Source organism: Rhizobium sp. CC1099 (assembly GCF_029714385.1).
Taxonomy (GTDB): Bacteria; Pseudomonadota; Alphaproteobacteria; order Rhizobiales; family Rhizobiaceae; genus Rhizobium.
On the sequence record NZ_CP121641.1, the window covers coordinates 2135782 to 2365036 of the forward strand.

A 229255-nucleotide genomic window follows, 5' to 3' on the forward strand; every position below is an offset into this window, starting at 1 on the left:
ATCGTGCGGTCCGTTCATGCGGCTGCTCCCGGAGCAGACGCAATTGCCGTCCCGATCATCGCATCGCGGCTGACGAGACCGGCAAGTTGCTGCTCGCTCAGGCCTTCCGTTCCCTCGGGGCGCTCGGGGATGACGAGATAGCGCAGCTCGGCCGTCGAATCCCAGACCCGGATTTTCTTTTCCGCGGGCAGCGTCAGGCCGAATTCGGCAAGCACGCCGCGCGGATCGATCACCGTCCGCGAGCGATAGGCCGGCGCCTTGTACCAGACCGGCGGCAGGCCGAGCACCGACCAGGGATAGCAGGAGCAAAGCGTGCAGACGACGAGGTTGTGGGTCTTGGGCGTATTGAAGACGGCGCGCATGTGCTCGCCCTGCCGCCCGGTATAGCCGAGGCTCGCAATTGCCGCCGTCGCATCGCTCTTCAGCCATTCGGCGAATGCCGGATCGCTCCAGGCCTTTGCCACGACATGGGCGCCGTTGCGCGGGCCGATCTTCGTCTCATAGGTCTCGACGATCGCATCGATCGCCGCCGGATCGATCAGCCCCTTCTCCGTCAACACCGTCTCCAGCGCCTTCACCCGCGCCTGCATGTCCGAATAGCGGTTGTCGTGATGATGATGATGGTGATCATGATCAGGATGATCGTGCAAGACGAGGCCCTCCGCGCATAGGATGATTATCTTTAGGCGCTTGAATGCAGCCCGCCAAGCTAATCTATGCGCCTTGCGGTTTTTCGATATTCTCGGCGCATGAACATTCTGATTCTCGGCGCAACAGGTTTCATCGGCTCCGCGGTCGCCGCCCGTCTGGTGGCCGATGGCCATGCCGTGAGCGGCCTAGGCCGCACTCCTGTCCGGGCTCGAATCAAATGGCCCGATGTCCGCTGGCTGCGTGCCGATCTCGCCCACATGACCACAGCTGCCGATTGGCAAGAGACACTGAAAGACCAGCATATGGTCGTCAATTGCGCAGGCGCCTTACAGGACGGCTTCTCGGACGACCTTGCCGCATCGCAGGCAGATGCGATGCTGGCGCTCTATACCGCGGCCAAGACGTCGGACGTCCGCCTCATCGTCCAGATATCAGCAAACACGGATGCTCCAGTTGCCGATCTGCCGTTCCTCGCCACAAAACGCCGCGCCGACGATGCCCTAGCGTCAAGTGGTTTACCTCACGTCATTTTGCGTCCGGCACTCGTTGTCGGGCGCAATTCCCATGGCGGCTCAGCGCTCTTGCGGGCGCTCGCATCAATGCCTTTTGTGTTGCCGCTTATCCATTCGCAAAGCCCGGTTGAGACGATCGATATCAAAGTTGTCGCTGCAGCCGTCAGCGCAGCAGTCTGCGGCGAAATTGCCAGCGGAAAAGATATTGCACTCGCATCCAGCGAGACGCTCATGCTCTCCGAGCTCGTGAAACTGCATCGCCAATGGCTGGGCCTTCCGCCCGCGCCCATCATCCCCATCCCAGCAGCGCTGGCAAAACCCGTGACTTGGCTCGCCGATATTGCGGGGCGCCTCGGCTGGCGTTCGCCCTTGCGTTCGACCGCCATGGCCATCATATCCAAGGGCGTCACCATCAATGGAACGGTTCCAGCCATCCGCAGCGGCTCAGTCGCGGCCACGCTGGCAGCCAACCCGTCGGGCATTCAGGATCTGTGGTTCGCGCGCCTCTATCTGCTGAAGCCGCTGATGGCCGCCGGCCTCGCTCTGTTTTGGCTGCTGTCCGGCATCATTCCGCTTCTGTCGCCACATACGGCAAGTCAGCATCTTCTACCCTTCATGCCGCCCGCCGCTGCAATGGCGCTCACGCTTTTCACGTGCGCCGTCGACATCGCGCTCGGTTCAGCACTCCTTTTCCGGCCCATCGCCCGCAAGGCCCTTCTCGCCATGCTCGCCGTCTCCCTCGCATATCTCGCGGGCGCAACCCTGCTCGAACCCTCACTCTGGCGCGATCCGCTGGGACCTCTCGTCAAGGTCCTCCCGTCGCTTCTGCTGACGCTTGTCACCCTTGCCATTCTGGATGAACGCTGATGCTTGCAGAACTTCTACTGCTTGCCCACGTGATCGGCGCGACCGTGCTCTTGGGCACCGGTGCAGGGATCGCTTTTTTCATGGCAAAGGCGCACAGGACGCAAGCGCCGGAACTGATTGCGCATGTCGCGGGAACCGTTGTGATCGCCGACACGATTTTCACCGCAACGGCTGTTATTCTCCAGCCGGTGACAGGTTATCTGCTTGCCACCATCATCGGCTGGCCGCTCGGCGAAGGCTGGATCGCCCTCTCGCTCATCCTCTACGTCGTTACCGGCCTTTTCTGGCTGCCGGTCGTCTGGATACAGGTCAGGCTCCGCGATCTTGCACGCGCAGCCGCCACTGCTGGCGAACAGCTGCCGCCGGAGTATTTCCGGCTCTACCACATCTGGTTCGCCTGCGGGTTTCCGGCCTTCTTGGCAGTGATCGGCATCCTCTGGCTGATGGTCAACAAGCCTTCGATCACCCTGTTTTAGCATCAGTCAAGTTAGGCAGCGTCCCCAAGGGCTAATCCCATTGCACCCGAGGTCCAATCCGGTTTGCGTGATATTCTCCGCCATCTCGCAAGTAGGGGAAAGGTATTGCGATGAACAGGATCACTCTTCCCGCAGCAGCGCTCGGCGCTGTATTCGCTTCCTGGGCAAGCGCGGACGACTATCGCGATCTGAAAAAGGGCGAGTATCAGATCCCCGGACATCCCTATAAATCCGCGGAGAACTGCCAGCGCACCGCTCCGGTCGGCAAATTTGACCGCCGTTGCGACATTCCGCTCCTGGGCTTCCGCAACTTTACTGACCCGACGATCATCGTTCAGTCTGGCGGCATCGGCGGGTTCGGCATCTAAGCGCTTCTGCGGGCGGTCGCCTGGACCGTCCGCTTTTTTCTATTTCAACATCGGCCAGAGGCTCAGCACCAAGAGCACCGCCATGGTGACGTTGAACCATTTGAGCCGCACCGGGTCGGACAGCCATTCGCTCAATGCGGAACCGAAGCCGGCCCAGGTCGAAACGCTTGGAATGTTGACCGCGGCAAAGGCAAGGCCGACGATCAGCACGCTGGCGAGATAGAGGTCGGGATTGGTGTAGGTCGCCATGGCCGTTACCGCCATGACCCAAGCCTTGGGATTGACCCACTGGAAGGCGGCAGCAGCAAGGAATGACATCGGCTTGACGCTGTCCTTGCCTCCGCTCAGCGCCCGCGACGTCGCGATCTTCCACGCGATCCAGACGAGATAAGTGCCGCCCGCAAATTTCAGCGCCGTGTAAAGCGCAGGCACCGTTCGCAGCAACGCGCCGAGCCCAAGTCCGACGCCGAGAAGCAGCGAGAAAAAGCCGGCGCCGATGCCCAACATATGCGGGACCGTCCGACGAAAGCCGAAATTCACCCCGGATGCAAAGAGCATCATATTGTTCGGCCCCGGCGTGATCGATGTCGTGAAGGCAAAGAGAACGAGAGCCAGAAACGTATCCAGCGGCATGGAACCTCCCGTAGATCGTCAACCCATGACGATCCCTGTCGATTGAAATCCGCTAACCCGCCTGCATTTCCTAAGCCAGATAATCATTGTCATGGTGACAGGATTGCTTGAAAGATGACGCGTCTGCGCAATCTTTGAAGGAAAAATGAAAGATTCGGCCATGCAAGACGACCCTATCCCGGCGATCACCTTCCCGAACGGCATCGAAGTCCCCGCTCTCGGCCAGGGCACCTGGAACATGGGAGAACGGGCGTCGGAAGCCGAGCGAGAAATCGCAAGTCTCAAAGCCGGCATAGAGCTCGGCATGACGCTGATCGATACGGCCGAAATGTACGGCGAAGGCGATTCCGAGCGCATCGTCGGCCGCGCCATCAAGGGCCGACGCGACGGCCTGTTCATCGTCACCAAGGTCTATCCGTGGAATGCCAGCCGCAGGGGCACGATCGAAGCCTGCGAGCGGAGCCTTTCACGTCTCGGCATCGACCAGATCGACCTCTACCTGCTGCATTGGCGGGGCGAGCATCCGCTGGCCGATACCGTCGAAGCCTTCGAGGACCTGAAGGACGCCGGAAAGATCGGCGCCTGGGGCGTTTCGAACTTCGATATCGGCGACATCGAGGAACTGCTTGCCGTTCCGGGTGGTCGGCACGTCGCTGCCAACCAGGTTCTCTACAATCTCGCGCGCCGCGGCATCGAATATGATCTTCTGCCCTGGTGCCAGGATCATGGTGTCCCGGTCATGGCCTATTCGCCGATCGAACAGGGCCGCATCCTGCACAATCCCGAGCTCATCCGCATCGCCAAGGCCAATCAGGCAACTCCGGCTCAGGTTGCCCTTGCCTTCCTTCTCGAACGCGACGGCGTGATCGCCATTCCGAAGACGTCGAATGCCGACCGCGCCGCTGAAAACCGCGATTGCGTCTCGCTCGATATCAGCGACGAGGACTGGGCGGCGCTCGACGCCGCCTTCCCGCCGCCGACCCGCAAATCGGCGCTCGAAATGCTCTGAGACTTCAGGCTGCCGCGCGCTGGCCAGACGCCGGTTCACATCCCCTGCGGACCGCGGTTCATGGCGGCGATGCCGGTGCGGCAGACTTCGATCAAGCCGAGCGGCTTCATGATCGCCACGAACTGATCGATGTTGGAGGACTTGCCGGTGATCTCCAGAATGAAATGATCGACAGTCGCGTCGACCACCTTGGCGTGGAAGGCATCGGCAAGCCGCAGCGTCTCGGCCCGGGTTTCGCCGGTCCCGATCACCTTGACGAGCGCCACTTCCCGTTCGATCGGACGCTCCTGCCCGAGTTCGCGAGCACGCACCGTCAAGTCCACGACGCGGTGCACCGGCACGATGCGCTCGAGCTGGGCCTTGATCTGCTCCAGCACATGCGGCGTGCCTCGTGTCACGATGGTAATGCGCGACAGATGCGCCTGATGCTCGGTTTCGGAGACCGTGAGGCTTTCGATGTTGTAGCCCCGGCCGGAGAACAGGCCGATGACGCGGGCAAGGACGCCCGGCTCGTTATCGACGAGGATCGAGAGCGTATGGTTCTCGGCGGCTGCGGTTTCCGGCGAGATGAAGTAGGCGGAGCCTGTCGGCTGTAGATGTGCGTTCATTGTCTTGGCTTCCTCACCTTCGATATCAAACGAGCTGACGGCCCTTGGCGTCGATCGCATTGGCGACCGCTTCGTCCGTGGCTTCGTCCGGCAGCAGCATCTCGTTATGCGCCTTGCCCGATGGGATCATCGGGAAGCAGTTGGCGAGATTGGCAACGCGGCAATCGAGGATGACCGGCTTCTTCACGTCGATCATCTCCTGGATCGTACCGTCGAGATCATCCGGCTTTTCGCAGCGCAGGCCGACGGCGCCATAGGCTTCCGCCAGCTTCACGAAATCCGGCATCGCCTCCGTATAGGAATTGGATAGCCGGTTGCCATGCAGCAGCTGCTGCCACTGGCGGACCATGCCCATGTACTGGTTGTTCATGATGAAGATCTTGATGGGCGCATTGTGCTGGATCGCCGCCGACATTTCCTGGATGCACATCTGGATCGAAGCATCGCCGGCAATATCGATGACGAGGCTATCAGGATGAGCGATCTGCACGCCGAGCGCTGCCGGCAGGCCGTAACCCATCGTGCCGAGGCCGCCTGAAGTCATCCAGCGGTTCGGCTGTTCGAAACCGAAGAACTGCGCCGCCCACATCTGATGCTGGCCGACTTCGGTCGTGATGTAGGTATCGCGGTCCTTCGTCAATTCGTACAGCCGCTCAAGCGCATGTTGCGGCATGATGACGTCGTTGCTCTTCGTGTAGGCGAAGGAGTTGCGCGCACGCCAGCGGGCGATATTCGTCCACCAGTCGGAAAGCTGGCCCTTCTCCGGCCTCTTCGGCAGAGCACGCCAGAGGCGGACCATGTCTTCCAGAACGTGGGCGACATCGCCGCGGATCGGGATGTCGACGCGAACATTCTTGTTGATCGAGGACGGGTCGATGTCGATGTGGATCTTCTTGGAATTCGGCGAGAAGGCATTGATGCGGCCGGTAATGCGGTCGTCGAAGCGGGCACCAATGCAGACCATGACGTCGCAATCGTGCATCGCCATGTTGGCCTCGTAGGAACCGTGCATGCCGAGCATCTTCAGCCAGTTCTTGCCGGAGGCCGGATAGGCGCCGAGCCCCATCAGCGTCGAGGTAATCGGGAAGTCGGTGAGTTCGACCAGCTCGCGCAGCAGCTTGCAGGCTTCCGGACCGGAATTGACGACGCCGCCGCCGGAATAAATGACCGGACGACGCGCCCTGGCCATCAGCTCGATTGCCGCATGAATCTGGTTGAGATCGCCCTGGAGTTTCGGCTGATAGCTCTTCTGGATCGCATGATCGGCCGGCGGCGTATAGGTGCCGGTCGCGAACTGGATGTCCTTTGGAATATCGACGACGACCGGGCCGGGACGGCCGGACTGCGCGATACGGAAGGCTTCATGGATGATGGCAGCGAGCTCGTTGACGTCCTTGACCAGCCAGTTGTGCTTGGTGCAGGGGCGTGTGATGCCGACGGTATCGCATTCCTGGAAGGCATCGGAACCGATGAGCGAGGTCGGTACCTGGCCAGTGAGGCAGACCAGCGGAATGGAGTCCATCAGCGCGTCCTGCAGCGGCGTGACGGCATTGGTTGCACCCGGACCGGAGGTGACCAGCATGACGCCGACCTTGCCGGTCGAGCGGGCATAGCCTTCGGCCGCATGGCCGGCGCCCTGCTCGTGGCGGACGAGGATATGCTTGATCTCCTCCTGCTGGAATATCTCGTCATAGATCGGCAGCACCGCACCGCCCGGATAGCCGAAGAGATGTTCGACGCCGTTGTCCTTCAGCGCCCGCAGAACGATCTCCGCGCCTGTCATCCGATTGTCTGGTGTCTGGTTGTCCGTGCCCGTCATGTTTTCTGTTCCGTTTTGACTGCTGGAATTGAGGTCTTCGGTGCGGAAGCCTGGATTTCAGGCATAAAAAAAGGCCCCAGAGGGAGCCTGTCAACTAGCGCATGGGTGGCTATCGCCGGATGGTTACACCATCCTGCCCATGCGCTTTCCCACCACAATAAGAGCTGCTGCTATTTTCATGGGCGCAATTGATAGACAGAAAATTTCACAGCGTCAACGCTTCCCGAAATAAAAAATCGGCGCGCGCTAAAGGATGTAGCGCCGGTTATCCCGCTAAAAAACAAGAGGCCCGAAGGGTTTTGTTAAAGGATAAATCATATGATCGCCTGCTAACGCAGGGAGTAGGCCGTTGCTCAACAACGACTTGCAAACGTCAGGCAAAGCCAGCGAGCAGGATCGCCGCGACAATCTAACCCCCGGGAATCGCTTCCTCGGCCGCGTCGTCGCGTGCAGCGGCTCACGCGCGACCATCGCCGCCGTCGCAGAGGCCGGCGGCACCGATCTCACCGAACTCTGGTCCGTCGGCCGCCTGATTTCGATCAGCGTCGGCCGAAACCGCGTTGTCGCCCTCGTTTACGCCATGAACACCGGCACGCATGCCTGGGGCGAGGGCGAGGACAACTATTTCAGGATCGAGACCGAGCTGCTCGGCGAAGTCCGCGTCGAGGAAGACCGCGAGGAATTCTCGACCGGCATCTCACGCTATCCCCATCTCGGGGCCATTGCGCACCGCATCCGCGCCGCCGATCTGATGCGCATCTACGACGCAGGCACCGGGACGACGGCGGTCATCGGCAACCTCACCCAGGACGAAAGCATCGATGCGGCGATTCACATCCCCTCGATGCTTTCCAAGCATTTCGCCATCGTCGGCTCCACGGGCGTCGGCAAATCCACGGCCGTCTCGCTGCTTTTGCACAAGGCGATCGAAGCCGATCCGAAGTTGCGCGTCCTGATCCTCGATCCGCACAACGAATTCGCCGCCGCTTTCCCGAAGCATTCGGTCGTCATCGATACCGACACGCTCGACCTGCCCTTCTGGCTGATGCGGCTTGAAGAATTCGCAGAAGTCGTCTTCCGCGGACGCGCGCCAGTGCCTGAGGAACTCGACATGCTTCGCGACATCATGCCGGACGCCAAGCGCGCCTTTCGCGGCAGCGACAATTCTCTGGTCCGCCGCACCACCGAGAAGAGCTCGATCACCGCCGACACGCCGGTCCCCTACCGCATGGCCGACCTTCTGGCGCTTATCGACGAGCGCATCGGCCGTCTCGAAGGCCGCGCCGAGAAGCCCTTCCTGCGCTCGTTGAAGATGCGCATCATCGCGGCGATCAACGATCCGCGCTACCACTTCATGTTCTCCAACAACACGATCAGCGACACGATCATGGACACCGTGGCGCAGATATTCCGCATTCCTGGCGACGACCGGCCGATCTGCACGTTCCAGCTTTCCGGTATCCCGTCGGAAGTGGTGAATTCGGTCGCCTCCGTCCTGTGCCGCATGGCCTTCGAAATCGGGCTCTGGAGCGACGGCGCCGTCCATATGCTCGTCGTCTGCGAAGAAGCGCACCGCTATGTTCCGGCCGATCCGAACCTCGGCTTCATCCCGACGCGCCAGGCCATCGCCCGCATCGCCAAGGAAGGCCGCAAGTACGGCGTCTCGCTCGGCATCATCACGCAGCGCCCCGGCGAACTCGACCAGACGATCCTCTCACAGTGCTCAACGCTGTTTGCCATGCGCCTTGCCAACGATCGCGACCAGGACATCATCCGCTCGGCAATCCCGAATTCGTCGATCTCCACGACGAGCTTCATTTCCTCGATCGGCAACGGTGAAGCGATCGCCTTCGGCGAGGCGATCAGCGTGCCGATGCGCATGCGCTTTTCGCGCGTCGAGCAGCATCTGCTGCCGAAGGCGAACGGGGCGACCGCCAAGCATTCCGACGAGGATCCCGATACGGTCGATCTGCGCAAGATCGTGACGCGCATGCGCGCCGTCAGCGGCGGGCCGGATATTTCGTCTTTCCAGCAAAGCTACAGTGCCGCGCAGAGCGACATGCTGTTCGACGACGAAGAGCCGTCGGAGGATGCTCCCTATCCGGCATCCGTCTCTGCGCCGCCGCTGGCGCCGACCGATTCCTACAGGCCGGACATGCTGCCGCGCAGCCATGCGCCGCGCGAGCCGCAAACCGCACCGGCGCAGACATCTTTGGATAGCCGCCTGGAAGCTCTCCGGCGAGAGATGCGCCGCGAGGAGACAACGTCCCAGCGGCCGGTGTTCTCTCAAGACCCGGCTGCCAGCCCGCACCGCGAACCCGGCATGTCGCTCCGCGAGAGCATTCTCAAGAAGCCGCTCAGGAGCCTCCATAACAAGGATTGAGGCCTCATTGCCCCTCAGATTGCCTGGCTGCAGCGGCAATGACACTCAGGTGGCGCTCTATCAGCGTCAGAAAGGCGATCGTTCCGCAGACCAGGGCGGCGACCACGATGCCGGCGATCGCGCCGAAAATCGCTCCGATCACGAACATTCCGGACCCGCCTTGAGCCGAGGCGGCGGTTGCGCCGGACAGCGTGAAGAAGGCGAGAATGACGATTGCAATCACGGCATTGATGGAAGCAAGCGTCTTTGCGAGAAAATTGTTCATGACATCTCCTGGTCGATGGTTTCCGTTCGCAATGATGATAACCAGCTGACCGACTTGAAGCTTACGCCCTGATCACGGCTGCGGCGATGTCAGGCGCTTCCAGCTCTCGTCCATCTGATTGCGAAACCAGGTCATCTGCCGCTTGGCATATTGCCGTGTCGCGGCAGCACCCTTCTCGATCACTTCGCTGCGCGTCATCTCGCCCTTCAGCATGGCTGCAATCTGCGAAACGCCGATCGCCTTCATCGCCGGCATTTCCGATGAAAGGCCGAGTGCCAGCAGCGACTTGACCTCATCTTCCGCACCCTGCTCCAGCATTTTCTCGAAGCGCCCGTTGATGCGCTGGTGGAGCACGGCGCGTTCCGGCAGGACGATGATCTTTTCCGCACGCGCCGGATCGACGATCAGCGGCCCCGCCTGCCCTTGGAAGCGCAGGATCGATTGCCCCGTTGCCTCCACCACCTCCAAGGCACGCACGATGCGTTGCCCGTCCTGGATGCTGAGACTGCCGGCAGCGGCCGGATCGAGCTTGGCGAGTTCGGCATGCAGCGCTTCCGCGCCGTCATTCAGCAGGCGCGCCCGTAGCCGGTTGCGGATGTTTTCCGGTATCGCCGGCATATCCGACAGGCCGCCTGTCAGCGCCTTGAAATAAAGCCCCGTCCCGCCGACGAACACCGGCAACTGTCCCTTGGCACGCAGACTGGGCAGCAATGCCGTGACATCGCGCAACCAGGTCCCCGTCGAATAGGCAGCGTCTGCTGGCACATGGCCGTACAGATGATGTGGCACGCCCTGCATCTCCGCCTCGGACGGCCGCGCCGTCAGGATGCGCAGCGTGCCATAGACCTGCAGGCTGTCGGCGTTGATGACAGCGCCGCCGTGGCGTTTCGCCAGTTCCACGGCAAGCGCGGACTTGCCGCTGGCGGTCGGCCCGGTTATCAGGATCGCACTTGTTGCGCTCAGAAGGTTTTCCATATGGCTCTCGTTGCCACGCTTGTTGCCAATCCGTCAAATCCCGTTCTCACGCCGAGGCTTGCCGAACAGGCCGCCGAAACCGTGAAGGCATCCGGGCTCTACTGGCTGGCAGACGGCATCGCCTGCGATATCGCCCTTCGCGACGGCACCGATCCGCAAGCGGCGGAGGCGAATGTCCTCGCGGCCATCGCCAGCGCACCGATCGATCTGGTTGTCCAGGAGGCCGAAACGCGCCGCAAGAAACTGCTGATCGCCGACATGGATTCGACGATGATCGGGCAGGAGTGCATTGACGAGCTCGCAGCCGAAGTCGGCCTTAAGGACAAGGTCGCCGCGATCACCGCCCGCGCCATGAACGGCGAGATCGCTTTCGAACCCGCACTGCGCGAACGCGTTGCGCTCCTGAAAGGCCTGCCGGTTTCAGTTATCGACGAGGTTATCGCCAAGCGCATCACGCTGACGCCCGGCGGCCCGGAATTGATCGCCACGATGAAATCGAAGGGCTATTATACCGCCCTCGTCTCCGGCGGCTTCACCGTCTTCACCAGCCGGATCGCCGCAACTCTGGGCTTCGACGAAAACCGCGCCAACATTCTTCTTGAAGAGGGAGCCTTGCTCTCCGGCTTCGTGGCCGAGCCGATCCTCGGCAAGCAGGCGAAGGTGGATGCACTCAGCGAAATTTCCGCAAGGCTCGGTATCTCCACCGAAGAAGCAATCGCCGTCGGCGACGGCGCCAACGATCTCGGCATGATCCACCTCGCCGGCTCCGGCGTCGCCCTGCACGCCAAACCCACCGTCGCCGCCGAAGCGAAAATGCGCATCAACCACGGCGATCTGACCGCCCTGCTTTATATCCAGGGCTACCGGAAGACGGATTTTGTGACACCATGACAGTGATCGCGACGACGGACCGCCTGCTTTTGCGCAATTGGACAGATGCGGACCGGCCGCTTTTCCACGAGATCAATTCCGATCCTGAAGTGATGGAATTCTTCGCGTTTCGCCGCGACCGCGCCGAAGCAGATTCGATGCTGGATAATATCCGCAATGCCATCGCCACGGCCGGGCTTGGTTTCTATGCCATGGCACTGAAAGAAACCGATGAGCCGATCGGCTTTTGCGGCCTCTGGAGGCCCGAACTCGAACCGTTCCTCCCGGCAGGCACCATCGAAATCGGCTGGCGTCTTGCGAAACGGCATTGGGGCAAGGGATATGTGACGGAAGCGGGAGAAGCATCACTTCGCCATGGTTTCACCCAGTTCGATCCTCCCGAAATCGTCTCTTTTGCGGTAGCGGACAATCATCGTTCCACCGCAGTCATGCGCCGACTTGGCCTGGACCACGATCCGGACCGCGATTTCGATCATCCCCGCATTCCCGACACGCATCCGCATCTGAAACGCCACGTGCTCTATGCGATCAGCCGTCAGCAATGGGAACGAAAGATCGGCTGACACCGATTACCCATGCGCGACAGAGACAGGAGAATGTCGTGCTGTTGTCGTGTCGTCGTCACTGGCGCAGACATCGGTGCGGAGCGGTTCACCAGTTCCTGAAAGGATCAGCCATTCCGCGTTTTGTTATTCCATTGGCACTGCGATGAACCGCAGATCGCCGTTTGCCGAGGCGATCATCAGCTGCGCGTTGCGGCGGCCTTCCTGCTTCAACGACTGCACCTTCGCAGCCACGGCATCCGGCGACTTCATGAATTCCTGGGCGACCTCGACGATCACGTCGCCGGCCTTCAGGCCCTTTTCGGCGGCCGCCGAGCCGGGTGCCACCTCCGTCACCACGACGCCGTCCACGCTTTCCGCAATGCCGAAGGTCTTGCGGATCTCGGGGCTGAGCTGCGACAGCGAGAGGCCGAGCACATCCTTCGGCGTCCTGGCATCGGGCGTCACCGGCGCCTGCTGATCGGTCTGGCCCTTGCCGTCGGGTGCCGGCTGGACCTGATCCTGATCGGGATTCGGCTCGTCCATGTCGTCGTTCTCCTCCGGATCAGGATTGATCACACCATCCGGAGAGGTATCAGCGTCGTTTGAAGCGGCCTGATCGCTGTCCTCCAGACGACCGAGCGTCACCTTGACAGTCTGCTCCTTGCCGTCACGCAGCACCACGACGTCCACTTCCTTGCCGACTGGGCTTTCGGCCACGACACGCGGTAGGTCGCGCATCTCATTGACCGGCTTGCCGTCGAATTTCAGGATGACGTCGCCCGCCTTGATCGAACCGTTGTCGACCGGCCCGCCCTTGATGACACCGGCGACGAGCGCACCCTTGGCGGTATCGAGACCCAGGCTGTCGGCCACGTCGTCGGTGACCGGCTGGATGCGCACGCCGAGCCAGCCGCGGCGCGTTTCTCCGAATTCGCGAAGCTGGTTGACCACGCCCGCAGCAAGCTCCGAAGGCACCGAAAAGCCGATACCGATCGAGCCGCCGCTCGGCGAAATGATCGCCGTGTTGATACCGATCACCTCGCCCTTCATGTTGAAGAGCGGACCGCCGGAATTGCCCTTGTTGATCGCCGCATCGGTCTGGATGAAGTTGTCGTACGGGCCTGCGTTGATATTGCGGCCGCGGCCGGAAATGATGCCGACGGTCACCGACCCGCCGAAACCAAACGGATTGCCGATCGCCATGACCCAGTCGCCGATGCGCATGTCGCTGGAATCACCAAACTTCACGGCCGTCAGCGGCGTCCTCGGTTCGACCTTCAGCACCGAAAGATCGGTCTTCGTGTCCGTTCCGATGAGCTTGGCTTTCAGCTTGGTGCCATTGGCGAAATTGACCTCGATGTCGTCTGCGCCCTCGATCACGTGGTTGTTGGTGACGATATAACCCGATGGATCGATGACGAAGCCGGAGCCGAGCGAGCTGACATTGTGGTTGCCGCCCTGGCCGCCCTGCTGCTTATTGAAGAAGTCGTTGAAGAATTCCTGGAACGGCGAGCCGTCCGGTGCGCGCGGCGCCGGGCCGGCACCTTCATCGCCCTTGATGTTCTGCGAGGTGGAGATGTTCACCACCGCATCGAGAAGCCCTTCAGCAAGATCGGCAACAGAGGCCGGACCATTCACCGGAGGCGTGCTCTGCGCTTCAGCAGCGCCGGTAAGACCAATATTTGCCAGAAGTGCAACACCGGCCAGGAGAGCGAGCGATCGTCTGAAGGTCGGGCGTGTCGTGGGGGCCATCAAGCTTCCTCTTATGGGGTCAAAGCGGCAGTCTGACCATCAACATAGGGCGGAATGATGGAGCGTGAAATCACCTTTTCGCGAAATCCCGTGCAATCTGCGTCAGCGTCTGACGAACCAGACAAGCGCGACACCGAGCACGACGGCGCCAAGTCCGAAGATGCGTAGCTGGCGCTCCGGAACCGTTGGAAGCAGCCGGGCCATCTCGACAAGAAAACGAGGGGCCAGTGCGTAGACCAGCCCCTCGATGATGAGAAAGAATGCGATTCCTGTCAGGAAATCCTGCATCCGGATGCGTCAGTTTGATGGGACCGCAGGTGCCGGGGCTTGAGGTGGAGCCGGAGGCGTCGTGCCGTTGGAATTGTCGAAATACCGGAAGAATTCCGTATTCGGCGACAGCACCAACGTCGTATCCTGGGACGACAGCGCGGAGGAATAGGCCGCCATCGAGCGGTAGAACTCGAAGAACGACGGATCCTTGCCGAAGGAGTCTGCGAAGATGCGGTTGCGCTCGGCATCGCCCTGACCGCGGATGATTTCCGCATCGCGCTGGGCTTCCGCCGTGATCTCGACCACCTGGCGATCGGCGATAGCCCGGCGCCGCTGGCCCTCTTCGGTGCCTTGCGCGCGCAGCAGCTCGGCCTCGGCGAGACGCTCGGCCCGCATGCGGCCATAAGTCTGCGGCGCCACCTGCTGAGTCAGGTCGGTCCGGCGGATACGCACATCCTGGATATTGATGCCGAGATTTTCGGCGTCGCCATGCAGGTCGTCGCGCACTTCGAGCATCATCGCCACGCGCTCGTCCGAAAGGGCGGCATCAAAGTCGCGCAGACCGTAGACACGGCGGAGCGACGAATCGAGCTGGGTGCGAAGTCGCGCTTCGGCGGCCTCGCGGTCGCCCGATACCGTCTCGCGGAACTTGCGCACGTCCTTGATGTCGTAGATCACGAAAGCATCGACGTCGAACGTCGAACCGCCGCGAACCTGGACGCGAATATTGTCAAGGTCGAAGCGCAGCGCCTGCTTCTCGACGATCTGGACGCGATCGGCATCCATGAAGGCGAGCGGCAGCTTGAAGTAGATGCCCGGCTCCGTCTTCACCGACTGGATCTGGCCGAAGCGCACGACGATTGCCTGCTCGCGCGCATTGACCACGAAGACCGAGGAATAAGCGATGACAAGCACAACGGCGAGCAGGATGATGATAACGGGAAGTCTGTTCGATGTCATGGCTCAACGTCCCTGCTGTGCCGGTTTGCCGATCTCGTTGAGCGGCAGGTAGGGAACGATCCCCTGCTTCTCGTCGATCACGACTTTCTTGGAATTCTTCAGCACCTGTTCCATCGTCTCGAGGAACAGGCGCTTGCGGGTCACTTCGGGAGCCTTCGAATATTCTTCGTTGATGGCAGTGAACCGCTGCGCCTCACCGTCCGCTTCCTTGACGACACGGTCCTTGTAAGCAGCCGCTGCTTCGCGAATCTGGGCCGCGTCGCCTCGTGCCTGGCCGAGCTTCTGGTTGGCATACTGGTTCGCTTCTTCGACGAGGCGCTGCTTGTCCTGTTCGGCGCGCTGCACCTCTTCGAAGGCATCGGCGACATCGCGCGGCGGCGCCACGTCCTGAATGGTGACCGCGGTTACCGCAATGCCCGCATTGTAACGGTCCATCGTGCCCTGCACGATGGCGGCAACCTCCGTTTCGATCGGCTGGCGGTTGTTGCGGAAGGCATCCTGCGCCGGGCGCCGGCCAATGATTTCGCGCATGGCGCTTTCAGCCACCTGCTGCAGCGTTTCGGCCGGGTTTTCGACGTTGAAGAGATAGGCCTTGGGATCGATGACGGTGAAGAAGACCGAGAACTCGACATTCAGGATGTTCTGGTCGCCCGACAGCATGAGACCTGTCGAAGACGAGGCCGACGTCGAGCCGATATTCTGCTGCTGCACCGTCACCTTGACGATCTCGACGGTTTCCATCGGCCAGAGGTGGAAATGCAGCCCCGGCGTCGAAATCTCTTCCTTCGGCTGGCCAAAGCGAAGCTCGACACCACGCTCGTCCGGCTGGACGATGTAGATGCATTGGAAAAGCCAGAAGACGACGAGAACGGCGGCAATAATCACCACCACGCCGCCGTTGAAACCGCCGGGTACGATGTTGCGGAGCTGATCCTGGCCGCGCCGGATGATATCTTCCAGATCGGGCGGCCCGCCCCGGCCGCCGCGCGGGCGGTTCGGCCCCTGCCCCCACGGTCCCTGATTATTACCGCCGCCGCCGCCCCATGGGCCGCCGCCGCCATTCTGATTGCTCCAGGGCATCAAAACCTCGTTGTTCGTTAAACTCCCAATCGCATCGTGCCCGCGGGGGCGGCAGGCTTTAAGCGATTGTGACCGTTATAGGTATCGCCGCAGCTGCTTTCAACGCGGCATGAAGAACTTGGCGATATTTATTGATAAATATTTCGTTTTCAGGCGCTGCGGCGCTCATAGACGACGAAGCGCGTCGGATAATTGTCCTTTTCCCCTGCCGGTACATCGATTTCTTCAATTACCATCCAGGCGGCAGGGTCGATCGAAGGGAAGGATGTGTCGCCCGCAACATGGGTTTGCACATGCGTGACGCACATCCGGTCTGCAAGCGCCATTGCCTGCGCATAGATTTCTCCGCCGCCGGCGATGATGATCTCGGTCTGGCCAGTCTCGCGCGCCAGCCTTTCGGCAATCCCGATCGCCTCGGGAAAAGAACGCGCCATTGTCACATCCGATTGCTCGATCGTCGCGTGCCGGGAAATCACCACATGCGGGCGCCCGGGCAGCGGCTTGCCAAAACTCTCATATGTCTTGCGCCCGACCACGAGCGGCTTGCCGAGCGTCATTGCCTTGAAGCGCTTGAGATCGGTCGAAAGCCGCCAGGGCATATCGCCGTCGCGTCCGATGACGCCATTCTCGGCCACGGCAACGACGATGGTCTTTCTGATGTCGGACATGAACTTCCTGAGGTTGAAGTGACGGCTTGGCCCGCCGGATCTACCGCCGGGCCGGCCGACAAGCAAGAGAGGCTCGATAAAATCCCGTCCACGCCTGCGGGAACGTCCGAATGCGAGATATCGCAACGCAGCATAAGCAATTCGTAAACCACGCCATACGTTTCAATTTTACTCCAGAAAATGCTACGTTAAGTTGAGTTTTATGGGAAACAGATCCGCGCAAAACAATCGGCCGAGCCGCATCGACCTCGTCATCGTCGCCATGGCGGCGGGGCTTTTCGCGTGGGTTGTCACAGGCGGCAAGGCCGGTTCTCCGGTAACGACAGGCCTGGGCACGGCATTCGCCTGGCATTTTATGGGCTTTCCGATCATCCCCGTGAAACGCAAGGAACGCATGCTCGGTCGGCTCGGAAAGCGTCTGTTAACGGCTGTCGGCCTAATCCGGAAAGATGACGGAAGGCTGATGTGAATGATGAATGCGATGCCTCGATTTGACGTGATCTGCGACCCGATGAACCAATGGATCGTCTGGGACCACGTCACGGAGTCGCCTGCGTCGTTCGGCGGACAGATCCTCGACGGGCTGGACGAGCAGGAGGCAGGCCGGCTCGCGAAAGTCATGAACGAGCTTCACGGAAGTCAGCAAGCACTTGCCGATTGCAACGGCAAGCGCTCGGTCCGCTAGGACGATCGTCCGTCAGACGGCGACCGGGGCATCGATCCGATCGTGCGACTGATATCCTACGACCTCGAAATCGTCGATCCGATAACCGTCGATCTCGTCGGGCTCGCGCGTCAGCACCAGCTTGGGAAAGGGCATGGGCTTGCGCGCAAGCTGCTCTTTGGCCTGATCGAGGTGGTTCAGGTAGAGATGCGTATCGCCTCCGACCCAGATGAGTTCACCCCGATCCATCTGCACCTGCTGGGCGACCATAGCAAGCAATGCTGCCTGCTGGCATATATTGAAAGGCGCGCCGAGGAAAATATCGCAGGAGCGCTGGTTCACGAGCATGGAAAGCTGCGGCCGGCCGCTGCCGCGCTGCAGTCCGGAAACGTGAAACTGATAGGTCATATGGCACGGAGGAAGCGCCATCTGATCAATCTCGCCCACATTCCAGGCGTGGAACAGCATGCGCCGGCTCGTCGGATTGGTCTTGAGGCTATGGACGAGCGCGCCGATCTGATCGTGCTCCACCCCGTTCCGGTCAAGCCACCGCCTCCACTGCTTGCCGTAGACCGGTCCGAGATCGCCCCATTTCGCCGCGAAAGCGTCGTCTTCGAGAACGCGCTTTTCGAACCGGTCCTGGGATATCTCCTCGCCCGTCGCCTTGCGGTACGCAGCAAGCGGCCAGTCCGTCCATATCTTGACGTTTTCCTTGAGCAGCGACTGGATGTTCGTCTGCCCGGTCAAAAACCAGAGCATCTCCTTCACCGCCGTCTTCCAGAAGACCTTCTTGGTCGTAAACGCCGGGAAGCTGCCGTCCGAAAGATCGAAGCGCATCATCGCGCCGAACGTCGAAAGCGTGCCCTCGCCGGTGCGATCCATCCGCCGATCGCCCTTCTCCAGCAGATGGGACATGATGTCTAGATATTGATATTCAGGATGACGCTGCATCCGTGTCTCCCCGTGTGCGATCACATGGTCGCGGCCGATTCCGTTTCCCAATTTAGGCGCTTCTGCCGCTGAAACCAACTGTGCGGAGGCTTATCCCGGCAATTCTCATGCTGCCTGCAACGGTTTTGTGACGTATCCCCTTTCCATGCGCTTCGGAAAACACTATATCAGCCTTGCCGGTTTTCGGACCGGCTATGGCGATAAATGAGCGGTGTAATAAACCTATTGGACCCGGGGGCGGTACCCGGCGCCTCCACCAAAAACAGCCGGTTCACGACTGCTTTTGATGGGGGCGAAACAGGATCGACAAGGGTGTAAAGATCGACTTTTTGCTCGGCATGATACCGCCGTTATCGGGTCACAAGTGTAGTTGCAAACGACAACAACGCTAAGGAATATGCTCTCGCTGCCTAACGGCGGTGCGGGAATTCCGCTCTAAGTCCTTTTGGTTAGCACCTTAAGGCGGGGTCCGAAGGCACCTGGCAACAGAAGCCTTCACCTTCTCCCTGCCGCCCAAATCATGTATTGTTTGTGAAGCTGACTCGGACACTTAGCCTTTCCCAAGGCCGCCGGACATGGCATATACCCTTGTGAAAAGACTTCCGAACCAAAGAAAGACAGGAAAAGTATGGGGCAGGACCACATCCGCTACGACATTCTGGCACAGGACGCGCTGCGTGGCGTGATCCGCAAGGTCTTGTCCGAAGTCGCAACGACGGGCCGCTTGCCCGGCGACCATCATTTCTTCATTACGTTTCTGACCGGTGCACCCGGCGTCCGCATCTCGCAGCATCTGAAATCCAAGTATCCGGAGCAGATGACCATCGTGATCCAGCACCAGTTCTGGGATCTGAAGATCACCGAATCGCTGTTCGAGATCGGCCTTTCCTTCTCCGACGTGCCCGAAAAGCTGGTCATCCCCTTCAATGCCATCCGTGGCTTCTATGACCCTTCGGTCAATTTCGAACTTGAATTCGACGTGCCGCTGACAGACGGCGAGGAAGTTCCCGCGGCCGAAATCACCGCCTATCCGGTCGCACCCGAAAAAGGCGAGGAACCGCCCGCGGCAAAACCCGCCGAGGGTGACGAGAAGAAGCCGGGATCCGTCGTGTCGCTCGACGCCTTCCGCAAGAAGCAGTAAAGACCAAGGGAAGCAGACGCTTCCCTTTTTCATGTGCCCTTTTCCAGCCGGACGGAGGCAAGCCATGAGCGCAGAAATCGTTAATCTCCGCCAGTTCAAGAAGAAGCAGGCCCGTTCCGAAAAGGAAAAACAGGCCGAGCAGAATCGTATCCGTTTCGGCCGCACCAAGACCGAGAAGCAGCTGACCAAAGCGCTGAACGAGAAGGCCGAAAAAGCACACCGACAGGGCCGGATCGAAAAGGACGAAGGCGGCGAATGACCGCGCAGACGGGCCGAAAAGAATCCGCAGTCAATCGCTTGGCGGTATTTCCTCCCTCAATCTGTGAACTCCGCGAAAAAGGCCTGCGGAAAGCCCGATGATCCGCAAGCATTCCGCCAGCCTGCATGGACACCGCACCAGCTTCTCGCTGGAAGACGAATTCTGGGCCGAGCTGAAAGCGATCGCCACAGCCCGCGCCATTCCGCTTGCGGCCCTCATATCCGAAATCGACGACCGGCGAGAGCCGGAAAGCAACCTCTCCTCCGCGCTGCGGATCCATGTCTTGAGCTGGTTGAAAAACCGCAGCTAGAGCGAGCCTTTACTGCGGCAACGGCACGCCCGGCAAGGCATCGAAATTCAGCCGGTTGCCGGTTATCGGTGGTGGCTGGTTGAGCTGCTGCGCGCGGCGCGCCGCCTCCTCAGCAGCGGCGTTCGCCTCGGCCTCCGCCTTCGCCTTTGCTTCAGCCTCCGCTTTGGCCTTCGCCTCCGCCTCGGCCTTTTGCCGCGCAGCTTCCGCGGCAAGCGCGCGCAGGCGCTCCTCTTCGGCCTTGCGCTGCGCCTCGATCGCCGCGGCTCTTGCGCGTTCCGCATCGTTGAACTTGTAAAGCGCCACCTCGCGCCGCAACCGCTGCTTTTCCAGGACGTTCGACTGCAGCCGCTCGACACGCCGGCGTTCGCGTTCGAATGCACGAAGCGACAGATATCCGGCGAGATCGGTTACATCCATCGTCCGGCCGGGCGATGCGAGCAATCCGGAATAGTTGAGCCGCAGCGCGGGCTCCGAGCCTGCAAGCGCTTCCTCGCCCGGATTGAGAGTGATGTTCAGCGATGCGTTGATGCGCTCTTGCGGCAGGCTGAGTTGCGCATTGCCGGTGACCTTGGCGAGTTCGTTGGCAACGGTGACGTTCTGCACGCGGAGCACGCCGTCGGTGATGTTGAACGGAATGCCCGTCGGCGGAAGTTTCGCCTCTCCATTGTTGAGCAGCGTTTCGACGATCGGATGTATCTTTCCGGCATTGAGCTGGTCCTGCATCGGATCCGTTGCAGCAAGTAGCGGCGGCAGGATCGCAAGGTTCAGCCCGCGCACGGTAGTCTCGCCAAGCCGCAGCTCGCCGGAGCCCGTGAGCGAGCTCACGAGGTCCGTCATCGTCTTGCCAGAGGCTTCCATACCGAGAGAAAGCCCGAACTTGCCGTTCGCAACCGGCGCGCCGTCGCGCGGCCAGACGACGCCGGCGAGATCGGTATCGGCAAGCGAAAGCTTCGTTTGGAAGAAGCCGGTGCCCTCGGCATTGGTGAAAAGCAGGTTGCCGGAAAGCTGGCCGCCGTCCCAGCCGCCCTTCATGTCGTTGAGCTGCAGTTCGTCGCCCTTGTAGACAGCATTGGTGGTGAAGCCGGTTACGGCTGCCGACCATCCCGGCCAGAACTCCTTGGCCGAAAACTTCAGGTTGACGTCCATATCCTTGAACACCGGCTGCCCAAGTACTGCGGTCGAGAAGTTGCCCGTCGCAGCATCTGTCATCGGGCCATAGACGGCCTCGCCCAGCCAGCTCGCATCGGCGCGGTCAAGCGCAAGTTCGCCGCTCGCTGTCGTCCTGTCTGTCTTGCGATTGACCGTCAGCGCACCCGAAAACTGATTTTCCGCGGCATGACCCTTGAGGTCGGAGAAGACGACCTTGTCGCCATCGATGGTTGCCGTTGTTTGCAGCCCGAAAGGCAGCCCGGTTCCCATCTGCGGCAGCGCAATGCCGTTCATCACGAGATACGGATCGAGATCGGCGCTCTCGAGCGAGACGCCGATCTGGCCGTTCATGAAATTCCCGGGACGGACATTGACCTTGCCATTCGCAGTAAAGGACGTCCGGTCCGTCGCAAGGGTCAGCGATGCATCGGCCGGATCGGTACCGCTTGCCTGGACTTTCAGGGCGAGCCGGCCGTTGGCATCAGCTTCGACCGGAAGCGGATCGAGGCCAGCCTGCCCGAACAGGATCGAAGTCGTTCTGTTTTCAAGCGTCGCCTCCAGATTGGTCGTGCCCTTGCCCGTCAGCGCCAACAGATCCGACATGCGGTAGTCGAGGTTCACGCGGCTTCCGTTGGAAACGCCGGCAAGCGTCAGCGCAAGCCCGTCGCCCTCGTCGCCGCCAAGCGTCAGCGCACCGCGCAGCGCCGTGTTGGTGTACCAGGCGGCATTGCGCACCAGCCGGTCCATCACCGGATGCTGCGGCAGATGCTCCTTCAGCATCGTGAAGAAAGGTCCCGGATCGGCGGACTTCAAGGTGATCTCCCCCGAGCCCTTGTAATCGAGCAAGGAGCCTTCGGCGCGGCCGGTGGCGGTGATTTCGGCGCCCGCCAGATTTTTGGCGACCAGCTTGTCGACGGCAAGCGCCCCGTCAGCGATCGTAAAGCTGGTTTCGACATTCTCTGCCTCGACGCCGAAGGCGCTGAACTTATCCGCCTTCAGCTGTGCCGTAATCTTGTGGTCGAGCACATTTTCGCCTGCGTCCTGCCCCGTGAACAGACCCGTCAGCGCCCTCAGCGCATCGAGGTCGATCGCATCGCCGGCAAGGTCGACGTTCAGCAGGGGCGGCTGGTTCTCCAGCGCTTGCCGTTCCAGCCTGCCCTTCAGCGTAGCGGGGCCGATGGCAATCTCCAGATTGTTGAAGCGCTGCTGCTGATGCGTCAGGCTGACATCGGCGGAAAAGCCCGCCTGCTTCAATTGACGGATCGCGGGGTCGACCGAACCCGCAAGCCAGGAGGCAAGCCCCGAGGGCTGATTGGAGGCAACGGTAATCTGCCCGTTGAAGGAAGGGTCGCCCCTTAGCGTCAGCTGGCCCCGGCCCTCCACCTGGGTGCGCCCGGGCAGCGTCCCGACGGCATTGTCGATCGTCCAGCCGTTGCCGGCCGGCTGCAGATCGAGCTGCACGTCGCGGATGGTCGTATCCCCGGCAACGATCGCCGGCAGCTTGACGCTCGCCTTGCCCTGCACCTGCGGCACGGGAATCTGGGCGATGATGCTGATCAGTGAATTGAGCCGCTGCCGGGCGGACAGGCCGGGATCGCGCGCGGTCTTGCCGCCTGCGCCCTGATTGCCGATCCTGTTCACATCGATCTGCTGGCCGTCGGCGATCAGCAGGAACTCGGGCGCGTTGCCGGTATCGAGCGTCGCCTCGCCGGTGATCACATAGGGATCGTCCACTGAGCCGATTTCCATCCGGTACTCGGAAAGCCGGATGCGCTCGTTGGTCAGTTCGAAGCGGCCCTTGAGGCGCGGCGGCAGTGCATTCTTGTCGTCGGATTTAGCCGCGCCGCGGTTCTCGACCGCAGCCGACATGCGGCCCTGATAATTCGGCTTTCTGTCGGCCAGCTTCAGCTGACCATCGAGATCGATTTTGACCGGACGCTGATCGGGTATCAGCTGCGTCCTGACCTGCAGCGCGCCGGTTTCGTCGGGCTGTCCGCTGGAAATCGAAAAGCTGCCATGCTCGCCGTCGAGCGCCGCATCGCCTTCGATCCGCCAGGGGCCTGCCAGCGACCGGGCGGACATTTCCGCGTTCAACCCCGTAATGCTGCGGGCGCGGCCCGACTGATCGTCGATGAACTGCACGTCGCCGCCGGTGACATGCACACTTTCCAGAACGACGGTCTTTGCAGGAATCTCCGGCCGGCTGCCGCGCATCCAATCGAGCGTGCCGTCCTTCAACAGGCGAAGACGCAGCTTCGGATTGACGACGCGCATATCGAAAATAAGCGCCTCGCCGGAAAGGAACGGCGCAAGTTCGGCATCCATGGCGAATTGCTCGATCTGCACGATCGGCTGGCCGTTGGATTCCTGCCCGACACGCACGTCATGCAGCGTTACCGACGGAAAAGGCAAAAGGCGCGCATCGACCGTGCCATGCACCGTCACCTTCTTGCCGATGATGCGGCTTGCCTGCTCTTCGAAATTCCTGCGAAAGTCAGTCCAGTCGATGAAAAGCGGCGCGAGCAGTGCCACGAAGAGCACTACGACGATCACTCCCCCCAAAAAGACGAGGAACCGGCCCATCAAATCAAGCATTCTCCATTCGGGATTCCGTTGCCGACACTACTGTTATTCATGCCGGGAGCAAAGCCGAAGATCATGAGATTGTTCCGTTTTCAGACAAGATGAAAAATCTTGCCCGGATTGAAGATATTGTCAGGATCGAGCGCCCGCTTGACCTGCCGCATAAGATCGACTGCACCGCCGAGTTCCTGCTCGAGAAACGCCATCTTTCCCTGTCCTATCCCATGCTCTCCGGTGCATGTTCCATCCATCGCGAGAGCCCGCTGGTTTAGCCGCACCACGAAATTCTCCGCAACCGCGACACCTTCCGCCGTCTTGTCGTCGAACAGGAGAAGCACGTGAAAATTGCCATCTCCTGCATGGCCGACAATCGGCGCCAGCAGACCATGTTCCTGGATATCGGCCTGCGTCTCGGCAACGCAATCGGCAAGCCGTGATATCGGAACACAAACATCGGTCGAAAGTGCGGCAAGCCCGGGCGCCAGCGCGCGGCAGGCCCAATAAGCATCGTGCCGTGCCTTCCAGAGCTTGTTGCGTTCCTCGGCGTTTGCCGTCCAAAGGAATTCGCCGCCACCGCATTCGGCCGCGATCTCGGCAAACTGCGCCGATTGAAGCTCGACGGTCTCGTCGGTTCCGTGGAATTCTAGGAAGAGCGTCGGGCTCTCGGCGTAGGTCAGACCCGAATAGGCGTTACATGCCCGCATCTGCACGTCATCGAGCAATTCGATGCGCGCGACCGGAATGCCCATCTGGATTGTCATGATGACCGCGTCGCAGGCGGCTTTGATTGTCGGGAAGGAGCAAGCCCCGCCGGCGATCTTCTGGGGAATTCCCTGCAGCCGCAGCGTCACCGAGGTCAAAATCCCGAGCGTGCCTTCGGCGCCGACGAAAAGGCGCGTCAGGTCGTAACCCGCCGAGGATTTGCGCGCCCGGCGCGCGGTGCGGATTTCCTTGCCATTGGCCGTCACGGCCGTAACCGAGAGCACATTGTCCTTCATCGTGCCATAGCGCACGGCGTTGGTTCCGGACGCCCGCGTCGAAGCCATGCCGCCGATCGAGGCATTCGCGCCGGGGTCGATGGGAAAAAAGAGGCCGGTATCGCGGAGATAAACGTTCAGTTCCTCGCGCGTGATGCCCGGCTCGACGGTACAATCGAGGTCTTCGGCATTCACTTCGAGAACCCGGTTCATCCGGCTGAAATCGATCGAAACCCCGCCATTCGGGGCATTCACCTGCCCCTCCAGCGAAGAACCGGTGCCAAAGCCGATCACCGGCACCTTGTGTTCGGCACAGACCTTGACGGCGGCCTTCACGTCGTCGGCCGTCTCGGCAAACAGCACACCGTCGGGCAACTGCGCCGGAATGTAGGTGGTCGTATGCGCATGCTGGGCGCGGAAGGATTCGCCGGTCTGGAAGCGCTCGCCGAAGCGCTGTTTCAAGATGCCGACGACCGCGAAAATGCCCTCCTCGTTGCGTTTTCCAGCCTTTGCATCGCTGAGCGCCATCTTGTTGATCTCCCATACTATCCGCCGTCACGGGCAGGTTGGTATGGGACAACGGATGGCGCCTGTCCAGTCAAGAGTCTCGTGAGATGGCTCAAACGAGCGGTGGATTGAGCCGCGCGAAGCCTTCCTGCCGCCTGTATGGGAAATACGGATAAGGCGCCGACACCGCGCTGACCTTTTCGAGCCTTTCGACCTGCTCCTTCGTCAGCGACCAACCGACGGCACCGAGGTTCTGGCGCAGCTGCTCCTCGTTGCGCGCCCCGATGATGACACTGGACACGGTTGGCCGGGCGGTCAGCCAGTTGATGGCGATCTGCGGCACCGTCTTGCCCGTCTCCACGGCAATCTCATCGAGAATGTCGACGATGTTGAAGAGCATTTCGTCATCGACCGGCGGGCCGTATTCCGCCGTCAGGTGCAGCCGGCTTCCTTCCGGTATCGGCTGGCCGCGGCGGATCCGGCCGGTCAGCCTGCCCCAGGCAAGCGGGCTCCAGACAAGCGCACCCACGCCTTGGTCGGCGGCGAGCGGCATCAGCTCCCATTCGTAGTCCCGGCCCGCCAGCGAATAATAGACCTGATGGGCCACGTACCGCGCGTAGCCATGCCGCTCCGAGACGGCGAGCGATTTCATCAGCTCCCAGCCGGCGAAATTCGACGCGCCGATATAGCGGAGCTTGCCGGCAGCAACGAGTCGATCGAGCGTCGAAAGCATCTCCTCGACCGGCGTCGAGGCATCAAAGGCATGCAGTTGCAGCAAATCGATATAGTCTGTGCCGAGGCGGCGAAGCGCGTCATCGACGGATTTGATCAGCCGCAAGCGCGAGGTTCCCCAATCTGCCGGCCCGTCACCCATCGGCAAGGCCATCTTCGTGGAGATGAGCACGGCGTCGCGCTTGCCGCCGATCGCCTGCCCCAGAACCTCCTCCGATGCGCCCGCCGAATAGACGTCGGCGGTATCGAAGAGATTGACACCTGCCTCGAGGCAGATATCGACCAGACGCCGCGCCTGCGCCGCGTCGGTATTGCCCCATGCGCCGAACAATGGGCCGCTGCCGCCGAAGGTGCCCGCGCCGAAACTCAAGACCGGCACTTTGAGGCCGGATGCACCGAGATTTCTGTATTCCATGGACTGTCTCCTGTTGTCTTGAGAGATAGACACTCACTAAGGCGCGATATAGATTGCCAGCGAGAAAGTCATTTGTGATTTGAATTCATCATGAGCCGTCAGGACATCAATCGCGCCGGCGAAATGGACGTCTTCGTGCGCGCCGTCGAGCTCGGCGGCTTTAGCGCCGCGGCAACCGCCTGCCGGATGACCCCGTCGGCCGTCAGCAAGCTCATCGCCCGCCTCGAAGCCCGGCTTGGCACACGTCTCATCAACCGCTCGACGCGGCGCCTGCAACTCACGCCGGAGGGTTGCGCATTCTACGAAAGGAGCGTCTCCATCCTTGCCGATATCGCCGAGGCCGAGCGCTATGCCTCGGCAGGCGAACAGGCGGCCGGGCCGATCCGTATCAATACCAGCGCGTCCTTCGGCAATCATGTGCTCGCGCCCCTCCTATCATCCTTCATGGCGCTTTATCCGGCCGTGACGCTCGACATTTCCTACACGGACAAGGTCGTCGATCTCATGGAGGAGCGCGCCGACGTCGCAATCCGCGCCGGACCGCTGAAGAATTCCAGCCTGATCGCCCGCAAGCTCGGTGCAGCCCGCAAGCTCATCGTGGCCTCGCCGGACTACCTTCGCCGCCATGGTGAACCGAAGTCGATCGCCGATCTCCAACAGCACTGCCGCATCGGCTTTTCGTATTCCCGCGCCATCGGCGGCTGGCCGCTACTTAATCAAGACGACACGGTGCTTGTGCCGGTGACGCCGGGCATTCAGGTCGGCGACGGCGAAGGGATGCGCCACCTGGCACTTTCCGGCGCCGGCCTGGCGCGCCTTGCCGTCTTCACTGTCCGCGCCGATATCGCCGCAGGAAGACTGGTATCTGTCCTTGAAGATCTGAACCCCGGCGACCTTGAGGAATTCTATGCCGTCTATATCGGCCAAGGCGGCCCGCTGCCCGCCCGCGTCCGCGCACTGCTCGATTTTCTCGCAGCCAACGTTCGTCTCTAGCCCGAGCCTTGCGCCTGTCGCAACGCTGCTATTCGGCTGGCGCGCGCCAGGCGGAATTTTCGCCAACGTGGCCATATTTCGCAATTGCGGCCGGCTTAACCTGCCCATATACCGGCGATAGATTTCCGGCTGCTCCCGCCGGTCCTTATGTTGCTACCGATGAATTTCTATGCCGTTCACCGCGGCCCATCGGACGGAAAAGACAGGCGTTCGATGCCGTTAAAAGCCGCAAGCCGAGCCATACGAGAAGCCAGCCTGCCGAGATGGGTTCTGCTGCTAAGCCTCTCCACCTCTCTCGTTGTCGTTCTTGAACTTTTCGCCCTTCCGGCATCGCTGCTCGTTGGGCCGATGATCGCGGCGATCTTTCTCGCCTTGGTGATCGGCAAGGGCCAGATGCGCGTACCCTACTGGTCCTTGCAATTCGGGCAGGCTCTGGTCGGCCTGATGATGGCGCGCGCCATCACGCCGGACATTCTCGCCACGATGGCCAAGGATGCGCCGCTCTTCATGCTGGTCATCGTCTCGGTGATCGCCATCGCAGGCGTGCTCGGCTATCTCCTGACCCGGCTGCAGGTGCTGCCCGGCACCACCGCCGTCTGGGGCTCCTCCCCCGGCGGCGCCTCGGCCATGGTCATCATGTCGGAGGCCTATGGCGCCGATGCCCGCCTTGTCGCCTTCATGCAGTATCTGCGCGTCGTCTTCGTCTGCGTGGCCGCTTCCGCCGTCTCGCGCCTCTGGGTCGCCCCCGACGGCGAGCTGCCACCGCTTATTCTCTTCCCGCCGATCGACTGGCCGGCATTTGCCGCGACTGTGCTGCTAGCCTGCAGTTGCGTCTATGCCGCCTTCCGTTTCCGCGTCCAGGGCGGCACCATCATCCTGCCGCTTCTCGCAGGCTCTCTGTTGCAGGGTTTCGACCTCCTGACGATCGAGCTGCCGATGTGGCTGCTCGCGATCAGCTATGCCCTGATCGGCTGGAGCATCGGGCTGCGTTTCACCCGTTCGATCCTGAAGCATGCCGCCCGCGCTCTGCCGCGCGTCTCCGCCTCCATCCTGCTTTTGATGTCGATCTGCGGGCTGATGGCCGTGGCCCTGCACAAATTCGCGGGCATCGATCCGCTGACAGCCTATCTCGCGACCAGCCCTGGCGGTGCGGATTCGGTTGCCATCATCGCCGCCTCTAGCGATGTCGACTTGCCCTTCGTCATGGCGATGCAGGTGGGGCGGTTTGTGGTGATCCTGTTTACCGGGCCGATGCTCGCGCGCTTCATCGCGCGGAGGAGCGGCCTGGCCGAGAACCCCGCCTGAGCGCGGCCCATTGGCCGGGCGTCATGCCGTAGGCTTTCTTGAAATGCCGGTTCAGGTGGCTCTGATCCGCAAAGCCGGTGGCAAAGGCGACGTCCGATAGCTCGCTGCCCTCGCCGATCATCGCCCGCGCCTGCTGCAGCCGCCGCATCAGAAGGTAGCGATGCGGACTGGTCGCGAATGCGGCCCGGAAATGCCGCGACAATGCAAAGCGGTCGAGTCCTGTTACCGATTCAAGCTCGCCGGAACGCACCGTTCGCGTCGCATGTGCTTCAAGGTAGTCGCGGGCGCAACGGGCCTGATTCCAGGCGATACTGGCGGGCAGCCTGCGCAATGCCTTCGCGTGCCTTACAAGCCCGTCGGCTATGCGCATCAGGAAATCGTCGACGAAGAGCTCGTCGAGCTCCCCATCGAGATCAGTCAGTGCGCCAAGCAGGACGCCGGCAAGAACCGCATCGCTGATGACAGGCTGGTCGACAAAAGGCAGCCCGAGTTTCCCGGCTTCCAGGCATTCGGCAAGCAGCGAGGGCTCCAGGTAGAGAATACGGTATTGCAGCCCGTCATTGGTGCCCGCCCCGCCGTCATGCACCTCGTCTGGATGCAGCACGATCACCTGACCGGGCATGCTGAAGCGCCTTTCGCCGCGATACGAGAAGGTCTGCACGCCCTTCAGCGTCACACCGAGCCCATAAGTGTCGTGCCGGTGCGGCTCGAAGGCATTTCCGCTGAATTTCGCCTCGATGCGCTCGATCCCGGGAAAGGCTGGCGCTGCCACAATGCCGTCGCCGCCCTGCGGCACGCACAAACGTTCAAGACCTTCGAAAACCTGTGGCGTTACATCCTGGCTCAACGCGACCTCGAACCGCATGAAAGAGACTGGAATGTTTGATACCAAAATTGCGATCGTTCTGCGAAACAATCTTGCGTCATGGCAGAAGCTGAATGTAACCGCCTTTTTGATGAGCGGCATCGCCGGGCAAAATCCCGCGATCATCGGCGAGGCCTACAGGGACCGCGCCGGCAACACCTACAATGCCATGTCAGTCCAGCCGATCATCGTGCTATCGGCCGATGAGGCGACGATTTCAGCGATACATCGCCGCGTGCTGGAGCGCGAGATTCCATCCTCGCTGTTCATCGAGGAGATGTTTGCAACCGGCCATGACGCCGCCAATCGCGCGGTATTTGCCGAATACGCGCCGGAAGATGCCAAGGTCGTGGGCGTCGCTCTGCGCGCCGGCAAGAAGATCGTCGACAAAATCACTAAGGGCGCGACGATGCATGCCTGAAACGAAAGACGGCCGGCGATGATCCGGCCGTCTTTGATAAATGTGGCGCAGTTCAGCTCTGCGTGATCGGCGCGATCTGAATCTCGACACGGCGGTTCTGGGCGCGGCCAGCCTCCGTCGCGTTCGACGCGACCGGTTGCGACGGGCCAAAGCCGACGGCAGAGACGCGACGCTGGTCGATACCCTGTCCGCCGAGATAACCGGCAACCGAAAGGGCGCGGCGCTGCGACAGATCCTGGTTATGCTGCAGGCTGCCGGTGGAATCCGTATGGCCGTTGACATCGATCAATGTGCGGTTGAACTTCCTGAGCACGATCGCTACCGAGTTCAGCGTCGGATAGAAGCCCGGCTTCACGGCGTCCTGGTCGATGTCGAAGGTGATGTTCGACGGCATGTTCAGGATGATGTTGTCGCCGTTACGCGTCACCGAAATGCCGGTGCCCTGGAGCTGGGCGCGGAGTTCCGCTTCCTGCTGGTCCATGTAGTTGCCGATCGCGCCGCCTGCGAGCGCGCCGAGGCCCGCGCCGATCAGCGCCGCATTGCGCGGGCCATGCCCGCGTCCGCCAAGGGCGGCACCCGCAAGCGCTCCGCCGACAGCTCCGAGCATTGCCCCGCCTGCGGTATTCGACATTTTCTGCTCGCCCGTATAGGGGTCGGTCGTGGTGCAGGCGGTCAGGTAGCTGGCGGCCATCGCCAGAAGTACGAATTTCTTGATCATGGACAGAAAGCTCTCCGTTCTAAGCTGGCCCGAGCAAATATTATGGAATGCGGCAACAAGATGAACGCGTCCCCTCCGATAAAACAAAATCAGTGGAATGGACACGTCTCGCTTGCACAAATCCCGAGGATATCGCCAATTTGCCACAGCAGTCTCGACAGGCTCGATAATATCGAGACGGGCGGGACCGCATGCGCTTAGAAGGCCTGGAAGAGCTGTCTTACGGTGTCGTAGCTGGCATTGGCGATCGAGAGCGCCTGCAGGCCAAGTTGCCGCTGCGTCTGCAACGCCGTGAGCTTGCTCGACTCCTCTTCCATATCGGCATCGACCAGACGCCCGATGCCTGAACTGTACGCGTCGAAAAGCGTTTTCGCGAACTCGTTCTGCAGCTCGATGCGTTTTTCCAGCGCACCAAAAGCCGAGCCCACGGTGGTCGCCTGCCTGAGAATGCCGTCCACTACGCTGATCATCTCATCGACCTGATCTTTTGTCGTCGAGGATGAAAGCCCGATCTCCACTTGTCCGGCGGTATTGCCCGCCTTGCTCAAAATCATGACGTAGTTCTGCGAAGCGCCCATTTCCGTCGCGAAATAGGATGATGTCAGAGCGCCGTATTCGCCGCTCCCGCCGGAACGGTCGTCGACGAGGTAGCGGGCATCCTTCGATGTGGTGACGCCCGTCGACGGCAGGTCGATATGATAGGTCAGCGTGCCGACGGTGACGGTGCCGTCGGCATTGCGGATATAGGACGCCGGAATCTGCTTCGGCTCGGTGGGATTGTCTTCATCCGTCAGGACGACCCAGTTGTCGCTGTTGAAGGCTGCCGCTTCGGCGACGGAGCGCAACTGTGCCTTCAGCTGCGTCAGCTCCTCATTGATCTTTTCCTTGTCCACACCCTGTTCGGTCGCAGCGACAAGTTTCGTCTTGATTTCGGAAACGACGTCAACGGCGCGGGCAACGCCCGTATAGGCCGTACCCATTGTGGCGGCCGCCATGCCGAGCGCATCCTGAATGGCTGCATGCGCCTTATTGTCGGAGCGGGCCGTCGTCGCCACCGACCAGTAGGCGGCGTTGTCGCGGGCCTGTTCGACGCGAAAGCCGGACGAGACGCGGTTCTGCGTCCGCGTCAGGCTGTGGTTGATATCACGAAGCGTATGCAGCGCCGCATCGACAGATGTGCGTTGAAAAATACTCACGGGAACGGAACTCCGAACACAACTACATGCTACTTACAAACAGCGAACCGTGTCCGCGAAACGTCATGTTCGGGCGCTGAAATCAGCGGGTGGGCGAGCCTCCGAAACGCTGAGGCATCTGATCGGTTACGGGTAGATCATTGCGTTTTATGCTTAAGAAACATCTAACGTTCAGAAGAAATTTATTCTGTTTTGCAACGTTCATTGACCACGAACACGCCGCCGCGATGGGAGGCGGCGACGTTTTAAGCAGACGGCGTCAAATCTATTCCGCTGCCTGCAGATGCTTGGGATCGGGCACCGGTTTCGGCCGTGCCGCAATCGCCATCTCCTCGTGCAAACGGGCTTCCTCATGCGCATGTGGCTTGGCAAAGCGCGCCACCAGAAGATAGGCGACCGGCGTGATAAGGAGCGTGACCAGCGTTGCGAAACCCAGTCCGCCGACGATCACCCAGCCGAGCGCGATACGCGCTTCCGCGCCTGCGCCATGCGCAAAGACCAGCGGAACGCCGCCGAGGATGGTGGCGATCATCGTCATCATGACCGGGCGTAGCCGCAGTGCACAGGCGCGTTCGATCGCCTCGCGCACTTCTACCCCGCGGTCGCGGAGCTGGTTGGCGAACTCGACGATTAAGATACCGTTCTTCGCCATGACGCCGACGAGCAGCACGAGGCCGATCTGGCTGTAGATGTTGAGGCTCGATCCCGTGATAATGAGCGCGAAGACGGCGCAGGCAAGCCCAAGCGGCACGGTCGACATGATGATCAGCGAGGACAGCACGCTTTCGAACTGCGCCGCCAGCACCAGGAAGATGATCACGATCGCAAAGCCGAAGGTGAGTGCCATGCCGCTGGAGTTCTCTTCGAGGGTTGCCGCTTCGGCAAGCGGAATAAGACGCGCCCCTGGCGGCAGGATCGGCTCGGCAAGTTCCGTCACCTGCTTGACGGCATCGCCGAGCGACATGCCCTCTTTAAGGCCTGCCGTGATCGCGACGGAAGCGAGTTGCGATTCACGGTTCAGCTGCGGCGCAACCGCGCCTTCCTTCATCGAAGCGATGACCGACATCGGTACGATCTTGCCCTCGCCGGTCTTCAGGAAGACGTTCTCGAGATCCGTCGGATCATCGATCGGCCGCATGGTCGAAGTGAGCAGAACCGGATAGGCATCGCCATTGACGAAGACGTCGACGACGGAGCGTCCCTCGAGCAGCGACTGCATCGCCGTCGAAAGCCCGGTGATATCGATGCCGAGATCGGAAGCCCGCTCGCGGTCGATCGTGACCGAGACCTGCGCCTGCGTCGGCTCGTTGGTCAGGCGCGGCGTATCATACTGCCCGGTCGCGTCCAGCGCCTGCACCAGCTCGACGGCGGCAGCCGTCAGGCGGTCGTAGTCATTGCCGACGAGCGCCATCTGCAGGCCGCTGCCGGCGCCGCGAATGCGCAGGCTGTTCGAGGATATCGCATTGCCGCGAAGTGCGGGCACGCGCGATGCCGCCCGGTTGATGTCCTGGACGATCTCCGCCTGCGTGCGCTCGCGCTCGCCCCAGGGCGCCAGCGTCAGCACCATGAAGCCGCTATTGGCCGAGCCGCCCTGGCCGGAGATCGAAAAGACGTTCCTGATGTCGCCGCTGTCGACCAGCGGCTGCAGGTATTCTTCGACGAGCTGCAGCTTGTCGCGCGTATATTCGAGGCTCGATCCCTGCGGTGCGGTGAGCCGCATCATCACCATGGCGCGGTCCTCGTTCGGCGTAAGCTCGCTCTTGACCGTCGAGAAGGCGACAAGCGCCGCCCCGGCAAAGATAACCGACGCGACAATGACGACCAAGGGCGCGTTGAGGCAACGCTGCAGGCTCCATTGGTAGACACGCGCAAACGCTCCGCCGAAGTGGCCGAGGGCGCCATGATCCTCCAGCATTGGCTTCGTCAGCATGCGCGAGGCGAGCATCGGACAAAGCGTCAGCGCGACGATCGACGAGAGACCGACCGAGAAGGCCAGCACGAAGCCGAACTCCCGGAAGAGACCGCCCACCTGCCCCGGCAGGAATGACAGCGGAATGAAGACAGCGGCAAGCGTTGCCGTGGTCGCGATGACCGCGAAGAAGACCTCGCGCGTGCCGAGGACGGCGGCCGCCCGCGGCCCCATGCCTTCGGCGCGCCGGCGCACGATGTTCTCGAGCACCACGATCGCATCGTCGACGACAAGACCTGTCGCCAGGACGATGGCGAGCAGCGTCAGGATATTGATCGAAAAGCCCACGAGATAGATCGCAGCCAGCGTGCCGATCAAAGCCACCGGCATGCTGACCGCGGGGATCAAGGTAGCCCGCCAGTCTCGCAGGAAGAGGTAGATGACGCCGGTGACGATGACGCCGGCAAGGATCAGCGCCAGCACGACCTCGTGGATCGCTCCCTGGATGAACACGGCGTCGTCGCTGGTGATCGCGATCTTCGTGCCTTCCGGCAGCGTCTTCGAAAGCTGCTCGACCACCGTCTTGATGCCGCTCGAAATATTGAGCGTATTTGATTGCGCCTGGCGGATGACGCCGAGGCCGATGCCGCGCTTGCCATTGGAGCGCAGCGCCGTATCGCCGTCACGCGGCCCGAGCGTCACCGTCGCGACGTCGCCGAGACGCACGCGGTCCTGCAGGATGACATTGGCGAAATCCTCCGGCTTCTGCAGGCTCGCCGTGGCGCGCACCACGATGTCCTGTGTCGTGCTCTTCAGCGATCCGGCAGGAACGTCGAGGGCGGAGTTGTCGAGCGCCTCCGTCAGATCGCCGACCGTCAGCCCGCGGCTTGCGAGAGCGCCCTGGTCGATATCGACCCGGAAGATCTTTTCCTGGTCGCCATATTGCTCGACATCGGCAACGCCATCGACGGAGGCCAGCCGGTCGACGATCTCGTTTTCGACGAGGAGCGTCAGGTCATCCATGTCGAGCTTGGTCGAGGTGACCGCAAGACGCATGATCGGCTGTGAATCCGCATCCGCCTTGACGATCTGCGGGGCGTCGGCATCGTCCGGAAGCTGCTCCATGATGCGCCCGATCGCATCGCGCACGTCGTTTGCGGCGACGGCGAGATCGACGGTGTCGGAGAACTCCAGCGTCACGCGGCTTTGGCCGAACTGCGATTGCGAGGAGATCGATTTCAGCCCGCTAACGCGCGCAACTGCGCCTTCGATGACCTTCGTCAGCTCTTGATCGATCGTCTGCGGTGCAGCGCCGTCGAACATGGTGCGCACGGTCACGACCGGGCGGTCGACATCCGGCAGTTCGCGCACTTCGACCCCGGCATAGGCAGCAAGACCCGCCACCACCATCAGCGTATTGAAAACCAGCGCCAGGATCGGGCGGCGCACGAAGAGTGCCGTAAAGGTCTGCTTGCCGGAGGCTCTCTCTGGAAGTTCGGTGACGGTCACGTTCATTGTGTCGCGACCCCGTTGTTCGAGGCCAGTTCATTGCCGGTCCGCACTGGCCCGCCCTCGCGGACGCGCTGCAGACCCTGCGTCACGATGGCGTCCCCATCCTTGATGCCGGCCTTCACGAGCACGAAATCCGGATTGCGTTGCACGATGCTGACGCGCACCTTGTGCGACTTGCCGTCGAACACCTGCCAGACGAACGAGCCCTGCGAATCCCACTGAACGGAAACCGGATCGACCGCAGGATATTTGTCGCCTGCGAACTTCATGCTGACATTGAAGGACATGCCGGCGCGAAGCTCGTCGGCGCGGTTGTCGATCTTGGCGCGGATGCGCAGCGTCCGGCTGGCCGCGTCGATGCGGTTGTCGACTGCCTGGACCTCTCCGGTGAACACCTGTCCCGGCCGCGCGACCGACGTTACCTCAACCGGCTGGCCGACGGAAACCATATTGGCGAAGCGCTCCGGCACCCAGTAGTCGACCAGGATTTCCGAGCGGTCGTCGAGCGTCACGATCGGCGTGCTGGTGGTCACGTTGTCGCCGATGTTGACTGGGACGATGCCGACGATACCGTCGATGGGCGCCACGATATTGCGCCGGGTGAGATTGAGCTCGGCGGCCTGCAGCTGCAGCCGCGCGCCCTGCTCGGCAATCTCGGCATCGAATACGTCCATGCGCGCAACGCTGGATTTGATGTTGTGATAGAGATTGGATTTCTCGATCGCGCTCTTCAGCGCCACTTCGGCCTGCCCCTTGGCGATCACCTGCTCCTCGCTGTCGAGCTTGGCAAGCACCTGACGCTGCTTGACCTTGTCGCCGGACTTGATGAGGATTTCACGGATCGTGCCCATTGCCTGCGGCGTCACCGCCACCGAGCGGATCGCGTCGCCTGTGCCGATCGCGTTCAGCCGGTCGTTGACCACGCCCTGCACGACGGCCTGTGTCACGACTAGAACGGCGCTGTTGCGCCCGCCGCCATTGCGTCCTCCGCCGCCCTGGGCGCCCTCGCCTTGCCCCGACGCACCGCCACCGGGCTCCACGGGAGGAGCCACCTTCGCGACAATGTTTTCCGGGACGCCGGCATTTCTCAAAACATCAGCCGCACCCGGCACAAGAAAAATCCATCCGGCAAAGCCGGCCGCAATAACGATAAGAGAAAGAACAAACTGCTTCCAAAAAGCCATTCACGTCTCCGAAGGGACCAAGGGGTCAGACCTGGGACGATCGAAAGAGCGCCTTTAGACATATTCCCCACCTGACTGCGGCAATATCGCCCCTTTACAAGCGGCCATCAAGCGCACGTGCCAGTCATTTCAGAATTGTAATCTCCATCCTCACGAAAACAGGTCACTTTTGCTTGAGCGGAAGCGTATTTCCGGCCTGAATTGCCAATCGCTACTTTAGGGGATTGGATAGGCATGTGCCGCCGCCCCAAATGCGCCGCGCCGGCAAGGGCGGCTTTCGTCCTGGAGGCGCTGGAATGAACCAAGAACATCTTTTCTGGCCTTTCCATCCCGAATCACTACATTACGCGCCATGAGCAATAGTTTCGACGATATCCCCTTCTTCGACGAAGAACCGGGTGAAGCGCCGCGCAAGCCGCAGGCGCCCGCCCCTGCAGCCGGAGGGATTGCCGCCCGCGCCATGGCTGCCCGCGACGGCGGCAAGCGGCCGGACTACCTCGCAGGCCTGAACCCCGAACAGACCGAAGCGGTCGAAACGCTGGAAGGCCCGGTCCTCGTGCTGGCGGGTGCCGGCACTGGCAAGACCCGCGTGCTGACGACCCGCATCGCGCATATCTTGAGCACCGGGCGCGCCTTCCCCTCGCAGATCCTCGCCGTCACCTTCACCAACAAGGCGGCGCGCGAAATGAAGGAGCGCATCGCGCTACTCGTCGGCGGCGCCGTCGAAGGCATGCCCTGGCTCGGCACCTTCCACTCGATCGGCGTCAAGCTGCTTCGCCGCCACGCCGAGCTCGTTAACTTGCGGTCCGATTTCACCATCCTCGATACCGACGACGTCGTGCGCCTCATCAAGCAGCTGATCCAGGCCGAGGGCCTCGACGACAAGCGCTGGCCGGCCAAGCAATTCGCCGGCATGATCGATACGTGGAAAAACAAGGGCCTCGGCCCCGCCGACATTCCCGAAGGCGACGCCCGCGCCTTTGCCAACGGCAAGGGCCGGGAACTCTACTTCGCCTATCAGGCGCGATTGATGACCTTGAACGCCTGCGATTTTGGCGATCTGCTGATGCATCCCATCGCTATCTTCCGCAAGAACCCGGACTTGCTCAAGGAATACCACCAGCGCTTCCGCTATATCCTCGTCGACGAATACCAAGATACCAACACTGCGCAGTACATGTGGCTGCGGCTGTTGGCAAAGCGGCCGAGCCGCAAGTCGATCTCCCCCCTTGTGGGAGAAATGCCCGGCAAGGCAGAGGGCGATATCCCCTCGGACAGCGGCGCGAGTACACCCGCCTCGGTCGGCTCCCCCGACATCTTCCCCACAAGGGGGGAGATCAGGGACACCACCATCAACATCTGCTGCGTCGGCGACGACGACCAGTCGATCTATGGCTGGCGCGGCGCGGAAGTGGACAATATCCTGCGCTTCGAGAAAGATTTCCCGGGCGCCAAGGTCATCAAGCTGGAGCGCAACTACCGCTCGACCGAACACATCCTCGGCGCCGCCGCGCATCTAATCGCGCACAACGAAGGCCGGCTCGGCAAGACGCTGTTCACCGACCGCGTCGATCCGGAAGACGTCAAGGTGCAGGTGCATGCCTCCTGGGACAGCGAAGAGGAAGCCCGCGCCATCGGCGAGGAGATTGAGGCCCTGCAGCGCAAGCAGCATAACCTCAACGACATGGCGATCCTGGTGCGCGCCTCCTTCCAGATGCGCGAATTCGAAGATCGCTTCGTGACGCTCGGCCTCAACTACCGCGTCATCGGCGGCCCGCGCTTTTACGAGCGCCTCGAAATCCGCGATGCCATGGCCTATTTCCGCCTCGTCGCCCAGCCCGCCGACGACCTCGCCTTCGAGCGCATCATCAACACCCCGAAGCGCGGCCTCGGCGACACGACCGTGCGCGCGCTGCACGACTACGCCCGTGCCCGCGACATCCCGATGCTCGCCGCAGCCGCCGACATCATTGAAACAGACGAGCTGAAACCGAAGGCGCGCAAGGCGCTCTTCGACGTGGTGCAGAGCTTCAGGAACTGGCAGCAAAAGCTTGAAACGACTCCGCATACCGAACTTGCCGAGCAGATCCTCGAGGAGTCCGGCTACACCGACATGTGGAAGGCCGACAAGACGGCGGAAGCGCCCGGCCGGCTGGAAAACCTCAAGGAACTCATCCGCTCGATGGAGAGCTTCGAGTCGTTGCGTGGCTTCCTGGAGCACGTCGCGCTGGTCATGGATGCCGAGCAGAACGAAGACCTCGACGCCGTCTCGATCATGACGCTGCATTCGGCCAAGGGGTTGGAATTCGACACTGTTTTCCTGCCAGGCTGGGAAGAAGGCCTCTTCCCGCATCAGCGCTCGCTCGACGAAAGCGGCCGCGCCGGGCTTGAGGAGGAGCGCCGCCTCGCCTATGTCGGCATCACCCGCGCCAAGCGCCGCTGCCACATCTGGTTCGTCTCCAACCGCCGCATCCACGGCCTCTGGCAATCGACCATCCCCTCGCGCTTCCTCGACGAACTGCCGGAAACCCATGTCGAAGTCGCCGAAGTCGAGCAGAGCTACGGCGGTTACGGCCGCGGCGGCTACGGCCAGTCGCGCTTCGACAAGGCCGACCCCTTCGCCAATTCCTATTCCACCCCCGGCTGGAAACGCGCCCAAGCCAACAAGACCGACGCCACCCGCGACAATTGGGGCACCCGCTCGGGCCACGCGGTCGAACGTATCGGCTACGGCGAAAGCGGCCCCAGGGGCCGCACCATCGAAGGCGAACTCGTTGCCAAATCCACCTCCACCGAACCCTCCCGCTTCCAGATGGGCGACCGCGTCTTCCACCTGAAATTCGGCAATGGGAATATTACCGGGATCGAGGGCAACAAGCTGACGATCGATTTTGATCGGGCCGGGCAGAAGAGGGTGTTGGATGGGTTTGTCGAGCGGGTTTGACGAGCCGGCCCGCGCGGCACGAGGCATCTCGTCAAAAGGCTGACCCTGACATTCACAGCCGGCTTTTTTCGCGTTTATGCCGCCCCATTGCTTGAAGAAAAAGCCGTCTCGGAATCGTCACACGCAACCCTGATTTCATTGTATCCATGCGACATCCATCGGCCACCTAGGCTTGTTTTGAAGCACCTTCGTACAGAAATTTGCGCAGTTAAATACGGATCAAGCTTAATCGTCGTATAGGCACTGCAATAAAACCCTGAATTTAGATTGAATGTATCCGGCATTTGGCAATCGTTGCAGACGAGAGCTCGAGACGCTGTTCGAACGGGCTGGGGCCTCATTCCGACATCGGCGTCAACTGCACCTCACCCATTCGTGACTTCCCCCTCCGCGCTCCCTCCCCCATACTCCCTTCGGGCTGGAATAGGAGGATAGAGATGAAACGCTATTCACTATCGGTGATTGGTCTGTCTCTGGTGATTGCGCTTCTCAGCAATCCGGGCATTGCACTGGCAGCTTGCAACAAGCTTATTGGGACCTGACCTCTTCAACCATCCATGCGGACGGCGACGCGACGGCGCTGCGCCCAAAGCAAAACCTGACGGCCGGGTAGAAGCGTGTGCCGAGCGTCTTGTGGAGCGGGCATGAATGCCCGCTCACCCCAGCATCGGCATCTTGCCCATCCCCAGAATATCGTTGACGAGCGCGATGGCGATGCCGATGGCGACGATGCCTAATCCGATCAGGAAGAGCCGCCGCGACCGGTCGTATTTGGCAGCAATCAGCGAATCCCGCGCCAAAAGGTCGGCGAAGACCTTCACCTGCAGACCGATGCCGACGGTCAGGAGCAGCATCGGCAGGATGTCGATGCGGCTCCAGTCGTTCGGGTTGGAGACCCAGCGGCTGATGAAGCTCAGCGAAAAGCCGAGAATGATGCCCGCAGCCGTCAGCGAGCCGTTGCGGAAGGTGGCGTCGATCTTCTCTTCTGGCCCTGGCTCGGTCATGGCTTGCTCCCGGCTGCTCTTCGTGGCCAAGGAAGGCAGAAATAACCGGGATCGGCAAGAGAGCGCATCTGCCGCCTAGGCGCTGGCCTTCGCCGTGAGCTGCGCGCCACGCTCCGCAAGAAGCCCGCGCAGCAGGCTGCGGTGGCAGCGGCTTTCGTTTTCGCAGTAGCAGCCGACGGCGAAGTTGGCGGTGTGCGAGAGTGCGGCCAGCGTGTCGAGGACCCGACTGGTGTCGGGTGCGGCCATTTCCTTGCGATAGGCGCGGGAAAAGGCCTTCCACTCGGCTTCGGTCTGCGCTGCCTTCGCCTCGGCCACCAGCTCCTGGCTCGGCGACAGCATCGGCAGCCAGACGTCGTAATAGTCGCGGCTCGCAAACTCCCCCTTCGGCACGCCGCGCGGCGGGCGGCGCACGGTGCCGATGCGCAAGCCCTCGTCCTTGCTCCGTGGCGAGCCCAGTTGCACGATGCTGATTGCCATTGTGGTCTCCTCGCCTGGCCGGACGAGAAATCTAGCGCGATGGCCGTGTTTTCGCCAGCGGGCAAGACACACCCCCGTGGGTGCATGAGCCGGTCGGCGTCCAATCCGATCGCGGGCCGGGCGTACAGACAAGGATTACAAAACCTGCAGGCCCCGAAGAGGAGCTGGAAAGCAAGGCCAGGCTGACGACACTCTGGCTTCATCGCGGCGCGGCACCGGCCGGTACCACGGATCAGCTCGACCGGGCTTTGCGTGGCCTCACGCTTCCCGCCGGCGACGGATATGTCTGGATCGCTTGCGAAGCCCTCGTCGCCAAGCGCCTGCGCGCCATCATGGTCGATGAACGCCAGCATCCGAAAGCATGGATCAAAGCAGCGGGCTTCTTCTGTAACGGGCCTTCCCGAGTCAATCCCTTATGAGCTTATCCCTCGCCGAGTGCTTGCTTCTGTCCGCAGTCGGCGCTGGGCCGACTTCGCCATTCCCGCGTAAAGCCATTGCGACAAGGGACCGGCCTCCAGACCAATTCGTTCCATTGCCATGCCGTGATTGGCAAACCAGGCGATCAGCGCATCGGGCTCGCTGTGGACCTTTGCTTCACGTACGATGCGGCCATCCGCATCCACCACGCACACACTCGAGTATTCCAATGACACATCAATGCCGTCCACGAAACGCATGGCGATTGAATCGCCGCCCGTGCCGCTGGGATAGGCTTGGGGCCTGCGTTACCCGAATGAGGCGCCGCGCGGCAGGCCGCGTCGCGCCATCTCACTCGCGGCGCATGCGCACTTCCTCCAAAAAAAGCTTGCGCTTGACCACTTGCAAATCCACTAGTTGATAGCGGCATATCGCTTGGCATGCTGCACCGCAAACGTATGGAGTCGCCTGATGAAAGCGTTATTGCTGGTCGATATTCAGAATGGTTTTTGCCCGGGCGGCAATCTTCCGGTGCCGGACGGCCATCAGGTGGTGCCGGTCGCAAACAAGCTGATCGACAGCGGCAAATACGATCTGATCGTCGCCTCGCAGGACTGGCATCCACCCGGCCACGGAAGCTTTGCCTCCTCCCATCCGGGCAAGAAGCCTTTCGAAATGGGCGAGCTTTCCGGCAAGCCGCAGATGATGTGGCCGGATCACTGCGTAAAGAACACCCTCGACGCCGAACTGCATCCGGCGCTGAAAACCGAAGAGATCGACCTCATCCAGCAAAAGGGCGAAAATCCGCTGGTGGACAGCTATTCCGCCTTCCGCGACAACGACCAGGATGCCTCGACCGGGCTTTCCGATTTCCTCGAAGACCAGGGCGTGACAGAGCTCGACGTCTGCGGACTGGCGACAGACTATTGCGTCAAATTCTCGGCGCTCGATGCGCTGGAGATGATGCCCGGGATCAAGGTCCGCTTCATCGAGGATGCAAGCCGCGGCATCACGCCTGAAGGGGTGGCTGCCGCAATCGACGAGATGCACGCACGCGGCATCGAGATCATCGACAGCCAAAAGGCTCTCGCCGACTAAGGCTCAGTCCCGTGCCGCCCGCTCCAGCCCGTAGATATCGTCTGCAAGGTCGTCGGCACGCTTCAGAAACGCCGCATGTGCATCCTGCAGGCCCTGCTTGTAATAGGCGGCGCCGATCTCCTTGGCGAAGAAGTCGAGGACCAGTTCCGACTTGAGCAGCCCGACCGGCTGATCCAGTTCCTTGTCGAAGAAGTGCTGGATCCGCGCAATCAACGCCGCCTTATCGTCCTTGGAAAAGTCTATCGGCTTCATCGTCTCGTCTCCTGCCATTGTCAGAGGTTCCCACCGTTCAGCGAAATCGATCGGTCGATCAAGGAAATTCGATTGCGGCGGAGGCGTCGGGCACATAGAGCAGGTTCGTTTTTGAAGGAGGACAGTTGCCGATGAGTCGCGCGGATTTCGTCGAGGGTTTGCGGGGCGGCTTCACAGTCGCCGCGGCGTCCGCGCCTTTCGCAGCGCTATTCGGCGCGCTTGCCGTTGATAACGGCATGTCGCTCGGCGAGCTGACGCTGATGAGCGCCACCGTGTATGCGGGTGCCAGCCAGATGGTCGGCATCGAGCTTTTCGGGAACAACGTCCAGGCCTGGCTCATCGTCGCCTCCATTCTCGCCGTCAATTTCCGCCATGTTCTCTACTCGGCGGCGATCGCGCGCTACGTCCGCCATTTTACGCCGCTGCAGAAGTTCTTCACCTTCTTCCTGCTCGTCGACCCGCAATTCGCCGAGATGGTGAAGCGCGGCGAGGAGGGCAAGCCGGTCACCTTCATCTGGTATCTCGGCTTCGGCATCATCATCTACGTGCCCTGGGTGCTGGTCAGCCTTCTCGGCGGGCTGCTCGGCAGCTTCATCGGCGACCCGAAGGCGCTCGGCCTTGATATCCTGCTGCCCGCCTATTTCCTTGGTATCGTGCTCGGCTTCCGCAACCGCGACAACTTCCTGCCGGTCGCCCTCGTCAGTGCCGTCGCCTCTGCGATCGCCTACCATTATGTCGGCTCACCCTGGCATGTCAGCCTGGGTGCTGCGGCCGGCATCACCTTGGCTGCGCTGCTGCCATTGCCTGGCGCGATCAAGCCCGAACCCGAAAACGAACCGCACGAGGTCTGACATGGAATTCGATCTCCAGATGGTCCTTGTGATCCTCGCATCGGCTGTTGCGACCTATGCAACGCGCATTGGCGGCTATGTGCTCATCACCACGATGAAACGCATCCCGCCGCGCATGGAGGCAGCCCTCAACGCCGTCCCTGCCGCCGTGCTGACGACCATCGTCGCACCGGCCTTCTTCGACGGCGGTTGGGATTCCAAGCTGGCGCTTGTCGTCGCCCTCATCGTCGGTCTCAGGGTGTCGCACACCTGGATGCTCGTCGCGGCCTGGCTTGTCGTCATGGCCTGGCGCCGCACGATCGGATTCTAGGGCCGCGCGGCGCTTTAAACCTCAATATTCCAGCGGCAGCGTCGCATTCTCCAGCCAGGCTTTGACGTCTTCGTCGTGGATTAGCGGCATCAGCGCTTCGCGGGTGCGGGCGTGATAATCGTTGAACCAGTGCAGCTCGTCATGCGTCAGCAGTTCGGGAATAACGATCGTGCGGTCGATCGGGCAGAAGGTCAGCGTCTCGAAGCCCAGCATCGGCATGTCGCCGCCATCGATGTCCTCCGCCTCGCGCACATAGATCAGGTTTTCTGTGCGGATACCGAAGCTGCCCGGCCGGTAATAACCCGGCTCGTTGGAAAGGATCATGCCGGGCAGCAGTTCCTGCGTCGAAAGCCTCGATATGCGCTGCGGCCCCTCGTGCACGGAAAGATACGAGCCGACGCCGTGGCCAGTTCCGTGCCCGAAATCGACGCCCGCCCGCCAGAGCGCGATGCGCGCCAGCGGGTCGAGATCGCAGCCCCGCGTGCCCTTCGGAAAGCGCGCCGTACTGATCTGGATCATGCCCTTCAGCACCAGTGTGAAAAAGCGCTTCTGCTCTTCCGAAACCGCGCCGATGCCGACGGTGCGGGTGATGTCCGTAGTGCCGTTGATGTATTGAGCGCCGGAATCGATCAGGAAAAGCTCGCCAGCATTGATCGTCCGGTCGGTGTCGACCGTCACGCGGTAGTGCATGATCGCGGCATGCTCGCCGGCGCCGGAAATCGTGTCGAAGGAAACATCCTTGAGCGGGTTCTGCATGTTCTGGCCGACGCTGGCGCGCACGGCCTCCAGCTTCTCGGCCGCGGCAATCTCCGTCACCGTGCCCGGCTTTTCCTGCGACAGCCAGTAGAGGAACTCGACCATCGCCGCGCCGTCCTGCAGGTGGGCCGCCGCCGAGCCGTTGAGTTCAACGCTGTTCTTCACCGCTCGCGGCAGCTTGGCAGGATCGGCACCCTCCACCACGTCGCCGCCTGCCTTGCGGATGATGTCGGCAAGCGCATAGGAGGCGATGTCCGGATCGATCATAACCCGGCGGCCATCCTTCGACACGGCCGCAAGCCGTTCGTCGAGCGAAGACGGCGGCAGTTGCACGCATATCTGCGCAAGATAGGCCTCCGGCTCGATGCTGGTCTTGCGCTTATCAAGGAACAGCTCGGCCTTGCCGTCTGCATGGATGATGGCACGGGCAAGCGGATGCGGCGTATGCGGAACGTCGGCACCGCGGATATTGAAGATCCACGCAATCGAAGACGGATCGGCGATCAGCACGGCTGCCGCATTCTTCTTGGCGAGATCGGCGGCAATCGTCGCAATCTTGTCCTTTGCCAGCGTGCCGGCCTGGGCGACATTCTGGATGACGACGGCCCCGAGCGGTTCGGCCGGCCGATCCGTCCAGAGCCTGTCGAGCGGATTGTGCGGCAGGATCACCAGCGTGCCGCCGATCTCGGCAAGCGCCTTTTCAAGACGCCGCACGTCGGCGCCGGAATGCAGCCACGGATCGATGCCGAGACGCATGCCCTGCTTGCCGTTCTTGGGAATCCAGACATGCGGCGGCTCGTTGACGAGGTCGCCGCCGGTAAAGACGGAACTATCAACCTGCTCGGCAAGCTGCGTGACGTAGCGGCCGTCGACGAAAATGATCGCCTGGCTATGGGTGATGAGCGCAATGCCCGCAGACCCGGTGAAGCCGGTCAGCCACGCCAGGCGCTCCGCGCCCGCCGGCACATATTCGCCGTTGTACTCATCGGCACGCGGCACGAGAAAGGCGTCAATGCCGAGCGCCTCGAAACTCGCGCGCAGTTGCCCGACCCGATCGCGGCCGAATTGTGGCGTGGAGGTGACCTCAAAAGACTGGAACATCTGAAAACCCAATAGCTATATCCGAATCCGCCAAAAAGCGGGGCGGCCCATGTTATCGAAAAATCAGGGCAATGGGAGAAAAAGCAGCCACTTTGCCCCATGTCAGGCCGCTCAATATTTTGGCAGAAATGTGACAAGAAAACCGAAACTGGCACGCTTTATGCATTCAACGCATGGCTCCCATGAATGAAACCCTCTGCCTCAGGATTTGGGAATAGCTATATACGGCGCATCAAACGGCTTCGGAAACCGAGCCTGCAACGAAAAGGAAATGAAAATGACTGCCTCTCTGTCGCGCTTCGCTTACAGCAGCCCGGTGCAGGCTGGCGAACGCCAGACTGTGCATCACGTCATCGGTGCCCGCCGCCCGCTCAATGGGGATAGCCTCAAGATGCTCGGCACGGGCCACGAGGTTACGCACCACAAGGGTGTACCCAGCTACGCGTTCTGAGCTATTTGCCGTTTCGTTTCTCCTCCTCCCTCAACGGACCGGCAATCAGAACTGTAGAGCCCGCTCGAGCGCTCCTCCTCCTTCGAGCTCGCGGGCATGGCCGTTTAACGGTCGAAGGCGGTGCCAATGGCACCGCCTTCTTTTTTTGCCGGTAGCTTACGGACGGTCAAGATGGATCGTCACCCAGCCGTTTCGCCAGATGGTGCGGACGTGGCGGAGCTTCGCGCCATTATAGGCCGAAAGCACCCTCCAGCGCTGTTCTGCGAGGATGCCTGACAGGATCACCGAACCGGAAGGCGCCAGGTGCTCGGCCAGCTTCGGCGCCATCTTGATCAGCGGCCGCGCCAGAATATTGGCGATGATGAGGTCGAACGGCCCGTGTTCCGCAAAGGCCGTCGAATGAAAACCTGGCGCAGTCTTCGCAACGATCCCCGAGGCAATGCCGTTCCGCCGCACGTTTTCGGCCGCGACACGCGTGGCGATCGGGTCGATGTCGGTTGCGAGAACCGGGATATTCTTGAGCTTGCGCACCGCAATCGCCAGGACGCCGCTGCCCGTGCCGAGGTCCAGCGCATTGCCGACCGGCCGCGAACGCAACACGCTGTCGATCACCTCCAGGCAGCCGGCCGTCGTGCCATGATGGCCGGTGCCGAAAGCCTGCCCCGCATCGATTTCGATACCGATATCCCCGGGGCGGACCTTGCCGCGGTCATGCGAGCCATGCACGAGGAAGCGCCCTGCCCGGACAGGCTTCAGGCCTTCAAGGGATTTCGCCACCCAATCGATATCGGGAATGACTTCGCGCTCGACCCTCAGGTCGGGGAACGGCGCCTTAAGCGCCTCCTCGACGCGAAGGCGAACCTCGTCCTCGTCCTCCCTCATCATATAGACGGAGGCTTCCCAGATATCCTTCTTCTCATCGCTCTCGGTCGTCGCAATCGCGAAGTCCTCTTCACCGAAAACTTCGGTCAGAAGATCGAGAACCTGCCCGGCCTTTTTTTCGGCCGTCGTCACATACAGGCGAATTTCACTCACTCGAACTTTTCCTATTTCTATTGCGCGCCGTCGATCCAGACCGGCGGCGGCGTGTCATAACCGGCAACGCTGCGAAGAAACCGCCTGGCAAAGCCCGGAACGCGGATCAGCAGCGGTGCGAAAAAATTGCGAAGGCCGGTCGCAACCGGATGATGCATGGTCACCAGCCTCGTTAGCCCATAGGTCTGCTTCAAGACCATTTTGACCGCCGGCATTCGAAGGTCCGCATAGTCCTGTTCCCTGCCTTCCGATATCAGATAGGCGAGCCAACAGGCATCCTCGATGCCGAGATTCATGCCACGGGCGCCCGCCGGCGAATGGATATGCGCCGCATCACCAGCGAGGAAGACGTTACCCTTCGACATGCGCTCGACATGCCGGAAATGGATGCGGAAATTCGCGGTCCACACCAATTCGCCGCCAGGCACCGGATGGGCGATGCGGCTTTCGAAATCGGGAAGCGTCGAGAGGTAGCGCACCGAATCACCGGAAACGGGAATCCGGCCGACCATGCCGGGATTGAACAGGCTGATCTCGACGTAACGCGGATCGATCGGCTGCGGATAGCGGTAGTCCGCAAGATAGAAGGCCTTTTCGATCGCCTCGCCCGGGAAGCCGAGGCCTGCAGCCTTGCGCACGGTGGAATGTGCGCCATCGGCACCGATCAGGATATCGAGGTCGACTTCCTCCCGGGAGCCATCTGCGCGGCGCAGCGTCACATGCGGTCGGTCCATCGTGCCGGTGACGCTTTCAAGCACCGTCTGCCATTCAGGCTCGACTTCATAGTCGGAAAGCTTGCCGAGCAGCAGCCGTTCCGTATGGCCCTGCGCAAGCACCTGGATTGCCGGAAAGCGGCCGTCGATTTTGGAAGGATCGATCTCGAAAAGCACTTTCTTGCCCGACCGTACCCGAAAGCGATCGATCCGATAGGCCTCCTGCTGGATTGCGTCAGCGGCCCGGGAAGGCGAAAGCAAGGTCAGCGTGCGCGCATTGATGCCGAGCGCCCGGCTTTCCGAAAGCGGCACCGGGCCTACATCGCTGTCGATGATGCGCGGGCGAAAGCCTCGCCGGGCAAGCTCGATTGCTACCGCAAGACCCGTCGCGCCGGCACCGGCGATCAGGATGTTGCGATGCCCGGCCCCCATAGTTTCATCCCTTGCTGATCAAATTCTCCAGCTTCTTTACCGCCGTGTCCGGGTTTTCGCCATAGGCGATCGTGCCGGCGAAACGGCCCTCGGAATCAAGGAGGAAGACAGATGCCGTGTGATCCATCGTATATTCACCATTCGGATCCTTCTCATCGACCGGCACCTTCTTGGCGTAGACGCGGAAGCCCTTGATGACGTCGGCAACCTTCTCCGGCGGACCGGAGATGCCGGTGATGCGCTTCGAAACGTTCGAGACATACTGGTTCATGATTTCCGGCGTATCGCGCTCCGGATCGACCGTGACGAAATAGGCCTGTATCTTGTCGCCCGCCGGATCGACTTTCTCCATCCAGCCATTGAGCTCGAAGAGCGTCGTCGGGCAAACCTCGGGGCAATGCGTGAAGCCGAAGAACACCGCGGTCGGCTTGCCGCGCAACGCCTGCTCGGTGATCGGCTCGCCGCTTTGGGAAACGAGCGTGAACGGAACGCCGAACGGCCCCTCGGCGAGCGGCATATCCCTCGTCTTCGTGATGTTCAGCGTCAGCCATCCGAGCACCGCCGCGACGATGATGACGGCCACCCAAACAGCAACACGGAAATTCTTCATGTCTGCGACCCCTGAAGGCAAGCGGACGGCGCGGCCCGCGACTGCCCGCCTGATAGCTCTTCGGCGCCACGCACGCAATTCAACATCCCGTTTTCCTGCCCGTGATTAATTGCCTCACCCTCCGCTTTGGCAGATGTTTGCGCATCGGCGGTGCACGTTAAATCAATCGTAACCTCTGCGAGCGAAAAATCCGTTGGACTGAACGACATCAACACTGCCATCAGCCACGGACGCCGAAATCCGATCCGCTGGGTAGGCAGTTCAAGACCGGCGAGGGCATGAACGCCCGTCACGCGCCGCGAGAAGCAACCGCCGCCTCGCATCCGGAACCTTTTACCTGCACGGAGCCTGATTGGCAAAGTCGCGGGCGCATTCAGTGGCGGCGCCGCCGCCAAAGCCGTGGCCGCTCCGGCCGGAGACAACTGGGAAGAATTCTGATCATGACAAGCGCCATCATCACACAGGCCGGTTCCCATCTCGAAATCGTTTCCTTTCATCTCGCCGAACAGGAATTCTGCATCGACATCATGGCGATCCGCGAAATCCGCGGATGGGCGCCGGTGACGCCAATGCCGCATACGCCGCCCTACGTGCTCGGCCTCATCAACCTTCGCGGTGCAGTGATCCCGGTCATCGACATGGCCTGCCGTCTCGGCATGAAGATGACGGAGCCGTCGGAGCGCTCCGCCATCATCGTCACCGACATCGCCGGCAAGCTCGTCGGCCTCCTCGTCGAGCAGGTTTCCGACATGATGACCATCAAGAGCGAAGACCTGCAGCCGCCGCCGGAAATCATCCCGGAAGCCCAGCGCGCCTTCTGCCGCGGCATCGTGGCGCTGGAAAAGACCATGGTCTGCTTCCTGAACCTCGACACTGTCATCGCCGACGAACTGGCACAGGCTGCGTAAGGAGCCTTCCGCTCAAAACCAGGGGCCTGGCGAAAACCAGGCCTTTTCGTTATTGCGGCTTGCCGTTCTTCCAGGTGACGTTCTGGCCGTAGAGCGGGATCGTCGAGATCGACATCTTCGCCGAGCCATCTGTCAGCTCGCGCGAATGTGCGAGATAGATCAGCGTGTCGTTGGTCTTGTCGTAGATGCGGTTAACGACCAGCTTCTTCCAGATGAGCGACATGCCCGCCTTGAACACCTCGTCGCCATCTCTCGAGAGATTGATGTCACCGATTTCGATCGGTCCCGTCTGGCGGCAGGCGATCGAATTGTTCGAGGGATCCTCGAACCAGTTGCCGTTTTTCACCCGGTCGATCACGCTGCGGTCGAAATAAGTGACGTGGCAGGTCACGCCCTTCACCTCCGGATCAGCGATGGCATCGACGATGATGTCGTTGCCGATCCAGTCGACGCCGACCTTGCCGACGACCTCGGCAGACGCGGCCCCTGCGCTAAGCGCGGCAACCGAAGCGGCGGAAAGAACAAGCTTGCGCAAAGTGGACATGGCGACTCCGTGAATAATCCGCTTCACTAGATAAGTACGGCCACCGCCAAAACAAGAAAGCTGGCTATGCCTTGCGGCAGGTGCAGGGCTCGTAGCCGTTTGCGGTGAGCCTGCCGGGTGTCATGCCGATTGCCGCGGGAATGGCATGCACCGCAACGGCCTTGACGGCCCTTGCCATCTCGATCGCCGCATGGGCGCAGACGGCAGCATCCTCCGCGGCATTGTGGTGGGAAAAGCGCAGGCCGAGATGCTCGGCGATCACGTTCAATCTGTGCGAGAGGAACTGCGGCCAGATGCGCTGCGCCATCTTGAGGCTGCAGAGATAACTGAGTTCCGGATAGGACTGGCGATAAAGGTCGAGCGAAGCGCGCCAGACGCTGAAATCGAAGGCGGCATTGTGCGCGATCATCGTCGCGCCCCGGAAATCATCGTGGAATTCCTCCATGACTTCCGGAAATTCCGGCGCATCTTCCACATGCTCGGGCCGGATGCCGTGGATTGCGATATTCATCCCGGAAAAACGCATATCCTTCGGCCGGATCAGCCGTTCCTCGACACGAGTGACCCTGCCCTCATCGATCCAGGCAAGCCCGACCGAACAGGCGCTGCCGCGCTGCTCATTGGCCGTTTCGAAATCGATGGCGATGGTCTTCAAGGCTGCTCCGCGATTCTGCCGTCAACGACAGGCTTATCGCGCGGCTTCAGCCAGGCAAATGCCGCAGGTTGACTTTCGCGAAAGGATCAACGACTTTTTGCTGATGATCCGATCGAACATCATTCCCACGGCCATCCATATGACCACGACCCATGCAGGGTGCGGGGCAGCATTGGCACGTTAGCCGTCCGATCAGTCCCGAAAGCCCTGCCGAGGTGAGCAGGGTTTTTGAAGTCTGCTCTCCTCTTTCAAATTCAAGGAGAGCATTTTGAAAGCGATAGAAAACAATCCATCCGAACGTCCGCCAGCGATGGCAGGCTTGACCATTCGGGCGTTGCGCGCCTCCGATATCGAGGCAGTGACGGCGCTCATCAACCTGCCAGGCTTCCGCTTCGGCACCCTGCGCCTGCCCTATCAAACCGTCGACGAAACCCGCAAACGCTTCGAAAACGCCGGCCCTGGCCAGGTCAACCTCGTTGCGGAATTGGACGACCGGATCGTCGGTGACGCAGGCATGATGCGCTATCTGGGGCGGCGCAGCCATGCAGCCAGCATCGGCATGGGGGTCCACGACGATTTCACCGGCAAGGGCATCGGCAGCGCATACGGTGTGATTTCGCCAATCGCCCAAGCGAGATCAGCATCGTTTCCAATCGGCCCGATGTCCGTTACACAATCTGCGGATCGATCCTGTCACATTCAGCATGCGTCCCGACAAATTTGATCAGCCCACGGCCATAACTATGCGCGACATGCACGATCAACCGGTATTTTGCGGCCGATGTCGAGGATCACCCTGTGATAGCCAGCGAGATCGACGTTGGTGCCGAATGTCTTCTTGATATCTGACGGTCCCGTCCGGTTCGCCTTGCTGACGATTGAATATCGAACGCCTAAAGGCACCTTCGCCCGAGGATGCCGCTCCTCAAGTGAGCTTATCCACGGATCAGCGCCAGCCACTCGTCCTCATCCATGGTCTGGACGCCAAGCTCGCGCGCCTTGTCGAGCTTCGAGCCCGCACCCGGTCCGGCAACGACGATATCGGTCTTCTTGGAGACCGATCCGGCGACCTTTGCGCCGAGGCTCTCGGCTTTGGCTTTGGCCTCGTCGCGGGTGAACTTCTCGAGCGAGCCGGTGAAGACCACCGTCTTGCCGGAAACCGGGCTGCCGGAGGTGACCGGCTGCTCCGCCTCCTGCGGCGTCACTTCCGAAAGCAGGGCCGAGATTACCTCGACATTGCGCGGCTCCTTGTAGAACTCCACGATCGCGCGGGCGACGATCTCACCGATGCCTTCGATGGCGTTCAGGTCGTTCCAGGCATCGCCGGAGAGTGGCGCGGCCTCCTTCATCGCCGCGGCAAAAGCCTCGTAGGTGCCGTAGGAGCGCGCCAGCAGCTTTGCCGTCGTCTCGCCGACATGGCGGATGCCCAGCGCGTAGATGAAGCGGTGAAGCGCGATGCTGCGCCGTTCGTTGATCGCCGCATATAGCTTGCCGACGCTGACCTTGCCGAAGCCTTCGATATTTTCGAGCTTCGTCAACGAATTCTGCTGGCGCCGCTCCAGCGTGAAGATATCCGGCGCGGTGCGGATCCTCAGTGCCTCCTCGTCGCTCTCGAAGAAGAAGTCGATCTGTTTCGATCCCAGGCCCTCGATATCCAAGGCATTGCGCGAGACAAAATGCTTGAGATGCTCGGTTGCCTGCGCCCGGCACACGAAGCCGCCGGTGCAGCGCGTGACCGAATCGAGCTTTCCGGTTTTCTCGTTTCTTTCGCGCACCGCATGCGAACCGCAGACCGGGCAGCGCTTCGGAAACTCGTAGGGCACCGCGTCCGCTGGCCGCTTTTCCATGACGACATCGAGCACTTGCGGGATGACGTCGCCGGCCCGCTGCACGATCACGGTATCACCAATCCGGATATCGTGCTCCTCGTCGCGAATGGGCTCACCGGAATTGCCGAGACCCTTGATGTAATCCTCGTTGTGAAGCGTCGCGTTAGTCACTACCACACCGCCGACGGTGACGGGCGTAAGCCGCGCAACAGGCGTCAATGCACCGGTACGCCCCACCTGAATCTCGATCTTCTCGACGGTGGTGAAGGCCTGTTCCGCCGGGAATTTATGCGCCGTCGCCCAGCGCGGGCTGCGCGAGCGGAAGCCAAGGCGCTGCTGCAGTTCAAGGCTGTCGACCTTATAGACGACGCCGTCGATATCGTAGTCGAGGTCGGGGCGCTTCAGGCCGATCTCGTCGTAATGGGCGAGGATATCGGCCACAGAATTCAGCCGCTTCATCGCCGGATTGACCGGAAAGCCCCAGTCCCTGAAGCGCTGTACCATGTCGAATTGCGTGTCGGCCGGCATGTCGGACATTTCGCCCCAGGCGTAGGCAAAAAATTTCAGCTTGCGGCTTGCCGTCACCTTCGCGTCGAGCTGGCGCAGCGATCCGGCTGCCGTGTTGCGCGGGTTGACATAGGTCTGCTTTCCCTCGGCCTCCATCTGCTTGTTGAGCGCCATAAAGTCGCTCTTTGCCATGTAGACTTCACCGCGCACTTCCACGACGGCCGGCACCCCCTTCGGCAGTTCGTTCGGAATCTCCTTGATGGTGCGGATATTGGCCGTGACGTTCTCGCCCGTCGTGCCGTCGCCGCGCGTTGCAGCCGTCACCAGCCTGCCGTTCTCGTAACGGACCGACATGGAGAGCCCATCGATCTTCGGTTCGGCGGTAAAGGCGATCGACTGGTCCGGCAGGCGCCCGAGGAAGCGATAGACGCCGGCCACAAAATCCTGCACGTCCTCCTGCGAAAACGTATTGTCGAGCGACAGCATCGGGCGCGCATGGACGACCGGCGCAAAGGTCACCGAAGGTGCAGCGCCGACGCGGCGCGACGGGCTGTCTTGGCGGATCAGCTCCGGAAACCGCGCCTCGATCGCATCGTTGCGCCGCTTCAGTGCATCGTAATCGGCGTCCGAAATCTCCGGCTGATCCTTGCCATGATAGAGCGCGTCGTGATGGGCGACCTCTTTCGCCAGCCGCGCGAGCTCGGTGGCGGCATCATCGATCGTCAGGTCTTCAACTGCAACGGATTCGGTCGGCATACGGGATCACTCCAGAGAATCTGGAATCGTTTTAGAGCAAAAATTATGGATTGAAAGAGAGGTGGATGAGGCCGCCCTTCCTCCGCCTGCCGGCACCTTCTCCCCGTTGTGACCGGGAGAAGGTATATGCCCGCGCCGTTTCAGCAGTACGTCCGCTTGAGTGAAGCACGTCCCCTCTCCCGTCAAAACGGGGGAGAAGTTGGGGTGAAGATCAATCCCACGGCATGACCTTGTGCCTAACCATTTCCCGCCAACAGCCGAGCCGCAGCCGCCCTCGCCTCTTCGGTCACGGAGGCTCCAGCAAGCATGCGGGCGATTTCTTCCGTGCGGTCCTTGTGCACCATCGTCGCGACGCGCGTGGCAATCTTTTCAGAGCCGTCGGAAACCGGTCCCTTGGAGATAAGCAGGTGCGTTGCTGCACGCGCGGCGACCTGCGGGGCATGGGTGACCGAGAGAACCTGCACGCGGTCGGAGAGCCGCTTCAGTCGCTGGCCGATCGCATCGGCAACGGCACCACCGACACCGGTATCGATTTCGTCAAAGACGAGCGTCGGCGCCGAACCGCGATCGGCAAGCGCCACTTTCAGAGCAAGCAGGAAGCGCGAAAGCTCGCCGCCCGATGCCACCTTCATGATCGAGCCCGGACGCGTCCCGGGGTTCGTCTGAACGTGAAACTCGACGACATCGATGCCCTCGGCCGTTGCGTCTGCCGCGTCGGTCGTCATCTCGACCATGAAGCGCGCACGCTCCAGCTTGAGCGCCGGCAATTCCGCCATGACGGCGGCGGCGAGCGCTTCGCCTGCGTGGTGACGCTTGTCCGAAAGCGAGCGGGCCGCGGCATCGTAATTCGCCTTGGCGACACCCACCTCGGCTTCGAGCTTCACCAGCTTCTCCTCGCCGGCATCGAGATCGGCAAGGTCGGCGATCATTCGCACGGCAAGCGCCGGAAGCTCGGTCACAGGCACGGAATATTTGCGGGACGCGGCGCGCAGGGCAAAGAGTCGCTCCTCGACGCGCTCCAGTTCCTTCGGATCGTATTCCGTCTTTCGGAGTGCTGCCTCCACTTCCATCTGCGCGTTGGAAAGCTGGTCCAGAGCCGCATCGAGCAGCGCCACCGTGTCTTCCAGCAGTCCAGGCGCCTCGTGGCTCTTGCGCTCCAGGCGGCGCACCAGCGAGGCGATATGCGGCACCGGAGAGGCATTGCCGTTCAAAAACTCGGAGGCCTCGGCGATGTCGCCTGCAATGCGTTGCGCTTTCATCATCTTCTGGCGGCGGTCGGCAAGCTCCTCCTCCTCGCCGTCCTGCGGCGAGAGCTTTTCCAACTCGTCGACGGAGGACCGGAGATAGTCGGCTTCGCGGGCCGCGTTCTCCACCTTTTCGCGATGCTTTTTCAGCGTTCGCTCCGCGTCGCGCCAGATGCGGTAAAGCTCGGAGACCGCCGCCGCATCCTCGTTGATGCCGGCGAAGGCATCGAGCAGAAGCCGGTGCGCATGCGTATCGACAAGCGCACGGTCATCGTGCTGGCCGTGGATTTCGACGAGCATCTGCCCGGCCTGGCGCATCAGCTGCACGCTCACCGGCTGATCGTTGACATAGGCCTTGGTGCGGCCGTCGGCCGATTGCTGGCGCCGGAAGATGAGGTCGCCCTCGTCATCAATCCCGTTCTCGCGCAGAAGCTGGCGGACACCGTGATCCATCGGCACGTCGAAGACGGCCGTCACCTGCCCTTTGTCCTCGCCGTGGCGCACGAGACCGCCGTCGCCGCGCCCGCCAAGCGCCAGCGAAAGACTGTCGAGGAGAATGGATTTGCCGGCACCGGTTTCGCCCGTCAGAACCGAGAGCCCGGTTTCGAAGGCAAGATCCAGCCGCTCGATCAGAACGATATCGCGGATCGAAAGCTGGATCAGCATTGCGTGTCAGGCCTCACGAGCCGAGCAGCAGCTTCCTGCCGGCTGCGGAAATCCAGGAGCCCTTGTTCTCCCGGGGCTCCGCACCTCCCGACTGCAGCAGCTTGAAGGAATCGGCATACCACTGGCTATCCGGATAGTTGTGACCGAGAACGGCGGCTGCCGTCTGGGCTTCTTCGACGATCCCCATCGCGTAATAGGCCTCGACGAGACGCGCCAGCGCTTCCTCGATCTGATTCGTGTTCGGATACTTCTCAACCACGATACGGAAGCGGGAGACGGCTGCAAGATATTCCTTGCGCTCGAGATAATAACGGCCGACCTGCATTTCCTTGCCGGCGAGCTGGTCGCGGGCGTAGCGGATCTTGGCCTGCGCGTCGTCGACATATTCGGAGTCCGGATAGTTGTCGATGACGGCCTGCATGGCTTCGATGGTCTTGGAGGAACCCCGCTGATCCTGCGTCACGTCGGAAATCTGCTTCGAATAGCTGAGGCCGATCAGATACTGAACATATGCCGCATCTTCAGACTTCGGATATTGCGCCATATAGCGGTTGCCCGATGCGAGGGCGTCGTCGATCTTGCCCTGGCGGTACTTCACGAAGGTGCTCATCACGAGAGCCTTGCGCGCCCATTCGGAGAACGGGTTTTCGCGGTCGATCGCGTCGAACTTGCGTGCGGCTTCGGCCATGTTGCCGGCCTTCATGTTGGCAAGCGCCTGATTGTAGAGGACGTCCGGCGGATCGTTGTTAAGGCCGAGCTTGGTGATGTCGATATCAGGGTCCGACTGGCAACCGGAAATCAAGGCGCCTGCACTCAAAATCACGAGCGATGCGAGCAAAGCGCGCGCTGTCTTCATCATACCTTCAGACCTTGCATAATCCATAGAAGAATCCCAACTGCCGCTACCCCACCCTGCGGCAGCCACACCTCGCGGGCGTTTCTAGCCACAAATGTGTGGCGAGAGCAACGCAATGATGAGCCATTAACGCATTTTTGTGGCAGCAAGCGTCAGAATATCCCGGTTTTTGACTTTAATCGGACCTGTTGCTCCTAAGCATATGCTGCAGAACAGTTATCGGCTTACGGAAGTGCTAAAAAAAACCGCCTCCCGAAGGAGGCGGCCCTGGCCTGAAATTTGGTGTGGAGGTCATGCCGACCAGGGGGCGAATCCGGGAGCGTTAACGGCGACGAAATCGCGGGGTGTAACGCGCGGGCGCGCAGCAGAAGTCTCGACAACTTCGTAGGCAGTCGTGTCGCTGAGCAGCGCCTTCAAAGCATTGGCATTCATCTTGTGACCACCGCGATAAGAGCGGTAGCAGCCGATGAAGGGAGCGCCGGCAAGTGCCAGGTCGCCGACGGCATCGAGCGCCTTGTGACGCACGAACTCATCCTTTGCGTAGCGCAGGCCTTCGACGTTGATGACCGTATTGTCGTCGGAGATGACGACTGAATTCTCAAGCGACGAACCGAGCGCATGGCCGGAGGCCCAGAGACGCTCCACGTCACGCATGAAGCCGAAGGTGCGTGCGCGCGACAGTTCGGACTTGAAGGTCACTGCCGTCAGATTTCCTTCCCATTTCTGATGGCCGATCAGCGGGCATTCGAAATCGATCTCGACTTCGAAGCGCGTGCCGTCATACGGACGGAACTCGCTCCAGGAGCCGCCATGCTCGATGCGAACCGGCTTGGTGATGCGGATATAGCGACGCTTCACGCCGAGCGAAACGAGGCCAATCTGCTCGATCGCCTCGATAAAGGGTGCCGAACTGCCGTCCATGATCGGCATTTCGGCGCCGTAAACCTCGATCACGACGTTATCGAGGCCGAGCGCGTAGAGCGCTGCCATGACATGTTCGATCGTCGCAACCGAATGCGCCGGGGAAAAGCCAAGGACGGTGCAGAGATCGGTGCTGCCGACCTGAGCGGAGACGGCACGCAGCTCGGTGACGCTGCCGTCGTCATGCATGCGATGGAAAACGACGCCGGTATCGACTTCAGCTGGATTGAAAGTAATGGTGACTTCCGCGCCGGAATGGACGCCGGTGCCCGAAAGCGTCACCGGGCGCGAAACCGTCGTCTGGAAGCCAAGCATGCCAATAACCATAAAATTCTGCCTTTATTGCATTTACGGTCCGTAGCGCCAAAAGCACCGAATAACCAACCGCCAACCTATTTTGCCCATCGCCGAATTGTCGCCATGAAGGCGGCAAGGCACGGTCCCATGACGTCATTCATACGTGCGGCCGGGCTCCAATCCAAATCACTGTTCGTTTCGCTTTGTTACGAAACCATCCGCTTGAAATGATTTAGGAATCATCAACTTATATGACACTTTGAAACAGCTGCGCCCGGAACCGTGATCCCGGGCACATGCGTGGCGATTCTGTGTCCGCTCAGTTCGACTGGCGGCGCAAGAAGGCAGGAATCTCAAGCTGGTCGTCTTCCTGCATCATGCGGGCCTGCGGAACACTGCGGCCCTGGTCGTCGAGATTGCCGCGGCGTGGCGCATAAAGGTTCGCCTCGGGCGAGAGCGGGCGGCGCTGCTGCGAAGCGGCGGCAGGCGCTGCCGTCATCTCGGGAGCGACTTCCTCTTCGCGGCGGCCGAGCGAATTGGTGATTCGCTTCAGCAGGCCCATCGGGCCGCGCTCCTCATGCGCCTGTGCGGCAGCTGGTTGGGCGCGGTGATCGATCTCGGCCTGAACGACCGGCGGGAAGTCCTCGACCTTCGGCATGCGGACCGGCTGCTGCATGGCAGGTTCCTGGCAAACCGGCTGCTGCTGCATGACCGGCTGCGGCGCCGGCTGGCTCATAACGGGTGCCGGCGCGGGCTGCACCGGAGCCGGACGAGCGGCCGGAGCTTCTTGAGCGGCTGCGAAGATGCGGCTCTGCGGACGGAACGCGTCCTGAGCAACAGGCTGCTGAACCGGAGCTGCAGGCCGCGGAGCCGGGATTTCGAGCTCGCGTTCCATCTCGGCTTCCGCCATGCGGATGGTCTGCGCGATCGGATCGGCCGGCTTCGGTGCCTGCATGACTGGCGCAGGCTGAACTGCGGCCGGTGCCGGAGCAACGGCCGCGGAAGGACGGATAGTCGGCTTGGCGGCAGGCTGGAAGTTCTTCGCAGCAGCTTCGTTCATCGCACGGTCGATACCGGTCGCAACGACAGAGACGCGGATGATGCCTTCGAGCGATTCGTCGAAGGTCGCGCCGAGGATGATGTTGGCATCCGGATCGACTTCTTCGCGAATGCGGGTCGCAGCCTCGTCGACTTCGAAGAGCGTCAGGTCGCGGCCGCCGGTGATGGAGATCAGGAGGCCCTGAGCACCCTTCATCGAGGTTTCATCGAGCAGCGGGTTGGCGATTGCAGCTTCGGCAGCCTGCATCGCGCGTCCCTGGCCGGATGCTTCGCCGGTGCCCATCATCGCGCGGCCCATTTCGCGCATGACCGAGCGGACATCGGCGAAATCGAGGTTGATGAGACCTTCCTTCACCATCAGATCGGTGATGCAGGCAACGCCCGAATAGAGAACCTGGTCGGCCATGGCGAAAGCATCGGCGAAGGTCGTCTTGTCGTTTGCGATACGGAAGAGGTTCTGGTTCGGAATGACGATCAGCGTATCGACTGACTTCTGCAGTTCCTCGATGCCGGATTCGGCAAGACGCATGCGGCGACCGCCTTCGAAGTGGAACGGCTTGGTGACGACGCCGACGGTCAGGATGCCCTTGTTGCGCGCGGCCTGCGCGACGACCGGGGCAGCACCCGTACCTGTGCCGCCGCCCATGCCGGCGGTGACGAAGCACATATGCGTGCCGTTGAGGTGATCGATGATCTCATCGATGCACTCTTCGGCGGCTGCGCGGCCGACTTCCGGCTGCGAACCGGCACCGAGACCCTCGGTGACGTTGGCGCCGAGCTGGATGATGCGTTCGGCCTTCGTCATGGTCAGCGCCTGGGCATCCGTATTGGCAACGACGAAGTCGACGCCCTGGAGACCGGCAGAGATCATGTTGTTGACAGCATTGCCGCCGCCGCCGCCGACACCGAACACGGTGATACGCGGCTTCAGCTCAGTGATATCCGGCTTTTGCAGCTTGATAGTCATGGTACCTGTTCCTTCTCTTTATGGCCGCATCGCCACGCCGGCCAATTCACTCAATATCAGAAGCTTTCCTTCAGCCACTGGCCCATCCGGGCGATGCGGCTGTTATTACCCCCAAGCGACATGAGCAGACCGCTCTGTGACGCATGTGTTTCCATGTCCGCGACCTGCGGATAGATCATCAGTCCGACCGCCGTCGAAAACGCCGGTCCCTTGGCTGCCGTCGGCAGACCCGAGACGCCCATCGGACGGCCGATGCGGACGTTGCGCGCCAGGATGCGCCGCGCCACTTCCGCAAGACCGGTCAACTGGCTTGCGCCGCCCGTCAGCACGACGCGCTTTCCGACGATCGGGCTGAAGCCCGAGCGCTGGATCCGGTCGCGGATCAATTCCATCGTTTCCTCGATGCGTGCACCGACGATGCGCGAAACGAGCGCGCGCGGCACCTGCGTCGGCTGATCGCGCTCGTCTTCCCCGATCGGCGGGATCGAGATGAGCTCGCGCTCGTCGGAGGAGTTCGAGAATGCCGAAGCGTGAACCACTTTCAGGCGCTCCGCGTCTTCGATGCGGGTCGAAAGGCCGCGCGCCAGATCGGTCGTGACGTGAAGGCCCCCAAGACCGACGGCATCCGTATGGACCAGCTTGCCTTCGGCAAAGACCGAGATCGTCGTCGCGCCGCCGCCCATATCGATCGCGCAGCAGCCGAGCTCGACCTCGTCGTCGACGAGAGCCGCCAGCCCGGAGGCGTAAGGTGTAGCAACGATGCCCTCGACGGAGAGATGCGCGCGATTGACGCTGAGCTCGAGGTTCTTCAATGCGGCACGTTCGGCGGTCACGACATGCATGTCGACGCCAAGCACATCGCCATACATCGCCAGCGGGTCGCGGATACCGCGTTCGCCATCGAGCGAGAAGCCGGTTGCGAGAGAGTGCAGCACGGCGCGATCCTGGCGCAGCGACTGCTGGCAGGCGGCTGCAAGCACCTTCTTGAGATCGTTGAGTTCGACTTCCTGGCCGCCGAGATCAATCGTCGCCGTGTAGATGTCGCTGCCCAGACGGCCGGCCGTCAGATTGACAATCAGGCTTTCGACGGTAAGGCCCGCCATACGCTCGGCCGCATCGACGGCAAGTCGGATGACGCCTTCGAGCGCATCGAGATCGGCGATGACGCCGGTCTTGATGCCGCGGGAGCGCTGGTGGCCGATGCCGATGATTTCGATGTCGTGCGTGCGGCCCGGAAGAATCTCGCTCTCTTCGCGGGGCGTCAGGCGGCCGATCATGCAAACGACCTTGGTCGATCCGATGTCGAGCACCGAAACGATATGCGACCGCTTCGACGACAGCGGCTTCAGGCGCGGCAATCCGAAATGGGACGAACCGAACAAGCTCATATATTCTGCCCCGCCTTCTTCAAATCCTTGGTCCGCTGATCGACAACGACCTGCCGGCGCGCCATCGCCTCCGGGGTCAGTTGGATCGCGGTCCTGTCCACCAGCCTGAGATCGACCGCTGCGATGTCGCGCGCCAGAAGATCCTGTTCCTTGTTGAATTTCGACAGCCTGGCGAGCGCCTGATCGACATCGTCGGACGGCAGCTTCACCACCACGCCGTTATCCATGTGCAGGTCCCAGCGGCGGCCGGAGACCCAGACGTAAGCCTTCACGCGCGACGTGATGTCCGGCCACTTCGAAAACTCGCCTTCGAGCGAAGCCGCAGCACTTTCTGCATCTCGGCCGACAACGAGTGGCAACGTCGAAAACTTGTTGTCGCGAAGCGGCGCAATGACGCTGCCATTCCTTTCGATCAGCGAAAGCTCCTGCCCGTGCTGCCAGATCGCATAGGCCTGGCGCTCCTTGAGCTTGACCTCGATCGTCTTCGGATAAATCTTCCTGACCTCGACGCTTTCGACCCACGGAAGCTTGACGATCTTCCGGCGCGCAGCATCGACATCGAGCGCCACCAGCGACGTCGTTCCGTCGAGACCAAGAAGTTCAAAGATTTCGATTTCGGAGGTTTCGGAATTGCCCGAAACCTTCACATCCTCGATGGCGAAACCGGCAGCCGTCGTCGCCGCCTGCGCGACTGTTTCCGTATGGCCGCCGAGCGACATGCCGTAGAGGCCGGTCGCCGCGAAGAATGCAAGGGCAGAAATCGTCCCGGTATGCGCAGGAATATGGATTCGGCCAGTTCCGAGACTGACGAGGAAGCGCACCGCACGGCGCAGCGGACGCGGGAGAACCATCCGCCCATCGCCCTCAGCAAGAGCGACGCTCGGTTGACGGCTTGGGCGCCCTATCCTTTTGACCGTCAACGAGAACAAGAGGCGTCCTCCACCATCCAACGCAAGAATCCACCAAAGGAATAACCGGCATGGCCGGCCATTTCGGGCACAAGGGAGGTTGGCGTCATGCCCGGCTGGGTATTCACTTCCAGCCAGATAACTTCACCATCTTCGGAGAACCGGTCGTCGTAACGGAAGTCGGACCGACTGACCCCACGACAACCAATTGCTTGATGCGCCCTTAACGCCAATGTTTGTATTTTTTGGTAAATATTCGGTGAAATTTTCGCCGGGATGACGTGTTTTGAGCCGCCCGCAGCATACTTGGCATCATAGTCATAGAAGTTGTGACCCTGCGGCACCACTTCGGTCACGCCGAGAGCCTTGTCGCCCATGACACCGCATGTCAGTTCGCGGCCATAGACATACCGCTCGACGATGACCTCTTCGCCATAGCGCCACTCCGGCGAACTGATGATCTGCGGCGGATGGGCCTGATCCTCCTGAACGATCACGACACCGAAACTGGAGCCCTCCCGGACAGGCTTCACGACATAGGGCGGCTTCATTGGATGCTCGGCCGGAAAGGCGAAGCGATTGATGACTTCCGATTGCGCCACAGGGACGCCGGCCGCCGCTGCAACCCCCTTGGCCTTGCCCTTGTCCATCGCAAGCGCAGAGGCAAGAACGCCGGAATGCGTGTAGGGAATTTCGAGATATTCGAGGATGCCCTGGATGGTGCCATCCTCGCCGAAGGGGCCATGCAGCGCATTGAAGGCGACATCGGGACGAAGCGCCGCCAGCTTCGCAGAAATATCGCGATCGACATCGATCCGCGTAACCTGGAAGCCCTCGCCCTCGAGAGCATCCGCGCAAGCCGTTCCCGAAGACAGGCTCACCGGCCGCTCCGAGGAAAATCCGCCCATCAGGACAGCGACATGCTTGCGACTCATACGAACCCCCAAAATAAACCTCAGCCTGATTTTCGAGGCTTGCACCAAGCTTGCCCGCGAATCCGCTTCGCCTCAGACATGGGAGGGATATGACAACATTATGGTTAATGAAGTGTTTACTTTTATTAACCGGGTGCCTTCCCGAAAGGTTTCCACCCCTCAGGAACCCCACTTGGCCTGCATGTTTCCGACTCGAAATCAGCGCGTTGCGGCGACATGCTGAAGTTCGCTCACAGCATGAAAAAACCCGCACAGATGATCCATGCGGGTTCGCCCGGACAGGCAGCGAAGGCCGCCCTCAGTCGTCCTTGTCGAGCAGTTTCCAGACAAGCCCGCCAAGCGCACCGCCGGCGATCGGCGCCAGCCAGAAGAGCCAAAGCTGCTGCAGGGCCCAGCCGCCGACAAAGAGAGCCTGGCCTGTCGAGCGGGCGGGATTGACGGATGTGTTCGTCACCGGGATCGAGATCAGGTGGATCAGCGTCAGCGCCAGGCCGATCGCAAGCGGCGCAAAGCCAGCGGGTGCCCTGCCATGCGTGGAGCCCAAAATGACGATCAGGAAGACCAGCGTCAGAGCGACTTCGATGACCAATGCCGAAGTCAGCGAATAGCCGCCGGGAGAATGCTCCCCATAGCCGTTGGAGGCAAAGCCTCCCAATTCAAAGCCGGCCTTGCCGCTTGCAACGAGATAGAGGAGAGCGGCGGCCGCAATGGCACCGATCACCTGCACGACGATATAGGGAACGAGGCGTCCCACCGGGAATCGGCCGGCGACCGCAAGGCCGACGGAAACGGCCGGATTGAAATGGCCTCCCGAAACGCCGCCCACGGCGTAAGCCATCGTCAGCACGGTCAGGCCGAATGCCAGTGAAACACCGGCAAAGCCGATTCCAAGGTCCGGAAAGGCTGCAGCAAGAACGGCACTGCCGCATCCGCCAAAGACCAGCCAGAACGTCCCCAAAAACTCTGCAATAAGCCTTTTCTGCATATTTCTTCCTTCAATCTCAATCAGAGAGCGAAGAAGGAAGTCGCCTAAAACTGATTCCCGTCAATCCCCTCAATTTCAGGTAGCGTTGGCCACGCAGCTAATCATAATACGCGAGACGAAAATCATCGCGGTGCGGCGGCATCGGATTTCATCACTTTCTTGCCCATTCGGCGTTTGCGCGGAATTAAAATTGCGTTAAGAGCCTTCGACCCTTTCCAAGGGCGCTCTTTATAAATCCCGAATGGAATAAAAATGTCTGACGCGATATCTCCCGTATCGCCGACCTCCGCTTCATCGAACAGTGCGCAAGTCAATTCGCCGGCGCGCGTTCTGATCGCGAGCCTTGTCGGCACCACGATCGAATTCTTTGATTTTTATGTCTATGCGACGGCAGCCGTCCTGGTCTTCCCGACGCTGTTCTTCCCGAACAACGATCCGACCACCGCCCTTCTCGCTTCCTTTGCCACCTTCTCGATCGCCTTCTTCGCCCGTCCGCTCGGCGCCGTTGTCTTCGGTCATTTCGGCGACAGGATCGGTCGCAAGACGACGCTGGTCGCCGCCCTCCTGACCATGGGTATTTCTACGGTCGTTATCGGCCTGCTGCCCTCCTACGGATCGATCGGCGTCGTGGCGCCGCTGCTGCTCGCATTGTGCCGGTTCGGCCAGGGCTTCGGCCTCGGCGGCGAATGGGGTGGCGCTGTTCTCCTCGCAACCGAGAATGCGCCGGAAGGCAAGCGCAGCTGGTACGGCATGTTCCCGCAGCTCGGCGCACCCGTCGGCCTCTTTCTCTCCTCCGGCGTCTTCTGGCTGCTGCTGCAGGTCATCTCGCAGGACGCGCTTTTGAGCTGGGGCTGGCGCGTTCCATTCATCGCCTCGATCGTCCTGATCGTCATCGGCCTGTGGGTTCGTCTTTCGATCACTGAAACACCGGCCTTCCAGAAGGCAATTGACAAGCATGAGCGTGTTGCCGTGCCGGTCGCGGAACTGTTCCGCAAGCACAAGCGGAGCTTGTTCCTAGGCACCTTCGTGGCGCTCGCGACCTTCGTGCTCTTCTACATCGGCTCGGCCTATCTGCTGTCCTACAACGTCAAGGTTCTGAAAATTCCCTTCCTGGACGCGCTGGAAATCCAGATTGTCGGCTCGGTCGCCTTCGGCATCTTCATCCCCGCCGCCGGCAGGCTCGCTGAAAGATTCGGACGCCGCGAAGTGCTGATCCTTACCACCGTCGTGATCGGTATCTTCTCGTTCTTCCTGCCCGGCCTGATGACCGGCGGCGAAGGCAGCATCGTCGTCTTCGCGATTGTCGCCATGGCACTCATGGGCATGACATACGGCCTGATCGGTACCGCGCTGGCGGCCCCCTTCCCGACCGCAGTGCGCTACACCGGCTCGTCGATCACCTTCAATCTTGCCGGCATCTTCGGCGCCTCGCTGGCCCCCTATATCGCCACCTGGCTGCAGACGAACTACGGCATGCTTTATGTCGGCTACTATCTCGGCCTTGCTGCCGTGATCACGCTGATCTCAATCCTGGCATCGGGCCGCGACGAAGTCTGATCGAGACTGCCTCCAGGTCAATCAAAGGCCGCGGCGGTTTCCCGTCGCGGCCTTTTTCATTACTGGCAATCGACTGGCCGTTCTGGATAGATAAAAACGGCTATTCGCTGGTCACACCCTGGAACGGGCGCACCTCGCGGCCCGGCATGAAGACGCCGAGGCGCTTGATTTCCCATTCGAGCTTGACGCCGGAATTTTCGAAGACTTCACGGCGAACCTGCTCGCCGAGATATTCGAGATCGTAGCCCGTCGCCTGCCCCATATTGATCATGAAATTGCAATGAAGCGACGACATCTGCGCGCCGCCGATGACGAGACCCCGGCAGCCCGCTTCGTCGATCAGCTTCCAGGCCGAATGACCTTGGGGATTCTTGAAGGTCGAACCACCGGTCTTCTCGCGGATCGGCTGCACCGTCTCGCGGTGATTGCGCACCGCATCCATGTCGGCGCGGATCTTCGCCCGGTCCTCCGGATAGCCCTCGAAAAGCACGGAGGTGAAAATGAGATCAGGTGAGGCCGTGGAATGACGGTAGGAATATCCCATGTCTGCATTCGACAGCACGAGCTTGTTGCCCTTGCGGTCGATGGCATTGACCTCGACCAAGCGATCGCGGGTCTCGCTGCCATTGGCGCCGGCGTTCATGCGCGCCGCACCGCCGATGCTGCCCGGGATGCCATAGAAGAAATGGAGGCCGCCGATGCCGTTGTCCATCGCCATCGCGGCCACATGCTTGTCCGGGCAGATGGCACCGGCGAGAATGCGGTTGTCGCCCGCAAGCTCGACCGAACCGAAGCCCTTGGCAGAAAGCCGCAAGACGACGCCCGGAATGCCGCCATCGCGCACGAGAATGTTCGAACCGACGCCCACGACCGTCAGCGGCACCTCTTCCGGCAGGATTTTCAGGAATGCGATAAGGTCCGCCTCGTCGTGCGGCTGGAACATCAGCTCGGCAAGACCGCCAGCATGGAACCAGGTGACACGGTCCATGGGGGCATCCGGCGTGATACGGCCCCGGATATCCTTCACACCTTCTCCGAGAGACTCGAGAAGCTTTTCCCCATTCACCTGTTTCATGCAGACTTTCCCGAAAGACCTTCCAGTTGCTTGGGCAGCGAGACTGCCCAGTAAGTTATATTCCCAGCCCCTAAGAGAACCACAAAATCGCCGGGCTTTGCAATCTCCGCGACCATTTCAGGCAAAAGCTCCTGATGAGCGAGGAAGCGCGCGTCGCGATGGCCACCCGCTTTGATGCGGGAAACGAGTGCCTCGGAATCCACGCCTTCGATCGGATCTTCGCCCGCGGCATAGACCGGAGCAAGGAAAATGCTGTCGGCATCGTTGAAACAGGCGGCAAACTCTTCGAACAGGCTGGAAAGGCGCGTGTAGCGATGCGGCTGATGAACGGTGATGACGCGGCCCTTGCAGGCTTCGCGCGCGGCCTTCAGCACGGCCTTGATCTCGACCGGATGATGGCCGTAGTCATCAAAGATCTGCACGCCGTTCCATTCGCCGGTCAGCGTAAAGCGGCGCTTGACGCCGCCGAAGGAGGCGAGGCCCTTTGCGATGTCGGCGCTCGAAATGCCGAGGCGGTTGGCGACCGCAATCGCTGCCGTTGCATTCGAAATGTTATGTCGGCCGGGCATCGGCATCACGAGATTGTCGAGCCTGATGACCTGTCCCGTGCGGCGGCGGCGGATTTCGACGTCGAAGATCGACCGTGCACCGTCGATGCGCACATTCATGAAGCGCACGTCGGCCTGCGGATTTTCACCATAGGTAATGACCTTACGGTCTTCGATGCGGCCGACGAGAGCCTGGACCTCCGGATGATCGAGGCACATGACGCCGAAGCCGTAGAAGGGCACGTTCTCGACGAACTGCCGGAAGGCGGCGCGCACGGCGTCGAAATTGCCGTAGTGGTCGAGATGTTCCGGATCGATGTTGGTCACCACCGCGACGTCAGCGGGCAGCTTCAGAAATGTGCCGTCCGACTCGTCGGCCTCGACCACCATCCACTCGCCCTCGCCCATGCGTGCATTCGTGCCGTAGGCATTGATGATGCCGCCGTTGATGACGGTCGGATCGAGCCCGCCTGCTTCGAGCAGCGTGGCGACGAGCGATGTCGTCGTCGTCTTTCCATGCGTGCCACCGATGGCGATTGCATTGCGGAAGCGCATCAGTTCGGCGAGCATTTCGGCGCGGCGCACGACCGGCAGCAGCTTCTCGCGCGCGGCGATAAGCTCCGGATTGTCCTTCTTGATGGCGGTCGAGACGACCACAACTTCAGCATCACCCAGGTTTTCCGCCTTGTGGCCGACGAAGACTTCGATGCCCTTGTCACGCAGGCGCTGCACGTTGGCGCTGTCGGCCTGGTCCGATCCCTGCACGCGGTGGCCGAGATTATGCAGCACCTCGGCGATACCGCTCATGCCGATCCCGCCGATCCCGATGAAATGGACGAGGCCGATCGCCTTCGGCATTTTCATGACTGTGTCCCCTTGAACTGTGCAATTGTACGTCCGGCGCCAATAGCCTCAACCATGCCGGCAAGCAAGTTCGCAGCGTCCGGTTTCCCGGCCTGCTTTGCGGCTGCCGCCATCCGGGCGAGCTTTTGCGGGTCGTTCATCACATGAGTCAGGATCGAAGTGATCTTCTCCGGCGAGAGCTCCGATTGTGCGATGACCTTCGCGCCACCGGTCGCGGCAAGGGCTGCGGCGTTCGCCGCCTGATCGTGATCAAGTGCATGCGGATAAGGCACAAGCACGGCCGGACGGCCAATGACCGAAATTTCCGAAACGGTCGAGGCGCCCGAGCGGCAGATCACCAGATGCGCATTTGCAAGGCGCTCCGCCATATCGGTGAAGAACGGCGCGATATCCGCCCCCATCTCAAGCCTGGCCACACAGCCGCTCACCATTTCCATGTCTTCGGGGCGCACCTGCTGGGTAATGCGCAACCGCGCACGCAACTCGTCGTCAAGCAGGCTGATCGCCGTCGGCATCGCCTTGGAGAAATATTGCGCCCCCTGGCTGCCACCGAAGACGACGAGATTGAAGGGCTCTCCGGCATGGGAAGGCTTGTATGGCACCTTCGCCGCTTCGATGATCGCCGGACGCACCGGATTGCCGGTGGTCACGGTCTTCTCGGAATAAGCGCCGCCATTCTCCGGCAGGAAACCGCCGGCGATCGCCTGCACGCGTTGCGCCAGCGCCTTGTTGGCGCGGCCCATCACGGCGTTCTGTTCGTGGATCATCGACGGCACGCCGAGGCGCGTGGCGGCAAGCAGCGGCGGCACGGTCGGATAGCCGCCGAAACCAACGACGACCGCAGGCTTCAGCCGCTGGATCAGTTTCTTGGCGGCACGCACTCCGGTCCACAGCGTCCACAGCGAACGCGCGACTGCGACCGGGTTCTTCGAGCCGATCGTCGCCGACGACACGACGTGGATTTCATCCGCGGGGAATTTGCCGGCAAAGCGCTCGGCACGGCTGTCCGTCACGAGATGCACGGAATAACCGCGCGCCTTCAGCTCGTATGCCAAAGCCTCTGCTGGAAACACGTGGCCGCCGGTGCCCCCGGCGGCGAGCAGGATGATACCTTTGCTCATCGGTAGGTTCGCCTTTCAACCAGGCAGCCGCCCCTCATCCGCCTGGCGGCACCTTCTCCCCGTATTGACGGGGAGAAGAACGCATGCCGCAACTTCTTAGTACCCCTCACCGTCTCATGGGGCACGTCCCCTCTCCCGGCAAGCGGGCAGTGGGTTAGGGTGGGGGACAATTTAGACGGCACGGGCATATTTTACTCCGCCGGCATTCCGTGCGGCACGCGGAAGAGGCTCCGCTCCTGTGCACGTTTTTCCGGGCGATGGCGCGTCAGCGCGAGAATAAAACCGGCGGTCACGCAGATCGCGACCATGGACGAACCGCCGTAGGAAATCAGCGGCAGCGTCATGCCTTTTGCCGGAAGCAGCTCGAGATTGACGCCGATATTGATGATCGACTGGATGCCCATCTGAAGCACGAGCCCCGCGACGGCAAACCGGTTGAAGTCGTTCTTCTCCTTATATGCGTGCGATAGCCCCCTCAAAACAAGGACCGTGAAGAGCAGAACGAGCGCGATGCAGAAGATGATGCCGAATTCCTCGGCGGCGACCGAGAAGATGAAGTCGGTATGCGCGTCCGGGATGATGCGCTTGACGATGCCCTCCCCCGGTCCTTTACCAAACCAGTCGCCGCGGATGATGGCCTCGCGCGCAGTGTCGATCTGGAACGTGTCGCCCTCGCCGGTCATGAATTTGTCTATTCGCCCCGCCACGTGCGGGAAGACGTAGTAGGCGCTGAGCAGCCCGCCAGCACCGCCGGCGCCGAGCAGGATGATCCATATCCAGGGCATGCCCGCCATGAAGAACATGCCACCCCACACGGCCGTCGTCAGGATCGTCTGGCCAAGGTCAGGTTGGGCGACGAGCAGAGCCGCGACCATCCCAAAGAGGATGATCGCAAAGAGGTTGCCCGGGATTTCCGGCTGACGCGCATGCTCTGCAAAGAGCCAAGCACAGACGACGACGAAGGCGGGCTTCATGAATTCCGACGGCTGGACCGAGATGCCGGCAAGCGTCACCCAGCGTCGGGAGCCTTTGACCTCGATGCCGAAGAAAAGTGCCAGGACCATCATGGCGAGCGAGATGACAAGCAGTAGGATGGCGGTCCGTCGCACCTGCCGCGGCGTCAGAAAGGAAAGCCCGATCATGACGGCGATCGAGGGGATCATGAAAGCCGCGTGGCGCTTCACAAAATGGAACGGCTCGAGCCCGATGCGCTCGGCAACCGCGGGCGAGGCCGCAAAGGAGAGCATGAAGCCGACGCCCATCAGGAAGATGAACATCGCCAGAAAAAAGCGGTCGATGGTCCAAAACCAATCGGCCAAAGGCCCACGTTCCGCACGGCTCACCATGTCATTTATCTCCTGTTGCCGAACCGACCAGCATAGTCACTCCGTCGAGCGCTGCCACATGGCTGACAAATGCATCGCCCCTGACTTCGAAGTTCTTGTACTGGTCGAAGCTTGCGCAAGCCGGGGATAACATCACCGCGGATGGACCAGTGTCATCTTTTTCCGCATCGGCCGCGGCATGGGTAACCGCGCGTTCCAGCGTCCCCGAAATCTCGTAGGGCACCGCCTCGCCGAGCGTCGCGGCAAATTCCGCCGCCGCTTCGCCGATCAGATAAGCCTTGGCGATGCGCGGGAAGAACGGTGCAAGCGTCGTGATGCCTCCCGCCTTCGGCAGACCACCGGCGATCCAGTAGATGCGATCGTAGCTGGAAAGCGCGGGCGCTGCGGCGTCTGCGTTAGTCGCCTTCGAATCGTTGACGAAGACGACGTTGCCGCGTGTCCCGACCGGCTGCATGCGATGTTTGAGGCCGGGGAAGGAGGCAAGCCCGGTGCGAATCTCTTCGGCCGAAACGCCAACGGCAAGGCAGGCGGCGACCGCCGCAGCGGCATTCTGCGCATTGTGGCCGCCGCGTAGCGTCTGGATGCCGTCGAGATCGGCAAGCGGCAGAGCCGCAGCCGAAGAAGCCTGTATGAGCTTCGTACCCTCGGCATAGATTCCATCGGCCAGCGGATGGCGGCGCGAAATGCGGACGACCTTCGTTCCTGCCCGCTCGACGCGATCAGCGATCATTTCGCAATGACTGTCATCGACGCCAACGATAGCGGTGCCGCTGCCGGCAACCAGGCGCTCCTTGATGCCGGCATAGTGCTGTATCGTGCCGTGACGATCGAGATGATCAGGCGTCAGGTTGAGCAGGATGCCAGCAGAGGGATTCAGCGTCGGCGCCAGATCAATCTGGTAGGAGGAGCACTCGACGACATAGTAGCGTCCTGCCTTCGGCGGATCGAGCGTCAGCACGGCCGTTCCGATGTTGCCGCCAAGCTGCGTGTCGCGGCCGCTGGATTTCAGGATATGGGCAATCAGCGCGGTCGTCGTCGACTTGCCGTTCGTGCCTGTGATGGCGATGAACGGGCAATCCGGCGCATGCGCCCGGCGCTCGCGCACGAAGAGTTCGACATCGCCAACGATATCGACACTGGCGGCGCGGGCGAGATCGACCGTCCAATGCGGTTTCGGATGCGTGAGCGGCACACCCGGAGACAGAACGAAGAGCGACTGAACGCTCCAATCGATGCTTCGCAGGTCCGCGGTATGGATTCCCTCGGCGGCCGCCTTGGTGACACTGTCCGGATTGTCGTCCCAGGCCGTGACATGGGCGCCGCCCAGAATGAGCGCGCGGGCCGTTGCAAATCCGGACCCGCCAAGCCCGAATAGGGCGACCTTCTTTCCTGCAAACGTCGTGACAGGAATCATGTCCGCCTCACCGCAGCTTGAGGGTCGAAAGGCCGAGCATCGCAAGGCCGACGGCGATGATCCAGAAGCGGATCACCACTTGGCTTTCGGTCCAGCCCTTCTTCTCGAAATGGTGATGGATCGGCGCCATCAAGAAGACGCGGCGCCCGGTCATTTTAAAGAAGCCGACCTGGATGATGACCGAGAGCGTTTCTGCAACGAAGAGACCGCCGATGATTGCCATGACGATCTCGTGCTTGGTCGCGACCGCAACGGTGCCGATCGTGCCGCCGAGCGCCAGCGAACCCGTATCGCCCATGAAGATTGCGGCGGGCGGCGCATTGAACCAGAGGAAGCCGAGGCCTGCACCGATGACTGCGCCGAGAACCACGGCAAGTTCGCCCGTGCCGGGCACGAAGTTGATCTGCAGGTAGTTCGCAAAGACCGCATTACCGGCAAGATAGGCGATGATGCCGAAGGAGGCGGCGGCAATCATCACCGGAACGATCGCTAGACCATCGAGACCGTCCGTCAGGTTGACGGCGTTGCCCGCCGAAACGATGACGAAGCCACCGAAGGCCACGAACACGATGCCGAGATTGATCAGGAAATCCTTGAAGAAAGGGAATGCGACCGAGGAGCCGAAGGTCGAGCCTGCGGTACCGGAGGCAAGCGCGGTGCGCATCATGAAATAGACGGCGATGCCGGCAATCACGAACTCTATGCCGAGACGCGCCTTGCCCGAGAACCCCTTATCGCTCTGTTTCGTGACCTTGAGATAGTCGTCGTAAAAGCCGATCGCGCCGAAGCCGAGGGTGACGAGCAGCGTCGCGACAACATAGACGTTGGAAAGGTCGGCCCACAGAAGCGAGGCGCCGACGATGCCTGCGAGGATCATCAGCCCGCCCATGGTCGGCGTGCCGGCCTTCTTGAAATGCGTCTGCGGCCCGTCGGCGCGGATCGGCTGGCCCTTTCCCTGGCGGATTCGGAGCGAGTTGATGATCATCGGCCCGAAGAGGAAGACGATCAGTGCGGACGTGAAGAGAGAGGCGCCTGTACGGAAGGTAATGTATCTGAACAAGTTCAGAAATTTCAGTTGGTCCGACAGTTCGACTAGCCAAATCAGCATTCGGGGCCCCTTGTTTACCCGGTCAAAGTTCGCGTTGCGTGTCTACAAATGGCGCAAACCTGTCAAGGATCGCAGCGACAATCTTGCCGAAGCCTATCCCCAAAGACGATTTCACCATCAACACGTCGCCAGGCGCGACCGAGTTCAATACATATTCCGTCAGTTCTTCCGTCTTCTCGCGGTATTCGATCTGCACGCTGTCGGGAAGCGATTCCTTCAGCGCCAGCATGTCCTTGCCCGCAAGCCAGACATATTCGATGCCGGCCGCAAGCAGCGGCCCGGAAAGGTCGGAATGAACCTTTTGTGCGTATTCGCCCATTTCCAGCATGTCGCCGAGCACGGCGATGCGGCGCCCGCGGCCTGCCGGACCGGCTGTGGCAAGCAGCGCGATCGCCGCGCGCATCGAGGCGGGGTTGGCGTTGTAGCTTTCGTCGATCAGCGTGAAGCTGCCGTTTCCGATCGACAACTTGTGGCGGCGGCCCCTGCCCTTTTCGGGCTGCAGGGTGGCCAGCGCTGCGATCGCCTTGTCGAGGTCCGCGTTAACGAGCGTGACGATGCCGAGAGCGGCCAGCGCATTTTCCGCAATATGCCGTCCGGGCGCGCCGATCGCCACTTCGAACGTGTCGCCGTCGATCGTCAGCCAGAGCGCCGAGCTTTCGTCCGAACCGTTGAATTCCGCAAGGCGGAACTCGGCCTTCGCGTGCTGGCCGAAGGAATGGATATTCTCGATGCCGAGCGACTGCGCCGTCCGTTCGAGGAAATTGTATTGGTCGCTGTCGCGGTTGAGCACGACATGCCCGCCGTGCACCAAGCCTTCGAAAACCTCCGCCTTCGCCGCGGCGATTTCCTTGATGCTCTTGAAATTGCCGAGATGCGCGGGAGCGATCGTCGTGACGACGGCGACATGCGGCCGGATCATCTTCACCAGCGGCCGGATTTCGCCCGGGTGGTTCATGCCGACTTCAAAGACGCCGAAGTGCGTGTCGAGCGGCATGCGTGCCAGTGTCAAGGGCACGCCCCAATGGTTGTTGAAGGAGGCGACGGAGGCGTGCACCTTTCCGGACGGCGAAAGCACGTGGCGAAGCATCTCCTTGGTCGTCGTCTTCCCGACAGAGCCCGTCACCGCAATGATCTGAGCCCGCGAACGCTGACGCGACGCGACGGCAAGCCGACCGAGGGCTGCGAGCACATCGTCGACGACGATCATCGGAACAGTCAATCGGCCAAGCCCCGGAAGGCGGGCTTCGCTGACGACGAGAAGTGCAGCACCGTTCGCCATCGCCATCGAGGCGAAGTCATGGCCGTCGACCCGGTCGCCCTTGATGGCGAAGAAGGCTTCGCCGGTACCGATCGAGCGGCTGTCTATGGAAATGCCGGTGATGCCTTCAGGAAGCGTGCCGAACGGGCGGCCCGCCATGGCGGCAATCATGTCATCGGTGGTCCAAAGCCAGTTCACGATTTCAGCTCCTCCAAAGCTTCGCGCACTTCGGCGTGGTCCGAGAACGGCAGCGTCACACTCCCGATGGTCTGCCCTTCTTCATGCCCCTTGCCTGCAACGATGAGTGTGTCGCCGGATTTCAGCATGCCGACGGCCTCGTAGATCGCCTCCGAACGATCACCGATCTCGGTGGCGCATGGCGCCGCAGCCATGATCTCGGCTCGGATCGAGGCCGGCTCCTCGGAACGCGGATTGTCGTCCGTGACGATCACCACATCGGCCAGGCGGCAGGCGATCTCACCCATGATCGGACGCTTGCCCCGGTCGCGGTCGCCGCCGCAGCCGAAGACAAGGATCACGCGCCCGGTCGTGAAGGGACGCACGGAATTCAGTACATTTTCCAGCGCATCCGGCTTGTGGGCGTAATCGACATAAGCAAGCGCGCCATCCTTCGTATGGCCGACGAGTTCGAGACGCCCCGAGGCGCCCTGCAGCTTTTCAAGCGCGGCCATCGCGATCTTGGCTGAAACGCCGGTGGACATGGCAAGCGCCGCGGCAACCAGCCCATTGGCGACCTGAAAATCGCCGGCGAGCGGAATATCGACCTCGAAAATCTCGTCACCGCAATGAACTTCGGCGATCTGCTTGTGACGGAAGTGCTCGACCCGCTTCAGCGCCAGATAGTCCCCTTTGCGGCCGACGGTGCGGACATCGTGGCCCGCATCCTTCGCCGCTTTGATCGCCTGCTCGGACCAGGCGTCGTCGGCGAAGATGACGGCAGGCGAACCCTTCGGCAGCAACGTATCGAAAAGCCGCATCTTGGCGGCCATGTAGCTTTCGACGGTCGGATGATAATCCATGTGATCGCGGCCGAGATTGGTGAAGGCGGCAGCCGAAAGCTTCACGCCATCCAGACGGCACTGATCGAGACCGTGGCTCGATGCCTCCATCGAAGCGTGCGTCACGCCCTCGTCAGCGAGATCGGCCAGCAGCTTGTGCAGCGAAACCGGATCGGGCGTCGTCAGCGAGCCGTATTCGTTGCGCATCGGCGAAACGACGCCGGTCGTGCCGATCATGGCCGCCGGATGTCCGGCATAGGCCCAGATCTGGCGCGTGAAGGAAGCGACGGAGGTTTTGCCCGCCGTGCCGGTTACGGCAACCATCGTCTGAGGCTGCCTGCCATAGAAATGCGATGCGGCGACGGAGAGAAAACGGCGCGGTTCCTTGACCGCCAGGACAGGAATGGGAGCCTCGACGGCTTGAGCCGACACGGCAAGGGTCGCGCCATGTTTGGCGGCATCGGCGATATAGACCGCGCCGTCCGCCTTCGAGCCGGCCACCGCAATGAACGCCATTCCGGCTTCGATCTTGCGGCTATCGGCTGAAAGCCCGGAAATCTCCAGCCCGCCTACCGGCCCTTCGAGTTGCTCCTTGATTTCCGGAAACGCGCTTCCGGCTATGTCCCGCAGTTTCATCGAATGTCTTTTCTCTCTCACGCCGCCCACCCCACGCGAATCGGCGCTGGTATTCATTCACACTCAATAAGACACCAGCAAGGCCGATCCGTCTTGGCCAAATTGCGGTTCGATACCGAGGATGGGTGCGGCACGCCGGATGATGTTCTTGACCATTGGCGCAGCCGTGTAGGCAGCGATGTTCTGGCCCTTTTCGCCGTTATGTGGCTCGTCGCAGAAGGTCAGCACGACATATTGCGGATTATCGATCGGGAACGCCGCGATGAAAGCGTTGAAATTCAAATCATTCGCGTAGCGGCCGTTGACGACCTTGTCGGCCGTGCCCGTCTTGCCGCCAACGTTGAAGCCTGGCACGTCGGCGTTGCGTCCCGAACCTTTGAGGCCGTTCAGCTTGAACAGGTAGCGGATTTCGTCGCTGGTGCTCTTCTTGACGACGACCTCGGCCGTCTCGTCTGCCTGGTCACGGGTGCGCGGCAGGAAGGTCGGCTCGATGAGCTTGCCGCCGTTGACGAGGGCTGCGCCGGCAACGGCCGTCTGCAGCGGTGTCGTCGAGACGCCATGGCCGAAAGAGATCGTGATCGAGTTGATCTTCTTCCAGATCTTCGGCTGGCTCGGCATCTTCACTTCCGGCAGTTCCGTCCGCATCTTAGTCAGCAGCCCAAAGCGCGTCAGATAGTCCTTCTGCAGGTCCATGCCGACGATATCGATCATCTTCGCCGTGCCGATGTTCGACGAATATTCAAAGATTTCCGGCACGGTCAGCCAGCGGCGCTGACCGTGGAAATCGTTGATCGTAAAGCCGCCGATGCGGATCGGGCGGCTCGCATCGAAGCTGTCGTTAATGCTGACCTTGCCGCTGTCGAGCGCCATGGCCGTGCTGAAGGTCTTGAAAGTCGAGCCCATTTCGAACGTGCCGTTCGACATGCGGTTCAGCCAGCCTTCCTTGGCGCCCTCTTCCGGATTGTTGGGGTCGAAGTCCGGCGCTGAGGCCATGCCGAGCACTTCGCCGGTATGAATATTAAGGACGACCGCGCCCGCGCCCTTGGCTTCGTAGTTGGTGACCGCGTTTATCACGACGTCGCGCACGATGTTCTGGACGCGCAGATCGATCGAGAGCTTGACCGGCTCGAGCGGCTGATCGCTGGTCATTCCTACCGATGCCAGGTCGGCAAGGCCCTGGTCGTCGATGTATTTTTCCATGCCCGCGACGCCGCGGTTGTCGATGTTGACGTAACCGAGAATATGCGAGGCCGTCGGACCACCCGGGTAGAAGCGACGCTTTTCCGGACGGAAACCGATACCGGGAATGCCGAGCGCCAGAATCTGGCTCTGCTGCTTCGGGGTCAGCTGGCGGCGAAGCCACGCGAAATGCGAACTCTTGACCGAGAGCTTCTTGTAAGTGCCCTTCACGTCGAGATCGGGCAGGACAGTCGCAAGCTTCTCGATTGCCTCATCGGCATCGACGATCTTGTTCGGTTCGGCAAAAAGGGAAACCGTGCGGATGTCGGTCGCCAGCACTTCGCCGTTGCGATCGAGGATGTCGGGCCGCGACGCCATCAGGCGGTCCGGTGGCAGGATGCTGGAAACGACTTCCGGATCCTTCATCCCATATTCGACCAGGCGGCCGCCGATGACGCCGTAAAGCGCGGTGAACCCGAGGATCAGCAGGCCGACGCGGCTTTTGGCCTGACCGGACTTCTTCTTGCGCGAGCCTTCAAGCGGCAAGCTGCCCGACGGGCCACCGAAGCGGTTATAGACGCCGGAGGAGAAATGCGCCTGGCTTTTTAGGACCATGATGCGAGAGAGAAACGACATGGCTACTCCACAGATCCCGTTGACATCAGATCCTCTTCTTCCGCCTGCGGTGCCGGAGTGGGAACCGGCTGCGCCTTGGCAGCAACGGCCGTACCTGCGCGTGCACCAGGCTTCTGGCCGTTCTTCGCCTCGGTGATTTCCGGAACCGGAACCTGCGATTTCAACATCGGCAATTCGCGCATATGGACGAGCGCGGTGGAGTCCGTCGGCTGCAACTTCAGTTCGCCATTATAGGTGTTCACCAGCCGCTCCAGCCGGTTCGGCTGCGATTGCAGCGCCCAGTCGGCCTTGAGCAGATCGATCGTATCCTTTTCGAGCTTGATCTCGGCTTCGAGGCGATGAACCTCTTCGAGCTTCAATTCTGCGCGGTGCTTGATTGTATAGGTCACGGTGGCCGCTGCCGTCATGACGCCGATGAGCACAAAGTCGAACGTTCTCAGCATATCAACCCCCAAGCTTTCCGAGGCTGGCAAGACTGGGCAATCCGAAGATCGACATATCCCCAGCTTCGGCCGGCGCATTGGTACGCGTGCCGGCCCGCAGCTTGGCCGAACGCGCCCGCGGATTGGCCTCGGCTTCAGCCTTACCTGCAGCAATCATGGATTTACCGATTGGTTCGAAGGTCGCCGCGCGCTCATGGGCGATCGGCAGATGGCGCGAGCCTGAAGCTTTGCCCGCGCGGTCGGAGAAGAATTTCTTGACGATCCGGTCTTCCAGCGAATGGAAGGTGACGACCACGAGACGGCCGCCGGGCTTCAAGACGCGCTCGGCGGCAAAGAGCGCCTGCCCGAGCTCGCCAAGCTCGTCATTGACGAAGATGCGAAGCGCCTGGAAAACGCGGGTCGCCGGATGAATCTTGTCCTTCATCTTGCGCGGCGTCACCACCTCGATGAGCCCGGCGAGATCGCGCGTCGTTTCGAACGGCTTTTCGGCCCGGCGCTTCTCGATGGCATGTGCGATACGCGGCGCCTGATCTTCTTCACCGAGGAAATGGAAGATGCGGATGAGTTCGGCGACCTTTGCGCGATTGACGACGTCGGCGGCAGAAACGCCGGAAGCAGACATGCGCATGTCGAGCGGGCCGCTCTTCTGGAAGGAGAAACCGCGCTCGGCCTCATCGATCTGCATCGAGGAAACACCGATGTCGAGCACGACGCCGTCGAGTCCACTCTCAGGCGCATGATCGGCCAGGCTGGAAAACTGCGAATGCGTGAGCTTCAGGCGGCCGCCATAGGCTGCAACCATGTCCTGGCCGGCCGCAATTGCCGTCGGATCCCGATCCAGCGCGATCACATCGGCGCCGGCATCGAGAATGGCCGATGTGTAGCCGCCGGCACCAAAGGTTCCATCGAGAATGATTTTGCCGGAAGCCGGCTGAAGTGCTGAAAGCACTTCAGCAAGAAGAACCGGAATGTGGCGAACCGGTCCGCCACCGGCATCAGTTGAACCTCCGCCAGGATTCGCCGCCATTCCGTACCCTCGTTCTATCCGGAGCGCCTGCCCGCCAGCCTGCGCTCCCCTCGTGCCTGTATCTGGGCCGCCTGGAATGCCTGCGGCTGCCACAGCTGAAAATGGTCCGCCCGACCGACGAAGGCCACCTCGTCCGAGACGCCGGTAAAGTCGCGGATGAAGTCCGTGACCATCAGCCGCCCCTCGGCGTCGAGCTTCATGAAGACCCCGCCCCCATGGATAAGAAGCGACATCTCGTTCGCATCCGGCGAAAACGGATCCTCCGCAGCGATCTGCCGCTCGAACCTTTCGAGAAGATCCGGGCCGCCGACGCTGATCGCCGGAAACACAAAGTCCTGAAAGCAATAGAGCTCCTGGACGTTGCGCTGCGCCAGAACGGAGCGAAAGGCCGCGGGCACGGAAACCCTGCCCTTGGAATCGATCCGGTTGGTCGCATTCGAAAGGAAGCGGCTCATGACACGAAACATCCGTTCCCGAAAGAGCCCGAGCAGAATTCAGATGCCCGGAACCCTCAAATTCAGACACAGCTTCACCAGCCGGATGAACGAAAATCCATCCGGCGCCTCCGGAAAGGAAGACGCCTTGGCTTTGCGATTGATGGGCGTTTGATTGCCCTCGTGCAGTGCATTTATGGGATACCATGGGACCATATGGGCGTCAATGGGAAACGCCCGTCTCGCGATGAGCGCAGTATCGAAAATTTATAAGCTGTTAAGTTTAACAAAGGGTTAGGATCGGCATTTCCGCTCGTCCCAGAAAGCATCGATGAGAAAAAGACTCCGCACGACGGCACATGCGCGATCATGCGCAAAAATCGCGAACAATCAGAGGATTACGGATCGGCGCCCCGAAATCCGACGCCACAGAAGTTAATCGCCAGTTGGCCTGTAAGCCGGGTTCTGTATGGCTCCGGCCGAAGCCGGAACGTGGCAGCCATTCCTCTGGGACAGCGTTTGCACGCTGCCTCACGCAACCCACCCGGATGACTGACCCGGAAACCGGCCGGCGGGCTTTCGCCCGCCACGTCATCCCTATTCGGTCTTGCTCCCGGTGGGGTTTACCGTGCCGTCGCCGTTGCCGGAGACGCGGTGGGCTCTTACCCCACCCTTTCACCCTTACCTGCGCAAGCGCAGGCGGTTTGCTTTCTGTGGCACTTTCCCTGAGGTCGCCCTCGCCGGACGTTATCCGGCACCGTATTTCCGTGGAGCCCGGACTTTCCTCACCTTACCGCCTTTCGACATTGGTAAAGCGCGGCTGCCCGGCCAACTGGCAGGGCTCAAATAGCCGAGAGTGCCGCCAATTGCCACTGGAAATATACGGATGACATTACCGGAAAGAAGGTTTGAAATCGGTAGCGTAGCCCTGATCCCCGATTTCACCCTTAAACAACAGCTCAGCCCCAAGACGGCCAATCTCGTCGGAACTCTTCGCCGAAGTGCCGGCGCAGCCGGTCAGCACCGCAAACAGTGGAGACGAAGTATAGCCGATCATCGGATAACGGCTCTTCGTATGCGAGACGGCGCAGGCCGCCGTCGAAACGGAAAGCGGCCGCAGATCCGGAACAAGACGGCGGACAATCGCCATGAGATGGTCGCGCACCGCCGGCCGGCCGTCGGTCCGGAACCAGGCACGCAAATCCTTCTCGGTCTTAAGTAGGTAGTCATCGGGATCGCCGCCGATCTTCAGATAGAATTTCAAGTCGGGATAGCGGATCGGAGGCAGCAGATAGATGTCGGTCTCCGGCGCCTCGACGATCAAGGACGGCATGGCGGCAAACTCTGCGGCCTGCGCCTCGTTCACCTCGAACAGTGCGACCGTGCGCCCATGAACCGACATATCAACCGATTGCGGCAACAGATTCTCGCCAATGGAAAAACCGCCTGCCGCAAGCAGCACTTTTTCCGCCGAGTAGACCTTGCCGCCCGAGGTCTCGACAACGGCAACCCCGCCCGCCTCGCGGATCGCCGTCACAGCGTCGCGAACGACTGTTGCACCCGCCTTTTCCGCAATGATCGACTGCGCCTTCACCAGTTTGCGCGGACTGATATGGCCGGCGCCCTTTACCTGGAATACGCTCTCGCAGCCGTCCGGCAGGGCAAAGAATGGAAACGCTGCTTTGAGGCTCGCCTCGTCGAGCAGCTTCGTTTCGACACCAAGCGATGCAGCGGCTTTGGTCGTGTTGACGATATAGTCGCTCTGGGCCGGCGCCACGAAGGCGCAACCCGCTTCGGTGTAGAATGTGATGCCGCTCTCTGCTTCGATCTCAGCATATCGGGCGATGGAACGATTGGCGAGCAGCGCCCAGTCGCGATCCGGATCGACGGTCCGGGTGATGCGGCCCTCGTCGTAATGGCTGGCGAAAACACCCTGATGCGCCTTGCGATTTTCCGGTTCGTCTGGACCGATCACGGCAACGCCGTCCGTCTGTCTCGCCAGATGCTTCGCCGCCGCCGCGCCCATCATGCCGCGGCCGACGACGATATATTTGAAATCAGCCGCCATATCTCACCTCGCTATGAGGTCCAGATAGCACGGCGGCCGACGCGATTCATATTCTTAAATCGAGGTTTGCGCCGCGCTTGACATAAGAGTCAGCACTTTGCCGCAATAGGCCTTTGAGATCGGGTTCATCTTCCGTGCGCCGTGGCCGGCATTGTATTTGAGGATGGTGTTGCAGGTCTGCCCGCCGCCGAGCTCGTGGGCAGCCGCTAGATATTTCATCCCATATTTGATGTTCGTTTCTGGATCGAAGAGGCCCTTCTTCGTTCCCGAATAACCCATCATGCGCGCCGTTGCCGGCTTGATCTGCATGAGGCCGATCTCGCCTGCGCTGCCGCGTGCCTTCGGGTTGAAATTGCTCTCGACACGAACGACGGCGTGGGCAAGCTCGACAGGCACGTCATATTGCTCGGCGTATTTGGCAATTAGAACGGAATACTTATTGGCCGTGAAATCGGGCATTGCATAACCGCTTTGGCGGTCGACGGTCTTGAAAAGGACCGTCTGGGTTTTCTCGTTGCCGTCATTGTTTTTATTACCTGCATCGCCAGCAACAGCGCAGCCGTACCCTGCCAGCAGCAGACTTGCGCATGCCGCTGCACCAATAATCAAATATCTCATGTAGTCTAGTTACTCCGACCCAAAGAATTACTGGACTGCGCGCCTCGCCGTCTTCCGGTTCCACGTGCCAAGGACTGGCAACGTTCCGCAGCAATTCTTATCGTTTCATTTTGACTCCCGCAGCTACACACAAAAACAGCCGCGAGCGCCGTTCAGCGACCGGGGTTAGACCATCGCAATGAGGAGATAATAGGGAAATGATGTGGCAGTGCAGCATTCAAGGTCGTTTGCGCAAAAACGTTGCTTGAGCGTCACACAGACGTCATGAATAACGCGGCAGCGCAGAGAGCAGCCGGTGCAGCGTGTCGATCGTCGAAAAGTCGGCAATGCCGTCGACGCGCTCCTGGCGGAAATGACGCTGGAAGGCCTCCACGTCGCCCGCCGTCCTCTCGGAGAATTCACCTGTGATTTCCGTGGCATAACCGTAAAGCGAGAGCATCGACTGCAGGGCTTCGACCGGTTGGCCGCAGTCGCCCCGCTGGAAGAAGCGCCCGCCGGTGATCGGCGCCGGTTCGACCCAGTGTCCTACCCCTGCGTGATGCAGTTCCGCCCACGGAAATTTCTCGCCCGGATCGACCTTGCGAATGGGTGCAACGTCCGAGTGCGCAAGCACCCTTTCCGGTGCGATCGACCAACGTTTGCCGCAATCACGACACAATTCAATCACCGCCGCAATCTGCTCTTTAGGGAAGTCCGGCAGGCCGCCCGGATGCCCGGCATTGGCGATTTCGATGCCGATGGATCGGGAATTGATATCCCCCTCGCCGTGCCAGCTGCCCTTGCCGGCATGCCACGCCCGACGCGCCTCCGCAACGAGCTGAACTACATCGCCGTTCTCGTGGACGAAATAGTGGCAGGAGACCTGGCTCTCCTCGCGACAGAGCCAATCGAGCGCCGAGCCCGGCGTCGGCATGCCCGTGTAATGAAGGATGATCATATCCGGTTTGCGCCCGTCCGCACGCTCGCCATGGTTCGGCGACGGCTGCACGCAAGCCTTGCGATAGTCGGCCTCGAACGAGGTCATGCGGCGCGGCGTTCCTTCTCGATCGTCGCATAGGCATCGTTGAGGGCAGCCATCCGCTCGTTGGCGATCGCGTGGAACTCCCTGGGCACGCCGCGCGAAATCAGCCGGTCGGGATGGTTCTCGCTGACAAGGCCGTGATAGCGGCGGCGGATCGTCGGGAAATCGTCGGAAGGCGAAACGCCGAGGACCTTGTAAGGGTCCCGGCCGATCGAAACATGGCGCGCCGCGATCTGCTCGAAACGTTCTTCGCTCATCTCGAAGATCTGGCCGATATGACGGAGGAAATTCATCTCCTTCTCATGGACCGCCCCGTCCGCCTTGGCGATGTGGAAGAGGCCGTCGAGCACGTCTTCCAGAACAGCGCAATTGGAGGCGCAGCTGACGCACAGTGAAGAAAGCTTCGCAGCATAGGCCTCGTAACCCGCGACATCCTGGCGCGCGAGATTGTAGAGGCGGGCAACGTTCTTCGCCTGGTCCTGCGGAAAGAAGAAAATATCGCGGAAAGCCCGGACTTCCTTCTCGCTGACGATCCCGTCGGCCTTCGCCATCTTGGCGGAAAGCGCGATGATGGCAACGGAGAACGCGACCTTGCGACGGGTCTCGGGATCACCCTCGAAAACCGTGCGGATCGCCTCGACGATCGCCGAGAGCAGGTTACCCGCAGCGTTGCCAACAGCATTCAACAGTTTTTCCCAGAAGGACATCGAAGTTTCTCGCATCGCAATATGAAAATACCTTCATCAAATAATCATAGCCATTGCAAGGCGGCGATTGGTCGTAGGATTGAAAACACTTTTCACAATTCGGTAATTGTCGCGCCTCTTATCAGGCGAGATACAGCATTCGCATGCGCACCTTTATGCGCCTTTCGGACAGGCTTCATTGCCTGCTCGAGATTTTCCACAGCGCGTCTCAGAAAGCAAATCGGGGCTTGAAACGATTAGATGCGTCCTTCTTGCCACCTTTCTTGCCTTGCCCGCCGGAGCCGCGCATTTTTCGTAAATTCTTTGCTTTACAGGCCTCTTTCCCTGCCGCATCCATGCGTTAGGTAAGCTGCATGCGACTACCCGCACAAAGCACTCAAGGAGGGAAAATGGCCAAACAGAAAGTAGCAATGCTGACCGCCGGAGGCCTGGCTCCCTGTCTTTCCTCTGCCGTCGGCGGCCTCATCGAGCGCTACAGCGACGTCGCGCCGGATGCCGAGCTCATTGCCTATAAATCCGGGTATCAGGGCGTGCTGCTTGGCGACAGAATCCAGATCAGCAAGGATATGCGCCAAAAGGCGCCGCTTCTCCACCGCTTCGGCGGCTCGCCGATCGGCAACAGCCGCGTCAAGCTCACCAATGCCGCCGATTGCGTCAAGCGCGGCTTAGTCAAGGAAGGTGAGAACCCGCTTCGCGTCGCCGCCGAACGCCTTGCCGATGACGGCGTCACCATCCTTCACACCATCGGCGGCGACGATACCAACACGACTGCTGCCGATCTCGCAGCCTATCTCGCTGCCAATAATTACGACCTTACCGTCGTCGGCCTGCCGAAGACGGTCGACAACGACGTCGTGCCGATCCGCCAGTCTCTGGGCGCCTGGACGGCGGCTGAAGTCGGTGCGCATTTCTTCGACAATGTGAGCAACGAGCAGAGTGCGGCGCCGCGCACGCTCGTCATCCACGAGGTCATGGGCCGCCACTGCGGCTGGCTGACGGCGGCGACCGCCCGGGCCTATCTCAGCCGTACGAAGAACTACGAATATGTCGACGGGATGATGATGAATGCGGGCCTGAAAAGCATCAATGCCGTCTATCTGCCGGAAACGGCTTTTGATCTGCAGGCCGAAGCCGAACGCCTCAAGGAGATCATGGACAAGACCGGCCATGCAACCGTCTTCGTCTCTGAAGGCGCCTGCCTCGATGCCATCGTCGCGGAGCGCGAGGCCGCCGGCGAGACCATCAAGCGCGATGCCTTCGGCCATGTTAAGATCGACACGATCAATGTCGGCGGCTGGTTCCAGAAACAGTTCGCCAACCTCGTCAATGCCGAGCGTTCGCTGGTCCAGAAATCCGGCTATTTCGCCCGCTCCGCGCCCGCCAATGCCGACGACCTCCGCCTCATCCACAGCATGGTTGACCTGGCTGTCGAAAGCGCCCTCAACAAGGTCTCCGGCGTCACTGGCCATGACGAAGGACAGGACGGCAAATTGCGCACCATCGAGTTCCCCCGCATCAAGGGCGGCAAGGCCTTCGATCTTTCGACCAGATGGTTCGCCGAAGTGATGGATACGATCGGACAAAAATACCAGGAAGCATGATTGACGCAGGGCTAATATGGTGTCTTTGCTTGTTTCCTAGGGATTAGGAGGAGATTCCATGTCGCTTGAAGCCTGGCTCGCTTTCGCCGCCGCATCCGCCATCATGCTTGCCATTCCGGGGCCGACCATCCTGCTCGTCGTGTCCTATGCGCTTGGCCATGGACGAAGGACGGCGCTGGCGACGGTGAGCGGCGTGGCGCTCGGCGATTTCACGGCGATGACGGCTTCCCTCTTCGGCCTCGGTGCGGTTCTGGCGGCATCGGCAATGCTCTTCACGGTGCTGAAGTGGATTGGCGGCGCCTACCTCATCTGGCTAGGCATCAAGCTTTGGCGCGCGCCGCTCATCACCGAACCGGTGGCCGACAACGACAACCTGCCGGAAGAGAAGTCGCTGAAGATCTTCCTGCACGCCTATATCGTGACGGCGCTCAATCCGAAGAGCATCGTCTTTTTCGTCGCCTTCGTTCCGCAATTCCTCAACCCCGCAAAGCCCTTCTTCGAACAGATGGTCATCATGGAGCTGACCTTCCTCGTTCTCGCCGCGATCAATGCTTCGACTTACGCACTTCTAGCGAATGCCGCACGCGGCCTCATCCGCAAGGCCAGCGTACAGCGCGCCGTCAATCGCACCGGCGGGACGTTATTGATCGCTGCAGGCGCCGTGACGGCCGGTTATCGCCGGATCGCCGCCTGACGATTTTCGCCGGGTTGCGGCGCAACAGCGAATAGGTTAATGGCAAATCAGGGTTCAGGGTCTCGATAAATTTTAAATGCTGCCAGGGCGGCGCGATTCACGAAAGTGACAGAATGGTAGCGAACGGATTTTCCGGCCTGAAACGCGGCCTTGTCGTGACGACAATGCTCTGCGGTATAGCCGGATGCTCGACGGTCGAGTACACGTCCCAGGCGGAATTGACCGCTGTGCAGAGCGTCGTTCCAACCCCGAAGCCTGGCGAAGATGCGATGATGATGGCCGCCGTACCGGCCGCCGACGGCACCAGCCATCCCGAAACCGCATTCGCAGCTTCCAACCCGCAGGCGACACCCGCTTTGACCGCCGCCGCAACGGCAATGCCGGCGACGGCAACGTCCGCCGATCCTGCCATGCAGCAAGCGATGACCGCGAGTGGCACACAGATTCCACTGACGCCGGAAATGACCGCGATCCAATCGGTCGTGCCGACCCCCCGTCCAGGCACTCCGGCATCGCCATCGAACCAGCTTGCCTTCGCAGCGACAGCGCCGCAGAGCGGCGCCCTGGCTGCCATCGCCTCCGTCGGCCCCACGCGGCGTTCGATGTCGGATTTCACCTTCGACGAGTCCGGTCCAATGGACCCGCCGGCCGCGCCGCCGATGTTCAGCGACAGCGACATTGATACGGCGCCGACCGCGGAAAAGAGCTTTATCAGCAAGCTGATCAGCAAATATTCGAAACTTTACGAAGTCCCCGAAACATTGATCCACCGCGTCGTGCACCGCGAAAGCCGTTACAATCCAAAGGCTTACAACAAGCGCGGTTATTTCGGCTTGATGCAGATCAAATACAATACGGCCAAATCGATGGGCTATGACGGCGCGCCCACCGGCCTTCTCGACGCCGAAACCAACATCAAATATGCCGCGAAATATCTGCGCGGCGCATGGCTCGTTTCCGACAACAAGGAAGAAGATGCCGTGAGGCTTTATGCGCGCGGCTATTATTACGATGCCAAGCGCAAAGGCATGACGAGTATTGCCCAGGGCAACTACTAAGCTTTCGCCTTCACGTACGCTCAACTGGCAGGCAGCGCGGCCAGCAGCTCTTTCAGCATAAGCTGCGGCTTGTAGCCGAGGCGGCCTGGCGTCAAGCCCATGCGGACGAAGACCAGATCGGCGGACGGCACGATCGCCATGCTTTGCCCGTCATGTCCTTCCAGCCAGAAGGTATCTTCCGGCAGCCCCGCTTCGGCGCTCGTATCTCCGCCGGGTGCTACGAGCCATGCCTGACCTTGCGTATATTTACCGCCCGACGATTGCGTCGGCGTTCGCATAGCCCTGGCAAACCCCTCCGGCAACAGCCGCTGACCGTTCCAGACGCCGTCCTGAAGCAGGAATTGCCCGAAACGCGCCCAATCGCGCGCCGTCGCGTAGAGATAGGAACTGCCTGCAAAGGTGCCACGGGCATCGACCTCCAGCACCGCGCTCGACATGCCGAGCGGCTTGAAAAGTGCCTCCCTCGGATAAGAGAAGGCCCCTTTCTGGTCGCCTACCCCATCCATCCAGATTCGCGACAATAGGACCGCCGTGCCGCTCGAATAACGGAAGCGTTCGCCGGGCTTTGCTTCGAACGGCGCATCGGCGGGCAACGAAACCATATCGGGGTCGAGATAGAGCATGCGCGTCACATCCGTGACATCGCCGTACTCCTCGTTGAAAGCCAGGCCGCTTTCCATGCCCAGCAGATCCCGGAGCCTGATCTGCGACCGTTCGTCATCCTTCCACTGCGGCAAAAGGTTGGTCGCGTTGAAATCCAACTTTCCATCGAGCATGGCGCGCCCGACGAGCGCCGCATTGACTGTCTTGGTCATCGACCAGCCAAGCAGGGGCGTTCTCGCATTAAAGCCTTCGCCGTAGCGCTCCGCCACGATCCGGTCGTTGTGAACGACGACCATCGCGCGCATTTGCGGACCGGCCAGCACGTCGTTTGCCAGCAGCGACGCAAGCGCTCCGTCGTTAGCTTCAGCAACGCTCTCGCCTTCCGGCCATAGTGCCGCGTTCTCCGGAACCATCTGCGGCGGCGTATCCGAAGGTGCCGCCTCGGCAGCAGCCTTGAAATTGCCGTCAGGCACGCTCGTGCAGCCGAACGCCCCCCGATAGAGCGCATATCCGGGTGCGAAGAGCCCCAGGATGCGCGCCGTCACATGCCCCTGATCCCGATCGACCGAAACCCTCACCAATCGCAGCAGCGGATTGCCCGGCGCCTGTACGTCGCCGTAGAGCACCGCTTGCGGGTCGCGTCCTGCCAAAAAGACATTCGAGCAGACGATCTTCGCCGCATATCCGTCACCCACGCGCAACAGCTCCGGCGGATTGACGTATAGCCAGGTCCCGCCTCCGATGACGATGACAACGGAAGCAGTGGCGAGTGCCTTCACGATACGCAGAACAAATCGCATGTCATAGCCTCCACGAATGGAGAAAAGCAGGAAATCTCTTCACAAAAAAGAGCACAAGAAGGCGAGTGCCGTTTCCTGCCAGGCAATTCCTGTGGAAATCGATACCCACAGTCTGCGTCATCAAACTGTAGCAGGGACGCGCTACACGCCCTGAACGCAAAAAGGGTGACAGACTCATATGACGGAATTTGCACCGGATACCGGCTTCCGCAAGAACCGGAAACTCAAGGACGCTCTTCTCCGCCACAAGGCATTTTCCAAGGACGGCTTTTCGGAACGGCTTTTCGGCCTGCTCTTTTCCGGCCTCGTCTATCCGCAGATCTGGGAGGATCCGGATCTCGACATGCAGGCAATGGAACTGCAGCCGCATCACCGCATCGTCACGATCGGCTCGGGCGGCTGCAACATGCTCGCCTATCTCTCCAAGGCGCCGGCCTCCATCGATGTGGTCGACCTCAACCCGCACCATATCGCGCTCAACCGCCTGAAGCTTGCTGCCTTCAAGCATCTTCCCGGCCATACCGACCTGGTACGCTTCCTCGCCATGCCCAACGAGCGCTCGAACAGCCAGGCCTTCGACCACTTCCTGTCGTCCAAGCTCGATGAGACGACACGCGCCTATTGGAACGGCCGCAAGTTCGGCCGCCGCCGCGTCACCGTCTTCAACCGCAATTTCTATGAGACCGGCCTGCTCGGCCGCTTCATCGGCGCGGCCCATCTGCTCGCCCGCCTGCACGGCGTCGATCTCAAAGAGATGACAAAGACCCGCTCTATCCGCGAACAGCGCCAGTTCTTCGACGAGCAGGTTGCGCCCCTCTTCGAAAAGCCGGTGGTGCGCTGGATTACAGGGCGCAAGAGCTCGCTTTTCGGTCTTGGCATTCCGCCGCAGCAATATGACGAACTTGCCAGCCTCGCCGCCGATCAGTCGATCGCACCGGTGCTGAAGCATCGCCTCGAAAAGCTCGCCTGCCATTTTCCGATGAGCGAAAACTATTTCGCCTGGCAGGCATTTGGTCGCCGGTATGCCTCCGATGACGAAGGCCCGCTGCCGACCTATCTGAAGCGGGAGCACTACGAGGTGATCCGCGCCAATGTCGATCGCGTCAACGTCCATCACGCAAGCTTCACCGAGCTTCTCGCCAAGGAACCCGCCGCCTCTCGCGACCGTTATATCCTGCTCGACGCGCAGGACTGGATGACGGACCAGCAGCTGAACGAGCTCTGGGCGGAGATTACCCGCACCGCCCGCCCCGGCGCCCGCGTCATCTTCCGCACGGCGGCCGAAAAAAGCGTCATCGAGGGCCGTCTTTCCCCGGCGATCCGCGAACAATGGGAATATTTCGAGGAGAAGTCCCGAGATATGACCGCACTCGACCGTTCGGCCATCTATGGCGGCTTCCACATTTACGGAAAAAAGGCGTGACCGAAATCCGCACCATCGTGGACGAGAAAAACGAAAAGCATGCCAATCTTATGGACGGCATGTATCGCTACCAGCGCCATATCTACGATCTGACGCGCAAATACTACCTGCTCGGCCGCGACCGTACGATCCGCAATCTGGACGTCCCGGAAGGCGGCACGCTGCTCGAAGTCGGCTGCGGCACCGGCCGCAACCTGGTGCTCGCACACCGGCTGTTTTCCGGCGCGAGGCTCTATGGCCTCGACATTTCGCAGGAAATGCTGATTTCGGCGCGTAAGACATTCGCCACGAAGGCCGCGGTTGCCGATTTTCGCGTTGCCGACGCGACCGCCTTTACCCCACGGGACTTCGGTGTCGGCGGCTTCGACCGGGTTCTCATTTCCTATGCGCTCTCGATGATTCCCGATTGGGAACGCGCCGTCGATGCCGCAATCGCCGCATTGAACCCCGGCGGGCAGCTGCACATCGTTGATTTCGGCCAGCAGGAGGGCCTGCCGGCCTGGTTCAGGGCGGTGCTGAAGTCATGGCTTGCAAAATTTCACGTCACGCCTCGCGCCGATCTGCGCGAGGTGCTGGAAGCGCAAGCCCATGAAAACAACGCGACATTGTCGTTCGAGACGATCGGCCGCGGCTATGCCTGGCGGGCAGCAATCATCGCCCGGCCTTCACAATTCACTTGAAACTAACCGATTTTTTACGTTGATATGTTGAAAGAGGGGGGATTCCTCTACTGAAACTCGTCTTTCGAAGGTCAAGCTGTGGGGCAAGTCGATCATTCGGTCCACGACGGGACATTTATGCGCCGGATTTTGATTTGTGTATTGCCATTGGCTATCATGTTGGCCGGCTGTACTTCATCGGGATATGATTATCTTGAGACCGCATCCATAAAACCGAAGACCCGCTTCAAGGATACCGACCCGCAGGATTTCGGGGCGAAGCATCCGCATCGGAACGAGGTTCACGGCATCGACATCTCCAAGTGGCAGGGCGATATCGATTGGCAGACGGTGAAAACCTCGGGCGTCGCCTTTGCCTTCATCAAGGCGACCGAGGGCAAGGATCGGTTCGACCCGCGCTTCAATGAATACTGGCAGCGCGCCCGCGCCGTCGGCATCCCCCATGCGCCGTATCATTTCTATTATTTCTGCTCTTCGGCCGATGAGCAGGCCGACTGGTTCATCCAGAACGTCCCGCAGGAATCGATGCGCCTGCCCCCGGTCCTGGACGTCGAATGGAACGGCGAATCGAAGACCTGCCGCTTCCGGCCGGACCCGGCGACCGTCCGCGCTCAGATGCAGCGCTTCATGGACCGCCTCGAAGCCTATTACGGCAAGCGGCCGATCATCTATACATCGGTCGATTTCCACCGCGACAATCTGCAGGGTTATTTCCAGGACTATCACTTCTGGGTCCGCTCGGTGGCCGCGCACCCGGAAGTCACCTATGCCGACCGCCGCTGGGCCTTCTGGCAGTACACGTCGACCGGTGTGATCCCCGGCATCAAGGGCCCCGCAGACATCAATGTGTTTGCGGGCTCCTCAAAGAACTGGGCCAACTGGGTGGCTTCCGTTTCTAAGGACAGAAATTCTTAGTAACGTCCGCCGATCTTTCTTGCTTCCGTCACATTCATCTGTGAAAGCAACGGACATATTTCGGATATAAGGACGAACTCATGCACCGCTCGCTTAGAAGCCGCTCTGCACTTGCTCTTTTGTTTGCAATCACCGCGGCAACCACGGCATTGGCTCAGCAGCAGGCAATGGCTCCGGCGGCCTCCCCGCCACCGGCGGCAACGCCTCAGGCTCCTCCCGTGGCTTGCGCCGGCGATCTTGCCGAATTTCTGGCTGGCGTGAAGGCCGATGCAATCGCCGCCGGCGCCTCCGCCGAAGCTGCCGACAAGGCGCTCGCCGGCGCGCAGATCGATCCCAAGGTTCTGAGCCGCGACCGCGCGCAGGGCGTCTTCAAGCAGACCTTCCTCGAGTTTTCGCAGCGTACCGTCAGCCAGGCCCGTCTCGATATCGGCCGCCAGAAGCTGAAACAGTTCGCAGACGTCTTCGCCAGGGCCGAGCAGGACTATGGTGTCGCCCCGGGCGTCATCACCGCCTTCTGGGCAATGGAAACGGACTTCGGCGCGGTTCAGGGCGATTTCAATACGCGCAACGCGCTCGTCACGCTGGCGCATGACTGCCGCCGTCCCGAACTCTTCCGCCCGCAATTGATCGCGCTCATCGAAATGGTTCAGCACGGCGACCTTGACCCGGCGACCAATACCGGCGCATGGGCGGGCGAAATCGGCCAGGTGCAGATGCTTCCGCGCGACATCGTCGCCTACGGCATGGACGGCGACGGCGATGGCCATGTGCGGCTGAAGGAGAGCGGCCCGGACGCCATCCTGACGGCTGCGAAGTTCATCCAGCATCTCGGCTTCAAGCGCGGCCAGCCCTGGCTGCAGGAAGTCACCCTGCCCGACAACCTTCCCTGGGAAAAATCGGGCCTCGGGGGCACCATGACGGCGGGCGAATGGTTTGCACTCGGTGTCCAACCGCGTGACGGCAACACCAGCTTCGGCAATCTGGAGGGTGACCTCGTTCTCCCGCAGGGCCGTCACGGACCGGCCTTCATCGCCTACCCGAACTTCAAGATCTATCTCGAGTGGAACAAGTCGTTCATCTACACGACCTCGGCCGCCTATTTCGCCACCCGCTTTGGCGGTGCGCAGCCCTATCTCAAGGGGACGCCGGAACAGGGCCTTGCGAATGACCAGATGAAGCAGTTGCAGACCAAACTGCAGTCGAAGGGCCACGATGTCGGTCAGATCGACGGCATCCTGGGTTCCGGCACCCGTGTCGCGATCCAGAAGGAGCAGCAGCGTCTCGGAATGCCCGCCGATGGCTGGGCGACGCCCGGCCTGCTGAGCGCGCTGTGATCAATCCATTTTCGTGAAGGCCGGCCCATTCGATCGCGTCCCGGAAAATGCCGGGGCGCGATTTCGATTTCCCGCATCATATCAGCAGCTTCCGGTCATGGCTTTATGTAGCCATCGCCGTTAACGGGCCAATCGCCCAATTTAACGCACGGTTAAAATGTGTGAATAAAATTCCATCGTGATTTGGCAATTAATTCCAATTGCTTAGCCGATCAGAACGTGGCTCATCCGCAGTCCACCGCTGCGCTGCAGCATAGAATCCGCTTTCCACGCGACACAATTCAGACATATTATATGCTGGTTAACGCGAGGAGGCAGACATGGGTATCACACGATCCTTGAATGTCCTGTTGGTCAGTGCAGCGTTCGCGTTCGTCTTGTCCATGCTCTTCATTTGAGCGGTCGGCGAACCCTATGACTGGAATACCTAGCTCCTGACAAGCTAACAGTTCAGCCAATTAAAAAGCGCATGTCACCGCCAGACATGCGCTTTTTTATTCGATGCCGATTGCCGCCGCTCTCAGGCAGCGGCGCCCGCTGCCCTCTTTGCGCCCTCGCGCCTGAGGCCGAGATTGGTGAGCACGGCTGAAACCAACGGCGAGCGGTTCATCGTATAGAGATGAAACTCGTCCAGCCCGCGGCGGACAAGATCCTCGATCTGCTCGACGGCGACATCGACGGCAACCTTCGCCCGCTCCTCCACCTTGTCGTCGAGACCGGCAAAGCGCTCGTCGAGAAAGGCCGGGATCACCGTGCCGCATGCGCTGGCAAATCGCTTCAGCTGCGTCAGGTTCTGGATCGGCATGATGCCGGGAACGATCGGGATTTTGACGCCTGCGGCCCGCACCTTCTCCAGGTAGCGCTCGAAATTGTCGTTGTCGAAGAAGAATTGCGTCAACGCGCGGTCCGCGCCGTTGTCGGCCTTTCGCTTCAGCATGTCGATATCGGCCGCCACGTCCCGGCTCTCCGGATGTTTCTCCGGATAGGCGGACACCGAAATCTCGAAATCGCCGATCTCGCGAAGGCCGGCCACGAGTTCGGCCGCATTGGCGTAGCCGCTCGGATGAGGCTGGTAAGGCACCCCCGCCCCGCCCGGCGCATCGCCGCGCAACGCCACGAAGTGCTTCACGCCAGCCTTGCGGAAATGGTCGATCACTTGGTGCGTTTCTTCCTTCGTGGCGCCCACGCAGGTGAGATGCGACGCAGTCGCAAGCGGCGTTTCGTTGAGGAACCGCGTCACGGCCGTCAGCGTCGGTGCCTTCGTGGTACCGCCAGCGCCATAGGTCACCGAGACAAAATCCGGATCCCAGCTCTGCAGCTCGGCCACGGTCTTCCAGAGCTGACCTTCCATCTCCTCCGACTTCGGCGGGAAAAATTCGAAGGAAATGCCGATATTGCGGCGGTCTCCGGTGTTCAATGCCATATCATACCTCCCCGGCCAATACTGTTTCGGCGCCTTCGGATGCAATGAGGCGCCTCGGATCGCGCGCAAGCCAGATCGTGACCGTAAGCCCCTTCTCGCCCGGCTGACCCGGATGAAGATCGACGGTCTGCTCCACATCGAGCCCCGTCTTGCGCAGCCAGTCGGTCAGCGACTGATGCGAGAAACCAAGGCGGACATGCGCGTGCTCGTCGCGAAGATATTCGAGCCCATGCGGCGCAAGGTCGATGACCATGAGACGCCCACCAGGTGCCAGCATCCGCGCCGCCTCGGCGATCGCGATTTCCGGCTGATCGAAGAAGTGCAAAACCTGATGAATGGTGACGAGATCGAAATCCTGTCCCTCGAACGGCAGGTTCAGGATGTCGGCATGCCGCACCGAAGCCTTGGTGATGCCCGCCCTGTCGAGATTGGCGCGGGCGACGCTCAGCATGTCACGGCTGGCATCGACGCCGATCGCCCGGCGATAGAGCCCGGAAAGCAGCTCCAGCATGCGGCCGGTCCCCGTGCCGAGATCGAGCAGCGAATAGACCGGCTGGTTACCGAGCAGCTTGATGACCGCGGCATCCACCTCTTCGTCGGCGGCATGGAGGCGCCGAAGCTCGTCCCATTCGGCGGCGTTGCGGCTGAAATAGGCCTGCGCCCGCTCTGCCCGCTGACGCTTCACGGCTAAAAGCCGCTCGCCATCGCGCAGGATCACCGGGTCGTTCTGGGACGCGTGTGTTAGCAGCACGCGCACCAGCGCCGCCGCCTTGCCGTCCTGCCTCAGCCGGAAATAGGCCCAGGCACCCTCCTGATAGCGATCGATGAGGTCGGCCTCACCGAGCAGCTTCAGGTGCCGCGAAATGCGAGGCTGAGACTGTCCGAGAATTTCCGTAAGATCGGTCACCGTCAGGTCGCCAGCGGCAAGAAGCGCGAGAAGCCGCAGGCGCGTCGGCTCACCGGCCGCCTTCAAGACGTCCACCAGCGCATCCAATCCAAGCCTCACAGCTTCAGCCATATCCCGACCCAATCAACATATAAAGATATCTTTATGTGATTTGAGAAGGCCTGGCAAGCAGGAATCCGCTCTGTTCACGAAATTCACTGCTCTGAAAGCGACCGGCAAAAATACAAAAACCCCGGCGCTTGCCGGGGCTTCTGATCCAAGAGACAGCGCTGACGATCAGCGCGTCAGGCGCTTGTAGGTCACCCGCTTCGGATTGACCGAATCCACGCCGAGGCGGCGCATCTTGTCCTGCTCGTAATCTTCGAAGTTGCCTTCGAACCATTCGACATGGCTGTCGCCTTCGAAGGCGAGGATATGCGTTGCAAGCCGGTCGAGGAACATGCGGTCGTGGCTGATGATAACGGCGCAGCCAGCGAAGTTTTCGAGCGCGTCCTCGAGCGCGGCCAGCGTTTCCGTATCGAGATCGTTGGTCGGTTCGTCGAGGAGGATGACGTTGCCGCCGGCCTTTAGCATCTTGGCAAGATGGACGCGGTTGCGCTGGCCGCCGGAAAGCGTGCCGACCTTCTGCTGCTGGTCGCCGCCCTTGAAGTTGAAGGCGCCGCAATAGGCGCGCGAATTCACTTCGTGCTTGCCGAGCTTGATGATGTCGTTGCCGGCGGAGATCTCTTCCCAAACGGTCTTGTTGCCGTTGAGCGCATCACGGCTCTGGTCGACATAGCCGAGATCGACGGTATCGCCGATGCGGATTTCGCCGCTGTCGGGCTTTTCCTGGCCGGTGATCATGCGAAAGAGCGTCGTCTTGCCGGCACCGTTCGGGCCGATGACGCCGACGATGCCGCCCGGCGGCAGCTTGAAGCTCAGGTTCTCGATCAGGACGGTATCGTCATATCCCTTGGTGAGGTTCTCGGCCTCGATGACGACCTGGCCGAGACGCTCACCGACCGGGATGACGATCTGGGAATCGCCGGGACGGCGGTCGGCAGCTGCCGCCACCAGTTCGTCATAAGCGCGGATACGCGCCTTCGACTTTGCCTGACGCGCTTTCGGGCTGGAGGCAATCCATTCCTGCTCACGAGACAGAGCCTTCTGGCGGGAGGCTTCTTCGCGGCCCTCCTGCTGCATGCGCTTCGCTTTCGCTTGCAGATAAGCCGAATAATTGCCCTCATAGGGAATGCCGCGGCCGCGGTCGAGCTCGAGGATCCAGCCGGTGACATTGTCCAGGAAGTAGCGGTCGTGGGTGATCATTAGCACGGAACCCGGATATTCGCGCAGGTGCTTTTCGAGCCAGGCGATCGTCTCGGCGTCGAGGTGGTTCGTCGGTTCATCGAGAAGCAGCAGGTCCGGCTGGGCAAGCAGCAGGCGGCAGAGCGCCACGCGGCGCTTTTCGCCGCCCGAAAGGTTGTCGACCGAAGCATCGCCCGGCGGGCAGCGCAGCGCGTCCATCGCCATCTCGACCTGGTTTTCCAGGTCCCAGAGGTTCTGGCTGTCGATGATGTCCTGGAGCTTCGCACCCTCTTCCGCCGTCTCGTCGGAATAGTTCATCATCAGCTCGTTGTAGCGGTCGAGGATCGCCTTCTTGGAGGCCACACCTTCCATGACGTTTTCGAGCACCGTCTTCGACGCATCGAGCTGCGGCTCCTGCGCCAGGAAGCCGAGCGTTGCGCCCTCGGCGAGCCAGGCTTCGCCGGTATATTCCTTGTCGAGGCCGGCCATGATGCGCAGGACGGTGGACTTACCGGCGCCGTTCGGGCCGAGGATACCGATCTTGGCGTCGGGGTAGAAGGAAAGGTGGATGTTCTCCAGCACCTTCTTGTTGCCATAGGCCTTGTTGAGGCCGGCCATATGATAGATGAACTGACGTGCCATTATGCGCTGCTCCGGGCGGAAACTTGAAAACCGTGGCCGCTATGTAGGCGAAAGCCGGCTTTCGGGCAACGCCGAAACCGGCTTTCTCTACGGCAATCGATTTGGTTCCGTTCGAAAAGCAAGGGATTTGCCTGATCTCGTCAGGCTTTCCGCCCAGTCGCATGAAATAGCCGAGCCATCGCACGGTATGGGTCACGAAGCGAAGCACGCGCTCAAGCGCGATGAGCTCGGCTGCGAGCGCGCCGTCAAAGGTCTGCTCATCAAGATGATCGGAAAACACGCGGACCCCTCGCCATTGGCAGTCGGCAAAGCCACAGGCCTCCATTTGCTGAACAACCGCCGAAGGATCGTCACCGCGCGTTCTAATTCCAAGGTTGCCCATGCTGGCTGCCGCGCCGGTTTCGATCAATTCCCTTGCCGTCGCGTAGTCTCCACGCAGCGCTTGCCGGAAACCGCCAGAGAGTGCGTTTTTCGTCAAGATGCTAAGCAGCCCGCCGCGTTTCACATGGCTTGCCAATTTTCGGATGGCAGCGGCACTGTCGTCCAGGTACATCAGTACGCCATGCAGCAAACTGCATCGAAGAGATGTTCTGATGCGAAATCAGTGATGCAGCCCAGCGCAAACTCAAGCCGGCTGCGCACTTGCTCCGGCAGCTCTGCCTTGCGCAGATTTGCCCGGCGCAGCATTTCAGGCGAAGCGTCAATGCCGTGAACTCTAAAACCGGCTTCGGATAGACGCGCGGATATCTCGCCATCGCCGCACCCCATATCCAGAACCGTTCCGCCGGCAGACGTGAGGCCGGCCACGACTTCGAACACCAGCTCGTGACGTATTTTGCCGCGTATCCCAGCCGAGTATCTCTGGTAGGCGTCCCCCACGCTTCCGAAGTCATCCAGCCGCATCGTTCTCCCACCCCGCTTCGAGCCGTGCTCCAGTCCCGAACCTTGCGACAAACTCTCAGAACCCCGCAGCGTCGACAACACCTTCGTCGCAGCCGAAGGAGGTGCGGCCGGCGTTTTGCATGAGTTTTGCAAGCCCCGCACCGGCGCCGGCGGCCGAGCCCGCATCCTCCGACAGCCCGATCGTCAGCTCGCTGATCACGCGGACGCCGCCCGGGCGCCGGCAGCTCATCTTCACACGCTCGCCAGCGCCCGCCCCGAAGCTCTTGTCGAAAGCCGTCTTGATCTGATCGGCCTTGACGGTCTTGCCGACATTCGCGGCAAAGAGGTCGCGCACCGCCGAGCCGTTGAGGTCATCCATCAGGCGGATCGCCACGCCGAAATAATCGTCGGCGCTCATCTTCGTGCAGGTGCCGTGCTTCGTCCATTCATGACGTTCGAGGCCCGATTGCGTTCCGGGCATGGCCTTTGCAAGGGCTGACGCATTCTCAACCGTCAGCTTGACCTCCGGCAGCTTTTGCCAATCGCCTTCTTTGTCGAAAGCCTGCAAGTCCTTCGATACACCGCAATAGTTCTGCCGCAGCGGCCACAGGCCGTGCAGCGAGAAATTCGTCGCGTCGAAGCGCTCCTTCGTCTGGCTGCTGCATTCCGGCTTCCTTTGGTTTGTCTGGCAGAATGCCGGCTGCCAACTTGCGGCAAGGATGAAGCGCGTTCCCCCTTCGCCTTCCTGGGCAACCGCAAAGCCAGCCAAAACCATTGACAGAACAAACGCCATCCAGCGCAGAAACACCCTGCTCATCGCCACTCCCCGCAGACAGAACAATTCAGGAACAAGTAAGCACGAAGCCCAAAACCCTGCAACCCTCACTCGCAGGAAATTCCACTGCAAACATGCCCCGGGATGTTGCATTTGGCCCGCGATCTGCTCTGTTGCAGCGGGAGGATGGAATGTTTTCGCAGACACAATGGCTTAAGACGCCCGAGGCGACGCTCGCCTTTCATCATGAGGCAGCCTGCGGCGGCCCGCGCGGCATCGTGCTGATCTCCCACGGACTTGCTGAACATTCGAAGCGCTACGCAGGCTTTGCCAAGGCGATGGCCGGGCGCGACTATCATGTCTATGCGCACGACCACCGGGGCCACGGCGAGACGGTGGCCGACGGCGCGCCGATCGGCCAGTTCGCCCGGCGCAACGGCGTGCAGCAGGTTCTTGCCGACATGGTCGCCATGCGGGACTATGCGGCAGGGTTCCATCCAAACCTTCCCGTGATCCTCTTCGGCCACTCCATGGGCGGGCTGATCGCGCTCAACGCTGCAGTAACCTATCCGGAAAAATTCGGTGCCCTCGCCGTGTGGAATTCGAACTTCGCTGTCGGTCTGACAGGCCGGGCCGCGCAAGCCATCCTGCTTGCCGAGAAAGCCCTGAAAGGTTCCGACGTTCCGAGCGGCCTGCTGCCGAAGCTCACCTTCGACACCTGGGGCAAATCCATCCCCGGCCACCGGACGGAATTTGACTGGCTCTCCCGCGATCCGGCCGAAGTCGACAAATATATCGCCGATCCGCTCTGCGGCTTCGATGCTTCCGTTTCGCTCTGGCTCGACATATTCGAACTCACCTTTCGCGCGCCGCAGAAGCGGCATCTCGACAGGCTGCGAAGGAACCTGCCAATCCACCTCGTCGGCGGCGGAAAGGATCCAGCGACCGATTTCGGAAAAGCGGTGATGTGGCTGTCAAACCATTTGAAACGGCACGGTTTCTCCCGTATCACGGCCGAAATATATCAGGATAAGCGGCACGAGACGCTGAACGAGATCGGCGCCGAAGCGGCGATTTCGGCCTTTGCCGATTGGTGCGATGAAGCAACCGCAAGATCCTGACCAGCGGACCGGAAATGAACAGCGCAATAACGAAGAATAGCTCCTCCGAAGTCAGCATGGGCCTGATGCTCATGTTTTTTTCGGTGCTCGTATCGCCTCTGATCGATATTTTCTCCAAGCTTGCCATCACGACGATTCCGTCTGCGGAGATCACCGCAGCACGCTTTGCCATACAGGCTCTCTGCATGCTTCCGATCGTGATCTGGCGCAAAAAACTGACGGATTCGTCATGGAGGCAGAGCCTCTTCCACGCGATCCGCGGCGCCATCATTACCATTTCGATGATCTCGTTCGTCACCACGCTGAAATACATGGCGGTTGCAGATGCGATCGCGATCTTCTTCGTCGAACCCATCATCCTCACCATTCTGAGCAGCCTATTTCTCGGCGAGACGATCGGCTGGCGGCGCTACACAGCCTGCGGCGTCGGTTTCTTCGGCGCGATACTGGTCATTCAGCCGAGCTTCCAGGAAGTCGGCTACGTGGCGCTGTTGCCGGTCGTCAGCGCAGTCTGCATCGCCATCTCCGCAATGATGAACAGGGCCCTGGCGCAGCGCGAGGACCCGTGGGTGATGCAGTTTCACATGGGCTTGTGGGGTCTGCTCGTTTGCGGTGTCCTGCTTTTCTTCGCCCGAGGAAGCGGCTCGGATGTGTTCGAACCGGTAATGCCAACCATGATAGGTCTCGTCTGGCTCCTCGGCGTCGGCGTAACGGCCGCGATCGCCAGCATCCTCGGCGTCTATGCTTATCGCTCCGCACCCGCCTCCACTTTGGCGCCGCTGCAATATTTCGAGATCGTCTCGGCCACGATCTTCGCATGGCTGGTTTTTGGCGATTTTCCCGACGCCATCAAATGGCTGGGCATTCTCATCATCATCGCATCCGGACTTTACATCATCTGGCGCGAGCGCCGCTTTGCATCCAAACCCGTATCCGATACATCTGAGGCAACGCGGGCACCATGATCCGTTCTTGGGAGGAACATGACGGACAGTCGTAAGAAACCGCCGCTTGCCGGCATCAGGGTGATCGAGCTCGCCCGCGTCCTGGCGGGCCCCTGGGCCGGGCAGATGTTGGCCGATCTCGGCGCAGACGTCATCAAGGTCGAAAATCCGGACGGCGGCGACGATACGCGGCAATGGGGGCCTCCCTTCGTCGAGGGCGGCGACGGCGAAAACCTTTCAGCTGCCTATTATCACTCCGCCAATCGCAACAAGCGCTCTGTCACGGCCGATTTGAAGACCGAGGAAGGCCAGTCGCTGGTGCGACGGCTCGCGGCAACGGCCGATGTCCTGATCGAGAATTTCAAGCTCGGCGGCCTCGTCAAGTACGGCCTCGACTATGAGAGCCTGCGCAAGATCAATCCGAAGCTCGTCTACTGCTCCATCACGGGCTTCGGCCAGTCTGGCCCCTATGCCAGCCTCGCGGGCTATGATTACATCGTCCAGGGCATGTCCGGCTTCATGTCGATCACCGGCGAGCCGGATCGCCAGCCGATGAAAGCAGGCGTCGCCATCGCCGATATCTTCACCGGCATCTATGCCGTGGCGGCGATCGAGGCAGCCCTCATCCATGCGCTGAAAACCGGTGAAGGCCAGCTTGTCGATATGGCGCTGCTCGACGTGCAATCCGCCGTGCTCGCCAATCAAAACATGAACTATCTGGTCTCTGGCCGCGCGCCGGCGCGGCTCGGAAATGCCCATCCGAATATCTCTCCTTACGAGGTCGTGCCGAGCGCGGACGGTTACCTGATCCTTGCCGTCGGCAATGACAACCAGTTCCGGCGTCTCTGCGTGATCCTCGGCCTCGATGGCATCGCCGGCGACGAGCGCTTTTCGACCAACAAGGCCCGCGTCGTCAACCGCGACGAGGTGCGCCGCCTGATCTCGACCGAGACGTTGAAATGGCAAAAAGCCGACTTGCTGAAAGCCTGCGAAGAAAATGCCGTGCCAGCCGGCGCGATCAACACGATCGAGGAGATGTTCGCCGATCCGCAGATAAAGGCGCGCGGACTGCGCATCGATCTGCCGGATGCGGCAGGAAACGTGATCCCCGGCGTGAGGACGCCGGTTGTGCTCTCCGAAACGCCCCTGCGTTACGAGAGGCCGGGCCCTCGGCTGGGCGAGCATCAGGAAGAGGTTCTGGCTGAGCTCGAGGCATTGGAGCGCGCCGAACGGGAGGGGAAATCCGCACTATGAAGAAGACCGGCGGCGAGCTGATTGTCGAAGCGCTGAAGGCAAACGGGGTCAAGCGACTTTCCTGCGTGCCCGGGGAAAGCTTCCTCGCCGTGCTGGACGCGCTTTATGACACCGATATCGAAGTGATCGTCTGCCGTCAGGAAGGCGGTGCCGCGATGATGGCCGATTGCTGGGGCCGGCTCACCGGCGAACCCGGCATCTGTATGGTCACCCGCGGGCCTGGCGCCACCAACGCCACGGCGGGCCTGCATATCGCCAGGCAGGATTCGATCCCGATGATCCTCTTCATCGGTCAGGTCCAGCGCGATGCCCGCGAGCGCGAAGCCTTCCAGGAGGTCGAGTTCCGCCGCGCGCTGACCGAATATGCCAAATGGGTCGGCGAAATCGACGATGCGGCGCGCATTCCCGAGTTCGTGACCCGCGCCTTTGCCATTGCCACCTCCGGCAGGCCCGGGCCTGTCGCGCTGTCACTGCCCGAGGACATGTTGCGCGACGAAGTAGACGCGCCGCGCGCGAAGCCTTATGCCCGCGTTCCCGCTCATCCCGGGCGCCGTCAGGTCGACGATTTCTACATGCGGCTGCTGAAGGCCGAACGGCCGATGGTCATACTCGGCGGCACACGCTGGGATGCAGATGCGGTTGCCGATTTCCGCGTCTTTGCCGAACGCTTCAAGCTGCCGGTCGGCTGTTCCTTCCGCCGCCAGATGCTCTTCGATCACCTTAGCCCGGGCTATGCCGGTGATGTCGGCATCGGCATCAATCCGGTGCTGGCCAAGGAGATCAAGGAGAGCGATTTGCTCATCCTGCTCGGCGCCCGGATGTCGGAAATGCCGTCGTCAGGCTATACGCTGGTCGACGTCCCCTACCCGGCGCAATCGCTCGTCCACATCTATCCCGACCCGTCCGAACTTGGCCGCATCTACCGTCCGGACCTTGCGATCTGCGCATCGCCGCAGGACTTCGTCGCCGCCCTTACCGATCTCGAAGCGCCTGCCGAACCGCGCTGGGCGGAACGGACGCAGCATATGCACCAAGCCTATCTTGCCTGGTCGAGGCCGCCGCAAACAGGCCCCGGCGCCGTTCACATGGGACCGATCATGGAATGGATCGAGGGCAACACGAAGGCCGACACGATCTTCACCAATGGTGCCGGCAACTATGCCACGTGGCTGCACCGCTTCCATCGCTTCCGGCAGTTCAATACGCAGGCGGCCCCCACATCCGGCTCGATGGGTTACGGCCTGCCGGCTGCCGTGGCCGCCAAGCGGCTTTTTCCGGAGCGCGAAGTCATCTGCTTTGCCGGCGACGGCTGCTTCCTGATGCACGGGCAGGAATTCGCCACCGCCGTCCGCTACGACCTCCCAATCATCTCTCTCGTCATCAACAACGGCATCTACGGCACGATCCGCATGCATCAGGAACGTGACTATCCCGGCCGTGTCAGCGGTACGGATCTCACCAATCCGGATTTCGCGGCCCTTGCCCGCGCCTATGGCGGCCATGGTGAAACGGTGGAGAAAACCGAGGACTTCGCGCCGGCTTTTGAGCGGGCCCGCGCCAGCGGCAAGCCTTCGATCATCGAGGTGAAGCTCGATCCCGAGGCGATCACGCCGACACGCACGCTTACCGAAATCGCACAAACAAAAAGCCGGTGAGCGAACCCACCGGCTTTGAAACTGGCAAATGGCGCCGATCTTAGTCGATTGCGGCGATGACGATGAACTCGACCTTGTACTTCGGTGCGGCGAGCTTGGCCTCGCTGGTGGCGCGTGCCGGCGTGTTCTTCGGGTCGACCCAGGCTTCCCAGGCAGCATTCATTTCCGCAAAGTAGGAAATGTCGGAGAGATAGATCAGCGTCTGCAGAATCTTCGACTTGCTGGAACCTGCAGCAGCAAGCAGACGATCGACTTCGGCAAGCGCCGACTTGCACTGATCGGTCACAGTCTCGCCTTCGCCGACCTGACCGGCGAGGTAGAGGGTGTTGCCGTGGATGACCGCGCCGCTCATGCGGGCGCCGACGTCGATACGCTTTATGCTCATGATGTTCTCCTGAGTTTTATGAAATAAAGGGCACGGCCGAAAGCCGCGCCAAAAGATCAGCCGCGAATATGATGGGTCTTCTGATAGATCGCGGTAGAGCGTGCGCCGGAACGGCAATAGCCGAGCATCGGGCGCGGAAATTCGTCGAGTGCGTCGACCATGCCTTGCACGGCTTCCTCCGTCACGCCCATCGCGCCGACGGGCACATGCGCGATGTCGAGGCCGAGTTCCTTGGCGCGGGCTTCGATCACCGAAAACGGCGTCTGGTCCGGGCTTTCCTGGTCCGGGCGATGGCAGACGATCGACTTGAAGCCCATCGCCTTGATCTGGTCGAGATCTTCCAGCGTGATCTGGCCGGATACCGAATATTCGTCGTCGATCTGGCGGATGTCCATCGCGCGTTCCTCCTGAAAATCAATGGCAGAAGCTCTACGATGCGGGACCGGAAGCGTCAACAACAGTTCGCTCAGAGGAAGGCGAAGCGAAGCGCATAGCTGCGGCTCTCGCCCGGCTGCAGCATGTTGAACTCGCCGCCTGCTTGAAGCTCGCGACGCGAGACCCAGCGATGCGAAACCGGTTCGATGCCGAAAACGTCCGCCGGCGTCTTCTGGTTCCGCCAGACCTGCAGGTGCGGCAGCGTATCCGCGCGGAAACGCACGCACAGCGTCTTGCCGCTTGCGGCTTTCATCGGACCGAGCCGGACTTCGGCAAAGCCATCCGTCACGGCCGGGGCCTCGATGCAAAAGAGGCCGCCAAGCTCTTCGCCGAAGGTCCATGGAAAACCACCGCCTTCGAGCATCGTCCCTTCCAGGCGCGTACCGGCATCGAGCCATTTGCCGCCGGTATTCATGTGGTACATCAGGAAGGTCGGCACCGCCTGATCGCTGGTGTTGACGACCCTGTCGTCCAGCGAGACCTCCCCTGTCGCGCCGTCGATGCGCCAAAGCCGTTCGATCCGCTGCGGCAATCCTTCGACGGTGACGATATCGATGTGGGCGCAGCACTCGGCATTGCCGTTTTCGAATTTGGTCCAGAGAACCTTGGCCGGATGACCGGAGGCCGAACCGTGCAGCGGGTAGACCTTGCCATCCGTGCGCCCCGTGATCGGCTCGCGATGGCGGATGTGATCCGGACCGCAGGTGAAGAGAAAGCCTTCGAGCGAGTGGTCGATACGCGAATCGCCGTCGTCAGGGATGGCCCGCTTCGGCGCGACATCGACGCCGTCGACGATGCATCCGCCGATATCCATCACCGATGTTTCGTCCAGCATCAGGCGCGGCCCCTTGGCGGCGGCAAACTCGATCATTGCAATTCCTCCCGATCTTAAAGCTGCCGTAGGGTTAGGATCCGTCCGCACATTCGTCAATTGCGGCAAACCTGTTGCGCACAACCGGCGATGCGCCATGGAACCCGCTTGCCAAACCAAACGTTTTGCCTCAGGCAGAAAGCACGGTAATTTTCATCTTTTGTTTAGTACGAATTCATAAATTCCACACTAGCGTCAAAATTCGCAGGTGTGTGTCGGCCAAATCACTGTTCGAGGTGTAAGACGTGAATCGCTTTTTGAAATCGGGGATGTCCCTCGCCGCAGTCGTGCTGGCCCTTGCCGCTGCCGCACCGGTTGCCGACGCGCAACAGTACGGCCGCCGCCAGCGCGATGTCGTGATGGTGACTCCCGACGGTGCGATCATCGATTACATTCCGCCAGGCGCCGACGTCTATTATTCGCGGGATCGCAACGGCAACCGCGTCCTGCTCGATGGTTACGGCAACGTCGTCGCGACGGAAATGCGCGGCAGCGGCTATTATCCGCGCGCCCCTGCCCGCGAAGCCCATAACAATGACCCCTACTACCCGGACAACAGCTACGGCAGCACGCGTTATGTGGAGCGCGGCGCCGTGACCGGCTCGATCCCGCGCGATGCGGAAATCCAGCGCGATCCACTTTACGATCAGCCCTATCCGGATGCCAACGGAGAAAGCTACCCGCAGAACGAGGACTATGCGTCGATCGAACCGGATCAGCCGTTCCCGGGCGACATGCAACCGAAGCCGCCCTCAGAACCGGTCATCACGCTCAAGGGAAAATCGAAGCCTGAGATCGTCGCCATCCAGGTCTTCCTCGACCGCGCGGGCGTTTCTCCGGGCGTCATCGATGGCCACATGGGGTCCAACGTCACCAAGGCGATCTATGCCTATGAGCAGATGACCGGCGAAAAGCTCGACCCCAACAATACCGAAGCGATCCTCGAGCAGCTGCGCCTGTCGGGCGGATTACCCGTCACCAGCTACACGATCACGCCGGCAGATGCCGCCGGGCCTTATGTGGCCGCGATTCCGGAAGACTATTCGCAAAAGGCGCTTCTGCCTTCGATGGCCTACACCTCGACGACCGAAATGCTTGCCGAGCGCTTCCACATGGACGAAGCCTTCCTCAGGGAAATGAACCCGGGCGCAGACTTCACCGTGCCCGGCACGATCATCAAGGTCGTCAATTCCGGGCAAGCCAAGACCGGCGCCGTCGCGAAGATTCTCGCGGACAAGGCCAAGAAGCAGGTCTTCGCCTATGACGCTGCTGGAAATCTCGTCGCCGCCTATCCCGCCTCGATCGGCTCCAGCGATACCCCTTCGCCCTCCGGCCTCGTCAACGTGGAACGCGTCGCTCTGAACCCCAGCTATACCTACAACCCGAAGATCAACTTCCAGCAGGGCGCAAACGACCGCATCCTGAATATCCCACCTGGCCCGAACGGTCCCGTCGGCACGGTCTGGATCGCCCTTTCAAGGCCGACCTACGGCATTCACGGTACGCCGGAACCATCCAAGATCGGCCGCACCCAGAGCCACGGCTGCATCCGTCTGACGAACTGGGATGCCACGGAGCTCGCCAAGATGGTAAGGCCCGGCGTGACAGTCGAGTTCGTCGATTGAATCCTCTGCCCCTCCGCCTGCCGGCACCTTTCCCCTTTCTGACGGGGAGAAGGGAGATATGCCGCATCTTCTCCGTTTCTCCTGGCCATTTCGCAAGCGGTTCCTCGCCCCGTTCACCGGGAGATGGTTAGGGTGAGCGCGTCCGAGCCGAGCCCAAACAAGAAAAACCGGATCGCTCCGGCGGTCGGTTCAAATCATCCCCAATATTCAAGCCGCCGAACGGATCAGTGGTCCGGTTGTCCGGGCGCAAGCGGCTAGCTTGGCCGGCACCTTGCGAATGATTTCCTCGGCAAAACAGAGCGCATTCTCGCAGGCCTTCTCCAGATTGGAAACCCGCATCGGGTCCATATCGTGCAGCGTGCCGCCGCAATCGAAGATGTCGCGGAATGCCGCACGCTCGATGATCGCCGTATCGAGGACCGGAACGTTCCGCTCGTTGAGCAGCGCCTTGACGAGTTGCAGTGCACGGGTGGTCACCATTGAATTGACACGGGTAAGCACCACCGAATGGCCGATCTTGATGCCCGCCTTCTCATCCAGATACTGCAGCAATTCCAGCACCTGCGCCCCGCCGCGCGCATCCATGGCACAGCCCTGGATCGGGATCAGCACATGCTCGGAGAGGCCGATTGCGGTGGCCAGCAGCGGATTGCGGGCGCCCGGCAGGTCGATGATAAAGTAGTCCGTGGAATGCTTGTTCTCGCTGATGTGCTGCGGAAGCGAGGCGGACGTCACGAAGTCGATGACCTGAATATTCGCCACATGGCCGGAAATCTCGTGCCAGCGGGAAATCCAGTGTTGAGGATCGGCATCGAGAATGGTGATGCGGTAACCTTTGCGGGCAAGTTCCGTCGCGAGCAGAAGGACGGCCGTGGTCTTGCCTGCCCCGCCCTTGGTGTTTGCAAACGTGATGACTGGCATGTTCGATCCTCGAAGGGAAATATCGCGAGCCGGATATCGCTCTCTTTGCGCACTTTCGGGTTCATCGTGCGGTTAACGCATCCTTTCCGATGATGGTTAACAAAATCCAAACAAACGCGCCGAAATTGCAGCCCGCATTTTTCACATCCCTAAAAGTTGGGATGCCGGAAAACGAAAAAAGCCCGGAAAGCTTGGGCTTTCCGGGCAAGTTTTGACGGTCCGCCTTTTTGATCAGAAGCAGTCTTTGAAAAGCGTCTTGGTATTTTCGAGCGTCATCGGGACGGGATTGCCGCCCGCGCTCGGGTCTTCGATTGCCATCGCCGAGAGCGCGTCGATCCGGTCCGGTGCGATTCCCATGGCCGAAAGGCTTTCCGGAACCCCGAGTTCAAAGCGAAGCTTCAGCACGTAATCATAGAAACCGTCGAAGCCGCCGGAGATGCCGAGATAGGCCGCAGCGCGTGCGATCTTCTCTTCGATCGCTGCGCGGTTGAAGCGCAGCACCGCCGGCATCACGACGGCATTGGTCATGCCGTGATGCGTGTTGTAGACGGCGCCGATCGGATGCGACAGCGCATGGATGGCGCCGAGGCCCTTCTGGAAGGCGACAGCGCCCATGGCGGCAGCCGCCATCATGTTGGCGCGGGCTTCGAGGTCGGTCCCTTCCTTATAGGCACGTGGCAGGAATTCCTTGACGAGGCGCATGCCTTCCAGCGCGATACCGGCAGACATCGGATGATAGAAGGGCGAGGAATAGGCTTCCAGGCAATGCGCAAAAGCATCCATGCCGGTCCCGGCGGTGATGATCTTCGGCATGCCGACGGTCAGCTCCGGATCGGCGATGACGACGCCCGGCAGGAATTTTGGATGGAAGATGATCTTCTTTACATGCGTTGTGGAATTGGTGATGACGCTGGCGCGGCCGACTTCCGAGCCAGTGCCGGCCGTCGTCGGCACCGCAACGATCGGCGCAATGCCCTCGACGCTCGCACGCGTCCACCAGTCCCCAATATCCTCGAAATCCCAGACCGGACGCGTCTGGCCGGCCATGAAGGCGACGCACTTGCCGAGATCGAGGCCCGAACCGCCACCGAAGGCGACGACGCCGTCATGGCCGCCGTCCTTGAAAGCCTTCACGCCGGCATCGAGGTTCATCTCGTTCGGGTTCGGATCGACGTCTGCGAAGATCGCGCGGCCGAGGCCTGCATCTTCCAGGATGTCGAGCGCATTCTTGGTAATCGCCATCGAGGCCAGGCCGCGATCGGTAATCAGCAGCGGCTTCTTCATGCCAAGGCTCTTGCAGGCGTCCGCCAGCTCCTTGATGCGGCCGCGGCCGAGCTTGACGGCTGTCGGATAGCTCCAGTTGGCTGTGATATTGCTGCTGCTCATGCTGTGACTTTCTTGAGGTGATAAGATTTCGGGCGCGTCAGATTGTGGAAGCCGATGATCGACAGCGAGCCGCCGCGGCCGGTTTCCTTGACGCCGGTCCAGCAAAGCGCCGGATCGAGGTAATCGGCACGGTTCATGAAGACGGTGCCGGTTTCGATTTCGCGGCCGAGCCGTCCTGCCCGCTCAGGGTCCTTCGTCCAGAGCGAAGCCGTCAGCCCGTACTGGCTGTCGTTCATCAGCGCGATGGCTTCGGCATCGTTCTTGACCTTCATGATGCCGACGGCCGGGCCGAAGGTTTCTTCGCGCATGAAGGCCATCGAGTGATCGACATTGACCAGAATCTGCGGCGCGAGATAGGCTCCGCCGTCATCTTGCGGGAAGAGCTTCGGATCGATTAGCGTCCTGGCACCCTTCGAGACGGCATCGGCGATCTGCTCGCGCACGACCTTGGCGAAACGCTTGTTGGCCATTGGACCGAGCGAGGTTTCCGGATCGAGCGGATTGCCGAGTTTGTAATTGGAAACCCAGGCGACCGACTTCTCGACGAAGCTGTCATAGAGCGACTCGTGCACATAGATACGCTCGATGCCGCAGCAGCATTGGCCGGAATTGTAGGTCGCGCCATCCATCAGCGTATCGACGGCCGCATCGAGATCGGCGTCTTCCATGACGTAGCCCGGATCCTTGCCGCCGAGCTCGAGGCCGAGGCCTGTAAAGGTGCCGGCTGCAGCCCGCTCCATGGAACGCCCACCTTCGACCGAACCCGTGAAGTTGATGAAATTGAAGCTTCCTGCCGCAATCAGCGCCGAGGTCGTTTCGTGATCGAGGAACACGTTCTGGAAGACATCCTCCGGAACACCTGCCTCGACAAAAGCCTGAACCAGCCGCTCGCCCACCAGAAGCGTCTGCGACGCGTGTTTCAGGATAACGGTATTGCCTGCCATCAGCGCCGGAGCGATGGTGTTGATCGCCGTCATATAAGGGTAGTTCCACGGGGCGATCACGAACACGACGCCATGCGCTTCACGCTCGATACGGCGCTCGAACTTGTCGCTCTCTTCGACAACAAGCGGCGCCAGCGCGTCGGCAGCGATCGACGCGACATAGTTGGAACGCTCGTTGAAGCCCCGATATTCGCCGCCATACTTGACCGGCCGACCCATCTGCCAGGCGAGCTCCGGCACGACGAGATCGGACATCTCGTTGAGCCGCGCGACGCCTTTGAGCACAAGCTGCACGCGCTCCTCCAGCGGCCGCTTCGCCCAGGCCGTCTGCGCCTTTCGGGCGCGGGCGATAACGTCCTTAGCCGCCTCTAGCGAGAGCGCCGAGCGCTCTGCGAAAACCGATCCGTCGACCGGCGAAATGCATTGGATCATAGTCATGATCGAATCCTGCCTTTGTATTCTTCAAATCTCTTCGGGCACCAGCCCCTCATCCGCCGGCCGACACCTTCTCCCCGCAAGCGGCGCGAAGGAAGTATGCCGCACCGGTCTCGTCAATCGCAACGCCCCTTAGGGCAAGTCCCCTCGCCCCCTCAAAGCGGGTCAGGGTGAGGGCGAGCAACGACAGACCGCAAAATGCCTTACGCCCTTTCAAAGCCTCTCGCCACTTCCCAATCCGTCACGCGGCGGTCGTATTCCTCCTGCTCCCATTCGGCAGCGCGCGTGTAATGGTCGATGACGTCGTTGCCGAAAGCCTTCCGCAGCATCTTCGATTCCGTCATGGCGACCGTCGCGGCACGAAGCGTGTGTGGAATCTCGCGGATATCGCGCGCGCCATAGGCGTCGCCGACGAATGGCGCTTCGAGTTCGAGCCTGTTCTCAATCCCCTCGATGCCAGCCGCCAGCAGTGCTGCAAACGAGAGATACGGATTGAGGTCCGAACCGCCGACGCGGCATTCGATCCGGATCGCTTTGGTGTCGTCGCCGCACAGGCGGTAGCCGGCGGTGCGGTTGTCCTTGCTCCAGATCGCCTTCGTCGGCGCGAAGGTGCCGGCCATGAAGCGCTTGTAGGAATTGATATAGGGCGCCAGGAAATAGGTGATCTCGCTCGCGTGGGCGAGAAGGCCGGCCACGTAGTTCCGCATCAACGGCGACATGCCGTATGTACCCTTCTCATCGAAGAACAGCGGCGTCTTGCCGTCGGCGCTCCAGAGCGACTGATGGATATGAGAGGAGCTCCCGGCCGACGTATAGCTCCATTTGGCGAGGAAGGTGATCGCCTTGCCCTTCGACCAGGCGATTTCCTTGCAGCCGTTCTTGATGATGGCGTGCCGGTCAGCCATCGTCAGCGCGTCGGCGTAGCGCACATTGATTTCCTCCTGCCCCGCCGAAGCCTCACCCTTGGAATTCTCGACCGGAATGCCCGCACCCTGCAAACCGGTACGAATCGCCCGCATCACATCCTCTTCCTTGGTCGTCTGGAAGATGTGGTAGTCCTCGTTGTAGGCGCTGGCGAGCTTGAGATTGCGGTAGCCGGCGGCATGCGCAGCCTCATAGGTCTGGTCGAAGAGGAAGAATTCGAGCTCGGATGCCATGAAGGCCTTCATGCCCATGTCTTCGAGGCGCTTGACCTGCTTCTTCAGGATGGCGCGCGGCGAATGCGGCACCTCTTCGTGCGTGTGATGGTCAAGCAGATCGCAAAGGACCAGTGCCGTTCCTTCGAGCCAGGGAATGCGGCGCAGCGTCGAAAGGTCCGGTTTCATCGTGTAGTCGCCGTAACCCTTCTCCCAGCTCGTCGCCTTGTAGCCGGAGACGGTTTCCATCTCCATGTCGGTCGCGACGAGATAGTTGCAGCTATGCGTTTCCTTCCAGGCGCTTTCGAGGAAATATTCCGCCTGGAAGCGCTTGCCCATCAAGCGGCCCTGCATGTCCACCTGGCAAGCGAGAACGGTATCGATGCGCCCTTCGGCCACGTCCTTCTTGAGATCATCGAAAGTATAGCTGTTGCTCATCATTTATCCGCCTGAAATCTGGATTGGAAACTCGGGGCAATAAAACGGCATGCAGGGGCCGCCATGACCGACCAGATGCCTTTTCGTTGAACCGGTGATGGGGCCGCGCGAACGGCGGCCCCGCCATTTGAGAGGGAAGGTCGGTTTTCTTACGCTTCGCCAACGGCCTTTTCGGCAGCCGCGATTTCAGCCTGGCGCTTGGCGACTTCCTCGCCGATCGGCGGGCCCTTGAAGCGGCGCTTTTCGAAGCCGTACCAGACGACGCCAGTCACAATAAGGAAGCCGACGGTGATGTAGAGTGCCCAGTCATTCGGCGGCTGGATGCCGAGAACGAAAATAAGCACCATTGCAATGATCGAGAGCACGGCAAAGAGCTTGAACATCGCCTCGCCGAGGTTCCACGGCCCCATCTTGTCCCACTTCGACGTACCCCAGGCGAAGAGGCCGAGCGTGATCGGGATCGCGAAGGAGAAGAAGAGGAAGATGACGGTGCACGAAACGACGATGGTATAGACCGGCGTATCGCCGATCGAAACGAGCGACGAACCCCACACGAAGAGGACGGCGAGGATAGAACCCGTCCAGATCGCGGCAACCGGCGTGCGGTGCTTCGGGCTGACCTTCGACAGTGCCTTGGATGCCGGCAGACCGCCGTCACGCGAGAAGGCGAAGATCATGCGGGAAACCGAGGTGACCGTTGCGAGGCCGCACAGCCACTGGCTAATGAAGATGGCGAGGTAGAGCAGATCCTTGACGATCGGGTTCACCTGGCTGTCCATCGCCCAGAAGAACACGTTCCAGCCCTGCTTGGCAGCTTCGTCCATGCTGGGCAGCATCAGAACGAATGAGCAAAGCATGATGTAGCCGAAGAGCGCCGACCAGAGCACGGAGGAAATCATGCCGCGCGGCACGGAATGCGCCGCCTTTACGGTCTCTTCCGACGTATGCGCCGAGGCGTCATAGCCGGTGATCGTGTAGATCGGCAGCAGGAGGCCGAGTAGGAACACCCAGGTAGCGGACGTCGCCGGCCACACGTTGCCGCCGGTTTCGCCCGAATAGTTGGAGAAGGTGAAGAGACGGCCGAACTCGTAGGACGGAGCAGCGATCAGGCAAACTGCGGCAAGCGCGATTGCCGTCGCGAAGATCAGGTAGCCAGAGAAGTCCGTGAGCTTGGCGGTCAGGCCGATGCCCATATGGTTCACGAGCGCCTGCGCACCGGTGATGATGATCAGGAAGACGATGCGAACGAATGTCGTGTCCGCCAGCCCGAGATAGCTCGTGCCGAAGGAGCCCATGAAGAAGTAGTACGTACCGACGTTGATGGCACCGAGCACCGTCACGAGGCCGAGCAGGTTGAACCATGCGGTCAGCCAGCCGGTGAAGCGGTTGCCGAGGATGGAACCCCAGTGGTAGAGGCCGCCCGCGGTCGGATAGGCGGAGCTGATCTGCGCCATCGCAACGGCGAAGACGAGCGAAATGAAGCAGCCGAGTGGCCAGCCGATGCCGATCGCAGCACCACCCGCGCCGGCAGTCGCCTGCGCCAGCGAATTGATGCCGCCGGAAAGGATGCAGATGATCGAGAAGGAGACGGCAAAGTTCGAGAACGAGCTCATCCGCCGTTCCAGTTCCTGGGCATAGCCCATCGAATGCAGGATGTTCATATCCTGCTTCTTATCAAGTTCGGTATAGTCCGACATGACTTCCCCCTGTTTGACGATCAGCAGCGGAATTGCCGCAGATCCAGTGCCAAAGTTGCCCGCTGGCTTTCGCCATACGGACAGATCGCAGTTAGACTGCTCCCTGGGGTCTTTTCTTTTATGGTCAGGCTTCCAGTCCTTGCTGGAGGAGCCCTGTCAGATAGTCGGCCATGACCCCTTGGCCGGCATCGTCGCTGATAAGGTCGTTGCGGACCTCGATCATTACATTGCGGAGCCCGTTCGAGAGCCCGTGCAGGATCAGCGTGTGCGTCACGCCGTCCTCAGGGCCATAGGGCTCGTTGCGTTCGGTTTTGTAGAGCGGCGCGTCAGCCGCCCCTGCCAACATGCTGTCTGCCAGCCGGCTGTCGGCATCGTGCAGGATGCCGAGCTCGATGGCACGCTCCTTGCCATTATAGACCGGCGTGAAACTGTGAACAGTGACGATGACCGTCTCCTGCCCCTGCGCCTGACGGTCCTTGACGAGGCGGCTTACTGCATCGTGGAACGGAAGATACAGCGCTTCGGTACGGGCCTGCCGCTCCTTTGCGCTCAGACTCTGATTGCCGGGGATGGCATAGATTTCGCTCTTCTCGGGCATTGCGCCCGGCGATTCCGGCGGGCGGTTGCAGTCGTAGATCAGACGAGAGAAGCGCTGAAAGACGAGTGTTGCGTCAAGCGCCGTCGAGATGCCGCGTGCAACGGCCAAAGCGCCTGGATCCCAGGCGATGTGGCTATTCAACGCTTCTTCGGAAAGGCCGAGATTGCCGAACTGCTCGGGTAGCGCTCGCGAGGCGTGTTCGCAGATGACCAGCAACGGGCTCTTGCCGTGCGGCCGCTCGATGCCGACGCAGTCTCCATCCGCTTCGCTTAGAATCTTGAGCTGAGTGAGCACCTACCCGCGCCTGCCCTTCCCTTAATAAAATCTTTACAAGAAAAGAATTCTTCAGTCTTCGGGCGGTGTCAAGCGCGCTCTGAAAATTTCTTTTCATGACAGTGGTTGACATGGATTGTGACAGCGTTGTTAACTTTGAGTGGGAAAGTGGCACAAGACCAATCCCGGGGAGCAAGATCGCGTGAGCGCTGCGTCGAAGACGGTTTCGGACGTCATCCATTCGCATTTCGAAGCGCTGACGCGCGCCGAGAAGCAATTGGCCGAGAGTCTGCTGGATAACTATCCCGTTTCAGGGCTGGGAAGCATCACCACGATTGCCGAAAACGCCGGCGTCTCGACGCCCACCGTCGTCCGCATGGTCCAGAAGCTTGGCTTCAAGGGTTACCCGGATTTCCAGGCGCATCTGCATCAGGAGGTCGAAGCGACGATCTCCAATCCGATCGCCAAGCACGACCGGTGGGCTTCCAATGCGCCGGGCACCCATATCCTCAACCGTTTTGCCGATGCCATCATCGCCAATCTGCGCCAAACGCTGAGCGGTCTCGACACCGCGACCTTCAACAGCGCCGCTGCCCTGCTTTCGGATCGCAAGCGCGGCCTTTATTTCGTCGGCGGTCGCATCACGGGCGCGCTTGCCGAATACTTCTTCACCCACATGCAGGTCATCCGGCCGAATACCGCCCTCTTGTCGTCCAACTCGTCGAGCTGGCCGCAGTATGTCCTCAACATGAATGCCGGCGATCTGCTGATCATCTTCGACATCCGCCGCTATGAGCAGGAGATGGTGAGCCTTGCCCAGGCGGCCCGCACGCGCGGCGCCGAAATCATCGTCTTCACGGACCAATGGGGATCGCCGGCGGCAAAGCTTGCGAGACACGCCTTCCGCGTCCAGATCGAGGCACCGTCGGCTTGGGATTCCTCGGTCGTCACGCTCTTTATCGTCGAAGCGCTCATCGAAGCGGTCCAGAATACCACCTGGGACGAGACGAAGGAGCGCATGAAAACACTGGAGGGCCTGTTCGAACAGACCAAGCTCTTCCGAAAACCCGGCTAGGAGGAGAGGCAGGAACGAACAAAAACAATGAGGCTGCGTGAAGGAAATAGAACTGCGTGTCGCAGACGAAACAGAGTTCGAAAAATACTGGAAATCATAAGAAAAACGAACGTCACGCGACCGTCATACAAGCTTCATGCAACGCCAGTAACAGCATCGCCAGACCACTGAAAACCGAAGGAGAACAACAGTGATCTCTAACATTTCTCGACTGCTCTCGCTTTCTACTGCGATCGTCGTAGCTTCGACTGCGATTGCCGCAGCAGAACCGAGCGCCGAACTCATCGCTGCCGCCAAGAAGGAAGGCACGCTGACGACCATCGCTCTCCCGCACAACTGGTGCGGCTATGGCGACGTCATTGCCGGCTTCAAGGCCAAGTATGGCATCGAAGTCAACGAACTGAACCCGGACGCAGGTTCGGGCGACGAAATCGAAGCAATCAAGGCCAACAAGGGCAACACCGGCCCGCAGGCTCCAGACGTCATCGACGTCGGTCTCTCCTTCGGCCCGTCGGCCAAGGCTGAGGGCCTCATCCAGCCCTACAAGGTCTCCACCTGGGATTCCATTCCGGACTCCGCCAAGGACGCCGACGGCTTCTGGTACGGCGACTACTACGGCGTTCTTTCGTTCGTCGTGAACACCGACATCGTCAAGAACGTCCCGAAGGATTGGGCCGACCTGAAGAAGTCCGAGTATGCCAACACCGTTTCGCTCGCTGGCGATCCGCGCGCTTCCAACCAGGCTGTTCAAGCCGTCTACGCCGCTGGTCTTGCTGCGGGCGAAAAGGATGCCACGAAGGCTGGCGAAGCAGGTCTTGCTTACTTCGCAGAGCTCAACAAGGCCGGCAACCTCGTTCCGGTCATCGGCAAGTCCGCGTCGCTGGCTCAGGGTTCCACCCCGATCATCGTCGCCTGGGACTATAACGGCCTCTCCTGGCGCGACAGCCTCAACGGCAACCCACCGGTTGAAGTCGTCGTTCCGGCCTCGGGCGTCGTTGCCGGTGTCTACGTTCAGGCGATCTCCGCCTTTGCTCCGCACCCGAATGCTGCCAAGCTCTGGATGGAATACCTCTATTCCGACGAAGGTCAGCTCGGCTGGCTGAAGGGCTATTGCCACCCGATCCGCTTCAACGACCTTGCCCAGAAGGGCCTGATTCCGAAGGAACTGCTCGACAAGCTGCCGCCGGCTGAAGGCTATGCCAAGGCTATCTTCCCGACGCTCGACGAGCAGGCCGCAGGCAAGACCGCCATCACCACCAAGTGGGACAGCGTCGTCGGCGCCAACGTTCAGTAAGGCATGACATCCGGCCTCCCCCGCCCTTATAGCGGGGAGGCATTTTCTTTCACTCCGACGCCCCCGGATGAGCGCATGAGCACCGTTTCAACGCCTATGGCGAGCACCGCCCCCCTGATCAATAAGGATCGCGTGATCGACTGGCTGGGTATCGCGCCCTTCGTCATCTTCGCTCTGCTGTTTCTGATCATCCCCACGCTTTATCTCGTCGTCGGCGCCTTCCTCACGCCGGAAGGCGAATTCACGTTCAAGAACATCGGCGATCTCTTCACGCCGTCGATCATGAGCGCCTATTGGATCAGCATCCGCGTGTCGGTGGCTTCCGCCCTCGGCGGTGCGCTGATCGGCTTCTTTCTCGCCTGGGCAGTCGTCCTCGGGGGGCTGCCCTCCTCTGTCCGCTCGACGCTTTTGACCTTCTCCGGCGTCGCATCGAACTTCGCCGGCGTGCCGCTTGCCTTCTCGTTCCTGGCAACGCTCGGCCGCACCGGCCTCGTCACCATCTTCCTGCGCGACTGGTTCGGCTTCAATCTCTACGGCACCGGATTCAACCTTTTATCCTTCTTCGGCCTCACCATCACCTACATGTACTTCCAGATCCCTCTGATGGTGCTGATCCTGACGCCGGCGCTCGACGGCATGAAGAAGGAATGGCGCGAGGCCGCTGAAATCCTCGGCGCCACGAACCGCCAGTACTGGACGATGGTCGCCCTGCCGATCCTCTGGCCGAGCCTGCTCGGCACGACGCTGCTGCTCTTTGCAAACGCCTTCGGCGCCATCGCCACAGCCTATGCGCTGACAGGAAGCTCCCTGAACATCGTTCCGATCCTGCTTTACGCGCAGATCCGCGGCGATGTTCTTCACAACCCGAACCTCGGCTACGCGATCGCGCTCGGCATGATCGTCATCACCGGCGTCTCCAACGTCCTTTACCTGATGCTGCGCATGCGCGCCGAACGGTGGCAGAAATGAAAGCTCAACGTCTCGGCGCCTGGATCGCCATCTTTTTGGGTGCGTCCTACTTCATCATTCCGCTGATCGGCACCATCGAGTTTTCGCTGCGCATGCGCCGCGGCGTATACAGCTTCGATGCCTATCAGTCGGTGTTTTCGGACATCCAGTTCCGCGAGACCTTCGGCTATTCCATGCTGATGGCCCTTTTGACAATCGTCTTCGGCATGCTGCTCGTCGTGCCGACGGCCTATTGGGTTCGCCTGCGCCTGCCACAGATGCGCCCGATCGTGGAATTCGTGACGCTGCTGCCGCTGGTTATCCCGGCGATCGTCATAGTCTTCGGCTATCTGCGCATGTACAATTCATCGTCGGTCCTGCCGTTGACGGGTTCTACGACCGGTACGAACATCCTGCTCGTCTGCTCCTACATCACGCTGTCGCTGCCCTACATGTATCGAGCGGTCGATACCGCCATGCGCGCCATCGACGTCCGCACGCTGACAGAGGCGGCCGAAAGCCTCGGTGCCAGCTGGCCGACCATCATGTTCCGCTGCATCTTCCCGAACGTCATGAGCGGCGTGCTATCCGGCGCCTTCATCACCCTGGCGATCGTCATGGGCGAATTCACGATGGCTGCCCTCCTCAACCGGCCGGCCTTCGGGCCTTATCTGCAGCTGGTCGGCGCCAACAAGGCTTACGAGCCGTCGGCGCTCGCCGTCATTGCCTTCTCCATCACATGGCTCTGCATGGGTCTGCTCAACCTCATCTCCCGCTTCCAAAAATCCGCCCCCGCAAGGTAACTGGCCATGTCATTCCTCACGCTGACCAATCTTCAGAAGTCCTTCGGCCAGGTTCAGGTCGTCCATAATTTCAACATGAGCATCGAGAAGGGGGAATTCGTCTCCTTCCTCGGGCCGTCGGGCTGCGGCAAGACCACGGTGCTGCGCATGATCGCCGGCTTCGAGACGCCGACCGGCGGCAGCCTCTTCATCAACGGCAAGGATCAGCGCCCGCTGAAGCCGAACCAGCGCAACATCGGCATGGTCTTCCAGGCTTACGCGCTTTTCCCGAACATGAACGTGCACGACAACGTCGCCTTCGGTCTCAAGGTTGCGGGCATGCCGAAGGCCGACATCGATGCGCGCGTGAAGGAAATGCTGGGCCTCATCCGCCTCGACCATCTCGCTGATCGCTTCCCCTACCAGATGTCCGGCGGCCAGCAGCAGCGCGTGGCGCTTGCCCGCGCGCTTGCCGTCAAGCCGCAGGTTCTGCTGCTCGACGAACCGCTTTCCGCGCTCGATGCGAAGATCCGCGTGTCGCTGCGCGAAGAGATCCGCCTCATCCAGCAGAAGCTCGGCATCACCACCATCTTCGTGACGCACGACCAGGAAGAGGCGCTCTCGATCTCCGACCGTATTGTCGTCATGAATGCCGGCAAGGCGGATCAGATCGGCACACCCTTCGAGGTCTACAACACGCCCGCAACCCGTTTCGTCGCTTCCTTCGTCGGCACGCTGAACATGATCGAGGCGAAGGTCGTCGATCCGGCGGCAAACCGCATCCAGATCGGTGACCAGGGCGTGACGCTCAAGCAGTCGCTCGCAGCCTACAAGGCGGGCGAGACCGTTTCGCTGGCGCTTCGTCCGGAAGCGGGCTCGCTTTCCGACAGCGTCAAGAGCGATACGGCGCTGACCGGTCAGGTCATCTCCGCCCACTTCCTCGGCTCCGTCATCCGCACCCGCATGAATGTCGGCGGCAACGTCATTTCCTTCGACATGTTCAACAGCCCGGGCGTCACCCCGCCGCAGGCAGGCGAAACCGTCACGCTCCGCTTCATGGCCGCCGACCTGCTCGTCGTCCGCGATTGATCTTGCTTGAATAATCGGACAAGGGCGCCATTCTCCGTGGCGCCTTTTTCTCGATGCTGCTGGCCTGGATCCTGTCGGCCGGGATCGTCGTCACCACGCGGATCTCTTCATCGCCGTACTGGCCTTCATCCTCGGACTTTACCTGATGCCAAGGGCGACAGCGTCGAAGCCGATATCGGCATCGAGGAGCGAACGGAGCGGCTGGCGCTAAAGGCGCGAGGGAGGTCCGTATGGCACGAGGGTGCGGCAGGAGGCTGCGGCTCCACTCTTGCGTTCCAGTCGCCCCTACCGTATCGCCTGCTCGTTTTCATCGAAGCGATGCATATGCGCATTGTCCGGCGTCGCATAAACAATCTCGTCCGGCTCGTACTTGTGTTCGCCAAAGAGGCGCGCCGTCAGCAGGCCGCACTGGTCGGTCTCCAGATAGACGATCGTATCGGCGCCGAGATGCTCGACATGCACGATTTTCGCCTTCCAGGTCCCCTGCTCGCGTGAAAGCGTCAGATGCTCGGGACGAACACCGATCGTCCTCGCCTGCTTTTCGCTGAGCTTTTCTGCCGGGATAAAGTTCATCATCGGCGAGCCGATGAAGCCAGCGACGAAGACGTTGGCCGGACGTTTGTAGAGTTCCATCGGCGAACCGACCTGCTCGATCGCACCGGCGTTCAGCACGACGATCTTGTCGGCCAGCGTCATCGCCTCGACCTGGTCGTGGGTGACGTAGATCATCGTCGCCTTCAGGCTGCGATGCAGGCGGGCGATCTCCAGGCGCGTCTGGACGCGCAGCGCCGCATCGAGATTGGAAAGCGGCTCGTCGAAGAGGAAAAGTTCCGGTTCGCGCACGATGGCGCGGCCGATCGCGACGCGCTGGCGCTGGCCGCCGGAGAGCTCGGCCGGCCGGCGCGCGAGATAAGGCCCCAGCGACAGCATCGACGATGCCTTGCCGACGCGCGCCTCGATCTCGTCCCTCGGCATTCCGGCCTGCTTCAGGCCGAGTCCCATGTTGTCCTTCACGGTAAGGTGGGGATAGAGCGCGTAGGATTGGAAGACCATGGCGATACCGCGCTTGGCGGGCGGCGTCAGCGTCTCGTCCTTGCCGTTGATGAGGACGGCGCCGGAGGTCACGTCTTCGAGACCGGCGATGCTGCGCAGCAGGGTCGATTTTCCGCAGCCAGACGGTCCGACGAAGATGACGAATTCGCCGTCCCTGACCTCAAGGTCGATGCCCTTCAGCACCTCATGCGTGCCATAGGTCTTGCGTATGGATTTGAGTTGAAGCGATCCCACTAGTCGTTCCCTTACAGTTTGACCGGTTTGCCGGTGCGCACGCTCTCATCGGCGGCGAGGCAGATTCGTAGCGATTGGACGGCATCTGCCATGTGGCGATTGAGGTCGAGATCCTCGCGAATGGCCTTGAGCATGAAGGACTGCTCGCGGTCGCAGAGCTCCTGATGGCCGGGTTCGCCCGCCATCGTCATGTCCTGATCCGCATTGATGAACTTGCCGTCCGGCCCGGTCTCGGCATTGTGCAGCCGGATGACGGAGGTCTTGGTGTGCGTGTCGATGTCGTCCGATTTCGCCTTCGGGTCCATGACGATCGAGACCGCCCCCTTCGGCGACATGACATCTTTCACGAAGAAGGCCGTCTCCGAGATCATCGGCCCCCAGCCGGCCTCGTACCAGCCGACGGAACCATCCTCGAAGATCACCTGCAGGTGGCCGTAATTGTACATGTCCGGCGCGACCTCGCCGGAAAGCCGCAGCCCCATGCCGCGCACCTCGACGGGCTTGGCATCGGTGATCTGGCACATGACGTCGACATAATGCACGCCGCAATCCACGATCGGCGATGTCGTCTGCATCAGCGATTTGTGCGTCTCCCAGGTCGGACCGCTGGATTGCTGATTGAGGTTCATGCGGAACACATAGGGCGGCCCAAGTTTTCGTGCTTCCTCGATCAGCTTTATCCAGGACGGATGATGGCGAAGGATGTAGCCGATCACCAGCTTCCGCCCGGCCCTCTTCGCAGCCGCCACGACGCGCTCGGCGTCGGCGACAGTCGTTGCAAGCGGCTTTTCCACGAAGACATCGCAACCGGCCTCGAATGCGGCGACCGCATAGCCGGCATGGCTGTCGGAATAGGTGCAGATGGAGCAGAGGTCGGGCTTCAGCTCGGCCAGCGCCGTCTTGAAGTCCGGATAGATGCCGTAGCCCTGCAGCTCCGGCGCAAGCTCCGGCTTCGAGCGGTTGACGAGACCGACGATTTCGAAGTCCGGGTTGTTGTGATAGGCGAGCGCATGGCTTCGGCCCATATTGCCGAGCCCCGCGACGAGAACACGGACCGGCTTCTGCGAAACGGTCATTTCACTGCTCCCGAGGTGATGCCGCGGATCAGCTGCCGCGAGAAGATGACGTAGAGCACGAGGATCGGCAGGATCGCCAGCGACAGCGCAGCCAGAACCGCGTTCCAATTGGTGACGAATTGCCCGATGAATATTTGCGAGCCGAGCGTTACGGTCTTGGTGGATTCGGCAGGCGCCAGGATCAGCGGGAACCAGAGATCGTTCCAGATCGGGATCATCGTAAAGACCGCAACCGTCGCCATCGCCGGGCGCACAAGCGGCAGCACCAGCCGGAAGAAGATTGCGTATTCGGAAAGCCCGTCAATGCGGCCGGCATTCTTCAGGTCATCGGAGACCGTGCGCATGAATTCCGACAGGATGAAGATCGCCAGCGGAATGCCCTGCGCCGTATAGACGAGAACCAGCGCTGTCAACGTATTGACGAGACCCGCCGCCACCATGCCCTGCAGGATCGCGACCGTGCCGAGACGGATCGGGATCATGATGCCGATCGCCATGTAGAGGCCCATCAGCGTGTTGCCGCGGAAGCGGTATTCGGACAAGGCGAACGCCGCCATCGCGCCGAACAGCAGCACGAAGAAGATCGAGACGACCGTCACGATCAAGCTATTCTGGAAATAAGTCGCGAAGTCGCCCTGCCCCAGCACCGTCTGATAGCCGACAAGGCTGAAGGTCGAGGGCGTCGGAACCTGCAGCGGCGAACGGAAGATCGCGTTGCGGTCCTTGAACGAGTTGATGATCGTGAGAAACACCGGAAAGACGGCGACGAGCGTGTAACCGATCAAAGCCAGGTGAACGAGCCCGGTGCGGATCGGCGATGTGCGTGCTCTGTTGGACATGGACCACGCTCCTCAGAACTGATACCGGCGCATGCGCCGCTGGATGGCAAAAAGATAGAAAGAGACGCCAGCGAGAATGATTAGGAACATCGTCGTCGCGATCGTCGCCCCCATGGAACGGTCGCCGAGCTGCAGCTGGAAGCCGAAGAAGGTGCGGTAAAGCAGCGTTCCCAGAATGTCGGTCGACTTATCGGGGCCGGCAAGCGCGCCCTGCACCGTGTAAATCAAGTCGAAGGCGTTGAAATTGCCGACGAAGGTCAGGATCGAGATGATGCCGATCGCCGGCAGGATCAGCGGTAGTTTGATCTTCCAGAACTGTGCCCAGCCGGTGATACCGTCGCATTCCGCCGCCTCGATCACCTCTTCGGGAATGCTGAGCAGCGCCGCGTAGATCAGCATCATCGGGATGCCGATATATTGCCAGTTGGAAATCAGCGAGACGGCGACCAGCGCCGGGCCGGACTGGCCGAGCCAGGGCGCGAAGAAGGATTTCATGCCAACAAGGCTCATCAGCCAGGGTGCAACGCCCCAGATCGGCGAGAGGATCAGCTTCCAGATAAAGCCGACGATCACGAAGGAAAGCAGCGTCGGCAGGAATATCGCCGTGCGGTAGAAGGCGACGAAACGCAGCCGCGGCGTGGACAGAAGCGCTGCAAGCGCAACGCCGATCGGATTCTGCACGCACATATGAATGGCGAAAAAGATCAGGTTGTTGACAAGCGCATTCCAGAAATCATGCGCCCAGTGTGGATCGCCGAACAACACCTTGTAGTTCGCAAGGCCAACGAAGGCGGGCACGCCGTCAACCACATTGTAGAACGAAAGCCTGAGCGTTTCGATCAACGGCAGGATCATGATCGCCGAGTAGACGACGACTGCCGGGAGAAGAAAGACGCCGATATGCCAGCGCACCGGGCGCTTGAGCGAAATCGGGGTTTCCGATGTCAGATCCGTCATTGTTTCTGGCTCGCTTTGCTTCGTTCTCTCCCTCATCCCTGTCCTCGGGTTTATCCCGAAAATCACACAGGGATCCAGTTGCGCCGCCTCGGCGGCGCGGGAGACTCTTCTCACGCGAAAGACTTCGCGTGGCTGGATTCCTGTGACGAGCACAGGAATGAGGGCGGCGGAAGATCGCCGCCCTTCTCGCTGGAGGCTTACTTGGTCGGCTTGTACCAGCTGTCGAGACCCTTCTGGAGCTTTTCGGCGGCCACTTCCGGCGTATCCGTGCCGTTGATGACGTTGGCTGATTCAATCCAGGTTTCGTTTTCCAGGTTCGGCGTACCACGCTGCAGGATCTGATAGGTCGAGCGGACGGTCGACTTGTACGGGCCGCGCCAGGAAACGAATTCCTGAGCCAGCGGATCGCTCATCTTCACCGGGTTTGAGTTCAGGCTGAAGAAGCCCGGCAGCGAGTTCGCGTAGATGTCTGCGAATTCGGCGGAAGCAACCCAGCTCAGGAATTTCTTGGCTTCCTCGGCATGTGCGCTCTTGGTATTCAGGCCGACACCGATGTCCGGATGGTCGGAGATGTAGCCGGTGTCGCCAGCCTTCGGAACCGGCGGCGGGAATGCGCCCATCTTGAACTGCGCCTGGCTGTTGAACAGCGAAATTTCCCACGAGCCGGCCGGGTAGATCGCCGCACGGCCGAGCGTGAAGAGGTTCTGGCTGTCGGAATAGGTCTGCGCTTCGAAGCCGTCGCCGAGATAGGGCTTCCACTTGGCGAGTTCCTTGTAGGGCTCGACCCATTCGGCATCCGTCAGCTTCTTCTTGCCTTCGATCAGGGCCATGCGGCCCTCTTCGCCCTTCCAATAGTTCGGGCCGATATTCTGGTAGCCCATGGTTGCGGCTTCCCAAAGGTCCTTCGTGCCCATCGCCATGGGGATGTAGGTGCCGTCCGCCTTGATCTTTTCGAGAGCGGCGTAGAACTCGTCCTGCGTCTTCGGAACGGTGATGCCGAGCTTGTCGAAGGCGTCCTTGTTGTAGATGAAGCCGTGAATGACCGAAGCCATCGGAACGCAGAAGGTCGACTTGCCGTCGTCGGTCGACCAGGCAGCCTTCGCAACCGGCGTGAAGTTTTCCATGCCCGGCAGGCTTGTTAGGTCTGCAAGCTGCTTCTTGTTAAAGAGTTCGAGCGAGGCGTCGAACGGCCGGCAGGTGATGATGTCGCCTGCGGAGCCGGCGTCGAGCTTGGCGTTCAGCGAGGCGTTGTATTCCGTCGGCGCCGTCGGCGAGAAAACGAGCTTGATGCCCGGGTTCTTGGCTTCGAAGGCCGGGATGATCTTTTCCTGCCAGATCTGCAGGTCGTCGTTGCGCCAGCTTTCGATCGTCAGCGTGACATCCGCAGCATAGGCAAAGCCGGCAGACGTGAGCAGACTGGAGGCAAGCAGCAGGCTTTTCAGAGCAGTGTTTTTCATTTCCCTCTCCTGTTTTAAGCGCCGCAGGGCGCTATCTTGGTTCTGAAACAAGCAGTTGGCGTGCCTGAGGATTACACCAACGCCCCTTGGAAGGGCCGCCAGCAACTGCCGGCCCCCGAAAGCTCGACGGACACGGAAAGCAATGACGCTGCCGGCCCGTATGCGCCCTCCCGATACGCTGAACCGGGCGCGATAATCTCCTAAGGAAAAAGCTGCAGGCGGCTTGGTCTCCATGGCGTTTGCGCCGAAGCGGCAATCGTGATGCGACCTGAAACCGGCTAATGTACTGATGCCGGTTTTTCTCTGCCTCTACGTGCTGTTCCCTTTTCCGGAATTAAGGCCAAAAAAATACCAATTGTCCAGCCGATTTTAACTTTTGGCGTCCAAAAATTTCAGTTAAAAATTTTATCATTGAAAATCAATAACATACAGGCGCAAAATTTTCGAACCAATTCTGCTTGGTAAATGGTATTTTTTTGGTATTGTAGCAAAAACCTAAAGCATGCAGCGTTCGGAGGCTCGATGACGGAATTGGCAATCGGCATAGACGGGGGCGGATCGAGCTGCCGGGCTGCAGTTGCGGACAGCAAGGGTAACGTTCTGGGCCGCGGCAAGGCGGGGCCTGCCAACATCCTCTCCGATCTCGATAACTCTCTCCTCAATATCATCTCGTCAGCGCGCGAGGCTCTGCGTGATGCGGGTCTGCCTGGTGAAACCGTTTCCAAGGTCTGCGCCGTCGTCGGCGTCGCGGGCGCCAATGTCGGCGACTACGGAGCCCGCATCGAGCACGCCCTGCCCTTTGCAGATGGCCATGTCGTCACTGATGCCCTGATCGCGCTTGAGGGCGCCCTCGGCGATTCGGACGGCGTCATCGGCGCCTTCGGCACCGGCTCGGTCTACAATGCCCGCAGGGACGGCAAATTGCGAGGTATCGGCGGCTGGGGCTTCATCGTCGGTGATCAGGCAAGCGGCGCGCGCCTCGGCCGCGACCTATTGGAAAAGTCTCTGCTCGCCTACGACAAGGTGCGCCCGTCTTCGCCGCTGACGGTAAAGCTCATGACCGAGTATGGCGACGACCCCGAACGCGTCGTCGAATTCGCCCACGCCTCGAAACCCAAGGAGTTTGCCCGATACGCACCGCTTGTCTTCGATTACGCCGCACAAGGCGACGAGATCGCAATAGGCATCATCAAGGACGCCGCTGCGGCGATCGGCGATAACCTGGACGCCCTCCTCTGGCCGGAATGCCCAGCGATCTGCCTGCTCGGCGGCCTCGCAAAGGCCTATGAACCCTGGCTCGCCGAGCGGCACAAAGTCCTTCTCAGAGAGCCGAAAGGCGACGTCCTCCAGGGCGCGATCGATCTCGCGTTAAAGTTTCTTCAGGAGCGGCAGAAGGGTGCGGCATGACGGATGATTTCGCCAGCATCCTTTCGCCCGAGCGCCTTCAAGGCGGCGGCAGCGGCCCGCTCTATGTCAAACTGCGCCGCACCCTTGAAGAAGCCATTCGCGCCGGCACGCTCGGCCACGGCGATGCCTTGCCGCCGGAGCGCGACATTGCGGAGTTCGCGACCGTCAGCCGAGTCACGGTCCGCAAGGCGATAGACGAACTCGTCGCGGACGGTCTGCTCGTGCGCCGCCACGGCTCCGGCACTTTCGTTGCCAAGCCGGTCTCGAAGGTCGAACAGCGGCTGTCCCAGCTCACCTCCTTCACTGAGGATATGGCCCGCCGCGGCATGACCTCGCGCTCCGAGTGGCTGCATAAGGGCATCCATACGCCCTCGCCCGACGAGATGATGAACCTCGGCCTTGCCGCCGATATCAAGGTCTCACGGCTGAGCCGCCTGCGCATCGCCGACGACCAGCCTCTGGCAATCGAGAACGCCAGTGTCTCGGGCGAATTCCTGCCGGACCCTTTCGTGGTCACGACATCGCTCTATGCCGAACTCGAGAGGCGCCAGGTTCGTCCCGTCCGCGCGGTGCAGCGCATCTCAGCCACCAATATGAAGGAGGCCGACGCCCATCTGCTTGGCGTCCCCGTTGGCGCCGCCGGCCTTTCGATCGAGCGTATCTCCTACCTCGGCTCGGGGCGTGCCGTTGAATTCACACGCTCGCTCTATCGCGGAGACGCTTATGATTTTGTGGCGGAACTGACGATCGGGGCCTGAGACCTACTACCTTCCCAAGCTGCGATGTCCTCCTCGTCCATCAATTCGAAAAAGTTCGGACCCGTTCCGATAGCTTTCTCTTTGAGAAAACCAATCTGAAACGAGATCTGCGCGGGGCGCCAGCTTCGCAACCGGCTTCTGTCCCTTCACAATAACCACTTTCTTCGCCAGCGCGTGCGGCCTCAATCAGCTTCAACACATTGATCTTGGCGGCGCAGACAGTCACCGTCATCAGCGCACCCTGAGCCGACTTAGCTATCTGCTCCATATACCACCGATTCCCCGGGCTTTAGAGATACCAAAAGAATAAACCCGGAAAGTGAAGCACTTTTCCGGGTTTCTTGATCAATGCCTGAAGACATCGCATACGCCACGCGTTACGCCGCGTCGTCGATCTCCTCGGCAGCCTTGCGCGGCACGTAGTTGAGCACTGGCCCGAGCCAGCGTTCCACTTCGGAAATCTCGATGCCCTTACGCGCGGCATAGTCCTCGACCTGGTCGCGCTCCACCTTGGCGACGCCGAAATAGTAGCTGTCGGGGTGGCCGATATAAAGGCCGGAGACCGACGAACCGGGCCACATGGCGTAGCTTTCCGTCAGCTTCACGCCGGCTGCCTTTTCGGCGTCGAGCAGGCGGAAGAGCGTCGCCTTTTCCGTGTGGTCGGGTTGCGCCGGATAGCCCGGCGCAGGGCGGATGCCGGCATATTCCTCGGTGATGAGTTGCTCGTTGGTCAGCGTCTCGTCCTTGGCATAGCCCCAATATTCGCGCCGGACCCGTTCGTGCATGCGCTCGGCGAAGGCCTCGGCGAAGCGGTCGGCGATCGCCTTGACGAGGATCGAGGAGTAGTCGTCGTTGGCACGCTCGAACCGCTCCGCGATCGCAATTTCCTCGATGCCCGCGGTCACCACGAAGCCGCCGACATAGTCCTCGACGCCGCTCGATACCGGTGCGACGAAATCCGACAGCGCAATGTTCGGGCGGCCATCGCGCTTGGAAAGCTGCTGGCGGAGCGTGTAAAAGGTCGCAAGCTCTCCGGCGCGCGCCTCATCCGTGAAGAGACGGATATCGTCGCCGGCGCTGTTCGCCGGCCAGAAGCCGATGACGGCACGCGGCCGGAACCACTTCTCGTCGATCACCTTCTTTAGCATCGCCTGCGCATCTGCCCAGAGGGCACGCGCCGCCTCGCCCTGCTTCTCATCTTCGAGGATTGCTGGGAAGCGTCCGCGCAATTCCCATGTCTGGAAGAACGGCGTCCAGTCGATATACTTGGCGATCTCCGCCAGATCATAGTCCTCGAACACCTTGGTGCCGATGAACTGCGGCCTAGTCGGCTTGTAGGCGGCCCAATCCACCTGCTGCGCATTCTCACGGGCGCGGGAAAGCGGCAGACGAACCTTCTCGGCCTCGCTGCGCGCATGAGCAGCGGCAACCTTGGCATATTCGCCGCGGATATCGTCGATATAGCCCTGGCGCGTATCTGGAGACAGCAAGGACGAGACGACGCCGACGGCGCGGCTTGCATCCGTCACATAGACCGCCTGGCCCTTCGCATAGCCGGGATGGATCTTCACCGCGGTATGAACGCGGCTCGTTGTCGCGCCGCCGATCAGGAGCGGGATATCGAAGCCCTCGCGTTCCATCTCGGCTGCCACATGCACCATCTCGTCGAGCGACGGCGTGATGAGGCCCGAAAGGCCGATGACATCGACTTTTTCGGCCACCGCCGTCTCGAGAATCTTTGTCGCCGGCACCATCACGCCGAGGTCGATGATCTCGTAATTATTGCAGGCAAGTACGACGCCGACGATGTTCTTGCCGATATCGTGCACGTCGCCCTTGACCGTCGCCATCAGGATCTTGCCGGCAGTCTTTCTGTCGTCGCCGCCATTGAGGCGCTTTTCCTCTTCCATGTAAGGCAGCAGCACGGCGACCGCCTGCTTCATCACCCGCGCCGACTTGACGACCTGCGGCAGGAACATCTTGCCGGAACCGAACAGATCGCCGACGACGTTCATGCCGGCCATCAGCGGGCCTTCGATGACATGCAGCGGACGTGCCGCCTTCTGGCGGGCCTCTTCGGTATCGGCCTCGATATATTCTGTGATGCCGTTGACCAGAGCGTGTTCAAGACGCTTCTCGACCGTCCACTCGCGCCAGGAAAGATCCTGAACTCTGGCCTCCTTCGTCCCTGCGCCACGGAAACGCTCGGCGACTTCGAGCAGGCGCTCGGTACCATCCGGGCGCCGGTTAAGCACGACGTCTTCGCAGGCTTCGCGCAGCTGCGGATCGATCTGGTCGTAGAGCGCAAGCTGGCCGGCATTGACGATGCCCATGTCCATACCCGCCTGGATGGCGTGGTAGAGGAACACGGCATGCATTGCCTCGCGCACCGGCTCGTTGCCACGGAACGAGAAAGACAAGTTGGAAACACCGCCGGAAATATGCACCAGCGGCATGCGCTGGCGGATCGTGCGCGTCGCCTCGATGAAATCGACGCCGTAATTGTTGTGTTCCTCGATGCCGGTGGCGACGGCAAAGATGTTCGGATCGAAGATGATGTCCTCTGGCGGAAAGCCCGCCTTCTCGGTCAGGAGCTTATAGGCGCGGGTGCAGATATTCACCTTGCGCTCGTAAGAATCCGCCTGTCCTACCTCATCGAAAGCCATGACGACGACGGCCGCACCGTAGCGGTGCAGCAGCTTCGCCTGGGCGAGGAAATTCTCCTCGCCTTCCTTCAACGAGATCGAGTTGACGATCGCCTTGCCCTGAACGCACTTAAGGCCCGACTCGATGATCGAAAACTTCGACGAGTCGATCATCACCGGCACCCGGGCAATATCCGGTTCGGCGGCGATCAGGTGCAGGAACTCGACCATCGCCTTTTCGGAGTCGATCAGGCCTTCGTCCATGTTGACGTCGATCACCTGCGCGCCGTTTTCCACCTGATCGCGGGCGACGTCCAGGGCCGCATTGTAGTCGGCGTTGGTGATCAGCTTGCGGAAGCGGGCCGAGCCGGTAACGTTGGTGCGCTCGCCGACGTTGACGAAAGGAATGTCCTTGGTCAGTTCGAAAGGCTCGAGCCCCGACAAAGACATAAAAGGCCGGTGTTCCGGGATCGGCCGCGGCTTGTACTTGGCAACCGTCTCGGCAATCGCGCGGATATGTTCCGGCGTCGAGCCGCAGCATCCGCCGACGATATTGACAAGGCCCTCGCGGGCGAAGCTGTCGATCTGCGCCGCCATCAGCTCCGGCGTCTCGTCGTACTGGCCGAATTCGTTCGGCAACCCGGCATTCGGATAGGCGCAGACGAAGGTGTCGGCAACACCCGCGAGCTCCTGCAGATGCGGACGCATCGCATTGGCGCCGAGCGCGCAGTTGAGGCCGATTGTGAACGGTTTGGCGTGGCGCACCGAGTTCCAGAAGGCCGAAGGCGTCTGTCCGGACAGCGTGCGGCCGGAAAGATCGGTAATCGTGCCCGAGATCATCACCGGCAGGCGGATACCCTTCGCTTCGAACCGCTCCTCACAGGCAAAGATTGCAGCCTTGGCATTCAGCGTATCAAAAATGGTCTCGATGAGGATAATGTCCGCGCCACCGTCGATGAGGCCATCGATCTGCTCGCCATAGGCAATGCGAAGCTCGTCGAAGCTGATCGCACGGAAACCCGGATTGTTCACATCCGGCGAAATCGAGGCAGTGCGGTTTGTCGGGCCGATGGCGCCCGCCACGAAACGGCGGCGGCCATCCTCGCGCTCGGCGCGGATCGCCGCGCGGCGCACGATCTCGGCACCCCCTTTATTAAGCGCGTAGACCTCGCCTTCCATCTGATAATCGGCCTGCGCGATGCGGGTCGAGGAGAAGGTATTGGTTTCGAGAATATCCGCGCCAGCCTTGGCGTATTTATAGTGGATTTCCTCGATCGCATCTGGCTGCGTCAATATCAGAAGATCGTTATTGCCCTTCTGGTGACAGGCGCAACCGATGAAGCGATCGCCCCGGAACTGGTCCTCATCGTAGGCGAGCCCCTGGATCTGCGTGCCCATGGCGCCGTCAAGAACGAGGATTCGTTCGCTCGCGGCTTTCCGCAGAGCTGCAAAGACTTCGCTGCCGTCGCGTTTTGCCCCTTCGGGGCCGAAAAGATTGTCGAACACGGGCGGACTCCTTGACGTCGTTTTAAAGACCAAAGTGACCAAATCACATAAAGATATCTTTATGTCAATATATGCCTGACGTTTCAGGTTTTGCAAGGCTGGGCGGGTGACAGACCAGATCGTGCTCTATATAGGCCCTTCGCAAGGCGTTGTGCATGAAATCGGAGGAGTAACATGGCACCTGCAATCGGCGGCACCGGGCTCGGAAACTGGAGCGCCCGCGCCTATCACCGCAACTGGCTTCTCACCCAGGCAAGCGGCCTTTTCGATTTCTTCCAGCACAATTCTGTCAATCCCAAGGGCGGTTTTTACGATCTCGACGATCATGGCAAGCCGCTTGATGCCGAGGGACAGGTTCGCAGCATTCATATTGCGTCGCGCGCAGTCCACTGCTTCTCGATCGGCGTCCTTCTCGGCCGTCCGGGTGCCGCCAGCGTCGTCGATCATGGCATGGACTACCTCTGGAACCGCCATCGCGACAAGAAGAATGGCGGCTATTTCTGGTCGCTGAACAACAATGGCCCCGTTGATTCCAACAAGCAGGGCTACGGCCACGCCTTCGTGCTGCTGGCTGCGTCCTCAGCGAAAACCATCGGCCATCCGCTGGCCGACGGAATGTTGGCCGACATCACGGAAATCCTGAACACGAAGTTCTGGGAGCCGCAGCATGGCGCCATCGCCGAAGAGTTCACCTCCGACTGGCAGCCGCTCGACGGCGGCGCCTATCGCGGCCAGAATTCCAACATGCACCTGACCGAAGCGCTGATGGCCGCCTTTGAGGCCACCGGCGACAAGGAATATCTCGCCAAGGCCGAAAGCATCGCCAAGCTTGTCATCCTCCACGCGGCCGGTTCCGTCGGCTGGCGCGTCGCCGAGCATTTCAGCGCCGATTGGGCTCTCGACAAGAACTACTATCATCCGAACGAAATGTTCCGTCCCGCCGGCACCACGCCCGGCCACTGGCTGGAATGGGCCCGGCTCATCCTGCAGCTGTGGTCACTCGGCGGCAAGCGCCACGACTGGATGCCGGACGCGGCGAAGGCCCTCTTCGCACAATCCATGGCGCTCGGCTGGGACGACGACAAGGGCGGCTTCTTCTACACGCTCGATTGGCACGACAAGCCCGCCAAGCGCAACAAGCTCTGGTGGCCCGCCTGCGAGGGCGCCGGCGCCGCCCACTTCCTCAACGAACAGCTGCCGAGCGACTTCCACGAGCAAAGCTACCGCAAGATCTGGAACGTCATCGAACGCGCCTTTATCGACCATGAGAACGGCGGCTGGCACGAAGAACTGACGGAAGACCTCGTTCCGTCCCACAGCCTCTTCCCCGGCAAGGGTGATATCTATCACGCGCTACAGGCCTGCCTCATCCCGCTCTTCCCGGCGACCGGCAGCCTGACCAAGGGCATCATCGAGGCTGGCGGGACGATTTGAGGCAATTGCCGGCGTGGGCGCTTCCCTCAGACGCCCACATTCCTGTGCTTGTCACAGAGATCCAGCAGCGCCATGTCCATGGCGCGGGAGACTCATTGAGGCTAGCCAAATAGAGAGTCATTCACGACGCAGGCGCGCCGTGCCAAGCACAGGAATGAGGGTCACGTAAAGTGGCGCTCCGCAGTTAAATCCCTCATCTCAGCCGCAAGATATCCAAATCCTTCGCCAGCATCAGTGACAGCGCCTCCACGACGAGATTGTGGTCGTCGCGCTGCGGCAGGCCCGAAACCGTGACGGCGCCGATGCAGCCGGTTCCCTTGACGTTGATCGGGAAACTGCCGCCATGCGGCGCGTAGTCGGCGCCGGAAAGCCCGTTGTCTTCGACCGTCTTGCCGTCCTTCTGCAGCTTCAGGCCACAGGCATAGCTGCTCTTCCAATAGCGGAACACCATGTTGCGCTTGCGGCGAACCCACTGGACGTTGTCGGGCGTGGCGCCCGGCAGCGCCGCGTAGAAGACCGGCATGGAATGCAGCGTGACGTCGATTGCCACGCCAAGGCCGCGTTCGGTCGCGAGTTCGTGCAAGAGCTTGCCGAGTTGCCAGGCGGTGGTGAGATCGAAGGCGTCGAAGCTCAGCACCTTTTCCTGCTCAGCGATCCGGCCGAGATCCTCTTCGATGGTCATAAAACTCGCTCCTCTTGCGTCATCGAACCGGCGGAAAACATCCGCATCCGGTGGCAAAAGTAAAGCAGAATCGTGATGATACCGAAGCTCAGTGCGGCATCGACGACAGCGCGCCTATGATTTCCTCGGGCCGCACGGGCTCGCTGGAGCGCAGCTTCACCGTGCCGTCGCGGTCGAGCAGGACAAGGCCGAATTCACCGGGCTGCGGTCCTTCGAGGTCATCGCGGATTTCATCGGCGTCGAGGTCGTAGGAGCCTTCGAAAAGCGGAAACACCCCGCCGCCGGCGATACTGAACACCTCGATATCATCCTCGATGAAACGCAGATGCGAGGTGCGTAGCAACTCGTCCTGAACGGCCGCACGATCATCATCCGCATCCGCAAATATGATGAGCACGCGCTTTGAGCCAATGAATGGTTTGAGACAGTCCGGCGAAACGGGCGCACGCGGCGCCGGACCCATGATTTCGCGTATGATTGATTTTAGCATGGTGCTCACATCCTTCGTGTCTGTCTTCAACGATTGGAAGTGAGACCGGTTCCCTGCGAGCGTGACGGGACCGCGGAATGGCGCGATCCCTCAAAGGTTCATTCGGGCGGCTTGCGCTCTGCAGTGCGGCTGGAGACGGCCATGATATCGGCGCCGCCGTTGGCAAGAAGGCGTTTGCGCACCAGCACGCGCATGACGCGGGCGGCCGTCGAGAAGCTCATCTGATCGAGCGGCCCTTCACCTTCCCAGGGTTTGGTAAGTCTTTCGGTGACGGCGCCGACAATGTTCATCGGCACGATGTCGTCGCATTCGCGCATGGCTTCGAAGACGAGGCTGATCGGGATGACCCGTCCTTCGAACGTGACGATCGGTTCGGTAAGTTCCGTATCCCATTCCTCGAAGGCATAGAGCGCTTCGCGGAACAATTCCTGAAGGGTGATCGGGGCGTGTCCGTTGTGAAGTGGCGGCAAGGCATTCGTCATGTCTGTCTCCTCTTGTGGATTAAGCCAGTTCCTCCTCATCGGCCGGGATCGAAGCAGGACACACAGAACCCCAGGGTTCCCTCCGGACCGAATAACACGATCGATTTTATAGTGTAACACTCGCGTGATAAAGCGATTTATGCCCACCGGGCTGCCGACACGCCTCCGGAATGGGATAAGCCGCTGATATCGCTCAAGAACATCAACGGCTTTTTTTCACTTTGAAGTGGAGAATTGAGGCTACTGCTCGAGTGCGAAGGTGACGTTCACGGTAACATTATAGGCATTTTCGCCGCCCTGAACCGGCACAGCAGCGTCGCTTGCCTCCTTCATCATCGCCGCGCGATAGACCGGCTGCGGCAGCGGCCGAACGTTGTTTTCGCTGATTTCGATGATGCGGCCGAGCTTCACGCCGGCAGCCTCCGCCAGCGTCCTTGCCTTCTTGATCGCGGCCGCGACGGCATCCTTGCGGGCCGCCTCGATTGCCGCGTCCGGCTTGTCGTTGGTGAACTGGATGTCGCCGCCCTGGTTGACGCCGAGCGTCACGGCCTGGTCGATGATGCCACCCAGCTCGCCAAGATCGCGCACGCGCACCGTCAGCCCGTTGGAAACCTGGTAGCCGATCAGTTCCGGCGGCTTCGGCTGGCCGTCGTTGTTCTGCGGATAGTTATACTGCGGCTGCACAGAAAAGCCCGAGCTCTGCAGGTCCTTGTCGGCAATCCCGCCCTTCTTCAGCGCTGCCAGCACCCCAGCCATCGCCTTGTTGTTCTCGTCGAGCGCCTCGCGCGCCGTCTTCGCCTGCTTGACGACGGCAAGGTTGAGCACCGCCATGTCCGGCGCCAGCGCCGATTCCCCCTCGCCAGAGACCATGATCACCGCCTCGCGCGGCTTCGTTTCGTCGGCAGCCGAAGCCGAAGCCCCCGCCAGCGCGGCAGGCATGCCGATCAGCATGCCGAAAGCCACGTTTCTGATAGTCCGTAGCGCCATTTTTTCACTCCTTGGTTGTCGCCATCCCGCCTCACTCTTTGACGATTGATTGTGAAGCTATTGCGGCAGCGTCTTGTCGCTGCATCCGAATTGCGTTAGAGCGAAATCGCACCGGGGAGCCATTGCCCCGCTGCCCGCGCGGCAAAGCCACGCGAGGGCCTGTAGCTCAATGGTTAGAGCCGGCGGCTCATAACCGCTTGGTTGGGGGTTCGAGTCCCTCCGGGCCCACCATAATTTTCAACAAACCGTTGATTTTCCTCCTCATTTTCCTTGTTTCTGTCCCACTTTTCAAAGTTGGCCTATGAAAATGGGACATTTTTGTTCTCGTTTCGGTCGGGAACCAAGAGCTTCGCGGCGTGGCCTGAGAGCTTCTTGCGGCAAGCCGCACGAGTGTAAAGGTCAGCCTGCTGACTCGTCGTCCAACCGAAGATCGCTTTGAGCTGGTCGCTGGTCGCTCCGTTTTCGCAGCGATTGAAGCCCCGCTTCTCACAAGCCGTGCGCCGAGCAATGGAAAAAGCCAGCCTCGTCGCACCATTGGCGCATCTTATTTCCCAATCCTTTGTCGGAGAACGGCTTGCCGTATTCAGTGACTAGGAACGTGAGTGGACCAGCCGGCACATGTGCGAGTTCGTCCAACAGATTAGGCAGTACCGGTATATTGACATCCACGCGGCTTGACCAGCTCGTCTTGCCGGGCCAGCCGTCGCTCAGGTGTTGCCGCCCTAATATGGCAGCACCAGATAGCCGCAACCCGGTAAACATGAAAATTGCCAGCGCCAGGCGCGCAGTCGTCCCCGGCTAGTGACAAGCCTCGTGTTGCTCTATCTCCTCAAGCTTCCATGTGTGAGCCGCTTGATGCCGTTACAGGGATACGTCTTTGCCTCGCCAACCTCAATTGCCCAGCGAAAAGAGCGCTGATTGCCTTCACTATGTTGTTGGCCGCGCCGGGAGCATCTATGCGGGCGTCGCGGATCGCGGTCACATGCTTGCGCTCAAGAAGCTCAAAAGGCTTGTCGCCGTGCTTGATGCAGATTGCATCTGGCGCTGGATGCATAGCGGCGAGATCATTGCCCATACTCTGACCGACCAGGACACAGGCGATGCTTTTCGGGTGGAGCCACTGCTCGGCCAGATCGGCGGTCCGACCGGACAGTTCACTGCCGACGGCGCCTATGGCGGAAAGCCAACCTACGATGCCGTCATCAACCACAGCGCTGCTGCCCATCCGGCGAGGTCCCGCACCTGTGGGACACGGACCGCCGCGAACGTCGACGGATTGGAGATGAAGAAGGTCCTTCAGAAATTGAACCGCACGCCGACGACATTTGCACTGGAGCCGCCGTGCATGTCGCCGAGCGTCCCCCAGGCTCCGGACCGGTGGTGTATCCGCCAGAAGAAATCGACGTCGGGCATGGCGTTGAAGGAAAGGTTCAACTCGGGGCCGAGATAGAACAGCGTTCTGGCGTCCCCGTTACCCTCCAGCTCGTTCTTGCGCTCCCGTCCCTCCTGGGTATGCGTGACATGGCTGATGCCAAACGTAAAGGCCGGTGAGATACGGACGGTATCACCAATCTCGAAACCGTCGTAGCGACCGACGCCGCCGCCCCAGAATTCCGCATTCGGATGCCCGCCGTATCTCCCGGCGAGCCCCGCTTCCAGTCCGAACCTGAAGGAGCCCATCCTAGCCAGGAAGTACTGGTAGCCGAGGCCGAAGATCGGGAGGTCGTCGTATGTGACGCCGAAAGGATTGGCTGCCTGGAGGATGTCGGCGTCGACCATCGTGCCGCCGAAGGCGAATACCGACTGATTGACGTCGCGGTTCTGCGCCTGCGCGTCGGTTGTTCCCAAGAACGGCATAGTGGCAGCGCCGAGCAGCAGAGCAAGCGGGATGGCGTTTGAAGGCTTCATATCGGATCTATTCCTGGACTTCATGTTGTCTCCAGCGCGCGCATTCACCGAGGGCTCTGGTACGGCTCCTGACTGGGCGGAAGACACTGTCCGCTAGCCCCTGCATGCGGCCCCGCAGTATCGTCAACGGGGTCCTGAGTTCGGGGGATCGCGGAATTTTACCATCGACGTGCTCACGCCATTCCCTATCTAGAAAATGTTCCATTTTGCAACGTGTTGCAAATCCCGTTTGAATGGCTGGAAGAACGAAGTTTCAAAAGTAATTTTGCGCCCCCGGCCTAAAACCAGCGCCAGCTTCGAAACGCGGTTGCAAACGGTCGATCGATAGGTTCCAACATTGGGTCCAACAAAAGAGAACTCGCATTGAATTTATTGCGTAAAATGTATTGCTCCACCCTCCTTTGGGATCGTGTCCCGGCACGTGGTGTAGGTTTTGAGGAGTAAGGTGGCCATCAGTGTTTTCCGGTAGGGTCGGGTTGTTCAAGACCAACCTGACGGAAAGACCACCGATGACCAATGACATGATGAACGTGCGCTCGCTTGTTGAGAAGAGCGCCGATGCCGATTTATTGCGCGAGATGATTGGCTTTGCAGCCGAGCGGCTGATGGAGCTGGAGGTTGGCGGAGCCACCGGCGCTGACTTCGGCGAGAAGAACCCGATGCGGCTCGCTCAACGCAATGGCTACCGTGATCGGGATTGGGAGACGCGAGCCGGAACGGTCGAGCTTCGCATTCCCAAGCTGCGCAAGGGCAGCTACTTTCCGAGCTTCCTCGAACCCCGTCGGATGGCGGAGAAGGCTCTGACGGCTGTTATCCAGGAGGCTTATATCCAAGGCATCTCGACGCGCTCAGTCGATGATCTGGTCAAGGCGATGGGTATGAGCGGCATCTCCAAGAGCCAGGTGAGCCGCCTGTGCGAAGAGATCGACGTCAAGGTGAAGGCGTTCCTCGATCGTCCCATCGAAGGCGATTGGCCATACCTGTGGATCGACGCGACTTACCTCAAAGTCCGGCGTGGTGGTCGCATCGTCTCCGTCGCCGTCATCATCGCCGTCGGTGTCAACAGCGACGGGCGGCGTGAGGTTCTGGGTATGGAAGTCGGCACGTCCGAAGCTGAGCCGATCTGGACGGAATTCCTGCGCAGGCTGACACGCCGGGGTCTGCGTGGCGTCAAGCTCGTCGTCTCCGATGCGCAGGAAGGGCTCAAGGCCGCGGTCACCAAGGTTCTCAGCGCCACCTGGCAGAGGTGCCGGGTTCACTTCATGAGAAACGTCCTGGCACATGCCGGAAAGAGCGGCAGGCGGGTCGTATCCGCTTTCATCGCAACGGCCTTTGCCCAGGAGACCCCGGAGGCAGCAAGCGCTCAATGGCGCAGCGTCGCCGATCAGATCAGGCCGAAAGTGCCGAAGCTCGCCACCATCATGGACGATGCCGAAGAGGACGTGCTCGCCTACATGACCTTCCCGAAAGAGCACCGGGCAAAGCTGCATTCGACGAATCCAATCGAGCGTCTCAATGGCGAGATCAAGCGACGCACCGAGGTCGTCGGCATCTTTCCGAACGACGAAGCCATCGTCCGTCTCGTCGGCGCACTGCTGCTCGAACAGAATGATGAATGGGCCGTCCAACGCGCCAGATACCTGACACTTGAGACCATGGCGCAAATGAGCGATGATCCCCAAATCAGTCTGCCCGCTGTGGCACGCTGATATCCCTCCGGCCCTATGTCGGAAAGCACGGCCATCAGCCGCGAGCTACACCACTTCCATGGACACGATCTCCTTTGGTGCCTACCGCAGGTTAAGCGTGTTTGGAAGCCGTGACTTGCAACGCGCAAAGTCAGCTTTGCGCCGATATCGTTGAAAAAGTCCGTTTTCTACAACGTCTGATTTTTCGGAGGGCCGTAGAGGCCGACACAGAAAATTGACGTGGGGACCTGCCTATTCTGCCATCAAGCAGCGTGCGAGCCGTGTGGCGGAATTGAGGCGGATCGAGCAGCAACATTCGCTTAGATCGCGAATTGGCCGACTTTCGCTAAGCCCCAATTTTGGAGTTTTCCAACACAATCCGCAACTTCCGGACCTTTGCCAATGATGCCGGGAACGTCGCGTTTCTGACCCCAAAGCGGAAGTTCATCGACCGGAGGAGACTGTCCCCTGCCGGTACGGTCGAATGAGCAGACGAGATATGCTAGTATGCCTTCCGGCCAACTTGGGGAGGACGAGGACAAAAAGACGGGGAATCTGCCAGGATCGCTAAGTCGGCGATGGCGTGCGGCAATCGACCCCTCGCGTTAGGCGCCGATGGAGATAACGCCTTGGAGGTGTTGTGGGAGGATAGTGAACGCGTGTTCTGCCGGGGACAGCGCCTGTGCGCTGACGGCCAGTGGAACGCTGTGCTGGCGGTGCTGCCCGCCGCCGAGCACCTGAAGCCCTCAAGCCTCGATCGCCTCGCCCACGAGTATCAATTGAAGGACGAACTGGATGGTGCATGTATTGTCTCGATCTGCCAGGCAGAAAGCGGCTCAGGTAGCCCTCCTTCTCGACTACAGAACCAATCTGCCGCAGTACCCCGTTGGCAAGCCTGAATGAGGGCGAATAAACCCCCGGCTCTGATCACGTGGGGCCGAACGACCCGCTTTTCACCGCACCCGGGCGGAGGCTTACCTTGCCGACCTGCCGGACACCAAGCTTTATTTCTCTGAAACCGGCCATTTCGCGCTCAAGGGAAACCCGAACGAAATCGCCGCTTTGATCTCCGAATTTCTAACGAGCTTTAGGTGAAGCGTGCACGGAAACGAGCGACAGTATCCCTCGGTATAGGCCCGCGATATCCAAGATCAATATTCGGGACGTGGGGGGCTTGCTAAAGTTTCTGAACGGAAACCACCTCGGACATCACGACAATGCGACACGTACGCGCTACCCGTTGCGTTTGCCGGAATAGTACTGATCGGCGCGTATGCCGTCGGCCTCGCCCTCATGTCGACAAAGCCACGCGTATCTACGTCCCCATCCTTGCCGAATGCGCCATTCCCGAGTGCGGGGCATCGCCGGGGGCGACCTGCTCCGTCAACGGCGAGTTTGTCCGTATGAAGGTCGGACCGACCGTGCGATGTTCATAAAAGGTCCACGCCTTCCCCACGCACGTATCGGCGAAAGCAACATTGCAAGCAACTGAGTTCGCCTGTTTCCCCATACCGGAGCGATAACATGGATGTGACGACGAACCTCGACAAGATGACGCCAGGCGAGAAGTACGGCGTTATCCGTCTCCTAAGTCGCAGGCTCCACTTCTCCGCCATTCTGGCGAAGCAACGCGGCGACGATTTCTGGGACAGGTTGGAGCACCTGGCCGATCGGCTGCTCCGCGAGAGCGATGCGATTGTCACGGGGGGACCGTGCATCTCCGATCCCATCCTGGTCGAGGCAGCGGATCTGCTCGCTCGGTTCGACAACGCGGCCACATCGGGACGGCAGCTTCGCTTAAATGAGTAGACCCCGTTTCGAATATGTGCGTGGGGGCGCGATCGGCAATTGTTCTCGCAGACCCGATCATGAGTATAGCATCCTACCCTTAAACGGTGCTTGATTTCTACTCATGACTGCTACACAACTCCTACGCAGCAGAGAGGAAAAGTGATTGTTTTTGTTCGCCTTTTACAAATTAATAGGGCTTCGCTGCAGGCCCACCATTTGTTCTAAAGCACATAACGGGTTTAATCGTTGAAGACGTTTCCAAAGGATGATTTGAGTAACACGTCAAGCAACATTGGTGAATCGCAGAAAAATGTCGATCTCTACTCCGTTCTATCGAAATATATTCTGATTAACGGATAGAAAGCCCGGTCGGCCTAGCGATCGCTAACGAGGCATCCGGACCAAGCGTTAGCAGTCGTTCCGCTCACTCGGCCAGCGACGGCGGCGCAGCACTCGCCGCTCCGATCTGCAAAAGCGGCACCCTTGGTGCAAGGTCACGCGGCCTCTGCCAGCGTAGCAGAGCCTGCCGCGATCTGACGCTGACGGCGTGCTTTTCGATGGTACCGGCAAGCTTCGAGGGGCGATCGAACGTGCGGCGCCAGAGGCCGCGGATGGCGGCAAGTGGATAGGCGCGGGCGGGCATGGCCTGCGGCATCTCGCTGAACAGGCGCTGGATCATCTTCCGGCGGACATCCTCGGCGCTCTGCCGGATTTCCCAGTCGTAGCGGCGGTCGCGGACTGCGACGATGGACATGGATAGGCCGAGGCGCGACCTATCCACGCCGCTCACCCTGCCCGCGACGTCGAAGTCGGCGAAGGGCGAAAAGATTACAATGTCGCCTGCACGAATCTGCCCGGCCGTCCGATTGTCATGCAGCGTGATCTCGGCCTTGCTGATTGAAATGGTGTCGACCGTGCAGGGCATACGATTGCCGTCGCGTGCAAGATTTGCCTGCCGTGCGAGCGGAAACCGGATGCTGTCAAGCGGCTCTCGCGGAAGTTCTATGCAAACGAGCAGGGAAACGAAGGCATAGACCATGACGACCATGCCCCACGCGACGCTGAAGCCGTCGAGGTCGTTGTAGGTGCCCATCAGGGGACCGTTGAGCATACCCATGAACGTCAGGATGATGACCAGGAGGAACGTCCCGGCGATCGGGTAAAGGACGTCGACGCGCGCTCGGTCCTCGCCCTTGGCCGTGACCTTGAACGGCCGCCCGAACGGATGGATAAGGGCGTGAAGCAGGGCGATCGTGATAGGGATCGCCGACACCATTTGCGACACTTCCGTAAAGAGCGGCATGCTGCGCCGGCCAGAAACCCAGGCATGAAATACCCACATGCCGCCGACCATCGGAAGCGCATAGAGGAAGAAGGCTTCCGGTTCCATCTGGATCGCCGGCAGCCCGAGGAAGTAGTAGAGGATCGGCGCTGCCATCAAAAGCAGGATGAACGGGCGGCAGAACCAGAAGAGCAGTCCGTGGAAATAATGCAGCCGTTGCAGGAAGGTGTATCCGCGGCCGAAGAACGGGCCATCCCGGAGCAGCGCGACCTGAATGGTTCCGAGGCACCAGCGGCAGCGCTGGGTAATATAGCCTGAGAGGCTTTCGGCCGAGAGCCCGACGCTCAGGCGTTCGTTCAGCCAGCGGGTCTTCAAGCCCTTCTGCAGCAGCCGGTAGGTCAGGTGGATATCCTCCGTGACCGTTTCCTGCGGCATGCCGCCAATCAGGCCGAGCGCATCGCGCCGAACGATGCAGGACGTGCCGACGCAAAAGGCAGCCCCCCATCCGTCCTTCGACGGCTGCATGACGTCGAAGAAGATGCGCTGGTCATCGACCCATGCCTTCGATGCCAGGAGGTTATGCTGGACGGGGTCGGCATTGTAGTAGAACTGCGGCGTCTGGATGAGCCCGATCCCTGGATCGGCGAACTGGCCGACGGTGCGCTTCAGGATGGCGCGTTGCGGCGCAAAATCGGCGTCGAGAATGAGGATGAAGGGCGCGTTGGTCTCCTTCGCCGACTGCCGGATGGCATTGTTGAGATTGCCGCCCTTGGCGCCCACATTGTCGCCGCGCCGCAGATATCGCACGCCAACCTCGGTGCAATAATCCTCCAGCCAGTCGCGGCGTCCGTCATCGAGCACCCAGACAGTGAAATTCTGATAGTCGATCGCCTTCGCGGCAAGGATCGTGCGCTCCAGAATGGATAGCTCTTCATTATAGGTGCAGATGAAGACATCGACGGCCGGCGGCGATGCAGCGCCGGCGATGGTGAGTTCGCTCGCGTCCGCAGCCGCACTGTGGTCTGTCCGCCGGAAGAAAAAGACGATCGAAAGCACCGTATAGAAGATGACGACGATTTCGAAAGAGAGATAGGCGCGCGGCCACAGCGCATAGGCGCTCCATTCGAAGTCCGGCAGCGTCTTGGTGATGCGGAAATAGAGATAATTCAACAACATGACGATGAGGATCATGCCGAAGATGACGCGATCCTTGGCCCGGCGGCTGTCGAGCAGCCAGGCGCAGCCCATGATGAGCGCAAGCGCCAGCAGCGAAAAGAGAATGGCGTCCGAGAGAGTGACTACTTCGGGGGACATGGGCTATCCTTGCTGATCAGCGCCTGGCCCGCGCGGCCGAGGAAAGGGTTGAGGTCAAGCGCGGCAAGCACGGCCCAGCCGGTCGCCCCGATATGCGGAAGACGGTAATATTTGAAATCGCCGGGCGAGGAGTTGGGACCGACCTGAAGGCCTGTCGAAAGCTGCTCGTTGACCGTCGCATAGATGAGCCCGCCGGGCGTGACCTGGGCAGCGATGGTCTTGAACAAGGGTTCGGCCTTTTCGGACTGTCCGGCAAGCCGCAGAACGAGTGCTGCCTGCGCCGTGCCCTCGAGCCAGATGCCGTCCCGGTCGCTGTTGAAGTCGAAGCCGCCATCGACGCCATGGTTAAGCTCGGTCCATTCCATGACCCGCTCGACCTTGGTCTTGAAGTCCGGCACGGCGATCAACGGCCACAATTCGGCGTCGAGCCCCGACATCGCGATATTCGGAGCGTTGCTGTCGGGGGCGCTGCCGATATAGAAGCGCCCCTCGCCGTCGTCCCACATGGCACGAAGGAACTTCAGCGCGCTGTCGCCGCGGTGGGTCCAGTCGCCGCCGGCGTCCAGACGCGCAAGCCAGCTATCCGCGGCGTAGATATCCAGATTGTGTTCCGTCGATTTCCAGGTCATGCGCTCAGGCGCCGGCTCATGCCCGAAAAAGCCGCCGAAATAGCCCGGGCTTTGCGGATCTGCCGTGCTGCGGTGGATCCAGTCCATGATCTTGCGTGCGGTGTCGAGATAGGCCGGCTGTTCCGTCTCCTCGTAGGCCATGAGCAACGCCAGCGCGCCCCATGCGGTGCTGCCCGTCGCACTGCCGACTTGGTAGCCGTCCTCGATCCAGGAATTGCTGGCCGCGCTCCAGTAACCGGGCAGCAGCATTCCCTCCTTGCCCGGAGCGACCGGACCGGACCGGTAGGCATTCCTCAACCGTCCGTCATGATAGTGACGGTCCGTCTCCACGGCGAGCACGAGAGCATCGGCGATCCGGCGCGCTTCGGCCTTTCGCTTGCAGCCGTAAAACGCCATTAGGGCAAGCGCGTTGTCATAGGTAAAGCCGGTGTTTTCCAGAGCCGGATGGAGCGCCGACCCGCCGTTTGCCGGTTCGAAACTGCGCAGGACGAAGGGCTGCATAGGATCGCCGCCCATCTGGGCAGCCAGCCCGTCGCAAAGCGTGCAGGCAAGCTCCTGATGTTCGCTATCGGCAAGCGCCGGGAATGTCTGCAGGACAATCACTGCCGCGGCGAGCACCAGCAAGCGTCCCTTGTTGATGGTCGATCTCAGATGCTTCATTGTTGACCCTCATCAATGCAGCGGCGAAAACCGGCGTTACGGATTGGCGGGTTCGGCAGCGGCTGAGCGCGGCGCCGTCGCCTTGTCGAAAAGCGCGGATGCCGAAAGCATCGTCCCGGGCGACGCCAGCCTGTCCATCGCCAGCTTCGAATAGCGGGCGATCCGGGAGACGATCGTCTCGCCCAATGAGACGATCACATCCTCGCCGACATGACATCCAAAGAATTTGTCGTTGTTCTGATGCGCCGGACCGCCGCCCTCGCCGGCCGGTTCGTCGATCTTGACGAGCACATAGACCTCGTGGCCTTCGGCTTCCGGAAACTTCGCGTAATAGCGATTTTCCGGGCCTGAGTTGAAGTAGCGCACGATCTTGTAGATATGGGCGTCGCGCTTGACGCCGAGGCTGCGGAAATTGACCATCGCCGGCATGCCGATCTCGAGCGACGTCACATCGCGGCTGCGATAGACGGCGGCAGCAAAGGCCTCGTTGCAATCCAGCGATTTTGCCACCGGCTGGCCCTGCATCACGAAATCGCCGAAGGATGCGTCGACGCTGACGATCTGGCCATGGCGCTCGGCGACGACCTCGGCGGCCCCGGTCTTGCCAAGCCGACCCTCCTCCCGTGCGATCAGGTTTTCGACCTGCTGCTTGCGCTCCGCCATCTGGTTGATCTCGATGTTGTCTTCGGCGATCTCGCCGGCAAGCTTGGTGCGCTGCATTTCAAGCGTCAGCAGATTGGCGGCGACGGTACCGCCGGTGTAGATGTCGCGTTCGACGAGCGACAGGACAATCTCGTTGCGGCGCAGTTCGCCGCGCGCGGAGTCGAGTTCGTACTGCGCGGCGTTACGCTTCTGGCGCTGCGGTTCGATGCTGGCCTCGGAGATCAGCTTCTTCTTCAGAAGCACCAGCTGCCTCTGCAGCAGGGCGTTTTGTTCATTGAGCCGCGCCTCGTAGGTCTGCACGTTGTAACGTGCATTTTCGATGACCGCCGAAAGCTCGCTGATCACGCCGTTCTTGACGTCCGCGATCTGGCTCTTGACCTTCTGGAGCTGGTCGGTGCGCTCCTGAACGACGCTTCTCGTATTGTTCAGCTTTTCGGTGAGATCGAGCTTCTCAAGCCGCAAGCCGGTCAGCGACGTCTGGTCCTGGTTGGGATTGGAGACCGTCGCCATGACATCGCCGAGCTTGACGACTTGTCCGACCTGCAGGGAAATCCTGTCCACCCTGCCGTAAATCGGCGAGGCGATCATTTGCACCGGCGCATTGATGACTGCGCGCGTGGAGACAATGAAAAACTGATTGGGGATCATCGCCATGGCGATCGTGAAAATCAGCATAAAGGCGAACACATAACCAAGTGCCCTTGATACTGAAAGTATCTTATGATCACGCGGATCAAGTAATAGATTTTCGTCCTTCATTTTCGCCAATCCTGACTTTTTACGCTGCAGGCCGAATAGAAGGGCGTTTCCATGTATGTTTTTTGTTATTTATATTTTATATCGATGAAATTCGACTATGCAAATGAAATTTTTTCTATGGTCTCGATGTTTAGATTCAATTTCGGTACGAGAAGTATCACCGAGAATGAAATCGCCCCATCTTGTTTAAGTAATTCATGCAATTAATACGCGCAGAACTGGATGCAATCGAGTTTCATCCATCCAGAAGCTACTTTAAGAGCTTAACTTTGATTTTGCGGTGATTTTTGTGACGCACCCAGAGGGACGAGCCAAACACGGCGTCCATCCTCACTCTGCGGAGCGGGCTGTTCACAGTGAGAAGAAGCCCGCCTTGCGCGCGAGCCGCAAGTGAAGGAGACCAAGGTGTCGCGCACCGATCCCGACAGCGGCTCTATGGTGCGTGACGGCAAACCGAAGGGCTTCTTCTATCTCGATCACCTCTGGAACAGCGCTCCGCTGCCCCAACACTTGATTTCTCGATTTTCGGGCGCCCCCGTCACTGATCGATGTCGTGGTAACGCATCGAAACCCGCGCACCGTTGACTCGTCCTCAATGTCGCTACACAAATGCACCACAGAGCTGGCACACAAGCATTGATTTAACTACATTTTTTCGATTGGTGAGCACCGTTGTTTCATGGCTCGCCTCACTTCTTCAGGAAGGTTCTCGAGATCTCACCGACGAACCAACAGATTTGCAGTGATAAGTAGGAGATACCACCAGCCGGGCCTTTCCAAGGGCAGCGCGAAGATCACGTCTCGACCCCAAGCGGAAGTTTACTCGCCACGACTGAACTCACGCCCGTGATCCGTTCTGGATCGCTGAAATGGTCAAATCGAGCGGCAACTTTCAGATGTCGACAGGAGTACCATGGCGTCAGCGCGTCAAATGCGGTAGAGTCTTCCTCCTAATCCGTCCACGTGCGCAACGCGGGGGTTGGATGATGCCCGTTTCCAAGCGAGAATTGACAGCCGCGTCCGCGTATACCTGCCACTCTGGTCGGACACGCTACACTTGGAGTTGCGTCCAAATTTCGGAGAGGGACGTGCGAGACGCTCCTTGTCATGAAATGAAGTTGTGCCGGCAGCCTTTCGCGAAAGACCGAAAGCCACACTTCAGCATCATTCCACTGGTTGCGGTCTTTCTTTGTCTTGGGATTACGGCAAGCGCAGTCAACGCAGGGCCCTTTCATGACGCCGCACGGGAGGGCGATCTCGACGTAATCAGCCAGCTCTTGTCTCAAGGCGTCGATGTCAATAGCCGCGACGAGAGTCGCGAGACGGCTTTGATCGAAGCTGCGCTTTCCGGCCAGACCAGGATCGCCGCCGAGTTGATCGAAGCCAGCGCCGACGTCGAAGCCCGCAATGACCGCGGCTTCACCGCGTTGCACGCGGCGGCGTATTCCGGAAGTGTGGAAATAGCCGAGCTTTTGCTGGACCACGGGGCGGAAGTCGACGCCTTGAGCAAGCACAAGATCACGCCATTGCATGTAGCCGCCGAAGAAAACCAGGCGGCAGTGGCCGAGCTGTTGATTGCCCGCGGGGCCGCGGTCGAGGCAATCCAGGCTTACGGCTATACGCCGCTGAGCCGAGCGACTTTCATGAAGAGCACCCAGGTGATGACCTTGCTCAAGAAGCACGGTGCCAATTGCCAACCCAAGAAGACGATGGGCGCGGCGTATGCGGCCTGCGTTGCGGTTGGTAACTGACCGACAATATTGGAGGACACCGCATGAAGAAGAAAGGTCCCGCAATGCGAGGCCATTTGGCTCTTGCAACGGCCGCAGTCGTCTCCCTCACCACCATGGGCTCTGGTGAATCCTGCGCCGCCGAGGTGGTAAATACCGGGTATTTCGGCAACGTCGCCATCCTGGGCTACGATCCCGTGGCGTATTTCACCGATGGCCGTGCGACAAAGGGTTCGCCAGAGTTCACAAAGAAATGGCTCGGTGCGACATGGTACTTCGCCAGCGTGAAGCACCGTAACGCGTTTGCTTCCGAGCCGATCCGCTACACTCCTCAGTATGGCGGCTTCTGCGCGCTGGGCACGTCAGTGGAAGAGGCATCTGCGAACATCGACCCGGAAGCCTGGCGCATCGTCGACGGCAAGCTTTACCTTTTCTCCGGAAAGGAGGGCCTGGAGGAAGACTTCGATGCTGCGCCGGCGGCCGTCACAGCGAAGGCCGACGCTAAATGGCCGGGGGTCGAGTCGAAGGAGTTCAAGACCAGGGCGGAACACAACTGACCAGGACTGGCGATGTTGCGGCCTGACGCGTTGCGACCGTAGGGCATCATGGGAGAACCGAGAAATACCAGACGTTCGCGGAGTCCGGCAGGACATATTCGTCATGTTTTTCCGCACTTCCTCCGGGATTGCGATAGACAGGGCTGCAAAATTTGCGGCCGAGCAAAGTCGATGAGGATCGCGTGCACAAGAAATTGTCCTCGAGACTGAACTTGCCGACGATGATGCTGTTATGAGCGCGCAATGCAAAATCACCGTTTGGGCCGAGCTCCATGAAGAAGCGGACCCCGTCGTGCTGATGCCCGATCCAGGTCTTGTGAATCGCCAGAGCCCGGATCGAATGGGCATCCAGGCGGTCTTCTGGCCGTCCACGAAAATCGTACGTCCATTCCGGGAGCTTCGCAGAGCGCAGAGCGTCCAGCCGGTGGTCGAGATCCTGTTGCCGACGATGGTGGGAATACACAACTCGCAGGCTGGCGAGGCTCTGGCCGGGCGACTTCTCGAGGATTGCTTCGACCGCTTTGTGCGCTTCTGCCATGCGCCCCAGTCGCGCGTTTGCCATGGCCAGGGTTTCAAGGCCGAGATCGCTCGGCTCCTCCGGTCGGACTGTCTGCAGTGCCCTGATTGCCTCCTCATACCGATGATTCATGTAAAGCACGAGACCGTAGTAGTCGTAGACTTGGACTCGTGGCTTGGGGTCCAGTTGCAGTACGCGTTCCATGGCCGCCAGTGCTTCCGGGTTCCGCCCCGCATAAGTCAGAACAATCGCGAGGTTGAGTTCCGACTCCGCGCCATTCGGATCGAGCGCCACGGCCTTATTCACCGATGCGATGGCCTCATCGATTTCGCCGTCAAGCATTTGCAGGATGCCGAGCACGGCATAGGCTCGCGAAGACTGCGGGTTCAGTTCGAGGCCCCGCCCTGCCGCTTCATAGGCACGTTGCCGCGCGACCGCACTCAACATCAGTGGCTGATAGTCGAACCCAAGGACGTCAACGATGGCTCGGGCGTAGCCTGTATGGGCGTCGGCGAATTCGGGGTCGAGCTTGATTGCCTTCTCATAGAGGGAGAGAGCCTCTTCGAGAGATTTGTAGTCTATGGAGTACACCTTCTGCTCGGCTCGAGTGTAGGAGTCGTAGGCTTCGAGATTTCGGGTTGGCAGGCGAGCAATCTGAGTTCGCTCTCTGTCGGTCAGGCGCACCGCCAGCGCGCCCACGATGTGCTCGATCACCTCGTCCTGCAGCGCAAAGATATCGGTGTAGTCGCGGTCATACCGCTCCGCCCAGATGTTTCTTCCCGTCTTCGCATCGATAAGCTGCGCATTGATGCGAACCGCGTCTCCCGCACGCCGGACGCTGCCTTCAAGCACGTAGCGGACGTTCAATTGCTCGGCGATCTGCCGGACGTTCATGGATTTGTTCTTGAACGAGAAAGCGGAATCGCGGGCGATAACAAGCAGCCCAGAAATCTTCGACAGATCAGTAATGAGATCGTTCGTAAGCCCCTCCGCAAAATAGTCCTGTCTGGCATCGTCGCTGATATCGCCGAACGGCAGCACCGCGATGGATGGCCGTTGCGGCGCAAACGGCCATTGCCAGGCGAAGACAATCGCGGTGAGCGCGATAAGCAGCGCTGCGACCGTTGCCAGGATCATAGTCCTCCGATCTGGTTGGCGGGCGGCGGCGGCGACCGTTCCCGCCTCGGAGGGGGCGAGCAGAACGCGATAGACGCGAACCGGGTCGGCTATGTTCTTCAGGTGCTGCTCACCGAGAGCCGAGAAGCCGACATCGGCCTTGTGCACGGCGTGATCGAACGCGGTGCCAGATATGCAAATGCCGCCGGGCGGGGCAATAGATTGCAGGCGCGCGGCTATGTTGACGCCGTCGCCGTAGATGTCATCGCCTTCGACAATGATGTCGCCGAGATTGACGCCGATGCGAAACTGAATTCGCTGTGTCTCGGAGACGCCCTGGTCGCGACCGGCCATTTTCCGCTGGATCACGGCGGCACACCGGACGGCGTCTACGACGCTCGCGAACTCAACCAGCGTACCATCGCCCATGAGCTTGATGATGCGGCCGTGGAACTCCTCGACGGCGGGATCGACCAGTTCCCGGCGGCAGGCCTTCAGCCGCTCCAGCGTGCCGTCCTCATCCTCCCCCATGAGGCGGCTATAGCCGACCACATCGGCAGAAAGTATCGCTGTGAGCCGCCTCTCCATATCTCTGCCCACCTCTTGATCGTCGATCAGCGACGGCCGTGTATCCTACCACGTCGAAGGCCAGCAGACAGCGCCGGCGCTCATGTGGCCGTACATTTGAGTTTTCGCGCGGTACCTCACTGAACGACCGCATTCGGGGCTTCGGTCAAATGCCGCGGAGCGTTGTCAGCGGCCGAGATTAATCCGAACCTTCAGCGACAAAGAAGATGCAACCATGGCGTCCATAACTGTGTTGACGGTTGGATCCAAGGTATGTAGTCGGTAGCTAATGTTCGATTGCAAGGAGGAGTTGGTGATGGAGCGTCGACTCGCTGCGATCCTCGCTGCCGACGTCGCGGGGTACTCTCGCCTCACCGGCCTTGACGAAACCGACACCCACCGACGGTTAATGAGCCTGCGTGCCGAACTCCTTGAACCCCTTGATACGCAATCATGGCGGTCACGTCGTGGGGTATGCCTGCGACGGTACACTCGCCGAATTTCCGAGCCTTGTCCGCGCAGCTGAGTGTGCCTTTGCGATCCAGCGCGCCGCCGGCGAGCGCGAACCCGAGGCAGCGCCGGATCGGCGACTGGCCCTTCGCATCGGCCTGCATTTCGGTGACGTAATCGCCACCGGTGCCGATATCCACGGCGACGGTGTCAACATCGCCGCGCGGTTGGAACAACTCGCCGAGCCGGGCGGTGTTTGCTTTTCAGACCGCGTGCACGACGAGATCATCGGCAAAATTGATATCGATTGCGAATATGGGGGTGAGCCCGAGCTGAAAAACATTTCGCGTCGGTTCGGCGTCTGGTTCTGGCCCACAAGCCTGCGCAGCGGCCGTGCACCTCGAATACTTCCACCTGCCGATAAGCCTTCGATCGGGGTGATGCCATTCGATGTATTTGGCGCGGGTGCGGAAGAAGACGGATTTGCTGACGGCGTGGCCGAAGACCTTACGAGCGCCCTCTCCCGGCTTAACTGGCTTTTTGTTGTCTCACGGATGTCAGCATTCGCCCTCAAGGGGGTCAAAATTGACGCGGCTGAAGCAGGCCGCCGACTGGGTGTGCGCTATCTGCTCGAAGGTTCGGTACGGCGCGCGAATGGGAGAGTGCGGATTGCCGCCCAGTTGATCGAGGCGAGTACCGGCGCGCACATATGGGCCGATCACTTCGACGGCCGCCTCGACGACATATTCGAACTCCAGGACGAGATCGTTTCCTCGACTGTTGGCGCTATTGAGCCGAGCTTGCTACGTGCAGAGGCCGAGCGTATCCGAAATCCACGGGCGGAGGACGTTCGCGCCCACCATCATTATCTCCGGGCGACCGCGCTGATGGGCGCTGCCTTTACCAATCCCGCAGGTGGCGCGCTTGACGAGTCGCGCGAGCTTCTAGCGCAGGCAATCGAACTCGACCCGGGATATGCACCTGCCTTGGCCCTGGCAGGCTACTTCGAGGCAAAAGCCTGGCTCTTCGGTCGCATTGCGGATGGCGAGGCGGGCAAGAGACACGCCGTGGACCTTGTCGAGCGGGCGGTTCGGGCTGACCCGCAGGAGCCGCTGGCCCTCGGCGCTTACGGGTTCGTCTCTGCCAACTCCTCCGGCGACCTGGACCGGGCAGTTGCTTATATCGAGCGTGCCCCTCGCCTTGAATAGCAACTCGCCATTGCTGTGGGCCTTCGCTGGCGAGGTCTACATGTACATTGGCGAACACGACCGCGCCATCGAGTGCCTTCACCGCTCGATGCGTCTCAACCCGCTGGACCAGAGAACCATCACGAACGCCGCGTATCTGGCATTCGCTCATCTATTCGGGCGTCAGCCAAAGGAAGCGGTGTCCTGGGCGCAGCGCGCCGTTGTGCTGGCGCCGAATCCGCTCAGCTATCGTATACTCGCGGCCAGTCTCGCCGAAGCCGGAAGGATCGACGAGGCCCGGAACGCGACAGTCGAACTGCTGAAATTGCAACCCAACTCATGTCTGCGCCGCTCTCGCGGAGCCAATTATCGCAGGCCGGAAGACTTGGACCTCTATGTGCAGGCCCTTCGCAAAGCTGGCCTTCCAGAGGAGCCAACGGGCGAGATAGCCGATTTGCGGGATGGTTAGGCATACCGAGGCTCTATGCGGAATTGACATCCCAGCGACTCAGTCCGGCATTCCGCGCATTCTACCGAAGACAATCCACGCCGATGCCCCCCGCAAGCCTTAAAATTCGAGTTCAAATCCGGAATGGCGCAAGCTTCCACTTGCCATATGGTGAACAAAGGTTCGCCTGACATGGCCGATTAGAGGTGGCCAGCGTCACGTCGATACGATGTTCTTGCCATCCCTTATAGCGCAAAGTTGCCGCAGGCTTGCGGCCAACTAACTTTTCGACCCCTCATCCGGATGGCATGGCATCCGACCTAGCGCTTCCCGTTCCGAGCTCATACGCTGGTACTTGCTCATCGAAACCTTTGAGCTGCCGCGGGCCGAGCGCGACCAATGAAATTTTGCCACGCACGGATTGCGCCACGGCGTGATCGACGAGGATTTGCTGATCATCGGCGGACGAACAGAGTCGCGACGCAAGGTTCACGACATTTCCGATCGCAGTGTAGTCAACACGGGCTTCGTAACCAATTCGGCCGACTGTAGCCCATCCCATCGCCAGTCCTATGCCGAAGCCAATCGCATGACCGCGCAGACGCCATTCGGCGATCAGGCGCTGGATGGCGTCCTGCATGTCGATCGCCATCTCTACAGCACGAAGCGCCGGGTCTGCGCACGGTACCGGGGCGTTGACGAGCACCATCAAACCGTCTGCCGCGAAGTTGGTCAGCGTGGCCTCGTAGCGTGTAATGATCGCGCCGAGCGCCTCATAGTACTCGCGCAAGACCTGCATGATCTCCTCGGGTTCGGTGTGCGCCGAAAACGCGGTGAAGCCGCGTAAATCGCAGAACACAGCGACGACTTCTGCGCGCTGTCCGGCGAGCACGCTCTCGTCGCCGGACTTTTCGACGAGTTCCGCGACCTGCGGCGCGAGAAAACGCTTCAGCCGTGCAATTCGCTCTGAACGATCCCGCGATACGGCGAGTTCTTGCGCCATTTCATTGAATCGGTCCGCCAGCCGTTCGAATTCGTCTCCTGTGGCGATGTCGATCCGGTGCTCGAACTGGCCAGCACCGATTTTTTCGGTGCCTTCCTCCAGAAGGCGGATTGGTCCGGTCATCCGCCTGGCAAGCCAGTAGGCAAGCGCCGATGCGACGGCGGCGGCGGCGAGCAGCAGGCCACCCGTCCGCCACAATGAAGCATACAGCGGTGTGAAAGCCTCGGCCTGCGCCTGCTCCACGAACACGGTCCAACCGAGATTGGGGATCGGCGCCGTGGCGGTCACGACCGGTTCATTCTCGGCGTTGCGGGCCGTAGTCGCCTTTCCGCCTGTGGCGGCGATCTCGTCCCGCAATCTGGTGAGGGCCGCCGCTGTCTTCTCGTCAGTGCCCTGCAACACCTTGCTGATGTCGGGGTGGGCGATGAGCCGGCCGGTCTGATCGAGAACAAACGCCCGGCCACTACTTCCGACGCGAATTTCCGAAACAACTGTCCAGACAAGCTTCAGGTTGATATCGGCGACGACGATGCCACCTGCCTTGCGGTTTCCGGCCATGGCCATGGTCATGAACGGTTCGGAGCCGTCGCGAAAAGTGACTGGCCCAAACCATGTGCCATTCGAACGAACTCCCACGACAGCAGGATCGCCAGAGCGATCCGATCCGCCTTCCATCCTGTTCAAGTCGATACGGGAGACATGCAGCCGTTCGACGCCGACATCGTCAACAAGGGTGATGCTGACGATCGCCGGGACTCGTCGCATCACGCGCAATGCATCCAGCCGGTGCTGTGCCTGATCCTGGGTCCAGGATTGCTGGACCGTCCAACCCAGTTGATCCTTGATGCCGTCGAGAAAGCTCTGAATTTTGCCGGCCGCCGATGTGGCCTCCACTCGCAATAGAGCGCTGAGCATTGCGCGCTGGTCGCGATAGCCGAACCAGGCGTCGCCGATGCCGCTAACAGCCAGCGGAACAATGACCGCAGCGAAGAAGGCGAGGAAGTACTTCCGGAACAGCGATCGGCGCATCGGGGCGGCTTGAAGCTGGACCGAACGCCGCACACCATCCTCACTCGATGACTTCATCAGCCATCAGCAAAACGGTCTGCGGCAGCTCGATCCCGAGGGCATTGGCTGTTTTCAGATTGACCGACAAGTCGAACTTCGTCGGCTGCTCGATCGGCAACGCCCCTGGGTTGGTGCCTTTCAAAATGCGATCGACATAAAAGGCGAGCCGATGTTGCATTTCGCCATAGTTAGCCGAATAGGCCATCAGACAGCCATCTGCGACGTACCACGAGCCCCAAGCCATGGTGGGCAGGCGATGCTCGATCGCCAAGGCGGCGATTCGCGACGACTGGTCGGCCAGCATGAGGTCGGGAAGCACGAAGGCAGCTTGAGCGCCATCGGCCTTCATGCGCGAGAACGCAGCATCGAGTTCGCCCGGCTCGCTGACTTGCTGGAGGCTCAACGCCACTCCGAGGTGGCGGGCAGCTTGCTTGGTGTCCGCTTCAAAGGGGAGATATGACACCACCGGGTTTGCCAGCACGCCGACAGTGGCAAGCCCCGGTATGGCCTCCATCAAAAGCTGCAGGCGTTTGGCGGCTAGTTCGGTGGCGTAATAAGTGACGCCCGTGAGATTGCCCCCAGGTTTTGCGAGGCTGCTCGCCAAGCCTACCGCAACCGGGTCACCGCTGATGATGGTCACGATTGGAATCGCATCGGTCGCTCCTTGAGCAGCATGCGCCGCCGGCTGAGACATTGTCACGATCACATCCACGGGGAGCTGCACCAGGTCCCTCGCCGCGGCCGCAAGGCGACTGTCTTGCTTACTCGCGCTCCGGCACTCGAAGCTGAGTTCGTGCAGCGTGTAGCCCAGGTCGTGAAGCCCTTGCATGAACATTCCGAACTCACTGGTTTCGGTCGCATACGGCATACCGCAGGGCCACCATGCGAGAAGGCCGATTCGTGGCGTCTTGGCCGACGTCTGCTGCGCGCCGGCGATGGCAGGAAAGCTCATCGCAAGAGCAACTGCCAGGCAAAAGTAGTGTCGTCGTTTCGGTTTCATCCGAGCACCCCTCGCCGACCACGGCACATGGCGGATGGATGGTGAGATCAAGCTAATTGCTGCAAGCTGACATTTCGACGCGCCCCTTCTCGAGAAGGAGCGACCGACGAACAAGCCAAGATATTCAGGGGACGAAAGTATAGTCGATATTGTCGCGGATTGGTAGCGCAGACGGGACATGGAGGCGTGTCCAACCAATCTCTTAGGCGGCGAATAGCGATTGAGACGGCGGCGAACGTCCCGAATCGGCGGTGGGTTCAATTGATCGCTGCAACACACTCTGCGAACCTCTCCGCTGGTGAGACTGTCAGCGTCAGCCACGGTTCTCCGCTCCGAACTCGTAGTGGCCCTTCAGGTTCACATACCCGTCGGTGGTGTCGTTGGCTCGAATATGTAACCGATCTGCGGGCCGATGCCAAAGACGCGGGATTTGAAGTCCCCGAGCGTCGCACCCGCGCGGCTATCGCCTGTCAACTGCCGGAAGGCGTATCCGACCAGACCGATATGGGTGTGCTCATCGAGGAACTGCGGCTGCCCAGTCGATGTGGGCATCGATGCCGCTCCGAAATGCCGGCCTACTTTGCGAGCGCCTCGCTCGCCCTTCTTATAAAACTCGGCAACAGAAAGCTTAAAAGCCAGGCTGTTTTTCGACATGCAAAACCCCCGAAGGTTGATGTCCAACATTCGGGGGTCAGTTCTGGCGGGCTTTTTATTACCTTACTGCTGCGCCGGAGGCGTTGCCGGCGGTGTTGCCGGCGGTGTTGCCGGTGCCGGTTCCGTAGCCGGCGGCGTTGCCGGTGCCGGAGTTGCCGGGGCCGGCTCGGTTGCCGGTGGCGTTGCCGGTGCGGTCGACGTTGCCGGTGGCGTTGTAGCTGGCGGCTGGGTCGTTGTTGTCTCGCCGGCGGGCGGTGTGGCTGGCGGTGCACTCGTGCGCGGCCAGTAAATCGCTGCAAGGGCTATGATTACAACAACAGCCGCGATACCGATCCACATTGCCCATGGTGACCGGCGGTCGCTTCCCGGTGTCGAACGAACATCCGGTCCAGGTCTATTAAAATCATTGGTCATAGTAGTCCTCCTGTACACTCTAAAACTACTAAGTGCATAAAAGGTTCCATGCTGTGTTATGATGCGACGCTCGAATATTGCAAAACCGCCTAAGTTTCGAATGCTATTCCTCTTCAGGCATTCGCAAAGCGGTGTCTGCCGCACGTCGCATCGAAAGCGATTATACCATCTTTTGCTCTTCCGATCGCAAAAAAGAGGAATTCGATATTCGGAAAGGTGATTTGCGCTCGTCATGATGCCGTGGCAGCATTCGCCTCCAGCATTCCGGCTTTGGCCGGCAGCATGACTGTCACCGAACAAGCATGAAAATCGTGCCCATGGGAGGGAAACATGTCCGATCAACTGCCGATGTTCATCCTTCAATCGATCGTTATCTTCGGCCTCGTCGGCGCGCTCTTCATTCGCGCCTGACCTGTCTAGCGAACGTCTGACCTTGCTCTCGGCCGCGTGTCGTTGCGTTCCCAGGAGAAGATGGCGCGTGGCAAGGGTTCGCGCCCGCGGATGATGTCGGCTCCCTTCTCGCCGACCATGATCGTCGGACCGTTGGTATTGCACGAGGGAACACGCGGCATGACGGAGCTGTCGCACACGCGCAGTCCCTCCAGCCCCCTCACCTTCAGATCGAGACCCACGACGGCCATGGCATCCGCGCCCATCTTGCACGTGCCGACTGGATGGTGATCCGTCTTGGCATTGGCGCAGCCGTAGTCGAAAAGCTGCTCGTCGGTGACGACGCCGCTTCCCGGCAGCTTCTCCTCCAGCACATAAGGCTTCAACGCCGCCTGCTGCATGATCTCGCGGGCGATCTTCAAGCCCTCGATCGACATCTTCCGGTCATGCGGATCGCTCCAGTAATTCGGGTCGATCAGCGGCGCATCCGCCGGATCGGCAGATGCGAGACGCACGGTGCCGCGCGAGCGCGGATGCAAATAAGCGGAATTCAACGTCACCCCGGCGTTCTTCAGCCGGGCGACGCCCGCCTCAATACCGGAGCCGAGGCCGAGATGGAACTGGACATCGGGGGACCGCGCGTTTGGATCCGCATACCAAAAGCCGCCGGTCTCGAAGAGCGAGGAGGCCACGGGGCCTGAGCGGAAGAGCACATATTGCAAGCCCGCCCAAAGCGTGCGGTGCAGCTTGGCGACGCCGTCATAAGTGTGGTCGCCGGTGCATTCGGAAATGACGAAGAGGTCGAGATGATCCTGCAGATTGCCGCCGACGCCGGGCAGATCATGCTTCACATCCACGCCAACAGCTTTCAGATGGTCCGCAGGCCCGATTCCGGATTGCAGCAGCAGCTTCGGCGACCCGATAGCACCAGAAGAAGCGAGGACCTCCCGCTCGGCGCGGATGAGCTCGACGCCGTTGCGTCCGGCAACCTCGACGCCGATCGCTTTTCTACCCTCAATCACGATCCTCACAACGCGGGCATTCATCCGGATGGTCAGGTTACCCCTGTCTCCGATCGGTGACAAATAGCCGAGCGAGGCCGAGGAGCGGCGGCGGTCGCGCTGCGTAAGCTGATAGAAGCCGACGCCCGCCTGCTGCCGGCCGTTGAAATCGTAGTTATAGGGAATGCCGAGCTCTTGCCCCGCCCGGATATAGGCGTCGCAAATCGGCAGCGCGGAAACCGGCATCGAAACGCCGAGCGGTCCGCCATAGGAATGGTAGTCGTCGGCAAAACGCTGATTGTCTTCGGCGCGTTTGAAGTAGGGCAGAACGGAGCGATAATCCCAGCCATCGCAGCCCTCCTCGCTGGCCCAGAGATCGTAGTCGGCGGCATTGCCCCGCGTATAGAGCTGCGCATTGATCGACGAGCCGCCGCCGATGACCTTGGCCTGCGTATAGCGCAGCACCCTGCCCTTCATGTGCCTCTGCGGCACCGTCTCCCAGCCCCAGCTCGCGACGCCCTTCGTCATCTTGGCAAAGCCTGCCGGCATGTGGAACAGCGGGTTCCAGTCGCTGCCGCCTGCTTCCAAAAGCAGCACTTTGACATTTGGATCCTCGCTCAGACGGTTGGCGAGAACGCAGCCCGCCGGGCCGCCGCCGATGATGATGTAGTCGTATGCCATCCCAAATCCCCCGCTCAAAGGCGGCCGATCGAAAGCCCGCCACCAGCATCGATCACCGAGCCCGTGGCAAAGCCGAAGCTCCCCGACGCGAGGGCTGCGACGATCGCGCCGATGTCCTCGGCCTTCCCCCAGCGTTTCATCGGCACGAGCCCGCCCGAAATCAACGCCTCGTATTTTTCGGATACCGTCGCCGTCATCGCCGTGCGGATGATGCCTGGTCGCACTTCGAAGACGCCAATGCCGCTCTCGGCAAGCCGCACCGCCAATCCCTTGGTGAAGGCTGAAAGGCCGGCTTTGCTTATGCAGTAGTCCAGCCGCTCCGGCGACGTCAGCTCAGAGGAAACGGAGGTGATGTTGACGATCGAACGGGTTGCCTGCCCGGCGCCGCTTGCCAGCATCGCCTTGACGACCGCCTGCGTGAAGAACACCGTCCCCCGCAGATTGGTGTCGAGCACCGCGTCGAAATTCTCCGGCTTCAGCTCGATGAAGTCGCCGCGGACAATCGAACCGATGCCGGCATTGTTCACCAGGCAGTCGATCGCCCCGAATGTCTGCAGGACGTCCTCGATGGTTGCGGCATGCCCGTCAAGGTCCGCCAGGTCAGCCTTCAGATAAGAGGCGTCGACCCCGAGCGAACGCAATGTCTCGACCACCGGATCGTTCGCCCCGGCATCCTCTATTCCGGTGATCGCGACGTCATGCCCCGCCTTCGCCAACGCCTCGGCAATAGCCAGTCCGATACCTTGTCTCCCTCCGGTGACAAGCGCGACCGGCCGCCTTCCCTGTGCCATCACGCGAGTTCCTTCTGCAGGATATGATCCCCGACGCGCAGCGCCTGCGCTGCCACCGTCAGCGCCGGATTGACCGCGGCGGACGTCGGCAGATAGCTCGCATCGACGACGAAGAGGTTCGGATGGTCGTAGGCGCGGCACCAGATGTCGAGCGGCGCCTGCGCCGGATCGTTGCCGATTCTGATCGTGCCGCACTGATGCGACGGCGTGCGCTTGTCGAATGGCCGCGAGAGCACCAGAGGAAAGCCCGCCGCCCTCAGCGCCTGCTTCAGCTTCTTCACCAGCATCAGATGCGCCGGCCAGTTCGTCCGCACCCACTGCAACAGAATGCGCTCGCCATCGACCATGATGCGGCTTTCGGGATGCGGAATGTCCTCGCTCATCGCATAGAAATCGATCGCATGCGCCGAGAGTTTGTTCAGCATCCATTCCGGCACCGACGGCATATTGGCCTTGAGGATGGCGCCGGAAACGCGGCCGAGCAGCTGGACATTGCCGAGCGGCGGCCCGCTCTCGCCGTCCGTGAGGTAATAGTCGTTGAAACCGAAGGTCTTCTGATAGATCGCGTCGTTTCGATAGGTCGGCGAGACCGCGATCACGGCGCTCGAATTGTGGTTCATGAAATTGCGGCCGACCTGGTCCGAGCTGTTGGCGAGCCCTTTTGGATTCTTCTCGTCCGCCGAGCGCAGCAGCAAGACGGCGGATTGCACCGCGCCGGCCGCAAGGATCACGAGCTTCGGAGAGACCGCCTCGTCGGCGCCATCCTTGCGGTAATGAACCGTCTCGATGCGCTTGCCGTCAGCCGCCGCTTGAAGCCGTGTCACCCGCGATCCGATCTGCAGCCGGACGTTCGGATGCTGCAGCGCCAGCGCAAGGCCGATCGTCTCGGCATCCATCTTGCCGTCGAAACTGTTCGGATGCGCGTCCCAGGGCGTCTTCGCCTTGGCAAGCCAGCGCTCGATATCGATGCCGAGCGGCAGCGAATACGGGTGCAGGCCGTTCCGCTTCATCCGCTCGCGCACAAGCGCAATCGACGGCTCGTCGGGCACGGGCGGAAAGGCGTAGTTCTGCGAATGTACAGGCTCGGTAGGGTCTTCGCCGATCTGCCCGCGCACCTGATAAAGCTGCTCCGCCCGGCTATACCATGGCTCCAGTTCTTCGTAGGCAAACGGCCATGCGGGCGAGATGCCTTCCAGATGCTGCATCTCATAAAAATCCTCGCGCCGGTAGCGCACCATGACCGCTCCGAAGAACTTCGAATTGCCGCCGACATTGTAGTAATTGCCGGGATTGAACGGCTTGCCGTCCCTCTCGTACCAGAATTCCTTTGGCCGGAAGTGGCCGCGCTGGAAGATCGCGCGCTGGTCGCGGTTCTCCGGCCGGTCCTCGATATGCCCGCCCGCCTCAAGGACGAGGATATCGGCGCCAGAAGGAGCAAGCGCGGCAGCGATGGTCGCTCCGCCGATCCCCGAGCCGATGATGACGATGTCCTGCTGCTTCACCAAGCGATCCTCCCAGAACGCAAGCCCTTGGCTCAGCGCGGCATCCACCAGCCCGTCCGGGCGCCGATATGCATGTTGAGCGTCTTGGTCTCCGTATAGTCTTCCACCGCATGCCGGCCGAGTTCGCGACCGAGGCCCGATTGGCGATAGCCGCCGAAGGGCAGTTCCGCCGCACCATCCATGAAGGTGTTCATCCAGATCGTGCCGGCCGTTACCTTTCGTCCGATCGTCAGGCAGGTGTCGAAGTCGCGGCTCCAGACGCTGGCCGAAAGGCCGTAATCGACGGAGTTCGCGATGCGGACAGCATCCTCCGCAGTCTCGAAGGTCATCACCGAAAGCACCGGTCCGAACACCTCCTCGCGCGCCACCGCCATCTCCGGCTCGACGCCGGAAAGGATTGTCGGTGCCATGTACTGGCCAAAACCGAAGTCGATATGGCTGCCGCCAAGCGTTACATTCGCACCACTGCCCACGGCGGCGGAAACATAGCCCTGAACCTTCTCCAGATGCTGCGGCGTGATGATCGCACCCACCTGCGCCGATGGATCCAGTGGATCGCCGACCTTCACCTTTTGCGACAGCGCCGCCACCCGCGACGTCACGTCGTCGGCGATGTCGCGATGCAGGATCAGTCGCGATCCGGCATTGCAGCATTCGCCTGCATTGAAATAGGCGCCGAAGACGGCGGCATCGGCGAAGGCGTCGAGATCGGCGTCCGGAAACACGATCTGTGGATTCTTGCCGCCAAGCTCCAGCGATACTTTTTTGAGCGTCTTCGAGGCGTTTTCCATCGTCAGCCGGCCGATGCCGGTCGAGCCGGTGAAGGAGACCATGTCGACATCCGGATGCCCGGTCATCGTCGCGCCGACGGCTGCACCCGTGCCGACGATGATGTTGACGACGCCCGCCGGAACTCCCGCCTCCATCAGGATTTCGCCGAGCACGAGGGTCGAGCCGGAGGTGAGTTCAGATGGCTTGACGACCGCCGTGCAGCCCGCTGCAAGCGCGAAAGGCAGCTTCTGGCTGACGATCAGGAACGGGAAATTCCAAGGCGTGATGATCGAGACGACGCCGACGGCCTCCCGCAGCACGACGCCGAGCGTTCCCTCGCTCAGCGTATTGTAGCTTTCGCCATGCAGATCGCGGGCAAGTGCTGCCGCATAACGCCAGATGTCGGCAGCACCGGCGATCTCACCCTTGACCTGCGTGATCGGCTTGCCGGCCTCGATCGCATCGAGATAGGCAAGTTCATCGGTACGCGCGGCGATCATGTCCGCGGCCTTAAGCAGAATGTTGGAGCGCTCGGAGGCTGTCATGCGCGGCCACAGACCATGGTCGAATGCCTTGCGGGCCACAGCAATCGCCTTGACCGCATCATCCTTGGTCGCTGCCTTGTAGCGGCTGACGGCAACGCCATGACTCGGGGCCACGCGCTCAATCGTGCCTGCCTCGATGCCCTCCACCCATTTGCCGTCGATCAGCATGCTGAACTCGCGCACCTTCGCGTCCACGAGCTTCTGCGGCTTCAGCAGCACCGTCATCACCATTCTCCCTTGAATTGAGCCGGACGTTTTTCGGCAAATGCCGAAACGCCCTCTTTGAGATCGCCGGTCTTGGCAGCCAGGATCGATCCCAGCGCCTCGACCGCCGCACCATTGTCCTCGCCATTGGCCGATGCGATCAGAAGCTTCGAAATCTCCAGCGCCGCCGGCCCGCGAAGTGCAATGCGCGAGGCATAGTCCTTGGCCGCGGCAAGCGATGTGCCAGTATCGACGACGGCGTCGACGATACCGTTCGCCTTTGCCTCGTCGGCCGAAAACATCTCGCCGCCGAGCACCATCCGCCGGACGATCTGCGCGCCGAAGCGCTTGACCAGCCGCTGCGTGCCCGACCAGCCCGGGATCATACCGAGGCCTGTCTCAGGTAGGCCAATCTTGATCTGGCTCTCGGCAATGCGGATATCGGCAGCGCCCGCCAGCTCAAGACCGCCGCCGAGCGCATGGCCGTTCAGCGCCGCGATCAGCGGCATGCGCAGCGTCGCAAGTCGCTCGAAAATGCGGTGGCCGAAGCGCACCCAGGCATGGCCGAACTCATTGGCCTGCATGCCGCCCCAGGCCTTGATGTCACCGCCCGCAGAAAAGGCCTTTCCCTCGCCTGTCAGAATGGCGACACGGACAGTGGCGTTCGCCTCCACCCCGTCGCAGGCCGCGGCCAGCGCCTTCAGCATGTCGATATCGAAGGCATTGAGCTTTTCCGGCCGCGAGACGGTCATGACCGCGATGTGACCTTCGATTAAGACCTTCACCTCACCCATGGGATGCTCCTTCCAGAACCCGCTTTGGCTTTTCTGGCAGCTTGAGGCCGATCGGCGCTTCGCCGAAGAGAGCGTCGTCCATGACCTTCAGATCGTCCGAAACGATCAACGGAAATTCCGATTGGCCGAGAATATGTGCCTGCAGATCGGCGCCGGGTGCGATCTCGGTCAGCACGATGCCATCCGGCGTCAGTTTCATTACGCACCGCTCGGTGACATAAGTGACATCCTGCCCCTGGGCCACGCCTCGCGGACCCGAGAAGGTCACGTGCTCGACGGCGTTGACCAGTTTCTTGAGTTTGCCTTCCTTCTCGATCACCAGCCTGCCGTGCTCGACGCCGAGCTTTGCGCCGGCATTGAACATGCCGGAGAAGACGATCTTCTTCGCCCGCGCCGTGATATCCACGAAGCCGCCGGCGCCTGCCGTTACGTGTGGACGGAAGGAGAGCTTTGAGACGTTGACCGAGCCGTCGCGGCCGATCTCCAGGAACGAGAGCAGCGAGGCATCGAAGCCCGCACCCTGGAAATAGGTGAATTGATAGGGCGACGGCATGAAGGCATCGGCATTCGAGGCACAGCCGAAAGCGAAGTCGAGAAGCGGAACGCCGCCGACGGCACCCTGCTCGATCACCCATGTCACCGCCCCGTGAAGTCCCTCCTCCAGCAGGATGCGCGGCACGTTGGCCGAAATCCCGAAACCGAGATTGACGGCGCTCCCACCCTGCAGTTCCTGCGCCACCCGGCGCGCAATCGCCTTCTGGATATTGAATTCCGACAGGTGGAATGTGTCGAGCGGCCGGAAGATTTCGCCGGAGATTGCCGGATCGTAGAGCGTTTGCGTCGTCTGCTTCTGGTCGGGATCGACCACGACATAGTCGACGAGCACGCCCGGAACGCGGACATCGTGGGGCTTCAATGAGCCTTCCTTGGTGATGCGCTTCACCTGCGCGATGACGATGCCGCCATTGTTGCGGGCGGCGAGCGCCTGGTCGAGGCCGCCGAGATAGGCGCCTTCGTGTTCGTATGTCAGGTTGCCGCGCTCATCCGCCGTGGTCGCCCGGATGATCGCCACCTGCGGTGCGATTGCCTTGAAGAACAGCCAGTCCTCGCCTTCGAAGCTGATTTTCTTGACGACCGGTTCGGCAGCTGCCTTGGCATTCATGGCGCAGCCTTCGCGCGCTGGATCGACGTATGTTTCGAGCCCCACCTTGGTCATCACCCCCGGCCGTTTGGCGGCGGCCTCACGGTGCATGTCGAAGAGGATACCCGACGGTACGTTATAGGCGGCGATCTCGTCGTTGCCGATCATCTGCCAGATCAATGGTGGCTCGGCGCCTGACGGGCCGGAGGGATAGGAGCCGCCGATGATCTTCTTCAGCAGGCCTTTCCTCGCGATGTAGTCCACGCCTTTGATACCGCTCATGTCGCCCGCCGCAATCGGGTGCAGCGTCGTCAGATCGCGTGGATGGCCGGTCGCTTCGAAACGCTCGCCGATCGCCTTCAGCATCAGATCGGGGCAGCCGAGGCCGCTGGACGACGAGACCGAGACGATCGCACCGTCGGGAATCAGGGCTGCAGCGTCGGCGGGTGTGACGTGCTTGTCCATGTCAGAGCCCCGGCTCGATCTTGACCACCTTGCCGGTCCTTGCGGATTCGACGACGGCAAGGCCGGTCGCAAGTGACCAGACGCCGTCTTCGCCCGTCGCCGACGGCCTGCCCTTCCCAGCAACCGCATCGTTGAAGGCCCTGAGCGCAACCTCGTAGAGATTGGTGTTTTTGCATTCGAGTTCGGTCTCGCCTTCTGCATTCCGTAGGGTCACGCGGCCGACTGGACGCTGAGTCATGACGTTACTGGCAACGAGCGATCCGTCGCTGCCATGCACCTCGAAGCCGGTCTCTGCATATTTCGTGGTGAAACCGTCATGGAACTGCGCGATGACGCCGGACTTGAAGCGCAGCACGCCCATGACGGCATCCTCCAGCCCGGCCTTGCCCATGCCGCCGCTCTGGCCGAAGGCGATCGCCTCGACCGGATCGTCGCCGAGCACGAAGCGCAGCGTATCGGCATCGTGCACGGTGATATCAAGGATGACTCCGCCGCCCGCCTCTGGCCGGTCGAGCCGCCAGCCCTGCAGATGCGGCGGCAGATAGACGGCGTGAAAGACACGGGCAGCGAGCGGCTTGCCGATCTTGCCCGCTGCAATCGCATCGCGCATGGCGCGGTGGGTGGCGGCATTGCGCAGGTGGTGGTTCGTCGCCATCACCACACCCGCCTGCCTGGCAGCCTTTACCATCGCATTCGCATCGGCCTGGCTCATTGCCAGCGGCTTCTCGCACAGCACATGCTTGCCCGCCTGGATCGCCGCCAGCGCCTGGTCGCGGTGAAGTTCGTTGGTGGTCGAGATGTAGACAGCCTCGACATCCGGATCATTGACGAGGGCGGCAACGCTGGTCACCGATTTCGCAATGCCGTTCTCGGCCGCGTAAGCCTTGCCGCGCGCCGCGTCCGTGCTCATCACCGAGACGGCCTCGCTGCCCGCTGCGCGGATCGCACCGATCGCCCATTCCCTGGCGATCGTGCTGGCACCGATCAAACCCCAATTCGTCATCGCACTCCTCCTTGAATGCCTGTGCCGCAGCTTTGACGGACGACCAGGCGCACGCTTTTGACCAACGCTTCGGGCTCAGCCGCCCCCGAATTGATCTGCTTCAGAAGCAGCTGCGCTGCCCGGCGCCCCATGCCTTGCGGATCGACGGAAACGGTCGTCAGCGCCGGCACCGCCGTCTTTGCCTCGATCACATCGTCGAAACCGACCACCGCGAACTCGGCGCCAGGTTCTATTTTGCGGCTTCGAAGCCCGTCACAGACGCCGAAGGCAACCGCGTCGTTGAAGCAGACCGCAGCCGTCGGAGGGGCAGCAAGCCGCATCGCCCGCTCGATCGCCTCGACGCCGCCCGCTCGCGAGGGTGCCGCTCCGATGGCCAGATCCGCGTCGAAATCCAGCCCCGCGTCAATCAGCGCATCGCGATATCCCATAAAGCGCTCGGTAAAGACGGCGGTATCGGGAAAGCCGCCGAGAAAGGCGATGCGGCGATGGCCGAGCTTTGCAAGATGCGCGACGGAGGCGGCCGCTCCCGCGTGATTGTCCGACGTCAGCGATGACACCCGCGCACCTGGCACATTGCGGACGGCCACCACGACAGGGATTCCGGCATTGGCGAGCGCCCCGAAATCTGCAGCCTCCGTGCCGCGGGCCGGCGAGATGATGAGCCCGGAAATCCCGTGTTCGCGCATCGATGCAATGACTTCGCGCTGCCGGTCGATATTCTCGCCGGTATTGGCGAGAAACTGCACGTAACCCGCCGACTGCATGACGCTGTCGATGCCGACAGCGAGCTCGGCGAAAAAGCTGTTCGTCAGGTCGTTGACGACCATGCCGACGATTTTTGACTTGGCGTTCGCCTGCCTCAGATTGGCAGCGCCCCGATTATAGACATAACCGAGCTCGCGGATTGCGGCATTCACCTTGGCGCGCGTCGTTTCGTTAACGAGCGAGCTTCCCTGCAGCACGAGCGATACGGTCGACTTTGAAACGCCGGCGGCATTCGCAATGTCGATAACGGTCACCCGCTCCCTGCTCATGATTGCTCTCCAAGACTATTCGGAGTTAATTGGAACGTTCCAAATTTGTCAAGAAATGAATTGCAGCGCAGTCGCACCGTTCTCGGATCGGTTTGGAACGTTCTAAATCAAGGCGATAAAGCCCTGTAAAAAAAATGCATCCCCGAACACAAAAGCGTACCGGAATTGACAAAAGTGCACTTTGCAGCCGTACTCGACGGTACTAATGAAATGAGCGTCGCTTCTTCTTTTCCCCGAAGCGGCCTAGAACTCAGCCTCGCCCGTCGCGAGGCTTTTTTCATTTAGCGTCCGCCCGGCAATAAAAAACCGCCCTTGCCGTGATCCGAGAAGAATTGGCAAAGGCGGTTCTTGTGCCGCCGCGTCTGAAAGACCGGCGGCTGCTACTTTTTAACGGCGGATCAGCGGGCAGCCACGGACATTCGCGAAGGTCATGCGGTCCCAACCACGGCGGTCACGGCCGGCAACGACGACGCGGCGCGGTGTGACATTGACGACGCGCACGTCGCGCAGGCCGGTCCAGCGAGCCGCGCGGACAGCCATGACTGGCGAGCAACCGCGGTAGACCGGTGGCGGACGATGATACTGGACGTCGATGACAACACCGCGCTCCGGGCCTGCTGCGGCAGCAGTCGAGACGCTGGCGGGGATCGAAGCAATGGCAAGCAATGCTGCAAACGATGCCTTGGCAATGAAATTGGTCATCGGGTTTTCCTAGTTTCAAAGAATGATCGAACTCCCTTCCGGGAATGATTCGACAATAGAGGGCTAAAACTGAATGGCGTTCGAATTGCGTATTCAGGTTCGGTTCAGGCGCTGACATGCAGCACGATTTCGCGACGATGAGGACGGTCGCGATGCTCGAAGAGATAGAGCCCCTGCCAGGTGCCGAGCACCATCTTGCCGCTCGTAACAGGAATACCGAACGAAACCTGTGTCAGCGCCGCCTTGATGTGGGCAGGCATGTCATCCGGTCCTTCGGTCGTGTGGACAATCCAGCGCATCGATGGGTCCGATGACGGCGGCACGAGCCGGCGGAAGAAGGCACTGAGATCCGTCTGCACATCCGGGTCGGCATTTTCCTGGATCAAGAGCGAACAGGAGGTGTGGCGCAAAAAGACGGTGAGCAAACCTTCGTCCACGCCGGTTGCGCGGACGAAGCCAGCCGCTTGGTCGGTGAATTCATAGAGGCCCTGCCCCCGGGTTGAAACGGAGATGATCGCCTGGGGCATGGAACTCCCTTTTTCAAAGTTCGACGACAGTTTCGAAGCCGCCGTAGATCATTCGCTTGCCATCAAAGACCGTTTTCCATTCATCGCCCTGCAGGCGTGGATCGGACATGACCTTGGCCACTATATCGTCGCGCTCCGTCCTCGATCCATAGACGATCCAGGAAAACCCTACCACTTCGTCTTCCTTCGCCATCACCGCACGCGGAAACGAGGTGAGTTCGCCATAGGGCACGTCGTCGGCAAGGCACTCGACATATTTGAGCGCACCATGCTCCTTCCAGATCGAGCCGGCGAAATTCGCCAACTTCTTGTAAGCCTCGATATTGGCTTTCGGAACAGCCACGACGAATCCGTCGATGTAAGGCATTGTCGTTCTCCTAACTTCGTTGACGATCATAGGACGGATGGCGAGCGCGAGGCCCGACAGCATAGGTGAGAAAATATGCGTGATCCGCCGATTTCCAGCCCCGCGGCGTCCCGGTCTTGGCAAGATCAGGCAAAAAAGACGCGTTTCTTTCTGATTAACATCTTCCCCCGCTTGAAAGCGGGGGATTTCCGAAGGGGCGCGAAGCTCCGCCGATCGTTATCGCTTCAACGGAGAGCCGCTGCCCTTCCTCCACGATCATAGACGCCGTGTTCCGACGCAGGATGTTGATTGCAGCATTGTGGTCGGCATGGGCGCGCAAGCCGCATTGGCAACAGCGGAAAGACGCTTGGCTTTCGCGGCTTTCCCTGTCCACGGCGCCGCAGGCCGAACAGGTCTGCGAGGTGTGGCGGGGATCGACCTTGCACAGGTATCCGCCCCGTTCTTCGAGCTTGTCGGCCAACACGGTTTCAAAGCCGTGCCAGCCTTGTTCGAGGATCGCCCGGTTCAGGCCCGCCTTCTGGCAGACGTTGGTTCCGGGCGCGTCCACGGTTCCCCTGGCGCTGCGCGTCATGTTGCGCGTGGCGAGGTCTTCCAGCACGACCGTTGCGAAGCGACGGGCGATATCAAGACTGGCCTTGTGCCGCCAATCCTGCCGGATGCGGGCAGCACGGGCCTGCAAGGCTGCAACCCGGCGGCGGGCCTTCGCGTGGCGACGCGACCCGCGCTTGCGCCGCGCCAGAACGCGCTGGGCCCGGCGCTTCCTGCGCTCGATCTCCGCAAGGCCGGCAGGCATCCACCAATGCTCCCCGGTCGAAAGCGTCAGCGTGTTCGCCACGCCCCGGTCGATCCCCACGGCGGGCAAATCGTTTTGCGGGACGGCATGGTCGATTTCGCAGGCGAAGGCGATGTGCCAGCCGTTCGCCGCCAGGCTCACCGTCACATTCATGGTCTTGCCACGCAGGCGCCGCGTGTCGCGGAACTTCACCCAGCCGATCTTGGGAAGGCGCGCGGCGGACCACTTGCCGTTCAGGCGCTTGACCTCGATCTCCCGCCCCTGAAAGCGGAAGGCGCCGTTCACGCCCTTCTTGCGCGGTGAGGGATATCCTGCGCGCCCCGCGAAGAAGTTGGCATACGCCTTATCCAGATCGCGCAGGGCCTGCTGCTGGGGCGTCACATGCACGGCGGCAATCCAGTCGAACGCGGCCCGCAGTGCGGTCAATTCCCGCGCCTGGGCGATGTCGTTCAAGCGGTTCCCGGTCTGCCGCCGGTAATGCCGCCACCAGTCCCTGCGCTGCTCCAGCGCCAGATTATAGACCAGCCGCACAACACCCGCGAACTGCCGCAACAGGACTTCCTGTTCGGCGGTCGGAGCGAGCTTGTAGCGGAAAGCGCGGTGGATCATGTTACGATTCTATCAATTGCTCCAAGGAGCGCAACCGTGGATCGCACCGGCAGGCCTGTCGTCTACATGCTCCATGGTCATTTGGTCTTTGTCACGAAATACCGCCGTGACGTTCTGTCAGAACCGGCAATCCGCGACCTGCGGCGCATCTTCGCCAAGCTGTGTCGCGACTTCGAGGCCGAATTGATCGAATGCGACGGCGAGGACGATCATGTTCACCTGCTGGTGCATTACCCTCCGAAGATCGCCCTGTCGAAGCTGGTCAACAGCCTCAAAGGCGTATCCAGCCGACGTCTGCGCGAGAGCCGCCCGGAAATCACCGGGCGCTACCACAACGGCGTTTTGTGGTCGCCGTCCTCCTTTGCGGCAAGCTGTGGCGGCGCACCGCTCTCGGTGATCGCCGAATATGTCAAATCCCAGCGGGAAGCGGCCCAAGGCCACTCTGGCGTTCCTCCCCGGCCTGAACGCCGGGGTAACCCGCGAGGTTCACGATGATCCGCTTGGCACAATTTGCGCCCATTGGAACGATTGTTCCGATCACCTGATCAGCCATTGAAAGAAAACGTCAATGCGCCAATTTTTGACGCAAACGGAATGGCGCATGGCGCATGAAAGCATGCTCAATAGGCTTGCTGGCGGACGCGGTGCCGCAGGCGCCCGGGTTCACGTCACACCGCGACCAGAGGGAACAAGAAAATGAAAGCACTTTTGGCTTCAACCGTCCTTGCAGCTGGCCTGATCGGCCTTTCGAGCACGGCTTCGGCCGCGGAGTGTGGCAACGTCACCATCGCCAGCATGAACTGGCAATCGGCCGAAGTTGCCGCAAACCTCGACAAGATCATCCTCGAGGAAGGCTATGGATGCACCGCCGAGATCGTCAGCGGCGACACGGTTCCGACGCTCACATCAATGGCTGAAAAGGGTGAGCCGGATGTCGCACCGGAAGCCTGGGTAAGCCTCCAGCCAGAACTCGTGAAGCGCGGCCTGGAAGGCGGCAAGGTGGTCGCTGCCTCGAAAATCCTTTCGGACGGCGCGATCCAGGGCTGGTGGATCCCCAAATACATCGCCGAAGCCCATCCAGACATCAAGACGATCCCTGATCTCTTCAAACATCCCGAACTCTTCCCTGCTCCCGAAGACAAGAGCAAGGGCGCCGTCTTCAATGGCCCTCAAGGCTGGGGCGGAACGGTCGTGACCTCGCAGCTCTTCAAGGCCTATGGCGGCGACAAGGCCGGCTTCACGCTGGTTGATACCGGCTCGGCAGCCGGCCTCGACGGTTCCATCGCCAAGGCCTACGAAGGCAAACAGCCCTGGGTCGGCTACTACTGGGCCCCGACCTCGCTCCTCGGCAAATATGAGATGGTGAAACTCGGCTACGGCTCCGAATACGATGCGGCGGAATGGAAGCGCTGTACCTCGGTTGCCGATTGCCCCGATCCCAAGCCGAACGCCTGGCCGGCCGACGACGTTCAGACGCTCGTGAGCAAAACCTTTGCCGATCGCGCCGGCCCGGCCATGGACTATCTCAACAAGCGTGCCTGGACGAACGACACCGTTAACAAGCTGATTGCCTGGATGACCGACAACCAGGCTACCGGCGAAGACGGCGCCAAGCACTTCCTCAAGGAAAACGAAGCCCTGTGGAAGGAATGGGTCTCTCCGGAAGTCGCCGAGAAGATCAAGGCTTCCCTCTGATCCCTCATGATCCGCAAGCAGGCGGTGCTTGACATCCAGGCACCGCCAGCCCGATCCTTTTGCGCGACGGCCATAAGAAGAACGGGCCGCCGCCGCTTTAGCCATGGGGAACTAACATGGACTGGCTCTGGAAATTTCCGACAATGGATGCCGACACGCTGCGCGTTCTCAAGAAGAACGTGGACGAAGGCTTTCGCGCTTTTACCCGCGCTTACGGCGACAGCATCGAAGGGCTGTTCAGCCCGCTGCAAAGCTTTCTGATCTGGGCTGAAAGGCTGCTCACCGGCACGCCCTGGCCGCTGGTGATCTTGGTCGTCGCCGGCATTGCCTGGCTTGGAAGCCGCAATTGGAAGATTGTCATCGGCTGCGCCGCGACGCTTCTGCTGATCGGCTGGTTCGACATGTGGGAAGACACGATGAAGACCGTTTCGATGATCTTCGTCTGCACGCTGCTTTCGGTCGCGATCGGCATTCCGATCGGCATCGGCATGTCGCGTTCCAACCGGCTCCAGAATGCCGTCAATCCGGTGCTCGACGTCATGCAGACCATGCCGAGCTTCGTCTATCTGATCCCGGTCGTCATGCTGCTCGGCATCGGCCGCGTGCCCGGCGTCATCGCCGTCGTCATCTATGCCTTGCCGCCGATGATACGCCTCACCAATCTCGGCATCCGCATGGTCGACAAGGACGTGCTCGAAGCGGCCGACGCCTTCGGTTCATCGAGCTGGCAGAAGCTGCGCAACGTCCAGCTTCCATTGGCGTTGCCGACCATCATGGCCGGCATCAACCAGACGATCATGATGGCACTCGCCATGGTCGTCATTGCTTCGATGATTGGCGTCCAGGGCCTCGGCCAGCCGGTCCTCAAGGCCATCGCCAACCAGTACTTCACCCTCGGCGTCTTCAACGGTCTCGCCATCGTCGGCATCGCCATCATCTTTGACCGCATCAGCCAGGCCTATGGTCTCAGGCTGCAGAAGCACCGGGAAATCGTGCATGGCTAGTCAGTCGATTGAAATACGCAATCTCTACAAGATTTTCGGTCCGCGTGGCGGCGATTTCATCGAAGCCGTCACCAAGGGCATGTCGAAAACCGAGCTCAACAAGGAGCACGGGCATGTCCTCGGACTGAAGGATATCAACATCTCGATTCCCGGCGGCAGCATCACCGTCATTATGGGGCTTTCCGGTTCCGGAAAGTCGACGCTGATCCGCCACATCAACCGTCTGATCGACCCGACAGCGGGCGAAGTGCTCTATGGCAATACCGACATCTGCAAGATGAGCGAAGAGGAACTCCGCGAGTTCCGCCGCCGCAGGACGGCGATGGTGTTCCAGAAGTTCGGCCTGCTGCCGCATCGCAACGTGCTGCAGAACACCGTCTACGGACTGGAAATACAAGGCGTGCCGAAGGGCGAGCGCGAAGAGCGTGCGAATATCTGGATCAAGCGCGTCGGGCTCGACGGCTTTGCCGGGCATTATCCGAACCAGCTTTCGGGTGGCATGCAGCAGCGTGTCGGCCTTGCCCGTGCACTCACCAACGATGCCGAGATACTCTTGATGGACGAGGCCTTTTCCGCCCTCGACCCGCTGATCCGCGTCGACATGCAGAGCGTGCTGCTCGACCTGCAGAAGGAACTGAAGAAGACCATCGTTTTCATCACCCACGATCTCGACGAGGCATTGCGGCTTGGCGACAAGGTCGCCATTCTGCGCGATGGCGAGCTCATCCAGCAGGGCTCAGCCGCCGATATCGTGCTCAATCCCGCAAACGACTACATCGAGGCCTTCGTCAAGGAAGTAAACCGCAGCCGCGTCATCCCGATCGAAGCGCTGATGGAGCCGCTCAGCAATCCCGCAAGCGACACCGTGATCCGCATCCCCGGCAAATCGACCGTGGAGGAAGGTATGCGGATGATGACCGAAAGCAACGTCTCGCACGCGACCGTCACCGGCGCCGATGGCCTGCCCGCAGGCCGCGTGTCGCTGGAAGGTCTCGTGCGCTGTCTTGTCGGGACGGGACACTAAAACTCGCCGGCCTCAGGCGCCTGCAGTTCTTCGATCGAATCGACGCGATCCGGATAGAACGCCATACGGTCCTTGATTTCGCGCATCGCCGCATGCGGGTTTTCATAGGTCCAGATGGCGTTCTTCGCGCGCTCGCCGCCAGGCGTGATGCTGTAATAGGAAGCCTCGCCCTTGTAGGGGCAATAAGTAGAGTGGTCGGTGCGTTGAAGCAGCGACATGTCGACATCCTTGCGCGGAATATACTGCACCGGCGGATAGGAAGCCTCGCGCAATGTCAGCGCATCGCGCGTATCAGCGACGATCTTGCCGTCGAGCTTGACGACGACGCGCGCTGGATTGTGGTCTACGGTGATCGGATGATCAGGCCCGGGAATCTTGATCGGCTTGTCTGACATGAGCGTTCGCCTTCGAAAGATTGCACTGTCCCTACATAGGGTCGTACCCGAGGCTTCCCAAGGGGTCCGTCACGCGCGCCGCACCCGGGCAAGTGCGGAAAAGCCGAGCCCCAGAACGGCGGCGAGCACACAGGCGACGCCGAAAATCTGATGGAGGCCGACCGGCTCGCCGAGCAGCACGAAGGCAAAAATGACGGCGGAGACCGGAGCGATTGCCGTAAATAGCGAAGCCTCGCTGCCGCTGACGCGCTCTAAGCCCGCGTACCACAAGATGAAGCCGCCGACGGTGGGCACCAGCGCATAATAGACGACGGCCGAGAGCGCCGCTCCCGAAAAACCGCTCGCGGCATGGCTTTCGAAGAGAGCCGGAATGCCGGCAACGAGGAAACCGATGCCGGTCATCAGCGCCGACTGCGTGAGCGGCAGGATCTCGCTCTGCATGCGCTTGTTGAGAAGAATGAACAGCCCCTCGCAGATGACGGCGCCGAGGATCAGCGCATTGCCGGCCAGTGAGCCGCCTGCGGATGCGCCTGGTGTGACCGCGACCCAGAAGACGCCGAAAGCAGCAAGCGCGATGGCAACCAGCAGGAAGCGGTGCGGCCTTTCGCCGAGAATGAGGATCGAGATCACCGCCGAGACGACCGGCAGCGTGCCGATGATGACGCCGGCATTCGTCGCCGACGTCAGCTGCAGGCCGGAGATCAACAACGTCGTATAGCCGACGCTGCCCGCCCCTGCCTGCGTCACGAGGATGAGCCAATCGTGGCGCGACAGTTTCGGCAGCCGCGATCGGGTGAGCTGCATCAGAAGCAGGAAGAAGGGGAATGCCGCAGCGAAACGCAGTGCCGTTGCCGTAAACGGCGGAAGGCCTGATGCGATGATCTTGCTGGCGATCACCGTGCTGCCGACCGTGATCATCGCCAGCGTCAGATAGATGTAGCCCTGAAATGCTTTTGTCATGGGATTCTCCGTTTCGATGGACGAAGAAAACCGCAAAGACGAAGTAGCTTCTTGAACGAAATTGCAGGCCGTCAGGCAAGTGCCGTGGCATAGACACGCGGCGTGAGGCCGTATTTGGCAGTGAAGACGCGTGTCATGTGGCTCTGATCGGCAAAGCCGCTGGCCAAGGCGGCTTCGGCAAGCGGCGTGCCGGAAGCGATCAGGCGGCGGGCCATGTGGATGCGCGCCTGGACGAGATAGGCATGCGGCGTCATGCCGGTTGCTTTCGCAAAACCGCGCAGCACCTGAAACCGGCTAAGGCCGCTTTCCCGCGCAAGATCGGCAAGCGAGACATTGGCGAGGGGATCGCCGTCGATCAGGCTCTGCGCCTTGCGGATCGTGCCCGGCGCCATACGCGCCACGTCCGGCATCGGCTGTTCGCGCATCACATCTGCAACAACGCCGAGGAGCAGTTCTTCGCGTGCAAGGTCATCCTGCGTGGAACTGCGGGTGATTGCGGCAAAGAGGCTCGCGAAGCGTGCTGCAAGGACGCTGTTTTGAATAACGGGGCGCGGAATTTCCGAGCGCATCATCCTGCTTTCGCCGGCATCCTGCGCGAGATCGCCGATGATCGCCGGATCGAAATAGAGGATGCGCCATGACCGTCCCTCGCCGATCGGTGCGCCGTCATGGACCTCGTTCGGATTGACGGTGATGAGATCGCCGGCTTCCGCCTCGACCATGCCGCGCCCGCTCAGCGACTTCTGCGCACCGGAGACTATCAGGCCGATGCCGAATTGTTCATGCGTATGCCGTGCGAAACTGTGGCGGGTTTCCGCTTCCACGGCCTCCACCCCGGCCATCGCCGAGCGGTGCATCGTGAACTGACTTTTGGCCACGCAGCGTCTCCTTCCTGCCGGACTCTGCCAGCGGCAGGCGAAGCACGCAACGTCTTTGCCGAGATTAGTGAAGTGTTTCAGGCCGGATTTCGTCGGAGAGAATTTTCAGGGCGTCGTCGAGCGCTGCGACCAGAATATCGGTCAGCTCATCACCCTTGTTTTCGAGGAACGCCAGGCTCGCGGCCTCGTCCTGCATTTCAAAGAAGCGCTCGATCTCGTTCGACATCATCGTCCTTTCATTCACCGGAACATTCAGCGATGAAAGCAGACTAGGAGAGCTCACTTGCGCAGGGCTGGTGCGAGCCCCGTGTCAGAACTCCGGAAGATTACGGCTCCGCCACAGGCTGGGCGGGATCGGATCGCCGACATCGACGGCAAACGAGACGATCTTGGTTACGCCCTCGTCCACCTCGCAGCGGAATTGAACGTCGTACCAGCCCTCGCGCGTGCGGAAGGCACCGCGCCGGACATCGAGCACCGTACCGCGGGGCAGCGCGTAAGTGGGGACCATCACCGGATTGTAAGCGGGCGATCCGTGAACCAGTTGCTCGCGAAGCTCGGTGCTGCAAAGCTGCGCGGCCCGCCTTCCGCGCGGCATGTTGCCCATGGCGGTCCGGGCGATCGGATCATCCGTTTCGTTCTGCGAGAACAGCGTCTTTGCTTCCTTCAGCTCGGTAGGCTTTTCAGCCTTCGTCGTTTCCGTCTGGTCGATCTTGGGCTGGTCCGCAGGCTTTGCCTGTTCGAAGCCGATTTTCGCCTGGTCTCCTGCGCCAGCCGCAGGTCCGTTCTTCTGCGGGTCGATATTGGCCACATCAACCTGAGGCAGATTGACATCGTCCGGCACCGGGTTTGCCGGTGGCTGGTCCGTGGCGGGAGGCTTTGCCGCGGCCGTTTCGGCAGGCTTGGGCTCATCCGGTTTCGGCTCGTCGGGCGGCGTCACCGGTGGCTCGCCAGCCTCCGCCGAAGCATTGCCCGCTTCGGATTTGCGCGGGCCACTATCCTTGTCGCCAAATTCGAAGACGGGCCTCAGGACGGGCATTCTCTGTCCCTTCCCCTCCTTGTCGGAGGGATCGTTCCTGGCTTCGGATTTCGGCGGTTCGGACGGCTTCTCTTCCGGCTTGGCTTCCGGCGGAGGAGGTGGTGGAGGAGGAGGTGGTGGTGGGGGCGCTGGCGGTTTCTGCTCAGCCTTCTCCTCGATCTTCGGCAGTTCGGGAGGCTTTTGCTCTTTCGCCTTCTTTTCCTCGGCCTTCTTCTCCTCCGGCTTCTTTTCCTCTTCCGGCGGAGGCACGAGATCGACGTTCACCGTCTCCTCTTCCGGCGGCTGCGGCGTCTTTTCAGGCAGCTTCACAAGGAAAAACGCAACGACGGCAATATGCAGCGCGATCGAGGCTGTGACACCCCAACTGATCTCTCCCCAGCGCTTTGCGACGATCTTCTGCATGCCCGCGAATTATGCTCCGACAAGGTACGGATGTGGCCTTTTAAGAAGGCAGCATCAAGCCGCAAAACAAAAAAGTGCTTTGCCGCGCGACCGAGCTTAGGCCGCGCGGCGGATCGTCCACATCTTTTCACCTTCACGAGGCTGCGATCCGCAGGCCGATCGCCGCTAGCCGAGCGAGCCTATGATTTCGCGATAGGCAGCCTCCGGAAACGCCTTTAGCGTTTTCGTGCGAACGTTGCCGGCCGTCGCAAGCTGCAGCGTGAACCGCGCCATCACCGCGTCGTCCGGCGCCTCGCATATGGAGACCATGTCGTATTCACCCATCGTCAGAAAGAAATCCTTGAAGGAGCCGCCCATCTCGCCGAGCGCCTTCTTTGCCGCGTCCAGCCTTTTTGCCGAGTCGCGTGCACTGCGAACGCCTTGATCCGTCCAGTTGATAAGCATGACGTAAGTGGTCATTGCACACCTCCCTACGGAGGGTTTTGGTCCACGCAGGTATGTGGCGACCTTCGCTCACGCGCTGCGGCCGGTCCCGTCCCCCGTATCATCCGGATTATACCATTGAGCCGCGCGGAAAGCGACGGAATGTCTGGAAACCCAAAAAGAAAGAGCCGGGACGAACCCGGCTCTTCGATCATCAATCAGTCAACCGCAAGGCTGTCATCGCAGCCGGTACGGCTCTTAGCTGTCCAGGAAGCTGCGGAGCTTTCTGGAGCGGCTCGGATGCTTGAGCTTGCGCAGCGCCTTCGCCTCGATCTGGCGGATACGTTCGCGGGTAACCGAGAACTGCTGGCCGACTTCCTCGAGCGTATGGTCCGTGTTCATGCCAATGCCGAAGCGCATGCGCAGCACGCGTTCCTCGCGCGGCGTGAGCGAGGCGAGAACACGCGTCGTCGTCTCGCGCAGGTTCGCCTGGATGGCGGCGTCGATCGGCAGCAGCGCGTTCTTGTCTTCGATGAAATCGCCGAGGTGCGAATCTTCCTCGTCACCCACGGGGGTTTCGAGCGAGATCGGCTCCTTGGCGATCTTCAGGACCTTGCGGACCTTTTCGAGCGGCATGGCGAGCTTTTCGGCCAGTTCCTCCGGCGTCGGCTCGCGGCCGATTTCGTGCAGCATCTGGCGGGACGTGCGGACGATCTTGTTGATCGTCTCGATCATGTGCACCGGAATGCGGATCGTGCGCGCCTGGTCGGCGATCGAGCGGGTGATCGCCTGGCGGATCCACCATGTCGCATAGGTAGAGAACTTATAGCCGCGGCGGTATTCGAACTTGTCGACCGCCTTCATCAGGCCGATATTGCCTTCCTGAATGAGGTCGAGGAACTGCAGGCCGCGGTTGGTGTACTTCTTGGCGATGGAGATGACGAGGCGAAGATTCGCTTCGACCATTTCCTTCTTGGCGATGCGCGCTTCGCGCTCGCCCTTCTGCACCATGTGCACGATGCGGCGGAATTCCGAAATCGAGATGCCGGTTTCCGTGGCGAGGTTCTGGATCTCCTGGCGGATGTCACGGATCGTCGTGTTCTCGCCCTTGGCGAACTCCTTCCAGCCGCGCGCAGCCAGATTGCCGATCGACTTCATCCAGTTCGGATCGAGCTCGGCACCCTGATACTGCTCCAGGAACGAGTCGCGCTTGACGCCGTAGGATTCAGCCAGACGCAGCAGGCGGCCTTCGTTCTGAACGAGGCGCTTGTTGATGTCGTAAAGCTGCTCGACCAGAGCCTCGATGCGGTTCTGGTTGAGTGACAGCGACTTGACGGCCTTGATCAGCTCGTCCTTGAGTTCCTTGTAGCGGCGCTCTTGGGCAGAAGACAGCGTGCCGGTCGCGGCAAGGCGCTGCTCGACCTGCTGGTCCTGCAGCTTGCGCAGCTTCTTGTAGGTCTCGGCGATGAGGTCGAGCGTCTCCATGACCTGCGGCCGCAGCTCTGCTTCCATGGCTGCGAGCGAGAGGTTGGATTCGTCTTCGTCCTCTTCCTCTTCTTCCACGGGCATGCCTTCGCCGCCGACATCGGTGATGTCGTCGTCGCCGGAACGCATGCGGCGGGTCTTTTCCTTCTCTTCGGCGGCCTTGCGGTCAGCCTCGATCTTTTCAGGGCTCTGGAACTGCGGGGCGGCCTTGGCTTCCGGACCGGAATAGGTCGTTTCGAGATCGATGATCTCGCGAAGCAGGGTCGTGCCCTCGTTCAGTTCGTCGCGCCAGATGATGAGCGCCTGGAAGGTGAGCGGGCTTTCACAGAGCCCGGCGATCATGGTTTCGCGGCCGGCCTCGATGCGCTTCGCGATGGCAATTTCGCCTTCGCGCGACAGGAGCTCGACGGAACCCATCTCGCGCAGATACATGCGCACCGGATCGTCGGTACGATCGGTCGGCTCCTTCTTCTTTGCCGTTGCAAGCGCGGTGCCGCCGGAAGGCGCGAGTTCGCCGCCTTCGCTCTCGTCATCGCCGCCCGCGTCGTCGTCGTCACCGCCGCTCTGGCCTGCCTCTTCGGCTTCTTCGTCTTCGATGACATTGATGCCCATATCGGACAACATCGCCATCGTGTCTTCGATCTGCTCGGACGTCACTTCCTCGGACGGAAGAACGGCATTCAGCTCGTCCATCGTCACGTAGCCGCGCTTCTTCGCGGCCTTGATCATTTTCTTGACCGCGTCATCGGAAAGATCGAGAAGAGGGCCGTCGGATGCGCCGTCGCGTTCGACTTCCGCTTCTTCGTTCTCTTTGACCTTGGTTACCATTTATATCGTCGCCTTCCTGACGCTATTCAAACTCGCTGCGGTGAACGGCCCTCGAAGCCTGAGTGCGCAAACCCAAGCCTCGAATCACCTTACCCACCTAACGGGATGACCTTTAATGCCCTATTAACCACGATCGCTGATGCCGGACGACAGAGCTTTAGTGCTTCGAAATTTCCGGCCATGGTTATGTGCGATCCGCCTCGACCCAGTTCACCGCTTATCAAGTCGAACGGTGATTCCCACAATTTTTGTTCGCGTCAAGCTTTTCCACTAAAAAAGCCGTCGAAAACACGGAAAAAGCCTTATCCACAGGCTGGGAACCGCTCAAGCGATTGCTTCGCTTAGATAGGATGTCACCGCAAGAAGACAAGGGGAGCAAGAATTCTTGCCACGGCAACGAGAGATCTTCCTGGTTTTTAGCTGCCGTTGCAGGATATCCGCCGCCCATCGCTATCGGAACGCACCATCGTAAGGCATGATTTCCAGAGAACCGAGATCGATCACGGGAATACAGCGCAGGTTGACCAATGCCATGGGATCGCCGTTCGGAAGAACGCCTTCGCCGTAGGGTGCAATACCGCAGTCGCTGCAGAAGCGATGTTTGATGACATGGTTGTTGAAAGTATAGGTCGACTTGTTTTCTTCCGGCGTCTGCAGCTTTAGCTTGTCGCGCGGTACGAAAGCAAGCAGGCCGCCCCGCCGGCGGCAGAGCGAGCAATTGCAATCGATCGCCGTCTTGAAGTCTCCGTCCACCTCGAATGCGATCTTGCCGCAATGGCAGCTTCCCTGGTAGATCATCGTTTTCCCCTAGTTCCAATCCATCACGACCTTGCCGGAATTGCCTGAGCGCATCGCCTCGAAGCCGTCCCGGAATTCGTCGATCTTGATACGGTGCGTGATGACCGGCGACAGATCGAGCCCGCCTTGCACGAAGGCGATCATCTTGTACCAGGTCTCGAACATCTCGCGACCGTAGATGCCTTTGAGGTTCAGCATCTTGAAGATGACCTTGTTCCAGTCGATCTCGAAACCAGCCGGCGCGATGCCGAGGATTGCGATCTTGCCGCCATTGTTCATCTTGTCGATCATGTCGCGGAAGGCGGGTGCTGCACCCGACATTTCCAGGCCGACGTCAAAACCCTCCGTCATGCCGATCGCCTTCATGACATCGGCAAGGTTCTCCTTCGACGCATCGACGACGTAGTCGATGCCGAGTCTGCGCGCCAAATCCAGCCGGTGCGGGTTGATGTCGGTGATGACGACTTTGCGGGCGCCGGAACGTTTGGCGACGAGCGCGCCCATGATGCCGATCGGGCCTGCACCGGTGACGAGTACGTCCTCGCCGACGAGATCGAAAGAAAGTGCTGTATGAACCGCATTGCCGAAAGGATCGAAGATCGCGGCGATCTCGTCCGGGATGTCGTCCGGGATCGGCACAACATTGGCTTCCGGAATGCAAACGAACTCGCCGAAGGAGCCGGGACGGTTGACGCCGACGCCAAGCGTGTTGCGGCAAAGGTGCCCCCTGCCGGCGCGGCAGTTGCGGCACTTGCCGCAGACAATATGGCCCTCGCCGGAGACCCGCTCGCCGACATGGTATCTGGTGACGGCGGAACCGATCTCGGCGATCTCGCCGCAGAACTCATGACCGACGACCATCGGCACCGGAATGGTCTTCTGCGCCCACTGGTCCCAGTTCCAGATATGGACATCCGTACCGCAGATCGCCGACTTCTTGACGTGGATCAGAACGTCGTTCGGCCCGACCTCGGGAACCGGGACGTTTTCCATCCAGAGCCCGACTTCCGGTTTCGACTTGACCAGCGCCTTCATCATATTCGACATTCGAGGTTTCCCGTCTTGTAGTGCCCAGCTTCGCTGTTTGCCTTCTCCCCTCGGGGAGCACGGCACACCGTTAATTGCTCTTCTTCCATTCAGAGCGTCGCTGACGCTTCGGCCCCTCATCTGTCCTTTTGCATCTTCTCCCCGCCGGGGAGAAGATGGAGCAAGTGGCGTCAAATGACGCCCAGTTCCCTGCCAGCTTCCGCGAAAGCCGCAACCACGCGCTCGACATCCGCCCTGGAATGCGCCGCCGACATCTGCGTGCGGATGCGCGCCTGGCCCTTAGGCACGACCGGGAACGAAAAGCCGATCACGTAGACACCTTTCTTCAGCATCAGCGCCGCCATGTCCTGTGCGAGCTTGGCATCGCCGAGCATCACGGGAATGATCGGATGCCCCTCGCCCGCCAGCGTGAAACCGAGCTTGGTCATCTCCGCGCGGAAGAGCGCAGCATTCGCTGAAAGTTTTTCGCGCAATGCGTTGCCGTTCTCGATCAGATCAAAGACCTTAAGCGAGGCGGCGGCAATGACCGGTGCAAGCGTATTGGAAAAGAGATAGGGCCGCGAGCGCTGCCGCAGCCATTCGACGATCTCGGCCTTCGCCGAAGTATAACCTCCCGAAGCACCGCCGAGTGCCTTTCCGAGCGTGCCGGTGATGATATCGACACGGCCTTCGACGCCGCAATGTTCCGGCGAACCACGGCCATGCCTGCCGACGAAGCCGACGGCATGGCTGTCGTCCACCATGACCATGGCGCCGTATTTCTCCGCGAGATCGCAGACACCTTGCAGGTTGGCGATGATGCCGTCCATCGAGAACACACCATCGGTCGCGATCATCTTGAAGCGGCTGCCTTCGGCCTTCTTCAACTCTTCTTCCAGCGCCTTCATGTCGTTGTTGGCATAGCGGAAACGCTTGGCTTTGGAGAGCCGCACGCCGTCGATGATCGAGGCATGGTTCAGCGCATCGGAGATGATCGCATCCTCCTCGCCAAGCAGCGTCTCGAACAAACCGCCATTGGCATCGAAACAGGAGGAATAAAGCAGCGTGTCCTCCATGCCGAGGAACGACGAAATGCGGGATTCGAGTTGCTTGTGCTCCTCTTGCGTGCCGCAGATGAAGCGGACGGAGGCCATGCCGTATCCATAACGGTCGAGTGCCTTTTTACCCGCCTCGGCCAGCTCGTCGTTATCCGCAAGGCCAAGATAGTTGTTGGCGCAGAAGTTCAGCACGCGCTCGCCGGAGGCGATGGCGATTTCGCCGGCTTGCTTCGAGGTAATGACGCGCTCGGACTTGTAAAGGCCGGCATCCTTGAGCGCGGAGAGTTCGCCGCGCAGATGGGAGATGAATTGCGAGGTCATTGACGGTCTTTCTTCCGATGCTTCCGACTGTCGCCGAGTTAGCATATTGCCATCGGCTTGTCTTGTTCAGCGCTGAACCGAAACCAGCAGGAAGCAGCCTTCCGCAGCACGATGGAGCTGCCACGCACAACACCGCCCTTGATTTCGCCGATTGACCTCGCTCGGAATTGCCTCCTTCGTCAACGGCCATGTCCTGACCGTCGATTGCGGCATGACCGTCAGGATGTGAAAACTGCCCTTGCGGCTAGCTTCACCCGGTGGATGGACTGCAAGATGCCGATCTTGATCCTAGAGTTCGGCTTCCATTTCGACATCAACAAGTCCGAAACGCTTCTGAACGGGAAGGATGGCCTCCGGCGTGTTGGCGCCGGTGCGTTCAAGTTCCATGAAGAAATGTTCGAAACCACCGGGCGTTACGACGGCCATCATGCGCCCTGTCGCATCGCTGATGTTTTTCCACGCATGCGGCACGTTCGGCGGCAGAACAACAGTGGTGCCCAAAGGCGCATCGATCACCTCGTTGCCGCACCAGAAACGATAGGCTCCGGCAATCACGCGGAAAACCTCGGTCTCCCGCGTATGCATGTGCGGCGCCGGTCCTGTTCCGGGCGCCGAAAATGTCTCCCACATGCCGAGCACGCCACCGGTTTCTTCTGCGGTCGCATGAATAAAGACCTGCCCGTCATGCAGATGTCTAGCAATCCGCTCACGCCCGGGCAACGAAACCACCGCTCTGTTGAAAATTGTCATTGAAGCTCCCCCGGACTTTAGGGGAAACATATCAGAGGTCTGGCACGCAGAACATCACCCGATTGCATTAGACAGGCCCTTGCAACCGCCCCATTCCGGTCTAGTCGTCGTTTGCCAGAATGACGTCCAGAAACGCATCGCCATAGCGCTCAAGCTTCGATTGCCCTACGCCCGAGATGTTCAGCAGCTCCTTCCGGCTCCTTGGCCGCTCGGTGGCGAAGGCGATCAGCGTCGTGTCGGGGAAGACGACATAGGGCGGAACGCCGAGGGATTTGGCGATCGAGGTACGTTCGGCCCGAAGCGCTTCGAAGAGAAGGCCGTCGGCGCCGGAAAGGCCGGAGCGGCGCTCGCTACGTTCGGCTTTTTTGGTGCGGCGTTCCGAGGCCGGGCGATCCTTGCGGAAGAAGACCTGGCGTTCATGCTTGAACACGGCACGGGCATCCGGCTCCAGCTTCATCGCGCCATAGGCCTCATGATCGATGCGGATCAGACCCATGGCAAGAAGCTGGCGGAAGACGGATTGCCAGATGCGGGCCGGGGTATCCTTGCCGGCGCCGAAGACCGGCATGTCCACATGGCCGAAGCGCTCGGTCTTTTCATTGTTATTGCCGAGAAGCACATCGATCACATGGCCGGTGCCAAAACGCTCGCCGGTGCGATAGACGGCGGCAAGCGCCTTGATCGCCGCTTCCGTCCCATCCCAGGTTTCAACAGGCTTCAGGCAGGTATCGCAGTTGCCGCACTTGCCGGCATGCGCCTCGCCGAAATGCCCAAGGATCGCCTGGCGGCGGCAGGAAGCCGTTTCGCAGATGGCGAGCAGCGCGTTGAGCTTGCCGCGTTCGATGCGTTTGATCTCATCGGCCGCATTGCCCTCGTCGATCATGCGGCGGCGCTGGATGGCGTCGGACATGCCATAGGCCATCCAGACCTCCGACGGCAGGCCGTCGCGCCCAGCACGGCCGGTTTCCTGGTAATAGGCCTCGATGGAGCCCGGCAGGTCGAGATGGGCGACATAACGCACATTCGGCTTGTCGATGCCCATGCCGAAGGCGACTGTGGCGACGAGGCAAAGCTCTTCCTCTTTCAGGAACGCATCCTGATTGGCATCGCGCAGCGACCGGTCCATGCCGGCATGATAGGGAAGCGCGCGGATGCCCTGGGTGTTCAGCCAATCTGCCGTGTCTTCGACCTTGGCACGCGACAGGCAGTAGATGATGCCGCTATTGCCCTTGTGCCTCGAGAGGAACCGCAGGAGCTGCTGGCGCGGCTGATCGCGCTCAACGATTTCGTAGCAAATGTTCGGCCGGTCGAAGCTGGTGGTGAAAACCTTGGCGTTGTTCAGCGCCAGCCGTTCGATGATGTCGTCGCGGGTGTGCGGATCGGCAGTCGCCGTCAATGCAATGCGCGGCACGCCCGGATAGTGTTCTGCAAGCCTGCCGAGTTCGCGATATTCCGGACGGAAGTCATGCCCCCATTGCGAGACGCAGTGCGCTTCGTCGATCGCAAAGAGGGCGATCTTCGCACTGCCGATCGTCTCTCTGAAGCCGTCCATGAGGATCCGCTCCGGCGTGACATAAAGAAGATCGAGCTGACCCGCCGAGAGTGCCCGGCGGACATCGACGAATTCCTCGCGGGTGAGCGACGAGTTGATCGCTGCAGCGCGGATGCCGAGCTGCTTCATCGCCTCCACCTGATCGCGCATCAGGGCAATCAGCGGCGAAACGACGATGCCGACGCCGTCGCGGCAGAGCGCCGGGATCTGGAAGCAGAGCGATTTGCCGGCGCCCGTCGGAAAGAGCACCACTGCATCGCCGCCTGCCACGAGCTGATCGATCACTTGCTGTTGCTTGCCGCGAAACGCGGGATAGCCGTAGACGCGCTTCAGGATAACGAGCGGGTCCCGGCCGTTGCCGAAGAGCGCACCTGCGGCCGAAAATGCCATGTCGCCGCCGTCCATCAATGGCTAGCCGCGCCCTTCACGCGGCCGGAAAGCACGCCGAAACCATCGATGATGGCTTCCTGGTTCTCCAGCCGGAGGCCTTCGAAATGAACTTCCTGCAGGGCGCGCATCAACTGGTCGATGACATCGCCGTCTCCGGCCTCTGTTGCCTCTGCGATCTCGCGTTCGAGCTCGATCTTCTGCCAGCGCAGCGCCTTGGCGCGCTTGTGGAAGGCAAGCGCCTGGCGGTAGCCCTCGCGGGCATCCTCCATGGCCGCCTCCTCCGTCGCGATCCAGAGGCGCGCGTTGCGAATCTGCTGCTCCAGGCTCTTAAGGAGCGCGCCGAAACCCTGCTCCTCCAGCCGCTCGATCAGGTATTCGCGCGTCAGATGCGGCCCCGCGACGGCCGCCGCAGCACCGAGCACACCTGACCATAGTCGCTGAAGCTCGCGGTTGTCGTAATCGATCGAGGCGATTTCGTCATACTCGTCCTGCATCAAGGCGGGATGATTGACGATGGTGAGCGCCAGCACGCTTTCGCGCAACGCCGGAATTTCCTGATGCCCGCGCACGAGACCCGAACGCGCAAGGCGCTCGGAAACGCCGCCGCCGGAGATGCGCGCGCCGCGCGCCTCCTGCCCGCCGCGTCCGCCGGGCCGGCCGCCGCGATCGAAGCTTCGGCGCTCGCCACGGTTTTGGAATTGCGGCTGAAAGAATGCGTTGAGCCGGTCCCGGATGTCCTGCTGATAGTGGCGGCGGACATTTTCGTCGACGATGACGGCGACCATCTGCTTCAGTCGGGCTTCGAGTTCGGCGCGCGCCTCCGGCGTATCGAATTTGCCCGCGTTGATCTCCCGGCTCCAGAGCATCTCGGCGAGCGGCTTTGCCTGGCTCATCACCTTGTCGAAAGGCGCACGGCCATCATGGCGCACGAGGTCATCCGGGTCCTTGCCATCTGGCAGCAGCGCAAAACGCACGGTTCGGCCGGGCTTCAGATGCGGCAGCGCCAAATCTGCGGCACGGTTTGCGGCGCGGATGCCGGCGCCATCGCCATCGAAGCAGAGCACCGGCTGCGGTGTCATTTTCCAAAGCAGTTCGAGCTGGTTCTCCGTAAGAGCCGTACCGAGCGGCGCAACGGCATTCTCGACGCCGGCCTGATGCAACGCGATGACGTCCATATAACCTTCGACGGCGATGATGGTGCCGGCGCCGTCTGCGCCTTGGATCGCTCGCCGGGCGCGCGCGAAATTGTAGAGCACATTGCCTTTGTGGAAGAGCTCGGTCTCGTTGGAATTGAGATATTTCGCTGGCGCATCCGGCGACATGGCGCGGCCGCCGAAAGCGATCACCTTCTCCCGCGACGAGAGGATGGGAAACATGATGCGGTCGCGGAAGCGATCGTAGCTGACCGGCACGTCGGGACCATGGACCACAAGACCGCAGGCTTCGATCTGCTCCTTGGCAACGCCCTTGCCCGCCAGAAACTCCTTGAGCGCATTGCGGCTGTCCGGCGCAAAGCCGAGGCGGAAGGTGTCGATTGTCCGGCCCGTCAGTCCGCGATCGCGCAGGTATGCCCGCCCCCGCGCGCCGTTCGCCGTCTGCAGTTGGTCCTGGAAGAACTGCGTCGCCAGTTCCATGACGTCCTGAAGCGAGCCGCGCTCCTTCTCGCGCTTTTCCATGACAGGATCGGCGATCGGCATGGCGACACCCGCCATATCGGCGATCTGCTGAACGGCTTCGGGGAAACTCAGGCCCTCAAGCTCGGTCAGGAAGCGGAAATGGTCGCCAGTGACGCCGCAGCCGAAGCAGTGATAGCGGCCCTTGCGGTCCTCGCAGTGAAAGCTCGGCGACTTCTCGCCGTGGAACGGGCAGCAGGCCCAGTAATCGCCGCGCGAAACATTGGTCTTGCGCTTGTCCCAGCTCACGCGACGGCCGATCACATCCGAAATCTGGACGCGGTCGCGTATCTCATCGAGAAAGGAATTGGAAAAGCGCATATGAAACCTCTTGGCGAACCATCATATACGCAGGTTTGGCGGAACCTGCCATGAACTTCGGCGGAAAGACGCGCTATTCACAGGCTTGACGCCCTCGAGTTTGCATAGACGACGACGCATGCGGTGCCTAGAAGCAATTGAACTTTTAGGTGCAACATGGAGCCTGTTCACAAGCAGTTCTCGTCCTTCGAATGGGACGAAAACAAGCGGCAAGCAGATATCCATGAAACCTGGAACCGACTTTCCAAAAGCAGCGGCCGCATAGAACGAACCGCATCTGGAAAGAATCCGATCGACATGGAGGATTTCGCACATGGGCAATCTCTCCGGTTCGCTCATGGTAATCGCGATCGTTTATATGCTGCGCGCCGAATCCTGCCGGTTTATCTCGTGCGGCACGCAAGAACGAGCGAAGAGCGTATCGTCAGGTATTCGTCGGCCGTGAAGAACTCGGAAGCCGCTGATTTGACGTAAGAATTGAATGATCTGCAGATCTTATAGTTGCAGGAAACAGCCGCCGAACAGGCTGTTTCCTTGCAAAATCAGTTTGAGGTTTCCCTGGCTGGCGAAGCGTGATTCACTGGGTTATCGCGGTGAATCGGAGAGCCAGGCATGGGCAAACCACGTGAACGGCGCGAAACGGGTGAACAGGATCTATTCCGATCCCGGCTCGACCAGATCATCAACATGAAGCACGAACTGGTGCGTCTGGCGCAGGCCATTGACTGGTCAGTGCTGGAAGCCCGTTTTGGTGATGTCTATTCGGACGGAGCGGGCATGCCGCCATTGCCGACGCGGCTCATGGCGGGGCTGGCCATTCTCAAGCACACGTTCAACCTGTCGGACGAGGCCCTGTGCGAGCGCTGGGTGGAGAACCCCTATTTTCAGTACCTGTGCGGCGAGGAGTTCTTCCGGCACGAACTATCGTTCGACCGCTCCTCGATGACGCGCTGGCGGCAGCGCATGGGCGAGGAGCGGATCGCCGCGCTCTTGCAGGAGAGCCTGGCAGTGGCAGTCAAGACAGGCGCGATGAAGCCACAGGATACGCGGCAAGTGATCGTGGACACGACCGTTCAACCGAAGAACGTCATGTTCCCGACGGATGCCAAGCTTATTCACCGGGCGCGCGAACGGCTGGTGCGGCTGGCGAAGAAAATGGGGCTCGACCTGCGCCAGACCTATGTTCGGCTCGGTAAATTCGCCCTGATCCAGCATCAGCGCTATGCTCATGCGAAGCAATTCAAACGGGCTGGCAAGGCGCTGCGCAAGTTGAAGACCTATCTCGGTCGGACCGTTCGCGACATCGAGCGTCAGATCGCGGGCGACGAACAACTCGACGCGATCTTCAAATGGCCGGTCTATCAGGCAAAAACGGTCATGGAACAGCGGCAACGTCAGCATGGCCGCAAGATCTACAGCCTGCATGCCGACGAGGTCGAGTGCATTGGTAAAGGCAAGGCGCACAAGCCCTATGAGTTCGGGGTGAAGGTGTCCGTGGCCACAACACTGAACCGTTCAAAGGGCGGGCAGTTCGCGCTGCACGCGACGGCGCTGCCCGGCAATCCCTACGACGGCCACACGCTCGCGACCGTCATTCCGGATATGGAAAAGATGATCGGCAACGAGCTCTCCCGCATTCTGGCCGATGCTGGATACCGCGGCCATAATGCTCCCGAAAGTCACAAGCTGAGGGTCTTCACCAGCGGCCAGAAGCGCCGCCTCACGCCCGCCATCAAACGCCAGATGCGGCGACGATCGGCGGTCGAGCCCGTCATCGGACACCTCAAGAGCGAACACAGAATGGAGCGGAATTATTTCGCTGGCGAACAGGGTGATGCCGTCAATGCCGTTCTGGCGGCCGCCGGATACAACTTCTCCCTCCTGCTGCGATGGTTCAGGCAGCTTTTGTGTCTGTTAGCCGCACTACTCTTCCCGTTCCAGAGCCGACCAAAGCGGTATCTCCCTGCCTGAAAACGAGTTCTTCACGATCGACGTATTCGGCTGAAGAGATCCAAAAATGATTGCACGCGGCGAAGACCGGACCGACCACGCCCGCGTCGACGCCATGACCGACGAGGACATCGAGCGTGCCATGGCGACGATTTCGACTGGGTGAATACGTCGACATTGACTGGTCGAAGGCGGAAGCCGTTTGCCCGACCGCCAAGAAACCGCTGTCAATATGGCTGGACCAAGAGGTAGTCGATTTCTTCCAGGCAAGCGGCAAGGGCTATCAAACTCGCATCAACGCCGTCCTGCGCCACGATGTCCAGCCGCAGAAGGCTTTGAAAGATCGACTCCGAAAATAACAAAAAAGACAATCAAAAAAGCGTGACAGCTTGCAGCCGGGGGGTGCGACAACTGTGCACACCGACCGCCGGTCCGCAATCCGAACAGACCAAACAGGCTCGCGGCAAGACACGCCTCCCGACGAATAAAATCATTGATTATCAATCGATTAGCACGCGTTTAAGAAGATGGCGGGATAAGCCTGGCGTTGTCCGTGCGCACCGTTCATTCGCATGTAACAAGCTCACGATCGAATTATTATATTTTTGTAATTTGAATCCTCTGCTGCATCGCAATACGCTCCTTCCCAACAAAGCGATCCCCGAGCGAGGCTCCATCCCTACCCCCGGCGCCGCCTCGCAAGGGTGCCTTTGCAAATACGCCGCTGGTTTGGGTTTCGGCCTGCGTCGCCAGCGACAAGCAAAGAGCAAGAAGGCAGGAGCGCCCCCAGCTCCTGCCTTCTTTACTTTTGGGCTTTAACCTTGTCGGTTAACTGACCATCGGAATTTTGCAGCATCCTTGTGCAAAGTAACATTGACAGGCGCGTCCTTCATAACAGATGGAATACGTGTGCCCGCCTGGAATGTTCGATGTCTATTACCGCAGAAAAACTTGCAGCCGATGATCGTTTTTTTGAAGCGGTATTACTCTGCGCTAATGAGATGCTTGCGATCTATCGCGAAAGCCCGCGCATTGCCTCGATCTTTGCCGCACAGCAGCGCTGGCTGATGGCGCATGCCGGATTTGCGCTGCACTACGGCTATCCAGACGGCATAAAGAAAGGGCTTTACTCCGGCCGCTTTGTCGAATTCGTCGTCGCCAACAAGATCGCCAGCCGCAATACCGCTGCCGCTTTCATGCAGGAAATGCTTGCCTATCGCTTCCTGAGGCCGGCAAGCGGCCAGAGCGATCGCCGCACGCGGCTGCTTGAGCCGACGGAAACGGCCGAGCAGCATTTCCTGAAGTGGCTGCTCGCCCATCTGTTCATCCTCGACGGACTCGATGGCGGGAAACGCTTCGAGCGGGCAAGCGCGGATCTTTCCACCATCGGCAAAATTCAACCGCTGATCGCCAAGGCGATCATCGAAACCGATGCCGTGCGCGACCCCGGCAGGACCTTCAATCTCTTCAACTGGGCAAATTCGGGCGGGCTGGTCATGGATTATCTGATGTCGCGCCTGCCGGGCTTCGATCGGTCGAAGGAGCACATGGCTCTTGGTCCGGTATCACTCGGCGAAATCCGTGCGCAATTCATGATTTCGAATACGCACCTGAAGCGCCTGCTTTCACAGGCCGCCGAAATGGGAAGCATCGGCTGGGAGGAGCCGCCGCGCAAGGGCGATCTCTGGCTCTCGCGCGGCTTCATTCTCGAATACTGGAATTATCAGGCCGCGAAATTCGCGGTCGTCGATGCTGCGGCCGAGGCAGTGCTCGGCCCGGCTGCATAGGCCTATTTCAGCAGTTCCTTGACCGTGCCGGACGCCTTGGCGAAGTCCATTTGGCCGGCATAGTGTTCCTTGAGCGCCGCCATGACCTTCCCCATGTCCTTCGGCCCCTCGGCGCCGGTCTCCTTGATGATGGCAGCGATATTCGCCCGCACTTCTGAGTCCGAAAGCTGCTTCGGCAGGAAGTCCTGGATCACAGTGATCTCGGCACGCTCTTTGGCAGCGAGTTCCGGACGGGCGTTCTCTTCGTAGATCTTCGCCGATTCGTCGCGTTGCTTCACCATCTTGGCGAGGATCTGCAGAATCTCGTCATCCAGAGTCTCGCCTTTGCCTGTGCCTCGATTGGCGATATCGCGGTCCTTGATCGCCGCCTGGATCAGGCGGACGGTCGAGAGCCGTTCGGCATTCTTGGATTTCATCGCGTCCTTGAGCGCGGTGGCGACCTGATCGCGCAGCATTATCTTCACTCCTGTTGAATGGCGCTTCATAAACCAGCCCGATGGCAGGGATCAAATAAATTGCGAGATTTGCGCGAGAAAGCGAAGGAAAAGGCGGCCGATCGACGCTAGAAAGATTGACGCCGGGGCACAGCGCGGCTATCTACCGCCACCTGCACCAAAATTCGTGATCAGGCCTGAGATGCGCTGCGAGAAGCTGCGCCCATACCCTTGCGAACACAAATGGCAGTCTGACGGCCCCAAGACGTCAGGACCTGCCGGAAACGGGATGAAGATGACCGCGACAGCACCCTGGACAACCGAAAAGCCGACCGCCCTGCTCGTTCTGGCAGATGGAACCGTGATCGAAGGCAAGGGGATCGGCGCCACCGGCAAGGTCCAGGCCGAAGTGGTGTTCAACACGGCGCTGACCGGCTACGAGGAAATCCTGACCGACCCCTCCTATCTCGGCCAGATCGTCACCTTCACCTTCCCGCATATCGGCAATATCGGCACAAATGACGAAGACATCGAAGACCTGACGCCGGCAGCGCGCCACGGCGCGGTCGGCGTCATCTTCAAGGCCGACATTACCGAGCCCTCCAACTACCGAGCCGCAAAGCATCTCGATGCCTGGCTGAAGTCCCGCGGCGTCATCGGCCTCTGCGGCATCGACACCCGCGCGCTCACCGCCTGGATCCGCGAGAACGGCGCACCGAATGCGGTGATTGCTCATGACCCGAACGGCGTCTTCGACCTTGAAACCCTAAAGGCGGAAGCCAAGGCCTGGAGCGGCCTCGAGGGCCTCGATCTCGCCAAGATCGCCTCCTCCGGCCAGTCGTCGCAATGGGCGCAGACGCCTTGGATCTGGAACGAAGGCTACGCAGAACTCAGCGCCGATAAGGCGAAATACCATGTCGTCTGCCTCGATTACGGCGTGAAGCGCAACATCCTGCGCCTCTTTGCAGGCCTCGACTGCAAGGTCACGGTCGTTCCGGCAACGACCAGCGCCGAGGACGTGCTTGCCATGCAGCCGGACGGCATCTTTTTGTCGAACGGCCCGGGCGATCCGGCAGCAACCGGCGAATATGCCGTGCCGGTGATCCGGAAGCTGATCAAGACGGACATCCCGGTCTTCGGCATCTGCCTCGGCCACCAGATGCTGGGCCTCGCGCTCGGCGCAAAGACCGAAAAGATGCACCAGGGCCATCATGGCGCCAACCATCCAGTGAAAGACCATACGACCGGCAAGGTCGAGATCGTCTCGATGAACCACGGCTTTGCGGTCGACACGAAGTCGCTACCGGAAGGCGTTGAGGAGACTCACGTTTCCCTCTTCGACGGCACCAATTGCGGCCTGCGCGTCGCCGGCAAGCAGATCTTCTCCGTCCAGCACCATCCGGAAGCCTCTCCCGGCCCGCAGGACAGCCATTACCTCTTCCGCCGCTTCATCAACATGGTGCGCGGGAAGAAAGGCGAAGCAGCGCTCGCCGAGCGTTGAGACGCAGTGGCCAGCCGAACGAAAGCCCGCCTGCCGCGGGCTTTTTCTTTTACCTGGCGCTTGACCTCAACTTAACTTGAGGAACTAGACCGGTTGCCGTGACATCGACAACCAAGGAGATGGTGATGAACGGCGCTTTTTATCGCGTGGACAAGTTTGCTGTGCCGGAGGAGGCACGCGAGGAGTTTCTGATCAATGTGTTGAAGACGCACGAGGTACTGCAGGCCCAGGAAGGCTTCATCCGGCACACGGTACTGGAGCAGGTTTCGGGGCCGGGCGAATTCAATTTCGTGACGATTGCCGAATGGGAAAGTGCCGAGATCGTTGAGCGGGTAAAGGCCGCCGTCCAAGCGGCGCACCGGGCGCGAAACTTCGATCCGCAGGCGCTTTTCACGCGGCTCGGCATCCGCGCCGACATCGCCAATTACAAGCCGGTTGCAGCTTGACGATTAAATGGCCGGTTCAGGCGCCGGCCATTTTCCCCTCGTTACGCACGAGAATGTAGAAACGTGCGCAGAGCATGACCGCGGCAGCTGCAAGGCCGACGAGAAAACCGAACCAGATGCCGACGCCGCCGAAGCCCATCGGGAAAGCGAAGAACCAGGCAAGGAAGAATCCGATCGGCCAGTAGGCAATCAGCGCCATGATCATCGGCACACGCGCATCCTTGAGGCCGCGTAGCAAACCATTGGCAACCGCCTGCATGCCGTCGACGAGCTGGAAGAGACCGGCAACGACGATGAGCGGACCAGCGTAAGCCAGCACCTGCGGCGCTTCCGGCGAACTGACATCCAGGAACAAGCTGCCGAGGAATTCCGGCATGATGGCAAAAAGCACGCCGCCGATACCGGAAATCGCCGCCGCAATGATCAGTACCGCGATCGAGGCGCGAACCAGAGCGGAATGGTCCCCCTGCCCGTGCGCAATGCCGACGCGGACAGTTGCGGCCTGCGAGAGGCCGAGTGGGATCATGAAGGCAATCGACGCCCATTGGAGCGCAATGCCATGTGCCGCAAGCTCGATCGTGCCGATGTAACCCATCAGCAGCGACGCAACTGTAAAGAGGCTGACTTCCGCAAGAATAGTCACGCTGATCGGCAGACCGAGACGAACGACGTCCCAAAGCGCGTGCCAATCCGGCCGCCAGAAACGCACCAGGATCTCGTAACGCCGCGTCTCCTCCCTCATCTGCACATAGGCGAGGATGAAGAAAAAGCCCGCAGTCTGCACTGCGACGGAGACGATCGCAGCGCCCTGAAGGCCCATTGCCGGAAAGCCGAAATGACCGAGGACGAGGGCGTAGGCGAAGATCGCGTTCATCACCAGCATGGCAATGGTCACATTGAGGACGACGGCAGCCCTGCCGATCGCGCTGACGAGCGCGCGCACAACATTGTAAAGCAGCCCCGGCAGCACGCCGAAATGGCCGATCAGGATATAGCCGTGCGCAAGCTTTGCCACTTCCGGCTTCTGGCCAGCGGCGAGCAATATCTCCTCGGCATAGAAGAAGGCCGGCTGCATGACGAGCCAATAGACTGTGACCATCCAAAGGCCCATGCGCATCGAGCGACGAACGGTGACGACATCGCCCCGGCCGTAAGCCTGCGCGACCATCGGGATAACCGCGATGGCAAAGCCCGAACCGAAAATCAGGATCGTGAACAGAAACTGCGCCGACAGCACCATGGCAGCCAGGTTCTCGGCGCCGAGGCGGCCGACGATCATCACGTCCGTCGTGTTGATGCCAAGCTGGGCAAGCTGGGCGCCGATGAACGGAATGCCGAGCGCTAGCGTAGCGCGGAAATGCGCACCCCAGTGATTGTCGGTTTGCGGCGCAAGCCTGTGCACGTCGATCGGCGCGTCCATCAGAGCCATTCCTGTTTGGTTGAATCACTTCAGGCCGCATTTCGCGGCAAAGTAATATCGGGCCTTAGATCAAAGGCCCGCAAAGAGCCACCCTAAAAGGGGCAGATGATGAAAAATTCATCACATCATCACGAATTCTGATAGCTCATTGCGCCGGCGCCTCCAAGGCTTCCGAAGGTTTCGGTGTCCGGACCTTCGCGAGGAACACCAGGGCCGCCGACAGAATAAAGAAGGCGGCGAGCAGGTAGGGAGCACCGGCAAAGGTCACCGGAGCATCCGGCCCGGTGAAATAGCCGAACATCTGCGTGAAGATCAGCGGGCCGGCGATCGTCGTAATGCTACTGAGGCTGGTCAGCGCTCCCTGCATTTCGCCCTGCGCGGATGGCGGCGCCTTGCCGGCGGCGATGCTGCGAAGCGGCGGATCGGCGACGTTTTCCATCACGGTCAGAATAATGACCGTGTAGACGACCCAGCCCTCCCAGGCGAAAGCATAACCCGTCAGACCGACGGCAGAGAAACAAAGGCCGACGATGGCGGTCTTCCACTCACCGAGCACCGGAACGATCTTTGGCAGCACAAGCCCCATGACGATTGCAGCGCCGATGCCGTAGATGCCGAGCGAAAGGCCGATCTGGCCCTCGCTCCAGCCGTAGCGATAGGTCGACACGAAGGACCAGACGGACGGATAAACGGCGTGTGCCAGCCAGAAGAGGAACATGACGGCACCGACCCAGCCAATGCCGGGATAATTGCGCATCTGCATTAACGCGCCCAGCGGATTGGCTCGCTTCCATTCGAAAGTGCGTCGATGCTTGGCGTCCAGCGTTTCCGGCAACAGGAAATAGGCCGCAGCAAAATTGAGGAAGGAAAGCGCCGCTGCGCCGAAGAATGGAACACGCGGGCCGAATTCGCCGAGTAAACCGCCAATGACCGGACCAACGGTGAAGCCGACGCCGAAGGCGATGCCGATCAGGCCGAAATTCTTTGCGCGGTTCCCGTCATTGCTGATGTCGGCGATATAGGCAGAACACGTCGCATAGCTGCCGCCGCTGAAGCCTGCGAGCGCCCGGCCGATAAAAAGCATCCAGAAGCTGGTGGCGACCGCGCAGATCAGATTGTCGATCGCGAAGGTCACCACGGAGAGAAGCAAGATCGGACGGCGGCCGAAACGGTCACTGAGATTGCCAAGCAGCGGCGAGAACAAAAACAGCATGCCGGCGTAGACGACCAGCAGCCAGCCGCCGTCGAGTGCGGCATCGCTAATGGTTCCGCCGGTAAGTTCCTCAAGATAGGCGGGCAGCACCGGCATGATGATCGCAATGCCGATCACGTCCAAAAACAGGATCAGGAAAACGAGGAAGAGGCCGCGGCGAACGAATTTGGGATCAAGCATGGAACATCTCTCAACAGCGGATTGCTTTCTGGAAAGACGATCTCGTCGCCGGGTCGATACATAGCTCAACGAGAAAAATGAAACAATACGTGAACATTTCAAAGTTTTTGATCAAGCCGCCAGTGAAATTGATCGGCGGGCGGAACAAACGGGGACTCTAAGCGCGCCGCCGCTACTCCTTCACGAAATCGACGAAGGCGCGCAGTGCAGGCGGCATGTGCCTGTGGCTGGCATAATTGAGGACGGGTCCGGAGAATTCGCTGACTCACTCCTGAAGGATCGGCAGATCGGTGCGAGTTCGTCACGTGCAATGGTTGGCGCGAGCCCTTCCTCGAAGGAGCCGATGACGCCGAGACCGGCGATGGCAGCACCACCTCCATCTCGATGACGTTGGCCACCAGCGGCCCGGACGGCGAGATCACCAGCGTTTCGCCGTCGCTCTCGAACTCCCAGTCGAGACGTGCGCCGCTTTGACCGAGTGCCGAAACAATCGCCAAGCGCCGGCACTAGGCGCTCCAGCAGCCTTTCGCCTGCTTCGGTCGGCGTCACGCTGCGGGTCGTGGCTGTTGAGGAAACGCACGCCGAGCCGCTCTTCGAGGCTACGGAGAGATTCGCTAAGCGAAGATGGTGACCCACCGCGTTTGCGGGCTGCCGTGCGATCCGTTCCCTTGCAATGGCGGCAAAGGCAGCCAGATCACTGATAGGCAAGTCATCCATTGTGCGTAGTGCCGTACAGGTCGTTCGATATTACACAGGTTATCGCACAAAGTCCGGCCGGGTAAAACACGTCTGAGGATGCCGCTAGGGTATCGAAAAAGGGGAAAAAGAGATGCACACCTATCGTTTGGCAAAGACAGGGCCCGAAGTTTCCGCCATCGGCCTCGGTTGCATGGGTATGTCGGGCATGTATGGCCCTTCGGATCGCGAAGAGGGCATCGCCACCATCCATGCTGCGCTGGATGCCGGCGTCAACCTGCTGGATACAGGAGATTTCTACGGCATGGGCCATAACGAGATGCTGATCGGCGAAGCGCTGAAAGGCCGCAACCGCGAGAATGTCGTGATCAGCGTCAAGACCGGAGCGCTTCGCGATCCGCAGGGCACGTGGCTCGGCTACGATTGCCGGCCGGCGGCGCTCAAGAACTTCGTCGCCTACTCGCTACAGCGTCTCGGCGTCGACTACATCGACATCTACCGCCCTGCCCGCCTCGACCCGAACGTGCCAATCGAAGAGACCGTCGGCGCGATCGCCGACATGATCAAGGCTGGTTATGTCCGGCATGTCGGCCTTTCCGAAGTCGGCGCCGACACGATCCGCAGGGCGGCGGCCGTTCATCCGATCGTCGATCTTCAGATCGAATATTCACTGATTTCCCGCGGCATCGAAGATGCAATCCTGCCCACCTGCCGCGAACTCGGCATCTCGATCACCGCTTACGGCGTGCTCTCGCGCGGCTTGATCAGCGGCCACTGGCAGAAGGGCCAGGAATCGGGCAAAGGCGGCGATTTTCGCGGCTACAGCCCCCGATTCCAGGAAGGTAATATCGACCAGAACCTGGCGCTCGTCGAAGAACTCCGCAAGATCGCCGAGGCAAAGCGTGTTTCAGTCGCCCAGATCGCAATCGCCTGGGTTGCCGCACAGGGCAAGGACATTATCCCGCTCGTCGGCGCCCGCCGCCGCGACCGGCTGACGGAAGCGCTCGGCTCAAGAGCCGTCGAGCTTTCTGCAGATGATATGGGCATGATAGAACGCGCCGTGCCGAAGGATGCGGCGGCAGGTGCGCGCTACCCGGATGCGCAATTGCAGCATATGGACAGCGAAAAATAGGGCCATAAGCTCCTGCTGGCAGCGCCCTCCCCAGCCCCCTCCCTGTCAAAATGAGGAGAGGGTGAGCAAAAGATGCTCGCTCAAACCGGCCCGGAGAACGTATCGCAGGCGGCGAGCTGGCCGCTGTCGAAGCCTCGCTTGAACCAGCGCATGCGCTGGTCCGACGTGCCGTGATTGAAGCTTTCCGGCACGACATAGCCCTGGCTGCGCTTCTGCAGCGTGTCGTCGCCGATCTGCTGAGCGGCGTTCAACGCCTCTTCAAGGTCTCCGGCATCGAGCATGCCTTTCTGCTCGGTATATTTCCCCCAGATGCCTGCAAAGCAATCGGCCTGCAGCTCGACGCGCACCGACATCTTGTTGGCCTCGGCTTCGCTCATGCGCTGGCGCGCCTCGTTGAACTTCGGCAGGATGCCGAGCAGGTTCTGGACGTGGTGGCCGACTTCATGGGCGACGACGTAGGCTTCGGCGAAGTCGCCGGAGGCGCCAAATTTTCTCTCGAGCTCCTGGAAGAACGCGGTGTCGAGATAGACCTTGTGATCGCCGGGGCAATAGAACGGTCCGCTGGCGGCGGATGCGAAACCGCAGGCCGATCGCGTAGCCTCCGCAAAGAGCACCAGTGTTGGCTCCTTATAATCCCTGCCCTGAGCCTGGAAGATGCCCTGCCAGGTGTCCTCGGTTTCGGCCAGCACGGTACGCATGAATGCGGTCATCTCGTCATCGGCGGGCGTGCTAGTGCCTTCCGATTGGCTCTGCTCGTAGCCGGAGCCGCCCGTCATGCCGCCATCCAACACCTGCATCAGGTCGATGCCCATCGCCTTGAAGATCAGATAGATGACAACGAGGAAGATGATCGTGCCGATCGAAAGCCCGCCGCCCCTGCGTCCCACACCGCCGCCGGTTGGAAAGCTGAAGCCGCCGTTGCGGCCGAACGGATTACGGCCGAACCCGCCACCTGTCGCATCACCGCGGCGATCCTCGACATTGTCCGACTGGCGGCGCCCCTTCCATTCCATCTGAACTCTCCCCTGGCGATGCGCAGGCATGCGCTCTAAGGCAATTATATATCCGGCGAGGGCGTGAAGGCCAGCAGGTTTCAGGCAAAGGGCTTTAGACGCGGACAAAGCGCAAGAATGGCACCGATCGTCGCGAGCACAATGCCGTCCATGGCCGAAGCCGTATCCCTCCCGCTGAAGATCGCCTCGTTCATCCGCACCGGCACAAGAGTGAACAGACCGGTGCAAGATACTACGTCGAAGACGTGACGCCTCGGCCGCGAACTCGTGTTCCTTGCGCTTTACCGATGTGCTGAAGGAGACGGATGCCACGGCCGATGCCCCTGTCGAGCGCTTGAAGCGGGACAACGGAAAGCTCCTTATCCTGACGCGCGATGCCTTCGAAATCAGGTCAGCCGTGGCTATGCGGCTGAGGTGCGGCGTCGCTTCGGATGAAGAAAATGCACCAAATGCTTGACGTGACTCCCGCTTTCGCCCTCACTGAAGGAGAGGATGCGGGAGGACATGATGAAAGCTGTACGCCTGGAAGCGACGGGGCGGCTTGCCGTGAGCCGAATGGAGAAGCCGGCGCCAGGCCCTGGCGAAATGCTGGTGAAGGTCGAAGCCTGCGGCATCTGCGGCACCGACCGCCATCTCTTCCTGGGTGAATTTCCGTCGAAGCCACCGGTGATACTCGGGCACGAATTTGTCGGCATCATCGAAGCCGTTGGGCAAGGCGTGACCGCCTTTCGCCCCGGCATGCGGGTGACCGGCGACCCGAACATCGCCTGCGGACGCTGCCCGGAGTGCCAGCGCGGACGTGTCAATCTCTGCCGGAACCTGCAGGCGATCGGCATTCATCGGGATGGCGGTTTTGCCGAATATGTCTGCATGCCGGAGCAACAGGCGTTCGAACTGCCTCAGTCGCTGGCGCCGCTGCATGGCGCCTTTTGTGAACCCCTCGCCTGCTGTCTACACGGCGTCGATCTGGCAAAGATCAGGGCCGGCGCATCCGTGGCCGTGCTCGGCGGTGGCGTGATCGGGCTGCTGGTCGTGCAGCTTGCGCGGCTCGCCGGTGCAACGCGCGTCGTGCTGGTGACGCGCAACGCCGATAAACGGCGGCTTGCCGAAGACCTTGGCGCGACGGCAACGGCCGACCCCTCATCAGGCGACGTCGCCGATCTGGTGACGGCTGACCACGGCCTTCTGCCGGGCGGTGCCGATGTGGTGATCGAATGCGCCGGCGTTGCGGAGACCATGGAACAGGCTCCTCTCCTCGCCCGCCGCGGCGGCACCGTCGTGATCCTCGGTGTCATGCCGCAAGGCGCCAGGATTTCCATGCAGCCCTTCGATCTGCTGTTTCGCGAGATCAAGCTGGTGAACTCGTTTCTGAACCCCTTCACCCACGGCCGCGCTGCGGACCTGATCGCCTCGGGCGTCATCAAGGTCGAGCCTCTCATCTCCCGCCGGATCGGGCTTGATGACGCGCCGGAAGCGATCGCCAATCCGGCACGCAACGGCGAGATACGCGTCATTGTGGTACCCGGCCCGTAAACGGCATTTCAGGAGTTTTCGGATTCCTGTCGATTCCGCGATTTATGGGGTTCCGTTTGCAAATACATTTGCCTATAAGCCGCTTCTAGCCTGAAAAGACCCCTCGTGCGCGACCGACCCGGTGCCTCCCACCCTGGCCGGCTTTTTGCGCAGCTAGAAACGGATATCGTCCATGCCGAAGCGCCAAGACATCAAATCGATCCTCATCATCGGCGCGGGACCGATCGTCATTGGCCAGGCTTGCGAATTCGACTATTCCGGCACCCAGGCCTGCAAGGCGCTGAAGGAGGAAGGCTACAGGGTCATCCTTGTCAACTCCAACCCGGCGACAATCATGACCGACCCGGGTCTTGCGGACGCGACCTATGTCGAGCCGATCACCCCGGAAGTCGTCGCCAAGATCATCGCCAAGGAGCGGCCGGATGCGCTGCTGCCGACCATGGGCGGCCAGACGGCGCTGAACACGGCTCTTTCGCTAAAGCGCATGGGTGTGCTCGACCGATACAATGTCGAGATGATCGGCGCCAAGCCGGCCGCGATCGACATGGCGGAAGACCGCGCCCTCTTCCGTGAAGCCATGGCCCGCATCGGGCTGGAAACGCCGCGCTCGATGCTGGCGAACGCCACAGACATCAAGGACGCCGACCGCAAGATGCACGAGGCCGAGCGCACAAAGCTGCGCGAAAGCCTCTCCGGCGCCGCGCTCGACACTGCGCTGGACGATCTGGAAAACCAGTGGAACCTGGGCGAGAGCGACCGCAAGCAGCGCTATTTGAACCACGCAATGGCGATCGCCGCTCAGGCACTCGATGACGTCGGCCTGCCGGCCATCATCCGCCCGTCCTTCACCCTCGGCGGCACCGGCGGCGGCATTGCCTATAACCGTTCGGAATTCTTCGACATCGTCGGCGGCGGCCTCGATGCTTCGCCCACGACCGAAGTGCTGATCGAGGAGTCGGTCCTCGGCTGGAAGGAATATGAAATGGAAGTCGTCCGCGACAAGGCGGACAATTGCATCATCATCTGCTCGATCGAAAACATTGATCCGATGGGCGTCCACACCGGCGACTCGATCACCGTCGCTCCGGCGCTGACGCTGACCGACAAGGAATATCAGATCATGCGCAACGCCTCGATTGCGGTGCTGCGCGAGATCGGCGTCGAGACTGGCGGCTCAAACGTCCAGTTCGCCGTCAATCCGAAGGACGGCCGCCTCGTGGTCATCGAGATGAACCCGCGCGTTTCGCGCTCTTCGGCGCTCGCCTCCAAGGCAACCGGTTTCCCGATCGCCAAGGTCGCGGCGAAACTCGCGATCGGCTACACGCTGGACGAACTGGAAAACGACATCACCGGTGGCGCCACACCCGCCTCCTTCGAACCGTCGATCGACTATGTCGTCACCAAGATTCCGCGCTTTGCCTTCGAGAAGTTCCCGGGCGCCTCGCCGATCTTGACGACGGCGATGAAGTCCGTCGGCGAAGTCATGGCGATCGGCCGTACCTTCGCCGAATCGCTGCAGAAGGCGCTCCGCGGCCTCGAAACGGGCCTGACTGGCCTTGATGAAATCGAAATTCCAGACGTCGAGGAAGGCGAGTCCAGCCAGAACGCCATCCGTGCCGCGATCGGCACGCCGACGCCCGATCGCCTGCGTATGGTTGCCCAGGCGCTGCGCCAGGGCATGAGCGAGGCCGAGGTTCACGAGGGCTCCAAGATCGACCCGTGGTTCATCGCCCAGTTCAAGGCGATCGTCGACATGGAGGCCCGTATCCGCGAGCATGGCCTACCGAGCGACGCCGTAAACCTGCGCATGCTGAAGGCCATGGGCTTTTCGGACGCGCGCCTCGCGACGCTGACGAACAAGCGTCCGAAAGAAGTGGCGGAACTTCGCAACAGCCTGAATGTCCGCCCGGTTTTCAAGCGCATCGACACCTGCGCGGCCGAATTCGCCTCGCCGACTGCCTATATGTATTCGACTTACGAAACGCCCTTCGTCGGCGCCGCCCGCTCCGAGGCGCAGGTCTCCGACCGCAAGAAGGTCGTCATCCTCGGCGGCGGTCCGAACCGAATCGGCCAGGGTATCGAGTTCGATTACTGTTGCTGCCACGCCGCCTTCGCATTGAAGGATGCCGGCTACGAAGCGATCATGATCAACTGCAACCCGGAAACGGTCTCGACCGACTACGACACCTCCGACCGCCTCTATTTCGAGCCCCTAACGGCCGAAGACGTGATCGAAATCCTGCGCGCCGAGCAGGAAAAGGGTGAGGTCGTCGGCGTCATCGTCCAGTTCGGCGGTCAGACGCCGCTGAAGCTTGCCGAAGCGCTGGAAAAGAACGGCATCCCGATCCTCGGCACCGCGCCGGATGCGATCGACCTTGCCGAAGACCGCGACCGCTTCCAGAAGCTCCTGATGAAGCTCGACCTCAACCAGCCGAACAACGGCATTGCCTATTCCGTCGAGCAGGCCCGCCTCGTCGCCGCCGAAATCGGCTTCCCGCTGGTGGTACGCCCCTCCTACGTTCTCGGCGGCCGCGCCATGCAGATCATCCACTCGGAATCGATGCTGCAGACCTATCTGCTCGACACCGTTCCGGAACTGGTTCCGGAAGACATCAAGCAGCGCTATCCGAACGACAAGACCGGCCAGATCAACACGCTGCTCGGCAAGAACCCGCTGCTTTTCGACAGCTACCTGACGAACGCCATCGAGGTCGACGTCGACTGCCTCTCCGACGGCGATGACGTCTACGTCGCGGGCATCATGGAGCACATCGAAGAGGCCGGCATCCATTCCGGCGACTCGGCCTGCTCGCTGCCGCCGCGCTCGCTGTCGGGGGACTTGCTCGACGAGCTCGAGCGCCAGGCAAAGGCCATGGCCAAGGCGCTGAATGTCGGCGGTCTGATGAACGTGCAGTTCGCTATCAAGGACAGCACCGTCTACGTACTCGAAGTCAACCCGCGCGCCTCGCGCACCGTGCCATTCGTGGCAAAGACCATCGGCGCGCCGATTGCCAAGATCGCCGCCCGCGTCATGGCCGGCGAGAAGCTGGATGCGGCCTTCGCCGCCTACGGCCAAAAGCCCGATCCGCGCGCCCTGAAGCACATCGCCGTCAAGGAGGCCGTCTTCCCCTTCGCGCGCTTCCCGGGCGTCGATACGCTGCTTGGGCCTGAAATGCGCTCGACCGGGGAGGTCATCGGCCTCGACACCGATTTCGCCCTTGCCTTCGCCAAGTCGCAGCTCGGCGCCGGCGTTGAACTGCCGCGTGACGGGACGGTCTTCGTCTCCGTTCGCGACCACGACAAGCCGCGCGTGCTGCCTGCGATCCGTGTTCTTGTAGGCGAAGGTTTCAAGGTACTCGCCACCGGCGGCACGCAACGCTTCTTGGCTGAAAACGGCATCGAAGCGACGAAGATCAACAAGGTGCTCGAAGGTCGTCCGCACATCGAGGATGCGATCCGCAACCGCCAGGTCCAACTTGTCATCAACACGACGGACGGCAACAAGGCGATCTCCGATTCGAAGTCGCTCCGCCGCGCGACACTGATGCAGAAGGTGCCGTATTACACGACCATGGCCGGTGCCGAAGCAGCCGCCCAGGCGATCAAGGCGCTGAAGGCCGGCAACCTCGAGGTTCGCCCGCTGCAGAGCTATTTCTGAGCATTAGACGACCGGAAGTTGCCGTAAAACCTCCCGGATGTTACCGTTGCGGCGGCACATCCGGAGCGGTTGATGGCAAAGAACATCGTCATTCTGTTCGATGGCACATCGAACGAGATTTCGGCCGACCGGACCAATATTGTCAGACTGTTCGGCACCTTGAAACGCTCGGATGAGCAGATCGTCTACTACGATCCAGGCGTCGGCACGTTCGGCGCGGCCAATGCCTGGTCGAGACTGCTTCGCAAATCCTATGAGGTTTTCGGGCTCGCGACGGGCTGGGGCCTCGACCAGAACGTCAAGGAAGCCTACCGCTTCCTGGTCGAAAACTACGATCGCGGCCCGCCCGACGCCGCTCGGCGGCATTCCGACCGCGACCGCATCTACATCTTCGGCTTCAGCCGTGGCGCCTATTCGGCGCGGGTGCTAGCGGGTTTCATCCATGCCTTCGGCCTTACAAGCCGGCATCATCTCAACCTGCTCGATTATGCCTACAGGACCTACAAGGGAATATCCGCGCACGAAGAGAAAGCCGGCGGCGCTGCAGAGAATGGTGGCGAGGATCCGTCCTCTGCTTTCGCCGCCATGCGTCTCTACGAACGCATGCTCAGAAACGACCGCCCGCCGATCAAGCTGCTTGGTCTTTTCGATACGGTGACCTCAGTGATCGAAACGGGGAAATGGTTTCCGCAGTTCAAGACCCATCCTTTCACCCGCAAGAACCCGAGCGTCGAATGGGTACGGCACGCAGTCGCCATAGATGAACGGCGGACCATGTTCCAGCCAGAGCTCTGGGAGCGGGACCAGGAATATTGGGGCCGCCCGTTCCGGCCGAAGGCACCGGCGGCGAAGCAGAATTTCCGGGAAGTATGGTTCACCGGCGTCCACGGCGATATCGGCGGCGGCTATCCGGAAGCGCAAAGCGGGGCAGTCAAGATTCCCCTCGCCTGGATGATCCAGGAAACGCAACCGGCCGGGCTCCTCTACCGCACCCGCATCGTCAACGACATCGTGCTCGGAAAAGGCGGGAAGAAGTATGTGCCGCTGGACGCCACTGCTCCATTCCATGATTCCATGACCGCCGGATGGAAAATCCTCGAATACATTCCGCGGCGCGTGCCGGAAAATTCCTGGCGCAAGCACGGCAACCGCAATGCGATCTATTTCCCGTTGAGCGACCTGCGCTTCATTCGGGACGATGCGCTGATCCATATCTCGGTCAAGGAACGGATGAATGCCAGCCCCTACAATCCGCCGAATCTGCCTGCAGATCCTGACTTCGTTTCTTAACGGCTTGAATCACTCTCTGCGATCAGTTGTCCAAGCGCTTGATCCGACTCACATCTTCACCAACGCGATCGGCGTACTGCAAGGAGACAGTTAGCCGGGCGCGCCACATTACGAATTTTATGGAAATCGGCGGCAACGATCTGCTATAAGCGGGCGATTAGGATTATTGCACGGTTCCGAAGTCCCCTTCGGGACCTGTTTTCTTTTGTGTCGCTGCCTGACTATAGGACACGAAGATCAAAGGACAGGAAAATGGTTGATAAGGTTCCGATGACACAGGGTGGTTTCGTCAAGCTGCAGGAAGAGCTGCGCTGGCGTCAGCAGGAGGAGCGCCCGCGCATCATCGAAGCGATCGCCGAAGCCCGTTCCCATGGCGATCTTTCCGAAAACGCCGAATATCACGCAGCCAAGGAAGCGCAGAGCCACAACGAGGGCCGCATCAGCGAGCTCGAAGACCTGACGGCGCGCGCCGAAGTGATCGACCTTGCGAAGATGTCCGGCGACAAGATCAAGTTCGGCGCCAAGGTCAAACTCGTCGACGAGGACACCGAGGAAGAAAAGACCTACCAGATCGTCGGCGATCAGGAAGCCGACGTAAAAGCCGGCCGCATTTCCATCTCCTCCCCGATCGCCCGCGCGCTGATCGGCAAGGTAGTCGGCGATTCCATCGAGGTCATCGCACCGGGCGGCTCGAAAGCCTACGAAGTCCTGTCGATCTCCTGGGGTTGATTGCCTGTGGCGGAAACGGTCGAGCCGGCCGCGATCGATATTGCTGACGTCGAAATCATCGCACCGAACTTCAAGCAGCGCCTGTCCGGCGTCACGTCGACGATCGTTCAGCTGATCCCCCTCCAGGTCAGACTCGGCATCAAGATTGCGACGCTCGGCCCCGGCTTACCGAAAGACCTACCGAAGCTGACGTGGAGACAGCTTCTTGGCGCATGGCGTCCGTCAGCCGGACGCCGGCAGCGCGTATGGCATGCACGCCGCAACAACGAGATGGCCGCTGGTATCGTGCTGCGGCACGTGTTGCGCATGCCGCTGAAGCTGCTTTTTACGTCGGCCGCCCAGCGCCGCCATACCGCCTACACGCGCTGGCTTATCCGCCGGATGGACGCGGTCGTCGCGACCAATGCCCGATCCGGTTCTTTCCTCCAGGTGCCGCATATTGTGATCCGCCACGGCGTCGATCTGGAACTTTTCCATCCACCCCAGACCGCCGAGGACACCATAGAGGCCACCGGCCTGCCCGGCAGGTATCTCGTCGGCTGCTTCGGCCGCATCCGGCATCAGAAAGGCACCGACCTTTTCGTTCGGTCGATGATCGATCTGCTGCCGCAACATCCGGATTGGACGGCGGTGATCTCCGGCCGGGTAACGGCAGAGCATGGAGCTTTCGCCGACGAGCTGAAGGCCGATATCGCCGCCGCCGGCCTTGCCGATCGGATCGTCTTTCTGGGCGAAGTGCCAGACATCAAGGTCTGGTATCGCCGCCTAACCCTATATATTGCCCCTTCCCGAAATGAAGGTTTCGGGCTGACGCCTCTCGAAGCTATGGCCTCGAAGACTGCGGTTGTGGCATCGGACGCCGGAGCCTATGCCGAAATGATCGAGGACGGGACGAACGGAAGCGTCGTTCCGGCCGGCGATGGCGAAGCTCTCACGAAGGCAATCGCCCCCTATCTCGCCGATCCACAAAGGACGCTCGCCCGTGGCGAGATTGCGCTCGCGCATGTGCGGGCGAAATTTGCGCTGGAAGGCGAAGCGACGGCGTTGAAGGCCGTCTATGAGGATCTTCTACGGCGGTAGCGGTCAATTCTATCGATTACGGCTTGCGCTTGAAACGTTCGAGATAGGCACTGGCGACCGCATCTTCCGAGAACCGGCTTATCAGCGTCGCGTTGCCGCCCGCCGCCAGCTTGGCGGCGAGGACAGGATCATTGAATCAGCCGCTCGATCGCCTTCGCGAAACCATCGACATCGCCGATTTCGGCAAAGCGACCGTTCGCGCAGCTCGGCCCCTCCGACCGGCTCGAGACCACCGGCTTGTGCTGCGCCCAGCTTCGAGGATAGCCTTGCCGAGCAGCTCATGGTTCGACAGGCATCACGAAGATGTCGACGTCGGCCGCGAAAGCCGCGCATCCTTCTGCCAGCCAAGGAAGCGGACACGATCGACAATGCCGCGATCGGCCGCACCTTCTCGACATTCTTTCGCTCCTCGCCGTCCACGCCCGGCAGCTTGGCAATGGCAGGCGTCAGCAAAGCGAACTCCTTGCGCGGAACAAAGCGACCCATGGACATGACGACAGGTGCATCTTCCGGTGTCTTCAGCGCAGGCCCGATCGACCGGCGCAAGGCGCTCCCGTATTCGTGAAATTGGAAGTGACCTCGACGCCGCGCGCCCAGCCCAGTTCCTCTCGACAATCGGAGATACCGCGCGCCAATATGTCTAAATATCTACCAGAGAGACATCCTTTACCTGTCGGATGGTCAACATCGTCCGCACGGTATCCACATTCTCCGTGGCCGTAAGCTCTTCGATCACGAAATCCTGAAAGCCCGCAAGGTTCTCAGCGACGCACTGCAAGAGAAAATCGGATTCGCCCGACACCATCCAGGCCTCTCGCACGAGCGGCCAATTGGCTGTCTGCTTCGCAAATGCCTTCAGATTGGCATCCGACTGGTGTTTCAGGCCGACCATACAGAAGGCCACCAGATCATAACCGAGCGCCGGCGCATTCAAAAGCGCCCGATAGCCACGGATGAAGCCGGATTCTTCCAGCTTACGCACCCGCCTGAGACACGGCGGCGCCGATATACCGACCCGCTCGGCAAGTTCGACATTCGTCATCCGGCCATCATTCTGGAGCTCGCGCAGAATCTTCATATCTATTGCATCAAGTTCGACGCGCATCACCATGGTAGAGCTTCCTGTTTCTTTTCGATCGGCCGTTTGCAGGCCGCTTCCTATTATTGCCCGCGACAACTTCAAACGCCGCGCTTCGCTGCCAAAGTATATTCCGTTGAGGTTCGAACTTGCCCTTGACGAGGGCATGCACGCCTATGATGAAGCCTTGGATAGGTGCAAACCACACAGTATCTTAGCACCCGCGCCAATCCATACATCGTCCTCGTTAAGCGTCTCCCGAACCGCCTTGCTTTATAATCGTGTTGCTGCCGAGATGCAGTGACCTCGGCAACAGCAAGCCTCTAGCGAGGCAGAAATAGCGCGAAAGCGGCCCTATATGCACCTCGATCCTTAAGGCTTCTTCATCTGATCCGATGCCCGAATCTCGGATGTTGAGCCGCGCTCAACTGATTGGCCGGGAGAAGAATAGGTCAGAGATCCATCATAGACAAAATCGATACCGCCTTTCGTCAGACACTGTTTTCAATATCTCTTGGTACTCGCTCGCGGATCCTTCAACGGAAATGGTGATCGGCGCTTGCCCATTGCTGGCTCTCTGTTGTAGCGGTGTGGATGAAATGGTCGATAACAGCATCAGCCAGCGAAAACGAGGGCGTCGGGGTCGAACCAACAAAAACATCTGCGGATAGCCCATGATAATAACGCAAGCACTTGTGCGTATTCCATGCTGTCCCCTTGAAAGGTAGCTTGGTTCATCCCTAGACTAGACAAAAGCGTTTATTACGATATCTCGCACGGCTTCGACAGGATGCCTGCCACCAAAGGATCCGGACCATGACTGCCCGACACACTAAAGTTCTCATCATCGGCTCCGGTCCCGCGGGCTATACGGCCGCAGTCTATGCGGCACGCGCAATGCTGAAGCCGGTGCTGATCGCCGGGATGGAGCAAGGCGGGCAGTTGATGATCACGACGGACGTCGAGAACTATCCGGGCTTTGCCGATCCGATCCAGGGCCCGTGGCTGATGGACCAGATGCTGCAGCAGGCCAAGCATGTCGGCGCAGAGATCGTCAGCGACATCGTCACCGAGGTCGAGATGAACCAGCGGCCCTTCGTGGCCCGCACCGACAGCGGCCAGGTCTGGACCGCCGATACACTGATCATCGCGACCGGCGCCAAGGCAAAATGGCTCGGCATCGAAAGCGAACAGCATTTCCAGGGCTTTGGCGTTTCAGCCTGCGCCACCTGCGATGGCTTCTTCTATCGTAACAAGGACGTCATCGTCGTTGGCGGCGGCAACAGCGCCGTCGAGGAAGCCCTTTATCTTTCCAACATCGCGAAGTCGGTGACGGTCGTGCATCGCCGCGATGCGTTCCGCGCCGAAAAGATCCTGCAGGAGCGCCTCTTCTCGAAGGAGAATGTGACGGTTCTCTGGAACACCGAAGTCGCCGAAATCACCGGCACGCCGGCGAAACCGCCGATGCCGCCTTCCCTTACCGGCGCGCGCTTGCGCGATACCCGCACCGGCGCCATCAGCGACGTTTCGGTCGATGGCGTCTTCGTGGCGATCGGCCATGCGCCGGCAACCGAACTTTTCAAGGGCAAGCTCAAGCTCAAGGACAACGGCTATCTCTGGACCGCTCCGGATTCGACTGCAACCAGCATAGAGGGTATCTATGCTGCGGGTGACGTGACAGACGATACCTTCCGGCAGGCGGTCACCGCCGCCGGCATGGGATGCATGGCCGCCCTCGAAGCCGAGCGTTATCTCACGGGCCACATGCCCGTCGCCGTGGCCGCGGAGTAAGATCGGCTATGAGGGGTGGGGGGATGCCATTGGATTGGGACAAGCTGCGTATTTTTCACGCGGCTGCCGAGGCCGGATCGTTCACGCATGCGGCCGACAAGCTGCATCTCTCCCAATCCGCGATCAGCCGCCAGGTGAGCGCGCTGGAGCAGGACGTCGGCACCAAACTCTTCCACCGCCATGCCCGCGGCCTGATTCTGACGGAACAGGGCGAACTGCTCTATCGCACCGCTCATGATGTGCTGCTGAAGCTCGAGACGGTGAAGATGCAGCTCACGGAAACGACGGAAACGCCCAGCGGCAAGCTGCGGGTGACCACCACCGTCGGCCTCGGACAGGGCTGGCTGACGGACAAGATCCAGGAGTTCATGCAGCTCTATCCGGACGTCCAGATCCAGCTCATTCTCGACAACGAGGAACTGGACGTGAACATGCGTCACGCAGATTGCGCCATCCGCCTGCGCCAACCGCAGCAGTCCGATCTCATTCAGCGCAAGCTCTTCACCGTGCATATGCACGTCTATGCCGCCCCCTCCTATATTAACCGCTACGGCGAGCCTCAGTCGGTCGAGGATCTGGACAATCACCGCATCATCACCTTCGGCGAGCCCGCCCCCAGCTATCTGCTGGACGTAAACTGGCTGGAGATTGCCGGCCGCTCTTCGGACAACAAGCGGATTCCGCATCTGCAGATCAACAGCCAGACCTCGATCAAGCGCGCCTGCCTGCTTGGCATCGGCGTCGCCTGCATGCCGGATTACATCGTCGGACGCGATCCGGGCCTCATCCAGCTAGCGATCAACGCCGACGTGCCCTCGTTCGACACCTATTTCTGCTATCCGGACGAAATCAAGAATGCCGCAAAGCTGAAGGCATTCCGCGATTTTATCGTCAGCAAGGCCAGAAACTGGAACTTCTGATTCCCGTTTTTGTTCACTAAAATGCAGACCATGCAACCAACGCATGACTGGCATGCACAAAAGAGGGTTGCCGTTTGCTCAATTAAACACCATATCGCACTCAGCTGATGCACACGGTGGCTTTTCCTCCCAGTTCCACCGCATTAGCTGTTCCCCTCTGGAGGTTTTTGACCTTCACACCTTAAAGGGCCCCGAACTTTCGGCGGCCCTCTTTTTTTGCCCAGAATCGCTGCATCGCAACATAATTTGTGCAGCGCATGGCAGGCATGCATAATAATGCATTGAAAGCTGCCCAAGAAAGCACCATATCGCACATAGCTGATGCACTTCGGTGGCTTCTCTCCCAGTGCCACCGCATTAGCTGTTCCCCTCTGGAGGTTTTTTGACCTTCACACCTTAAGGGCCCCGAGCTTTCGGTGGCCCTTTTTTTTGCTTAAAATTTAGGCGTTCATCAAAACCGAACAGCTCACGTGTTCGTGATTTGCATATCGAAAAACGACGATCCATATATCGAAAGAATTCGATTTATAGTTGGGCACGAGACGATGGATAGAGATGAAATCCTGAAAGCGCTTGCCCATCCGATGCGGGTGGAAATCCTCAATTGGCTGAAAGATCCGAAGGAGCACTTCTCCTCCCAGGAGCACCCTTTGGAAATGGGTGTTTGTGCCAGCCAGTTCGAGCGCTGCGGCCTTTCGCAATCGACCGTATCCGCTCATCTCGCAACATTGAGCCGCGCCGGCCTCGTCACGACCAGGCGCGTCGGCCAGTGGGTTTTCTACAAGCGCAACGAAGAAACGATCGCTGCCTTCCTCAAGCAACTAAGCCAGGATCTGTGACAGCTGATCGGCCTCGTCGCCACCGCACTTGCCTATCTCTCCGCCGGGTCGAGTTGCCCCGCCATGGCGGAGTGATCCTCCCGCCAGAACGGGAAAGGACTTCCATGAACAAGCTTCTCGAACCCGCGCAGATTGGCGACATTGCCGTCAGGAACCGCATCGTCATGGCACCGCTGACCCGCAACCGCTCGCCCGGCGCGATCCCGAACGATCTGAACGTCGAATATTATCGCCAGCGCGCCACAGCCGGTCTCATCATCACCGAGGCAACGGCCATCACACACCAGGGCCAAGGTTACGCCGACGTTCCCGGCCTCTACAAGAAGGAAGCCCTCGATGGCTGGAAGCGCGTGACGGATGCCGTGCATGCAGGCGGCGGCAAAATCGTCGTGCAGATGTGGCATGTCGGTCGCATCTCACACGCCACGCTGCAGCCGAACGGCGGCAAACCTGTCTCCTCAACCAATAAAGTCGCGACGGCGAAGACCTATCTGGTCAACGCCGATGGCACCGGCAGCTTCGCGGAGACCTCCGAGCCGCGTGCGCTCGAGACGTCTGAAATTCCCGGCATCATCGAGGATTATCGCAAGGCAGCGCGCGCTGCGATCGACGCAGGCTTCGACGGCGTCGAAATCCACGGCGCAAACGGCTACCTGCTCGACCAATTCCTGCGCGATGGTATCAACGACCGCACCGACCAGTATGGCGGCTCGATCGAAAACCGCGCTCGCTTCACCTTCGAGGTGGTCGATGCCGTGACCCGGGAAATCGGTGCCGGCCGCACGGCGATCCGTATTTCGCCGGTCACACCCTCGGGCGAAAGCTATGATTCGGATCCGCAGGCGCTTTTCACCTATGTCGTCGAAGGCCTCGCCAGATATGACCTCGCCTATGTCCACGTTATCGAGGGCCAGACTGGCGGCGAGCGCGACTACACGCAGGGGAAAAATCCACCCTTCGACTACAAGGATCTGCGCCAGGCTTATGAAAAGGCGGGCGGGCATGCAAACTGGATGGTCAACAACGGCTACGACCGTCAGATGGCAATCGATGCCGTCGAAAGCGGCCGCGCCGACCTGGTCGCCTTCGGCAAGCCCTTCATCGCCAATCCGGATCTGGTCGAACGCCTGCAGAAGAACCTGCCGCTGAACACGCCGGACCAGGCCACCTTCTATGGCGGCGGGGCAAAGGGCTACATCGACTATCCACTGCTCGAAAAGGTCGCCTGACCTTCAGACGTACCGGACGAAATCCCGCCTTGCGCGGGATTTCTTTTTCAACTCCTGCCGTTAGAATGCGGCCATGTTCGAATCCCATCTCGACCGCTGGTCGCTGGCGCCCGACGGCGAACCGATCATCACCCATTCCAGTCACCTCCTGCCCGTCCTTTGGAACGGCAAACCGGCAATGCTCAAGAAGTCTCGTGACGAGGCCGAAAGGGCCGGCGGTGCGTTGATGCACTGGTGGGACGGCGCCGGTGCCGCCAAGGTCTATGCTCATGATGACGAAGCTGTTCTGCTCGAACGGGCGACGGGCGGTCGCTCGCTGCTGAAGATGGCGATGGATGGCGAAGACGATGAGGCAAGCCGGATCATCTGCCGCACCGTCGAAAGACTGCACGCACCGCGGCAAAAGCCCCTGCCCGGCCTCATTCCGCTGCGCCGCTGGTTCCGGGAACTGGCGCCTGCAGCGAGAGCTTATGGCGGCATTCTTCCCGAATGCGGTGCTATCGCCGAGGCGCTGCTTTGCGATCCGCGCGATCCGGTCGTGCTGCACGGCGACATTCACCACAGCAACATTCTCGATTTCGAAGAGGACGGGTGGCTTGCGATCGACCCAAAGGGCCTGATCGGCGAACGCGGCTTCGACTATGCCAATACTTTCGCCAATGAAGACCTTCCGGCCATCAGCGTGCCGGGGCGCCTCCAGCGCCAGCTCCGGATCGTTTGTGCCGAAACCGGCATGGAGCCCAGACGCCTGCTACAATGGATTGCTGCCTATTCCGGCCTGTCGGCGGCTTGGTTCCTCGGCGACAATATGAATACGTCGGCAGAGAGCCCGCTTGCCGTCGCGCGCATCGCTCTGGCGGAGTTGCGGCAAGCCTAGCGGCTTCCTTCAATAAAGGTCAGAGGATGGTTTCTTCATGCGGCAGATCGTGCCACGCGCAAGAGCCTGCGCTTGAATGCCGCGGAAAAGCGGCTTCATCAACATGGTCGTCGAACGGGCGCTCGGCTCAGGCACGCGGAGAGACATCGGCGGAACCGCCACCCTTCCATTTGGTATCGACGACTTCCGTCTCCGGCCGGTCGCCGCCTTCGGCATATTCCTCATGCCATTTGCCTTTCTCGTCCTGCCAGCTGATCTCGGCGGAATCGCCGCCGACCTGCTGTTCGGCCGCGACGATGCGGGCTGCCTCCAGCGCTTCGGCATGCGACGGGAATGCTTCGGAATAGACTTCTCCCAGCCGGTAGGCCCAGCCGCCGTCATGGGGAACGACCTCGTAAACCACCTTGATCATGCACCTCTCCTCTTTTCTCGTTACCCGATCTGTCGACAATCAGCCGAAGGTCGCCGGACTGCATCCGGTTCCATCGCGCGCGGCAAGGCGAGAATTACGAGGCACGCCGCGATTGCTTCCGGCTGACCAATATCGGCAGTATTCCATTAAATGCACAAGACTGCAAATTCGCCCCGCAGTCGCACTGCCTGATGGGGAAGATCATCGGCTGTCGAAGAACCGAATCAGAATTTCAGGGCCGGCGGATAACCTGCCAGAGCCCGGTCGGTCGTCACAAGCTGCAGTCCTTCGACTTGCCATTGGGCGAGCAGAAGGCGGTCGAAGGGATCGCCTCTGGCAGGGGATCATCGAAGTCGTCGGATGAACATCTCCGCCCTCGTCATGCCCCTTGTAGGCTTCGGCCGGATCAAGGCTCACCGCCGCGCGTCTTATGCGGCCACCGCCGCGCGTCTTATGCGGGACGAGATCGAAGACCGGACGGTCGTTTCGCGTTACGACAATCGTGTTACCTTCCTCGACCTCACGGGCAAGCTCAGTCTGGCCGTTCTCGGGATTGCGGATCGAGGTTTGCATCCATCAAATGCACGCGCAGCCACACCGTCAACGATCGAATGAAAAGGGAAAGGCCCGCCATCGCTGACGGGCCTTTCTTCAATTCTGCCAACTGCCTTACTTGCAGGCGGCGCAGAAGCGCTGGATGCGCTTGCAGGCTTCCTCGAGCAGAGCTTCCGAGGTCGCATAGGAAATGCGGAAGTTCGGGCCGAGGCCGAAGGCCGAGCCGTGCACGACGGCGACGCCTTCACTTTCGAGCAGCTCAGAAACGAAATCTTCGTCGGTCTCGATGGCCTTGCCCGAAGGCGCGGTTTTGCCGATCAGGCCGGCGCAGGACGGGTAGACGTAGAAGGCGCCCTCCGGTGACGGGCAGGAGATGCCTTTGGCCTGGTTCAGCATGGAAACCACCAGATCGCGGCGGCCTTCGAAGATCTTCTTGTTCGCCGTGATGAAATCCTGCGTCCCGTTCAGCGCCTCGACGGCGGCCCACTGGGCAATCGACGTCGCACCCGAGGTCTGCTGCCCCTGGACCATGTCCATCGCCTTGATGAGCTCAACCGGGCCGGCCGCGTAGCCGATGCGCCAGCCGGTCATCGCATAGGCCTTGGAGACCCCGTTCATCGTCAGCGTGCGATCGTAGAGCTTCGGCTCGACTTCGACCGGCGTGACGAACTTGAAGTCGCCATAGGTCAGGTGCTCGTACATGTCGTCGGTCAGCACCCAGACATGCGGATGCTTGAGCAGCACGTCGGTCAGAGCCTTGAGTTCGGCATGCGTATAGGCGGCGCCTGACGGGTTCGACGGCGAGTTGAAGACGAACCACTTGGTCTTCGGCGTGATCGCCTTGTCGAGATCGGCTGCCTGGAGCTTGAAGTTGTTTTCCTGCGTGGTCGAGACGATTGCAGGTGTGCCGCCGCAAAGCGCCACCATCTCCGGGTAGGACACCCAGTAGGGAGCCGGAATGACGACTTCATCGCCCGGATTCAGCGTCGCCATGAAGGCGTTGAACAGGATCTGCTTGCCGCCGGTGCCGACGATCGTCTGCTCCCAGGAATATTCCAGGCCGTTCTCGCGCTTGAACTTCGCGGCGATCGCCTTGCGCAGTTCCGGGATGCCGGAAACCGGCGTGTACTTCGTCTCGCCGCGATTGATCGCGTCGATGGCGGCCTTCTTGATATTGTCCGGCGTATCGAAGTCCGGCTCGCCGGCGCCGAGGCCGATCACATCGCGCCCCTTTGCTTTCAGCTCACGCGCTTTCTGGGAGACGGCGATGGTGGCTGAAGGCTTCACACGGGAAAGAGCATCGGCAAGAAAGGCCATGATATCGGTCCTATACGGTTGAAACGGGCAGAAGGCCGGGACCGGAGTTCTGCGGTTAGCTCTATGTCCAATGTGCGGCGGCATTTCAAGCGCAAAGGCGTGATGGTGCCAATGATTCTTATTGATCAATTGCCGGGCGCGGCGGCCGAAGTATGAATCACTTTGCGAAGAACTTGAATCATTCTCTGAAGAGATGCGGATTTCATCCCTGGAATCAAAAACTTCGCCGGATTCGGCCTTCGCCATGATTATGCCGCAACAAATGACACGGCATGCCGCAATTCGGTCGCGAGCCTGCCGGGATCTAAGCCTCATCTTTAGCGCTCCGTAATTGGTTGTTGAGGGTATGCCAATGGTTCTGGAGGACGAGCGAGCCGCAGCGCGGCTTCGCGCCCGCCGGGTTTCGCTTTCTTTTTTGATTGCAGCAGGCGTTGTCGCCGCTTCGACGATGATGGCATTCGGGTTCATTTCGAACGCTCGCGCCGAAGGGATGCCGCAGTTGCCGAAGACCGAGCAAACAACCGGCTCCGTCGCCGCGCCGGTGCCGGCAGCAACCGAAGCGATCGCTCGGCCTGCGGCTTCGGCGAAGCCGCCGCGGACGACGCACGCCGACGGGCAGATCATGCGCGGGCTGACCATGCTGCTTTTCGCCCTGACCGCTGCGGGCGCACTTGCAGTATGGCGCCGCCGTATCAAGCGCCTAATAACCACGAGGACCCGGTAATGATGTCAAGTCCCCGCAACGGAAACCGGCATCAGGATGCGCACGGGTTCGAACCGCTTCCCTCCTACCTCGAACTGGCCATGGCGACCGCGGCAGCCGCAGCCCATGATGGGCCGAAGCAGCGTGAGAAAGGCTTCCTTTTCTCGCGCTTTTCGACGGTCGAGCGGATGATTGCGCTCGGCATTGCCGGGCTTGCCCTTTATGGTATCGCGCTGATGAGCGACGGCTTCTACATCAAGGGAAAGGCTGCCGTCGCGCAGGTCCTGCTGCAGCGCGCCTTCGCGGGACCCGAGCTGGTGGACACGACGCCGACCGCCTCCATTCAACCTCAAAACACAAAGCCGTTATCCGCGCCGCAATAAGGTTGAAGCGCCCTGCCCTCCGCTCCACGTTGAAAGCGGATGAAAGCGACGGGAAACGTCACATGACTATCGCCAGAACATTCGCCGCTTCGCTGCTTTTCGGCGCGCCGGTCTTCGCACCCGGCTTTGCCGCGGCGGCAGACAGGGTCGAGACCGAAAAGGTCGCAGTCAGCGTCGAAACCCTGGCGGAAGGGCTGGAGCATCCCTGGGCTGTGGAAGTGCTGCCTGACGGCGCCTATCTGGTGACCGAACGGCCTGGGCGGATGCGGATCGTCAAGGACGGCACGCTTTCAGATCCGATCGGAGGCGTGCCGGACGTCCGCGCCCGTGGCCAGGGCGGTTTGATGGACGTGGCACTTGCGCCGGATTTTGCGACGAGCCGCACGATCTATTTCACGGCATCGACCGCCAATCGAAGAGGCTCGGGAACCGAAGCCTTCAGCGCCACGCTTGCCACCGATGGCAGCAAACTCGAGAACGTGAAGACGATCTTCACGATGAAGCAGTTCACCGGCGGCAGTATCCAATACGGATCGCGCATTGCCATCGCGGGCGACGGTAGTCTCTTTATCAGCATCGGCGACCGCGGCAACCGCAATCGCTCGCAGGACTGGAAGGATGATGCCGGCTCGATCGTGCATATCAATGCCGATGGCAGCATCCCTGCGGACAACCCGTTCAAGGACAGCGGAAAGGCGCTGCCGGAAGTTTGGTCGAAAGGCCATCGCAACCCGCAGGGCATCACCTTCGACATTGCCGACGGCAAACTCTACACCGTCGAGCACGGCGCGCGCGGCGGCGACGAAATCAATGTCATTGAACCCGGCAAGAACTACGGCTGGCCGATCATCAGCTATGGACGCAATTACTCCGGTTCAAAGATCGGCGAAGGCACGGCCAAGAAAGGACTGGAACAGCCGCTGCATTATTGGGATCCGTCGATCGCGCCAGGCGCGCTCGCGATCTATCGCGGCAAAATGTTTCCGGAGTGGGACGGCGACTTCCTTGTCGCAGCGCTCAAATTTCAACTGCTCTCCCGCATGCAGCGCGATAAAAACGGTACCTTCGTTGAAGGGGAGCAGATTTTCGAGGGTGATTACGGCCGCCTGCGGGATGTTATCGTTGCACCGGACGGTGCGCTCTTGATAGTCACGGACGAGGCCGATGGCGCACTGCTGCGTGTCTCGCGCTCCGACCGCCAGAACGGATAGGCACTGCGCAGTTCCTTGCGGATCACGAATTTCAGGCCGGACCAGACGGCATCGACGGAACAGACCTTGACGTCCACGAGACCGTTCGGAAGCAGGATTTCCCGCAGCACACCCTCAGTTATCGTCGTCGGCAGGCGTGCTACCTTCTTCGGCCAGGATATCCAAAGCATGCCGTCAGGCTTCAAGGCCCTCAAAAGGTGACCCGCCATGCCTTCCAGGGCAACTCGCTTGGCTTCGAAGACATGTATGTAGTCAAAACATGTGCCGTCTTCGGGCAGCGCATCATCAACGCGCGAGAAGCCGGCAAAGCCGCGGATCTCGCCGAACGTGTCGGGCACGCCGATCAGCAAGGCCGCCTGCCCGTCCCTCAGGCCGAGCTTTTTGGCAAGCGGAGTTCCGGAGTAACCGGCGGTCATTCTTTCGGCCATGCACGCAATCTCGGCACTCGGAACGAGCCCTTCTTCGCCCTTGCCGAAACGAAATGCAACTGGGAACCGTCCGCGATACAGCCTGCCCCACATCGAGGACTGATATGACGCGCGTCCAGGCGAACCTCCTTCTATTGCTTGCTGCCGCCATCTGGGGCGGCGGCTTCGTCGCGCAGTCGACGGCCATGAAGGCAATCGGTCCGTTCTGGTTCATAGGATTGCGTTTTGCAGTCGCGGCCGTCGCCGTCCTGCCTTTTCTCTTCCTTGAACTGCGCAAGACCAGTGTCAAGACGACACGCCGCCATCTGGGGCGTTATATCTTGATCGGCCTTGCCCTTTTCGGCGGCGCTTCGACGCAACAGATCGGGCTTCAGACGACGACCGTGACGAACTCCAGCTTCATCACCGGGCTCTATGTTGTCTTCGTGCCGCTGATCGCAGTCGCCTTCCTGCGCCGACCGCCGCACTGGATCATCTGGCCGGCTGCCATCATGGCCGTCGCCGGTATCTACTTGCTGTCCGGCGGGCATCTTTCCGCGCTGACCACGGGCGACGGCCTGACAGTCGTCTGTGCCGCGTTCTGGGCGATACAGATCACGCTCGCCGGCACGACGGTGTCCGAGACGGGAAGGCCGCTTGCGTTGTCGGCAGCCCAATTCGCCGTGACGGCGGTCGCCGCGCTCTCCGTGGCCGCAATTTTCGAGCCTATCAGCATGGAGGCGATCTTGGGCGCGGCACCGGAGATCCTCTATGTCGGCGTCTTCTCTTCGGGCGTCGCTTTCGTGCTGCAGGTGATCGGTCAGCGCGACACCACGCCGTCGCAAGCCGCCATCTTCCTCTCCTCCGAAGCGCTCTTCGGCTCGGCACTCGGCGCCCTGCTGCTTGGAGAGACGATGCCGCCGCTCGGCTATGTAGGCTGTGCGCTGATGTTTATCGCTATGCTTGTGGTCGAATTGGTACCGGAAGTCGGAAAGAGGCGCAGCCACCCTGAGGTATGGCTTTTTCCGGGTTGGACGGCAATTCTGGAAAAAAATTTAGCGCGCCGTTCAGGACGCGCTATCATTGCATTTTTGGGAAAAACTGCTCTCAACTTATATTGCAAGCAATACAAAACCTTAATCATACGTGGACTGCGAGCGAAATTTTGCGTTTTGACGCAAATAGGATAGCCGACCTGAATGTGCTTTCGATAACACGTTAAAAAACTTTTGCTTGCCAATTCCCCTTAATCGCAGCAATCTCACGGCGTTCGGGCATTTTGCGAGCATGGGAAGTCCTTAAGTATGTGCGCGCCGGAAACGCTAATATTCCGGTCAGCCGGTCTCGCCAAGATGGGGAATAATCCCGTCATGAGACAGGCCGAGGTAGAGGGGACCTTTTTCTCGAATTTCAAGAATTGCCTGCCAACGCCCCGCAAGGGACATAGTTGATGCTGCCCGTGTGGATGGCGGGCAGAGAGAAAAGGACCTGACGCATGGCCGAGACTGGCACTGTAAAATTCTTCAATACCGACAAAGGCTTCGGATTCATCAAGCCGGATAAGGGTGGCGCCGACATCTTTGTTCACATTTCTGCCGTTCAGGCTTCCGGGCTTGCCGGCCTGACGGAAAATCAGAAGGTCAGCTTCGACACGGAGCCGGATCGTCGCGGCAAGGGCCCCAAGGCCGTCAATCTGCAGATTGCGGGCTGAGGCCTCCACAAGGCCGTCGAATTCGAGTTGAGGCCCGGCAGCTATGCCGGGTTTTGTCGTTCAGCGTCCGTTCAGATACCGCCACTATGTTGTCATCATCACGGTGCAGGAACCGCTCACGGGGTTCCAAGAACAGGATATGATCATGAACAGGCTCGCCAAGACATTTCTTCTGACCGCCACTGCCGCAGCCCTCACCCTTTCTGTAATCGGCGAAGCATCCGCCCGTGACCGCTGGCATCGCCATCACAATGGCGACGCAGCGCTTGTCGGCGGCGCCGTCGGTCTCGCAACCGGCCTGATCGTTGGCTCGGCCATCGCCAATCAGCCGCGCTATTATGAAGAGCCGCGCTATATCGATCCGCCCTATGAGCCGGAATATGAAGCCGTGCCGGTTTACCGCGCACCGCCGCGTTACTACGCCCCTGTCCGCGCTGATATCGAGCCCTGGACGCCGCAGTGGGAGCGCTACTGCTCTTACCGCTACCGCAGCTTCGATCCGAGAAGCGGTACCTTCGTCGGCAACGACGGCCGCGAGCACTTCTGCACCGCAGGCTGATCCGCGGACCATTTTAAACGCAAAGCGCCGCTTATCGGGCGGCGCTTTTGTTTTGGTCGTCTGTCGAGATCAGATACCCCTGAGGAACGGGTTGCCGCGTCGTTCGTCGCCGATGCGGCTGCCAGGGCCATGCCCGCAGATGAAGCCGACATCATCTCCGAGAGGCAGCACCTTGTCACGGATCGAACCCAGCAGCTGCTGGTGATTGCCACCCGGCAGATCGGTTCGGCCGATCGAGCCGTTGAAGAGCACGTCGCCGAGATGGGCGAAGTTCTGGGCGCGATTGAAATAGATGACATGGCCGGGCGCGTGGCCGGGCGTGTGATAGACTTCAAACTCGTGGCTACCGAAGGAAATCCTGTCGCCATCCTTCAGCCAGCGGTCCGGCACGACGTTTTGAAGACCGGTAATGCCGTATTGTTGCGCCTGCATCTCGATCCGTTCCAGCAATGGCCGATCGTCCTCGTGCGGACCGACGATTTCAACGCCGAGCGCTTCCTTCAGTTCTTTCGCGCCACCCGCGTGGTCGAGATGCCCGTGCGTCAGCCAGATCTGCTTGATGGTCAGGCTGTTCTCCTTAAGCGCTTTGAGAATGACCGGCACATCGCCGCCCGGATCGACGACTACGCCCTCCTTCGTGTCCGGATCGAAGAGAACCGTGCAGTTCTGCTGGAAGGGTGTCACCGGAATGATGCCGGCCTGGAGCATGCCCATGATATGCCTCGCTTGTCTCTGCCTGCTTCCGATATAGCCGGAAAGGTCATCAAAGCCAGCCGCTTTTTGGCGGGCATCGCCCTTGCCTCACGCCTTCAAGACGCATCGTAACAACAGTTCATCGCTTCTGAAATGTCCGGGCTCTGTCCAGCTTTATTATTAAATTTCAATTCGTTGCGATTTTCCGATGAATCCAGATTTCAGCCCGCGCGGTCAAGCGGCGGAACTAGATGGTGAACGAAGCGTTTCACTCCAGCTAAAGCAAGGAGAAAAAGAATGACCTTCACGAGAAATCTTTTCCTGGCAGGTGCCGTGCTCGCCGCGAGCGCTGGCTTTGCCCATGCGGAAATGAGCGCGACGGCCATCAACGACCTCAACGTGCGGTCCGGGCCTGGCCCGCAATATCCCTCGGTCGGCGTCGCAACGCGCGGCTCTGCGGCCATCTTGGATGGTTGCATTCAAGGCAGCCGCTGGTGCCGCGTCGATGTTAACGGCATGCGCGGCTGGGTCTATGCTGAATACCTGCAGGTCGAGCACCAAGGCAACGCGATGATCGTCGAAGAGAACGAGGCCGTTCTTGGCGTCCCGTCTGTGACTTATGAGTCGACCGCAACCGTCGTGCCCGCCGATCCGCAGCCCGCGCCCGGCGATGAACTGCTTGGCCCTGTCGGCTCCGTGGAAGCGATAACGCCACCGGAGACGGTCCGCACCTATATCGAAACCACGCCGACTCAGACGGTTCAGTTGGGCGGCGATGTCGTCGTGGGTGCCGAGGTTCCGGATACCGTGACCTTCCAGGAGATTCCCGACTACCAATACCGCTATGTGCGCATCAATGACCGGCCCGTGCTGGTCGATCCCGGCACCCGCCGCATCGTCTATGTCTATCAATAGGCGTGCGGAATGAGGCGGTCGTTGGACCGCCTCATTCCGTTAGAGTTTCCCGCAGCTTTCTGCCGCACCGAACCGCGCGCATGGGTTGCTTTCGGCGCGGTGATCCGCATTGATCGCCCCGGGAGGAAATCATGGAAGAACGCTTCCGTTCATCACGCAACTGATTGCCGGTGCACGGTGGCATCCTCGACCGTGGTCGGAATGATAATGGCGCGGGCGCGGCAAAACCAAAGTCCGGTGCGCGGAAGGCGCGACCGGGCTTTGTACGATGGAGACCTTACTCGGCCGCGATAGACGCCGCCGGATAAACTTCCTTCATGTAGTCGTTCATCAGCGTCTCGGAGATCGTCGCCGGCGTGAATTTATAAGGTCCGATCTCGGAGACCGGCGTCACTTCCGCAGCAGAGCCCGTCAAGAAGCATTCGCTGAAGCCCGAAAGCTCTTCTGGCTGGATTGCCCGCTCGACGACCGGATAGCCGCGGCGCTTGGCGACTTCGATCACCGTCTGGCGCGTAATGCCGTTAAGGAAGCAGTCGGGAAGCGGCGTATGGATGACGCCGTCCTTGACGAAGAAGATGTTGGCGCCCGTCGCTTCGGCGACCTGGCCGCGGTAATCGAGCATCATCGCATCTGCATAGCCCTTGGCCTCCGCGGCATGCTTGGAGATGGTGCAGATCATGTAGAGGCCGGCGGCCTTCGACGAAGACGGCGCCGTCTTCGGGTCGGGGCGGCGATATTCGGCGATATCGAGGCGGATGCCCTTAAGCTTTTCGGCGGGATTGAAGTAGCTGCCCCACTGCCAGATGGCGATCGCAACATTGATGCGGTTCGACTGCGCCGAAATCCCCATCATTTCGCTACCGCGCCAGGCGATCGGGCGCACATAGGCCTCGGAAAAACCTTGGCGCTTCAGCAGTTCGATAGTTGCCGCATCGAGTTCCTCGACCGAGTAAGGCACCTTGAATCCAAGGATTTCAGCGGAGTTGTGAAGACGCTGATTATGCTCCGTCAGCTTAAAAACGCGGCCGCCATAGGCGCGCTCACCTTCGAAGACCGCGCTGGCATAATGCAGACCATGCGTCAGCACATGAACCTTCGCGTCCTTCCACGGCACGAATTCGCCGTTGAACCAGATTTCGCCATCCAGCTGGTCGAAGGGAACTGAAGCCATTCTCTTATCCTCCGGCGCCCGCACGCCATGCCTGTTGATTGTTGCCCATATTACGTTTTATCCACTACGCAGTGGGGAAAAATATGCGTTGTATGGGGAGGAAAGACGGGCCGGTTTCGAACGAACGTCCCGCCTCCGCAAAGTCCGGGGAAGCTAACAGCGGCGTAAAATTGTGTCAACAAAGCTGACATATCTTTGCTAAAGTTTCCCGGGGCCTGCAGAACGAGAAAGGAAATGACGTGGCGGCACGACAGACCAGCTCGAGAGTAGCCAAAGGCGAACCATTGGCCGCACCGATGGAAAACACCGGCATCATCGATTTCGAGATCATCGAGCTCTTCTTTTTCGCCTATCGCGATTTCGTCTCTGATCCGGATGCGATCCTGGAAAAGAGCGGGTTCGGCCGGGCTCATCATCGGGTAGTGCATTTCGTTAACCGTGAACCGGGCATGACCGTTGCCGATCTTTTGGATACATTGAAGATTACCAAACAGAGCCTCGCTCGAGTGCTCAAACAACTGATCGATTCGGGGTATATTCGTCAGGTTGCTGGGCCTGAAGACCGGCGCCAGCGTAAGCTTTATCCGACTAAGACCGGGCGCGAACTCGCGCTCGCTCTGGCGGAGCCGCAATCGCGCCGCATTGAGAGAGCATTCGACGGTGCCGCTCCGGACGTGCGCGAAAGCGTAAAGGCATTTCTGAGGGGTATGAGGGACAGGCAAACAACGAAAGCGGATTGAATGGCGGGGAAGACAATCATTTCTGATGACGCGGCGCATCTGCTGGTGGTCGATGACGACACCCGAATCCGCGCTCTTTTGAACCGTTACCTGACGGAGAACGGCTTCCGGGTGACCGTGGCTGCGGATGGTGCCGAGGCGCAACGCAAGCTCGCCGGGCTCGACTTCGATCTCATCATCATGGATGTGATGATGCCGGGAGAATCCGGCATCGACGTGACGCGCGGCCTGCGCGCCATTAAGAACGTGCCGATCATCATGCTCACAGCGCTTGCGGAATCCGACAATCGCATTGCGGGCCTTGAAGCCGGCGCCGACGATTATCTCTCGAAGCCTTTCGATCCGCGCGAACTGGTGCTGCGCGTCAATAATATCCTGCGCCGCAACGCCTCGGACGCGCCGAAGATCGAGCAGATCATGTTCGGCCCATACACTTTCTCGCTCACCCGAAAGGAATTGAAGAAGGCGACGGAGGTGATCCGCCTCACCGACCGCGAGCAGGAAATCATGCTGCTTTTTGCCAAGCGCGCCGGCGACACCATTCCGCGGCACGAGCTCATCGGCAACGACGTCGACGTCGGCGAGCGCACGATCGACGTGCAGATCAATCGCCTCCGCCGCAAGATCGAGGACGACCCTGCAAATCCTGTCTGGCTCCAGACGGTTCGTGGTATAGGATACAGGCTGAGCATCGATTGATGGCCTCAACGTCAGGATCGCGATAGTGATGGTAACTTTCGACTCCCTGCGCCGCGAAGAACGATCGCCAGCCTCTGGATGGAAAGGATTAGGCCGCTGGCTGCGCCGCCACCTGCCGACCGGTCTCTACGTCCGTTCGCTGCTGATCATCATCATTCCCATGGTGCTGCTGCAGTCCGTCGTCGCCGCGGTCTTCATGGAGCGTCACTGGCAGATGGTGACGCAACGCCTGTCGATGGCCGTCACCCGCGATATTGCGGCGATCATCCAGATCATCGAAACCTATCCGCAGGATACGGACTACAGCGAGGCCACGCGCATCGCCCGCGAGCAGTTGAACCTGCAGATTTCGATCGAGCCTGACGGAGATCTGCCGCCGCCGCGCGAAAAGCCGTTCTTCTCCATCCTCGACGGCATCCTGAGCGATGAGATCAGCGACCAGATCAAACGACCCTTCTGGATCGACACGGTGGGAGACTCGAGCCTCGTCGAGATCCGTATAAAGCTGGACGACAAGATTCTGCGCGTTTTGACCAAGCGCAACCAGACCTATGCGTCGAACACGCACATTTTCATCGTCTGGATGGTCGGCGCTTCTCTCGTGCTCATCGGCGTGTCGATCATCTTTCTGCGCGGTCAGATTCGGCCGATCCTGACGCTCGCGCAAGCCGCCGAAAGCTTCGGCAAGGGACACAAACACGATGACTTCTATCCGCGCGGCGCCGACGAGGTCAGGCGCGCGGGTCTTGCCTTCATCCTGATGCGCGAACGCATCGAACGGCAGATCGAACAGCGAACCGCAATGCTGACCGGCGTCAGTCACGACCTACGCACGGTGCTCACGCGCTTCAAGCTGCAGCTTGCCCTTGCCGGCAATAGCCCGGAACTGCAAGGACTGAATGACGACGTCAACGACATGCAGTCGATGCTCGAAGCCTACATGGCCTTTGCGCGCAGCGAGATCGAGGAGGATGTCGGAGAACTAAAGCTTACCGAACTGCTCGGAAAGATCGCAACGGACTTTGCTCTGCACGAAAAGCACCTCACCTATTCGATCGAAGGCGAAGACAAGATCTCGGTCCGGCCGAACGCATTTACGCGCCTGGTGACCAACCTCGCATCCAACGCCCGCCGCTATGCGAATACGCTGAACATCGAAGCGAAGCACGGCGCAAAATGGCTGACGCTGAATTTCGACGACGATGGCCCCGGCATTCCCGAAAAGAACCGCGAGGATGTCTTCAAGCCCTTCTTCCGTCTGGATGAAGCACGCAATCTGGACGATTCCGGCACCGGGCTCGGCCTTGCGATCGCGCGCGATATCGCCCGTAGCCATGGCGGCAATGTCACGCTCGGCGACAGCCCGCTCGGCGGTCTCCGCGCCACCATCCGCATCCCCGCGTGAGTTCCAGATGGCAATCGAC

205 protein-coding genes, 1 tRNA gene, 2 other RNA genes and 13 pseudogenes (2 of these 221 running past the window's edge) are annotated in these 229255 nt (G+C 60.7%); 92 read left to right on the forward strand and 129 right to left on the reverse strand.

What is annotated here, in order from left to right; translation table 11 throughout:
* Nucleotides 1–18 carry the beginning of a nitrile hydratase subunit beta gene (gene nthB / locus QA644_RS11035; protein WP_283068403.1) on the reverse strand. Its footprint begins 642 nt before the window's first position, so only the first 18 of its 660 coding nucleotides appear in the window; its start codon is at nt 16–18; its stop codon lies beyond the left edge, outside the window.
* Nucleotides 15–650, reverse strand: coding sequence for a nitrile hydratase subunit alpha (gene nthA, locus QA644_RS11040; RefSeq protein WP_283068405.1), 636 nt, complete (start codon nt 648–650; stop codon nt 15–17). The genes nthB and nthA overlap by 4 nt, the downstream gene beginning before the upstream one ends.
* A 99-nt stretch (nt 651–749) precedes the next feature.
* Here nthA and QA644_RS11045 point away from each other — a divergent pair, with 99 nt between their 5' ends.
* From QA644_RS11045 to QA644_RS11055, 3 genes are all read left to right on the forward strand, one after another.
* Entirely contained in the window at nt 750–2030 is a 1281-nt protein-coding gene (locus QA644_RS11045) for an SDR family oxidoreductase (protein WP_283068407.1), read from the forward strand.
* The gene (locus QA644_RS11050; protein WP_283068409.1) at nt 2030–2506 is read left to right on the forward strand and encodes a DUF2269 domain-containing protein; all 477 of its coding nucleotides are present in this window, start codon (nt 2030–2032) and stop codon (nt 2504–2506) included. Before QA644_RS11045 ends, QA644_RS11050 begins: the two co-directional genes overlap by 1 nt.
* A 110-nt stretch (nt 2507–2616) precedes the next feature.
* Nucleotides 2617–2874: a hypothetical protein gene (locus QA644_RS11055; protein ID WP_233426691.1), complete on the forward strand. Its 258-nt coding sequence runs from the start codon at nt 2617–2619 to the stop codon at nt 2872–2874.
* A 39-nt stretch (nt 2875–2913) separates the two neighbouring features.
* On the opposite strand, the gene QA644_RS11060 is transcribed toward QA644_RS11055, so the two are convergent.
* Complete coding sequence (locus QA644_RS11060) at nt 2914–3507, reverse strand: LysE family translocator (RefSeq protein ID WP_283068414.1); 594 nt, start codon at nt 3505–3507, stop codon at nt 2914–2916.
* Nucleotides 3508–3667: 160 nt separating this feature from the next.
* Here QA644_RS11060 and QA644_RS11065 point away from each other — a divergent pair, with 160 nt between their 5' ends.
* Entirely contained in the window at nt 3668–4516 is an 849-nt protein-coding gene (locus QA644_RS11065) for an aldo/keto reductase (RefSeq protein ID WP_283068416.1), read from the forward strand.
* 35 nt (nt 4517–4551) lie between these two features.
* Here QA644_RS11065 and ilvN read toward each other — a convergent pair whose 3' ends face one another.
* A complete protein-coding gene (gene ilvN / locus QA644_RS11070) occupies nt 4552–5124 on the reverse strand; it encodes an acetolactate synthase small subunit (RefSeq protein ID WP_194729999.1) in 573 nt (190 codons plus the stop codon).
* Nucleotides 5125–5149: 25 nt separating this feature from the next.
* Entirely contained in the window at nt 5150–6943 is a 1794-nt protein-coding gene (locus QA644_RS11075; RefSeq protein ID WP_283068421.1) for an acetolactate synthase 3 large subunit, read from the reverse strand.
* Between the two features lie 349 nt (nt 6944–7292).
* On the opposite strand from QA644_RS11075, the gene QA644_RS11080 reads away from it, so the two are divergent.
* Nucleotides 7293–9326, forward strand: coding sequence for a DUF87 domain-containing protein (locus QA644_RS11080; RefSeq protein WP_283068423.1), 2034 nt, complete (start codon nt 7293–7295; stop codon nt 9324–9326).
* A 4-nt stretch (nt 9327–9330) separates the two neighbouring features.
* Here the strand turns inward: QA644_RS11080 and QA644_RS11085 are convergent, their stop codons facing one another.
* Entirely contained in the window at nt 9331–9591 is a 261-nt protein-coding gene (locus QA644_RS11085) for a hypothetical protein (protein WP_283068424.1), read from the reverse strand.
* A 72-nt stretch (nt 9592–9663) separates the two neighbouring features.
* Nucleotides 9664–10566, reverse strand: coding sequence for a tRNA (adenosine(37)-N6)-dimethylallyltransferase MiaA (miaA, locus tag QA644_RS11090; protein ID WP_283068425.1), 903 nt, complete (start codon nt 10564–10566; stop codon nt 9664–9666).
* Here miaA and serB point away from each other — a divergent pair, their 5' ends adjacent.
* Both serB and QA644_RS11100 read left to right on the forward strand, forming a co-directional pair.
* The gene (gene serB, locus QA644_RS11095) at nt 10567–11457 is read left to right on the forward strand and encodes a phosphoserine phosphatase SerB (protein WP_283068426.1); all 891 of its coding nucleotides are present in this window, start codon (nt 10567–10569) and stop codon (nt 11455–11457) included. It abuts the gene before it with no gap.
* Entirely contained in the window at nt 11454–12020 is a 567-nt protein-coding gene (locus QA644_RS11100) for a GNAT family N-acetyltransferase (protein ID WP_283068428.1), read from the forward strand. The genes serB and QA644_RS11100 overlap by 4 nt, the downstream gene beginning before the upstream one ends.
* Nucleotides 12021–12146: 126 nt before the next feature.
* Here the strand turns inward: QA644_RS11100 and QA644_RS11105 are convergent, their stop codons facing one another.
* The 5 genes from QA644_RS11105 to QA644_RS11125 form a co-directional block, all read right to left on the reverse strand.
* Nucleotides 12147–13754 (reverse strand): DegQ family serine endoprotease, encoded by a 1608-nt coding sequence (locus tag QA644_RS11105; protein ID WP_239598227.1) that lies wholly within the window; start codon nt 13752–13754, stop codon nt 12147–12149.
* A 102-nt stretch (nt 13755–13856) separates the two neighbouring features.
* The gene (locus QA644_RS11110) at nt 13857–14042 is read right to left on the reverse strand and encodes a DUF2065 domain-containing protein (RefSeq protein WP_039845305.1); all 186 of its coding nucleotides are present in this window, start codon (nt 14040–14042) and stop codon (nt 13857–13859) included.
* 9 nt (nt 14043–14051) lie between these two features.
* A complete protein-coding gene (locus QA644_RS11115) occupies nt 14052–14984 on the reverse strand; it encodes a protease modulator HflC (protein WP_022714420.1) in 933 nt (310 codons plus the stop codon).
* A 3-nt stretch (nt 14985–14987) separates the two neighbouring features.
* A complete protein-coding gene (hflK, locus tag QA644_RS11120; RefSeq protein WP_283068436.1) occupies nt 14988–16064 on the reverse strand; it encodes an FtsH protease activity modulator HflK in 1077 nt (358 codons plus the stop codon).
* Between the two features lie 149 nt (nt 16065–16213).
* The gene (locus tag QA644_RS11125) at nt 16214–16732 is read right to left on the reverse strand and encodes a dihydrofolate reductase (protein WP_074068895.1); all 519 of its coding nucleotides are present in this window, start codon (nt 16730–16732) and stop codon (nt 16214–16216) included.
* A 202-nt stretch (nt 16733–16934) separates the two neighbouring features.
* Here QA644_RS11125 and QA644_RS11130 point away from each other — a divergent pair, with 202 nt between their 5' ends.
* Both QA644_RS11130 and QA644_RS11135 read left to right on the forward strand, forming a co-directional pair.
* Nucleotides 16935–17201 (forward strand): hypothetical protein, encoded by a 267-nt coding sequence (locus QA644_RS11130; protein ID WP_283068438.1) that lies wholly within the window; start codon nt 16935–16937, stop codon nt 17199–17201.
* Nucleotides 17202–17417: a hypothetical protein gene (locus QA644_RS11135; protein ID WP_074068897.1), complete on the forward strand. Its 216-nt coding sequence runs from the start codon at nt 17202–17204 to the stop codon at nt 17415–17417.
* 12 nt (nt 17418–17429) lie between these two features.
* Here QA644_RS11135 and QA644_RS11140 read toward each other — a convergent pair whose 3' ends face one another.
* Complete coding sequence (locus QA644_RS11140) at nt 17430–18347, reverse strand: thymidylate synthase (protein WP_194730006.1); 918 nt, start codon at nt 18345–18347, stop codon at nt 17430–17432.
* Between the two features lie 136 nt (nt 18348–18483).
* Here QA644_RS11140 and ssrA point away from each other — a divergent pair.
* From ssrA to QA644_RS11160, 4 genes are all read left to right on the forward strand, one after another.
* Nucleotides 18484–18847, forward strand: a transfer-messenger RNA (tmRNA) gene (gene ssrA, locus QA644_RS11145).
* Between the two features lie 128 nt (nt 18848–18975).
* A complete protein-coding gene (locus QA644_RS11150) occupies nt 18976–19488 on the forward strand; it encodes an SspB family protein (RefSeq protein ID WP_074068899.1) in 513 nt (170 codons plus the stop codon).
* A gap of 64 nt (nt 19489–19552) precedes the next feature.
* Nucleotides 19553–19747: a DUF4169 family protein gene (locus QA644_RS11155; protein WP_239598218.1), complete on the forward strand. Its 195-nt coding sequence runs from the start codon at nt 19553–19555 to the stop codon at nt 19745–19747.
* A gap of 97 nt (nt 19748–19844) precedes the next feature.
* Complete coding sequence (locus QA644_RS11160; RefSeq protein WP_022714412.1) at nt 19845–20057, forward strand: ribbon-helix-helix domain-containing protein; 213 nt, start codon at nt 19845–19847, stop codon at nt 20055–20057.
* 9 nt (nt 20058–20066) lie between these two features.
* On the opposite strand, the gene QA644_RS11165 is transcribed toward QA644_RS11160, so the two are convergent.
* The 3 genes from QA644_RS11165 to QA644_RS11175 all read right to left on the reverse strand — a co-directional run bounded on the left by QA644_RS11165 (nt 20067) and on the right by QA644_RS11175 (nt 26420).
* On the reverse strand, nt 20067–23792 hold the full coding sequence (locus QA644_RS11165; RefSeq protein WP_283072367.1) for an AsmA-like C-terminal region-containing protein: 3726 nt from the start codon (nt 23790–23792) through the stop codon (nt 20067–20069).
* An 89-nt stretch (nt 23793–23881) separates the two neighbouring features.
* On the reverse strand, nt 23882–25294 hold the full coding sequence (locus QA644_RS11170) for an FAD-linked oxidase C-terminal domain-containing protein (RefSeq protein ID WP_194730008.1): 1413 nt from the start codon (nt 25292–25294) through the stop codon (nt 23882–23884).
* Between the two features lie 91 nt (nt 25295–25385).
* Nucleotides 25386–26420, reverse strand: coding sequence for an aldo/keto reductase (locus QA644_RS11175; protein ID WP_194730009.1), 1035 nt, complete (start codon nt 26418–26420; stop codon nt 25386–25388).
* Between the two features lie 90 nt (nt 26421–26510).
* Between QA644_RS11175 and QA644_RS11180 the strand changes: the two genes are divergently transcribed.
* On the forward strand, nt 26511–27413 hold the full coding sequence (locus QA644_RS11180) for a LysR family transcriptional regulator (protein ID WP_239598213.1): 903 nt from the start codon (nt 26511–26513) through the stop codon (nt 27411–27413).
* Nucleotides 27414–27626: 213 nt separating this feature from the next.
* Complete coding sequence (locus QA644_RS11185) at nt 27627–28718, forward strand: AbrB family transcriptional regulator (protein WP_283068444.1); 1092 nt, start codon at nt 27627–27629, stop codon at nt 28716–28718.
* On the opposite strand, the gene QA644_RS11190 is transcribed toward QA644_RS11185, so the two are convergent.
* Complete coding sequence (locus QA644_RS11190; RefSeq protein WP_239598212.1) at nt 28678–29565, reverse strand: AraC family transcriptional regulator; 888 nt, start codon at nt 29563–29565, stop codon at nt 28678–28680. The two genes, QA644_RS11185 and QA644_RS11190, sit on opposite strands and share 41 nt — an antisense overlap.
* A 31-nt stretch (nt 29566–29596) precedes the next feature.
* Here QA644_RS11190 and QA644_RS11195 point away from each other — a divergent pair, with 31 nt between their 5' ends.
* A complete protein-coding gene (locus tag QA644_RS11195) occupies nt 29597–30004 on the forward strand; it encodes a DUF2000 family protein (RefSeq protein ID WP_194730013.1) in 408 nt (135 codons plus the stop codon).
* Nucleotides 30005–30056: 52 nt separating this feature from the next.
* Here the strand turns inward: QA644_RS11195 and QA644_RS11200 are convergent, their stop codons facing one another.
* The 4 genes from QA644_RS11200 to QA644_RS11215 all read right to left on the reverse strand — a co-directional run bounded on the left by QA644_RS11200 (nt 30057) and on the right by QA644_RS11215 (nt 36523).
* Entirely contained in the window at nt 30057–30722 is a 666-nt protein-coding gene (locus QA644_RS11200) for an OmpA family protein (protein ID WP_183922600.1), read from the reverse strand.
* 197 nt (nt 30723–30919) lie between these two features.
* On the reverse strand, nt 30920–31918 hold the full coding sequence (locus QA644_RS11205) for a flagellin (protein ID WP_283068446.1): 999 nt from the start codon (nt 31916–31918) through the stop codon (nt 30920–30922).
* A 265-nt stretch (nt 31919–32183) separates the two neighbouring features.
* A complete protein-coding gene (locus QA644_RS11210; protein WP_283072368.1) occupies nt 32184–35336 on the reverse strand; it encodes an efflux RND transporter permease subunit in 3153 nt (1050 codons plus the stop codon).
* Nucleotides 35337–35338: 2 nt separating this feature from the next.
* Nucleotides 35339–36523 carry an efflux RND transporter periplasmic adaptor subunit gene (locus QA644_RS11215; protein WP_283068448.1) on the reverse strand — a complete coding sequence of 395 codons (1185 nt, stop codon included), beginning with the start codon at nt 36521–36523 and terminating at the stop codon, nt 35339–35341.
* A 352-nt stretch (nt 36524–36875) separates the two neighbouring features.
* Between QA644_RS11215 and QA644_RS35155 the strand changes: the two are divergent.
* Together QA644_RS35155 and QA644_RS35160 are read left to right on the forward strand one after the other, a co-directional pair.
* Nucleotides 36876–37730 (forward strand): annotated as a pseudogene (locus QA644_RS35155) (UvrD-helicase domain-containing protein); the annotation flags it as partial.
* Nucleotides 37731–37877: 147 nt separating this feature from the next.
* Nucleotides 37878–39467: pseudogene (locus QA644_RS35160) on the forward strand (3'-5' exonuclease); the annotation flags it as partial.
* A gap of 656 nt (nt 39468–40123) precedes the next feature.
* Here QA644_RS35160 and QA644_RS11225 read toward each other — a convergent pair.
* On the reverse strand, nt 40124–40471 hold the full coding sequence (locus QA644_RS11225) for a hypothetical protein (protein ID WP_074068909.1): 348 nt from the start codon (nt 40469–40471) through the stop codon (nt 40124–40126).
* Nucleotides 40472–40546: 75 nt separating this feature from the next.
* Nucleotides 40547–40948 (reverse strand): DUF488 family protein, encoded by a 402-nt coding sequence (locus QA644_RS11230; RefSeq protein WP_239598209.1) that lies wholly within the window; start codon nt 40946–40948, stop codon nt 40547–40549.
* 80 nt (nt 40949–41028) lie between these two features.
* Here QA644_RS11230 and QA644_RS11235 point away from each other — a divergent pair, with 80 nt between their 5' ends.
* Nucleotides 41029–41367, forward strand: coding sequence for an SIP domain-containing protein (locus QA644_RS11235; protein ID WP_283068453.1), 339 nt, complete (start codon nt 41029–41031; stop codon nt 41365–41367).
* A 57-nt stretch (nt 41368–41424) separates the two neighbouring features.
* Here the strand turns inward: QA644_RS11235 and QA644_RS11240 are convergent.
* A pseudogene (locus QA644_RS11240) lies at nt 41425–41625 on the reverse strand (IS110 family transposase); the annotation flags it as partial.
* Nucleotides 41626–41836: 211 nt separating this feature from the next.
* Here QA644_RS11240 and pncA point away from each other — a divergent pair.
* Nucleotides 41837–42463 (forward strand): bifunctional nicotinamidase/pyrazinamidase, encoded by a 627-nt coding sequence (gene pncA / locus QA644_RS11245; protein WP_283068455.1) that lies wholly within the window; start codon nt 41837–41839, stop codon nt 42461–42463.
* Between the two features lie 3 nt (nt 42464–42466).
* Here pncA and QA644_RS11250 read toward each other — a convergent pair whose 3' ends face one another.
* On the reverse strand, nt 42467–42715 hold the full coding sequence (locus QA644_RS11250) for a DUF2164 domain-containing protein (protein WP_283068457.1): 249 nt from the start codon (nt 42713–42715) through the stop codon (nt 42467–42469).
* A gap of 131 nt (nt 42716–42846) precedes the next feature.
* On the opposite strand from QA644_RS11250, the gene QA644_RS11255 reads away from it, so the two are divergent.
* Together QA644_RS11255 and QA644_RS11260 are read left to right on the forward strand one after the other, a co-directional pair.
* The gene (locus tag QA644_RS11255) at nt 42847–43566 is read left to right on the forward strand and encodes an AzlC family ABC transporter permease (protein ID WP_283068458.1); all 720 of its coding nucleotides are present in this window, start codon (nt 42847–42849) and stop codon (nt 43564–43566) included.
* Nucleotide 43567: 1 nt separating this feature from the next.
* A complete protein-coding gene (locus QA644_RS11260) occupies nt 43568–43876 on the forward strand; it encodes an AzlD family protein (RefSeq protein ID WP_039845329.1) in 309 nt (102 codons plus the stop codon).
* 21 nt (nt 43877–43897) lie between these two features.
* Here QA644_RS11260 and QA644_RS11265 read toward each other — a convergent pair whose 3' ends face one another.
* Nucleotides 43898–45733 (reverse strand): aminopeptidase P family protein, encoded by a 1836-nt coding sequence (locus QA644_RS11265; protein WP_283068459.1) that lies wholly within the window; start codon nt 45731–45733, stop codon nt 43898–43900.
* Between the two features lie 277 nt (nt 45734–46010).
* On the opposite strand from QA644_RS11265, the gene QA644_RS11270 reads away from it, so the two are divergent.
* Complete coding sequence (locus QA644_RS11270; RefSeq protein ID WP_283068461.1) at nt 46011–46184, forward strand: hypothetical protein; 174 nt, start codon at nt 46011–46013, stop codon at nt 46182–46184.
* Between the two features lie 156 nt (nt 46185–46340).
* Here QA644_RS11270 and QA644_RS11275 read toward each other — a convergent pair whose 3' ends face one another.
* The 3 genes from QA644_RS11275 to QA644_RS11285 are packed head-to-tail and all read right to left on the reverse strand — an operon-like array spanning nt 46341 to nt 48974.
* The gene (locus QA644_RS11275; protein ID WP_283068463.1) at nt 46341–47219 is read right to left on the reverse strand and encodes a 50S ribosomal protein L11 methyltransferase; all 879 of its coding nucleotides are present in this window, start codon (nt 47217–47219) and stop codon (nt 46341–46343) included.
* A 17-nt stretch (nt 47220–47236) separates the two neighbouring features.
* Nucleotides 47237–48364, reverse strand: coding sequence for an NAD(P)/FAD-dependent oxidoreductase (locus QA644_RS11280; protein ID WP_239598198.1), 1128 nt, complete (start codon nt 48362–48364; stop codon nt 47237–47239).
* Nucleotides 48365–48368: 4 nt separating this feature from the next.
* Nucleotides 48369–48974, reverse strand: coding sequence for an SCO family protein (locus QA644_RS11285; RefSeq protein WP_194730022.1), 606 nt, complete (start codon nt 48972–48974; stop codon nt 48369–48371).
* Nucleotides 48975–49127: 153 nt separating this feature from the next.
* On the opposite strand from QA644_RS11285, the pseudogene QA644_RS11290 reads away from it, so the two are divergent.
* Both QA644_RS11290 and QA644_RS11295 read left to right on the forward strand, forming a co-directional pair.
* Nucleotides 49128–49412, forward strand: a pseudogene (locus QA644_RS11290) (methyl-accepting chemotaxis protein); the annotation flags it as partial.
* Between the two features lie 2 nt (nt 49413–49414).
* Nucleotides 49415–49882: a chemotaxis protein CheW gene (locus QA644_RS11295; protein WP_022714385.1), complete on the forward strand. Its 468-nt coding sequence runs from the start codon at nt 49415–49417 to the stop codon at nt 49880–49882.
* Nucleotides 49883–49931: 49 nt separating this feature from the next.
* Here QA644_RS11295 and QA644_RS11300 read toward each other — a convergent pair whose 3' ends face one another.
* Both QA644_RS11300 and QA644_RS11305 read right to left on the reverse strand, forming a co-directional pair.
* Complete coding sequence (locus QA644_RS11300; protein ID WP_074068917.1) at nt 49932–50426, reverse strand: CreA family protein; 495 nt, start codon at nt 50424–50426, stop codon at nt 49932–49934.
* A gap of 64 nt (nt 50427–50490) precedes the next feature.
* Nucleotides 50491–51081, reverse strand: a complete 591-nt coding sequence (locus QA644_RS11305) for a 3'-5' exonuclease (RefSeq protein ID WP_194730024.1) — start codon at nt 51079–51081, stop codon at nt 50491–50493.
* Between the two features lie 310 nt (nt 51082–51391).
* On the opposite strand from QA644_RS11305, the pseudogene QA644_RS11310 reads away from it, so the two are divergent.
* Nucleotides 51392–51679, forward strand: a pseudogene (locus tag QA644_RS11310) (GNAT family N-acetyltransferase); the annotation flags it as partial.
* Between the two features lie 70 nt (nt 51680–51749).
* On the opposite strand, the pseudogene QA644_RS11315 reads toward QA644_RS11310, so the two are convergent.
* From QA644_RS11315 to aqpZ, 10 genes and pseudogenes are all read right to left on the reverse strand, one after another.
* Nucleotides 51750–52041, reverse strand: a pseudogene (locus QA644_RS11315) (type II toxin-antitoxin system HigB family toxin).
* Nucleotides 52017–54173, reverse strand: a complete 2157-nt coding sequence (gene ligA, locus QA644_RS11320; protein ID WP_283068467.1) for an NAD-dependent DNA ligase LigA — start codon at nt 54171–54173, stop codon at nt 52017–52019. The pseudogene QA644_RS11315 and the gene ligA overlap by 25 nt, the downstream one beginning before the upstream one ends.
* Nucleotides 54174–54409: 236 nt before the next feature.
* Entirely contained in the window at nt 54410–56083 is a 1674-nt protein-coding gene (recN, locus tag QA644_RS11325; protein WP_074068920.1) for a DNA repair protein RecN, read from the reverse strand.
* A 13-nt stretch (nt 56084–56096) separates the two neighbouring features.
* On the reverse strand, nt 56097–56966 hold the full coding sequence (locus tag QA644_RS11330; RefSeq protein ID WP_283068470.1) for an outer membrane protein assembly factor BamD: 870 nt from the start codon (nt 56964–56966) through the stop codon (nt 56097–56099).
* 264 nt (nt 56967–57230) lie between these two features.
* Complete coding sequence (gene lpxC, locus QA644_RS11335; protein ID WP_283068472.1) at nt 57231–58187, reverse strand: UDP-3-O-acyl-N-acetylglucosamine deacetylase; 957 nt, start codon at nt 58185–58187, stop codon at nt 57231–57233.
* 289 nt (nt 58188–58476) lie between these two features.
* Nucleotides 58477–60183, reverse strand: a complete 1707-nt coding sequence (ftsZ, locus tag QA644_RS11340; protein ID WP_283068474.1) for a cell division protein FtsZ — start codon at nt 60181–60183, stop codon at nt 58477–58479.
* Nucleotides 60184–60239: 56 nt separating this feature from the next.
* Entirely contained in the window at nt 60240–61571 is a 1332-nt protein-coding gene (gene ftsA / locus QA644_RS11345) for a cell division protein FtsA (RefSeq protein WP_022714376.1), read from the reverse strand.
* The gene (locus QA644_RS11350) at nt 61568–62500 is read right to left on the reverse strand and encodes a cell division protein FtsQ/DivIB (RefSeq protein WP_239598193.1); all 933 of its coding nucleotides are present in this window, start codon (nt 62498–62500) and stop codon (nt 61568–61570) included. The genes ftsA and QA644_RS11350 overlap by 4 nt, the downstream gene beginning before the upstream one ends.
* Complete coding sequence (locus QA644_RS11355) at nt 62488–63414, reverse strand: D-alanine--D-alanine ligase (protein ID WP_283068475.1); 927 nt, start codon at nt 63412–63414, stop codon at nt 62488–62490. Before QA644_RS11355 ends, QA644_RS11350 begins: the two co-directional genes overlap by 13 nt.
* Before the next feature lie 298 nt (nt 63415–63712).
* Nucleotides 63713–64399: an aquaporin Z gene (gene aqpZ / locus QA644_RS11360; protein ID WP_283068478.1), complete on the reverse strand. Its 687-nt coding sequence runs from the start codon at nt 64397–64399 to the stop codon at nt 63713–63715.
* 252 nt (nt 64400–64651) lie between these two features.
* Here aqpZ and QA644_RS11365 point away from each other — a divergent pair, with 252 nt between their 5' ends.
* On the forward strand, nt 64652–65956 hold the full coding sequence (locus tag QA644_RS11365; protein ID WP_074068925.1) for an MFS transporter: 1305 nt from the start codon (nt 64652–64654) through the stop codon (nt 65954–65956).
* A gap of 100 nt (nt 65957–66056) precedes the next feature.
* Here the strand turns inward: QA644_RS11365 and murB are convergent, their stop codons facing one another.
* The 17 genes from murB to QA644_RS11450 form a co-directional block, all read right to left on the reverse strand.
* Entirely contained in the window at nt 66057–67031 is a 975-nt protein-coding gene (gene murB, locus QA644_RS11370; protein WP_074068926.1) for a UDP-N-acetylmuramate dehydrogenase, read from the reverse strand.
* Entirely contained in the window at nt 67028–68443 is a 1416-nt protein-coding gene (gene murC, locus QA644_RS11375; RefSeq protein WP_239598188.1) for a UDP-N-acetylmuramate--L-alanine ligase, read from the reverse strand. The genes murB and murC overlap by 4 nt, the downstream gene beginning before the upstream one ends.
* On the reverse strand, nt 68440–69564 hold the full coding sequence (gene murG / locus QA644_RS11380; RefSeq protein WP_283068486.1) for an undecaprenyldiphospho-muramoylpentapeptide beta-N-acetylglucosaminyltransferase: 1125 nt from the start codon (nt 69562–69564) through the stop codon (nt 68440–68442). The genes murC and murG overlap by 4 nt, the downstream gene beginning before the upstream one ends.
* 191 nt (nt 69565–69755) lie before the next feature.
* On the reverse strand, nt 69756–70910 hold the full coding sequence (ftsW, locus tag QA644_RS11385) for a putative lipid II flippase FtsW (RefSeq protein WP_039845350.1): 1155 nt from the start codon (nt 70908–70910) through the stop codon (nt 69756–69758).
* A gap of 1 nt (nt 70911) precedes the next feature.
* On the reverse strand, nt 70912–72324 hold the full coding sequence (murD, locus tag QA644_RS11390; RefSeq protein WP_194730034.1) for a UDP-N-acetylmuramoyl-L-alanine--D-glutamate ligase: 1413 nt from the start codon (nt 72322–72324) through the stop codon (nt 70912–70914).
* A 7-nt stretch (nt 72325–72331) separates the two neighbouring features.
* A complete protein-coding gene (mraY, locus tag QA644_RS11395; RefSeq protein ID WP_022714365.1) occupies nt 72332–73432 on the reverse strand; it encodes a phospho-N-acetylmuramoyl-pentapeptide-transferase in 1101 nt (366 codons plus the stop codon).
* Between the two features lie 22 nt (nt 73433–73454).
* Complete coding sequence (locus tag QA644_RS11400; RefSeq protein WP_283068490.1) at nt 73455–74888, reverse strand: UDP-N-acetylmuramoylalanyl-D-glutamyl-2,6-diaminopimelate--D-alanyl-D-alanine ligase; 1434 nt, start codon at nt 74886–74888, stop codon at nt 73455–73457.
* Nucleotides 74885–76402 carry a UDP-N-acetylmuramoyl-L-alanyl-D-glutamate--2,6-diaminopimelate ligase gene (locus QA644_RS11405; RefSeq protein ID WP_208644996.1) on the reverse strand — a complete coding sequence of 506 codons (1518 nt, stop codon included), beginning with the start codon at nt 76400–76402 and terminating at the stop codon, nt 74885–74887. The genes QA644_RS11400 and QA644_RS11405 overlap by 4 nt, the downstream gene beginning before the upstream one ends.
* Nucleotides 76403–76408: 6 nt before the next feature.
* Nucleotides 76409–78160 (reverse strand): penicillin-binding protein 2, encoded by a 1752-nt coding sequence (locus QA644_RS11410; RefSeq protein ID WP_283068492.1) that lies wholly within the window; start codon nt 78158–78160, stop codon nt 76409–76411.
* Nucleotides 78161–78162: 2 nt separating this feature from the next.
* A complete protein-coding gene (locus tag QA644_RS11415) occupies nt 78163–78603 on the reverse strand; it encodes a hypothetical protein (protein ID WP_283068494.1) in 441 nt (146 codons plus the stop codon).
* Nucleotide 78604: 1 nt separating this feature from the next.
* Nucleotides 78605–79630, reverse strand: a complete 1026-nt coding sequence (gene rsmH / locus QA644_RS11420; protein WP_194730038.1) for a 16S rRNA (cytosine(1402)-N(4))-methyltransferase RsmH — start codon at nt 79628–79630, stop codon at nt 78605–78607.
* 14 nt (nt 79631–79644) lie between these two features.
* On the reverse strand, nt 79645–80085 hold the full coding sequence (gene mraZ, locus QA644_RS11425) for a division/cell wall cluster transcriptional repressor MraZ (RefSeq protein WP_283068497.1): 441 nt from the start codon (nt 80083–80085) through the stop codon (nt 79645–79647).
* Nucleotides 80086–80502: 417 nt separating this feature from the next.
* An RNA gene (gene rnpB, locus QA644_RS11430) (RNase P RNA component class A) lies at nt 80503–80900 on the reverse strand.
* A 56-nt stretch (nt 80901–80956) separates the two neighbouring features.
* Nucleotides 80957–82132, reverse strand: coding sequence for an FAD-dependent oxidoreductase (locus QA644_RS11435; protein WP_283068499.1), 1176 nt, complete (start codon nt 82130–82132; stop codon nt 80957–80959).
* A gap of 54 nt (nt 82133–82186) precedes the next feature.
* Nucleotides 82187–82750: a transglycosylase SLT domain-containing protein gene (locus QA644_RS11440; protein ID WP_283068501.1), complete on the reverse strand. Its 564-nt coding sequence runs from the start codon at nt 82748–82750 to the stop codon at nt 82187–82189.
* A gap of 262 nt (nt 82751–83012) precedes the next feature.
* Nucleotides 83013–83774: an N-acetylmuramoyl-L-alanine amidase gene (locus QA644_RS11445; RefSeq protein ID WP_194730041.1), complete on the reverse strand. Its 762-nt coding sequence runs from the start codon at nt 83772–83774 to the stop codon at nt 83013–83015.
* Entirely contained in the window at nt 83771–84478 is a 708-nt protein-coding gene (locus tag QA644_RS11450) for a DnaJ family molecular chaperone (protein WP_039845360.1), read from the reverse strand. The genes QA644_RS11445 and QA644_RS11450 overlap by 4 nt, the downstream gene beginning before the upstream one ends.
* Before the next feature lie 389 nt (nt 84479–84867).
* Between QA644_RS11450 and QA644_RS11455 the strand changes: the two genes are divergently transcribed.
* From QA644_RS11455 to QA644_RS11465, 3 genes are all read left to right on the forward strand, one after another.
* Nucleotides 84868–86079, forward strand: coding sequence for a pyrophosphate--fructose-6-phosphate 1-phosphotransferase (locus tag QA644_RS11455; RefSeq protein WP_283068503.1), 1212 nt, complete (start codon nt 84868–84870; stop codon nt 86077–86079).
* Between the two features lie 58 nt (nt 86080–86137).
* The gene (locus QA644_RS11460) at nt 86138–86773 is read left to right on the forward strand and encodes a LysE family translocator (RefSeq protein ID WP_039845362.1); all 636 of its coding nucleotides are present in this window, start codon (nt 86138–86140) and stop codon (nt 86771–86773) included.
* Between the two features lie 113 nt (nt 86774–86886).
* On the forward strand, nt 86887–87831 hold the full coding sequence (locus QA644_RS11465) for a lytic transglycosylase domain-containing protein (RefSeq protein ID WP_194730043.1): 945 nt from the start codon (nt 86887–86889) through the stop codon (nt 87829–87831).
* Between the two features lie 20 nt (nt 87832–87851).
* Here QA644_RS11465 and QA644_RS11470 read toward each other — a convergent pair whose 3' ends face one another.
* Nucleotides 87852–89234 (reverse strand): serine hydrolase, encoded by a 1383-nt coding sequence (locus QA644_RS11470; protein ID WP_194730044.1) that lies wholly within the window; start codon nt 89232–89234, stop codon nt 87852–87854.
* A gap of 178 nt (nt 89235–89412) precedes the next feature.
* Between QA644_RS11470 and QA644_RS11475 the strand changes: the two genes are divergently transcribed.
* From QA644_RS11475 to QA644_RS11490, 4 genes are all read left to right on the forward strand, one after another.
* Nucleotides 89413–90657 carry a DUF3419 family protein gene (locus QA644_RS11475; protein WP_194730045.1) on the forward strand — a complete coding sequence of 415 codons (1245 nt, stop codon included), beginning with the start codon at nt 89413–89415 and terminating at the stop codon, nt 90655–90657.
* Nucleotides 90654–91337: a class I SAM-dependent methyltransferase gene (locus QA644_RS11480; protein ID WP_239598166.1), complete on the forward strand. Its 684-nt coding sequence runs from the start codon at nt 90654–90656 to the stop codon at nt 91335–91337. Before QA644_RS11475 ends, QA644_RS11480 begins: the two co-directional genes overlap by 4 nt.
* A 117-nt stretch (nt 91338–91454) precedes the next feature.
* Nucleotides 91455–92252 carry a GH25 family lysozyme gene (locus QA644_RS11485; RefSeq protein ID WP_283068507.1) on the forward strand — a complete coding sequence of 266 codons (798 nt, stop codon included), beginning with the start codon at nt 91455–91457 and terminating at the stop codon, nt 92250–92252.
* An 80-nt stretch (nt 92253–92332) separates the two neighbouring features.
* Complete coding sequence (locus QA644_RS11490; protein ID WP_074068943.1) at nt 92333–93586, forward strand: lytic murein transglycosylase; 1254 nt, start codon at nt 92333–92335, stop codon at nt 93584–93586.
* Between the two features lie 520 nt (nt 93587–94106).
* On the opposite strand, the gene metF is transcribed toward QA644_RS11490, so the two are convergent.
* From metF to QA644_RS11515, 5 genes are all read right to left on the reverse strand, one after another.
* Nucleotides 94107–95009 (reverse strand): methylenetetrahydrofolate reductase [NAD(P)H], encoded by a 903-nt coding sequence (metF, locus tag QA644_RS11495; RefSeq protein WP_283068510.1) that lies wholly within the window; start codon nt 95007–95009, stop codon nt 94107–94109.
* Nucleotide 95010: 1 nt separating this feature from the next.
* Entirely contained in the window at nt 95011–96027 is a 1017-nt protein-coding gene (locus tag QA644_RS11500; RefSeq protein ID WP_283068512.1) for a metalloregulator ArsR/SmtB family transcription factor, read from the reverse strand.
* A 165-nt stretch (nt 96028–96192) separates the two neighbouring features.
* Entirely contained in the window at nt 96193–97842 is a 1650-nt protein-coding gene (gene ettA / locus QA644_RS11505) for an energy-dependent translational throttle protein EttA (protein WP_283068513.1), read from the reverse strand.
* 552 nt (nt 97843–98394) lie between these two features.
* The gene (locus QA644_RS35165; protein ID WP_349254100.1) at nt 98395–98910 is read right to left on the reverse strand and encodes a class I SAM-dependent methyltransferase; all 516 of its coding nucleotides are present in this window, start codon (nt 98908–98910) and stop codon (nt 98395–98397) included.
* The gene (locus tag QA644_RS11515; RefSeq protein ID WP_283068514.1) at nt 98801–99541 is read right to left on the reverse strand and encodes a ribonuclease; all 741 of its coding nucleotides are present in this window, start codon (nt 99539–99541) and stop codon (nt 98801–98803) included. The genes QA644_RS35165 and QA644_RS11515 overlap by 110 nt, the downstream gene beginning before the upstream one ends.
* A gap of 149 nt (nt 99542–99690) precedes the next feature.
* Between QA644_RS11515 and QA644_RS11520 the strand changes: the two genes are divergently transcribed.
* From QA644_RS11520 to QA644_RS11535, 4 genes are read left to right on the forward strand one after another with little or no spacing between them, the layout of a single operon-like run.
* On the forward strand, nt 99691–100620 hold the full coding sequence (locus QA644_RS11520) for an alpha/beta hydrolase (protein ID WP_283068515.1): 930 nt from the start codon (nt 99691–99693) through the stop codon (nt 100618–100620).
* Between the two features lie 14 nt (nt 100621–100634).
* A complete protein-coding gene (locus tag QA644_RS11525) occupies nt 100635–101585 on the forward strand; it encodes a DMT family transporter (protein WP_283068517.1) in 951 nt (316 codons plus the stop codon).
* 18 nt (nt 101586–101603) lie between these two features.
* A complete protein-coding gene (locus QA644_RS11530) occupies nt 101604–102818 on the forward strand; it encodes a CaiB/BaiF CoA-transferase family protein (RefSeq protein ID WP_194730054.1) in 1215 nt (404 codons plus the stop codon).
* Nucleotides 102815–104473, forward strand: coding sequence for a thiamine pyrophosphate-binding protein (locus tag QA644_RS11535; protein WP_194730055.1), 1659 nt, complete (start codon nt 102815–102817; stop codon nt 104471–104473). Before QA644_RS11530 ends, QA644_RS11535 begins: the two co-directional genes overlap by 4 nt.
* A 40-nt stretch (nt 104474–104513) precedes the next feature.
* Here the strand turns inward: QA644_RS11535 and QA644_RS11540 are convergent, their stop codons facing one another.
* The 3 genes from QA644_RS11540 to QA644_RS11550 all read right to left on the reverse strand — a co-directional run bounded on the left by QA644_RS11540 (nt 104514) and on the right by QA644_RS11550 (nt 106164).
* A complete protein-coding gene (locus QA644_RS11540) occupies nt 104514–104858 on the reverse strand; it encodes a RidA family protein (RefSeq protein WP_239598155.1) in 345 nt (114 codons plus the stop codon).
* A gap of 56 nt (nt 104859–104914) precedes the next feature.
* Nucleotides 104915–105253, reverse strand: a complete 339-nt coding sequence (locus tag QA644_RS11545; protein WP_074061771.1) for a TIGR01244 family sulfur transferase — start codon at nt 105251–105253, stop codon at nt 104915–104917.
* Nucleotides 105254–105324: 71 nt separating this feature from the next.
* On the reverse strand, nt 105325–106164 hold the full coding sequence (locus QA644_RS11550) for a DUF4432 family protein (RefSeq protein ID WP_283068524.1): 840 nt from the start codon (nt 106162–106164) through the stop codon (nt 105325–105327).
* A gap of 245 nt (nt 106165–106409) precedes the next feature.
* On the opposite strand from QA644_RS11550, the gene QA644_RS11555 reads away from it, so the two are divergent.
* Nucleotides 106410–107789: a L,D-transpeptidase gene (locus QA644_RS11555; RefSeq protein ID WP_239598152.1), complete on the forward strand. Its 1380-nt coding sequence runs from the start codon at nt 106410–106412 to the stop codon at nt 107787–107789.
* A 207-nt stretch (nt 107790–107996) separates the two neighbouring features.
* On the opposite strand, the gene QA644_RS11560 is transcribed toward QA644_RS11555, so the two are convergent.
* The 6 genes from QA644_RS11560 to QA644_RS11585 all read right to left on the reverse strand — a co-directional run bounded on the left by QA644_RS11560 (nt 107997) and on the right by QA644_RS11585 (nt 115638).
* Nucleotides 107997–108710: a ParA family protein gene (locus QA644_RS11560; RefSeq protein WP_283068527.1), complete on the reverse strand. Its 714-nt coding sequence runs from the start codon at nt 108708–108710 to the stop codon at nt 107997–107999.
* Between the two features lie 231 nt (nt 108711–108941).
* Nucleotides 108942–110096, reverse strand: coding sequence for an iron-containing alcohol dehydrogenase (locus QA644_RS11565; protein ID WP_194727518.1), 1155 nt, complete (start codon nt 110094–110096; stop codon nt 108942–108944).
* On the reverse strand, nt 110093–111478 hold the full coding sequence (locus QA644_RS11570) for an aldehyde dehydrogenase family protein (RefSeq protein WP_283068529.1): 1386 nt from the start codon (nt 111476–111478) through the stop codon (nt 110093–110095). Before QA644_RS11570 ends, QA644_RS11565 begins: the two co-directional genes overlap by 4 nt.
* A 200-nt stretch (nt 111479–111678) precedes the next feature.
* Complete coding sequence (locus tag QA644_RS11575) at nt 111679–113049, reverse strand: glutamine synthetase family protein (RefSeq protein WP_283068530.1); 1371 nt, start codon at nt 113047–113049, stop codon at nt 111679–111681.
* A gap of 149 nt (nt 113050–113198) precedes the next feature.
* A complete protein-coding gene (locus QA644_RS11580; protein ID WP_283068532.1) occupies nt 113199–114746 on the reverse strand; it encodes an amino acid permease in 1548 nt (515 codons plus the stop codon).
* Nucleotides 114747–114870: 124 nt separating this feature from the next.
* Nucleotides 114871–115638 (reverse strand): N-formylglutamate amidohydrolase, encoded by a 768-nt coding sequence (locus tag QA644_RS11585; RefSeq protein WP_283068534.1) that lies wholly within the window; start codon nt 115636–115638, stop codon nt 114871–114873.
* A 181-nt stretch (nt 115639–115819) separates the two neighbouring features.
* Between QA644_RS11585 and QA644_RS11590 the strand changes: the two genes are divergently transcribed.
* The 5 genes from QA644_RS11590 (at nt 115820) to QA644_RS11610 (ending at nt 120805) form a co-directional block, all read left to right on the forward strand.
* Nucleotides 115820–116692, forward strand: a complete 873-nt coding sequence (locus QA644_RS11590; RefSeq protein ID WP_074068961.1) for a MurR/RpiR family transcriptional regulator — start codon at nt 115820–115822, stop codon at nt 116690–116692.
* Nucleotides 116693–116882: 190 nt separating this feature from the next.
* Nucleotides 116883–117986, forward strand: coding sequence for an ABC transporter substrate-binding protein (locus QA644_RS11595; protein WP_074068962.1), 1104 nt, complete (start codon nt 116883–116885; stop codon nt 117984–117986).
* 75 nt (nt 117987–118061) lie between these two features.
* Nucleotides 118062–118955 carry an ABC transporter permease subunit gene (locus tag QA644_RS11600; RefSeq protein ID WP_022714326.1) on the forward strand — a complete coding sequence of 298 codons (894 nt, stop codon included), beginning with the start codon at nt 118062–118064 and terminating at the stop codon, nt 118953–118955.
* Nucleotides 118952–119737, forward strand: a complete 786-nt coding sequence (locus QA644_RS11605; protein ID WP_039845389.1) for an ABC transporter permease — start codon at nt 118952–118954, stop codon at nt 119735–119737. Before QA644_RS11600 ends, QA644_RS11605 begins: the two co-directional genes overlap by 4 nt.
* 6 nt (nt 119738–119743) lie before the next feature.
* Nucleotides 119744–120805 carry an ABC transporter ATP-binding protein gene (locus tag QA644_RS11610; RefSeq protein ID WP_074068963.1) on the forward strand — a complete coding sequence of 354 codons (1062 nt, stop codon included), beginning with the start codon at nt 119744–119746 and terminating at the stop codon, nt 120803–120805.
* Between the two features lie 285 nt (nt 120806–121090).
* Here the strand turns inward: QA644_RS11610 and QA644_RS11615 are convergent, their stop codons facing one another.
* The 5 genes from QA644_RS11615 to QA644_RS11635 all read right to left on the reverse strand — a co-directional run bounded on the left by QA644_RS11615 (nt 121091) and on the right by QA644_RS11635 (nt 126421).
* Nucleotides 121091–122092, reverse strand: coding sequence for an ABC transporter ATP-binding protein (locus QA644_RS11615; RefSeq protein ID WP_283068539.1), 1002 nt, complete (start codon nt 122090–122092; stop codon nt 121091–121093).
* Between the two features lie 11 nt (nt 122093–122103).
* The gene (locus QA644_RS11620; RefSeq protein ID WP_283068541.1) at nt 122104–123168 is read right to left on the reverse strand and encodes a Gfo/Idh/MocA family oxidoreductase; all 1065 of its coding nucleotides are present in this window, start codon (nt 123166–123168) and stop codon (nt 122104–122106) included.
* Nucleotides 123165–124007 (reverse strand): carbohydrate ABC transporter permease, encoded by an 843-nt coding sequence (locus tag QA644_RS11625; protein ID WP_074068965.1) that lies wholly within the window; start codon nt 124005–124007, stop codon nt 123165–123167. Before QA644_RS11625 ends, QA644_RS11620 begins: the two co-directional genes overlap by 4 nt.
* A gap of 12 nt (nt 124008–124019) precedes the next feature.
* The gene (locus QA644_RS11630) at nt 124020–124964 is read right to left on the reverse strand and encodes a sugar ABC transporter permease (protein WP_239598141.1); all 945 of its coding nucleotides are present in this window, start codon (nt 124962–124964) and stop codon (nt 124020–124022) included.
* A 197-nt stretch (nt 124965–125161) separates the two neighbouring features.
* Nucleotides 125162–126421 carry an ABC transporter substrate-binding protein gene (locus QA644_RS11635; RefSeq protein ID WP_283068546.1) on the reverse strand — a complete coding sequence of 420 codons (1260 nt, stop codon included), beginning with the start codon at nt 126419–126421 and terminating at the stop codon, nt 125162–125164.
* 522 nt (nt 126422–126943) lie between these two features.
* Here QA644_RS11635 and QA644_RS11640 point away from each other — a divergent pair.
* Complete coding sequence (locus QA644_RS11640; protein ID WP_283068547.1) at nt 126944–127828, forward strand: N-acetylglucosamine kinase; 885 nt, start codon at nt 126944–126946, stop codon at nt 127826–127828.
* Nucleotides 127825–128586: a GntR family transcriptional regulator gene (locus QA644_RS11645; protein ID WP_074068969.1), complete on the forward strand. Its 762-nt coding sequence runs from the start codon at nt 127825–127827 to the stop codon at nt 128584–128586. The genes QA644_RS11640 and QA644_RS11645 overlap by 4 nt, the downstream gene beginning before the upstream one ends.
* On the opposite strand, the pseudogene QA644_RS11650 reads toward QA644_RS11645, so the two are convergent.
* Nucleotides 128550–128818: pseudogene (locus QA644_RS11650) on the reverse strand (type II toxin-antitoxin system prevent-host-death family antitoxin). The gene QA644_RS11645 and the pseudogene QA644_RS11650 sit on opposite strands and share 37 nt — an antisense overlap.
* A gap of 145 nt (nt 128819–128963) precedes the next feature.
* Nucleotides 128964–132737, reverse strand: a complete 3774-nt coding sequence (gene metH, locus QA644_RS11655; RefSeq protein ID WP_283068549.1) for a methionine synthase — start codon at nt 132735–132737, stop codon at nt 128964–128966.
* A 174-nt stretch (nt 132738–132911) separates the two neighbouring features.
* Here metH and QA644_RS11660 point away from each other — a divergent pair, with 174 nt between their 5' ends.
* Complete coding sequence (locus QA644_RS11660) at nt 132912–134171, forward strand: AGE family epimerase/isomerase (protein ID WP_283068551.1); 1260 nt, start codon at nt 132912–132914, stop codon at nt 134169–134171.
* A 193-nt stretch (nt 134172–134364) separates the two neighbouring features.
* On the opposite strand, the gene QA644_RS11665 is transcribed toward QA644_RS11660, so the two are convergent.
* The 4 genes from QA644_RS11665 to QA644_RS11680 all read right to left on the reverse strand — a co-directional run bounded on the left by QA644_RS11665 (nt 134365) and on the right by QA644_RS11680 (nt 136776).
* Nucleotides 134365–134853 carry a heme-degrading domain-containing protein gene (locus QA644_RS11665; protein WP_194727528.1) on the reverse strand — a complete coding sequence of 163 codons (489 nt, stop codon included), beginning with the start codon at nt 134851–134853 and terminating at the stop codon, nt 134365–134367.
* Between the two features lie 88 nt (nt 134854–134941).
* Nucleotides 134942–135343, reverse strand: a complete 402-nt coding sequence (locus QA644_RS11670; RefSeq protein ID WP_039845403.1) for a DUF4174 domain-containing protein — start codon at nt 135341–135343, stop codon at nt 134942–134944.
* Between the two features lie 98 nt (nt 135344–135441).
* Nucleotides 135442–135825, reverse strand: a complete 384-nt coding sequence (locus tag QA644_RS11675) for a hypothetical protein (protein ID WP_039845404.1) — start codon at nt 135823–135825, stop codon at nt 135442–135444.
* A 240-nt stretch (nt 135826–136065) separates the two neighbouring features.
* The gene (locus tag QA644_RS11680; RefSeq protein WP_283072370.1) at nt 136066–136776 is read right to left on the reverse strand and encodes an SIMPL domain-containing protein; all 711 of its coding nucleotides are present in this window, start codon (nt 136774–136776) and stop codon (nt 136066–136068) included.
* A 191-nt stretch (nt 136777–136967) separates the two neighbouring features.
* On the opposite strand from QA644_RS11680, the gene QA644_RS11685 reads away from it, so the two are divergent.
* Nucleotides 136968–137043 (forward strand) — tRNA-Ile (locus QA644_RS11685).
* 798 nt (nt 137044–137841) lie between these two features.
* Nucleotides 137842–138025 (forward strand): annotated as a pseudogene (locus QA644_RS11690) (transposase); the annotation flags it as partial.
* Nucleotides 138026–138108: 83 nt separating this feature from the next.
* Here the strand turns inward: QA644_RS11690 and QA644_RS11695 are convergent.
* Nucleotides 138109–138720 carry a hypothetical protein gene (locus QA644_RS11695; protein ID WP_239598128.1) on the reverse strand — a complete coding sequence of 204 codons (612 nt, stop codon included), beginning with the start codon at nt 138718–138720 and terminating at the stop codon, nt 138109–138111.
* A 509-nt stretch (nt 138721–139229) separates the two neighbouring features.
* Here QA644_RS11695 and QA644_RS11700 point away from each other — a divergent pair.
* The 3 genes from QA644_RS11700 (at nt 139230) to QA644_RS11710 (ending at nt 142217) form a co-directional block, all read left to right on the forward strand.
* The gene (locus QA644_RS11700) at nt 139230–140429 is read left to right on the forward strand and encodes an IS256 family transposase (RefSeq protein ID WP_283068556.1); all 1200 of its coding nucleotides are present in this window, start codon (nt 139230–139232) and stop codon (nt 140427–140429) included.
* Between the two features lie 608 nt (nt 140430–141037).
* Complete coding sequence (locus tag QA644_RS11705) at nt 141038–141307, forward strand: hypothetical protein (protein ID WP_283068558.1); 270 nt, start codon at nt 141038–141040, stop codon at nt 141305–141307.
* A gap of 625 nt (nt 141308–141932) precedes the next feature.
* Entirely contained in the window at nt 141933–142217 is a 285-nt protein-coding gene (locus QA644_RS11710) for a hypothetical protein (RefSeq protein ID WP_239598126.1), read from the forward strand.
* A 406-nt stretch (nt 142218–142623) separates the two neighbouring features.
* On the opposite strand, the gene QA644_RS11715 is transcribed toward QA644_RS11710, so the two are convergent.
* Genes QA644_RS11715 through QA644_RS11725 form a run of 3 tightly spaced genes read right to left on the reverse strand, consistent with a single transcriptional unit; the run spans nt 142624 to nt 147506 of the window.
* Nucleotides 142624–144795 carry a cellulose synthase catalytic subunit gene (locus QA644_RS11715; RefSeq protein ID WP_283068560.1) on the reverse strand — a complete coding sequence of 724 codons (2172 nt, stop codon included), beginning with the start codon at nt 144793–144795 and terminating at the stop codon, nt 142624–142626.
* Nucleotides 144780–146084: a hypothetical protein gene (locus tag QA644_RS11720; protein ID WP_283068562.1), complete on the reverse strand. Its 1305-nt coding sequence runs from the start codon at nt 146082–146084 to the stop codon at nt 144780–144782. Before QA644_RS11720 ends, QA644_RS11715 begins: the two co-directional genes overlap by 16 nt.
* 36 nt (nt 146085–146120) lie before the next feature.
* Nucleotides 146121–147506 (reverse strand): HlyD family efflux transporter periplasmic adaptor subunit, encoded by a 1386-nt coding sequence (locus tag QA644_RS11725; protein ID WP_283068564.1) that lies wholly within the window; start codon nt 147504–147506, stop codon nt 146121–146123.
* Between the two features lie 405 nt (nt 147507–147911).
* Here QA644_RS11725 and QA644_RS11730 point away from each other — a divergent pair, with 405 nt between their 5' ends.
* From QA644_RS11730 to QA644_RS11745, 4 genes and pseudogenes are all read left to right on the forward strand, one after another.
* Nucleotides 147912–148091 carry a hypothetical protein gene (locus QA644_RS11730; RefSeq protein WP_283068566.1) on the forward strand — a complete coding sequence of 60 codons (180 nt, stop codon included), beginning with the start codon at nt 147912–147914 and terminating at the stop codon, nt 148089–148091.
* A 527-nt stretch (nt 148092–148618) separates the two neighbouring features.
* Nucleotides 148619–148813, forward strand: a pseudogene (locus tag QA644_RS11735) (ankyrin repeat domain-containing protein); the annotation flags it as partial.
* Between the two features lie 21 nt (nt 148814–148834).
* A complete protein-coding gene (locus QA644_RS11740) occupies nt 148835–149257 on the forward strand; it encodes an ankyrin repeat domain-containing protein (protein WP_283072371.1) in 423 nt (140 codons plus the stop codon).
* Between the two features lie 23 nt (nt 149258–149280).
* Nucleotides 149281–149793, forward strand: coding sequence for a YHS domain-containing (seleno)protein (locus tag QA644_RS11745; protein WP_283068568.1), 513 nt, complete (start codon nt 149281–149283; stop codon nt 149791–149793).
* A 46-nt stretch (nt 149794–149839) separates the two neighbouring features.
* Here QA644_RS11745 and QA644_RS11750 read toward each other — a convergent pair whose 3' ends face one another.
* Nucleotides 149840–152014, reverse strand: a complete 2175-nt coding sequence (locus QA644_RS11750) for a tetratricopeptide repeat protein (protein WP_283068570.1) — start codon at nt 152012–152014, stop codon at nt 149840–149842.
* Nucleotides 152015–152412: 398 nt separating this feature from the next.
* Here QA644_RS11750 and QA644_RS11755 point away from each other — a divergent pair, with 398 nt between their 5' ends.
* Nucleotides 152413–153651 carry an adenylate/guanylate cyclase domain-containing protein gene (locus QA644_RS11755; protein WP_283068571.1) on the forward strand — a complete coding sequence of 413 codons (1239 nt, stop codon included), beginning with the start codon at nt 152413–152415 and terminating at the stop codon, nt 153649–153651.
* Between the two features lie 40 nt (nt 153652–153691).
* Nucleotides 153692–154099, forward strand: coding sequence for a hypothetical protein (locus QA644_RS11760; RefSeq protein ID WP_283068573.1), 408 nt, complete (start codon nt 153692–153694; stop codon nt 154097–154099).
* Nucleotides 154100–154373: 274 nt separating this feature from the next.
* Here the strand turns inward: QA644_RS11760 and QA644_RS11765 are convergent, their stop codons facing one another.
* The 3 genes from QA644_RS11765 to QA644_RS11775 form a co-directional block, all read right to left on the reverse strand.
* Nucleotides 154374–156167: an adenylate/guanylate cyclase domain-containing protein gene (locus QA644_RS11765; protein WP_283068575.1), complete on the reverse strand. Its 1794-nt coding sequence runs from the start codon at nt 156165–156167 to the stop codon at nt 154374–154376.
* Nucleotides 156151–157149 carry an ABC transporter substrate-binding protein gene (locus QA644_RS11770; protein WP_283068576.1) on the reverse strand — a complete coding sequence of 333 codons (999 nt, stop codon included), beginning with the start codon at nt 157147–157149 and terminating at the stop codon, nt 156151–156153. Before QA644_RS11770 ends, QA644_RS11765 begins: the two co-directional genes overlap by 17 nt.
* 357 nt (nt 157150–157506) lie before the next feature.
* Nucleotides 157507–157701 (reverse strand): transporter, encoded by a 195-nt coding sequence (locus QA644_RS11775; protein WP_283068578.1) that lies wholly within the window; start codon nt 157699–157701, stop codon nt 157507–157509.
* A 121-nt stretch (nt 157702–157822) separates the two neighbouring features.
* Between QA644_RS11775 and QA644_RS11780 the strand changes: the two genes are divergently transcribed.
* Nucleotides 157823–158092 carry a hypothetical protein gene (locus tag QA644_RS11780; RefSeq protein WP_283068580.1) on the forward strand — a complete coding sequence of 90 codons (270 nt, stop codon included), beginning with the start codon at nt 157823–157825 and terminating at the stop codon, nt 158090–158092.
* Between the two features lie 541 nt (nt 158093–158633).
* Here the strand turns inward: QA644_RS11780 and QA644_RS11785 are convergent.
* The 12 genes from QA644_RS11785 to QA644_RS11840 form a co-directional block, all read right to left on the reverse strand.
* The gene (locus tag QA644_RS11785) at nt 158634–160289 is read right to left on the reverse strand and encodes a GMC family oxidoreductase N-terminal domain-containing protein (RefSeq protein ID WP_283068582.1); all 1656 of its coding nucleotides are present in this window, start codon (nt 160287–160289) and stop codon (nt 158634–158636) included.
* 14 nt (nt 160290–160303) lie between these two features.
* On the reverse strand, nt 160304–161080 hold the full coding sequence (locus QA644_RS11790; RefSeq protein WP_283068584.1) for a 3-ketoacyl-ACP reductase: 777 nt from the start codon (nt 161078–161080) through the stop codon (nt 160304–160306).
* A complete protein-coding gene (locus QA644_RS11795) occupies nt 161080–162585 on the reverse strand; it encodes a GMC family oxidoreductase (RefSeq protein ID WP_283072372.1) in 1506 nt (501 codons plus the stop codon). Before QA644_RS11795 ends, QA644_RS11790 begins: the two co-directional genes overlap by 1 nt.
* Nucleotides 162586–162614: 29 nt before the next feature.
* The gene (locus QA644_RS11800) at nt 162615–164123 is read right to left on the reverse strand and encodes an aldehyde dehydrogenase family protein (protein ID WP_283068585.1); all 1509 of its coding nucleotides are present in this window, start codon (nt 164121–164123) and stop codon (nt 162615–162617) included.
* The gene (locus tag QA644_RS11805; protein WP_283068587.1) at nt 164123–164896 is read right to left on the reverse strand and encodes an enoyl-CoA hydratase/isomerase family protein; all 774 of its coding nucleotides are present in this window, start codon (nt 164894–164896) and stop codon (nt 164123–164125) included. Before QA644_RS11805 ends, QA644_RS11800 begins: the two co-directional genes overlap by 1 nt.
* On the reverse strand, nt 164889–166502 hold the full coding sequence (locus QA644_RS11810) for an acyl CoA:acetate/3-ketoacid CoA transferase (protein ID WP_283068589.1): 1614 nt from the start codon (nt 166500–166502) through the stop codon (nt 164889–164891). Before QA644_RS11810 ends, QA644_RS11805 begins: the two co-directional genes overlap by 8 nt.
* Nucleotide 166503: 1 nt before the next feature.
* Nucleotides 166504–167505: a Gfo/Idh/MocA family oxidoreductase gene (locus tag QA644_RS11815; protein ID WP_283068591.1), complete on the reverse strand. Its 1002-nt coding sequence runs from the start codon at nt 167503–167505 to the stop codon at nt 166504–166506.
* Nucleotides 167502–168539, reverse strand: a complete 1038-nt coding sequence (locus QA644_RS11820) for a LacI family DNA-binding transcriptional regulator (RefSeq protein WP_239598106.1) — start codon at nt 168537–168539, stop codon at nt 167502–167504. The genes QA644_RS11815 and QA644_RS11820 overlap by 4 nt, the downstream gene beginning before the upstream one ends.
* Before the next feature lie 387 nt (nt 168540–168926).
* Complete coding sequence (locus QA644_RS11825; protein WP_074068990.1) at nt 168927–169241, reverse strand: hypothetical protein; 315 nt, start codon at nt 169239–169241, stop codon at nt 168927–168929.
* Between the two features lie 104 nt (nt 169242–169345).
* The gene (locus QA644_RS11830; RefSeq protein WP_239598104.1) at nt 169346–169768 is read right to left on the reverse strand and encodes a secondary thiamine-phosphate synthase enzyme YjbQ; all 423 of its coding nucleotides are present in this window, start codon (nt 169766–169768) and stop codon (nt 169346–169348) included.
* A gap of 13 nt (nt 169769–169781) precedes the next feature.
* Entirely contained in the window at nt 169782–170135 is a 354-nt protein-coding gene (locus QA644_RS11835) for a DUF1428 family protein (RefSeq protein WP_074068992.1), read from the reverse strand.
* 154 nt (nt 170136–170289) lie between these two features.
* Nucleotides 170290–171537 carry a transposase gene (locus QA644_RS11840; protein WP_283068594.1) on the reverse strand — a complete coding sequence of 416 codons (1248 nt, stop codon included), beginning with the start codon at nt 171535–171537 and terminating at the stop codon, nt 170290–170292.
* 66 nt (nt 171538–171603) lie between these two features.
* Here QA644_RS11840 and tnpA point away from each other — a divergent pair, with 66 nt between their 5' ends.
* The 4 genes from tnpA to QA644_RS11860 all read left to right on the forward strand — a co-directional run bounded on the left by tnpA (nt 171604) and on the right by QA644_RS11860 (nt 175260).
* Nucleotides 171604–172032 (forward strand): IS200/IS605 family transposase, encoded by a 429-nt coding sequence (tnpA, locus tag QA644_RS11845; protein ID WP_283072373.1) that lies wholly within the window; start codon nt 171604–171606, stop codon nt 172030–172032.
* 201 nt (nt 172033–172233) lie between these two features.
* Nucleotides 172234–173232: an ABC transporter substrate-binding protein gene (locus QA644_RS11850; protein WP_022714285.1), complete on the forward strand. Its 999-nt coding sequence runs from the start codon at nt 172234–172236 to the stop codon at nt 173230–173232.
* Nucleotides 173233–173348: 116 nt separating this feature from the next.
* Nucleotides 173349–174236: a proline/glycine betaine ABC transporter permease gene (locus QA644_RS11855; protein ID WP_074068994.1), complete on the forward strand. Its 888-nt coding sequence runs from the start codon at nt 173349–173351 to the stop codon at nt 174234–174236.
* Nucleotides 174229–175260 carry a glycine betaine/L-proline ABC transporter ATP-binding protein gene (locus tag QA644_RS11860; protein ID WP_239598102.1) on the forward strand — a complete coding sequence of 344 codons (1032 nt, stop codon included), beginning with the start codon at nt 174229–174231 and terminating at the stop codon, nt 175258–175260. Before QA644_RS11855 ends, QA644_RS11860 begins: the two co-directional genes overlap by 8 nt.
* Here the strand turns inward: QA644_RS11860 and QA644_RS11865 are convergent.
* From QA644_RS11865 to dnaG, 13 genes are all read right to left on the reverse strand, one after another.
* Complete coding sequence (locus QA644_RS11865) at nt 175257–175655, reverse strand: DUF427 domain-containing protein (RefSeq protein ID WP_239598100.1); 399 nt, start codon at nt 175653–175655, stop codon at nt 175257–175259. The genes QA644_RS11860 and QA644_RS11865 overlap by 4 nt on opposite strands.
* 69 nt (nt 175656–175724) lie before the next feature.
* Nucleotides 175725–176615, reverse strand: a complete 891-nt coding sequence (locus QA644_RS11870; RefSeq protein WP_194727544.1) for a DMT family transporter — start codon at nt 176613–176615, stop codon at nt 175725–175727.
* Between the two features lie 71 nt (nt 176616–176686).
* Nucleotides 176687–177493: an AraC family transcriptional regulator gene (locus tag QA644_RS11875; protein ID WP_194727545.1), complete on the reverse strand. Its 807-nt coding sequence runs from the start codon at nt 177491–177493 to the stop codon at nt 176687–176689.
* Nucleotides 177494–177557: 64 nt separating this feature from the next.
* Complete coding sequence (locus QA644_RS11880) at nt 177558–177722, reverse strand: hypothetical protein (protein ID WP_156886433.1); 165 nt, start codon at nt 177720–177722, stop codon at nt 177558–177560.
* A gap of 81 nt (nt 177723–177803) precedes the next feature.
* Nucleotides 177804–178934, reverse strand: coding sequence for a DUF930 domain-containing protein (locus QA644_RS11885; protein WP_283068600.1), 1131 nt, complete (start codon nt 178932–178934; stop codon nt 177804–177806).
* Between the two features lie 165 nt (nt 178935–179099).
* The gene (locus QA644_RS11890) at nt 179100–179393 is read right to left on the reverse strand and encodes a GYD domain-containing protein (protein ID WP_022714277.1); all 294 of its coding nucleotides are present in this window, start codon (nt 179391–179393) and stop codon (nt 179100–179102) included.
* A 222-nt stretch (nt 179394–179615) separates the two neighbouring features.
* A complete protein-coding gene (gene rpoD / locus QA644_RS11895; RefSeq protein ID WP_022714276.1) occupies nt 179616–181670 on the reverse strand; it encodes an RNA polymerase sigma factor RpoD in 2055 nt (684 codons plus the stop codon).
* A gap of 450 nt (nt 181671–182120) precedes the next feature.
* Nucleotides 182121–182468 carry a GFA family protein gene (locus tag QA644_RS11900; protein ID WP_283068604.1) on the reverse strand — a complete coding sequence of 116 codons (348 nt, stop codon included), beginning with the start codon at nt 182466–182468 and terminating at the stop codon, nt 182121–182123.
* Nucleotides 182469–182477: 9 nt separating this feature from the next.
* Nucleotides 182478–183515, reverse strand: coding sequence for an L-threonine 3-dehydrogenase (gene tdh, locus QA644_RS11905; protein WP_283068606.1), 1038 nt, complete (start codon nt 183513–183515; stop codon nt 182478–182480).
* A gap of 170 nt (nt 183516–183685) precedes the next feature.
* The gene (locus tag QA644_RS11910; protein ID WP_239598089.1) at nt 183686–184873 is read right to left on the reverse strand and encodes a glycine C-acetyltransferase; all 1188 of its coding nucleotides are present in this window, start codon (nt 184871–184873) and stop codon (nt 183686–183688) included.
* Between the two features lie 288 nt (nt 184874–185161).
* Nucleotides 185162–185623, reverse strand: coding sequence for a cupin domain-containing protein (locus tag QA644_RS11915; RefSeq protein WP_283068608.1), 462 nt, complete (start codon nt 185621–185623; stop codon nt 185162–185164).
* Nucleotides 185624–185723: 100 nt separating this feature from the next.
* A complete protein-coding gene (recQ, locus tag QA644_RS11920) occupies nt 185724–187580 on the reverse strand; it encodes a DNA helicase RecQ (RefSeq protein WP_283068610.1) in 1857 nt (618 codons plus the stop codon).
* Nucleotides 187580–189559: a DNA primase gene (gene dnaG, locus QA644_RS11925; RefSeq protein WP_283068611.1), complete on the reverse strand. Its 1980-nt coding sequence runs from the start codon at nt 189557–189559 to the stop codon at nt 187580–187582. The genes recQ and dnaG overlap by 1 nt, the downstream gene beginning before the upstream one ends.
* A 612-nt stretch (nt 189560–190171) precedes the next feature.
* Here dnaG and QA644_RS11930 point away from each other — a divergent pair.
* From QA644_RS11930 to QA644_RS11940, 3 genes are all read left to right on the forward strand, one after another.
* Entirely contained in the window at nt 190172–191530 is a 1359-nt protein-coding gene (locus QA644_RS11930; RefSeq protein ID WP_283068614.1) for an IS5 family transposase, read from the forward strand.
* 116 nt (nt 191531–191646) lie between these two features.
* The gene (locus tag QA644_RS11935) at nt 191647–191868 is read left to right on the forward strand and encodes a BrnA antitoxin family protein (protein ID WP_283068616.1); all 222 of its coding nucleotides are present in this window, start codon (nt 191647–191649) and stop codon (nt 191866–191868) included.
* Between the two features lie 570 nt (nt 191869–192438).
* Entirely contained in the window at nt 192439–193296 is an 858-nt protein-coding gene (locus tag QA644_RS11940; protein WP_074069006.1) for a hypothetical protein, read from the forward strand.
* Between the two features lie 2 nt (nt 193297–193298).
* Here the strand turns inward: QA644_RS11940 and QA644_RS11945 are convergent, their stop codons facing one another.
* Nucleotides 193299–193751, reverse strand: coding sequence for a GatB/YqeY domain-containing protein (locus QA644_RS11945; RefSeq protein WP_283068618.1), 453 nt, complete (start codon nt 193749–193751; stop codon nt 193299–193301).
* A gap of 274 nt (nt 193752–194025) precedes the next feature.
* On the opposite strand from QA644_RS11945, the gene carA reads away from it, so the two are divergent.
* On the forward strand, nt 194026–195231 hold the full coding sequence (gene carA, locus QA644_RS11950; RefSeq protein ID WP_239599494.1) for a glutamine-hydrolyzing carbamoyl-phosphate synthase small subunit: 1206 nt from the start codon (nt 194026–194028) through the stop codon (nt 195229–195231).
* 125 nt (nt 195232–195356) lie between these two features.
* On the forward strand, nt 195357–195677 hold the full coding sequence (locus tag QA644_RS11955; RefSeq protein WP_194727552.1) for an antibiotic biosynthesis monooxygenase: 321 nt from the start codon (nt 195357–195359) through the stop codon (nt 195675–195677).
* A gap of 16 nt (nt 195678–195693) precedes the next feature.
* Here QA644_RS11955 and QA644_RS11960 read toward each other — a convergent pair whose 3' ends face one another.
* From QA644_RS11960 to QA644_RS11970, 3 genes and pseudogenes are all read right to left on the reverse strand, one after another.
* A complete protein-coding gene (locus QA644_RS11960; RefSeq protein WP_283068620.1) occupies nt 195694–197097 on the reverse strand; it encodes an MATE family efflux transporter in 1404 nt (467 codons plus the stop codon).
* 145 nt (nt 197098–197242) lie between these two features.
* Complete coding sequence (locus QA644_RS11965) at nt 197243–198490, reverse strand: TCR/Tet family MFS transporter (RefSeq protein WP_283068622.1); 1248 nt, start codon at nt 198488–198490, stop codon at nt 197243–197245.
* A gap of 172 nt (nt 198491–198662) precedes the next feature.
* Nucleotides 198663–199207 (reverse strand): annotated as a pseudogene (locus QA644_RS11970) (LysR family transcriptional regulator).
* Between the two features lie 112 nt (nt 199208–199319).
* Between QA644_RS11970 and QA644_RS11975 the strand changes: the two are divergent.
* Nucleotides 199320–200318, forward strand: coding sequence for an aldo/keto reductase (locus QA644_RS11975; RefSeq protein ID WP_283068623.1), 999 nt, complete (start codon nt 199320–199322; stop codon nt 200316–200318).
* Nucleotides 200319–200398: 80 nt separating this feature from the next.
* Here the strand turns inward: QA644_RS11975 and QA644_RS11980 are convergent, their stop codons facing one another.
* On the reverse strand, nt 200399–201331 hold the full coding sequence (locus QA644_RS11980) for a neutral zinc metallopeptidase (RefSeq protein WP_283068625.1): 933 nt from the start codon (nt 201329–201331) through the stop codon (nt 200399–200401).
* A 507-nt stretch (nt 201332–201838) separates the two neighbouring features.
* Here QA644_RS11980 and QA644_RS11985 point away from each other — a divergent pair.
* From QA644_RS11985 to QA644_RS12010, 6 genes are all read left to right on the forward strand, one after another.
* Nucleotides 201839–202864, forward strand: coding sequence for a zinc-dependent alcohol dehydrogenase family protein (locus tag QA644_RS11985; RefSeq protein ID WP_283072374.1), 1026 nt, complete (start codon nt 201839–201841; stop codon nt 202862–202864).
* A 172-nt stretch (nt 202865–203036) separates the two neighbouring features.
* Nucleotides 203037–206522: a carbamoyl-phosphate synthase large subunit gene (gene carB / locus QA644_RS11990; protein WP_239598066.1), complete on the forward strand. Its 3486-nt coding sequence runs from the start codon at nt 203037–203039 to the stop codon at nt 206520–206522.
* A 72-nt stretch (nt 206523–206594) separates the two neighbouring features.
* Nucleotides 206595–207812, forward strand: a complete 1218-nt coding sequence (locus QA644_RS11995; RefSeq protein WP_283068629.1) for a DUF2235 domain-containing protein — start codon at nt 206595–206597, stop codon at nt 207810–207812.
* Nucleotides 207813–208064: 252 nt separating this feature from the next.
* A complete protein-coding gene (greA, locus tag QA644_RS12000; protein WP_194727557.1) occupies nt 208065–208541 on the forward strand; it encodes a transcription elongation factor GreA in 477 nt (158 codons plus the stop codon).
* Nucleotides 208542–208580: 39 nt separating this feature from the next.
* Complete coding sequence (locus QA644_RS12005; RefSeq protein WP_283072375.1) at nt 208581–209621, forward strand: glycosyltransferase family 4 protein; 1041 nt, start codon at nt 208581–208583, stop codon at nt 209619–209621.
* A 280-nt stretch (nt 209622–209901) separates the two neighbouring features.
* Entirely contained in the window at nt 209902–210186 is a 285-nt protein-coding gene (locus tag QA644_RS12010; protein ID WP_283068632.1) for a hypothetical protein, read from the forward strand.
* Between the two features lie 75 nt (nt 210187–210261).
* Here QA644_RS12010 and QA644_RS12015 read toward each other — a convergent pair whose 3' ends face one another.
* Nucleotides 210262–210732 carry an Lrp/AsnC family transcriptional regulator gene (locus QA644_RS12015; RefSeq protein WP_022714252.1) on the reverse strand — a complete coding sequence of 157 codons (471 nt, stop codon included), beginning with the start codon at nt 210730–210732 and terminating at the stop codon, nt 210262–210264.
* A gap of 783 nt (nt 210733–211515) precedes the next feature.
* Between QA644_RS12015 and trxB the strand changes: the two genes are divergently transcribed.
* The 5 genes from trxB to QA644_RS12040 all read left to right on the forward strand — a co-directional run bounded on the left by trxB (nt 211516) and on the right by QA644_RS12040 (nt 216355).
* Nucleotides 211516–212490: a thioredoxin-disulfide reductase gene (gene trxB, locus QA644_RS12020; protein WP_283068635.1), complete on the forward strand. Its 975-nt coding sequence runs from the start codon at nt 211516–211518 to the stop codon at nt 212488–212490.
* Nucleotides 212491–212513: 23 nt separating this feature from the next.
* Nucleotides 212514–213410 carry a LysR family transcriptional regulator VtlR gene (locus QA644_RS12025; protein ID WP_039845452.1) on the forward strand — a complete coding sequence of 299 codons (897 nt, stop codon included), beginning with the start codon at nt 212514–212516 and terminating at the stop codon, nt 213408–213410.
* 545 nt (nt 213411–213955) lie between these two features.
* Nucleotides 213956–214249 carry a metalloregulator ArsR/SmtB family transcription factor gene (locus QA644_RS12030; RefSeq protein WP_283068636.1) on the forward strand — a complete coding sequence of 98 codons (294 nt, stop codon included), beginning with the start codon at nt 213956–213958 and terminating at the stop codon, nt 214247–214249.
* 104 nt (nt 214250–214353) lie between these two features.
* The gene (locus tag QA644_RS12035) at nt 214354–215478 is read left to right on the forward strand and encodes an alkene reductase (RefSeq protein WP_283068637.1); all 1125 of its coding nucleotides are present in this window, start codon (nt 214354–214356) and stop codon (nt 215476–215478) included.
* 73 nt (nt 215479–215551) lie between these two features.
* A complete protein-coding gene (locus QA644_RS12040) occupies nt 215552–216355 on the forward strand; it encodes an aminoglycoside phosphotransferase family protein (protein WP_074069017.1) in 804 nt (267 codons plus the stop codon).
* A 127-nt stretch (nt 216356–216482) separates the two neighbouring features.
* Here the strand turns inward: QA644_RS12040 and QA644_RS12045 are convergent, their stop codons facing one another.
* Together QA644_RS12045 and QA644_RS12050 are read right to left on the reverse strand one after the other, a co-directional pair.
* Nucleotides 216483–216767 (reverse strand): DUF2188 domain-containing protein, encoded by a 285-nt coding sequence (locus QA644_RS12045; RefSeq protein ID WP_022714246.1) that lies wholly within the window; start codon nt 216765–216767, stop codon nt 216483–216485.
* A gap of 224 nt (nt 216768–216991) precedes the next feature.
* Nucleotides 216992–217096 (reverse strand): annotated as a pseudogene (locus QA644_RS12050) (PIN domain nuclease); the annotation flags it as partial.
* 31 nt (nt 217097–217127) lie between these two features.
* Here QA644_RS12050 and QA644_RS12055 point away from each other — a divergent pair.
* Nucleotides 217128–217382 carry a hypothetical protein gene (locus tag QA644_RS12055; RefSeq protein ID WP_283068641.1) on the forward strand — a complete coding sequence of 85 codons (255 nt, stop codon included), beginning with the start codon at nt 217128–217130 and terminating at the stop codon, nt 217380–217382.
* 54 nt (nt 217383–217436) lie between these two features.
* Here the strand turns inward: QA644_RS12055 and QA644_RS12060 are convergent, their stop codons facing one another.
* Nucleotides 217437–218639 carry a pyridoxal phosphate-dependent aminotransferase gene (locus QA644_RS12060; RefSeq protein WP_283068643.1) on the reverse strand — a complete coding sequence of 401 codons (1203 nt, stop codon included), beginning with the start codon at nt 218637–218639 and terminating at the stop codon, nt 217437–217439.
* 352 nt (nt 218640–218991) lie between these two features.
* Between QA644_RS12060 and QA644_RS12065 the strand changes: the two genes are divergently transcribed.
* The 3 genes from QA644_RS12065 (at nt 218992) to QA644_RS12075 (ending at nt 220936) form a co-directional block, all read left to right on the forward strand.
* Entirely contained in the window at nt 218992–219363 is a 372-nt protein-coding gene (locus QA644_RS12065) for a hypothetical protein (RefSeq protein ID WP_283072457.1), read from the forward strand.
* Nucleotides 219363–219725 (forward strand): hypothetical protein, encoded by a 363-nt coding sequence (locus QA644_RS12070; RefSeq protein ID WP_283068645.1) that lies wholly within the window; start codon nt 219363–219365, stop codon nt 219723–219725. Before QA644_RS12065 ends, QA644_RS12070 begins: the two co-directional genes overlap by 1 nt.
* A 62-nt stretch (nt 219726–219787) precedes the next feature.
* Entirely contained in the window at nt 219788–220936 is a 1149-nt protein-coding gene (locus tag QA644_RS12075) for a PQQ-dependent sugar dehydrogenase (protein WP_283068646.1), read from the forward strand.
* A gap of 5 nt (nt 220937–220941) precedes the next feature.
* On the opposite strand, the pseudogene QA644_RS12080 reads toward QA644_RS12075, so the two are convergent.
* Nucleotides 220942–221364, reverse strand: a pseudogene (locus QA644_RS12080) (DUF3052 domain-containing protein); the annotation flags it as partial.
* A 104-nt stretch (nt 221365–221468) separates the two neighbouring features.
* Here QA644_RS12080 and QA644_RS12085 point away from each other — a divergent pair.
* The 3 genes and pseudogenes from QA644_RS12085 to QA644_RS12095 form a co-directional block, all read left to right on the forward strand.
* Nucleotides 221469–222326, forward strand: a pseudogene (locus tag QA644_RS12085) (DMT family transporter); the annotation flags it as partial.
* A 512-nt stretch (nt 222327–222838) separates the two neighbouring features.
* Nucleotides 222839–223054, forward strand: coding sequence for a cold-shock protein (locus QA644_RS12090; protein WP_007534130.1), 216 nt, complete (start codon nt 222839–222841; stop codon nt 223052–223054).
* 145 nt (nt 223055–223199) lie between these two features.
* A complete protein-coding gene (locus QA644_RS12095) occupies nt 223200–223613 on the forward strand; it encodes a BA14K family protein (RefSeq protein ID WP_039846847.1) in 414 nt (137 codons plus the stop codon).
* A gap of 69 nt (nt 223614–223682) precedes the next feature.
* On the opposite strand, the gene QA644_RS12100 is transcribed toward QA644_RS12095, so the two are convergent.
* Nucleotides 223683–224327: an MBL fold metallo-hydrolase gene (locus QA644_RS12100; RefSeq protein WP_239598058.1), complete on the reverse strand. Its 645-nt coding sequence runs from the start codon at nt 224325–224327 to the stop codon at nt 223683–223685.
* A 276-nt stretch (nt 224328–224603) separates the two neighbouring features.
* Here QA644_RS12100 and QA644_RS12105 point away from each other — a divergent pair, with 276 nt between their 5' ends.
* Nucleotides 224604–225221: a DUF1236 domain-containing protein gene (locus tag QA644_RS12105; RefSeq protein WP_074069026.1), complete on the forward strand. Its 618-nt coding sequence runs from the start codon at nt 224604–224606 to the stop codon at nt 225219–225221.
* A gap of 277 nt (nt 225222–225498) precedes the next feature.
* Here the strand turns inward: QA644_RS12105 and QA644_RS12110 are convergent, their stop codons facing one another.
* Nucleotides 225499–226392: a branched-chain amino acid aminotransferase gene (locus QA644_RS12110; protein ID WP_283068660.1), complete on the reverse strand. Its 894-nt coding sequence runs from the start codon at nt 226390–226392 to the stop codon at nt 225499–225501.
* A gap of 296 nt (nt 226393–226688) precedes the next feature.
* On the opposite strand from QA644_RS12110, the gene QA644_RS12115 reads away from it, so the two are divergent.
* The 4 genes in view from QA644_RS12115 to QA644_RS12130 are tightly spaced (at most 28 nt apart) and all read left to right on the forward strand, a layout consistent with a single transcriptional unit that may run on beyond the window.
* The gene (locus tag QA644_RS12115) at nt 226689–227132 is read left to right on the forward strand and encodes a MarR family transcriptional regulator (protein WP_051154449.1); all 444 of its coding nucleotides are present in this window, start codon (nt 226689–226691) and stop codon (nt 227130–227132) included.
* Entirely contained in the window at nt 227133–227831 is a 699-nt protein-coding gene (locus QA644_RS12120; RefSeq protein ID WP_022714235.1) for a response regulator transcription factor, read from the forward strand. It begins immediately after the preceding gene.
* A 28-nt stretch (nt 227832–227859) separates the two neighbouring features.
* Entirely contained in the window at nt 227860–229236 is a 1377-nt protein-coding gene (locus tag QA644_RS12125; RefSeq protein ID WP_194727567.1) for an ATP-binding protein, read from the forward strand.
* A gap of 7 nt (nt 229237–229243) precedes the next feature.
* On the forward strand, nt 229244–229255 hold the start of the coding sequence (locus QA644_RS12130; protein WP_283068663.1) for a DUF1349 domain-containing protein. Its footprint extends 570 nt past the window's final position; only the first 12 of its 582 coding nucleotides appear in the window; the start codon lies at nt 229244–229246; the stop codon falls past the right edge of the window.

Excerpts from the sequence above, each read along its gene's own strand:
- QA644_RS11045 (WP_283068407.1), top strand. The coding sequence starts at position 750 with ATGAACATTCTGATTCTCGGCGCAACAGGTTTCATCGGCTCCGCGGTC.
- QA644_RS11050 (WP_283068409.1), top strand. The coding sequence starts at position 2,030 with ATGCTTGCAGAACTTCTACTGCTTGCCCACGTGATCGGCGCGACCGTG.
- QA644_RS11055 (WP_233426691.1), top strand. The coding sequence starts at position 2,617 with ATGAACAGGATCACTCTTCCCGCAGCAGCGCTCGGCGCTGTATTCGCT.
- QA644_RS11060 (WP_283068414.1), bottom strand. The coding sequence starts at position 3,507 with ATGCCGCTGGATACGTTTCTGGCTCTCGTTCTCTTTGCCTTCACGACA.
- QA644_RS11065 (WP_283068416.1), top strand. The coding sequence starts at position 3,668 with ATGCAAGACGACCCTATCCCGGCGATCACCTTCCCGAACGGCATCGAA.
- ilvN (WP_194729999.1), bottom strand. The coding sequence starts at position 5,124 with ATGAACGCACATCTACAGCCGACAGGCTCCGCCTACTTCATCTCGCCG.
- QA644_RS11075 (WP_283068421.1), bottom strand. The coding sequence starts at position 6,943 with ATGACGGGCACGGACAACCAGACACCAGACAATCGGATGACAGGCGCG.
- QA644_RS11085 (WP_283068424.1), bottom strand. The coding sequence starts at position 9,591 with ATGAACAATTTTCTCGCAAAGACGCTTGCTTCCATCAATGCCGTGATT.
- miaA (WP_283068425.1), bottom strand. The coding sequence starts at position 10,566 with ATGGAAAACCTTCTGAGCGCAACAAGTGCGATCCTGATAACCGGGCCG.
- serB (WP_283068426.1), top strand. The coding sequence starts at position 10,567 with ATGGCTCTCGTTGCCACGCTTGTTGCCAATCCGTCAAATCCCGTTCTC.
- QA644_RS11100 (WP_283068428.1), top strand. The coding sequence starts at position 11,454 with ATGACAGTGATCGCGACGACGGACCGCCTGCTTTTGCGCAATTGGACA.
- QA644_RS11105 (WP_239598227.1), bottom strand. The coding sequence starts at position 13,754 with ATGGCCCCCACGACACGCCCGACCTTCAGACGATCGCTCGCTCTCCTG.
- QA644_RS11110 (WP_039845305.1), bottom strand. The coding sequence starts at position 14,042 with ATGCAGGATTTCCTGACAGGAATCGCATTCTTTCTCATCATCGAGGGG.
- QA644_RS11115 (WP_022714420.1), bottom strand. The coding sequence starts at position 14,984 with ATGACATCGAACAGACTTCCCGTTATCATCATCCTGCTCGCCGTTGTG.
- hflK (WP_283068436.1), bottom strand. The coding sequence starts at position 16,064 with ATGCCCTGGAGCAATCAGAATGGCGGCGGCGGCCCATGGGGCGGCGGC.
- QA644_RS11125 (WP_074068895.1), bottom strand. The coding sequence starts at position 16,732 with ATGTCCGACATCAGAAAGACCATCGTCGTTGCCGTGGCCGAGAATGGC.
- QA644_RS11130 (WP_283068438.1), top strand. The coding sequence starts at position 16,935 with ATGGGAAACAGATCCGCGCAAAACAATCGGCCGAGCCGCATCGACCTC.
- QA644_RS11135 (WP_074068897.1), top strand. The coding sequence starts at position 17,202 with ATGATGAATGCGATGCCTCGATTTGACGTGATCTGCGACCCGATGAAC.
- QA644_RS11140 (WP_194730006.1), bottom strand. The coding sequence starts at position 18,347 with ATGCAGCGTCATCCTGAATATCAATATCTAGACATCATGTCCCATCTG.
- QA644_RS11150 (WP_074068899.1), top strand. The coding sequence starts at position 18,976 with ATGGGGCAGGACCACATCCGCTACGACATTCTGGCACAGGACGCGCTG.
- QA644_RS11155 (WP_239598218.1), top strand. The coding sequence starts at position 19,553 with ATGAGCGCAGAAATCGTTAATCTCCGCCAGTTCAAGAAGAAGCAGGCC.
- QA644_RS11160 (WP_022714412.1), top strand. The coding sequence starts at position 19,845 with ATGATCCGCAAGCATTCCGCCAGCCTGCATGGACACCGCACCAGCTTC.
- QA644_RS11170 (WP_194730008.1), bottom strand. The coding sequence starts at position 25,294 with ATGGCGCTCAGCGATGCAAAGGCTGGAAAACGCAACGAGGAGGGCATT.
- QA644_RS11175 (WP_194730009.1), bottom strand. The coding sequence starts at position 26,420 with ATGGAATACAGAAATCTCGGTGCATCCGGCCTCAAAGTGCCGGTCTTG.
- QA644_RS11180 (WP_239598213.1), top strand. The coding sequence starts at position 26,511 with ATGAGCCGTCAGGACATCAATCGCGCCGGCGAAATGGACGTCTTCGTG.
- QA644_RS11185 (WP_283068444.1), top strand. The coding sequence starts at position 27,627 with ATGCCGTTAAAAGCCGCAAGCCGAGCCATACGAGAAGCCAGCCTGCCG.
- QA644_RS11195 (WP_194730013.1), top strand. The coding sequence starts at position 29,597 with ATGTTTGATACCAAAATTGCGATCGTTCTGCGAAACAATCTTGCGTCA.
- QA644_RS11200 (WP_183922600.1), bottom strand. The coding sequence starts at position 30,722 with ATGATCAAGAAATTCGTACTTCTGGCGATGGCCGCCAGCTACCTGACC.
- QA644_RS11215 (WP_283068448.1), bottom strand. The coding sequence starts at position 36,523 with ATGGCTTTTTGGAAGCAGTTTGTTCTTTCTCTTATCGTTATTGCGGCC.
- QA644_RS11225 (WP_074068909.1), bottom strand. The coding sequence starts at position 40,471 with ATGACCGAGCCAGGGCCAGAAGAGAAGATCGACGCCACCTTCCGCAAC.
- QA644_RS11230 (WP_239598209.1), bottom strand. The coding sequence starts at position 40,948 with ATGGCAATCAGCATCGTGCAACTGGGCTCGCCACGGAGCAAGGACGAG.
- pncA (WP_283068455.1), top strand. The coding sequence starts at position 41,837 with ATGAAAGCGTTATTGCTGGTCGATATTCAGAATGGTTTTTGCCCGGGC.
- QA644_RS11250 (WP_283068457.1), bottom strand. The coding sequence starts at position 42,715 with ATGAAGCCGATAGACTTTTCCAAGGACGATAAGGCGGCGTTGATTGCG.
- QA644_RS11255 (WP_283068458.1), top strand. The coding sequence starts at position 42,847 with ATGAGTCGCGCGGATTTCGTCGAGGGTTTGCGGGGCGGCTTCACAGTC.
- QA644_RS11260 (WP_039845329.1), top strand. The coding sequence starts at position 43,568 with ATGGAATTCGATCTCCAGATGGTCCTTGTGATCCTCGCATCGGCTGTT.
- QA644_RS11265 (WP_283068459.1), bottom strand. The coding sequence starts at position 45,733 with ATGTTCCAGTCTTTTGAGGTCACCTCCACGCCACAATTCGGCCGCGAT.
- QA644_RS11270 (WP_283068461.1), top strand. The coding sequence starts at position 46,011 with ATGACTGCCTCTCTGTCGCGCTTCGCTTACAGCAGCCCGGTGCAGGCT.
- QA644_RS11280 (WP_239598198.1), bottom strand. The coding sequence starts at position 48,364 with ATGGGGGCCGGGCATCGCAACATCCTGATCGCCGGTGCCGGCGCGACG.
- QA644_RS11285 (WP_194730022.1), bottom strand. The coding sequence starts at position 48,974 with ATGAAGAATTTCCGTGTTGCTGTTTGGGTGGCCGTCATCATCGTCGCG.
- QA644_RS11295 (WP_022714385.1), top strand. The coding sequence starts at position 49,415 with ATGACAAGCGCCATCATCACACAGGCCGGTTCCCATCTCGAAATCGTT.
- QA644_RS11300 (WP_074068917.1), bottom strand. The coding sequence starts at position 50,426 with ATGTCCACTTTGCGCAAGCTTGTTCTTTCCGCCGCTTCGGTTGCCGCG.
- ligA (WP_283068467.1), bottom strand. The coding sequence starts at position 54,173 with ATGCCGACCGAATCCGTTGCAGTTGAAGACCTGACGATCGATGATGCC.
- recN (WP_074068920.1), bottom strand. The coding sequence starts at position 56,083 with ATGCTGATCCAGCTTTCGATCCGCGATATCGTTCTGATCGAGCGGCTG.
- QA644_RS11330 (WP_283068470.1), bottom strand. The coding sequence starts at position 56,966 with ATGGATTATGCAAGGTCTGAAGGTATGATGAAGACAGCGCGCGCTTTG.
- lpxC (WP_283068472.1), bottom strand. The coding sequence starts at position 58,187 with ATGGTTATTGGCATGCTTGGCTTCCAGACGACGGTTTCGCGCCCGGTG.
- ftsZ (WP_283068474.1), bottom strand. The coding sequence starts at position 60,183 with ATGACTATCAAGCTGCAAAAGCCGGATATCACTGAGCTGAAGCCGCGT.
- ftsA (WP_022714376.1), bottom strand. The coding sequence starts at position 61,571 with ATGAGCTTGTTCGGTTCGTCCCATTTCGGATTGCCGCGCCTGAAGCCG.
- QA644_RS11355 (WP_283068475.1), bottom strand. The coding sequence starts at position 63,414 with ATGAGTCGCAAGCATGTCGCTGTCCTGATGGGCGGATTTTCCTCGGAG.
- aqpZ (WP_283068478.1), bottom strand. The coding sequence starts at position 64,399 with ATGCAGAAAAGGCTTATTGCAGAGTTTTTGGGGACGTTCTGGCTGGTC.
- QA644_RS11365 (WP_074068925.1), top strand. The coding sequence starts at position 64,652 with ATGTCTGACGCGATATCTCCCGTATCGCCGACCTCCGCTTCATCGAAC.
- murB (WP_074068926.1), bottom strand. The coding sequence starts at position 67,031 with ATGAAACAGGTGAATGGGGAAAAGCTTCTCGAGTCTCTCGGAGAAGGT.
- murC (WP_239598188.1), bottom strand. The coding sequence starts at position 68,443 with ATGAAAATGCCGAAGGCGATCGGCCTCGTCCATTTCATCGGGATCGGC.
- murG (WP_283068486.1), bottom strand. The coding sequence starts at position 69,564 with ATGAGCAAAGGTATCATCCTGCTCGCCGCCGGGGGCACCGGCGGCCAC.
- ftsW (WP_039845350.1), bottom strand. The coding sequence starts at position 70,910 with ATGGTGAGCCGTGCGGAACGTGGGCCTTTGGCCGATTGGTTTTGGACC.
- murD (WP_194730034.1), bottom strand. The coding sequence starts at position 72,324 with ATGATTCCTGTCACGACGTTTGCAGGAAAGAAGGTCGCCCTATTCGGG.
- mraY (WP_022714365.1), bottom strand. The coding sequence starts at position 73,432 with ATGCTGATTTGGCTAGTCGAACTGTCGGACCAACTGAAATTTCTGAAC.
- QA644_RS11405 (WP_208644996.1), bottom strand. The coding sequence starts at position 76,402 with ATGAATACCAGCGCCGATTCGCGTGGGGTGGGCGGCGTGAGAGAGAAA.
- QA644_RS11410 (WP_283068492.1), bottom strand. The coding sequence starts at position 78,160 with ATGTCGTTTCTCTCTCGCATCATGGTCCTAAAAAGCCAGGCGCATTTC.
- QA644_RS11415 (WP_283068494.1), bottom strand. The coding sequence starts at position 78,603 with ATGCTGAGAACGTTCGACTTTGTGCTCATCGGCGTCATGACGGCAGCG.
- rsmH (WP_194730038.1), bottom strand. The coding sequence starts at position 79,630 with ATGGCGGCGAATCCTGGCGGAGGTTCAACTGATGCCGGTGGCGGACCG.
- mraZ (WP_283068497.1), bottom strand. The coding sequence starts at position 80,085 with ATGAGCCGCTTCCTTTCGAATGCGACCAACCGGATCGATTCCAAGGGC.
- QA644_RS11435 (WP_283068499.1), bottom strand. The coding sequence starts at position 82,132 with ATGGCGGCTGATTTCAAATATATCGTCGTCGGCCGCGGCATGATGGGC.
- QA644_RS11440 (WP_283068501.1), bottom strand. The coding sequence starts at position 82,750 with ATGAGATATTTGATTATTGGTGCAGCGGCATGCGCAAGTCTGCTGCTG.
- QA644_RS11445 (WP_194730041.1), bottom strand. The coding sequence starts at position 83,774 with ATGACCTCGTTCGAGGCCGACTATCGCAAGGCTTGCGTGCAGCCGTCG.
- QA644_RS11450 (WP_039845360.1), bottom strand. The coding sequence starts at position 84,478 with ATGTCCTTCTGGGAAAAACTGTTGAATGCTGTTGGCAACGCTGCGGGT.
- QA644_RS11455 (WP_283068503.1), top strand. The coding sequence starts at position 84,868 with ATGGCCAAACAGAAAGTAGCAATGCTGACCGCCGGAGGCCTGGCTCCC.
- QA644_RS11460 (WP_039845362.1), top strand. The coding sequence starts at position 86,138 with ATGTCGCTTGAAGCCTGGCTCGCTTTCGCCGCCGCATCCGCCATCATG.
- QA644_RS11465 (WP_194730043.1), top strand. The coding sequence starts at position 86,887 with ATGGTAGCGAACGGATTTTCCGGCCTGAAACGCGGCCTTGTCGTGACG.
- QA644_RS11470 (WP_194730044.1), bottom strand. The coding sequence starts at position 89,234 with ATGCGATTTGTTCTGCGTATCGTGAAGGCACTCGCCACTGCTTCCGTT.
- QA644_RS11475 (WP_194730045.1), top strand. The coding sequence starts at position 89,413 with ATGACGGAATTTGCACCGGATACCGGCTTCCGCAAGAACCGGAAACTC.
- QA644_RS11485 (WP_283068507.1), top strand. The coding sequence starts at position 91,455 with ATGCGCCGGATTTTGATTTGTGTATTGCCATTGGCTATCATGTTGGCC.
- QA644_RS11490 (WP_074068943.1), top strand. The coding sequence starts at position 92,333 with ATGCACCGCTCGCTTAGAAGCCGCTCTGCACTTGCTCTTTTGTTTGCA.
- metF (WP_283068510.1), bottom strand. The coding sequence starts at position 95,009 with ATGGCATTGAACACCGGAGACCGCCGCAATATCGGCATTTCCTTCGAA.
- QA644_RS11500 (WP_283068512.1), bottom strand. The coding sequence starts at position 96,027 with ATGGCTGAAGCTGTGAGGCTTGGATTGGATGCGCTGGTGGACGTCTTG.
- ettA (WP_283068513.1), bottom strand. The coding sequence starts at position 97,842 with ATGGCACGTCAGTTCATCTATCATATGGCCGGCCTCAACAAGGCCTAT.
- QA644_RS35165 (WP_349254100.1), bottom strand. The coding sequence starts at position 98,910 with ATGCGGGCTCGGCCGCCGGCGCCGGTGCGGGGCTTGCAAAACTCATGC.
- QA644_RS11515 (WP_283068514.1), bottom strand. The coding sequence starts at position 99,541 with ATGAGCAGGGTGTTTCTGCGCTGGATGGCGTTTGTTCTGTCAATGGTT.
- QA644_RS11520 (WP_283068515.1), top strand. The coding sequence starts at position 99,691 with ATGTTTTCGCAGACACAATGGCTTAAGACGCCCGAGGCGACGCTCGCC.
- QA644_RS11525 (WP_283068517.1), top strand. The coding sequence starts at position 100,635 with ATGAACAGCGCAATAACGAAGAATAGCTCCTCCGAAGTCAGCATGGGC.
- QA644_RS11530 (WP_194730054.1), top strand. The coding sequence starts at position 101,604 with ATGACGGACAGTCGTAAGAAACCGCCGCTTGCCGGCATCAGGGTGATC.
- QA644_RS11535 (WP_194730055.1), top strand. The coding sequence starts at position 102,815 with ATGAAGAAGACCGGCGGCGAGCTGATTGTCGAAGCGCTGAAGGCAAAC.
- QA644_RS11540 (WP_239598155.1), bottom strand. The coding sequence starts at position 104,858 with ATGAGCATAAAGCGTATCGACGTCGGCGCCCGCATGAGCGGCGCGGTC.
- QA644_RS11545 (WP_074061771.1), bottom strand. The coding sequence starts at position 105,253 with ATGGACATCCGCCAGATCGACGACGAATATTCGGTATCCGGCCAGATC.
- QA644_RS11550 (WP_283068524.1), bottom strand. The coding sequence starts at position 106,164 with ATGATCGAGTTTGCCGCCGCCAAGGGGCCGCGCCTGATGCTGGACGAA.
- QA644_RS11560 (WP_283068527.1), bottom strand. The coding sequence starts at position 108,710 with ATGCCAGTCATCACGTTTGCAAACACCAAGGGCGGGGCAGGCAAGACC.
- QA644_RS11565 (WP_194727518.1), bottom strand. The coding sequence starts at position 110,096 with ATGAGCAGCAGCAATATCACAGCCAACTGGAGCTATCCGACAGCCGTC.
- QA644_RS11570 (WP_283068529.1), bottom strand. The coding sequence starts at position 111,478 with ATGACTATGATCCAATGCATTTCGCCGGTCGACGGATCGGTTTTCGCA.
- QA644_RS11575 (WP_283068530.1), bottom strand. The coding sequence starts at position 113,049 with ATGAGCAACAGCTATACTTTCGATGATCTCAAGAAGGACGTGGCCGAA.
- QA644_RS11580 (WP_283068532.1), bottom strand. The coding sequence starts at position 114,746 with ATGTCGGACTATACCGAACTTGATAAGAAGCAGGATATGAACATCCTG.
- QA644_RS11600 (WP_022714326.1), top strand. The coding sequence starts at position 118,062 with ATGAGCACCGTTTCAACGCCTATGGCGAGCACCGCCCCCCTGATCAAT.
- QA644_RS11605 (WP_039845389.1), top strand. The coding sequence starts at position 118,952 with ATGAAAGCTCAACGTCTCGGCGCCTGGATCGCCATCTTTTTGGGTGCG.
- QA644_RS11610 (WP_074068963.1), top strand. The coding sequence starts at position 119,744 with ATGTCATTCCTCACGCTGACCAATCTTCAGAAGTCCTTCGGCCAGGTT.
- QA644_RS11620 (WP_283068541.1), bottom strand. The coding sequence starts at position 123,168 with ATGACCGTTTCGCAGAAGCCGGTCCGTGTTCTCGTCGCGGGGCTCGGC.
- QA644_RS11625 (WP_074068965.1), bottom strand. The coding sequence starts at position 124,007 with ATGTCCAACAGAGCACGCACATCGCCGATCCGCACCGGGCTCGTTCAC.
- QA644_RS11630 (WP_239598141.1), bottom strand. The coding sequence starts at position 124,964 with ATGACGGATCTGACATCGGAAACCCCGATTTCGCTCAAGCGCCCGGTG.
- QA644_RS11635 (WP_283068546.1), bottom strand. The coding sequence starts at position 126,421 with ATGAAAAACACTGCTCTGAAAAGCCTGCTGCTTGCCTCCAGTCTGCTC.
- QA644_RS11640 (WP_283068547.1), top strand. The coding sequence starts at position 126,944 with ATGACGGAATTGGCAATCGGCATAGACGGGGGCGGATCGAGCTGCCGG.
- QA644_RS11645 (WP_074068969.1), top strand. The coding sequence starts at position 127,825 with ATGACGGATGATTTCGCCAGCATCCTTTCGCCCGAGCGCCTTCAAGGC.
- QA644_RS11660 (WP_283068551.1), top strand. The coding sequence starts at position 132,912 with ATGGCACCTGCAATCGGCGGCACCGGGCTCGGAAACTGGAGCGCCCGC.
- QA644_RS11665 (WP_194727528.1), bottom strand. The coding sequence starts at position 134,853 with ATGACCATCGAAGAGGATCTCGGCCGGATCGCTGAGCAGGAAAAGGTG.
- QA644_RS11670 (WP_039845403.1), bottom strand. The coding sequence starts at position 135,343 with ATGCTAAAATCAATCATACGCGAAATCATGGGTCCGGCGCCGCGTGCG.
- QA644_RS11675 (WP_039845404.1), bottom strand. The coding sequence starts at position 135,825 with ATGACGAATGCCTTGCCGCCACTTCACAACGGACACGCCCCGATCACC.
- QA644_RS11680 (WP_283072370.1), bottom strand. The coding sequence starts at position 136,776 with ATGCTGATCGGCATGCCTGCCGCGCTGGCGGGGGCTTCGGCTTCGGCT.
- QA644_RS11695 (WP_239598128.1), bottom strand. The coding sequence starts at position 138,720 with ATGAAGCCTTCAAACGCCATCCCGCTTGCTCTGCTGCTCGGCGCTGCC.
- QA644_RS11700 (WP_283068556.1), top strand. The coding sequence starts at position 139,230 with ATGACCAATGACATGATGAACGTGCGCTCGCTTGTTGAGAAGAGCGCC.
- QA644_RS11710 (WP_239598126.1), top strand. The coding sequence starts at position 141,933 with ATGGATGTGACGACGAACCTCGACAAGATGACGCCAGGCGAGAAGTAC.
- QA644_RS11715 (WP_283068560.1), bottom strand. The coding sequence starts at position 144,795 with ATGTCCCCCGAAGTAGTCACTCTCTCGGACGCCATTCTCTTTTCGCTG.
- QA644_RS11720 (WP_283068562.1), bottom strand. The coding sequence starts at position 146,084 with ATGAAGCATCTGAGATCGACCATCAACAAGGGACGCTTGCTGGTGCTC.
- QA644_RS11725 (WP_283068564.1), bottom strand. The coding sequence starts at position 147,506 with ATGAAGGACGAAAATCTATTACTTGATCCGCGTGATCATAAGATACTT.
- QA644_RS11745 (WP_283068568.1), top strand. The coding sequence starts at position 149,281 with ATGAAGAAGAAAGGTCCCGCAATGCGAGGCCATTTGGCTCTTGCAACG.
- QA644_RS11750 (WP_283068570.1), bottom strand. The coding sequence starts at position 152,014 with ATGGAGAGGCGGCTCACAGCGATACTTTCTGCCGATGTGGTCGGCTAT.
- QA644_RS11760 (WP_283068573.1), top strand. The coding sequence starts at position 153,692 with ATGTACATTGGCGAACACGACCGCGCCATCGAGTGCCTTCACCGCTCG.
- QA644_RS11765 (WP_283068575.1), bottom strand. The coding sequence starts at position 156,167 with ATGAAGTCATCGAGTGAGGATGGTGTGCGGCGTTCGGTCCAGCTTCAA.
- QA644_RS11770 (WP_283068576.1), bottom strand. The coding sequence starts at position 157,149 with ATGAAACCGAAACGACGACACTACTTTTGCCTGGCAGTTGCTCTTGCG.
- QA644_RS11775 (WP_283068578.1), bottom strand. The coding sequence starts at position 157,701 with ATGCCCACATCGACTGGGCAGCCGCAGTTCCTCGATGAGCACACCCAT.
- QA644_RS11780 (WP_283068580.1), top strand. The coding sequence starts at position 157,823 with ATGTCCAACATTCGGGGGTCAGTTCTGGCGGGCTTTTTATTACCTTAC.
- QA644_RS11785 (WP_283068582.1), bottom strand. The coding sequence starts at position 160,289 with ATGGCATACGACTACATCATCATCGGCGGCGGCCCGGCGGGCTGCGTT.
- QA644_RS11790 (WP_283068584.1), bottom strand. The coding sequence starts at position 161,080 with ATGGCACAGGGAAGGCGGCCGGTCGCGCTTGTCACCGGAGGGAGACAA.
- QA644_RS11800 (WP_283068585.1), bottom strand. The coding sequence starts at position 164,123 with ATGACGGTGCTGCTGAAGCCGCAGAAGCTCGTGGACGCGAAGGTGCGC.
- QA644_RS11805 (WP_283068587.1), bottom strand. The coding sequence starts at position 164,896 with ATGGGTGAGGTGAAGGTCTTAATCGAAGGTCACATCGCGGTCATGACC.
- QA644_RS11810 (WP_283068589.1), bottom strand. The coding sequence starts at position 166,502 with ATGGACAAGCACGTCACACCCGCCGACGCTGCAGCCCTGATTCCCGAC.
- QA644_RS11815 (WP_283068591.1), bottom strand. The coding sequence starts at position 167,505 with ATGACGAATTGGGGTTTGATCGGTGCCAGCACGATCGCCAGGGAATGG.
- QA644_RS11820 (WP_239598106.1), bottom strand. The coding sequence starts at position 168,539 with ATGAGCAGGGAGCGGGTGACCGTTATCGACATTGCGAATGCCGCCGGC.
- QA644_RS11825 (WP_074068990.1), bottom strand. The coding sequence starts at position 169,241 with ATGACCAATTTCATTGCCAAGGCATCGTTTGCAGCATTGCTTGCCATT.
- QA644_RS11830 (WP_239598104.1), bottom strand. The coding sequence starts at position 169,768 with ATGCCCCAGGCGATCATCTCCGTTTCAACCCGGGGGCAGGGCCTCTAT.
- QA644_RS11835 (WP_074068992.1), bottom strand. The coding sequence starts at position 170,135 with ATGCCTTACATCGACGGATTCGTCGTGGCTGTTCCGAAAGCCAATATC.
- QA644_RS11840 (WP_283068594.1), bottom strand. The coding sequence starts at position 171,537 with ATGATCCACCGCGCTTTCCGCTACAAGCTCGCTCCGACCGCCGAACAG.
- tnpA (WP_283072373.1), top strand. The coding sequence starts at position 171,604 with ATGCTCCATGGTCATTTGGTCTTTGTCACGAAATACCGCCGTGACGTT.
- QA644_RS11850 (WP_022714285.1), top strand. The coding sequence starts at position 172,234 with ATGAAAGCACTTTTGGCTTCAACCGTCCTTGCAGCTGGCCTGATCGGC.
- QA644_RS11855 (WP_074068994.1), top strand. The coding sequence starts at position 173,349 with ATGGACTGGCTCTGGAAATTTCCGACAATGGATGCCGACACGCTGCGC.
- QA644_RS11860 (WP_239598102.1), top strand. The coding sequence starts at position 174,229 with ATGGCTAGTCAGTCGATTGAAATACGCAATCTCTACAAGATTTTCGGT.
- QA644_RS11865 (WP_239598100.1), bottom strand. The coding sequence starts at position 175,655 with ATGTCAGACAAGCCGATCAAGATTCCCGGGCCTGATCATCCGATCACC.
- QA644_RS11870 (WP_194727544.1), bottom strand. The coding sequence starts at position 176,615 with ATGACAAAAGCATTTCAGGGCTACATCTATCTGACGCTGGCGATGATC.
- QA644_RS11880 (WP_156886433.1), bottom strand. The coding sequence starts at position 177,722 with ATGATGTCGAACGAGATCGAGCGCTTCTTTGAAATGCAGGACGAGGCC.
- QA644_RS11885 (WP_283068600.1), bottom strand. The coding sequence starts at position 178,934 with ATGCAGAAGATCGTCGCAAAGCGCTGGGGAGAGATCAGTTGGGGTGTC.
- QA644_RS11890 (WP_022714277.1), bottom strand. The coding sequence starts at position 179,393 with ATGACCACTTACGTCATGCTTATCAACTGGACGGATCAAGGCGTTCGC.
- rpoD (WP_022714276.1), bottom strand. The coding sequence starts at position 181,670 with ATGGTAACCAAGGTCAAAGAGAACGAAGAAGCGGAAGTCGAACGCGAC.
- QA644_RS11900 (WP_283068604.1), bottom strand. The coding sequence starts at position 182,468 with ATGATCTACCAGGGAAGCTGCCATTGCGGCAAGATCGCATTCGAGGTG.
- tdh (WP_283068606.1), bottom strand. The coding sequence starts at position 183,515 with ATGTCGAATATGATGAAGGCGCTGGTCAAGTCGAAACCGGAAGTCGGG.
- QA644_RS11910 (WP_239598089.1), bottom strand. The coding sequence starts at position 184,873 with ATGACCTCGCAATTCATCTCCCATCTGCGCGGCGAACTCTCCGCGCTC.
- QA644_RS11915 (WP_283068608.1), bottom strand. The coding sequence starts at position 185,623 with ATGACAATTTTCAACAGAGCGGTGGTTTCGTTGCCCGGGCGTGAGCGG.
- recQ (WP_283068610.1), bottom strand. The coding sequence starts at position 187,580 with ATGGACGGCGGCGACATGGCATTTTCGGCCGCAGGTGCGCTCTTCGGC.
- dnaG (WP_283068611.1), bottom strand. The coding sequence starts at position 189,559 with ATGCGCTTTTCCAATTCCTTTCTCGATGAGATACGCGACCGCGTCCAG.
- QA644_RS11930 (WP_283068614.1), top strand. The coding sequence starts at position 190,172 with ATGGGCAAACCACGTGAACGGCGCGAAACGGGTGAACAGGATCTATTC.
- QA644_RS11940 (WP_074069006.1), top strand. The coding sequence starts at position 192,439 with ATGTCTATTACCGCAGAAAAACTTGCAGCCGATGATCGTTTTTTTGAA.
- QA644_RS11945 (WP_283068618.1), bottom strand. The coding sequence starts at position 193,751 with ATGCTGCGCGATCAGGTCGCCACCGCGCTCAAGGACGCGATGAAATCC.
- carA (WP_239599494.1), top strand. The coding sequence starts at position 194,026 with ATGACCGCGACAGCACCCTGGACAACCGAAAAGCCGACCGCCCTGCTC.
- QA644_RS11955 (WP_194727552.1), top strand. The coding sequence starts at position 195,357 with ATGAACGGCGCTTTTTATCGCGTGGACAAGTTTGCTGTGCCGGAGGAG.
- QA644_RS11960 (WP_283068620.1), bottom strand. The coding sequence starts at position 197,097 with ATGGACGCGCCGATCGACGTGCACAGGCTTGCGCCGCAAACCGACAAT.
- QA644_RS11965 (WP_283068622.1), bottom strand. The coding sequence starts at position 198,490 with ATGCTTGATCCCAAATTCGTTCGCCGCGGCCTCTTCCTCGTTTTCCTG.
- QA644_RS11975 (WP_283068623.1), top strand. The coding sequence starts at position 199,320 with ATGCACACCTATCGTTTGGCAAAGACAGGGCCCGAAGTTTCCGCCATC.
- QA644_RS11980 (WP_283068625.1), bottom strand. The coding sequence starts at position 201,331 with ATGGAATGGAAGGGGCGCCGCCAGTCGGACAATGTCGAGGATCGCCGC.
- QA644_RS11985 (WP_283072374.1), top strand. The coding sequence starts at position 201,839 with ATGAAAGCTGTACGCCTGGAAGCGACGGGGCGGCTTGCCGTGAGCCGA.
- carB (WP_239598066.1), top strand. The coding sequence starts at position 203,037 with ATGCCGAAGCGCCAAGACATCAAATCGATCCTCATCATCGGCGCGGGA.
- QA644_RS11995 (WP_283068629.1), top strand. The coding sequence starts at position 206,595 with ATGGCAAAGAACATCGTCATTCTGTTCGATGGCACATCGAACGAGATT.
- greA (WP_194727557.1), top strand. The coding sequence starts at position 208,065 with ATGGTTGATAAGGTTCCGATGACACAGGGTGGTTTCGTCAAGCTGCAG.
- QA644_RS12010 (WP_283068632.1), top strand. The coding sequence starts at position 209,902 with ATGGTTCGACAGGCATCACGAAGATGTCGACGTCGGCCGCGAAAGCCG.
- QA644_RS12015 (WP_022714252.1), bottom strand. The coding sequence starts at position 210,732 with ATGGTGATGCGCGTCGAACTTGATGCAATAGATATGAAGATTCTGCGC.
- trxB (WP_283068635.1), top strand. The coding sequence starts at position 211,516 with ATGACTGCCCGACACACTAAAGTTCTCATCATCGGCTCCGGTCCCGCG.
- QA644_RS12025 (WP_039845452.1), top strand. The coding sequence starts at position 212,514 with ATGCCATTGGATTGGGACAAGCTGCGTATTTTTCACGCGGCTGCCGAG.
- QA644_RS12030 (WP_283068636.1), top strand. The coding sequence starts at position 213,956 with ATGGATAGAGATGAAATCCTGAAAGCGCTTGCCCATCCGATGCGGGTG.
- QA644_RS12035 (WP_283068637.1), top strand. The coding sequence starts at position 214,354 with ATGAACAAGCTTCTCGAACCCGCGCAGATTGGCGACATTGCCGTCAGG.
- QA644_RS12040 (WP_074069017.1), top strand. The coding sequence starts at position 215,552 with ATGTTCGAATCCCATCTCGACCGCTGGTCGCTGGCGCCCGACGGCGAA.
- QA644_RS12045 (WP_022714246.1), bottom strand. The coding sequence starts at position 216,767 with ATGATCAAGGTGGTTTACGAGGTCGTTCCCCATGACGGCGGCTGGGCC.
- QA644_RS12055 (WP_283068641.1), top strand. The coding sequence starts at position 217,128 with ATGAACATCTCCGCCCTCGTCATGCCCCTTGTAGGCTTCGGCCGGATC.
- QA644_RS12060 (WP_283068643.1), bottom strand. The coding sequence starts at position 218,639 with ATGGCCTTTCTTGCCGATGCTCTTTCCCGTGTGAAGCCTTCAGCCACC.
- QA644_RS12065 (WP_283072457.1), top strand. The coding sequence starts at position 218,992 with ATGGTTCTGGAGGACGAGCGAGCCGCAGCGCGGCTTCGCGCCCGCCGG.
- QA644_RS12070 (WP_283068645.1), top strand. The coding sequence starts at position 219,363 with ATGATGTCAAGTCCCCGCAACGGAAACCGGCATCAGGATGCGCACGGG.
- QA644_RS12075 (WP_283068646.1), top strand. The coding sequence starts at position 219,788 with ATGACTATCGCCAGAACATTCGCCGCTTCGCTGCTTTTCGGCGCGCCG.
- QA644_RS12090 (WP_007534130.1), top strand. The coding sequence starts at position 222,839 with ATGGCCGAGACTGGCACTGTAAAATTCTTCAATACCGACAAAGGCTTC.
- QA644_RS12095 (WP_039846847.1), top strand. The coding sequence starts at position 223,200 with ATGAACAGGCTCGCCAAGACATTTCTTCTGACCGCCACTGCCGCAGCC.
- QA644_RS12100 (WP_239598058.1), bottom strand. The coding sequence starts at position 224,327 with ATGGGCATGCTCCAGGCCGGCATCATTCCGGTGACACCCTTCCAGCAG.
- QA644_RS12105 (WP_074069026.1), top strand. The coding sequence starts at position 224,604 with ATGACCTTCACGAGAAATCTTTTCCTGGCAGGTGCCGTGCTCGCCGCG.
- QA644_RS12110 (WP_283068660.1), bottom strand. The coding sequence starts at position 226,392 with ATGGCTTCAGTTCCCTTCGACCAGCTGGATGGCGAAATCTGGTTCAAC.
- QA644_RS12115 (WP_051154449.1), top strand. The coding sequence starts at position 226,689 with ATGGAAAACACCGGCATCATCGATTTCGAGATCATCGAGCTCTTCTTT.
- QA644_RS12120 (WP_022714235.1), top strand. The coding sequence starts at position 227,133 with ATGGCGGGGAAGACAATCATTTCTGATGACGCGGCGCATCTGCTGGTG.
- QA644_RS12125 (WP_194727567.1), top strand. The coding sequence starts at position 227,860 with ATGGTAACTTTCGACTCCCTGCGCCGCGAAGAACGATCGCCAGCCTCT.